We start from the raw sequence: 230686 nt of genomic DNA, 5'->3' as shown, positions 1-230686 counted from the left end.
ATACCTAAGCCTTTTTTGACCGCATCCAAAAGAGCTGGCCCCGAGTTGCTGCGCCAATTACTGGAGATTTTCACCTCTTTACGCTGGCCGTCTTGTTGAAACAGCCAATGGGTTTTTGAGCCGATTAAGCAGCGGTGTTTATTTAACTCGGATAGGGTGTGGGGCATACCATGTTGATCAACATATTCCCGTGACGCGCACAGATGCTCGGCCCGGTCACATAAGCGTCTTGATAAATGGCTGGAGTCTTTTAAGGCACCCATGCGGATAGCAAGGTCATAACCTTCTTCAATTAAATCCACCTCACGGTTGGTTAGATGAAAATCCAATTCTATCTTTGGGTATTTGAGCAAAAAGTCGTTGATGATAGGCGCGATGTAACGCTCGCCAAAGGTGGTCGCGCAAGTCATTTTGAAGGGGCCAATCGGGGCTTGGTTAAGAGTGGATATGACTTCTTCAGCGTTACTTAATGCTTCGGGTAAACTGCGACAGTGTTGGTAATAGAGCTCGCCAGCTTCGCTTAAACGAATGCGTCTTGTGGTGCGAAATAGTAGGGTGGTACCCAGCTCGTTTTCTAAGTGCGTGATTAAGCGGCTGATGTGAGACGCCGAAACGTCGAGTTTGATTGCTGCCGCTGAAAAACTGCCTTGTCTGACGACTTCGACAAAGGCTTCCATCGCTTCCCAGTTCTTCATGTGTCCACTCTCATCTTCACGTGTATTGATCGTGTTATATTATAACAATATAGCTTTGTATGGGAATTATTATTGCAGTATGACAATAATGATTTTCTAAAATAGGCATTATCGTCTTAATCATTAGCGTCTACACTGTGGAAACTGAAAGGGATGAAGGCTTTTATTGTCCTTAACTCTATCAATCCATTCTGGTTTTTTAGTTAAAACGTTAATGATTAACACAAGACTTGGGAGAAGATAATGAAATGTAAAGCTGCTGTTGCTTGGGGACCAGGCCAACCTCTTAAAATTGAAGAAGTGGATGTGCAAGATCCGCAGAAAGGGGAAGTCTTAGTACGTATGGTCGCAACAGGTGTTTGTCACACTGATGCGTTCACTTTGTCAGGTGAAGATCCTGAGGGCGTTTTCCCTGCGATTCTTGGTCACGAAGGTGCGGGTGTTGTTGAAGCCGTTGGTGAAGGGGTTACTAGCCTTAAAGTCGGCGATCATGTAATTCCACTTTACACAGCAGAGTGTGGCGAATGTAAGTTCTGTAAGTCTGGTAAAACCAACTTGTGTAGTGCCGTCCGCGAAACACAAGGTAAAGGCCTAATGCCAGATGGCACGTCTCGTTTCAGTATTAATGGCGAGCCGATTTATCACTACATGGGAACGTCTACTTTTTCTGAATACAGTGTCGTTCCTGAGATTTCTCTGGCGAAAATCCATGTCGATGCACCGCTAGAGAAAGTATGTTTGCTAGGTTGTGGTATCACCACAGGTATTGGTGCGGTATTGAATACGGCGAAGGTGGAAGAGGGCGCAACGGTTGCAGTCTTCGGTCTTGGTGGTATCGGTTTGTCCGTTATCCAAGGGGCACGTATGGCCGGAGCGTCTCGTATTATCGCGATTGATGTTAATGAATCGAAATTTGATATGGCGAAACAATTTGGCGCCACTGATTGTGTTAATCCGAAAAACTTCTCTGATCCCATTCAACAAGTCATCGTTGATATGACCGATGGTGGTGTGGATTACTCATTTGAGTGTATCGGTAATGTACAAGTGATGCGTTCTGCCCTTGAGTGCTGCCACAAAGGTTGGGGTGAGTCGATCATCATTGGTGTTGCAGGCGCAGGCCAAGAAATCTCTACGCGTCCATTCCAATTGGTCACTGGCCGTGTTTGGAAAGGGTCGGCTTTTGGTGGCGTGAAAGGTCGTAGCCAATTGCCAGGTTATGTAGAAGATTACATGAATGGTAAAATCGAGATCGACCCATTCGTAACGCACACTATGCCCCTTGAGCAAATTAACGAAGCGTTTGACTTAATGCACGAAGGTAAGAGTATTCGTACCGTTATTCTTTTTGATAAGTAAGCTTTTCGATAAAAAGTGACGACCTGTGCATGACGACCGTGTTTACTCATACATAGTTAACAGTCGGTTTATCGTGCGCAGGTACAAATTTAACGAACAAGTACCCCATTTATTCGCACCGCTTGCTCAAGTGGTGGGAATGAGAAGGAGAAGAATATGGAATTATTATCCAGTACGAAAAGCTTTGGTGGTTGGTTAAAGCGCTATCGCCATGAAAGCCTGTCGGTGAAAGGGGAGATGACGTTTGCTATCTACCTGCCACCTCAAGCAGAAACGCAAAAAGTGCCTGTTCTCTATTGGTTATCTGGCCTGACTTGTACGGACGAAAACTTCACCCAAAAAGCGGGGGCTTTTCGTAAGGCGGCCGAGCTTGGCTTAGCCATTGTTTGCCCAGATACCAGCCCGCGAGGCACCGAATACCCCGGTGAACATGAAAGTTACGATTTTGGCTCAGGGGCTGGTTTTTATGTGAACGCTACGGTTGCACCTTATTCCAGTACCTACCATATGTACGATTATGTGGTTCAGGAATTACCACATTTGATCGAAGCAAACTTTCCGGTCACGGAAAAACGCTCTATCTCCGGTCATTCCATGGGAGGTCACGGTGCCTTGATTTGTGCCCTGAAAAATCCAGGCAAATATCAGTCCGTCTCGGCTTTTGCTCCTATTGCGAATCCGACAAATTGCCCTTGGGGCGAAAAAGCTTTTACAGGGTATTTGGGAGACGACAAAGCCAGTTGGAACGAATGGGATGCGACATTGCTTGTTGAAAATGCAAGTGAACGCTTACATTTACTGATCGACCAAGGTGAAGCCGACAACTTCCTAGAAGAGCAACTCAAACCAGACGCGCTTCTTGAAGCCTGCGAAAAAGCAGATCACCCGATTACCCTACGTCGCCAACTTGGCTACGACCACAGCTACTTCTTTATCGCCAGCTTTATTGATGACCACCTAGAGCATCATGCGAAAGCATTAAGCTGATGTTGTTTTTCCTTTTATTGGAATCTGCAAAAAACGAGCTACGGCTCGTTTTTTTCTTGAAATGGATTAAAAAATTCCCGATGCAGCGAGTAGCGAGCCAAATAACATAAAGAAAATTCCTACGAGTTTATTTCCGGTGTTTGCTGCTTTAGGCGATTTTATTCTTGATGACAAATATTCTGCAATGAAGGCGTAGATAGATAAGGTGGCAAATTTAATGAGCACGCTGCTGAGTACCAAAATGATAAATAGCTGTAGATTAGGCGTTCCATGGCTTTCAAATTGTGGCAGCAAGGCCGAAAAATAGATTATGGCTTTCGGGTTGCTTATACCGATAAAAAAGGATTGCCGCCAAAGCTTCCAGAATCCTTCTTTTCTCATATTGGCTTCATCACCTAGTTTTACGGATTTTTTGGTAAAAGATTTAAATCCTAAATAAATGAGGTAAATCGCACCGAGTATTTTTAGTCCGCTAAAGAGTGTTGGGTGTTGGGAAAAAAATATGTCTATTCCTGCAGATGATATTAGTCCCATGATACATATCGCTAACACATCACCTGTAAGAACAAAGATGGCTTGAAATTTTCCATATCTAATGGCGTTGTTTATGAGGTTTACAGTCGATGGGCCGGGGCTTCCAGTTTGTATTGTTGTCAGGCAAATAAACACCAACCATGCGCTAATGGTCATCGTTTTCTCCAAGTCAATTGATAGGTTTTGGAATTGGTTAGAGATGCAATCAGTCAAGCAGTGGCTATCTCGTACTTGATTATCGGTGGATTTTTACCCTGTTAAAATGTATAGAGTTTTGCTAATTTAAGTATACAGAAAAGCATTTTATGACTTCTGTATACTTTATTTTGTTCTCCTGTGTATGTTTTGAAGCTTTACGGAGTAACTAGTTGCCATGCCCCAATACGTCGATATTGCGAATGTTATTTCTGATCGGATTCAAAAAGGATTTTATCGCCCTGGAGAGAAGCTGCCTTCCATGAGAGAAATTTGTACTTCGTTTAGTGTTAGTCTTGGTACAGCGCAAAACGCTTATCACTTTCTAGAAGAAAATGGCTTGGTGATTCCTATTGAAAAAACAGGCTATTTTGTTCGTCAAGGGCAATTAGCAAGTGGCCATTTACCCAATGTTCAGCCAGTTACTCAAGAACCTGTAGATATTAAGAACTGGCATAGCATTCTAGAGTTAGCTGCAAGCTCTCCTAGCGACGGTGTACTTCAATTAGGACGTGGTATGCCTGATGTAGATTCTTCTTCATTAAAGCCTTTGCTGAAAGCGCTTAGTCAAACGGGTAGAAGCACCGATAAACGAGCGCTCTACTACGATGATATTTCGGGCATGAAAAAGTTAAGAGAACAGATATCTCGAATGCTAATTGATTCAGGTTGTGATATTGCAGCGGAAGAATTAATTATTACTAGTGGATGCCAAGAGGCGTTGTTTATTGCTGTTCGAGCTGTTTGTGAACCAGGGGATATTGTTGCGATTGAGTCACCAGCTTTTCATGGTGCAATACAAATTTTACAAGCCTGTGGTGTCAGAGTGTTAGAAGTGCCAACTGATCCTATAACAGGGATAAGTATTGAATCATTAGAGATGATTCTCGAACAGTGGTCGGTGAAGCTGATTCAAGTTACGCCCAATTGTAATAACCCCTTAGGTTTTATCATGCCAGAAGAACGCAAAAGGGAACTGCTTAATTTAGCCAAGAAATACAATGTGATGATTCTGGAAGATGATATATATGGTGATTTGTCCTATCGCTACCCACGTCCTTTAACCATAAAGTCAATGGATATGGACGGCAGAGTACTACTTTGTGGGTCTTTTTCAAAGACCATTGCTCCGGGACTGCGCATTGGCTGGATTGCACCAGCACGTTTTTTTGACCGTGTTTTGTATATGAAATATACAGGAACAGGCAGTACTTCGAGTGCGGCACAGATTGCGGTCGCAAGCTTTATAGAAGATGGACACTACCTACTTCATTTAAGAAAAATGCGCGCTATGTACCACAGAAATTTACAGCAAACGGTCGAATGGATAGGAGAATCGTTTCCTACCGGAATAAGAATGAGTCAGCCTCAAGGCGGCTATATTCTATGGGTAGAATTCCCTAAAAATTTTAATGCTAATGCTTTTAATAAAAGCCTTTTACAGAGAAAAATACAGGTTGTCTCAGGTAGCATTTTTTCATCTTCAGAGCGTCATGGTCACTGCATAAGAATCAACTTTGGACACAAATTAGCGCTTCTTAAAAACGGTATACGAACAATGGGTGAGCTGCTTAAAAATGAATCATTTTATGGCTCGTAACATAATTTGGTGTTAGGTCTAAAACTCATTTTTCAGGCAAAAAAATGTAAAACATATAACTTATATCTTACAAATGTCTGTTGGTTTTTTAGCTTGGTATTGGGATAAATCCCTACCTACGGTCGAGATCTGTTTTTGGATATTATTTGCCAACTCAATAGCTTAGAGGATGAATTAGTATGATTGTGTATCGTCAAGCGGCAGTGGCTGAGTGTTCAGCGCTGAAAACATTACTCTGGGACCAAGGTCCTAATGAATGGAATTATTTGACCGAGGAGGGGGTTGAGGCGGAATTCAAATTGATTGAAGAGGGCTCGGCGATGGCGATGGTGGCAGAGGATTCTGATAATAAGCAAATCATTGGTTTTGCGGTGTTAATTGATGGATCCGTTAGCCCTGCCTATTTGACCCAGTATTTTGATCTCCTCGCGCTTTGTTTTATCGGCGATGTGGTGGTGTCTCAGGCCTATTCTAGTCAGGGTATTGCGACCAAGTTGCTTGAACTTTGCCTTGAACAGGCGAAAAAGAAACCAGTGCAAGTGGTATTGATTGAGCGACATGAAGAGAACCTAGCCTCGGCGGGAATGATGAGAAAAGCAGGCTTTCAGGTGATTGATACTTTCCACGATCCCGACAAACGCTCATCTGGCTCAAGAAATACCGCTATTTTGGCGTACAAAATACCCTCCTTATAATGTCTGTTGATGCTGAATAAACAAGAGCATAAGTCTTGTATATTCAGCATGTTCTTTTCAAGTGCTTAGAAAAATACTGGATCATTAAAGCCGATTGGGCACTACAGTAAGCGGCAATTGGTAAAGATAGTGTCGTAAAGCAGTAAGAATAGTGCTAAAAGTTATAAAAAAAGAGGAAGTCAACTCCCGCTCACTGTGTCGTTCTGATGAGGGTGATACATTGTTTTTTGGTTGTTTTTTAAACAGTCTTTTTTAGGCTGATCGATGGTAGTCGATCAAACCAAAAGCACTTGAGCATTCAAGTAATCCATTCCATTGCTTATTAATCTGCTATCCGTGGAGGAGATGTTATAACGTTTTATCGATTCTGGACTAGACGTCTGGGGTCTTATTTTAAGAGCTGTTACTCCGTGTGTTGAAAATAACGACAAAAATAAATAGATCGCAACGTGGAGAATAATCATGAAAAAAGATGATGAGAATGAATCCCCTTTTATGACAACTCGCAGGGCCCTAATGCGAAATGCGTTGGGTATTGGGGCGATAGGGGCTTTAATGGCCGCTGGTGCAACGCCAGCAATGGCTGCAAGTGGTGGAAAAGAAGGAAACTTTCCAAGACACAAAAAGTGGAAATTTACTTTCGTTAATCATGTGACAACCAATCCCTTTTTTGTTCCAACTCAATACGGTATTGCCGATGCCTGTGCTTTGCTTGGTTGTGATTACCAGTGGACTGGCTCACAGCGGTCTATTGCTTCGGAGATGGTAAATGCGATGGATACTGCCATTGCAGCACAAGTGGATGGTATTGCTGTTTGTCTGGTGGATCAGCATGCGTTTAATCAGCCAGTAAAACGTGCTCTGGAAGCGGGAATTCCTGTGTTTTCTTATAATGCTGATGTCAAAGGAAATGATCGTCTTGCTTATATTGGTCAAGATCTTTATCTGGCGGGTAAAGCACTGGGTGAACGGATTGTCAGTTTAGTGGATTCCGGCGACGTGGTTGGCTTCATTTCGACACCAGGTCAGCTAAATATTCAACCTCGTCTTGATGGCGCTGCCGATGCCATCAAAGAGTCTGGTAAAAAAATTAATTTTAAACAGATTGCGACAGGCCCGACGGTTAACGAAGAAGTGTCTCAAGTGGATTCCTATTATGTCGGACATCAGAATGTTAAAGGCATGTTTGCCGTAGATGGCGGCAGTACCATGGCGATCGCTAAAACCATGCAAAAGTTTGGTTTGAAACAAAAGGGTGTTGTCGGCGGCGGATTTGATATGCTTCCTAATACACTGGATGCCATTTATCACGGTGACCTTGATTTTACCATTGACCAGCAACCTTATTTGCAAGGCTTTTATACGGTCATGGAAATGTTCATGTTCAAAATGTCTGGTGGTTTGAGTGGGCCTGCCAATATCAATACCGGTCTGAAATTCGTCACCAAGGACAACGTGGCTCCTTATCTGAAAACGAAAACGCGCTTTGAAGGAAACTCCAGAGAAGAAAAAGTGTTGGAACGTTCTGGTCCCATCGGTAGTTAAAGGTGAGGAGCCGTCATGATGAATGATACAACCCAGGCCGGACGAGGATCTGGCCATCCATCCTTTATGAGGCATGGCTTATTTGGTTTACTGCGCCATCGTGAGACGAGTATTCTGCTGGCTGGTGTTTTACTGGTTATCTATTTTCAGATATCCAGTTCGGCTTTTCTGTCAGGAGATAATATTGCCAATATTGTGCAATATACCGGAACCACGGCGATTATCGCGGCTGGTGAAGTGTTTGTTCTGGTGTGTGGTGAGCTTGATCTGTCCGTCGGCATGGTGTACGCGCTCGCGCCTTTTGTGATGTATTTTGCCGCTGCAGCCGGTATACCCATAGGGATAGCCATTATTCTTGCCTTGTGCGCTTCCGCACTGGTCGGTTTGATTAATGGTCTCATCACCAACTTGTTACGTGTGCCTGCGTTTGTGACCACATTAGGCATGCTTTTCCTGATAAATGGCTTTACCTTGACTATTTCTGGCGGCTTTCCTGTCCAGCCAACGTCTAGTCAATGGGTGACCAACTTTATGGGGGCAAACCCTTGGGCTGAGGCAATTTGGGCGATTGTGCTGGCTATTGTATTGCAGTTTGTGCTCAAAAAAACGCGCTGGGGATTACATACTATTGCAACTGGAGGCAACCCCGTTGGGGCGGCTGAAGTGGGGATTAAAGTCAAAATGATTAAGACTGGCAACTTTATGTTGTGTAGTGTCTTTGGTGGCTTTGCCGGTATTATCGATGCTTTTCGGATTGGCTCAATTGACCCTTTGTCCGGTGGTTCTCAAATCATGTTTTCGGCCATTGCAGCGGCCGTGATTGGTGGCACTTTGTTAACAGGTGGGCTGGGAACGGTATTGGGGGCGCTTATTGGTGCTCTGGTGCTTGGTATCCTCAAGGATGGCTTCACCTTATTGGGGGTGAGTGCTTATACATTCGATATGATCCTAGGGGCTGCGATTTTAGTGACGATGGCAGTGAATATACGCTTGACGATGATACGAGAGTCAGGAGGATTGTGACGATGAATAAATCAAGTTCTGAGGTATTGAGAGCTGAGCATATTTCAAAATCCTTCGGCCAAGTGACGGCACTTAAGGATATCAATATGTACCTTGCCAAGGGGGAGGTGCTTGGCCTGCTGGGAGACAATGGTGCTGGTAAATCTACGCTGATGAAGATCTTCACTGGTTATCACCCACCAAGCAGTGGTTCGCTTTATATCAATGGTGAAGAGGTCGCATTACGCTCTGTCTCCCATGCTCGTCGTTTGGGGGTTGAGTGTGTGTATCAGGATCTGGCCTTGATTAATGAGCTGAATGTTTACCGGAATATGTTTTTACAACGTGAGCCTGTGTACGGTGGCCCGTTGAAGATTCTGGATGATGCAACTATGCGTAAAGCGGCCATTGAGCAATTAGATATGATGGGGGTGAATATTCCCTCTGTGGATGTTGAAGTGTCGAAGTTGTCAGGAGGGCAGCGTCAGGCCATTGCGGTTGCTCGGTCTGTGTACCAAAAAGCGGATCTTCTGCTTCTTGATGAGCCGACTGCCGCCATGGGGGCGAAAGAATCTGCACTGATTTTGGATGTGATTCAGCGTTTAAAGGAAGAAGCCAATATGGGAATCATCATTATTGCTCATAACTATGCTCAGGTGTTTGATGTATGTGATCGCGTAAACTTGGTCAGAGGGGGCGAAATTGTCTTTGATAAAGCGACGAAAGAGACCTCGGTACAGGAGCTAACAGATATTGTGGTCAATGAATATCGTCAAGCTAGAGCCAATGTAAAAAGTCACTGATGACAACCTAATAATCTTTTCTATACTACTGACCTGAGCAAAGGATTTTGTTCTGGTCAGCTTTTCCTTTTATGGTGTCGCCTGTCAAAGGCGTGATGGCTAGACTCGCTTTCTACGAGTTTTTGATTATTAGCCTGTGAGAATAAAAGCGACGCCGGCAGCGTAAAATACAATAGGGTATATCCACTTAGGCGGGCGCTCACGCAGATGCTGCAGTATCAACGAAAGAACGACCCCTCCAACCATGTATAAAGGCACAACTTGCAGCGACGTGTAGTGTCTCATGTCATCCGGTAGATAATAGAAGTAGAAGGTCTGATAAAACAGCAAAGAAAAGCCGTTAGCGAGAATTTCCAGTATTGGCCCATCGATGCCAGATGCTAGACCTGTCAGCCAGTAGGGGCGCAATTGGCATTTTTTGTGCGTTAGCACATAGTGCAGGCAGTATTGGTAAAAGCCATATACCGGCCAAGTAATGAAGTTCAGGGCGGAGGTGTAACCATCATGAATGGGCCAGACATGATATTGCCAGAGTGGTTTTCCCATGACCAGATAGTACAGCTTACCAAGAACCACCTCACCGACAATCGCAATGAGGAAAGTCGCGGCCATGGATAGGAGTAGCTGGTAAACATCAATACGAACCCAATGCTTAACGAGCAATGAGCTGAGTAGATAAAAAATAGTCACGCCAACGAGGGAACCAGATACCGCTAGTTGTAGCAATTCGTCCATTCGAACTGGGTTCCTTTTGTATGAATACACTGCATTATTTTGTTTCTTTTAGTCTGTTTTCCAGTTGGTCGCACAATGCTTCTAATACCGCGATGCGAGCGTAATGTTTGTTGTTGGCGGCAATCAATGTCCACGGCGCATAGTCGGTGCTGGTATGAACCACCATGTCGTTAACGGCACTTTCATAGGCTTGCCAGTGGTTGCGGTTGCGCCAGTCTTCTTCCGTGATTTTATGCTGCTTGTAGGGAATGTTTTCACGGGCTTCAAAACGTTTTAGTTGTTCTTCTTGATCGATATGCAGCCAGAATTTTAGCAATAAACTGCCGTGATGGATAATTTGTTCTTCAAAGTTATTAATTTCTGTGTAGGCGCGTCGCCATTCATTCTCGGTTGCGAAGCCTTCTACACGTTCTACTAACACACGTCCATACCAACTGCGATCATAAATAGTGTGTTTGCCTGAAGCAGGTATATGTCGCCAGAAACGCCATAAATAATGGTGAGCCTTTTCTTCATCCGTGGGGGCGGCGATAGAGATAACTCTAGCGATACGGGCATCCACTGCCTGCATAATACGTCGAATAGCACCGCCTTTGCCCGCTGCATCCCATCCTTCGAATACCAGAATAAAACTGATGCCTTTATGGTAAGCCTGCCAGCTCAGCCGAGTCAGTTTTTCTTGCAGCATAGCCAAGTGTTTACTGTTGTTATCAGGCTCTCCTGATGGTGGCTGTTTCAACTGGCTTAAGATTGTGGGTTCAGTTATCAGTTCTTCTTTAGGCGTTTTAGGGGCATCTGTTGGGGCTTTTTCAGACGTCTCAGTGGTTTGTGAAGGAGGGTTTTTCTTATTGTTATCGTCGTCTTTAGGCAGGGTTGCCAAGTAATTTTCCGCGGTTTCGATAATTTGCTTAGCGACAGCTATGTCTCGATAATAATTGTCTTCGGATTCAATGACATACCAAGGTGCGATGGCTTGATCGGTTAGCCGGATGGCTCTTTCTGCCGCGTGAATATAACGAGGGTAATGGGTCAGAATTTGAAAGTCTGCCTTGGAACTTATCCAGCCTTCTTTTTGGGCGGCTTTGAGTTCTTTTAGACGTTGCTTTTGTGTTGATTGAGAAGAGTGTAGCCAGAACTTGAGAATTAAGGCGCCATCTCTGGCTAATGTGGTTTCGAGTGCTAGGATGCGCTGCATATGGGCATCAAAGGCGACTTTTTTTTGCTTCTTTGTCGCCCGTTCAATGAGCTCACCACTGTACCAAGAACCAAAAAATAAGCCGATGCGGCCACGGGCTGGAAAGTTTTGCCAGTAACGCCAAAAGCGTGGTCGATTGGTTTCCGCCTCGGTTTTGGCGCCAAAGCCTGTTACCTCTAGTCCACGGGTATCGAACCATTGATTGAGCAGGTTGATGACATCGCCTTTATCTTTGCTGTTGACGCCTTCGAGTAAAATATAGACGGGGACATTCGCTTGTTGCAGAGCAAATTGGGTAAGTAACAGCTTTTCACGCAGAATGGGCTCTTGCTCTTTATAGTCATGCTTACTGATAGATCGTCCTAACTCGGCTGCTTCAAACATGGATAACTCGCTTATTCAGATCATAAAATGGTTTTATTTCGAAGAGTAGCATAAGACATGACAACAGAGACATTGATTAGAAGTAAATTGAGTGAATGGATCGATTGTTACTCACAGGCCCTGCCGACGGTGAAGGGAGCGTTATAGTGGGTTCACTTGTGAGTGTTTGTTATTTTGTAGGCAAGAACATGGGATACTGCATTCTTGCCTACGGTTAGGTTTGCTTATTTTTTCATTTCAGGTTTAACGAACCATTCATAGCCTTTTAACATGCCATGCCAATAAAAAGGAGGTAAGATCTCTTCCTTTAATAACCAAGCAAAATAGGTCGGTTTGGTGCCATCGTTGAGCCATTTTGGAAAGGTAGGTAAAAGCTTCCCACCATAAGCAAATTCCGCCAAGACAATTTTGCCGCGTTCAACGGTGAGTGGACAGGAACCATAACCGTCGTAAATGGCTTTGATCGGACGGTTTTGTAACGCATCGGTAATGTTTTGGGCGACGACCGGGGCCTGTTTGCGAGCGGCAGCCATGGTTTTAGCGTTGGGTGTATTAGAGACATCACCTAATGACCAAATGTTGCTAAATCGGGTATGTTGTAAGGTTTCCTTATCGACTTCGACCCAGCCCGCTTCATCGGTAAGGGGGCTGTTGCGAATAAAGTCGGGGGCACATTGGGGTGGGCAAACGTGCAGCATATCAAACTGGGTTTCAATGATCGTTGGTTCGCCGTCTTTGTCTTTTGCTGCGAAATACGCCCGTTTGTTTGGCCCATCGACTTTCACCAAGTTGTGGCTGAAGTGAGTGTTGACTTGGTACTTTTTAAGATAGCTTTCAAGAGCAGGAACATAAGCCGGTACGCCAAAAATCACGCCGCCAGCATTATAAAAAGACGTTTTGATGTTCTTGTGATTGCCGTTTTTTAACCAATGATCGCATGATAAATACATGGCTTTTTGTGGCGCTCCAGCGCATTTTATGGGCATTGGGGGCTGGGTAAATACGGCATTTCCGCTTTTTAAATTTTTTACCAATTCCCAAGTATAAGGGGCTAGATCGTAGCGATAATTGGAGGTAACGCCATTCTTTCCAAGAGTCTCTGATAGTCCTTCGATGGCATCCCAGTTGAGTTTAATGCCAGCAGCAACCACTAAAAAACGGTAACTGACTTGTTGACCGTTATCCAGCACCAGCTTATTTTCGTCGGGTAGAAAGGAGCTGACGGACTGTTGAATCCAAGTGCTATTGCGGGGAATGACATTTGCCATTTTTCGATGGGTTTTGGCCGCTTTGAATACGCCACCGCCAACGAGGGTCCATCCCGGTTGGTAATAATGACTGTTGGCGGGGTCAATCAGGCAGAGCTTGATGTCTCCTTTACGCTTTAGCAAACTCGCCGCGGTCGCTAAGCCTGCTGATCCTGCGCCGACAATGACAACATCGTATTGCGGGGAGGGTGATGCTGAAGCAGTCGCTTGGGGTTGAGTGGTTGGTTCTTGGCTAGCCTGCCAGATTTGCGTTGAACGATTACCTGTCCGGCAGTATGCGTGAACGTTCTGTGCCCCTTTTATCACCTGTTTGAATGTCTCAACGTCCGCAGGCTGCATTTGGCCTCCAGAAAAAGGAATATGTATCGCCGAGATATTATTGGCTTTGGCCTGTTCGGCCACCTTGGCGAAGTTAAGTTGTCCTTCCTCCTCGTTATCAGGTCGATTACAAATAATCAGTGTGACCCCGGATTTTGCTAGGGTATTGACGTCGTCTAAACTGATTTGTTCAGACACGGAATAGTGGTCTGTGATGGCTTTGCGCAACATGCTTCTCTCTCTTTTTTTATCGTTATGTGTATGTTTGCCGCTCTTTGATGTGCCTGTGATGCGAGTGCTCTTTATTGACGCCTTATGTAAAGGCGTTTAATGGAATTTTTAAGTAAGACAAACCATTTTCTTCTGGATTGGGAAGGTGGCCCGCTCTCATATTCACTTGTAGCGATGGTAAAATAAGGCGTGGCATGGCTAGGGTTTTATCTCTGCTTTCCCGTAACTGGACAAAAGTGGTTTTGTTAATGTCTTGTTTGACATGGATATTATGGTCACGCTGAGTTTTGATGTCGGTTTGATATTCCAGCTCACGTCCATTTGGACAATAGTCATGACACATGTAAATTCGATAGTCCTCAGGTAGAGCGAGGATTTTTTGAATGGAGTCGTACAAAATACCAGCATCGCCTCCTGGAAAGTCGGCTCGTGCTGTTCCTGCATCGGGCATAAATAAGGTATCCCCCACGAAAACGGCATCGCCTAGCACATGGGTAAAGCATGCCGGTGTATGGCCGGGTGTATGCATGGCGGTACATGGCATCTTGCCGATGTAAAATTGTTCGCCATCTTTGAATAAGTGGTCAAATTGAGAGCCGTCGTGCTGAAACTCCTGACCTTCATTGAATATTTTGGCAAAGGTGTCTTGCACGATGCTGATTTGTTCGCCTATGCCAATTTTCCCACCAAGTTTCTCTTTAAGGTAAGGCGCGGCGGAAAGGTGGTCAGCATGAACATGGGTTTCAATTAGCCATTCTACAGTCAGTTTATGGGCCGTAACGTACTCAATAATGTCGTCAGCGCTTTTATAAAAAGTGCTGCCAGAGGCATAATCGAAATTCATGACACTGTCGACAATCGCGCAGTTCGACGACTCCGGGTCCTTTACAACATAAGAAAATGTGCTGGTGTCTTTTTCAAAAAAAGCCGACACTTCGGGTTTTATTATTGTATTCGTTGTCATCTTGCACCTCTCTGATTGATTATTAATCAAATAGCATTGCTGATTTGAGCGATTTATCTTATTAAAATTGGTAGAGCAGAAAACATGCCAATGCTTTTTGGTTTTTTTAAGGCTTTGAAAAATAAAGGCTTTTATTTTATGTGTAGATTACTTTTGTTGAATTAGAATTGACCGGAGTCATATTTTTTGTCATATTTGTCTTTGATTTTGACAAAAATGGCGGAATTTATACATGGATATCATTGCAACGGACTCACCTTCTCTTGAAGGGCTGACGAGTATGCTCGAAGGGTTCGATTGCCCTGCAATTCTGGTATCGGTGGATTATCAAATCCTCGCCATTAATCAGCATTATCGAAAAGAGTTTGGTGATGTTTCGTTACAAACTAAACCGCGTTGTTTTGAGGTATCCCATGGCTATAGTGTTCCCTGTGATGTGGCCGGAGAAGATTGTCCGCTTGCAGCAACATTAGACTCTGGCCGTAAAGAACGGGTTCTGCATATTCACCAAACGCCAAGAGGGAAAGAGCATGTGAATGTAGAAATGCTGCCTATTCATGATAGCCAAGGTAAGTTGTTATTTTTTGTCGAATTACTGCGAGCCGTTGCTGTAGCCAGTGCCGAAAATGGCAGTAAAACGCTAGTGGGTTCTAGTAAGCCTTTTAATCTCATGTTAGAAAAAGTGACCCGAGTCAGCCAGAGTGATGCATCTGTCTTACTGCTAGGGGAGTCGGGTTGTGGTAAAGAGCTAGTGGCACACGCTATCCATCAAGGCAGCGACAGAGTGAAGAGTTCACTTGTTACTTTAGAGTGCGCGGGTTTAACCGACTCCTTGTTTGAAAGTGAATTGTTTGGTCATGTTAAAGGTGCCTACACAGGGGCTTATAGCAATCGAACGGGCTTGGTGGAATTGGCGAACGGTGGAACGCTGTTTTTGGATGAAATTGGCGACGTTCCCCTTTCGATGCAAGTCAAACTGCTACGTCTAATTGAAACCGGCTCTTTTCGGCCTGTTGGCTCTTCTAGTACCAAGCATACGAGTTTTAGATTGATCTGCGCGACTCATAAAAATCTTGCCAAAATGGTGAAAGATGGTGAGTTTCGTCAAGACCTATACTATCGGATCAATGTATTTCCCATTTATATTCCATCATTGCGTGAACGACGCGATGATCTTGCTTTGTTAGTTCGCACATTATTAAAACGCATTAGCCATCGTAAGGAATATCACCTTACGGATTCTGCGTTTCATGTATTAAAGCAATATGACTTTCCGGGCAATATCCGTGAGTTAAGTAATATTCTCAACCGCGCCACCATATTGACGGACACGAATGTTATCGAGCGCAGTATTATAGAGGAATGCCTGATTATTGATCAGGAACTTAATCAAGACGTTGCTGGTCAGTTTACGGGGAATGTGGATACTCAACAACTGAATGATTCAGAGAGGACATGGGTAGACTTGAAAACGGCTGAGCGGCTTTATTTGTCTGATTTACTTTCCTTTTATAATCATGACAAGGTGAAAGTGGCTGAAGTGGCTGGTATTAGTTTGCGTTCTCTCTATCGGAAGTTGCAATAGTCAATCAATCTGAGTAATCAGCCTTTGTGTTCTCTTTATGGATTTCATTACTCGCTTTGGTGATGATCAAAATCGCTGAAATCCCTATCGTTGCTCTCTTTCCTTACAAAGACGGCCAATCTGTCATCAAATCGTAATTAACTGTATAGAAATAATAAATTAAGTTTAATTTTTTTATTTTGTTTAATTTTATTTCTTCCTATTGTTTACTTCTAACTAAACACTTAAATTTATTTGTTTAATTTTTGTTCTTTTCAATAAATTATTTGTGAATTGCTAAGTCTATGAATTTACTAGATTTTGTTTTTTAGGATATTTATTTTTTTAATATTTAGTCAATTTTACTATTTTCTTGTTTAGATATACGAACACGTTTTTATAAATAAATAGCGATCTCCTCACAGATTGATAAACAAATAGAAACATACTAAACAGATTTTTTTTATCTAAGATCCAGTTGTGTTTGCAAGACAACCCAAAAGGAAATGGCGGTAATGAGAAAACGAATTGGGTTATTAGTATGTTTCTATGCCTTAACGGCATATGGCAATGACAATGTAAGCTTAACTTTAGTTGGATATATTCCAGCGAAATGTGGGTTTACAGCCGTCAATAATAACTTAACGCTTTCTTCAGCCGGGCTTGCAAGCACGGAGCTAATGATTGACTGTAATTCACCTATGCGAGTGTCGATGCAATCATTAAATGGTGGCCTGCGTCATCAGCAAAGTACTCAAGTAAAAAATTATAACGTGACGTTTTCTATTATTGGAAGCAAATACAGAATGTCTGTATCGGCTAATAGTTTGAAAACAAGAAAGTTTTTTAGCGTTGATAATATTTTATTTAAAAGCACAGGAAAATTGCAGCTCAAACTTTTAGATCCGTTAATTTATGCAGGAAACTATCAGGATGTTTTGCGCATAGAAATGACCCCATCTGTAGTCTCTGGTGGTGTCTGGTAAAGGTTAATTTTAGACAGAATCATTCTAGCCATATTAATGAAGGAATATCAAAAATGAAAAAGTTAATCATACTCTCAGCAATTGCAACATTATCTTCAGGTGCCGTATTCGCAGAAAACGTAGCGGTAAGTGGAACCGTCCCATCAATTTGTGAAGTGGAAACTAATAATACATCTGTACTATTTACCAGTTTAGCAAAAAATCAAACCAGCAACGTTGGCTTTACTGTTAAATGTAATGATCCAGATGGCGCAACCGTATCGCTTACTTCATCAGAAGGTCATATGCAAACGGTAGATGGCAAAGATGGAACGGGTATTGGTTATAAAGCGGAATTAAAAGCTAATCCATATGATTTTACTTTGACTGCATTGAGTGGTGCCAATGATCAAGTTGCATCTCAAAGTCAACCTGGTTCATCGGATTTAGCCACTGGTATTTCTGGAAACATTAAATTAACGGTTCTACAGGATCCAATTTATTCTGGTAGCTATACAGATCAGCTAATGCTATCCATTACAGCGAATTAAAAACCTAACAAAAAAGGCAGTTTTATACTGCCTTTTTTTCATCTTAGGAAATATTATTATGCGATACATTATCTTTTTTATTTATGCTATTTTTTCCTACTCCGCTTATGCATTTCAGGTAAAACCGATGGTTTTTGAGGTTCAACCAACAGGTAGCCAATCACAAAAAACCATGCGTGTATTAAATGACTCTAATGCTCCTCTTACCATTGAAATATCCGCCTATAATTTATTAATAAGTAAGAACGGAATTGAAACATTACAGCCTAATGAAGATGATTTTTTAATTATTCCTTTGACCACCATTATTCCGCCTGGAAAAAGTCAATCCGTTATTATTCGCTACATAGGAGATCCTTTATTGTCGACCTCTAAAGCGTACCGTATTGCGATAAATCAGGTGGTTGTTGATTTAGGATCATTGAATAAGTCAGGTGTCGGTATGGCGGTTAGCTTTAAAACATTGTTGAATGTCGTGCCAAAAGAGGCAGAGGCCAAGTTGGTGATTAAGGGTAAGCATCAGTCTACCCGTAATTCTTGGAATGTAATGCTTGAGAATAAAGGTAATAAATATATCCGATTGTCAAAATCAAAATGGATTATAAAAAATAAAGATAAAAAAATGGTACTCGATGGTGAAGCTTTGAATAAAGCACTAACAGGTAAACTGTTGCTTCCAAAGTCAAATTGTGAAGTGACGATCAAAGTCCCATCACAATTTAATGCTGATAACAGTGAATTGGAAGTGGTTTTATAATGCATAAATTAGCGAGAGCGTTCATTTTATTTTTAATGATTTCTATTTTTCCAGTTTTTGCAATAGAAATAACACCGATGGTGGTAACGCTTTCACCTGAAAAAAAATCTCCATTTAGCATTATATATAATGAATTATCTAGGAATATCGCATTTGATATTCAAGTTTATGAAATAAAATTTGATAAAGTAGGACTTTCTAAGCCAACGCTTATACCATTAAATAATTCTCCTTTATGGGTTTTCCCGCCATCTTTGTTTTTAGAGTCAGGACAACAGAAAAAAATCCAATTTAGATGGATTGATGACAAGTTTCCTGCTATGGATAAAACATATCAGGTCAGTTTGATAGAAGAAGATATTAGCGCACTAAAGCTGGATGAAAGATCAAAACTAAGAATATTGATGAATTTAAATTTGATCGTTCACGTTAACCAAAAAGCGCTAAAAGCGGATTTAGTGATCGGTAAACCTTATATAGAGAAAGGAAATTTAGTTGTCAGGGTCATTAATAGAGGAGGCGGATCAACAAGGTTGAGCGATTATGATATTAAAATAAAGAAAAAAAATATAAAAGTAGGAGAATATTATAAAAATCAATTAAAAGAAAAAGGCTATGATGTTTTTTTTCCTCCCTATTGCTCTGTGTTGATTAAATTGCCAATTCCAAAATCAGTAAAAAAAGATGATTTAGATGATTTTAATATTGATCTAGTTGGTTAATATGAACATTTTTATATATTTTTTTTTAATATTTTTTTCTATGTCGGTATTTGCAAAGATAAATCCAACAAAAAATAGGATTGAGCTGATTGTTGAGGCGATAATGAACAAAAATTCAATAGGAAAAATAGCGTTAATAGTGGAAGCTAATGATGAGCTCTTATTTAAATGGAGTGAGATGAAGCCCATTTTTTCAAAAGCTTTATATTCAAGTTATATCTACACTCTCTCAAGCAGGCAAGAAGAAGGTTTGATATCAGAGAACGATCTTAAAGAAATCAATATTAAGGTGGATTTTAATCTCAATGACTTTACTCTTAATTTATCCATTCCTATGGAGATAATTCGGCCGCAAAGTATCAGTTTGAAATCAGCCCCTAGAATGTTAAAACCTGCTGATCCAGCTTCATTAAGTGGTTATATGAATTTATATTCCAGTTATTTATATCAAAATAGTCAATCTGGTCATAGGGTTAATGAACAAGTGGCTGTTCGCTCAGAGATGGTTATCAATATGAATAGATGGGTGTTGGAAAACGATGAGGAATACTATCCAACAGATGAGGCCAATGATCCTAGTATTAAACGTACAGGAACGCGATTAATACATGACTTCCCATCTAATGGTACAAGAATCACACTAGGGGATAAGTATACATCGGGAAGCTATTTTCAATCTACTTCTCGAATGTTAGGTCTATCAATTGCTCATAATTACTCACTAGTATCTGATCGAATTCTTAGACCAAGTGCATCAAGGAGCTTTACGTTAAAAAGTCCTTCCTCAGTTGAAGTGATTGTTGATGATCAAGTGGTCTCTCGCCTAAATCTTTCCTCTGGTGTTTATTCTCTAGATGATATTCCTCTAAATGAAGGTAATAATAATATTACGCTAAGAATAACGGATGCAGCAGGAAAAGTTAGTTACATCAAATTTGATGTAACAACAGGGCTGAGCTTATTAGCAAAAAATGAGTTGAAATACGAGTTGTTTCTAGGAGTTCCATCTGAACTCAATAATAGGTTGGAATATTTTTATGATAAACCATTGATAAGCTCTTATCTCAATTATGGTGTCTCAACAAACTGGAGTGTAGGTGCTAATTTTCAGGCTGATAAATACATAAAACAAATAGGGTTTAAGCATGTTTTTGCTTCTGAAGTGGGGTTGTTTGCTTTTGAAGACGCACTTAGTGTTAGTGAGCAAGAGAAAGGGAAGGCCTATCGGCTGGTGTATAGTACGTTTACAGACAATAGTATAAAGCATAAAAGGTTTAGTTTGGCTTACGAACATGCTTCTAAGGGTTTTCAATCTCTTGGGTACAGGCCATATCTGAGTGATGGATATAGATTTAAAGAACATTCGTTTCAAGTAAATTATAGCTTTTTTAATACACCTACCTTCCAGACCGCTTTGTTTGCTAATGCTTTTCGATCTTATGATCAGCATCAATTTGATAAGACTTTTGGGGTGAATTTCTCTCAGGATCTTTTGAATGGCCAATGGCGTTATAATATTGGCAGTCAATGGGAGCAAACAAACGGAGAAAATGGATGGAGAGTTAACTTGTCTTTGATCTATAGAATCAGCACAGCGAAGCGACTGAGATCATTATATCAATCAAAAAGACATCGAGCACGTTTAGAGTATACACAAAATAGTAGTCGTCGGTATGTGGGAGCATTTAATGTTCGAGCAGGTATAGAGAGAAATGAACAAAATAAAGCCATGCTTGATTTAAATACTCAATACACAGGGAATCGATTTTTAACCAGTTTCGATCATGCTAGCTATTATCAACAACTTAATGCTCAATCTTCACGTCATCAAAGCCGTCTTAGTTTTTCTTCTAGTATTGCATTTGCTCAAAGTGATTGGTCGGTTGGCAGGCCTATCTATGATAGCTTTGCATTAGTCAAAGCGCATTCCTCTTTAAAAAATAAAAAGATTGTCTTAGGTCGATCAAACGATAAATACAAAGCCAGTAATGAGGATTTCGATACCATTTTATTAAATGATGTTAACTCATATGATCATTCCAGTGTGACTGTCGATGTTGATAATATTGCTCCGGGGTATGATATAGGAGCTGGTGTTATTTCCTTTTATCCTCCTTATCGAAGTGGCTATCGTATTATGATAGGTAACGCCGCTAATATTACTGTTATTGCCACTTTGTTAGATGAAAAAAAGACACCTTTTTCTTTACAGGTGGGAACGGCAATGTGTACCACGGATAAGAAAAAGAAAGAGCATGTTTTCTTTACAAATAGAAAGGGTAAGTTCGCTTTAACGGGGCTTATGCCATGTGAATATGAGGTCAAATTAAAAAATTCTGATGTCTCTCCCTTTATTATTAATGTTAAAAAAGGCGAGCAGCTGCAAAGAAAAGGAGTGATTTATGTGCACTAAAGAGATAAATAGACTCTCTATTTTGATATTATCCTTGATTTTTTCGCAGACTATTTATGCTGAATGCAATGCTAAACTCGGTGATGTGAAGCATCTATATGATGATTTTGAGAGCTACGATTCAGAGCAATATAGCGATGCGAGAAAGCGACTTGGAATTACGGTTCTGGACGCTAATGATTGTCACCCATTACATATCATTCTTACAACTGAGAACCAGTCTCAATTAAAAGGTCAATATCAGATAGTACCTTATCAAATAAGAAGCAATACTCAGCAAATCGTTAGCTCATCAATGACACGGTTAAATCTTGTCAATTCGTATACGGAAATAGAGCTTTTTATTAGAAAAGGTACGCCTGTGAAAGCTGGGATGTATTCAGATCGATTAAAATTAAAACTCTACAATGAGAATAATCAATTATTAGATAATCAAGAGTTTGAAATAGAAGAAACGATATCACCAAAAACAAGTATTTCGATGTTAGGTTACAATAGTTCTGTTAGTGAAATTCATTTGGGGGAACTTGTTTCTGGAAAAAGATACAATATGCTACCAACTCTTAAAGTAGTGACAAATTCAGATATCGAGATGCATGTCACATCAGAAAATCATGGCAGATTCGTTCATAATATTTATAAAAATAAATACTATATCAACTACTTTTTGTATCTTGATGGGGAGTGGATGAATTTAAACCAAGAGAAAATAAAGGTGTTTTCTTATCAAAATAAAACAAAATTTGAGACTGTAACTAATTTTGTGTAACTGCCTACCACAACATATTCTATTAAGAATTAAGGATAGGTAGATGCAAATGAACAAAAAAGAACTTGAAGCGTTCGCAAAAGAAGCCGCCAAGGGAATTAAAACGCCTGAGGATCTCAACGAATTTAGCCAAATGCTGAAGAAGATTACCGTTGAAGCGGCATTGAATGCAGAAATGGATGACCATCTGGGTTACGAGAGACATCAAAAGTCCACCTCAACCAATAGTCGTAATGGCAAGAATAGCAAGCGTATTAAGACGGAAGATGGTGAGTTTGAACTGGATACGCCTCGTGACCGAGAAGGCTCTTTTGAACCCAAGCTGGTCAAAAAACACCAATCCCGATTCACTTCTATGGACGATAAAATCCTGTGGCTCTATGCGCAAGGCATGAGTACCCGAGACATCGTCAATGCCTTCGATGAATGGTATGGTGCCGAGATATCTCCAACACTGGTATCACGCGTTACCAATGCGGTCATTGAGCAAGTGACTGAATGGCAAGCACGCCCTTTGGATGCCATCTACCCCATTGTGTATCTTGATTGTATTGTGTTGAAAATCCGCCAAGATAAACGCGTCATCAATAAATCGATCTTCTTGGCACTCGGTATCAACACTGAAGGTCATAAAGAACTCATGGGCATGTGGATTGCGGAGAACGAAGGTGCGAAGTTCTGGCTCAACGTCCTCACTGAGCTTCAGCAGCGCGGCGTAGAAGATATTCTCATCGCTTGTGTTGATGGTCTAAAAGGCTTCCCAGAAGCCATCAATGCTGTTTTCCCACAAACTAACATCCAACTGTGCATCGTACACATGGTACGCAACTCATTGAAATATGTATCATGGAAAGACTATAAAGCAGTGACGGCGGATTTAAAGCAAGTTTACCGCTCCGCAACGGAAGAAGAAGCCTTGCTAGAGTTAGATCGTTTCGGCGACATCTGGGACGATCAATACCCGCAAATTACCAAATCATGGCGCAATCACTGGCATCACCTCAATACGTTGTTTAATTACCCTGACGATATCCGAAAAGCGATCTACACAACGAATGCGATTGAGTCCCTGAACAGTGTTATCCGTAGAGCCATTAAAAAACGTAAAGTCTTCCCAAGCGATGATTCTGCGAGGAAAATGGTATACCTTGCCATTAAAGAAGCCAGTAAGAAATGGACGATGCCAATTCAGAACTGGCGCCAAGCAATGAGTCGATTTATTATTGAGTTCGAGGAGCGTCTCGAAAAGCACCTTAACTAAATGGCAGTTACACAGAATCTGTTACAGGGTCCAAAATTTTTACTCAAGCTTAGCGTTCGCTTAGCAGACTTTACTAGACAAGCTGCTGGCGAGTATAGTGACACAATTCGTTTTCAGATAAGTCCCCTTAATTATTAAGTTTATTTAAATTTCTCTTACACCAGAGTCGTGCTTGATTTTTGTTTTTTACTTCAATTTTCTGATAAATCTTATGTAAGTGAACTCGGACCGTTGCTTCAGAAATAAACAGATTATCAGCAATGGCACTACACTCCAGACCAGAGTAAAGTAAGTTTAATACCTTAATTTCTTTGCGTGTTAAATTACTAGAGCGTAATGTACTTTGCTGTTCATTTTCAAGTAGTTGTCGCATCCAACCATCGGTCACCGATCTAGGAAACCAAAGTTCTCCTTTTTCAATTGCCTTAAAACCTTGTTCAAATAGTGATTCCTCTGCGTCGTCGAAAAAAATTCCTTTCAGCCTAGGCCACTCTTTTAGTGTTAATGTGTCACTGTTTTTAGGAACATCAAATATAACCAGTCCTTTTGGAGCATTTTCTTCCATGTATTTATTTATTAGCTCATAATTGGTAATAACATTGAGAGAGTGATAACTAACAAGAAGCAAATTATAATCACTGACCACATAAACTAAAATTTTTTGTACTTCAAAATCAAATGACTTGTTATGTCTATTGCTTTTTTGAGTATCCTCAATATCCATATTTTATGCCTTTTGTTTTGTTTTACATAAAACTTACTATACTTCTGTTTCATTTTTATATCAATGTTGCTTGTTTTTTTTGGTATTATTTTCTATCATCACTGATGATTAGTAATTGTTATATCTGTTGCTTTAAGATATCGATTTTACTTATTTTAAAGAGTGGAAAATAGTCACTGATTTTTCTTTTTGTTTTTTTATCTTATTGATTTATAAGATTAATATGGTTTTTAACTGTTTTTTGTCGATGATTATTTCTTAAATAAAGACAACTTTATTTTTAAAAATAGCAACTAACATTTTAGTTAGTGAATAAGATTTTATGATTCATATATTTTAAAAACATGTTAACTTTGTTTTCATATTGTGTTTTTTTGTTGGTTTTGATTATAAGTTATCTGAGGAGGAAGTGTTTTTAACGACACATAAGGTAAAAAGTATAAAAACTAATGTAGAAGCAGAAATGTCGCATTGTTTGAAAAATAGTTTTGAAAAGTTCCTACTTCCTTAAGGGTGGGACTACAGTGTCGTTAAAAACGTGAGTAAGCTATAGGTGCTGTCGATATCTCGGCTAAGCCTTTTATTATGTCTATCGAGCCAGGCAAGTATTTTCATCAAGGGCCTGGTTCGATCTGCAACGTACTGAAGTTTTTTTTTGATCTCATGCTTGCCCGTTATGTTTAAATAGCTATCGATCACATGTTGAAAGGTTTCGTGGTCGCTATATGGGCTAATCGACATCAAGAAAAGGAAAACGTCTCGATATTGAATATCAATCAACGCACAGTGTTCGTCAAAGCTGTCTTCGAAGTCAATTGCTGAAACAATCCCTCTTTGATTAATCGTATAATTTTTGATTTGAGCGCCAGCATGATAATGGCCAGCATTATGGATACTGGCTAGTACATTGAGTGCTTTTAAAATGATGTCGGTTCGTTCCGCTTGGCTTAATGCTGTTTTTTTAAAGTAGCGGCGTAGATCCGTGCCTGTATCCGACAAATAAAGAAAGTGTTCCGTTTGCTCTATGACATTGGCTACAGGCAGCCCAAGTGTAGCCAGTGTCTGTAACTTTGCTGACTCGAATGCCAAGCTTTCTTGCTGCGTCTTAGCCTGCACTGGCATTAGGAGAGCTAATTTGGTGACACGAGCAATCAAGCGATGAAACAGGCTTGAGCGCGTTGCCTCGGGGCTTTTGACCCAAACAGGCTGTCCTTGATGTTTAATCCGTTCTATTTTTTGACCTTTTTTGAAGATTTTATGGGTCATCGAGTCGTCAAAAATAGGCGTATGGTTCTCATTCGTTTTAATCTGCATGGTATGACTCTTAGCTTGCAATCCCTGTCTGTTCATAGTGAGCCATTAGTCAACAATGGGCCGTCTAAAAACATAAAAACAGTCCCCCAGTAATGGGGCCTAGTGTGATGTTATGTAACATTATTTTAACATTCGGGGTTGGAGGGGTAAGGAGGCAATGTGTACTTAATGAATAAACAAAAATAAATTTTTCACTTTTTTTTTACTTTTATTGGGGTGAGTCTTGAGTTCCTTGCAGCCTCTGGTGTTGCGCTGATTTTTAAAGATAGGCTTATTTTTTTCTTGACTGAATGGCCAAGTTATCTGTAACTATAGGCAGATAATGTGAAAGAAAATGGTAAGTTATTGGTTTATTGGCTTGTTTTTTGCTTACTTTTTGTTACAAATTTCACTTTTTTTACTTTTGTGTGTAGATAAGGAATATTCAGAATGAAAAAAATAGTACAAGTCGTCCTTATGACTGCTCTTACCATGAGTTCGTCTATGGCGTTGGCGGTGTCTCCAAAAGAGACGTTAAACATTGCTTTTCCAGCAGGGGCGACGGGCTTTGACCCTGCAAAGGTGTCCGACCAATACTCTCTTAACGTCGTTTCGAATATTTATGATCCTTTGATGACCTATGACTACTTAGCCAGACCCTATAAGTTGATACCTAATACCATTGAAGCGATGCCGACCATTACCAATGGCGGTAAGACTTATACTTTTAAGATCAAGCCTGGAATTTATTTCGCTCCTGACCCTGCTTTTAAAGGGAAAAAGCGTGAGTTGGTGGCGGCTGACTATGTGTATTCCTTTAAGCGTATGTTGGATAAAACCATCAACTCCCCACAAAGCTACCTAGTCGAAGGTCAGTTTGTTGGAATGGATAAATTAGTGAAAGCGGCTGGCAATGGCCCTCTGAATTACGATACCCAGGTCGAGGGAATCAAAGCATTAGATAAATACACACTGCAAATCAATCTCACCCATGTTAACTATAACTTTGACACAATCCTAGCCATGCCTTCTTTTGGTGCGGTCGCACGGGAAGTGATTGAAGCCAATAAAGCCAATACCAATGCCCACCCTGTGGGGACGGGCCCATATGAGCTGAAAGAGTGGAAGCCAGGCAGTAAAATTGAGTTAGTGGCGAACCCCAATTTCCGAAAAGAGGTATTCAACTTTAAAGGGAATCCCAAAGACCCTGTTTCGATGAAAGTCGCCAAAGAAATGCATGGCAAAATTATTCCGCAAGTGAAGCAGGTGAACATCAATATTATTCTTGAAGAACAACCTACTTGGTTGGCATTTTTAAACAATCAACTAGATGTCACAGGGATTCCACAGCCTGCATTAAAAGAAGCGTTGGTGATGAATCCGAAGAATCCACTGGATGTAAAACTGGCTCCAAAATACGCTGATAAAGGCTTTCAATTACAACGCTTAAAGCAATTAGAAATTACTTTTTACTTCTTTAACATGGACGACCCTGAAGTAGGCGGGTATACCCCGCAAAAAATAGCCTTGCGTCGTGCGATTGCCATGGCTTTCCCTCGTAATGAAACCATTGCTCGTATCCGTCGTGGACAAGCGGTACCTGTGGAATATGCCATTCCAGAAGGGGTGGCGGGTTATAACCCCAACTTCAATATGGGGATTAACTTTAATCCAGCTAAAGCCAATGCGTTGTTAGATGCGGCGGGTTATAAAATCGGCCCAGATGGTTATCGTACCCAACCAGATGGTTCTCCTTTGTCGGTGCAAATGGGAACAGGGTCTACGGCAGTTGATCGCCAATGGAATGAATACTGGCAACAAGCCTTTGATTCCTTGAAAATTAAACTGACGTTTAAAGTCGGTCGTTGGAGTGAGTTGGCCAAAGCGAACCGTGAAGGCAAACTGCAAATGTGGGGCATGGCATGGGGGGCTGATTATCCAGACGGCCAAAACTTTATGCAGATGTTCTATGGTCCAAATAAGGGCGATGCCAACTTCTCGGGTTTTAACTTACCCGCTTACAATAAAGATTATGAAGAGACATTGAAACTACCAAATGGTGAAAAACGTCAGAAGCTATATGATCAAATGAATCGTCTGCTGGCCCAATATGGCCCCTATGTTTTTGATGATACAAGGGTCAGTAGTATTATGGCCCATAGTGATGTTCATGGTTTAAAGGTTAATCCACTTATTACTTACTGGCGTTATATTGAAATTAAAAAGTAATCATTTCTTTTGATGTACTAGGTACTGTAATGCTTTTTATGGAGTTTTCTTCATATAAAGCATTACAGCGTGCGCTTATGTTTCTTTAGGAGTGATGATGCTTTCTTATATTGTGCGCCGTCTGTGGCAAATGATCCCCACTTTACTGGGGGTCATGTTGCTGCTTTTTACTCTCTATACTTTAGTGGGTGGCGATCCATCCTATATTTTGGCAGGCAAGAGCCTAAGTGCCGAGACCATCGCGAGTATCCGGACTCAACTTGGCTTGGATAAAAGTTTACCTGAGCAGTTCCTGATTTTTGTCAAACAAGTGCTGACGATGAATTTTGGAACGTCTTGGTCTACTCAACAACCTGTGTCAGAGATTATCCGTACCCGTATTGGTCCATCTGTGATGCTGTTGCTGACTTGGCAGCTCTGTTCTTTATTTTTCTCTTTGTTATTCGCCGCCTCTGTTGCCTATTACAAAGGCAGTATTTACGACAGAGCTGTGACCATTATTTCTACTGTGGCCATGTCGATCAGTATTTTGGTCTATATCATCGCGGGCCAGTATTTCCTTGCTTATAAAATGCAGTGGTTTCCCGTGTATGGCTGGGGGAATGGTTTTTGGCAAAACTTTTTGCTGTATATTCCGCTGCCATTAATCATTGGTGTCGCAGTAAGCGTGGCGCCGGACACGCGTTTTTACCGTAGTTGTTTTATTGAAGAAATGAACCAGGATTACGTTCGTACGGCCCGAGCTAAGGGGTTGTCTGAGCGCAAAGTCATGTTAAAACATGTGATGCGTAATGCGTTGATCCCAATCGTCACCGGTGTGATGTCTTCCTTACCGTATATGATTACCGGCTCGGTCTTAATGGAGCGCTTTTTTGGTATTCCAGGGTTAGGTAACGAGATTTTAAAAGCGGTCAATTCTAGTGATTTCCCCGTCATCAAAGCCATCACCATTTACTTGGTGATTGCCATCATGGTGTTTAATTTGCTGGCTGATCTACTCTATAAGTGGATCGATCCACGTGTGAAACTGAATTAAGGGGAAGACAATGAGTCAAGATAACAATCTCACTCTTGATCAAGAGAAGGTTGAGACGCAAGTGCCTGCCCAAAGCTTGTCTTCTCTTGCGTGGAAGCGTTTAAAACGAGACAAAGTTGGTATGATCAGTTTACTGATTGTCTGCTTTTACCTATTGCTTTGTGCCGCAGGCTGGATGGGGTTGGTTGGAGAAAATTGGCGCGCTGATGTGGCGGTTCCGAATGCGCCACCGACCTTTGCCACTTGGGAGCCGCGGGGGACTCAGGTGAATACAGTGACTGCACCCAGTGGAAGTGCAGACCAAGTGGATGACGATAATTCGGCAGCGGCACCTGATCCGCTGGCGGCTTTGATGGCGCAAGCCGATAAGCACGAAAGTCAATATGCAAGCAAAACAACGAAACTAAAAGATACGCTGATTTTAGGGGCGGATGGACAAGGACGAGATGTGTTGCAAAAAGCCATTAAAGGCACCTCGGTTTCCGTTTCAGTTGCCTTACTCGGGGCATTTTGTGCCATTGTTATTGGTACCATTTTAGGTGCGATTGCTGGGTATTTTGGTAAATGGGTGGATGATGTGTTGATGTGGTTTTATAGCATCTTTACGTCGGTGCCCGACATGCTGTTATTGCTGTCTTTTGCGGCAGTGCTATCCCGCGGTATTAGTACTTTGGTTCTTATATTTGCTTTGACATCGTGGACTTATGTGTTCCGTTTGATGAGAGCCGAATTTATGAAGCACAAAGAACGAGACTATATCAAAGCGGCGGACGCCATTGGTGCGGGGCAAACTCGCAAAATGTTTCGTCACATTTTACCCAATGTGAGCCATATTTTGCTGGTGCAATTTTCGATTCTTACTGTGGGGATGATTAAGTCGGAAGTGGTGTTGTCATTTTTGGGCTTTGGAGTGGGCATTAAGCAAACCAGTTGGGGAGCGATGTTGGCGGAAGTGCCATCGGAGCTGATCCAAGGTTATTGGTGGCAAATGCTGACGGTCACTGTGTTTATGTCGGTGCTAGTCACCGCCTTTAGTTTGTTGACTGACAGTCTTCGTGATGCTTTAGACCCCAAAGTGAGTTAGTAGGTAAGAATATGAAAACGCCATTAGTCCGTATTAGTAACCTAAAAATTGACTTCAAAATGGAAGACGGTCGTTATTTTGAAGCCCTTAAACGTATAAGTTTTGATATCCCTCATCATACCGTGTTAGCACTGGTGGGGGAGTCCGGCTCGGGAAAATCCGTCACCTCAACCGCTTTAATGGGGTTGTTGCCTGAGTCAAATACTGTAATCGATCAGGACAGTTGTATTGAGTTTAATGGTCGCTCGGTATTATCCATGAGCAAAAAGGAGCTGCGCCGTCTGCGGGGCGGCGATATTGCAATGATCTTTCAGGATCCAATGAGTTCGTTAAATCCCGTATTCACCATCGGTGATCAGATCATTGAAACCTTGCAAGAACACAAATCCATGAGCAAAAAAGCTGCACGGCAAAAGGCCATTGATTTGCTGACAGAGGTGGGGTTACCGAATCCTGAAAGTCGTATTCATGCTTACCCCCATGAACTTTCCGGTGGTCAGCAACAACGGGTGATGATTGCCATCGCCATCGCTTGTGAACCCAAACTATTAATCGCCGATGAGCCGACGACGGCTCTGGATGTGACCATTCAAAAGCAGATTTTAGAGCTGATTGCCAAGATGCAAAAAAAGCATGGTATGTCGGTGCTATTTGTCACCCACGATCTTGGGGTTGTCGCGGAGTTTGCGGATGACGTTGTGGTGATGCGTCATGGTGAAATTTGTGAGTCAGGTGGGATTGAAGAGGTATTCAGCCATCCTAAGCACCCTTACACGAAGGCATTGTTAAACTGTCGACCGAGCTTAACATATCGTCCTGAGCGTTTGGCAGTGATTGATGATTTTCTCCAAGGAGAGGAGTATCAATTGCCTGCGGATCGTCCTCGGGGTTATCAAGAAGGTAATCCAGTCATCCTCGAAGTGAATAACCTTTGTAAGTACTTTAAAATTAAAACGGGCCTGTTTCGCTATATTGATTTAAAAGCCGTGGACGGTGTGTCGTTTCAATTGCAAAGGGGGAAAACACTCGGCATCGTAGGCGAGTCTGGCTCGGGCAAATCCACCGTTGGGCATACTATTATGCGCTTGCTGGAATCGACCTCAGGCGAGGCATTGTTTGAAGGCAAAGACATTCTCAAGATGTCAAATGAGGATTTTAAGCCTTTGAAACGCCGAGTGCAGATTATCTTTCAGAACCCTTATGCGTCACTGAATCCAAGGTTCACGGTAGGACAAATTTTAATCGAACCCATGCTGCTCCATCATATCGGTAAGGACAAACAAGAGCGTGAAAAGCTTGCTCGGTCTTTATTGGATAAAGTGGGCTTAGCGGCCAATGCCTTTAATAAATACCCTCATGAGTTTTCAGGAGGACAACGCCAGCGCATTGCCATTGCCCGTTGTCTAACCTTGCAGCCGGATATTTTGATTTGTGATGAGTCGGTTTCAGCGTTAGATGTCTCGGTGCAAGCGCAAGTTCTCAACTTGTTGCAAGATTTGCAAGATGAGTTTCAGATGTCGTACTTGTTTATTTCCCATGACTTATCTGTGGTCAAGCACATTTCCGATCAAATCATGGTGATGCAGCAAGGGAAAGTGGTGGAAATGGGCGATGCGGATAGCGTTTATGCGAATCCTCAGCATGATTACACGCAAAAATTGATTGCTTCTATCCCGCAAAATCCACAATGGTTTGAAGCGAACTTGGCGCTCTAGAGTCTAGTGACCTGCCCAAAGGGCATTAAAGTGAAAAGGCGAATCCAACGGGGTTCGCCTTTTTATCGTTCAATAGCTGTCCGAGTTGTCGGGCAGTCTTTTCAAATGAATACTACGGGCTAAACGAATAATAGGACGGATCATCAGTTGTATACTTCCGATTAAAAACAACCAGACACCAATGGTTAGTATTTCACCAGTATAAAAGAAACACACGCTGCCAATGGCAAACCACATTGCCAGCATCAGGTCATTGACGATGCTAAGTACTTCATAACGGCGGTGAATAATTAACTCATCATGACCGAAGATAAAAATCAGATCGCTTGATTGGTCTTGTTGCATTTGCTTCATAGTGGCCTCTCTCGCTGAAAAATCATACCACTATAGCAGGTGCTATTTGTTAACTAAAGTATGCCTGATTGCAAACCAAGCCTCCTTGAGAGTGTTGGGCGCTCAATAATACTGTTGAGTTTTTTCATCTGTATTGTCGTTCGCTGCTTGAGATTCATACCTGGAACTATCGTTCGCTGCTTGAAAGTCAGGCTTGGTACTGTTTTTGATGACGTTACCCAGTGCTTCGTTATGATCGTCCAGCCATTGGTAACGATCTCGATATAATTTTCGTTTTGAACTTTTAATGTCCTCAATGGCACGACGCTCAGAGGTAAGTGGAATTTCGTAAAACCATTGGTCGTGTTCAACACCATCACTTTCTAGCCATAACTGATCGTAATTCATATTGACCTTTTCACCTGCGCTGCTATAACGCTTGGCGTTGTAGACATGAGCACTATTTTTGACGGCGTAAATATGGTCTATGTTTAAGTGTTGAGCTAAAAACTGAGCGGTTTCAACTAAGAAAGACTTGGGGCGTAGGCCAAAAAAAGCTTTAGCAAAGGCTTTGGTAAAACCTTGATCATTATTATTGCCTTGTATACAACCAATGTAGATATTATTGTTTTGTACGGTAAAGCCCAGTGAGTAATAGGTATGGCCCTGTGCGTCTTTAATGTTAATGGCTAATTCGGCTTCTTTTCTTAATTTACCGTCAAAATTGAGTGTGAGATAGTATTCCTGTTCATTGATCAGGAGAGAGCGAAGACGGATTTCTTGTAGATAAATTTGCTCTTGAGCCGACGTCGTGAAGGTCTCTTCAACCCAAGTATGGTGATCATTGAGTAGCTGAGCTATTTCTATTTTTTGAAACCCAACCCGTAGGAATGGCTTCATGCACTTCATGAGATAGTTAGGTTCGTTGACGAACAGCTTTTTACGTTGCTCATTGTTAAAAAAACGTTTCATTTCACTAAAGGAGCGGTGATAAATCAACGCACGAAGAACAAACTTGATGACTTCTTTCGTTTTGTTCTTTCTTTTTCTTGAGCATGCTTGAAGGGCGAGTTTTATAACCACAATGAAAGTCCACTTTGCTGTCGATCGGTTCAGATGGCGCAATATACATTCTAAAAAAGACTGAATCAAATTGTCGAGTCGTTTATTTGTGTTCTTTTGGGTTAGTGTACGTACTTGTTTTCGTGATAAAAATTATCATTATTATTTACTGGATCGAATAGGATCGATTTTTTCTCGTTTTTTCATAGCGTTAAGTTATTGCACCTTACCAAAGTGACGCTGTTTTGCGAGGATTTAAACGAAAAAGGTGAGCTCCTCTCACCTTTTTCTGATCGTGCAGTGATGTCGTACATTTGTCGGAGTGATCTCGTTTAAGAAAACTGAAATTGTTTGATTTTTTGGTTTAAATCATTGGCCATATGGGCAATCATTTCACTGCCATCATTTACTTGTTGAGAGTCGTCTAGGACTTTTTCTGACACCTCACGAATCCCCATGAGGTTGCGGTTGATTTCCTCTGCCACAGTGCCTTGTTGTTCGGCCGCTTGGGCGATTTGATTACTGCGAGCGGAGGCGTCGTCGACTTGGGTTAGCATATTACCAAGATTTTCGGCCGCAACATGCATTCGGTCCGCACAGTCTTCTGCTTGTTTGGTGCTTTCTTCCATAGCATTCGAGGCGACTTTTGATTGCTGTTGGAGTTTTTCGATAATCGCACGTATTTCAACCGTTGAGTCTTGGGTACGGCTAGCCAGAGAACGAACTTCATCGGCAACGACGGCAAATCCTCGACCCATTTCACCTGCACGTGCCGCTTCAATCGCCGCATTGAGCGCGAGAAGGTTGGTTTGCTCTGAGATATCACCGATCACCCCAAGAACGGAGTCTATGTCATTCGTCTGCTCTGACAAAAGACCGATAATATTGTTAGCGTTTTCGATGTGCTTGGTCAAAGACTGAATGTTTTGATTGGTTTCGTCCAAGTCTTTGCTGCTTTGACGTGTGATGGTTTGCACCGTCTGAGCGGCTTCTGCTGTGTCTTTGGCGTGCTGAGCCACATCTTTGATGGAGTAAGACATTTCATTCATCGCTGTCGCCAGTAATTCCACTTCTTTGAATTGATGATCCATTCCATTGTTAGTGTGTTTCGTATTGACTTGCATCTGTACGCTGACGGCTTGTAGTTCGCTGATAGCGTGATCTACTTCTAACAAGGTTTCACTTAGAGAGGTTGATACATGGTTTGCCGCATCGGCGAGTTCACCAATTTCGTCTTTACGTTCCATTTTTATCTGTTTGGTGAAATCCCCATCAGAAATGTGTTTAAGGTGTTCGGTGACGGTTTTAAGCGGGCGAACAATACTACGAACAATGGTGACACTGGCGATAAAAGACAAAATTAACAAGACAATTTCAATGCTGACATTCTTCTCAATGGAGGACCAAAAGGTCTTTTCAACGCCACTGTATAAAGTGCCGCTGCCAATCACCCAGCCCCAAGGTTGATAACCTTTTACATAAGAGACTTTGTCTTCAGCTTTTGAGTTTCGTGGATCTTTATATTTATATTCGATAAAGCCTTCGCCATTTTTCCGTACGGTATTGACCATGGCTTGCCAATGGTGAAAGCCGTTAGCGTCCGTGACGTCTTTCATGCTCTTACCAATTAAGTTTGGTCTGAAAGGGTGCATCAGTAATTTTTCTTGCATATTGTTTACCCAGAAATAACCTGAGTTTGATGGCCCGAATCGTAAGGATGATAGGGCGTTAAGGGCTTCTTTTTTCGCTTGCTCTTCACCAATAGTGGTCGCTTTTTTCGCGTAATGTTCCACTAGCGAGTAGGCGTTTTCGACTTGTTCTTTCACTTGTTGCTGTCGGTCTTGAATAAGCTGTTTATGAAGATCTGAGTAGGCCATGACAGCAAATACAATGAGGAGTACTACCTGAATAGCGATGAGTCCCCATAGTTTATTCCCTACTTTTACTGAGCTTAATTTCATGCAATCCCTCTACTGTCGTATCTTGTTATCATTAAAAATAATTATGGGGCAAGAATGAGGAGGGGAAGCTGACCGAAATCAATATAAAGACAAGTTTGTTGGCTTTTTGCTAAGATCCAAAGAGGTTATTTTTACTTTAAGGGGAGGCGCAGTGCAGTATTCCATTTTAATCACAGGTTGTTCTAGTGGTATTGGTCTTGAAGCGGCCAAAATGCTGCAAGAGCGTCAATTTCTCGTCGTGGCAAGTTGTCGTCAGGTTGAGGATGTAGAGAGGTTAAAAGCACAAGGTATAAAGCATGTGGTGCAGTTGGACTTGGCCAATTCTCATTCGATTGAATCTGGACTACAAGAAACCTTAGAAATAACAGGTGGGCACCTGTTTGCGCTTTTCAATAATGCGGCCTATGGTCAACCTGGAGCAGTGGAAGACTTATCTGTAGAGACACTAAAAAAGCAATTTGATATCAATTTTTTTGGCACTCATGAACTGACTAATCGTGTGTTAAAAATTATGTTGGCTCAGGGGTATGGACGCATCGTACAGAATAGCTCTGTACTGGGGTTAGTGGCGGCACCGTTTCGTGGGGCATATAACGCCAGTAAGTTTGCTTTAGAAGGTTTGACGGACACATTGCGGTTGGAGCTGGCGGATACGCCAATTACCATTAGTTTGATTGAACCAGGTCCGATTGAAAGCCGCTTTAGAGCGAATGCATTAAAAGCCTTACAAGAGAATGTTGATATTAGCAGTAGCCGTCATAAGACGGGTTACGAGGAGGCAATTACCCGGCTAAGTAAAGAAGGGCCAACCTCATCACAAACCTTGCCCGCCAGCGCGGTGGTTGAGAAGCTGATCCATGCCCTTGAATCAAAACACCCTAAACCGCGTTATTATGTCACTCTACCGACCTATGCAGCGAGCATAATGAAACGTATTTTTCCCACTTGGTTGTTGGATAAAATTATGCTTCGTCAGGGGGCGTGACCTTTTCATTGGAAGATGAGACAGTATCTGATGGATGAAATCTTGTTAGCCAGCCATGTATGCTGTCTAAATAGTCTCTTTGTGCCTCTGGTTTTGAGAGGTAGAGGTCGTGAAACCCATTGTCGATGGCGGCGGTGGTTAAGTTGCTGAAGGTTTTTTTAGCTGCTTGCAGCATACTGTCCACGTCCAAAACCCCATCACCTTGCTGGGTTTCTTCTACAGTGAGCTTACCAATGGTCGTTTTTGTGGCGTGGCACATAAGGGTTGGGATGGACAGGCGTTGTTTGACTAGGTTTCGTTGTGCCAAAATGACTTCTTTAAGCCATTTAAAGGCGAGTGGGAACCCTTCCGCTGGTTTCCAATCGAGCCGATAGTCCCATTGTCCACCGAATTTAGCGTGGATACTTTTGGCGTAAATCGAAATCTTTTTCGCTCGTAAATAAGAAAAAGGCAATAAAGACACCAGAATGCGAATGGGCCAACTTACTTTATTAAGTACCTCTGGTGGAAAGGGCAGCGCCAAAAAAGGACTGTTTAATATCAGGCCGATAATGTTAGGAAAGTCTTTTTGATAATGGCTTTCTCGTTCATTAGGAGCATACGGTTGCGCCAGGTAGGTCGATACGATTAAGCCACCTGTTGAGTGAGCCAGTATAATCACCTCATCAACTCCCTCTTGTTTCATAGTGATTAAGGCGATGTCTAAATCTTGTCCGTATTGTTCAATCGAATCACACCAATTTGGTGGTGTGCTGGGGCGAATAGAGCGTCCGTAGCCCTGAAGATCCACCGCATAAAAACGGTAGTTTTGATCTATAAAATAGTCAGCCAGTCCCGTTTGAAAAAAGTAATCCGTGTAGCCGTGAACGTAAAGAATGGCACGTTTGACATTGGGGTTGCCAAGGTGATTGATTAGGGTGGTATGAACGGAGGACTTGGGGCCTGGGAAAGCAAAAGTACGCGCTCGAAAATCGGCGCCCAATAGGTCCTCATGGTCGTTCATTAATGTCCATTGCTGTCCTATTGGTGTGCTCATAAGGGCTACCTGATTATTTTTATTAGTGGAATAGGTTATCACCTAGCTGATCAATGAACAGCTTAGTTTTTCGTACTGTGATTTCAATGCATTCGTCTCGACCTGGGATAAGATCTGAACGAATAAAATTGTGTTCTTTTTTATCTTCCCCTTCTCCTTTGCTAATGATCGCTGCAACACGGAACTGGCTCCCTTCTTTTATGGGGGCGGGAACAATTTCAAACCCCTTGTATTCCAGCGCGTCTTCTTTTTGTTGCTCCGGGGCTGCATCGCCACCAGAAAAAAGGCTTTTTAGGCCAGATAAAATACCCATATATGTACTCCTTCAATATAGTGCTATTGTCAGGGATTTGACTGATTAGTCAATTGATTGCTTTTATAGTCGGCGTAGGATAAGTAGTGTTATCGGTAAAAATACGCGACAGTATGCAAAGTAGATAGTACTAGGGTTATTTTATGAGCACAATTTCAGAAGTAGCTAAAAAAGCAGGTGTATCCAACGCCACGGTTTCACGGGTACTAAGTGGCGCGGCACGAGTCAGGGAGGAAACCCGAAAGAGGGTGATGGACGCTATTGATACACTGTCGTATGTACCAAATCAGGCCGCGCGCTCGTTGGCGAGTAACAAAACCTTCACGGTTGGTTTGGTGGCGTCCAATATTGATAATATTTATTACGGTCCTGCCGCTGGTGGTGTTGAAAAAGCCCTTAGAAAAGCGGATAGACATGTCATTATTGCCAGTGGTAATGATTCGTTATCGGGTGAGCGTGAAGCGGTGGACTTTCTGATTAAGCGCCAAGTGGATGCCTTAGTGCTGGTGACCCGTTACATGAGCGAAGAGGAGTTGGCTGAGATTAATCGTCGTTGTCCCGTTTTTGTCATGAATCAACATTTTGATGGCGATCATGGTCGTAATATTGCCTTTGACAACTTTTCTGGTGGCAAAATGGCGATCCAGTATTTGTTGGATCAAGGGCATAGACGTATTGCCATTATAAGAGGGCCGAAAAGTAAATCAGATGCTTCACAACGTTATCTTGGCTCTCTGCAAGCGATGGAGGCGGCTGGATTAGCATTAACCTACGAGGCCGAAGGGGATTTTACGATTGAATCAGGCGTGCAACATATGCAGAGCGTCCTTCGTCTTGAAGAGCGGCCAACAGCCGTATTTCTGGGAAATGACCTTATGGCGATGGGGGCGTTACATGTGTGTAATGAGCAAGGAATTAAGGTGCCGGGAGACATTGCCATTATTGGTTTTGATGATACCTGTTTAGCACGCTACACCTCGCCTAGTTTAACGACGATACAATTGCCTTTGTTTGATATGGCCAATGCCACAGCCAAGTTGTTGTTGAATACCATCTATGATTGTCAATATGAGGTGCAAACTCTATTTTCCCCACAATTAGTGTGTCGTAAATCGGCATAAGCAAAGCACAAACATGGAGGGTTTTGTGATGATAGAAATGAAAGCGTTTTCATCATTCTTTATTCCTTCATATTAATTTAGTAAAGTGTTGGCTTGATATGTTCATATTCAGGCTGTTTTAGCCGTCCACCCCATCCATTATTGCGAGAAAAGGGAGCCTCATGTCAGCCACATCGATTAATACACTGTTAGATGCCATGACACTTGAAGAGCAAGTTTCATTACTATCGGGTCAGGATTTTTGGTCTATTAACAGTATCCAGAGGCTGGATATTGGTGAGTTAAGAGTGACCGATGGTCCAAACGGTGCCCGTGGTAGCGGCTCCCTAATTGGCGGCAATAAATCCGCTTGTTTTCCCTGTGGTATTGCTTTGGGGGCGACGTGGAACCCAGAATTACTGTATCGCATAGGCTCAGCTATTGCCGATGAGGTCAAGTCGAAAGGGGCGCATGTTTCGCTTGCTCCAACCGTTAATTTACAACGTACTGCAACAAATGGACGCAATTTTGAGTGTTATTCAGAAGATGCAGTTTTAACGGCATCTTTAGCCGTTCAGTTTATTAAAGGGTTACAGGATAAACAGATTGGTGCGACGATTAAGCATTTTGTGGGCAATGAAAGTGAAATTCAACGCACCACTATCAGCTCGGAAATAGACGAACGAACCCTCCGTGAACATTATTTGTATCCGTTTGAACAAGCTGTCAAGCAAGCGGATACTTGGGCGATTATGTCGTCTTATAATAAGTTAAATGGTGTATATACCTCTGAAAATGAATGGCTTTTATCCAAGATACTCAGAGACGAATGGGGCTTTGAAGGGATTGTTATGTCGGATTGGTTTGGTTCGCAGTCGACGGCACCAACCATTAACGCAGGTCTAAACTTAGAAATGCCTGGGCCGAGCCGAGATCGGGGGAATAAGCTGATTGCGGCAGTGAACGAAGGGGCGGTGAATCCTGAACGGGTACGTTTCCTTGCTCACGGTATGCTGACTTTGTTAGAAAGAGTGGGGGTTTTACAGACGCACACTGAGCGAGAAGAACAGTCTCTTGACCGTCCAGAGCATCGTGAATTAATTCGCGTAGCGGGTGCGGAAGCCACCGTATTGCTGAAAAACGATAACCTATTACCTCTCGATCATCCGGTAAGTGTCGCGGTGCTAGGGCCGAATGCTGATAGCGCACAAATCATGGGGGGCGGCTCGGCTCAACTCAATCCGCATTATGCGATTACGCCTCTTGCAGGTCTGACAGCACAGCTTGGCGAAGAGACCATCGCTTATGCGCAAGGTTGTTCTAATCGTCGCTATGAACCATTGATAACAGGGGCATTTCAAGCACACTATTTTACCAATCGTGAATTATCCGGTGACCCCGTTCATACCGAAACGGTTGATCAGTTACACGCTTTTTTGATGGAGGGGTTTGGTGGCGGAAAAGTGGAGAAAAATCATTTCTCTATTTTGCTTGAAGGGGACATCAGTGTTTCAGAAACGGCCGATTATCATCTCGGTGCCTTCAGTGCGGGTTATATTCGCGTGTACTTAGATGGGCAGCTGATTATCGATTCGTGGGGAGACAAATGGCAACGTGGTACAACGTTTTTTGAAGAGGGAAGTGAAGAGCGTGTTGAGTCCGTTTCATTGAGTCAAGGTCATATTTACCGCTTGCGTGTTGAATTCGCTTGTTTACCCAATAATAAGCTGGGGGTGAGTGGCTATCGAGTTGGGTTAGGTCTACCAACATCTGATCAGGATATTGCCGAAGCGGTTGAGATAGCGAAAAACACAGACACAGCGATTGTCTTTGTCGGTCGTAACGCTGAATGGGATACAGAAGGGGGCGATCTACCACATATTCGTCTACCTGGTCGACAAGATGAATTAATTGAAGCGGTGGCTGCCGTTAATTCAAAAACGATTGTTGTGTTACAAACAGGAGGACCCGTTGAAATGCCGTGGTTGAATAAAGTGAGTGCGGTATTGCAAGCATGGTATCCTGGGCAAGAAGCAGGCAACGCCATTGCCGATGTGTTGCTGGGTAAGCGAGAGCCGAGTGGGCGTTTAGCGCAAACTTTTCCACACACCTATGAAGATACCCCTATTGCTGTCGGCGATACACAGGTTTATCCCGGTAAAGAGGGTAAAATTGTTTATCAAGAAGGGGAGTTCTTTGGGTACCGTCATTATGATGAGCATGATATTGAACCTTTGTTTGCGTTTGGTTTTGGTTTGGGGTACACCCAATTCTCTTTGCAAGATGCCCAAGCCGAACAAAGTCATGATGGTTATGAGGTAATGGTCACTCTTAGCAACATCGGTAAGCAAACAGGCCAAACAGTTGTGCAGGCTTATCTTGTCCCGCCCAAAGGGGAGATAACGCGCGCCCCGCAAGCCTTAAAAAGCTTTGTAAAAACCTCTTTAGAGCCCTCTCAAACGAGCCAAATTGCTTTGCCGATCTCGTTACGAGATTTAGCGTTTTATGATGTGGATGAAGGACGATGGTGTGTCGCCAGTGGGATCCATCGGGTTGATATTGGCTTTTCATCACGAGATATAAAGCAGAGCGTCAATATTGAAATAGCTGAGCCGTTCTTTTTAGAAGAAGAGGCTTTTTAGCTGAAGGTGGCCAATAAAAAACGGGACTAAGTCTGAGGTATCCCCACAAAATCTCAATATAGATCAAAAAGTTAGTACAAGAAGGGAACGTTCATAGCCCTTGGTGATCAATTATTTCGCCAAAAAAACTTTCACTGAGAGCTATGAACGCAACCGCTATATTGAACAAAATCCTCCCCATTGTCAGCCCTAACATGCATAAATCTCGGCTTAAAGCCTTATCCGCTTGTGTGCTTAGCCTTGCCGAAGGGAGTTTTTGCTCTGTCACCAATATTGGCAGAGGAATCCGATCAAAGGCCTTTGAGAAGCATCGAATTAAACGTTCAGACAGGCTGTTATCCAATCATTCATTACGCCAAGAGGCCCTGACAATATATGCCTCAATGTGTCAAATATTTATCCCTCAAAAACAGCCAATCATAAGTGTCGATTGGTCAGATCTTGATGCTCGTGGAGAACATTTTTTAATTCGTGCGACAACCGCTTTTGAAGGTCGTCCTATTACGCTCTATGAAGAAGTACACGACAGGCTCACGAAAGAAAAATCAAAGACACATAAGTATTTTTTGAAAAGGCTGAAAGCCCTAATACCAGACACGGCAAAGCCCGTTATTGTTACCGATGCAGGTTTTAAGACACCTTGGCTGGATGCCGTCGCTGATTTGGGGTGGGACTATGTAGGACGAGTGCGTAAGCCACGAAAATACTATGATCAAAAGAAGCAATCGTGGCGTTGCATCTCGACACTTTATCCTAAAGCAAGCTCTCGCCCGAAAAGAATATCACTGATTCATCGCCAAACGAACCCAATCACTAACGAGTTTGTGCTCTATAAAAGTCAGCCAAAAGGGCGTCATTCAACGAATCAAAAAGGCAAAATTAGAACCTCGAAAACTTCTCTTACAGCAGCGAGAGGTGCTAAAGATCCGTGGTTATTAGTATCTTCTCTTCCTGTGAATCGACATTTTTCTAAGCGTTGTGTCAACGCATACAAAACTCGGATGCAAATAGAAGAAGGTTTTCGGGATATGAAAAGCAGTCGTTTTGGTTTGGGATTTGAGCAGAACAATACTCGCAAAATGGATCGGTTGAAAAACCTTATTTTACTGACCACGTTGGCGTCGATGATACTAATTCTTATAGGAAGTGTTGTTGCTTCGAAAGGCTATTCCTACCGATTTCAAAGCAACAGCACGCGAAGTCGCCGAGTTCTGTCTTACTTTTATTTAGGAAAGCGAGCAATCCATACAGACTTAAATATCCCCAAAGCAGACTGGCAAACTGGAATACGACAGTTTGAAGACCAACTTGGGGCCTTGGAATGCTAATTAAATTTGTGGGGATACCTCAGGGACTAAGTGTTCTGTTTTTTATTGGGGGTCATAAACTGAAAGCATTTTATCACAAGGCTAAAAGTGGAAGCACTCTGATGGTCTAGAATAAAGTATGAATCACTTTATTACGCCCCTGTTGCTTAGCAAGGTATAAATTTTGGTCCGCCGTTCGGATAAAGTCACTTAATGATTGGCCTGGTAAAAAGCGACCTATGCCAATGCTTATGGTTAGCTGTAAGCGTAAATCATGTTGATGAAATAGGGTGTTCTCGATGAAAGAGCGAAGACTTTCCGCTGTACTATAGACGTCTTGTTCGTACCATTCTGTAAGGATGATAATAAACTCTTCCCCTCCTAGGCGGTACACATTTTCTTCGTTCGCATATATTTGCAAATTATCCGCCATTTCTCTGAGTATTTGATTGCCAATATCGTGTCCGAATTTATCGTTAATGGCTTTAAAATGATCAATATCAATAAGCAGCATGAAGGCTTTTATATTGTGTTGGTCAATGTGCTCAAATGCAGCATCCAGAGCAAATCTGTTTTTGAGTCCTGTAAGAGAGTCTTCTAAGGCCATATTACGCAGCCGGAGATTGTCTTTTTGGTGCTGTGACTCGTATACATAGCATAGACACCAAACGCAAAAATGGGCGAGAGTGTAATTGATCATGGCTCGATAGGGTAGAAAGCCCTCGTTCGTGGTTTTCGTATAAATAATATATAAGACGGGAAATACTAGCAGGAGGGATAAAATGAGTCCGCCACGAGAGCCAAACATCATGAAATAGACGAACGGTAACAAAATGCTCCAATAAAGAGAGCCTGCGCGAATATCGCCTTGCAGCGGGGTGAGTAAAACCAGAACAGTAATCATCCCCACGAGGGTGTAATGCTGCCATTTTTTATCTTGGTTTTTGAGTGCTTGGATAAAGAAAAACAAGCTAAAGCTGACGATAATCAGCTCAAGAGAGGCTAATACATAGAATTTCAAGTAAACCAGGTTCCACAGGCTATAGAAAAAAGTGATGACACAGATGAAAAGGCTCAAGCCTTTGTGAACGGCGAACGGTAAATTCGGGGCCTGTTGGTTGTGGTGTTTATTCAGATGCATTTCTCTAACTACTCAACTGGTTTTGGAGAGGTGTTTAAATAATATGATTTTTGCATCTCTTGCGCGCATCCTTCGATAAAGAGACCATTATTTTGAGCGTTTATTGTTAACGTATTTATTTTAATAGCAAGTCATTATTTATTGGGTGGAAACTTGTCGCGGCTTGAATGAGAGAGTGAGCCGTTAAAGTCTCGACACCAAATACATCGACCTGGGTACCATGTTTATCACGTAACCATCGTGCCAATAAATCAAAATCGCCATCGCCTGAGGCGAGGATTAATTGATCGCTTATGGGGCCAAACTCCATGGCGTCGATGGTAATGCCAACGTCCCAATCGCCTTTTGCTGAGCCATCCATGCGCTGGATGTAGGGTTTGAGCTTTATTTCAAAGCCAATGGCACGCAAAATATTTTGGAATTGGCGCTGCTTTTCATCTCCTCTATCGGTTGCATAGGCAATGGCCTTGACGACGGTTTTATCAGCCGTTACTCGTTTCCAGAAGGCGTTGTAATCGAAGTTAGCACCATATACTTGGCGTGTAGTGTAGTAAATGTTTTGCACATCCACCAGAATAGTGACACGTTTCATTTAAAGCCTATTTGTATACTCAAGACTTTAAATTGTACTCGATAATCCATAGAAAAGGCATTGTTCTGGTGTATTCCGTTATTAGGAAAATAATAGTTAAGAAAACGATAGTTAAGAGAAACCGTGGAGAACCTAAGAGACGATTATGAGCGGATTTGAACCAAACTTTAATGTGCCACGTTTTCCGAATGATGAGGAAAGTAAGAAGCATGCCACGATTGCCTATATTTTTATGTTACTTGGTTTATTTACTGGCGTGTTTTGGTTGGTAGGGGCCATCTGGGCCATGGTTAAGCGAGAAGATGCTCGAGATACGTTTTATGAGGATCATTATCGAAACATTATCAGTACTTTCTGGTGGGGGATAGTGATGACTCTGCTCGGGGTCTTTTTAGTTTTTTTCTTTATCGGCTATCTTGTTCTATTGTTTACTTGGATTTGGTCTGTTTATCGCATCATTGCAGGAACTGCTCGGATTCTTTCCAATCAGCCTTATACGCGATAAAAACTGTTGTGGTTTTCTGTCATGGCGTGGTAGCAGATTGGACTGTCATGGATAGTTTTGCGCCATCGTAGAGTTGTTTGTTCTGACTTAATAACATGATCTCTTTTAAGGAAATGGCTTTGCTGGGCGCCATCACAAAGGTTAATGTATCAGGATGACGCCAAAAGGCTAATAGCTGATGCACAATGCGTTGTGATGTATGGCTTCCCGTTTTGGCCAGCCCCAGTTCGTCTATTGTCTTATCTAATGTAGCGGTGATATTCGCCTGGTCTCTATTTTTCTGAGGCAGCAGGTGATGCATAAGCCCTGTATCGCGAAATCGAATGCTTATTTTATCAAAGGCAATGCTGTCGCCATAGATAATGGGCATGGCGCTCATTTGCCTTAAGGCCATGGAGGCAAGCAAATCCGAGCGGAATTCTTGTAGTGATAGTGTGTTGGTCAATAGGTCTAATCGGCTCATCCAATGTAATGTACCAACCTGTTCAATGCTTAGGGTCAATTTTGAAGTTAACTGTTTGCCTATTTTATTTGAGGTGAATAACCCGGATCCCTTTAATTTGTTAATGCCCAATTTGCTTAATAATCGTCGTGAATCGCGTGCTAATGGCTTATTAGAATCAAATTGAAAGCTAACCTGTAAATCAGGGTAGATGAGTGGTAGCCATTTTAATGAGATGCTTCGAAAGGCAAGCCATGGGTAGTACTCATTACCGAGTGTGACGGATTCTAAGGTGGGAGTGAGGGTAAAAGGTGAGAACGAGATGGCTTTATAGTGGACGAAAGCACGTAGCCCGGCGTGTTCTAATCGCTCATCGATGATTTTTTTACTGTAATAGGTCCCCAACTCTTTTGCGGCTAAGAAAACGACCAGAAGACAGCACAGGATACTGAATGCTACCCGCTGCATTTTTCTTGATAACAGCCAAGAAGGGGAAAGTCCCATGGAGCGCTCCTTTTTAGTTATTATGTAGCGCTAAACGTAAAATATGCTGAGGGCCTGCTGCACCGCCAGTATAATGTTGACCATTATCTTGGTACCCCGCTTTTCGATAACAGTGATAAGCGGCAAGATTTTTTTCGTTAACCGTGAGACAAATATGAGAGTAATCACGGTAATGTGTTTGAGCAAAACGATGAATGGCCTCCATGCTTTGGTAACCGATCCCTCGACCTTGAAAAGCATGACCAATTAACAATGAGCGTAGCCCTAACTCATGGTGTTCGGCAAAGTCATATTGACTCGCGTAATCGAGATCGAATAGAAAAAAACCGACGACACTATCGGGGTGTGAGTTGAGGCAAATCACACAAGCTTGTTCTGTGTTTTTGAGGTGCTTTAAGGTTGCATCGACCGAATTAACAAATAAGGATTGCTCTTCAGCAATAGTCAGAGCAAGAGCGTAGGGCTGCGTGGTGGCGTCCAAGTGCTTGATTATCATAAATGTTAGCCTATTTTTTGTTAAGGTGTCTTCTGCAAACTGTGATCTTATAAGAATTCACGTACCATAGACAGATTTGAGTTGATTGAATATTAGGAGCGTATTATCTCTTCATTGATTCCCACACAAAATGACTTGTGGTTTTTGCCGTTAGGTGGAACGGGCGAAATCGGAATGAACATGAATCTCTATGGTCACAACGGACAGTGGCTCATGGTGGATTGTGGTGTCTCATTTAACGAGCCACTCAAAAACGACGATTTACATACCGCCGAAGTCGTGTGTGCCGACCCACGTTTTATTACTCAGCAAAAAGAACGCTTAGCTGGCATTGTCATTACTCATGCCCATGAGGATCATGTGGGGGCGTTACCTTTTTTGTGGAAACGCTTTAAATGTCCCGTTTATACCACGGCGTTTACAGCGGAAGTGTTACACCGAAAGCTGCAACAGGTTGGGCTTGCCGGTCAAGTACCAGTCATTGTCGTTAAGGAAAATGAGTCGAAGCAAATTGGTGGTTTTCATGTCACTTGGCTTGCCTTGACCCATTCTGTTCCAGAGCCATTTGCTGTCACCATCCATACGTCCGCTGGGAAAGTATTTCATACGGGGGATTGGAAAATCGATAATCAGCCAATCATCGGCAATGGCTTTTCGCCACAACGCTTTCAAGCATTGGCTAACGATAATGTGTTGGCGATGGTGTGCGATTCTACTAATGCGTTACGGAGTGGACATTCGGAGTCAGAAACCGCCTGTTATGAAGCCTTGTTAGCAACGATCGCACCAGAGAAAGGACGTGTTGTCGTCGGGTGTTTTAGTAGTAATGTGGCGAGGCTAGTATCCCTTGGACGAGTCGCAAAAGAAACAGGGCGTTATATGGCTTTGATTGGCCGTTCGCTTATCAATATGGTCGGGGCGGCCAAAGCAACAGGGTATTGGCCCGATGATTTACCGTTGATTGATGCATCGCATTTGGGCTATTTGCCAAAGGAAGAAGTGTTGGCTGTTGTGACAGGGAGCCAAGGTGAGCCAAGAGCGACTCTGAATCGACTTGCTGCGGACTCCTGCTTTGATCTGACAATTGAGGCGGATGATTTGGTGATTTTCAGCGCCATGATGATTCCAGGTAATGAAAAAGCCATCATGGGCTTAGTAGCACAATTTAAAGGGCGAAACATCCGCACGCTTCAACAGCAGGACACGGATTTACCGATCCATGTCAGCGGGCATCCTTGTCGCGATGAGCTGGCGCAATTGTATGGCTTAGTACGCCCCAAATTCGCGGTTCCAGTTCATGGGGAGCCTGAGCATTTACGAGCGAATGCCGAAGTGGCAAAACTGAGCCAAGTCACCAGTCAGCTTGTTGGACAAAATGGCGACTTATATCAGTTTGCTCCGCAGGTTTGCATTCGCCGTCAATTAGTGAAAACAGGGCGTATTGCTCTTGCTCGATAGCCTTGATTAGGGGCTGGCGTCAAGAATAGGAGCCAGTATAGTTTTAGCCGCTCTGCCTGGAATTTCTTTCGCGAGTCTTGGCACTAAATAGCCGGGCAATTCTGCTGCGACCTTGCCCATTAGTCGTTGGGCGTCTTCGATAGGTATATCAAAATGGGCAGCTCCTTCTACCGGGTCCAAGGTGAACATGTAATAAGGCATAATGCCCGCTTTAAATACGGCTTCACTTAGATTGACTTGTGTTTCTACTGTATCGTTTACGCCTTTGAGTAATACCCCTTGATTAAGCAAGGTGACGCCAGCTTGCTTGAGTTGCTGGGCGGCACGCATGACCTGTTCATCTACTTCATTAGCATGATTAATATGCCAGACCATGACGATTTCTAAACGGCTTGCGTTGATCCAATTGAGCATGTCTTGGCAGACGCGCTGTGGAATCACTACTGGTAAGCGAGAGTGAATGCGTAAACGTTTGATTTGTGGAAGTGCTTCGAGTTTACGAACTTTATCCGCTAAGAGGGCGTCTTTCATCATCAAAGGATCACCACCGCTCAATATTACCTCGTTAATGTCGGGGTGCGCTGTTAAATAGTCGATTACCGAGTCCCATTCTGTTTGTGCTAGTTGGTTGTCTGCATAAGGGAAATGACGACGAAAGCAGTAACGACAGTTCACTGCACAGCTGCCTGTCGTAATGACCAATAAGCGCCGTTTGTATTTATGCACAATCGCCTTTTGTGGGTTGTGACCGGCTTCCTCTAACGGGTCTTTGCTATAGCCTGCTACCGTTAACATTTCATGGGTGCTGGGCAAAACCTGGATTAACAGTGGATCGGCAGGATTCGCGTATTCAATACGTGATAAGTAAGGGCGAGGGACGAAAAGCTTGAACGCTTGGTGTGCTTCTCTTCCTTGCTCGATCATGTTCTGGGGGAGGCCAAGCCGCTGAATAAGCTCCGGAAGGTGGGTAAGTGCCTGGGAAAGGTGCTCTGACCAAGTAACATCGTTATCAGTTTGAATCGGTATCACGTCAAATATCTGCAAAATTGGGTTAATTTGGGTTATGATTGCTGCCAACTTGTTGGCCAGTTGGGCCAGCGGCTCTTTGATTTCTGCGCAAACGTCTTTTTACTTGTCTAAAACAGGTTACTTGCAAAAAAGGAAAGTAAAAATGTTTGCTCAGAGTATCAGGCTGACATGATACGTTAGTTGGAGCCTTTTCTCTAAAAAATACACGGTGAGGATGTATGGCTAATATTTCTACCAGCGAAATGCGCGGCGGCACAAAAGTAATGGTTGATGGTGACCCCTGTGCTGTATTGGATAATGAACATGTCAAACCCGGTAAAGGTCAGGCGTTTAACCGTCTTAAATTGCGTAACCTGAAATCAGGTCGTGTTTGGGAACGCACATTTAAATCTGGTGATACCTTAGAGTCTGCTGATGTGATGGATACGGAGATGGAGTATTTATACACAGATGGTGAGTTCTGGCACTTTATGGACATTGATGGTTCGTTTGAGCAACATGCGGCGGATGAAACGGCGGTAGGTGAAACGAAAAAATGGCTTAAAGAGCAAGAAAAGTATGTGGTCACTCTATACAACGGAACACCACTTGCGGTTGCGCCACCTAATTTCATTGAGTTGGAAGTCACTGAGACGGATCCAGGGGTAAAAGGCGATACTGCCAATGGCGGTTCAAAACCTGCCTTTTTGTCTACTGGTGCCATGGTTCGTGTGCCACTGTTTATTAATATTGGTGAAGTGCTGCGTGTCGATACGCGGACAGGTGAGTACGTTTCTCGAGCAACGGGTAAGTAATACCTATGTTTGATTGATGTCGTAACGACAAATCTTTACGAAGAAAAAGCCTTTAGTATGTCAATGCTAAAGGCTTTTTTTTGCAATAACACAATAATGTGATTTTACCTTTTTTAGGCGAATATTTGTAACAGATATGTAACATCTATCAGTCGTTTATAATCGGTGATGTAAAACTATTAAAATTCTTAAGAAAAGTGAATTTTTGTTTTTAATTCTTGTGAATTTTCATATCACAAAAATTATATAAAATATTTTAAGAATAAAATTTTTATATAATATATTGTATTTATTGATTTTTTTATGAAATTAAGTATGTTCTTGTTTGTTTTTTAGACATTTTTAAGAGAGTAATTAAGTACTTTTTCTTTACTTCTATCTTCCTTTGTTAGGTGCATAAATTGTTCAAATAGAAGTTTATAGTGTTGTCCTTCATTGAAAGCTTTGTGTTCGTACTAAGGAAGAAAATCATGAAAAAAACAATTTTAGCGTTGGCAATAACATCCGCTACTTTGACGACGGCTGCGCACGCGGCAACTGTCTACAATGCTGATGGTTCTAAACTAGATGTTTATGGTCGAGTCGAAGCTGACATGACCCACGCGGGCAATGGTACGGCTGGAAATGCAACAGATGCGAATGCGCAAGGTAATCTAACAACCAAAGCTCGTATCGGTATTAAAGGCGAAACCAATGTAACTGATAACTTTGGTATTTTTGCCAAAGGTGAGTGGCAGGTAGCTGGTCAAAACAGTGATGGCAATAAATTCTCAACTCGTAAAGCTTATTTCGGCCTTGATTTCAAGAAAAACGGTACGGTAACTGTAGGTCAACAAAATACAGTGGTTTACACCAGCCTTGTTCAAACCGTCGATATTTTTGATCAATGGGGTATGGAAGCGCAAGATGGTATCTATGGTGAAAACCGTCAAGCGAGCCAAGTAGTCTATGCCAACTCTTTTGGTAATTTTGATGTACAAGCGGGTTACCAATTCCGCAATAGCGATGGTAAAGACATTGGCAGTATCAACAAAGGTACGGTTCAAGATAATGCCTATTCCGCTGCCGTTGTTTATCATACCGATATGGGGTTGAATCTACGTGCAGCCTATGCCCTTCAAAACTTTGGCCCTGCGAGCAATGGTGCTACTTATGCACTTGATCCATCTACAGGTAAGATTAAGGCAACTCCAGCCGCGACTGGAAATTCGGATGGTAAAATCAACACTTACGGTGTAGGTGCGGATTATACCTTGAATAACTTGTACTTAGCGTTTGTCTACCTAGGCTCTAAAACCGATAACGGTGCAGCAACGAACAGTGACACTAAGCTTAACTCATACGATCTTGTGGGTGCTTACACAATCGACCAATACCGTCTATATACTGGTTACGGTTTCCAAAAGAAAGATCAGGACGGAAAAACTTCGCTTGATACCGTTAAATCTTACAAGCTAGGTGTTGAGTACAACTTTACTTCTAATGCCCTTGCTTGGGTAGAATACCGTCATAACGATGGCACATCTGATATAGCTAATGGCTACGCAAGCAACGAAGTAGCCTTGAGTGGTCAGTATAATTTCTAAAGTTAATCTATATTTGCTTTAGTTGATTTTACAATCCCTTATAGATGATGCTTAAAGCAAGAGACGAGATGATATTCATCTCGTCTCTTTTTTTTGCTTTAGATTTTTGCTCGTTTGGTGTTTATTTATTGGAGAGTGCCTTGTCCACTGACAAAGGGCCTGCACCACTGATAAATAAAGACACACAGATCACGATAAGCGTCAGTGCGTATTCATAACCGCCGTTTTGGATGAACAAGCCGTGAGAAATATGCACGGTGAAGATGGCCACCAGCATGGTAAAAGCGATAAAGACGGTCGCAGGACGTACCAGCAAGCCAATCAGCAGAGCTAAACCACCGAAGAACTCAGCACTACCTGCTAACGCCGCCATTAACTCACCTGGATGTAGGCCGAGAGAGCTCATATATTGGCCTGTTCCCGCCAAACCATAGCCACCAAACATGCCGAACAGTTTTTGGGAGCCATGTCCCATTAAGACTAAGCCAACTGGAATACGAAGAATCGTGCTAGAAAGGCCCGCTGTTGTCGTAGTGATTTTAGACAGTAAAGTTGAAGACATAAAAATAATCCTTTTTGTGTTTGAATTGATGCGACTATACCCAGATGAAGTGCATTTAAATAACGGAGATTTTTAATCAAGTAGATCAAAAAAATTGAATATCCTGATGCAAGTGTTCCTAGCTCATCCATAAGTAGCTATCTATAGACGACAAAAAGTCAGAAGTTTCACAATTATTAGAATAAATGTTAATGGACTATGGAGGATGATCACGAACAAGCTAACGGCTTTTTAGCGGAAAAACTGTTGAGATGTATTAACTCGTTGTGCATTTGGACCATTTTCGTAAACTATAAAGCAAAATAAGTGCATTATACCCTTATAACTCTCCCAGCCTCTCGGAGGAGTTAGCCCCATAGTAAGTATTTATTCCCTCCCTTGGTCATATGGAGGAGCTAACGATAGGGTGTATTTCCTCCCCTTATTCAGGGGGAGGGTTTTAAGATCGTTGTACCTATTGCGTGTACTGGGGTTAGGTTTGCTCTGACTTTGATTGTAATATGTAGAGATAGTCCAAAATAATTGAATATCGATATAATGATATTCGTTTTGCTTATAAACTGTTGTTAGTTAAAGTTTTAGGAGAGTAATGACGATGAATTTAGATGCTATGCGTCACAGTATTGATAACATTGATAATGCCTTGGTCGCCATGTTGGCTGAGCGTTTTAAAATCACCGATGCGGTGGGCCATTATAAGGCTAAGAATCAATTACCAGCAAAGGATGAGGCGCGTGAAGCTCAGCAGTACGAACGCATTGCTGAGCTAGCAGAACAGTACGCACTGGACCCCAACTTTGCTAAACAATTTTTAGAAGTGATCATGAAACAGTCTGTGGAGAATCATTTAAAAATCGCAGAGCAATATAAAAAGTAAGATCTGTGGTGGATTTGTATGACGAAACGAAAACCCCTCCCTAACCCTCCCCTTAAATAAGGGGAGGGAACTAATGGTTTTCTTCTTTAAAGTTTAACGATTAACTTGCCTTTATTTTGACCGTTGAACAATAGATTGATGCCGCTTGTTGCACTTTCTAACCCTTCTAGGACATGGCTACGGTATTTTAGCTCGCCTTTTGCCAGCATTTCTCCCAATGCCTGACTGTATTCAGGAATACGGTGGAAGTGATCTGGCATGGTGAAGCCTTGGATGGTCAATCGGCGTTTGATAATCCCCATCCAATTCGGACCAGGGGCCGGATGATTGCTTTGATAATCGGCAATCATGCCACATACAGCAATACGACCATGGGCATTCATATGGTTGAAGATTGGCTCTTGTGCCACGCCACCCGTATTTTCAAAAAATAGATCAATTCCTTTAGAGGCGGCTACATCTAGCTTTTCGGCAAAATCAGCATCGTGATAATTCAAGCTATGGTCAAATCCGAGTTCGTTCACAATCCACTGGCATTTTTCTTCGCTACCAGCCACTCCTATCACGGTCAGTCCTTTGTTTTTGGCCATTTGTCCTACCAAAGAACCGACAGACCCTGCCGCAGCGGTTACGATGAGGGTTTGGCCTGATGTTGGTTTGAGTACTTCGAATAACCCGTGGTAGGCGGTAATCCCCGGCAGGGCTATCACGCTTAATACTGCCTCAGCAGGCAAGTCTTTGGGGATAATGTTTAATCCTTGGCCGTCGCTAAGAGCGTATTCAGTTAAGCCCATTAAGCCCATCACACGCGAGCCTACAGGAAGTTTTTCGTTGTGTGATTCGACCACTTCGCCAATACCGCTGGCGCGCATAACATCCCCTAGTTTAACGGGAGGGATATAGCTCTTTTCATCAGCGCTCATCCAGCCTCGCATGGCTGGATCGAGAGACAGGTGAGTTAATTTAACCACTACTTCGCCGTTGCCTGCCTTTGGTATCTCTTGGGTGGTTAATTCAAACACATCATCACTGATGGTTGTCTCTGGGCGTTTGACTAATTTGATTGAGTGATAGGTCATACTGAGTTCCTTGTAAATAGGGACGATGGGGTAATTCGACTTGATGTTAGTCTATTGATTTCACCGTTCGTTTAAGTCGTGGATAGACTTTTGCACGACGACTGCGCTTGCCAATACTTTGTTAAAAACAGACTTAAAATGCTCATTTATAGCGATAAACTCCGCTTTCTCGTCTGTTTTTGCCGCGTCTTGGCGTCGCTCGTGACATCGTGCAAAGGTCTCATGGAATATATGGTAAGGCCTTTTATGTGAATAAAAAGCCTTGATGAGTGAATGAATTAAGGAGACAGTCTTAGGCGTTTTTTACTGAATGTTTAAGTTTTTCGATGGTATTTGGTGTCAGACTGAGCTCGGCAATCATTTGTCCGAAATCATCGGGGTCGCGCTTAATGGTAAAGCCAAGGTGCTTACAAAATGTCAACATACGTTTGTTTTCAGCTAGCACAATGCCTTTCATAAGGTGAATGTCTTTGTCAGCGGCGACTAAGATAAGTTGTTTCATTAAGTAAGAGGCGAGGCCCAGCCCTTGATAGTCGTCGCCGAGGACAACGGCAAACTCACAACTGTGATCGTCAAAATTATCAATATAGCGGGACGTGCCGATCAATGTGTCTTGACCATCGACAGTATGCACCGCCATAAAGGCCATTTCTCTGTCATAATCAATGTGTGACATGCTCGCAAGCATTCTGGGTGTGAGCTCTTCTATATTTGAGATAAAACGCAGGTAACGGGTTTGTTTCGACATGCTCTTCACAAATTGAGCAATCATTGGTGCATCTTCAGGACGCACGGGTCGTACGGTGACATTGAAATTATTTCGCAAGGTCAACTGTTGTACCCACTGGCGAGGGTAGGGTTGGATCGCCAGATGTTCATAGCGGCGTAGATGATGACAAGAGGTGAGTGTGGCAAAGGCTTCCCCATTGAGTTGGCCGTGTTTATTGACGTATAGCTTGCTGAGTTGCAGTGTCTGACATTCTGGTAATTCGCAGGCTAAACTGGAAACATTTAATAAGAAGCGTTCAATGTGTGGATGGATTTGTTTCTTGTTGTCTGAGGTGAAAGAGTGTTGCGATGGTAATGGGAGTAGTTGCGTTAATAAGTCTCGTACCAATAGTGTATTGAGAGGTGGTAAGCCAACCACTTCACTTTTTTGCGGGGCGCCTTGTTCAGATCCGCCAAGGGCCACGCCTATGGCCGTGCCAAAAATAGGATCTTGGAAAATACGCACATGCAAGGCGGCATGAATGACGCTGTCGTTGCGTGAAAAAGAGACCATTTCCAGGTGGAAGAGAGACAGAATTGCTTTTAACTCATCCCCTTCCAGTCGTGTTTTGTTGGCGGCCACATGATCTTGTAGCCGTTGTCTGGCTTGTTCGACATTGAATGTCTCATCCGCAGCATTACTGTCTGGGGATTGTTTGGCAAGGCGTTGATTACGTTGAAATTGTTCTAAAAATTGGAAGCCCTCGAGCGCCGTTTCGGGGGTCCGAAAAGTGGGGATGCCCGCTTCGTTGATACGAGTGCGCATGGTGACCATTTCGCCGCCCCCCAGTAAACATACCATCACTAATTTTTTGTGTTGTCGATGTAGCTCAATCACTTGCTCGTAGAACGAAGAGAGATCGATTAGGGCGGTGGGGCTGAGCATGAGCAACACCGCGCAACATTGTTCATCCTCCAGTGCGGTACGTGCCATATCAACAAAAACATCGCTGGCGCAACTGGCCCAAACCGTACTGACGGGGCCGACATGACCACGACCAGAAACAATGTTTTCTAGTTTATGTCGTAGGTTTTCTTGGGGGGCTAACAGAGCAACATTCAGCTCCGATGCCCGTTGTGATGCCAGTTCACCTGGTCCTGCACCATTACCTATAATCATCAACGAGCCTTCTTTGATGCGTCGAGCATTGGTCATGACGGAGGCGGCACCGATTAGGTCATTCAGCCGACGACCACGAACCGCGCCGGTACGGTTAAGCGCCGCATCTAAAACTCGAGGATCGGCACCAAGGTTATGTTCGGTAACAACGGCGACGGGTTTACTGCGACTGGCTGCTCGTAAACTGCTAAGAAAGCGAGTAGGTTTCCCGACGCTTTGTAGATACATCAAGATGGCTTGGCTTTCAAAATCGTTGGACAGGTAATCGAGGATTTGTGATGGCATGACGTCAACAGGGGCCCCCATGGAGACCACTTGCGAAAAGCCGATGCCTTGCCAGGTCGACCAATCCACCAAGGCACTTGCGACCGTACCAGATTGAGACATTAGGGCCAGCCGACCCGGGATGGGTTGAGTTAAGCCAAGCCAGGCGAATAAGCCTTGTTTAGGGCGACAGAGACCAAAGCTGTTAGGACCTAATAGTCGTACCTTATGCTGACGCAAACAATCTCGTAACACGGTGTCACTCGTTCCTGTCCAAGACAGCATTAATAGGGTGTGAATGCTCATTTTGGCACAAGCGGCAACGATGTCTTCAATGGGCTCGTTTGTGGTGCCAGCATGAATGGCAAGATCATAGGTTTTATTCAGCTCATTCAAGGTGAGCTTTAGCTCAAACAGCTTCCCTTCAGGGGCGTCGGGAGCGACGCCAACCAAGCAAGTGTCTGGGCGTTTGTTCGCAGAGGCTAAGGCTTTTAGTAGGGCCAATAAAATCGGGTCGCGTGGATCTTCCCCTGTCAACACGACCACAGAACGAGGGGCAAGAAGCGATTGTAGGGCGTGATGTGGCAAGGAAACCTCCAAATTAGCTTTATTTAGCAACCGTAAAGCCTGCAAGAGTAGGCGGCATTACTGTAACGGTATTATTATAAACTTTATGACACAATAGACCTTTGTAGCATAGTCTACTGACTATAAATTATGCTTTGATCTATGCAGTGCTTTGATCTATATAGCGTTTTGATCTTACACATTAATGCGATCATTTAAAAAATAATAAAAAGTGAACCTTGCTGATAATGATGTGACTATCGTTGTACAGTGTTCTCTAAAACATGGAAGAGATATGACCACCGCTTACCTGACTCACTATCATTGTGATAAACACCATATGGGTGATGAGCACCCAGAATCGCCGATGCGTTTAGCCGCGATTCAAGACCGTCTCATTGCCGGACAATTGTTGGATTTTTTGCGTTTGGTTGAGGCAAAGCCTGCAACGCTCGAACAGATCATCGCCGCCCATGATATGGACTATGTGAATGCGATTTTTGCCAAAGCACCGAAAAAAGGCTCTGTGGAATTAGAGCCAGAAACCTTGATGATGCCCCATACCCTAGAAGCGGCAACGCATGCTGCTGGGGCCTTGGTTCAAGCGGTGGACTTGGTGATGAGTGGCGAAATGAATAATGCGTTTTGCTCCGTTCGACCACCAGGGCATCATGCTGAACATGACCGTGCCATGGGTTTTTGCTTTTTCAATAACATCGCGGTTGGGGCAAAGCATGCCTTGGATAAACACGCCTTAAGTCGCGTTGCTATTGTCGACTTTGATGTTCACCATGGTAATGGTACAGAACAGATTTTTTCGGGTGACAATCGAGTGCTCTATGCCTCGAGCTATCAGCATCCGTTTTATCCTTACAGCGACCCAGGAGATTCTCACGATAATATTCTGCATATGCCGTTAGAGGCGGGTTCGACAGGAGAGGTATTTCGTCAAGTTTATACCGAGCGACTCTTTCCGGCATTAGAAGCGTTTCAACCAGAACTCATTATGATCTCGGCAGGGTTTGATGCGCATAAAGCGGATCCGATGGGTCAGCTTCGTCTGGATGACAGTGATTATACTTGGGTGACGGATCAGCTTATGTCGGTAGCTGACCGCCATTGCCAAGGACGTATCGTTTCGGTGCTGGAGGGTGGCTATAACTTAGACGCACTGGGCCGTGCAGCTTATTGCCATATTCGCAGTTTAATGGGGATGTAGAGGTTGGTATCGACCGTGACGAATGGCTCCAAGATTAACTGAAGAACAGCATTTTAATGGAAACTGCCATCGTCATAATGACCATGGCGATTTTAATCAGCGTTTTGCCGTTATTGATGACGAGTTTTGCACCTATCATGCCGCCAATCACCTGACCAAGAAACATGGCAATACCTATTTCCCAAATGATCGAGCCAGACATGATGAAGTAAATCAACGCGGCTAAGTTACTGCAAAAGTTTAAAAGTTTGGCATAGGCAGTCGCTTTGACCAAGTTGTAACCAAGCAGTAAGGTAAAAGAAATAGCGAAAAAAGCACCCGTACCTGGGCCAAAGAAGCCATCGTAAAAGCCAATGACGGAGGCGACAAACACACTATAAACGAGTCCTGTAATAAGCTGCTTTCTATCCAAAGCGCCAAGGTTAGGCGAGAACAAAAAGTACAAGGAAAAACCGATCAATAAAAAGGGAATAAAAACCGCTAGAAAGCTGCTGTCTATTTTAGTGAGCAATATACTACCCAAAAAAGAACCGATAAAGCTGGTGGCGATCATCAGCTTAGCGCTTTTCAAATTGATGTGCCCCATGCGAATAAAATGAAGAGTGGATGCCATAGAACCCCCCACGCCACCCACTTTGTTAGAAGCAATCGCTTGAGCAGGGGGAACCCCACAAAGCAATAAGGTTGGAATGGTAATCAGCCCGCCCCCGCCTGCGATGGCATCAATGCAACCTGCTATCATGGCCACGAAAAAAAACAGTGTAAGTAGTTCAATGGAGAAGGTCATTCCTTGGTCCTATGATTAATGGTCTGAATGATGAAATGCTTGTTTTAACAGTATGTTTTTCTGTTTCTTAATTTACTCTATTGAGCGCGAATTGTTATATACAGACACTTTCTATCTGTTGTATAACAGATGGAAAATAGAGGAAAAAACGTATGGTGGACGAAGCATTATATCAACGAATTGCAACGCATATTAGAACCGATATTCAGCAAGGTCGGTTAACTGAAGCGATGAAATTACCCTCGGTTAGGCGAATCGCAAGCTTGCATAATGTTAGCCATTTAACGGCTTTAAATGCTTTGCGTTTATTAGAAAATGAAGGCATCGTTGAAGCCAAACCTCGCTCGGGTTTTTTTGTCAAAGTACGTCATCCCTTATCTAATAATCTCTTCCCGTTATTGGCTAAACAAAAGTCCACCATTAACTCGCCAGTGACTAGTTTAGATACAAGAAGCCGACACCTTTCGCTAATTGGTCGTAACCAGATTACCAGTTTGGGATTAGCAGATGGGCACCTAGAACTTTATCCGGTGAAACGGTTTAGCCAAATTATGCGCCAGTTAATCTATAAAAATCCTAGTTTATTAGGCTCTCATTTGGGTGGACATGGATTGCCTGCGTTGATTCAACAGATTGTACGTCGTGCCATGGACTATGGCTGCTCTCTTGTGGAGGACGAAATTCTGGTGACCAATGGCGGATTGGAATCCCTATCGCTCGCCTTGAAAGCATCTACGTCGCCTGGTGACAAGGTCTTAATTCAATCGCCTACTTACTTTTTGTTGCTGCAATTACTCAAAGATTTAGGGTTAGAAGCCATTGAGATTGCAAGCTCCGATATGACGTTAAATACGCTTCAACTAGAGGAGACGATTGATCGTCATAAAATCAAAGTCATGGTCTATACCGCTAATTTTAATAATCCTGATGGTTGTTTATTGTCTGATAGTGACAAACAAGCGTTAGTTAATTTGATGGTAGAAAAGCAAGTCACCATTATTGAAGATGATGTCTATGGTGATATCTATTTTGGCAATACTCGGCCAAGACCATTACGGGCATTTAATGATCAGGTGATTTTGTGCAGTAGCTTTACTAAGACGCTATCTCCAGGGCTGCGAATCGGCTGGCTAGCTTGCGCGGGTTGGCAGGATGCGGTTTATAACTTGAAACGCACCTCTTCAAAAGTCACCGCTGAATTCCCGCAAGCCGCCATCGCTGAGTTTATAAAAAATGGTGGCTATGATGTTCACATGAGAAAGTTACGTGCTCTTTTAAAAGGTTATTGTCAGGTCATGAGGGAAGAAATCCTCAAGGCATTTCCAGTGGGTACACAAGTATCACAACCACAAGGTGGTTATGTCTTATGGGTCACATTAAAAGAGGGGAGTCCATCTACTAGAGTGTTATTCGAAAAAGCGTATGCTGAGCGGATTAGCATTGTGCCTGGTTATCTTTTTTCTTTGGTTGACATAGACAGTGCCAAAATAGGCACTGTCTATGAAAGAAGCAATGATCTAAGTTTTCGAATCAACTATGGCTATGGTTTAACGCCAGACAACAAAGAAGCCATTCATACCTTGGCATCTTGGGTCAAGGAAGGTTCGATACCGCAAAACGGTTGCGAAGCCATTTACTAGCGTTAATTAGTTTGCTTGTTGGTGCGTCACTTGGTATATCCACATTCCGATGGTATCCAAAGCGCGTGGCGCATAAGCATCACGGCCCATTAAAACAAACAACCCTTTGCGCCAGAGAGGCCATTCTGAGGGTAGTTGATAATTAAACCATTGTGCTTTTAATAAACCATGGGTGGCATGTTTGATAATCGCGGTGACTTGTTCTTGATCTGGATGAAGTTTTTGCTTGTAGATTGCCTGATTATAAAGTGGATCGACATTTTTATCGTCTGCTCCCCAAAGCGCCAAGACAGGCCCTTGCATTGAGCCAAGATAGGGGGTGGAGTTACTGTTATAGTTGCGTAGTACAAAATCAAAACGATCCGGGTTCATTTTAGGGCGCATGCCTGGGGTGCCTGTTGCAGGGTTGCCAAATGTCTCATCGTTACTTTTTAGGTTCGCCGCCACTTTTTGAGAGACTTGTTCGGGGCTTAAGCCTTGATCCTCTAACTGACGCTTAGTGAAATAGGCACCTTGGTGGCGCCAGCTGACGGCTCCGCCTACGATCACAGTAAAAGCAGGCTTCATTTCGTTATCAGTAATCGGTAAGACCCAACCCGCTTGCGAAAATCCTAGAAAGCCAATTGGACTGTTTTTTAGGGCGGGCAGAGAATGTATCTTGTTGTATGCTGCTCTCACCTCGTCGCTTCGGTCGGACATGGATTGTTGCAGCCAAGCACCAGTGCTTTGGCCCACTCCAGGTTTGTCCCAACTAAACACACCAATACCATCCTTTAATAAACTGTTCACTAAAGGCAAATAGTTGGAGTTCTCAAAACGTGTCTGTGCGCCATCACCATGAACAATCAGAGCAATCGGGGGGGAGGTGACGTTCTTAGGCAGAACTAAAGAGCCTTGCAAGGTATTATTACCGGAAGTAAACGAGATATTTGTGACTTTTGCATTGCTTAAATCAAAATCTTTGAGGCCAGAAAACAACAAGACCGCCCCAGCGATGATTGCAATCAAGACGATCAGAACAACAAAAACTTTTGTTTTACGTTTCACCATTATGAGCTTCCAATCCAAAAGAAAAGACCAGTGCTCACTATAGATAATATTGTCAATAGATCAAAGAGATGGATGTAAATTCTATACAGATTATTTATGGACGGCGTTTTATTTCATTTATTAGTCGACATAATCGGCTCAATTGTTGAAAGGCGGTATTGTCTGCTTCCTTTTTGCCCAGTGACCAACCACAGTTAATACGAAAGCAATCGTGGTAGGCATCGTGGGTGCTAAAACAGGCGCCGCTACGAATATCTATATGCAATGTCTGGGCTTCTTGTTCCAGTTTTTGAGTATTTACATTAGGAATTTTGACCCATAAAACGAGGCCTCCATCGGGTAGGCTAACCAATGAGTCGGCAGGCAAATGCTCAATCAAATATTGTCGATAAGCATGAACTTGATGATGCAATGTGAGACGAATTTTATTCACATGCGAACGGTATTCCCCGGTTGACATAAATTCTGCAAGACAGGCTTGCATTAAGCCATTTACCCCAAAGCAAGTATGTGACGAGTGTTGTAGATATCGAGTGAGGTAGCGCCCAGGTAAGCTCCAGCCAAGTCTTAATCCTGCGGCTAATGTTTTCGAGACCGAGCCACACCAAACCACATAACCTTCTTTGTCCCAATACTTAGCGGGCAGTGGAAGGTGTTTTTGATGAGAGAGTTCAAAATACACATCGTCTTCTATCATGGGAATCTGGTACTTGGTCGCGAGTGTCACTAAAGCTTGTTTTTGTTCGACAGGTAAGCTCTGACCTGTTGGGTTGATATGGGTGGTGCTAAATAGCGAGGCTTGAACCTCCCCCTGTTTCATTACCTTCTCGAGCAATACTAAATCCATCCCTTGGCTAGTATAGGGGATTTCAATAATGTTTCTGGATAACGCCGCTAATAAATCAAGCAAACCACTAAAACATGGAGAGCTGATAGCAACGGTATCCCCAGCTTTGGTGAGACTTTCAATAGCAATGCGAATGCTATCAATACAACCGTGAGTGATCACACAGTCATTTGGTGAAAAAGGGAAGTGATCTTGAAGGAAATGCTGAGCAAGGGCATGTCGTAATCGGCTATCACCTTGTGTTTCAGGATATTGAAAGAGGCGGCTTTCTGACCGTCTGGTGACTCGTTTGATACAGCGTTGTAATTCGGCGAGAGGCTGTAACTCAGATGAAACCCGACAAGTGCCAAGGGGATTAAAAAAAGCAACCGTTGGGCTGTAGCCTTTGTCAGGCGCGAATTGCTTTGGGTCACGGCGTTGTTTGTCAATCAGATTAGGGGCAGGAAAAGCGACATCCTGCCATTGACTGGCGACAAAATATCCCGATTGAGGTTGAGAAAAAATGTAGCCTGCTTGTTGCAAATACTCATAGGTTTTTGTTGCTGTGGTCATACTGATTTGGTGCTGTTTGGCCAAGACACGAAGGGCAGGCAAACGGCTCCCTATGGGAAGCTTTTGCGAGCGAATGTCGGCAATAAATTGTTGAGCCAGTGTTTCGTAGAGTGTCATGGTCGAGAATACCGATTAGTAAACTGTCTTAATATTGTACTCTTATTTTTGTTAAAAATTGAATCTGTTCTCTTCTCATTCTTTCTCCAATACTAATTCCCATTATTTGGTTAACTGGAGAGAAGAATGAAATTAAAAGATGTATTTTTATTGATCGCTTTGATGGCACTGTGGGGATTCAATTTCAGTGTGATTAAGCTGGGTACCAGCGAGATTGACCCATTGGTACTCACAGCACTGCGTTTCACTTTTGCGGTTTTCCCCGTGATTTTCTTTATCAAGCGGCCTGAGGTGAAATGGCGCTATTTGTTTGGCTATGGGGTGAGCTTTGGTGTTGGTGTTTGGGGCATGACCACTCTCTCTATTTATGCAGGTTTGTCGGCAGGAATGGCATCACTGTTGTTGGATATGAGTGTGGTGAGTAGTTTACTGGTGGGCTGGTTGTGTTTGAATGAAACGATTACACGCCATAAGCTATGTGGAGCAGGCTTAGCACTGTTTGGGTTACTCTTGATTATGCTTTCTAAAGGGGGGTCAGTGACGGTGCAAGGCGTTATTCTTGTTCTCGTGGCATCCGTCTTTTGGAGTGTCAATGGCTTGATTGTGAAACGTGCCAATACTCAATCGGTTTTTGCCTTTAATGTTTGGGCCATGATGTTTGCGCCACTGCCTTTATTGGTATTAGCGATGTTGAGCCATGGTGTGCAAGCCGTCACGCTTTTACCTGAACGGTTCAATGGATGGGCCCTGTTTTCTATTGTATTTCAAGCCTATCCAACGACCTTACTAGGGTATTGGTTTTGGAATAAAATGATGATGACCTATTCTATGTCGAGCGTGGCTCCGATGACCTTGCTTGTACCGGTATTTGGTATATTAGGTGGCTATTGGTTTTACGGTGAAGTGGTGTCCTTCAATGAAGTGATGGCGGCTGGCTTCATATTATTAGGTCTCTTTATCGGACAGATGAAAGCTAAACCCTCACTCAATGTCAACTTGGCTGATGGCGTTTAGGCTTTGGAGAAAATCGTTATGCAAGAAATACACTACGGACTGATTCTGTTGGCAGCTCTGGTGGCGATGGCAAGCCCAGGTCCTGCCACTCTTGCGATTGCTAATACCTCGATGAGCCATGGTCGAACCTCTGGCTTGCTGTTAGCGTGTGGTATTTTGACGGGTTCGTTCTTTTGGTCCTGTACTGCGGCGCTTGGCATGGGGGCCGTCATGTATGCCAATGTTTGGCTATTCGATATGCTTCGCTATTTGGGTGGTGTCTATTTGTTGTATTTAGCCTACAAATCGTTTTTATCTATGGGGCAAAAAGAGATAAAACTTGAACCCAATAGAAGAGAGGGAGGGAAAGGGAATCGCCTCTATTTACGCGGCCTAATGATCCATTTGACTAACCCAAAAGCGATTTTACTTTTAGGTTCTATTTATGCTTTGGGTGTCCCGAAAAACAGTCATGTTTTGGCGCTTCTTCCCTTGATTTTACTATTAGGGTTACAAAGTGCCATAGTGGTTTTTGGTTACGCATTGCTGTTCTCTAATCCTAAAATTCGTGTTACTTACTTCAAATTGAAACGCCTGTTTGATGGTGTATTTACTGTCTTTTTTGGGATGGCGGGGCTGAAACTTTTATGGAGCCCATTAAGTGATTAGTTGTATCGGCGAGTATGGTGATGTGGAGGAGGTTATATCCGCGTTATTTCTTTGTTAGGTTTGCTATGATGTCTTTTATTTTTCTGAGTATTTGTTATGTATGATTCTGCCCTTTGGCAGCCCAGTGCTAACCTTGAAACACTAAGAAAGCGCGCCCGCTTATTGCAATGTATTCGTACCTTTTTTGAGGCACGAGAGGTGATGGAGGTGGACACTCAGAGTTTGTCCCTCGCCAGTATTACCGACCCTCATATTGAAGTGTTAACTTGTGAGGCTAGAACGCAAGGGCAAAATCTGATCTATTATTTACAAACGTCCCCTGAGTTTGCTATGAAGCGTTTGTTATGTGCGGGCTCTGGTTCGATTTACCAGCTTGGCAAAGTGTTTCGTGCTGAAGAAATAGGTCGTCGTCATAGCATTGAATTTACTATGTTGGAATGGTATCGGGTGGGCTTGGATCATTGGCAGCTGATGGATGAAATCCAAGCGTTATTAAAGATCATCATCAAGGCGGTTGGTTTAACAAAAGACACCCAATTAACGAAAGATGAGGTGCTTGAGTGTGAACGCATGAGCTATCAAGCGGCTTTCTTGCGTCATACGGGGCTTGACCCATTGTCGTGTGAATTAAGTGCATTACAGGAGTATGCCCATCAACAGACCGAATACGGTTTGCAAGAAACGGATCGAGATACCTTGTTGGAGTTGGTGTTTGCGTCTGTGGTGGAACCTGCTATCGGGCAACATCAGCCGTGTTTTATTCACAGTTATCCAGCAAGTCAGGCTGCATTGGCGACCACACATCAGAATGAACAAGGGCAAGAAGTTGCTGCGCGCTTTGAACTCTATTGGCAAGGTATGGAGTTGGCAAATGGTTATCACGAATTGACAGACCCAAAGGAACAGGCCAAACGGTTTGCGGAAGACAAACGGGCACGTAAACACATGGGGTTAGCTGATCGGCAGTTTGATGAGCGCTTGATTTTGGCATTGGAGGCTGGTATGCCTGAGTGTGCAGGTGTCGCCTTAGGAGTAGACCGTTTGCTGATGATACTAACGGGGCAACAGTACATTGAACAGGTTATTCCTTTTGCTCATCTCCGTGCTTGAGAATAGTAGGGGATGAGGGACTTAGCGACAGCATGGGCTTACTTGAGTGCTAAATGGCGAGCGTTTATCACTATTTGGCAGATAGATTAGGCATTAATACTGAATTGATATCAAATAAGAAGAATAGGACATCTGTTTGAAAGATCGTCATCTAATGTTTCGTACTCGTCTAAAGAATGGTCTGTTGGGTGGCGGGCCAAAGCGATTTATTTGGCTGTATTTATTGGCTTTGTTGCTTGTTGTATGGGCTATCTTAAAAGGCGGCGATGCGCTGCGTCATCAGCAAATCAAAGCACTGCGTTATGAGGTATCCGATCAGTTAAATCAGCTGGCCAGTGTATTAGAAAATGCAATTGTGAAGTATCAACACATGCCAACGTTGCTGGCATCTAATGATAGGGTTAAACAGGCTTTACTTCATGAGACCGATAAGGATATTGACCAACTTAATCGAGAACTCAAGCAAATTAACCTCATCACGGAGGCCTCAGACAGCTATATTATTAACACACATGGCTTGACCATTGCGGCCTCCAATTATCAAAAGAAAACCAGTTTTGTTGGCAAAAACTTTGCCTTTAGACCCTACTTTAAGGAAGCCATGTCTGGCAAGGCGGGACGATATTATGCGCTTGGTACCACATCGAATCGTCGTGGTTATTACTTTTCCTATCCGGTCTACAATGGTGACAAAATTATTGGTGTGGCAGTTGTTAAAGTGGATCTCACACAGTTTGAAAAACGTTTTAATAATCAAAGTTATGAATTTTTGCTAATCGACCCTGATGGGATCGTCTTCAGTAGCTCCCATCCTGATTGGTTGTACCATTTGCTCGGGGAGTTATCCCACCAGGAACTACAGCGTATCGCCGAAAGCCAGCGTTATAAAAATAAGGACATTAAAAAGCTCGCCATTGCTTACAGCAAACCCTTCGATAGCAAAGCTACCATTGTTGATGTGTTAGAAGAAATGACGTCACCGAATGGTAAGGTGCAGCTAGAGCGACATGCCTATTTACAGATGAGCCGTCCTATTCGGTTATTGAATTTTCGCGTTGCGATTTTTGCGCCGTTAAAAACCATTAATGAAGACATCGCTCTGTGGCGGGCTATTTTTGTCGGTGGGGTGATTATTACAGCTTTGCTATTTGGCTTGGCTATGCTACGCACTCGTATGCTGCGAGAACGCTCCGATGCCAATGAAATGGCCCGCCATAATCAAGCCTATATCCGCGAAGTCATTCAGAATACTCAAGCGGGATTAGTGACGCTAGATGACAGTTATAAAATAGAGTCCTTTAACCCTGCTATTGAGAGATTGCTAGGACAATCATTGGCGCCATTAGTAGGTCAGCCGCTTAGTGTCTTATTTCAGCCTACCGACAATCAGCAAGATTATGAGCAAAACACAGAAAGCGTTGAATCTATGGGGGTTAAGGTGCTCACGCAAGAGGGAACTTTGTGTTGTTTAGAAAATGATAAGACGGCGTTGCAGAGTATTCCAGTGGAAATGACTTTATGTGAAATGCAACTCCCTAACCGTCGTAGTTTTTTGGTTACTTTTCACGATATGACAGAACGTAAACGTTATGAGCAAGAAATCACTCATGCGAGAAATGCCCTGGAAGCTCGAGTGAAAGAGAGAACATCAGAGCTGGAAGAGGCGAACAGTCGGCTTCGCCATGAAATCGAAGAGCACGAAGGCACGCAGCGGGAACTGATTCAGACAGCGAAATTGGCAGTGCTGGGGCAATTAAGTGCGGGACTAAATCATGAACTCAATCAGCCATTAACGGCCATTCGAGCGTTTGCTGAAAACGGTTTGACTTTTTTAGAGCGTAGTAAATACCCTCAAGCGAAAGCCAACTTGGAGCAAATCAGCCAGTTGGGTCGTCATATGGGAGATATCATCGCCCGCTTTAAAGTATTCGCGCGAAAGGGAGACATACAACAAGGACCGATTCCTGTTCATGAAGCGATGCTCGCAGCAGTGCGTATTATGGAATCACGGTACAAAAGTGCAGACATTGCCATTGGGTTACCCGAAGACAAAGGCTTAATGGTCGTGGGTGATACCGTATTTTTAGAGCAAGTGTTGGTTAACTTACTGGCGAATGCTGCTGATTCCATTCTAGAAGCCGCCAGTGCTGATAAACAGGTTCGTGTTGTCATACAAGAAAGCACTAATAAGGTGTTGATAGCCATCCAAGATACTGGCAAAGGGCTTAGCGAAGACGCACAAAAGCATTTGTTTGAGCCATTTTTTACCTCCAAGGCATCAGGGGTGGGGTTAGGGCTTGGTTTGTCCATTAGCCAGCGTATAGTTGAGGCCATGAATGGGCAAATCCAAGCGAAAAACCTAGACTCCGGAGGGGCTGAGTTTTGTGTTACGCTAACACGTTTTCAGTCGATGTCGAGTTAGGGGCAATGACCTCAATCGTTAATAAATAGCAAAAATAAAACAACAAAGGAATCGCAATGACAGATGGCAATCAAGTGATATTGATCGACGATGAAGAATCCGTTCGCATGGCTATTTCGCAAACATTAGAGTTGGAAGACTTTGAGGTTAGTGCGTTTGCCAGTGCGCAAGGGGTACTTGATCAGCTGTCAATTGATTGGCCTGGTATTATTGTTAGCGATATTAACTTACCGGGAATGAGTGGTTTAGAACTGTTTGAGGCCGTTAAAAAGATTGATAAAGAGATTCCTTTTATTCTTATAACAGGCCATGGCGATATTAGTATGGCCGTTAATGCAATACGCGATGGGGCTTATGATTTTATCGCAAAACCCTTCTCCAATACGGACTTTTTAGAAGTGGTGCGTCGTGCCACCGAAAAGCGCCGATTAACCATCGAAAACCGTCAATTACGTTTAGAACTGGTCGCGCAAAATGCTCCCGGTCCGCGCATTGTCGGCAATACTCCAGGCATTCATCGTTTACGTCAGGTCTTACTTCAAGTCGCCGATACGGGGGCCGATATTTTGATTCAGGGCGAAACAGGGACAGGGAAAGAGCTGGTGGCACGTTTTATTCACGAGCACAGTTTGCGTCGCGGTAAAGCCTTTGTGGCGATTAACTGTGGGGCGGTGCCTGATTCTATTATGGAGTCCGAATTATTTGGCCATGAAAAAGGTGCGTTTACCGATGCGAAAACTCAACGTATAGGTAAACTGGAGCATGCCAATGGCGGCACTTTATTTTTAGACGAAATTGAAAGTATGCCCATGTCTATGCAGATTCGTCTATTGCGAGTCTTGGAAGAGCGTCGTTTAGAGCGTTTGGGATCCAACACAGGGATTGACTTGGACTTACGTATTCTAGCGGCCACCAAAGTAGACTTAAAACACTTAAGTGAAAGTGGTACCTTTCGAGAAGATTTATACTACCGACTTAATGTTGTCCGTGTGGATATTCCCCCACTGCGTGATCGAAAGGATGATATTCCTTTGCTTTGGCAGCATTTTTCATTAGTGGCCACGGCTCAATATAAGCGAGAATCTGAGCCGCTATCCGCAGCACGAATGCACAGCCTGTTAAGTTATGATTGGCCTGGCAACGTACGGGAACTTCGTAACCTTGCAGAGCGCTATGTCTTGATGGGGGAAGCGGGGTCTTTTGAGTTTGACCAGATCATTATCAATGAAAACAATCCTGGGGTGATGACGTTACCCGAGCAAATGGAGCGTTTTGAAAAAACGCTCCTTGAGCAAGAGCTATTGCGGCAGAAAGGCTCCATTAAAGACACCATGGATGCCCTTGGCTTACCGCGAAAAACACTTTACGACAAAATGCGCAAATACGGTCTAGATAAAGACATTTATAAGTAATAGGCCGATACGCTAAGAAGAAGCCGCAGCCGCTTCTGCCTGTTCAGATGGAATATGTTTTAGGTAACCAGCAATGATTATCGCGATTAAAAGCAGTGCTGCGACAAAGATAACAAGGCCTTTCCAACCTAAATCTGAGTAAATATAACCATTGATATAACCCACAATAGAGCCACCAATATAATAGAAAAATAGATAAATCGAGGTCGCTTGGCCTCTATCTTTTTCTGCATGCTTGTTTACCCATCTTAAGCTAATAGAATGGCATCCAAAGAAGCAGCAGGTAAAGATGATAACGCCTGCTAAAACGGTGTATATACTGTTTGATAGTGATAATACAATGCCAACAATCATTGTAATGAAAAGGCCAATATAAACAGGAGTACTGCCCCATTTATTGGAAAGTCTTCCTGCTTGTGGCGCACTTATCACACTTAAGGCAAAACAAATAGAGATAAGACCCGCGTCAGAACGGGATAAATTAAGTGGTGATTGAGTAACATGGAAGGTTAAAAAACTATAGAGTGATGTAAATACACCAAAGATAATAAAACCAATGAAATAGACAGGTAGGATCTTTTTATTTCTTAAATGAAAGCCCATACCACTCACAATACTTTTTAATTTTAGGTTGTGTGTTGGGTTAAAGTTTTTAGAAGAAGGAAGTAAAAATAGCACTAAACATGAAATAGCAAATAGCAGTGATGAAAAGCCTAAGAAAATATTGTGAAGTTGAGTGTGTGCAATCATTTGGCTGGCAAATACCCGACCGGACATTCCTCCCATTGAATTACCAAAGACAAAATAGCCAGTGACAATACTGGCCACAGCAGAGGGAACCTCTTCACTAATATAAGCCGTTGCCGCGGCTGCGATACCGCTTAACGTTAGTCCAAGCAGCCCCATCATGGCAACGAGAAGATCCCAAGAATGGATCATAGAGCATAGACAGGTGATGATTGCGCCAGAAAAGAGTGCTGTGACAATGAGTCTTTTTCGTCCAAAACGATCTGACAAGCTCCCGGTGACTAATAGACCAACAGCCAGCATAGCCGTTTCAACCGATAGAATTTCACTAATATGATCGGTGGGAATGTGGTACAGCTTCGATAGTGTCGGCAGAAGAGGCTGAATAAAAAATAAAGAGGCTAGCTCTGATAAGCCCGATAAGGCTAATGCTATCGTGATTATAATATAGGACTTTTTGAAAGGCGTATTACTGGATGTATCAGACATATCTGTAACCTTTTATTGTTTTATGGTTAATAAAAAAGGTGAGGAAGCAGGGGGCAACCTCACCAATGTGTTTTAAAATATTTTATCTACTGGTGCTAAAATATAAGGGTCTAAAAAACCTTCTGGATAGTCGATGTGCATGATATGGCGCATGACTAATAAGAAAATTACTAAGCAAAAAGCGATAATAAACGATTTAGTCCAGGATGCTTTTGCCAAATAGGACAAAAATAGCAATGAAAAAACAAACGTGGTGGAGATAAAACCTAAATAGTAGTAACCACACGCAATGACAAAGAAGCCAACAATATAGCAAGCCTCCAGCCTAATATTGGTGACGACTTTTCGATGTTTTACTTTATAGCGTTGAATCAGCAATGCTATGCAAGAGAACAGCACAATGGCAATAGCAATCAAAGGAAATGCTTTGGTTAACATGGACTTGTCCCATATGTTAAATAAAGCATATGTGCCAGCGCCAGTAATTAGCAGAATCAGTATCAGATCGGTAATAGAGGTGATCGGCAACTCTTTTTCAGTCGCTTTATCCGCGTTGTTTTGTGATTTTCTTCTGCTTTTAAGAATAGGAGGAAGAACAAAGCCCAGTATGATCAACAAAGCAATGATAATCACGCCAGGACGCTCAAACCAAGAGTAACCATAGAACTGAATGCTTTGGAAAAAGTAATTCTCCGCACCAGATGACAGTACAAAGCCTATTAAAAACGCTGGACGTGGCCATCCCGCGTCCTTCATCAAGACACCTATAGTCGCAATGACACCAAGGACGATGAAGTCGCCTAGGCTGCGAGTTGCTTGATAAGCAGCAAATAGAATAAGTGTTAGAATGATGGGAGCAAGTATTGAGAATTTAACGTAAGTCAGCAGTGAAATCGGACGTGTAAAACAAATACAAAACATCGCACCCAAAATATTTGCTAAGGCTAAAGACCAAATAATGGTGTAGGTTAGGTCGAGATGAGTGGTAATCATTGAGACGCCTGGTTGTAACCCAAGCAATAACATACCGCCTAGAAATACCGCCGCCGAACCTGACCCTGGTATACCAAATAATAGCGTTGGAATCATACTGCCAGAGGCACAGGCATTATTGGCTGATTCTGGTGCGATCACCCCTTTGATCTCGCCTTTACCAAACTGTGAGCTGTCTTTACTTGAATTCATGGCAAAGCTGTAAGTCATCCAATCGACAACTGAGCCGCCCAAGCCTGGAATGGCCCCAACAAGACTGCCAAAAATAGACGATTTGCCCACAAGAGGAAGGTTTTGAAAAACGTCTTTTATCCCTTGTTTTAGGCCATGCCCTAATTTGTTGGGAGTAGACGCGATCGCTTTATTTTGAACAAGCAGGCTAATGATTTCTGGTAAGGCAAAAATACCTAAGCCGACGACGACCAAAGGAATGCCATCGTAAAGATAGTCGATACCAAGCGTAAATCTAAAATCGCCTGTAGCGGGAGCTGAACCAACAGAGCCAATCAACAAGCCAAGTCCACAAGCGGCCAACCCTTTAAAAATGTTGCCGCCAGATAACGCCGCCACCACGCTTAATCCCAATAGGGTCAGCATAAATAATTCGGCAGATGAAAAAGACAGTACAATCGGTCGTGCGACTAGAATGAACACACTAAGCACAATTGCACCTACTACACCGCCTATCATGGAACACATAAAAGCAGCGGATAACGCACGTGCTGCTTGTCCCTTTTTCGCTAGTGGGAAGCCGTCCATGACCGTTGCTTGGGAAGAACTCGATCCAGGAATTCCCATTAAAACGGAAGTGAATGTATCACCCGTAGGTATTACTGCAACCAGTCCCATTAACATCCCTAAACCAACGGATGGTTCCATTCCGTATATGAATGGCAACAGTAAGGACATACCAGCAATACCACCGAGTCCTGGAATAATACCTACCACAAGACCAACTAGGACCCCACCTAATAAATAGATAAAGTGCGTAAACGATAAAATTTGGTCTAAGGCACTAAGAAGCACGGCCATGAATAACTCCTAATAACAGCAATGGATTAGAGTGAATAATCAAATTTCTGTTTTAGCCATTTGGCTACCCAAGCGTATAGCTCAGGAGAAATTTTGGTGGCTTCTTGAAGATGTTGAGCGACATTGACACCCACAATGTTTTTATAGGGGCCAATTTGCACTACAGAATCTTTAATGAACTGAGGATCTTTCAGCATTTCTTTAATCCCCTTTTGGTACGCCTGAATAATGTTTTTTGGCGTATTTGCGGGAATAAAGATCACTTTTTGGAAAGCAAAGCCTGCCGCTAGGAACTTAGAGTAAGCGGTGTATTCATTACCAGATGGTTTCTTGCCATACTTCTGGAAATAGACCTCTTGAAATGTGGGTAAATTTGGAAAAGCTGGATCGCGTACTATCTTTCCATCTTTGTTCATCACCCCTAAAGAGAATAAAGGAATCGCTTTGTGGTTTTTAACCAAGTCTTCTACTGAGTTGATATAAGCCGAAGTTGTCTGGAAGTCTATTTTTGCTTCACCACGTTCGAAGGCTAGACGACCTGCGCCACGGCTCTTCATACCGAATACTGGTTTCACATCAAGACCAAGCATTTCAAAGGCCATGAGTACAGGCAGCTCTAGTCGAGTTGGACCTTGGGATCCAAAAGGAAGTGTGACTCCATTTAGCTTATCAATATCGGCAGCGGACTTAACGCCAAGGTTAGGCTGAACATAAACAACACCGCCTGTTGGACTGGCCATTAATGGCATCCATTTATCGAAGTTGTAGCGTACGCGCTTATCACCCAGCATGAACGGAAAAAGTGTTGATGCCGAGGTACCTAAAATATCCGAGCCATCGCTTCTAGCACGTTTATAAAATAAGTTAGTGCCAGTAATAGAGCCACCACCAGGCTGGTTTTTAATAACAACCGTTGGGTGAGTGGGAATATACTTTGTCAAATAGGGAGCGATAAAGCGTGCCCAAACATCGGTACCACCACCAACACCAAAGGGTATGGTCCAATTAATGGTTGAGGGAATATCGGCTGTCTCTGCCTTCGCTGCTGTCGTTAGCAAACTACCGAAGATCAAGGTTGAGGCGCATAAGAGCTTCAAGTGCTTTTTCATGGTTTTATCCTTTTTTGTTTTTATATAGCTTTTGTTTTTGTCGTTGAGATTATTAAGTATGCTAATCGAGATAAATGATGCCATTTAATATTCGTTTAGCCGTTCGAATGAGTGACACACTTTCGATGACAGAGCTGTCTTCAGCGTTACGTGTGACACCCAGTTCTATTGTTCCTGAGGGATGTTCAAGAACAAAAGAAGAGTCGTCGGTGCTATTATCGATCAGTTCTGATGCAATGGTACCGAGCGTACAACAGGCGGTTGTAATGGCGATGCTGCCTGTGACAGCTAACGCCTTATGACATTTATTTGGTACGAAATAGCGTGCTGAAATGGTGCCACCGTGCAAAGCGGGTGACAGCAAAATAGGTTTAGGGATTACGGAGTTAGAGACATCGCCTAAGCCCATTAATCGACCCGCTTGCAGGCGAATATTCTCTAATCGGCTCATGAATTCCACGTCATTATCAAACTCTGATGGGGACTCATAACCTGTCTTTTTAAGGTCTGCAGCTTTAATCAAAACCACGGGAGTGGCCGCATCGAGACAGGTAACGGGGACCGAGTCAATAATATCTATCTTGTTCCCTGTTGGTAGTAATTTGCCTGTTTTAGCACCTTCAACATCGATAAAGGTTAAATGAATAGGCTCGCCTGGCGAGTTAGTACCAGCGATAATGGTGTTTCCTGAATATTTAACTTTGCCATTAGGCGTTGATACTGTGGCATGTATAATCTTGCCCGTATTGACATTATGAATGCGTACGGTTGTTTTATCGTTTGAGGCTGGAAATAGCCCTGTTTCGATTGCATAAGGTGCGACACCTGCTAGCATGTTTCCACAGTTTGGCGCGAAGTCTACTTTCTTCTCGAGTATGCCCACTTGAGCAAATAAATAATCCACATCCGCTTCTGGATGGGTTGAGGGGCCTACCATAGCGACTTTGCTTGTTAGGCTATTGCCTCCGCCAATGCCATCTATCTGAAGTTCATGACCAGATCCCATTATTTTCAAAAGAACATCCGCACAGGCCTCTCTCTCTTTGGGTAGGTCAGAAATGTTCAGGTATGGGCCTCGAGAGGTGCCACCACGCATAATCATGCAGGATATGGTTTGTGACATTATAAAAAACCTTGTTGTTATTGGTACTGGCGCTAAGATCTCATAAGGTGGATTGGTGCATCAAATGCAAAAATAAGTTATAAATGATGCAAAATTGTTATCAATGGTGAGGCCATGCATCAAATAGAGTTCAAAGATTTGGTTATTTTTATTCGGATTGCGGAGACGGGAAACTTTCATGATGCCGCGGAATTAACCTTTCTTTCGCAGCCTGCATTAAGTCGTAGAATGCAAAAATTAGAGTCTTTGCTTGGAGCACAATTGTTCGAAAGAACAACGAGAAAAACCTGGTTAACATCGGTCGGTAGAGAGTTTTTACCCAAGGCCAGAAGGATGGTGGAAGAGTTTGAAATGTCCATTTTGGGCATTAAAGACATGGCGTCCCAGCAAAAAGGTAAGGTCATTATTGCGTGCATTCCAACCGCTGCATTTTATTTTTTGCCCAGTGTTATTAATGTGTTTAATGAGCGTTATCCTGGTATTCGTATTCAAATATTAGACGAAAGTGCCAATCAAGGGCTGGAATCCGTTATTCGGGGGGATGCCGATTTTGGCATCAACATGGCTATTGCACAGCACCCTGAGGTGGTTTTCACACCACTTCTCGATGATCCGTTTGTGGTTTGTCTGAGGAAAGATCACCCATTGTGCGAGTTGGATGAAGTGTCTTGGGCTGATATGGAACCCTATAAATTAATCAGTGTTGGACGAGCCAGCGGTAATCGTATTTTATTGGATAAATCGTTAGCCAGGGATCAGGTGCAATTAAACAGTTTTTATGAGGTTCAGCACCTTTCAACTTCACTGGGGTTAGTGGAAATGGGATTAGGCATTTCCATCGTGCCGAAATTAGCCATGCCGTTAAGTTCGGCGTCAACGCTGACTTTCAGGCCGCTCAAAGGGCAGAAAATTGACCGTTCAATTGGTTTGGTAAAGCGAAGTTCTACTTCCGTATCACCAGCCGCCGAGTTATTTATCAATATACTGTTAGAGCACTGGAAAGACGTTGATTTCATTTAGCAATCACCACGCCCTTGATGATGATTCGTCATTATGGGCGTGGTGTCATTAAGGGGGAGAAATGCTTTTCATTAGTCTCCCAAAACCAGACCTTCACGTCTTGGGTCGGCCCCGCCGTAGAGCTTACCCGATTGGATCTCAATGCCCTGTGCCCCGGAATTCAAATCCTTTATAGCGACTTTATAGCCCATTTTTTCTAATGGTCCTTTAAGGGCTTCTGCTTTTGTGCCTTTCTCCAGTTCAAAAGTGCCAAAACGATTAATGGCGTTGGGCAGAGAAATGGCTTGCTGAATATTCATCCCCCACTCCAGATTAGCAATCAACGTTTTGACCACATAACCAATGATACTGGAGCCACCTGGTGAGCCAATCAGTAAGTAAGGTTTTCCCTCTTTCATAACGATGGTTGGTGACATAGAAGAGCGTGGACGTTTACCAGGTTCTAATCGATTGGCGATTGGGTAACCGTTTTCGTACGACTTAAAAGAAAAGTCTGTTAGCTCATTGTTGAGTAAAAAGCCATCGACCATCAGCTTCGAGCCAAAAGCACTTTCAATGGTGGTGGTGATGGAAACGGCGTTGCCATCTTTGTCGATAATGACAATATGACTGGTACTGGGAAATTCAATAGCGATATCGTCTGCCTGTTTGACCGGATGACGCCATTCAGGTTCTCCCGCTGCAACATGAGCAAGTGCTTTGCCGGGGGTGATAAGTTGGGCTCGGGCCTTTAAATAGCTCGGATCTAATAAGCCCTGTGGCATAGGCACATAATCGGTATCGGCCATGTATCGACCTCGATCCGCAAACGCTAAACGCGACGCATCGCCTATAATTTGCCAAGCTTCGGGTGAGTTTGGACCCATCTTAGCAAGATTAAATTGTTCAGTGATGCCCATGATTTGTCCAACAGTTAAGCCGCCTGAGCTGGGTGGCCCCATGCCGCAAATATCATATTGTTTATAGGGCAGACACACGGGCTTTCTTTGTTTGACTTGATAGTTAGCTAAGTCTGCTTCGGACAGAACCCCTGGATTATCCACCACATGGTTGACCTGCCGAACGATGTCCTTGCCAATTTTCCCATGATAAAAAATATCAGGGCCATGCATGGCCAATTCACTTAAGGTTCTGGCATAGGCCAAATTTTTCAGGCGTTGTCCCGCTTGGATGGGGCTGTTATCTAAGTTGAAAAAGTACGCTTTGGTTTCTGGGTAGCGAGATAGATGCGCTTTGTTGCTTTCAACAGAGTGGGCGAGTCGAGGCGAAACGATAAAGCCATCAAGAGCCATTTTTTCTGCCGGTTTTAATAGGTCCGACCAGGGTTTTCGACCATAGCGTTTGTGCAATTCGGCCATCAATTTAATGGTGCCAGGCGTCCCAACGGAGCGCCCTCCGACCACTGCATCATAGAATTTGAGCGGCTTGCCATTGTTGTCTTGAAACAGTTCTGGAGTGGCTTTCATGGGGGCGGTTTCGCGCCCATCAAAGGTGGTGAGTTGTTTGTTTTTGGCATCGTAATAAACGGCAAAAGCGCCACCACCTAAACCAGAAGACTGAGGTTCTACAAGGCCCAATGTCATTTGCACGGCGACCAGTGCATCAATGGCAGAGCCTCCCGATTTGAGCACATCGTAACCTACTTGAGTGGCGATAGGGTTGGCGGTTGCTACCATCTCGTGTTGCGCTGTGACCAGTTTTTTTTCAGAGATGGCACTCGTTTGTTCTGGAGCAACGGCATCGGTCACTTGACCAGAGGCAAAGAGGCTCTGGCTAAAAAGGAGTGATGAAAGCAGTAACAATCGTTGCGGTGTCTGTCGTTTGTACATTTGGCTGTCCTTATGTATACAGTTGAGAGAGTGTTTTTTATCTGTTTGCCATTTATTTGTTGTTATTTGTTGAGACCTTTGCACGATGTCACGAGCGACGCCAAGGCGCGGCAAAAACAGACGAGAAAGCGGAGTTTATAGCTATAAATGAGCATTTTGAGTCTGTTTTTAACAAAGTATTGGCAAGCGCAGTAGTCGTGCAAAAGTCTCTTGTTCTGATACACGTTTTTAAACCGTGTACTCAAATCAGAACAAATAATGCGGATAATAGAAAGACCATAAGTGCTCTTTTATGTTTCGGATGTTTTATGAATATTGGGGCCAGGGAAGGTGTGAATAAGTCGTCTAAGACTCAGGCTTTAAGAGAAATCGTCAATTAAGGCGCGATACTGAAGGAATGTAGGCACCTTTCGAAGTATCGCAACGCAGAGTGACGTTTTCTCTTAAAGCCCCATAGGGCATGGTCTAAAACCCCGTATTCTTTGTTAAGCATCTCGTCAATAGGTTCATTATTCACATTCGATGCTTGCCGCAAATAGCAGGCTTTTATCTCCATGCTGATTCCTACACGGATGTAGGTTATTAGGGCAATGCAGGAGCAATTGCCGAGACAAGAGGACTTATTAACACCTTCCCTAATGGGTAATGAATTGGACTTTTGACTGGATGGTCTTGTCAGGTGGCAGATCATTTTGTTAACTATAACCTTGGTAAGACTGATTACTTGATAGAATGCATTATGTTGCAGGAGAGTCACTATGTACGTAGCAATGAACCGTTTTCGTATTGCGGTAGGACGTGAAGAGGAATTTGTTAATATTTGGCGTAGTCGAGATACCCATTTAAAAGACGTGCCAGGCTTTGATTCATTTAATTTATTACAGGGTGAAACCAATGAAGAGTTCACTCTGTTTGCTTCTCATACCATTTGGGAAAGTGAGCAGGCGTTTCTCGACTGGACTAAATCTGAGGCCTTTCGTAAGGCCCATGCGAATGCAACGTCATCTAGAGGCTTGTACCTTGGCCCACCAAAATTCGAAGGTTTTTCAACCGTTCTTTAACAAAAATTACTTGGTGATGTGTGGCTGGGGTAGGGAGATTAGTTGGCCACTACAGGTGATATATCAGGAGCACTTACTTGCATTCCCTCTAAAGTGCTTCGGGTGTTATTAAAGGTACTCTTTGGCCGAGATCTAGTTTGCCCCACAACATAAAATGATGTTATTAATTCACCGCTTTAATTTTTACGTACTGAAAAATAACGGTATTTATAACGATAGGGAAGCTTTATCATGCTTAAAAAGGGACTTTTTCTTGTGTTGCTATCAGGTATCACGTCACCAGCTTTATTAGCATCCGAACAAGCTCATTGGAGCTATGAAGGTCAGCAAGGACCTGATCATTGGAGTGCCTTGTCGGGTGATTTTTCAATCTGCTCGCAAGGGAAAAATCAATCGCCTATAAATGTACGGGTTATTCTAAAATAAAATTGGGTCAACAGAACATAAGATTACAAAATAAGAGGAATAAAGGTGGCTATTCTTTCTATATGTCTATACTATGCACTTTCCAGCTAGAAAGAAGTCTCTAATTATTAACTCTGATCTACGTAGTTTTATTCATAATTCTCGTCCTGAAAGTTTTTAAGTAACAGTCTATTTTTTGCATTTCCAGCCATCATATATGGCTATTACTAATATATCAGGTGATTATTATGTCTACCCCTATTCAAGGTACTGTTAAGTGGTTCAATGAAACAAAAGGCTTTGGCTTTATCGAGCAAGAGTCTGGCCCAGATGTGTTCGCACATTTTAGCGCTATTGTTAGCTCTGGTTTCAAAACCTTGGCTGAAGGCCAAAAAGTAGAATTCATTGTGACGACTGGCCCTAAAGGCCCACAAGCAGAAAATATTACTGCGCTATAATATCTAGCGAATTTTATTTTAAAAAAGAGCAAGTCTTTTCAAGGCTTGCTCTTTTTTTTGTAAGGTCGAATTTGATTGAAAGGCGAAATACATTTTTCCTTTTATAAAAAAATGCCACTCATGTTTTTGGGTGGCATTTTTTATGGAATTGCTTGCTGTATTACATCGGTAAAGGAATATTGTTAACGCTGAGCTGTCCATTTTTCATAGTTATATCTGTTCTATATTGATCTTTTTCTTTTTTGATCAATCCTTGTTTTATAAAGCTAGCCAGTACCATTTGTGCTTGCTGTTTGACCTGTGGTAATTGGACTGGCACTTGAGCCTGATTGGCGACAAATTGTTGTGCCAGCTTATCGGCTAGTGGTGCATCGAGCAAAATATTTGCTTTAGAAATGGTGTAATACTTCCAAAATTGTGGGTTAAATAAGTCCTCTACTTTAGGCTCATTAATATCGGCAAGTTTACTGGTTAGGCTAGATTTAAAACTGCCTTCGGGCAGGGTGCCACTGAAATCAGAAATATTGAATTCAGGCTTACTGGCTAAAAATGGACCAAGATTGTCTTGTAAAATCGCAAGGGTTTTTTGGTTGGTAGGGTCCGTTCCGTCTGGAGTGTTATTAAGCTCTTTGTAGACTTTGGTTAAGACACCACTGTTTAAATTCTTGAGCTCTGTTACAAGCGAGAGATTGGTAACTTGAACCGAAGGGAGACTAAACGACTCTGCGCCATAGCTGATTTTTATGTCACCTAGCTGTGTTTTCTTATCCAGATCTGAGTGAGTGTTAATAGAGAGACCTTTTATTGCCATCTGCGATGCTACTTGGATGTCTCCGACTTTCAATGTCATGTCGCTGTCACGTAAACCGCCGCTACTTAGGTCGCCGCTTGTATCCATTGTGAATTGAAGAGCGAGGTCTTTTAGTGAAGCGGGTTGTTTACCACTAACGTCGATGTTTTTTAGAGAGCCTTGATAATGTAAGGTTTTGTTTTTACTTTCACCTGAGCCAGAATACCCGCTAAATGACAAGGTTTTGTCTTTATTCGTAATACTTGGCATTGCATCCGCTAGAGTGAGATTGCCTGTTAAACTACGGGTAATGTTGAGTTGATATAAGGGCTTGTTATCATCCCAAACCAAGGTGTTGCGTGCTTTGTCGGCTGGAATGCTGGCCTGTGTTGAATACAGTCCGATAAGACTTTGTTTATTGAATAATAGCGGGCCATAGTGTGTATCGAGAATGATATTGGCTTTTATGGGGCCGATTGCACTATTAGGATCAATCGTTGACGGATCAACCTCCACCGAAATATTGGCTTTTGAACCAAACCAGGAGTTATCCATTGATTCGATTTTAGCATGATAACCTGCTGATTGATTTAGGTAGGCAATAAAGCTTTCTAGCTGTTTCTGATATTGACCCGCAATGATTTTGGGAGAAATAAGACACACGGCAGCAAGCACAATAACGAGTATACCAAGTAGCTTTTTCACAAAGACTTCCTTTTCTAAATTAATGAGTTGAGTATCATTGTACAGAGAATCAGCAATTAAATGAATGCTAGTAGACTCTATCCTCCTTGTATTTTACAGTGTGTTCTTTGTACAACAGCTTACCTGTCGTACCATTTTTGTGGAGTGGTAACAAAATGAATCAAGCTATTACCCTTAGGGTTGAGTTCGCGCGAAAATTGCTCTCTCGTCTGAGCGTTATGGATTACCATACGGCTCTTATTGGCGGCTCTGTCGCTAAAGGTTGGGCGGATGATTATTCAGATATTGAAATAGGTCTGTTTTATACAAGCTTACCTTCTCTTAGTGATAGACAGGAGATGGTAAAAAGGGCAGCAGGCACCGATGCTGTTTTTTCAAAGCCTGATGGGAATGGTTTGATAACCGACTATTTTTATGTTGATGGCTTACAAGTTGATCTTTGGCACTGCTCGGAGGAAGTCATTGATGGTTTTATTCGGTGTATCGACACGGCTCCACTGACCAATGCCATTCAAGAAACCTTATGGGTTATTCAAAATGGAATGGTACTAAAATCTTCCTCGCAATTAATACAATGGCGCAATGATCTGCATTTTCCACTGAAAAAACGCCAAGAAGTGGTTGCTCTACATCTAGCGGCTATTACCTCACCAGATTTGAAATTATATGCTCATCGTCAAGATTTACCCATTTATTATGGTTTGATCTCAGGTATTCAAAAACGCATGGGGCTTTTGCTATTTGCCCTAAACGGTATGTTCTCTGTTGATTTTAAGAGCCTTGAACAGAGTTTAAAGGGGTTGCCTATTCAACCTGAAAACTGTTGGCAGCGCTTTGAGGCGATTTATAAAGCGCCTTTTTTAGAAGGCGCTGAAATGATGGAAAGTTTGATTGCTGATACCGTGACGTTGGTAAAACATCATATGCCAGAGGTCAGTATAGAGAAAAAACACGCTTTTGATGGGTATCGAAGACGACGTTGGGTCGGGCCTGTTTAAGTGGCTACTCAGACATTGCCAATGCCGCCATCCATCAATAACTCAGAGCCGAGCATATAAGCGGATTCGTCTGAGGCTAAAAACACGGCCGCTTTTGCCAGTTCGATTGCCGATCCCATGCGTTTTAAAGGAATAAGATTGCTTACCTCCGCTCGCAGAGCGTTCTCCTCTTCTTGTTCTAGACCAAATTTTTTAAAGGCATCGGTTTGTGTTGGACCTGGGCTAAGGGCGTTAACTCTGATTCCTCGATCTTTTAATTCGCCGGATAATGTCCTGGCTAAAGAGATGAGTCCGGCTTTGCTGGCCGCGTAAACGCTACTTTGTGGCAAACCTATTTGGGCGGAAACACTACCACAAAGAATAATGGAAGCAGACGCGGAGAGGTGTGGTAAAAGTGACTGGATAAGAAAAAACGGCCCCTTTAAATTGGTATTGAGAACGTGATCAAAGGTATTTTCATCCCATTTTTCTAGTGGTTGATGAGTGACATCGCCTGCATTAATAAACACTATGTCTAATTGAGGGAAAGATACGCCGATCTGCTCAGCAAGACGCCTTTGTTCCGCGACAATACTCGCATCGCTTTTTAACACTAAGAGACGGTCAGCAAATTCTTCTTTTGCCGCTTTTAATCCGATGTCGCTACGGCCTGTAATAGCGACATGGGCGCCTTCTTGTAAAAACTGTCTGGCAGTTTCTAATCCTATTCCTGCGGTGCCACCCGTGATCAAAGCATGCTTACCTAATAGACGTTTCATATAAAACCACCTTGTTGTATTGGTTGAGTGGTCGCATTATCTGTATATTAGTATGCTTTTAATGGTAGGTACCAAATGGGTACTAAAGAGGAAAATATTAATGACCACATTATTTGCTCATTCTGATGAGCCTTGCCCCATGGTGGATTTTGTCAATCTTGTCTCAGGAAAATGGGCCATTCCGATTCTCTATCGTTTAATCGTGGTGGATGATGCGATTCGTTTTGGTGCATTGCAAAGAGCGGTAGCGCCTATTACACAGAAAGAACTCACCAAACAATTAAGAGCCTTTGAATCTATAGGTTTGGTGACACGAACCATGTACCCAGAAATGCCGCCACGAGTGGAATATCAAGTGACGGAGCTTGGTAAAACCTTAAAACCAACATTGGATTCATTGGCCCAGTGGATGAAAGAGCATAGAGGAGAGCTAAGCACACAGTTTTGAGACGTTTTTTTATAAGAAAATTTTATATAAAGTGTTTGTTATTATTTCATTATGCACTAAGGAAGAATTCATTGATTCCAAAATTACACTAATATCGAGGATAGGGTTTCTTGATTAAATCTTTAACATATTGATTATTATGTAATAAATTTTCTTTTTAGTAGTGATTTTGTATTTTGTCAAATTCTATTAGATTGTTTCTGAAAAAGTCCTAGTTGGTTTTTGTCTCTTCTCTCCCTAATAATTGGCGCATTCCTAATTGCAGCTACTGGTTGCAAAAAACAAAAATAATATGACGTCCATCAGGACATTTAGTGGAGAAATGCAATGGATTTATTGGTATCCATACTACCTATTGTTTTATTAATCTATGCAATGACAAAAAAGCATCCTGTCCCTTCCTATATTGCGTTACCCGCCACGGCGTTACTGATCGGCATATTTCAGGTTTTTTATTTTCATGCGAATCAAACCCTTCTGTTAGCCAATGCAGTCTCTGGTGTGTTATCGACTCTCACCCCGATTTCAATTATCGCGGGGGCGATATTGTTGAATCGAGTGATGGTATTGTCTGGTGCTGAGAATATCGTGCGTCATTGGTTAGAGAGCATCAGTACGAATGCTGTTGCTCAGCTGATGATTATTGGTTGGGCGTTTGCCTTTATGATTGAAGGGGCCTCGGGGTTTGGTACGCCTGCCGCGATTGCCGCGCCCATTTTGGTGGGGTTAGGCTTTAACCCAATCAAAGTGATTTTGCTGACGCTAACCATGAACTCGGTACCGGTATCGTTCGGGGCTGTTGGCACGCCGACATGGTTTGGTTTTGCACCGTTAAATTTAAAAGACGCGGAAATTTTAAGTATCTCTCAATATACCGCTCTTGTTCATACCATTGCGGCTTTGTTCATTCCAATTATTGCGTTGCGCTTTGTGGTGAGTTGGCAAGATATCCGCCGTAACATTATTTTTATCTTGCTGAGTGTTTTGTCCTGTACTTTGCCCTATTTATTGATTGCCCAATGGAATTACGAATTCCCTTCGCTGTTAGGTGGTGTAATTGGCTTAGTCATCAGTGTGTTTCTGGCTCGCCACCATATTGGTTTGTCGAATGAGACGCGACATAGCGAAAAGCGTAAAGGGGTAAGTGGTAAAGCTTTGGCGATCGCCATTAGCCCGATGATTCTCTTAGTGGGGATCTTGATTATTACTCGGATTAAGCAGCTAGGTATAAAGCAGATCTTGACGGACATGACACCTTGGTTACATGGTAGCCTTGGTAGTACCCACGTAAGTGTAACGGATTCGTTAGCCATTTCTCTGACACACATTTTTGGAACCAGTGTGTCATGGGCTTATAAGACGCTCTATGTGCCAGCCTTGATTCCATTTTTAGTGGTTGTGCTTATTTCTATTCCGATCCTCAAAATGTCTAAAGGCCAAGTGTTTGAGGCGTTTTCGGATTGTCGACGTCGTATTCTGTGGCCGTCTATTTCGTTAATGGGGGCCCTAGTTATGGTGAAGTTCATGATGTTGGGTAAGTTAGATTCTCCTGTGCTGGTTATCGGTCACTCCTTTGCCGAATTAACTGGGGATAAATGGACCTATTTTGCTTCCTATCTAGGAGCACTAGGGGCTTTCTTCTCTGGTTCGGCCACTGTGTCTAATCTAACCTTTGGTGCCATTCAGCAAAGTATCGCGGTAAGCGTTGGCTTGCCACAAACACTGATTTTAGCCTTGCAGTCAGTTGGTGGAGCGATGGGGAATATGGTTTGCTTGAATAACATCATTGCAGTATCAACCATATTGGGTATTAGCCATAAAGAGGGCTTTATTATGAAACGTACGGTTATACCTATGACGATCTACGGATTAATCGCTGCTTTGGTTAGTGTGTTCTTATAAACTTTTTTATTCCATAATTACTTTTAAAATCAAATAGATAGATCAAATCAAATGCCGCTCAAATGAGCGGCATTTTTAGTTAAAAGCGAAATAGCTAAAACTTCCTTGAAAAGACAATTGTATGATGTATGATTTTTTGTGGTGAATATAGACAGTATTTGCTTGAGATTCTTGGCTGCTTTGAAAGCTTTCATTAGTGGCATAAAAACAATGATAAAACCAAAAGTTTGAATGCAGTTGAGGGCAGGTATGAATGAATATGTGCTAATCAAAATCCACGCTAACGATAATGTGGCGATTATTGTTAATCAAGGTGGGGCCCCGGCGGGAGCAGAGTTAGAAGCTGGTATTGTATTAAAAGAAGCAGTGCCACAGGGTCATAAAGTGACGCTAACAGCGATTGGGCAGGGGCAAGACATCATTCGTTACAACGAAGTGATTGGGTACGCAAAGGAGCCATTGGCAGTCGGGCGTTGGGTGTCGGAAGCGTTAATGATTATGCCTACGCCACCTAAGTTGGATGAGCTGCCATTGGCGACGCGCGCTAAGCCAGACATTGCCCCCCTAGAAGGCTATACCTTTGATGGTTATAGAAATCCAGACGGTTCTGCGGGAACAAAAAATTTGCTCGGTATCAGCACGAGTGTGCAGTGTGTTTCTGGTGTAACAGAATACCTAGTAAAGCTCATTAAGCATAATTTGTTACCAAAATATCCGAACGTCGATGGGGTGGTCGCTCTCAATCATAGTTATGGTTGTGGCGTGGCCATCAATGCTCCTGCGGCGATTGTGCCAATTCGTACCTTACAAAACATGGCGAAAAATCCCAATTTTGGTGGTGAGGTGATGGTCATTGGTTTGGGGTGTGAAAAACTCCAACCTCATCGTTTACTTGATATCGACGATGCGCAAGCGGTGAATATTTTGCCGAATTCTGATGCGGCTCAATGGTTAAAAGACAATGTGGTTAGCCTGCAAGACGAAGCGCATCACGGTTTTCAAGACATGGTTGATAGCATTATGACAATGGCGGAGTCTCACCTTGAGCGTTTGAACCGACGTCGTCGCGAACCCTGTCCTTTGTCCGAATTGGTTGTGGGTGTGCAATGTGGTGGCAGCGATGCTTTTTCAGGTATTACCGCCAATCCCGCTGTAGGGTATGCCTCTGATCTGATTATTCGCGCTGGTGGTTCTGTGATGTTTTCTGAAGTCACTGAAGTGCGTGACGCGATTCATTTGCTAACGCCGCGAGCCCAAAGCGTAGAGGTAGCCAAAGCCTTGCTGCGTGAAATGCAGTGGTACGACGATTATTTGAGCTTGGGTCAAGCGGATCGCAGTGCCAATACCACACCCGGCAATAAAAAAGGGGGGTTAAATAATATCGTCGAAAAGTCCCTTGGGTCGATTACGAAATCTGGCAACAGTCCAATTGTTGATGTGTTAAGTCCCGGCGAACGTATTCGTAAGCGCGGTCTTAACTTTGCGGCAACCCCTGCAAGCGATTTTATTTGTGGCACCTTACAGTTTGCTTCCGGGATGAACTTGCATGTGTTTACCACGGGTCGTGGCACACCTTATGGACTTGAGGTGGTGCCAGTCATTAAAGTCTCAACCAACAGTAATCTAGGTCATCGTTGGCATGATCTGATCGATCTAGACGCCGGTCGTGTTGCCACCAAAGAGATTACTTTAGAAGAAGCGGGTTGGGAGCTATTTCATTTGATTATTGACGTGGCCAGTGGCCGTAAGCAAGTAGCGGCTGACCGTTTGGGGTTACATAACGATTTGGTGTTATTTAATCCAGCACCGGTGACTTGATGATCACAGCGAGTCGATATAGAGGTTGCCATTTGTCATCTTTGTTGTATGATGTAATACATTATATAGGTTAAATTACTACCTCCTAAATCATTTAAATAGCCTTTTTAAGGCTTTACTTTCAACGATATAAATAATGAGGAAAAAAGCATGGCTTTTTCTGTAGAACAAATGAGATCGGCGTTGAGTGATGGGCTGTTGTCGTTTCCTGTAACGGATTTTGATGCCAATGGTAAATTTAACGCTGAAACATTCCGCCTGCGCTTAGAGTCGTTTATTGAGCATGGTGTGTCTGCTATTTTTGTTGCGGGTGGAACGGGTGAGTTTTTTTCACTTGATGAAGAAGATTATCGCCAAATTGTTGAGTTATCTGTTGCGACAGTAAAAGGCCGTGTGCCAGTTATTGCCTCTGCAGGACGCAGCGTGTCAGACGCTAAGAAATTCGTTAGCATTGCTGATGAAGCCGGTTGTGATGGTATTTTGTTGATGCCGCCATTTCTGACGGAATGTCCTGAAGATGGTATTGTGGAGTATGCTAGTCAGGTAATGGCATCAAGCAACATCCATTTTATCTACTACAATCGTGCCAATGGCAGTTTGTCCGCTGAGCGTGTAAAAGAGCTCGCGGCTCGTAACCCGAATATGGTGTCTTTGAAAGATGGTGTGGGCAATATTGCCGCGTTGAATGACACCATTAAAACCGTTGGTGATCGTTTGGTTTACATCGGCGGTGTACCAACGGCGGAAATTTTCGCTGAAGCTTACTTGTCTATTGGTGTGAATACCTATTCCTCTGCGGTGTTTAACTTTATGCCGGAGATGGCCAATAAGTTTTACAAAGCATTGCGTGCTGGTGAGAAAAATACGGTTACCGCCATCATTAAAGACTTTTTCATCCCTTTTTGTCGCTTGCGAGATACGAAAAAAGGTTACGCGGTGAGCTTGATCAAAGCAGGGGCGACCATCACTGGTCAGTCAGCAGGAGCTGTGCGTGCGCCTTTGACGATGCCCAATGCGGCGGAGTATGCCCAACTAGAAGCGCTTATTAAGAAAAACAGCTAACTCCCTTAAGGAGGTTGGGGTTTTGTGCCAGCCTTCTCTTTTTTTTATGAGAGACCTTTTCGCAACGGCTGTGGGTGACAATACAGCGTTAAAAGGCCTCTATGGACAAAGTAGGCCCGTATTATGTTTACAACAATAAAAAAAATGCAGGTTGTTCCTGTCGCCGGTTACGATAGTTTTCTATTAAATTTAAGCGGAGGCCATGCTCCTTGGTTTATCCGTACGGTTGTTGTCTTAGAGGATAATGATGGCAATATCGGTCTGGGTGAAGTTCCAGCAACCGATAAAATTATCAACACACTAGAGCAGTGTCGTGCCATTGTTGAAGGCCAGAACGTTGGAAAATGGAAGTCGATTATTAGTCAGGTTCGTCATGCCATATCAGGCCAATCTGACGATGTGCGTGGTAATCAAACGTTTGATTTGCGCACTGCGGTCCATGTGATTACTGCAGTTGAATCGGCACTGTTGGATTTGGCGGGGCAAAATATGGGATTGCCTGTTGTCGATTTGCTTGGCCAGTATGGTAAACAGCGTGACGACATAGAAGCACTGGGGTATTTATTCTTTCTAGGAGATCGCACAAAAACCGATTTACCTTACCCTGCCTACGATCACCCTGTGGACGATTGGGATGTGGTTCGCGGTAAGGAAGCCACTACGCCAGAGGCGATTGTTAACTTAGCAAAAGCGGCTTATGCCCGTTATGGCTTTAAAGATTTTAAATTAAAAGGTGGGGTGCTGGATGGGCATAAAGAAGCAGAATGTATTGCTGCTTTGTATGAGGCTTTTCCTGATGCCCGCCTGACACTTGATCCCAACGGAGCTTGGACTCTTCAGCAAGCGATAGACTATTTAACACCAGTGAAACACATGCTGAGTTACGCTGAAGACCCTTGTGGGCAAGAGGGGGCCTGGTCTGGTCGAGAAACCATGGCTGAATTTAAGCGTCGTACCGGATTGAAAACCGCCACCAATATGATTGCCACCGACTGGCAGCAATTAAAGAACGCTGTGCGTTTGGACTCGGTCGATATTCCTTTAGCGGATTGCCATTTTTGGACTATGCAAGGGGCGGTTGCGGTTGGAGAGTTGTGTAACGAATGGGGCATGACCTGGGGCTCACACAGTAATAATCACTTTGATATTTCTTTGGCAATGATGACCCATGTGGCAGCGGCTTGTCCTGGTGACGTGACCGCCATTGATACCCATTGGATTTGGCAAGATGGGCAACGTCTCACCAAAGAGCCGCTTAAGATTCGCGCTGGCAAAATCAAGGTACCGACAAAAGCGGGTCTTGGCATCGAACTGGATCGCGATAACTTAATACAAGCCCATGAATTGTACAAAACGCTCACATTGGGACAGCGTGATGACAGTTTAGCGATGCAGTTTTTGATCCCAGGTTGGACATTTGATCCTAAAAAACCGGCATTGGTTCGATGATTGATGGGTAATGCGTACAGATAAAAACCTTTGCTTGTGGGAGCTGGAACCCTAGGGTAATGTTCTTATTTTCAGACAAAGATGCATGTTTATCATGAATAGCGAGGGCAAATTGGCAAATCGATTTCAAATTGAACGGGTAGGCAAAAGCGATAGCTTAGCCAGTAATGTGGCAAAACAACTGGAGCAACAAATTGCTGCGGGTGCCATAGCCGTAGGAGATAAGCTGCCGACAGAAAATGAATTGTGTGATTTGTTTGGGGTGAGTCGAACGGTCATTCGTGAAGCGATTACACAGTTAAAGTCGTTAGGCTTAGTGGAGACTAAACGTGGTGTTGGAACCAGTGTATTGAGAACGCAAGCCGCAGAAACCCTGTTTGCCTATCAAATTGATCCAACTGCCATCGATGATATTTTGCACATTTTGGAAATGCGTATTAGCGTGGAAACCACGGCGTGTGAGCTGGCGGCATTGCGTCGTACAGAGGAAGAAGTGGCACTGTTAGAAGCCCATTTTCAAGCGTTTGATGAGGCACTAAGTCGTGGTGAACTGGCTCGCAAGGAAGACTATGAATTTCATTTGGCCATTTGTACCGCAACACGCAACCCGTTTTTAAAGCAATTTTATGAGCAGTTTAATAAGAACGTGATACCGAGAGCGAATTTAGTAAACAGTGATTTAAAACAGGTCGCAACGGACAGCTATTTACAGCGTGTGCGCTCAGAGCATCTTGAGATACTTAACTGTATTAAAAACAAAGATGCAGAAGGGGCCAAGCAAGCCATGCACAATCATTTGTATCGTGCTTACCATTTGTATCAGCGATACCAGGACAACAATAAATTCGATTAGTGTAGGCCTGACTCACTTTAATCGAGGCGTAGCAACTAGGTATTAGTGTTTTCATAACAAAAACTAGGGGAAGAGCATGCAAAGCAATACCATTCTTAAGGGAACATCACTCATCGCAGGCCAAGCAGTATTAGGCTCGGACAAGGCAGTCCATGGCATTAATCCAGCGACTAATGAGGTTCTTGAGCCTGGTTATTTAGGGTGTAGCAAAGCGCATGTGGATCAAGCGGTTGATGCGGCTTGGCAAGCCTTCGACCTATATCGTGCTTTGGACATTGAAAAAAGAGCGAGCTTTTTAGAATGTATTGCGGATGAGATTTCTGCCCTAGGGGATGCCTTAATTGAGCGCGCTGTTGCCGAGAGCGGACTGCCAAAGGCTCGTATTGAAGGGGAGCGCGGTCGTACAATGGGGCAGCTTCGTTTGTTTGCTTCGGTCATTCGCATGGGAGGATTCAGCGACGCTCGCATTGATCCTGCGATGCCGGATCGCACGCCGCTTCCTCGTGCTGATTTACGTTTGCAAAAAATTCCCTTAGGCCCTGTTGCCGTATTTGGTGCCAGTAATTTTCCATTGGCTTTTTCCGTGGCGGGTGGCGATACCGCGTCAGCACTGGCGGCGGGTTGCCCTGTGGTAGCGAAAGCCCATCCGGCTCATCCTGGGACATCGGAGCTGATCGGTCGTGCGATCCAAAGCGCTGTGGAAAAATCGGCTATGCCAGCAGGCGTTTTCTCTTTACTGTTTGTTTCAGATAACCAAATAGCTGGTGAGCTTGTGGCTCATCCTCATATTAAAGCTGTTGGTTTTACTGGCTCACGCAAAGGGGGACTGGCGCTGGTCAATATTGCTCAACGTCGTCCTGAACCGATTCCGGTTTACGCGGAAATGAGCAGTATTAATCCGGTTTTTGTGATGCCAAGTAAATTGGCGACCCAGGCGAAAAATGTGGCCTCCGGTTTTGTTGCCTCATTGACCATGGGGGCAGGGCAGTTCTGTACTAATCCTGGTTTGGTGGTTGCGTTAGAAAGTGACGGTTTTGACGACTTTTTAGCACAAGTCGCCGCAGATACCCGTGCATTGAACAGTCAAACGATGTTAACGGGGGGGATTTACGATGCTTACTGTGCCGGTGTTGCTGCCCTTGAAGCAAATAATAAGGTGACATTAGTGGCGAAAGGACAGCAAGCCGATACGCCAAACCAGTGCCAAGCCCATGTGTTTGTGACGGAAGCGAGCGCTTTTCTTGCTGATCAGGGAATGGAAGATGAAGTATTCGGGTCGACTTCTTTGATTATAAAATGCCGTAGCTTAGAAGAATACAAAGCCGTTGCGGAGCATGTGGAAGGCCAGTTGACGATCACTATTCAGATGAATGATGAGGATGTGGAAGCGGTGCGTACTTTGTTGCCAGTGTTTGAGCGCAAAGCGGGTCGTTTGTTGTGTAATGGCTACCCGACGGGGGTGGAAGTATGTCAAGCCATGGTGCATGGTGGCCCATTCCCTGCTACCTCTGACAGTCGTTCAACGTCGGTGGGCAGCGCTGCGATAGACCGCTTCTTGCGCCCTGTTTGTTACCAAGATTTCCCAGAAGCTTTGCTTCCTTGTGCGATTAAAAACAGTAACCCTATGTCTATTCCTCAGCTAGTCGATGGTAAGCTCATCGTGTAAAGTAACGGTTTTTACAACGAGCTGATAGGGCATGCATTGAAATGCATGCCCTTTATTGAGAGAAATATGTTACTAGAGACCAAAGGCGTTATTTTAGAGGTGGCGGCCCCTGTTTTATTAATGATTGCTGTCGGTGCTTTTTTGCGGCGGATTCGTTTATTAAACGATGATTTTATTCTCATTAGCTCACGTTTTGTTTTTAAAGTGGCGATGCCGACCTTGCTGTTTTTAGGCATGTTGTCGAATAATTTAAGCGGCTTGATCAGTTTGGATTTTGCCCTTTATTTTGCCTCGTCGATCATTCTGACCTTTTTATTTGCTTGGTTTCTCGCGGTAAGGCTTGATTTGCCTTCTAGACAGCGAGGGGTATTTGTGCAAATTGCCTTTCGTGGTAATTGTGGCATTTTTAGTCTCGCTCTTGTTGTGAATATGTTTGGCCAAGAGGGTGTGGCGATAGGTGGTATTATGGCGGGTCTGAGTATTCTGCTGTTTAATGTGCTGGCAGAAGTGATTTTGACGCGCTATAGCAAAGGGCATTTGCATCTGGTGTCATTGTTGAAAAGTTTAGTAAAGAACCCGCTGATTCTCTCCATTGTCTTGGGAACGGTTGCGAATCTTATGGATTTAAAACTGCCTTTATTTGTTCTCAAAACGGCACATTTAGTGGGGAACCTTTCTTTGCCTTTGGCCCTAATTTGTATTGGGGGCGCACTGGTGACCAGTGGCTGGGCGTTACCAAAACGTTTTCCGATTGCTTTAGCCTGTAAGGTGATCATTAGTCCAGCGTTGTTTACCTTGGTGGCTTTTCTCTTTGGTTTTTCGCAAAAAGAGTTACTGTTTTTGTTTGTCTTTTTGGCCGCGCCAACGGCGGCATCCGCTTATGTGACGGCGGTGGCAAAAGGCGATGATGGCAAGTCGACCGCCAATGCGATTGCCACCTCTACCGTCTTTTCGTCAGTGGTGATCGTGGTTTGTATCCCTATGATTATTGCCATGACTGGCGGTTAACATCGTACTTTTATGGCTGAACGAAACAGGAGGTTACTATGGGGAAAATAGAAGTATTGGTTGTCGCACCTGGCTACCCAACTCAAATGGCCGTGCTAGCAGAACGTTATCAATTACATCGTTATGACTTAGCGGATCAAGCTGGTAAACAGCAGATCATCAAAGCCCATGGAGAAGACATTCGTGCGGTTATAACAACGGGAGGCGGTGGCTTTTCTGAGTCGTTGTTGGACCAGCTTCCTAAACTCGAAATCGTTGCCTGTGGCAGTGTTGGTTTTGATTCTATTTGTGTTGAAGAGTGTATCAAGCGAGGTGTGGCAGTAACTAATACGCCGGATGTCTTGACCAATGATGTTGCCGATATGGCCTTGATGTTAACGCTTGCTACGGTACGCCGTCTGGTGCCAGGTATGGACTGGGTTCGTCAAGGGAAATGGCAACAAGATGGTCCGATCCAGCTTAATACTAGGATCGAAGGCAAACGTATGGGGATTATCGGTCTTGGACGAATTGGTAAAGCCATTGCGAAACGAGCAGAAAGCTTTGGCATGGAGATTAGTTACTTTGGCCGGCGTCCGCAAGCCGATGTGAGGTACCCCTATTTTTCAAATCTAAAGGAGATGGCGAACAATGTGGATATTTTGGTCGCCGCCGTTCCTGGTGGTTCCGAAACACAAGGTATGATTACCCGAGAAGTGCTAGAGGCGCTAGGTGAGCAGGGTTATTTTATCAATATTGCTCGTGGTTCGGTGGTCGATGAGCAGGCTTTGGTCGCGCTTCTCGAAGCCGGTGGAATTAAAGGGGCGGGATTAGACGTCTTTGTTGATGAGCCAAACGTGCCAGAAGCCTTATTCACGTTAGACAATGTGGTTCTACAGCCCCATTGCGCGAGTGGTACCCATGAAACCCGAGCGGCGATGGCGCAGCTGGTGGTAGACAATTTGGCGGCCCATTTTAGTCAAAAACCACTGTTAACCCCCGTCGGTTAAATTTAGCTATTTTTCGTTGTTACTTCTATTGTTCTAGAGGTGTGAGGATTGGTATCACCTTTTTAGTAAAATAAACATATGATGAATGTTGTATGATGAATTACTTTTGTGTTAAAAAGGTCTGTGCTTGTATGACCAACTCGCTTTTTGGATAAGCTCGTTATCAACGACATATTAGGGGATTAAAATAATGATAAAAAAATGTTCCATTAAAAAACTGGCTTCAGCATTGGTGTTAACTGGCTCCATTGCCGCGACTTTTACCTTGGCGCCATTAGCTCATGCTGATTGGAAAGGTTGGAATATTCACCCGGCAGGTTATCCCGTCACGGTGGGGATTGAATCTTTTATGAAGCATGTTGAGAAGGCGACGGACGGACGCGTTTCTGGGCGTGTATATAACGGTGGCATCTTGGGGGATCAAAATGATGCGATCCAAATGCTGCAAGTAAACGGCATTCAATTTGCGGAGTTTAACCTTGGGCCAATTGGTACCATGGTGCCAGAAGTCAATGTGGTGTCATTGCCTTTTATTTTCAAAAATGAGTCCCACATGTATCGTGTAATGGATGGCCCAGTAGGGAAAGAGTTGGCGAAAGCCATGGCAAAACAAGGGATTATTGCCTTGGCATGGTATGACTCCGGCTCCCGTTCTTTTTACAACACTAAACATCCGATCACGAAGCCTGCCGATATGAAGGGCATGAAATTCCGTGTCATGAACAACGAATTGTATGTCGACATGGTCAAAGAGTTGGGGGGGAACGCGACACCCATGGCGTACTCCGAAGTCTATCAGGCCTTGAAAACGGGTGTTGTAGATGGCGCAGAAAATAACTGGCCTTCTTATGATTCGAGCAATCACTATGAAGTGGCTAAATATTACTCGTTAACGCAGCATCTGATTCTTCCAGAAGTATTGGCCGTGAGCAAAGCCGCGTGGAATAGCTTGTCGCCAGCGGATCAAAAGGCGGTGAGGAAAGCTGCCCAAGACAGTGCTGTGCTCGAACGCAAATTGTGGGCAGAGCGGGTACAGGAAAGCCGTGCCAAATTGCTTAAGGCGGGTGTGATTGTCAATGAGATAAAAGACAAAGCCGCTTTCCGGGCGAAGATGAAGCCTGTCTATGCTGAAGCAGAAAAAGCCACCCCCGCTCTCATTCCTCTAATCAAACAAATTCAAGAAACACCTTAAGCTATTGAAGCCTTTACTCGGTATCGCTGGTAAAGGCTTCTCAATGTCGGGTGCCACTGTCTTTTACCGGTCAGTGGTGATCATTGATTTTGTAGAAGAGTAATGTGATGACTGCTTCAATTAAGGCCTCTTTTGTTAAGCGTTTTTTGGACGCACTTGCTTTTTTAGCCATGACGATCTCTGGCCTATGTATGATTGTACTGGTGGTGTCGTTTGGGTGGCTTGTCTATGGTCGATACGTATTAAACAACACGCCGACTTGGGTGGAACAAATGGCCATGCTATTGATCATTACCATTACCTTTTTGGGGGCTGCCGTTGGGATCCATGAAAGAACGCATCTTAGTGTTGATATGGTCTCTTTACTGTTGCCAGAAAAGGCCAATCGTGTGATTGATATACTGATCGATACCTGCCTTGCCGTGTTCGGTGCGGCCATGCTGTATTATTGCCAAGAATTGATGACGTTTGGTTGGTACCGATTAATTCCCTTATTAGGTATTCCCGATGGCCTTCGTTATGCCCCTGTTATGGTAGCGGGCGGCCTTATCTTTGTCTTTTCTTTATACCGTATCTTGGTTGGCATTCAAAAATTGTTTGTTAGTCAATCGGCTATTGTTAGTGGAGGCCAATAATATGGGCTTAGCATTATTATTGGGAGGATTTGGCCTCTTAACAATTATTGGCGTACCCGTTGCTTTTGCGTTAGGCATGGCGGCCCTAGGAGCCTTTTGGTATGAAGGTATTCCAATGATGATTGGCTTTCAGCGAATTATCTCTGGTATGTCATCTTTCTCTTTGTTAGCGATTCCCTTTTTTATTTTTGCTGGTGAGTTGATGTTGCATGGGGGTATTGCTGCACGACTGATTCGTCTGGCATCCGCCAGTGTAGGATGGATGCGTGGCGGCTTAGGCCAGGTTAACGTGTTCGCTAGCATGCTGTTTGGTGGTATCTCTGGCTCTGCGGTGGCGGATACCTCGGCGTTGGGGTCCTTGTTGATTCCAGTGATGAAAGAAAAAGGCTACGACGACGATTACGCGGTGAACGTGACGGTGACGTCCTCCATTGCGGGTATTTTGATTCCTCCCAGCCATAACATGATCTTATATGTGGTCGCTGCAGGTGGTGGGATTTCGGTGGCCAGTCTGTTCATGGCGGGTGTGGTACCTGGGGTGTTAATGTGTTTGTTGTTAGGCTATGCCGCACGTTGGATTTCAATTAGGAAGAACTTCCCAACGGAAGAGTTTGCTGGTTGGAAAGTGATTTTTATCTCCTTCTTGGCTTCTTTTCCGGGGTTAGTCACCGCGATTATTGTCGTGGGGGGCTCTTTGTCCGGCATTTTCACGGTAACTGAATCTGGGGCTATTGGGGCGATTTATGCCATTGTCATTACTGGATTAGTCTACCGTTCTCTGAGCTTAAAAGACTTTTGGGTGGCCGTGGTGCGTTCTGTTAGAACCACTGGTATGGTGATGGTATTGGTTGGTTGTGCTGGGGCATTTGGTTACATGCTGGCCTTATATGAAGTCCCCAAAGTATTGGCTCATGCACTAACATCCGTCTCCAGTAACCCTGTTGTTATTTTGCTATTAATGAATCTGATCTTGCTGATATTGGGCATGATTATGGACATGGCGGCCTTAATTCTGATTTGTACGCCGATCTTTTTGCCTGTGGCAACAGGCTTGGGGATGGATCCGATTCAATTTGGTGTCATGCTAATGATGAACTTAGGGTTAGGGTTATGTACGCCACCTGTTGGGGGATGCTTATTTGTTGGTTGCGCTATTGGACAAGTGCCTATTCAACGAGCCGTGAAAACGATTTGGCCTTTCTATATTGCCATTCTGGTTGCTCTGCTGTTGGTGACTTTTATTCCTTCTGTGTCGTTGGCCTTACCTAATTGGATCACCAGTTAACTTTACATTTTTACGAGAGGGAGCTGTCTATTTTCACGCTCCTTTTTAGATGAATTTTGCTTTAAGGAGTCATCTATGAAACGTGTTTTAATAACAGGCGCTGCCGGAAATTTAGGGACAGCTATGCGTAGCAAACTGGCGGGTTGGGCAAATGAGTTTGTGTTGTCGGATGTAAATCCAATCACCGAGTTGGGGGCAGGTGAAACCTTTGTGCAATGCGACCTTGCTGATTATGACAGTGTGATGGCGTTGGTCGAAGGCTGTGACGGGATTGTACACTTTGGTGGTGTGTCCACGGAAAATACGTTCGATAATATTCTCAATGGCAATATTAAAGGCGCCTACAACCTTTACGAAGCGGCGCGTAAACATGGTATTAAGCGCATTTTCTTTGCCAGCTCCAATCATGTCATTGGCTTCCATGACAGGGAGACGTTGCTGGATGCGCAAAGCGAGATGAGACCAGACAGTCTATATGGAGTTTCGAAAGGCTTTGGTGAGTTATTAGCGCAATATTACTTTGATAAATTTGCGATAGAATCGGCTTTGGTACGTATCGGCTCATGCTTTCCAAAGCCTTTGAATCGTCGTATGTTGTCGACTTGGTTGAGTGAGGGAGATTTAGCGGATTTGATTAAAAAGGTATACGCCGCTGATCGCCTTGGTTGTACCGTTGTGTATGGTGTATCCGATAACCCAAGTACTTGGTGGGACAACAAGCATGCAAAATTTCTAGGGTGGACGCCAAAAGACTCTTCAGAGGTGTTTGAACAGGAAGCTTATCTACAAGAAGAGGTTATCGATTCGAACGATCCGGCGGTGCGCTTCCAAGGTGGTCCATTTGCCAAAGCGGGTCATTTCGAAGACGACTAAAACTGGCTTGTTGGCTTTTACCTCTCGCGCTGACTTCACGATGTTCTAGCATTTTCATTGTATGGAGTTAAGAACAAAAAAAACGCCCGATTTGGGCGTTTTTTTAATGCATTAAAACTGTTTTATTATTTCACTAGCTCTGGTCCCATGACGCTATAAGGTAAAGCGGTGGAAAGCTCTGGGATGTAGGTTACCAGAATCAAGAACACCATTAATACCAACATAAAAGGTGTAGCGGCTTTTACGACGCGGGCTAAACTCATGCCTGTGATGCCTGAGGTCACAAAGAGGTTTAGTCCGATGGGTGGTGTGATCATACCGATTTCCATGTTAACAACCATGATGATACCAAGGTGAATAGGATCCACTCCGAGCTTCATCGCGATTGGGAAGACAACTGGGGCGACAATGACCAGCAAGCCAGATGGCTCCATAAACTGTCCGCCAATGAGCAGGAGAATGTTCACCGCAATCAAGAAGGTAAACCAGTTAAAGCCAACGCCTAACATCCATTCCGTGATCATTTGCGGAATACGCTCTGCTGATAAGGTATGAGCAAACAACAGGGCATTGGCGATGATAAACATCAGCATGATGGTGGTTTTGGTGCCTTCCAGCATTACCTTGCGAGACTCTTCACCAAACAGTGCAGGGAAAAAGCCTCGTAGCATCAATGAAAGATTACGCCCCCAAATAGGCAAGCCAGCAAACAAACAGGTTGCGATAGACTCCTTCAGATGAGAAGAGCGCTTGTAGACATAGAAGATCGCGAGTAACAAAGAGAAGACAGCACCCCAAAGAGCGCGGTCACCACCGGTCACGGTTTTGCTGTCCGCAAAGGCGAAGAAGGACAATATTTCCCAGACAAGGAAGAAAGACACACCATACACTGTGCCGTTAAAACCAACACGGGCATGAGGCGCGTCATTATCATTTGTCCAGGTTTGGCCTTTTAGGGGCCCCATATCTCGATAGACAAAGAGTGCTATGAAAATTGAGTAGACGGACGCGACCACCGCCGCTTCCGTTGGTGTGAACACACCACCGTAGATACCGCCCATGATGATAACGACAAGAAATAAGCCCCAACCCGCTTCTTTACCACCACGGATAAGATTACCAAAGCCTTTCCATTCTTCTGCCGGCAGATTTTTAATGCGGGCAACCACGTAGATGGCGATCATTAACATCACGCCAGCCAATAAGCCGGGAACGACCCCTGCCAAGAACATGCGACCAACGGACACATCTGTTGCGGCTGCGTACACCACCATTACGATAGAAGGAGGGATGAGTATGCCCAATGTACCTGCGTTAGCGATGATACCAGAGGCGAACTCTTTTGAGTAACCGACTTGGCGCATCCCTACAATGGCAATGGAACCGATAGCAACCACGGTTGCGGGGGAAGAACCCGACAACGCAGCGAACATCATACACGCCAAAACGGACGCCATGGCTAAACCACCACGGAAGTGTCCAACGCTGGCAATGGCGAAGTTAATCAAGCGTTTTGCGACACCGCCAGTTGACATATAAGACGAAGCGAGAATGAAAAACGGGATGGCTAACAAGGTATAATGTTGACCCGCTCCAAATAAAGAAATTGCTACCGACGACAAGGAGTCGTGGGAGAAAAAGGTAATAAACAAGATGGACGATAAGCCCAACGAGATACCAACAGGCAGGCCGATAAACAGCAGGGTCAGTACGAGACCGAATAAAATAATAGATTCCACAATAAAGCTCCTGCGTTAGTCTTTTAAAGAGTCTTTGTTGGCGCTGACGAGATCTTGCGCCTCGTGACCGCTGATCAACATGTCGCGCTTTCCTCGCGCAATATCGATAAAGGCCTGCAAAGAGCGATAAGACAGCATGGCTAAACTGATCGGCAAGATAATAAGCACTAACCAGCGTTGAACACGTGGTCTTAGGTCAAACATTTCTTGCATAAAGACCGGGTAACGCAGCTCTTCAGTACCAATGCCGATTTTGAACATTTTTGTCCAATACTCGATGGCCCCACCACGAGCATCGATGCCTAACATTGATAGCCAAGTTGCATCTAGGAGGATTAAGCCGTACATAATGGCCGCAAACGCGCCAAACAGAGATAGGGCTTTGGCAATGGGTTTAGGTACGGCGTTTAGTACAATGTCGACCCCTATATGGATACCCGTTTTAATGCCATAACTCATACCCAGTAGAATCAACCATGAAAATGCGACGGTGTTGAATTCCAATGCGGCATCCCAGCCAGTATTAAATCCGTAACGCGCAATCACCTGACCAAAAGACACTGCCATAATCGAAGAAATGACGATGATTAATAGGTTTTCTTCAGCGCGTTCCATCGCTTTGGGAAAGCATTTTTCCAGCACCCAAAGGATGATGATAAAAAATAATAAATATAAATGTGGCCAGTAGTATGCCATGGTGGTCTCCTGAACAAGTGGACCTGTCTATCTAAAAGCACAACGCAGACACAGCAAGACGAACCTCGTTATACAAGGATAAGAGATAGGTAAACTGTGAGGAGAAGGCCCTAATGTTGGCTCAATAGAGCCAACATTCTGCATAAAACAAAGGGATTATGAGTTGGCTGCGGCATTAACTAGATTTTCACCGATGTCGTTTTGGAATTTTTTCCAAACCGGTTTCATCGTTTCAACCCAAATTTGACGTTGCTCTGGTGTCAATACATTGATTTTGCCGCCGGCTTTTAAAATATTGGCGCGGTTTTCAGCTTCTTTCGCTTTCACAGATTGGTTCGCTTCCTGTGTTACTTCATCCGCAATTTGCAGGAATTGTTTGCGATCCGCTGGGGATAAGCTGTCTAGGAAGTCTTGAGACGTCATGAACAAGTAAGCCAACAATTGGTGGTCGGTTTGTGTGATGCTGTCTTGCACTTCGTAGAATTTTTTGGTGTAAATGTTAGACCATGTATTTTCTTGCCCATCCACAACACCAGTTTGCAGGGCGCCGTAGACCTCGGAGAACGCCATCGCTTGTGGTGACGCGCCCATGGCTTTGATCATGGCTTTGGCGACATCAGAGGTTTGGACGCGGAATTTCAAGCCTTTCGCATCGCTTGGTAAGATCAGCTTTTTGTTGGCAGAGAAGTATTTCATACCAGACATCCAGTAACCTAGACCAACGAAACCAACATTATCTTTCATTGCGTAGAGCAGATCTTTACCTTGAGGGCTGTTAGTAAAGCGGATGGCTTGATCCATGTTTTTGAAGATAAAAGGTAGGTCGAATACAGCGTATTTAGGCGTGTAAGAGCCAAACTTAGCAAGAGAAGGAGCAAGCAATTGAACATCGCCTAAAAGCAAGGCTTCTAATTCTTTTGAGTCGCCAAATAATGTTGAGTTAGGAAAAACTTCAACACAGAGTCTGCCATTCATTTCTTTGTTAACACGTGCAGCAAAATTATTCGCAGCCACCACTTTAGGGTGAGTTGTTCCCCCCGTAACGTGACTGAATTTTACAACGCGTTCGCCAGGATCACAGGCTGAAGAATCAGCCAATGCTGCGTTGGTGGCAAAAGAAAGGGCAATAGAGGTTAAGGCTAGGCTGATTTTTTTCATTATTTTAAAACTCCAAAACGAGATAGTTATTTTTATTGTCGTTTGATCTTAGCCAAACGAGTGCAGCACATTTAATCGTTGCTGTCTTACTGTTTACACAATCCATGCCAATTCTTTGTATTTATATCTAACTATTTGAATTTAATAGAATAAATTGGATTTTGGCCAAAATAATACAAAGGCTGATGAAGATATTAAGAGTGGAAGCTCACACATAAAATAACGGGCATGGGTGGATTTCCGCCAATTTTTATTGTTATTGAAGTAGGCGTAGCGAGAGATCAAGAAAGATTGGCTGGCAGATCAAGAAGGAGAGACCAAGTCTTAACTAGGACTGGCTCTTAGGCGGGGCAAATATTGCCTGTTTGAGTGTCTGTTTCAAAGCCAAATGAAGGGCTTTCCGCCCTGTCAGTTTGGCTGCTTTCAACTGAGACGACGACGCTCTACCTAATATGGCATCAAACAACAGAGTATCGAATGATGAATGCGCTTTGAGTTTACCTTGGTAGGCTAACTGAAAAAACGCGTTATAAAGGGCCGCTCGAACACTATCAAAAGGGCGATGAGCATAACAAAACAGATGTAGGTCCTGTTTGTCCTGTTCGCTTATTAATACATGAGCAGGGGAGATTACCTGATGAGGCCATTGAACAAGCTGGATAATAAGCGCTGTGGATAAGTCTTGATAGCAGAGTAGTAAATTCGTTTGAAAACGCTTCAGAAACAGACTGTACCACTGTTTGGCTTGTTGCTCGGCGAGTGAGGTGAGTGGTTTGACCATCATCAAAGAGTAGCTGCCGCTGGCTTTGTCTTTGCTCGTACCCAGTCTTACACTGATAAAGCCATTTTTTTGCCAAAACGCAACGATATCAGGGCTAGCGGCAAAGCTGGTACAAAGAAAATCGACTTTGCTTCGGGCGGCTTCTGTGATCTGTTTGAGCAAATGGCTCGCTAGTCCTTGACCTTGCTGGTTAGGCTGAGTGGCAATGCGGCTGATACGCCAATAGCGATAGTGTCCCGCTTCGATGAAGCCTTCATGAGCCATTAGCGACTGAGGAACGAGGTGGCCTCTAGGGCGGCGGGAGCCTTCTAGTACGGCTTGGCTTAGATCGTCTGGTAGGTCACCTTCTTCGGTAATAATTGCCACACTGTTAATGGTCATATTACTCATTACCAGAGGATTTGTCGTTATCGTGGGGATCTCTGTCTGCGCTGGTTTAGCCGCTTTGTTGGGGGAGTCTGATTGAGCTAACCACGTGGTGACACTTGGGTCATCCAACATCCATCTAATATTATCTGGCGAAGTTTGATAGTGAGCATTTACTAATAGCGAAAAAGTCACTTTTAGATGCTCAGGTTCCTGTAGCCACTCTTGTCCTTGTCGGGTACTGATGAGCTGTGTTGCACTTTGCTCTGAAGTATTGGAATGGGCTTCAAACGGTGGACATAGAAAAAATGTGTTATTAACCCATTTTTCGAGTGGGTCATTTTCCCCCCATCGAATCGGTTGGGTTAAAGAGAGCCTTTTTAAGGGCGTTGATTTTCCTTCGCGTGGCGCTTCTAAAGTCTGACAGAAGCGAATACCAAAGCCTCGTCCTGCCCCCTCATAGCCATAATCTGTTGTGCTAAATACACATTGCTTAGACTTATCCAACAGAGCGGTTAGTACGGGAATGGGAAGACGAGCGGCTTCATCAATAATCAGATGTTCCCATTGGTCCTCCATCAATAGCAGGGTGTCCGGTGCATAAAAAGGCATCTCTGGTGCCATCTCTTTGTTATCAGATGACACGTTAAATGAGGTGAATTGATCATCATATTGTTTGCGAAGGGCAACCAATGCGTCTGGTGTGGCGGCGGTAACGGCGACTTTCTTACCCGCTTTTACCCACTTGGCTAGGGTATCACCAAGTAAGGTGGATTTGCCTCGCCCCCGTGAAGCTATCAACACATGAGTCTCGTCGGAAGACGATAATAAAGACTTTTGTGCGATTTCTTGTTCTTGTGTCAGAGTGATTTTGTGCTGGGGGTGGCGCACTGTATGGTTTTGTGGCGGTGTAAGTCTATCAATCTGTTGAGGGCAGATATATTGGAAGGGGCTGTGTGGATGGATAAGCTGGTTGAGGATATAGCGTTTAAAGTGCGACTTTATTTGATCAGGGCGATAAGGCCAAGGTAGATAGCGGGCCATTTCCTGGTCTTCTTGGCTTAGCCAATTATGCTCAGGTGCATCCGGTAAGCCGATGGCAAATACTCCATCACCTCTTACTGCGCCAGCTAATATGGCGATCACACTAGCAGAGATCCCCCATGTTATATCGATTAAAATGGCGTCATAGGTTTGTCCAAGGGTATTCTTTATTTGTTTAAATAAGCGAATATCCGCGTTTGGTCGTTTATTGAGGTCGCGATAAATCGCTTCATCGTGGGTACAAATGAGGATTGAATCTTGTGTATTAGAAACGCAGGAAAAAGCGGCGTAAATTTGCGTGGTATTTCCTGTGAAGAGATAGCAATGGCGGTGCTGTAAACGGGCTAAATTCGGCATAATCATTCCTTGTGGTCACGGTATGATACTGTGACCATGAGCAATAGCCAACGTTGGTTAGAATCGAATGCTACAGTTTTGTGGACGGAACATAAGGAAGGTCTTTTACAACCTTCCTTAGTATCTCATCTTACTTTAGTTTAAAGGTTTTGAGATCTTCTTGAAGATCGTTAGCCAATTGGTGGATGTTGTTACTGTGATCTTGCGACGCATCCGCTTGTGTTAACGTGCTGCCAGAGGCTTCTTGCAGCGTTTCTGTATTCTGACGAATTTGTGTGGCGGCAACACTTTGTTCTTCTGTCGCGGTGGCCACATTTGTTGTGCCAAGCGAGACTTTTTTCATCGACGTCAGTATACGGGACAAAATATTACGCGTCTCTAGGACTTGGCTGACACTATTGTCTACTTGGTCTCTCCCTTGTTCCATCTCTTTCACCGCTGAGCGGCTGTTTAGTTGTAGTGTCTCAATCACTTTGCGAATTTCTTCTGTGGATTGCTGTGTGCGTTGTGCCAAGATTCGCACTTCATCTGCAACGACGGCAAAACCTCGTCCTTCCTCACCTGCACGCGCCGCTTCAATGGCCGCATTCAGCGCCAGTAGATTAGTTTGTTCGGCTATCTCATTGATAACAGAGACTACCTTACCAATTTCGGTTGAGCTTTTTTCAACCTCCTCGATGGTTTCTGAGGCTTGACTAAACGCATTGGCAAGCTTACCAACCGTTTCTTCGACGCGTTGCATCGCCTCATTGCCGTTTTGCGTAATGACTTGGACGTTGTCCGATTCGGTAGAGACATCGGTCGCATTGTGCGCGACATCTTCTATGGCTTTCGAGATCTGAATAATAGCAGAAGCCACTTGAGTACTGATATCCTGACTGTAATTCGCGCTGTCGGTTAGTGATTTATTGACGTTTGAAATCTCGTGGCTGGAATGGAGGAGTTCAATGCTCGAATGCTGGACTTTTTGAATGAGGCGAATCAAATTATCGCGCATATGAATGGTATCATTACGCAATAAATCGATTTCATTATTGGAGTCTTTACTTAATTTATTATGAAATCGAAAAGCCAAATTGCCTCTTCCTAATTCATGCAATCCTTGAGAAATTTCTTTAATTGGCGAAAGTGCACGACGAATAAACAGCCACAACACTATTGCTAGCGCTAGGCCAAATGCAGCAGACACCGAACTGACAATCCATAAGGTTTTATTAATTTCGGCTTGATATTCATCGTCATAAGTTTTTAATACCACGACCCAGTTCCAGCCTTTTACTCTCTTAAACAGGGCAATAGCGGAACGAGCAGAGGTGTTTTGGCCTTCTACTTTTAATGAGTAGTGTATGATGCCTGATTTTTGTTGAAACAGTTTTTCAAACGTATTCGCGAGTTGTGGATTACGGCTTAGCATATTTTGCCCGACTAAGGCTTTACTCGGGTGAATAATGATGTCCCCTTTATGCTTTCCTGCCGCCGTGACATAGACATACCCTGTTTTGCCAAACACCATTTTATTTAGCGTATTAGCGATTGGTGACGTGATTTTTTGAATAGGAATAAGCAGTTCATAATATAGGTTGCTCTGCCCCGATACTTTTTTATAGTAAGTGAAGTAGGAGACATTATTGAGTGTATCTACACCCAAATAATCGGAATTATCCTGGATGGCTTTGTAACCTTCTGTATTGTTTCCTAAATCACTACCAGCAGCCAAAACATTGTTCATGGAGCTAGCAACGCGAATGATCTGATCTCCTTGCTTGATCAGCAGACTTACGTCAGATTCTGTCGATGTAGCGAACTGTTGAATAAAACGGCTATTTCCATTAATAACTTGGTTATTTAACTTGATTGAGGGGGTTTGCGTACCGTTAATGGTCAGTGGCGTATTCGAGTCGACAGTTACCTGTTCCAGCATATCATTAAGAAGAGCACCGTTGCGCATCATAACGCGTTGCATTAAGTGATACTTGCCCTCAAGTTGGTTGCTGACCAACTGGACTTCTTTTTTTTCATGACTGATAACAATGTCATTGATTTGCTGTTTTAGTTGTACGTTGATGATAAAAGTTAAAGCAACGAAGATAATAATAACAAAAGCGAGTGTCCCTAGACCGAGTTGCCTTGGTAGCGGGTATTTTTTGAAAAATGCGAGCATCTCATGGATCCTTAATTCAGGGGATATTGTAGTTGAGTCATTTAAAAGAGAAGCGTTTTCACAATGATGTTATGAAACAAGCAATTTTTTGTTTCTTTGTTTTATTTTGTAATTCTTTGTTATTATATTGATAGATTTGTATACAGCAATACTATTTAATTAAATAAAGTAAATTCATATAAATGAATTAACCTGAAAGGATCTATCATCAAGTGGGTTTGGATTGCCCACTCTAGGTAAATAGAGTGGGCAATAGTGGCATTATGGTAGGATGAAGGCTTGGAGATCTTCTTGAAGGTTTGTGGCCATGTGTTGAATATTTTGGCTATGACCTTGTGAGGTATCTGCTTGAGTTAATGTATTGCTTGAGGCTTCGCGTAGAGCTTCTGTATTTTGACGAATTTGTGTGGCGGCAACACTTTGTTCTTCTGTCGATGTGGCGACATTTGTTGTGCCAAGCGAGACTTTTTTCATCGACGTCAGTATACGGGACAAAATATTTCGCGTCTCTAGGACTTGGCTGACACTATTATCTACTTGGTTTCTCCCTTGTTCCATTTCTTCTACTGCGGAGCGGCTGTTTAGTTGTAGTGTCTCAATCACTTTGCGGATTTCTTCTGTGGATTGTTGCGTGCGTTGTGCCAAGACTCTCACTTCATCAGCGACGACGGCAAAGCCTCGTCCTTGATCACCCGCGCGAGCCGCTTCAATGGCCGCATTCAGCGCCAGTAAATTGGTTTGTTCGGCAATCTCATTAATAACAGAGACTACCTTACCAATTTCGGTTGAGCTTTTTTCAACATCCTCGATGCTTTCTGAAGCTTGACTAAACGCATTGGCAAGCTTGCCAACTGTTTCTTCGACGCGTTGCATCGCCTCATTGCCGTTTTGCGTAATGATTTGGACGTTGTCTGATTCGGTAGAGACATCGGTTGCATTGTGTGCGACATCTTCAATGGTTGTCGAGATCTGAACAATAGCAGAAGCCACTTGAGTACTGACATCCTGGCTGTCATTCGCGCTGTTGGTTAATGCTTTATTGACGTTTGAAATCTCGTGGCTGGAATGGAGGAGTTCAATGCTCGAATGCTGGACTCTTTGAATGAGGCGAATCAAATTATCGCGCATATGAATGGTATCATTACGCAATAAATCGATTTCATTATTGGAATCTGGAATCAAAGTATCGTGAAAGCGAAAAGCCAAATTGCCTTTTCCTAATTCATGCAGGCCTTTGGATATTTCTTTTAACGGTTTAAGTGCGCGGCGTATGTATAGCCATAGGCATAGTATGAGTAAAAGGCCAAAAATCAGGGACGCGGCGCTAACAATCCATAGGGTTGCATGAATTTCGGCTTGATATTCGTCGTCGTAGGTTTTTAGTACCACGACCCAGTTCCAGTCTTTGACTCTTTCAAACAGAGCCAGAGCAGGGCGGGGAGTGGCGGTTACTCCTGGAATTTTTAGGTCGTAATGAACGATGCCATGATCTTTTTCATACATCTTAGAGAACGTCGTTTTAAGGCTTGGGAAAAGGGTAAAAATATTTTTTCCGACCATCTGTTTGTTAGGATGAAGAACAAATGTGCCTGGGTGGTTGCCTGCTTGTGTGACATAAATATAGCCACTTTTGCCAAATCTCAGTGTATTTAATGATTTGGCTAATGCCCCTGTTATCCTATTAAGTGGGATGAGCAGTTCGTAATATAGATTACTGTGTCCTGGAACCTTGTTGTAGTTGGCAAAATATTGTTGACCATGTACGGTGTCGACGCCAATAAAATGTCCGCCGTCTTCTAGCGCTTGGTAGCCCTTATTACTCTCATTTAATAAAGAACCTACAGAGGAAGAATTCGCTGATGAACTGGCAATTCGAATAAATTGATTGTTTTGCTTGATCAGGAGGTTTGTATCCAATTCGGTAGAATGAGCGAACTGCTGAATGAAACGGCTTTGACCACTGATGGTGTCACCATGTAATTGCAGCGATGGAATCGCCATGCCATTCACTGTGTCAGGCGTGTTTGAGTTTACCTTTGCTCCTTCAAGCATTGTACCCAAAAGCATGCCATTGCGTTGAAGGCGATCTTCTAGAGAATGGTATTTTGCTTCTAATTGCTTACAGACCAGCTCCAATTCTTTTTTTTCATGATCCGTCACAATGGTACTGATGTGTTCATTAAGCTGGGCGTTAATAATAAACACTAAAGTGGCAAAAACGATCGTAACAAAGAGCAATGTAGCGATGCCAAGTTGCCTCGGCAAGGGGGATTTTTTTAGAAATGACAACATAGATTGGAAGATCCTTAACTGCGATAGAAGTGTTAACTTTTGTTTGGTTTTTTGCCGTATAAAGCCATTTTGAGTATAAAAATACTCTAAAGAGACTTCTTTTTTCCGTATTGAATCTAATCAAAAGAAAGTGATAGTTTCTTTTTATGCTATATAAGTAGATGATTTAAATTCATTTTTTAAAATTTAAGCACACGCAGTCATATTTAAAAATCTCTAAATGTAAGTTTTTGTTGTTTTAAGTCAAAAAAATGAACGATAGTATAAAAGCATCTTAAATTGGAAGTGTTAAGGTTTAATTACCTGTTGTTTAAAAGTGGTTACAAGTCATCTTAGGGATTTAAAGTCGCCAATGGCCTCTCTATTGAAGCTTTTTGGCTTTATAAGGCAAAAAGCTAGATAGAAGCTTGTTCTTTAAGGTATTTATTGCTTTCATGCTTATTGAAAGTAAATGATGGAGAGAGTCACGCTGTTTATAGAGGTCCTCGCTGAGATATCAGGTAGAGGGTCCAATGCTCTCTCCTCCTTCCATGTTGAGAAAGGATCGTCGTATGAAGAAGATCAAGAATGAAGCGGCTCTGAGCAAGAGAGCATTACAAGTGGGAGAGAACTACGCTTTAAAAAGAGGTTATGCTGGTTTTTCTTCCACTATGTCAGCCAATGAAAAAGTTGAAGCGATTTATCGCTTGTTGGTACTGGATAAGCTTGTGGTTGGTTTGCCTGCCGATAAAGAGAACCTTCCTGCCATGAAGCATAAGTTGGCTTTATGGATTCAAAAGCACTTGCCTAAAGATGATCCTCTGTTGAAGTAGATCAGTCTTGTTCATGTCTACAGGGCTCTAATGAGCGCATGAATTGCCGTCTTTATGACGGCATTTTAATTGCTGGTTACTGACTTTTTTACATTTTTATAGACAAATTGTTTTTTATTATTGTAATGTTATATCATTTCAAAATATAAGATAGGTTTAAAGCAATATGAACACGGCACGGCAAGCACCATTGGAATCGTTGGAAGCAGATAGAACATTACTGTCTGTTGTTAAGTCGAAAGAGCCAGATGTTTTTGGGGATATTTACCAAGACTCGTTCAATATGGTGGTATGGAAACGCTCGCTTGAGGACGTTGATACTTACTGTACAAGCCTAATAGCCTCTGCACCGCAGTTGAATATTAAAGATCAAGGTGCGCCAGAGCACATTGAAAAGTTATTAATTCGTATTCTACCCGACGACACTAATAAAGAGGTCTTTATTAAAGATGTGCGTACATTAATGGATATGTTTGCCTGTTTATTTGACCTGTCAGAGGTGGGGCTGAGATTGGCCGTGCTATCCAAAGCCATGTGTCCGCGCTTTCATGTGGATAATATTCCGTGTCGGCTGATTACCACCTATTTAGGGCAGGGCTCTGAGTGGCTTCATGATGCGCATGCGGTCCGCGCCGAGTTAGGTCATTTGGTTAAATGGACTGAGAAAAATACGGGATTGGCTTCTTTTGGAACGGTGAATCAATTAGATGCTGGAGATGTGGCCTTAATGAAAGGCAATACCTGGCCTACTGCCATGGGAAGAGGGGTGGTTCACCGATCACCCAGTGCATCGGTGGATTCGCCAAGATTGTTTCTTAGTTTGGATATGATTTAGCCGTTATCGTGATGTCACGGAAATACGGCGGTTACCACTCAATTTTTTTATTATCCCAATCGATAAAGCTGGCCTGATTATCCATCTTGGCGTTGTCCATGATGGATAATAATCTTTGTGCAACAAACTCCGGTGTAAAAAGCTTGCCTTCTGGAACGGATTTCTGAAAGGGTTTGGATAAAGGGGTATCGGTTGTTCCAGGATGAAAAGCAATCAACTTGACATTCTTTGCGCGCCTAGCGTATTCAATCGCACTGGTTTGTATGAGCATATTGAGTGCCGCTTTTGAGGCCCGGTAACCATACCAGCCGCCTAATTGATTGTCTGAAATGCTGCCGACTCGTGCGCTAAACAGGGTCACCTGTGTGGCGTTTTCTCCTTTAAGTACCCGAATCAGCCGACTTAACCAAAGCATAGGGACGATGGCATTGCTCCTATACAGCTCTGCTAAGTGGTCACTTTGAATGTCTTCTAGCTTTTTCTCCGGGGTATAGTGTGGATTGTGCAAGACACCGTTACAGATAAGAACTTTCGTAAGATTCTTGGTGTGTTCTTGCAGATGCTGGCTGATCTCTTCAATGCTTTTTTGGGAATAATCGCTCAATAGTGCCCTGATTTTTCGACTGAAAAGGCGAGGAGGAAACTGGCTAACCGTATAAATCATTCGGCAATCATTCTGACTAGACAGTTGCGCTATGGCGGCTTGAGCGATGCGGCTACTGGCACCAATCACGAGAGCATCAAATTGCATGACGTATTTTCCTTAATAACAGACATGATATGAGAGGGATGCATTCGTAGCTTATGATAGACAAGAGCGCCGTGTTCAAACACGTTGCTAAGCTTTGCAACTTTCCTTGTGCGATTGACTGTCGGTGATCATAAGTGGGCAAATGCATCCCCAATCAGTGTACTTTATGTCTCAGTAAAGTTTAAGAGGGGATGTGTTTTTGTCAGGACAGATCACATTGGCCTTTTTCGCAGGAGGTGCAGCGCGGTTTACCCGTCACAAAAGCAGAAATCGAGTGACGGTATTTTGCAAAACCTCGATAACCCAGATCAGCAAATAGGCGAACAATAGGCCAGCGTAATATTTGCATCCATCGATGTTTGCCCACTAGCTTCCAGGCCATGCAGGTCACGTCTAACCCTTGAATGACTTTGCCATTTCTTAACTGCCCATGAAGGATTCTATCGGCCTTAATGGGGTCGATGTGAGGATAACGTTGGGTAAAGTCCTCGTGATGAATGTTTTCGAATGTGAGTCGATGATGTTCATCGAGTTTTTTTAACTCGCGCATTTCCGCAAGGCAAAGTGGGCAAAAGCCGTCGTAAAAAATGGTCAACATAGAGTGTCTCCTATCGGCTAGGATGATCAGATCTCCCCAGGGAAGATCTGATAAAAAGACCTAATACACAGGGAAGAGCACAATAATGTGCAAAACACTTAATACGACAGTAAGCGCAAAACGGATCTTCGAATAAGCTTTATAAGATTGAGAAACTAATCTTAACCAACGTCCATCTAGCCAAAAAGTCGTAATAAAGCCTAGTAGTAAGACACCAATAGACAGTTCAGGCACTCTCATAAACAGGCTTCCCCAAGCAATCAACATAATCAGATGGTTTAATACCATTGTCCGTTTGCTGTATTTTTGTTGCTTTCCCTCAAGTACTTGTCCAGATATCACTCCGTTAACAAAGCTCAAAAGAATGGCGCTGTAGGAAGCAAAAAGTGCCTGTCCCGAGTATCCCATGATTTGTATGCCTGCCAGTGTAATAATGGTCAATACAACAAAAGGAGCTATCGCAAATAGACCTAATAGAAGCATGGGGGTGACAGAATATCGCATAAAAAACCTTTAGCCGAAAATATAAAATTTTTGTGTAAAAAAAAAGAATTATCTAACAAAATGGCAAAAAAAAATACGCAAACTTCCGAATAAATTGCATATTCTTGTCATAACTCGTGGTTATTGAGGAAGTTAGTACGGCTTTAGTTCCGTGGTAATCGTCATTCGCCATTGAGCGAAATTCAGGCTCAGAGTACAATGTCTGGCTAGAATTTAACTTTCCTTCAGATGTACGCGAGCTGTGGTGTACGTACATCTAACTAATTTCAACTTGCTTAAGGTGTGTTTAGAAATGCCAGCTAAAACAATGGATGAACTCGTCTCCCTGTGTAAACGTCGCGGATTTATTTTCCAAGGCAGTGAAATCTACGGTGGTATGCAAGGTGCTTACGATTACGGTCCGTTAGGTATTGAATTAAAAAACAACCTAAAAGCAGCTTGGTGGCGTGCAATGGTTTACGAGCGTGACGATGTGGAAGGGTTGGATGCCGCTATCATTCAAAACAAAAATGTCTACAAATACTCTGGCCATGAAGATACTTTCACTGACCCCATGGTAGATTGCCATGAGTGTAAGTCGCGTATGCGTGCTGACCATATGAAAGACATTAAAGTCTGCGATAATTGTGGTTCAACTAATGTGACTGAGCCTCGTGACTTTAACTTAATGTTTAAAACCAATGTTGGTCCAATGGTGAACGAAGAGTCCTACACTTACCTTCGTCCTGAGACGGCACAAGGCATCTTCACAAACTTTAAAAACGTTGTGGACTCTACTGCTCGCACCTTACCATTCGGTATTGCGCAAATTGGTAAATCGTTCCGTAACGAAATCACACCACGTAACTTTATTTTCCGTGTTCGTGAATTCGAACAAATGGAGTTGGAATTCTTCTGCAAGCCGGGTGAAGACGAAAAGTGGCATGAAACTTGGGTGAACCTGCGTAAGCAATGGTGGTTGGATCAAGGTCTATCGGAAGACAATATCCAGTTTGAATACGTAACTGGTGACGATCTGGCCCATTACTCAAAAGCCACCGTGGATATCTTGTACAAGTTCCCACATGGTTTTGAAGAGTTGGAAGGGGTGGCAAACCGTACCGACTACGATTTGGGCTCCCACACCAAAGCGCAAGAAGAGTTTGGCTTGTCTGCTAAAGTGAAAAAGAACGAGCACTCGACTACCAAATTGGCCATGCGCGATTTGGCAGAAAACAAGTGGGAAGTGCCTTTCTGTATTGAGCCTTCTGCAGGACTCGACCGTGGTTTATTGGCGGTGATGACAGAAGCCTACACTGAGGAAGAGTTGCCAAACGGTTCGACACGTACTGTGCTTAAGTTCAAACCGCATCTAGCACCAATCAAGGTGGCTATTATGCCGCTTAAGAAGAACAAGCCTGAAATCGTAGCGTTAGCGAAAGAGTTGAAAAACAAGCTACAGAAATTAGGATTGGGTCGTATTCTTTATGAAAACACAGGCAATGTGGGTAAAGGCTACCGCCGCCATGATGAAGTGGGAACGCCAATCTGTGTAACGGTCGACTTTGACTCTATCGAGAAAGAAGGTGCGCCAGTAACGGTGCGTGACCGCGATACTATGGAGCAAATTGTTGTGCCAGCGGCAGAGTTGCCTGCTTATGTAGTAAATTACTTTATTAACCAAAATTAATAGTGGTTAATAAGACGTCATTGTCTTTATTATAAGACAAACACCGAAAGCCGTTACGCTCAGTCGTTGCGGCTTTTTTGTTATTATACGGTCTTACTTGCCGTTTTGACGCGGGTTAAAGCATTAAGAACAATAAGCACATGAAAGGGAAGAATCGCTTTTAGATAGAGTTGGCCCGCTGGGTTGTTGGGATGCACCCAAGTGGCTAAAAAGACACGTCCATGTTGTGACATAACAGAAATTCTAAAGTTTAAATGTGTGTCGTTAAACCCAGCGATAAGTTCATCGCTATTTTCAGATTCTACTGGGAAAAATCCCACTTTATTTAGCGTTTCCGGCCCCTCTTTTAACAGCCCAAAAGGAGCTGTGAGAGTGTTTCTCATACCAATCAAACACTGAGCCCACCCAGGAAAATTTGTAATAATGTCTGCGGCATGACGCGGCGATAGATTCGATTCAACCGAGTAGCAGTCAAGAAAGTCCGTTGCCTTTAATCTATTATGAAGCGTACTTTCTAATGGCAGTGCTGATGAGGTGACGTGCTGCATATTGATTACCCTTCCTTATGGCTTCACTCATATCTTTATACCATAGAGGCGTCGCTTATTCATTGAATATTTTTAGTATGCAAAATATTCAAAACAGTATTAGTATTTAACTGTTTCCGACAATAACAATTAATAAGGAATATTATAATGAATAAAGCATGGTTACTTTGTTTGGCCTTACCTATGGTTGCCAAGGCGGGTGTGATGGCCTGTGATCCATCAACCTTTCATGCACCAGGGCTGACCATCAAGTCTGCACAATGGGAATCACCAACCGGTGATGCGTTGGTTGAGAATTGTCGAGTGGAAGGGGTTTTAGACCCCTATAAAGGCATGGATGGCCGGAATTATGCCATTGGCTTTGAGCTCCGTTTGCCGAAAAACTGGCACCACGATTTTGCTTATCAATTTAATGGTGGAAACGATGGTATTGTCGTTCCCGCCTTAGGGAATGCCTCCAGTCTTACCCCTAAACAGTATGCCTTAAACCGAGGAATGGCGGTGGTGTCCAGTAATGGGGGCCATGATGAGCAAGAGTTTAAAGATATGGGATTAGCAGGGGGGAGCGGTTTTGGATGGGATGCTCGGGCAAGGTCACTTTATGGCTACAAAGCCGTTGAGCTTTTATATCCTGTTGCGAACCAGATGATTACCCAGTTTTATGGGCAAGCGGCGAAATATCGATATGGTATTGGAGCCTCAAATGGTGGTCGTATGGCCATGGTAGCAGCCTCCCGCTTCCCCGATTTCTTTAATGGTATTCTTGTCGGTTACCCAGGTTTTAATTTGCCCAAGGCGGCGATACAACATGCTTGGGATATTCAGCATCTTCACGCGGTAAACAGCGATCTCAAGCAATCTCTTACCCCCAAAGACATGTCGTTAGTGAGTCACTATATTCTAAAACAATGTGATGACCTTGATGGTCTAAAAGATGGTCTGATTTTTAATCCTAAGCAGTGCCAAAAGCTCGTTCATTTGCAAGATTTAGTCTGTCATGCAGGGCAAAAAGATTGTTTGAGTCAAAGCAAAGTCAATGCTTTAGTTGCGATTCATAATGGTCCCCATAATAGCCAAGGTAAAGCGTTATACAGTCGTTGGTATTATGATGCTGGTATGAGTTCAAAAAATTGGCGCTTTTGGAAGGTAGAAAGCCCTATTCCTGCTTGGGGTTATAACCCTCTCATTGCTGTGATGGGAGCGTCTTCATTGGCACAAATCTTTACGACACCGCCAACTCATGTGAAGGGGACACCAAAAGCATTGGTTAATTATTTGTTGAAGTTTAATTTCGATACAGATGCGCCCAAAATCTATGCCAAAACAAAAGCCTTTCCTGAGTCATCAATGGAATTTATGACACCGCCAGATGCTGCGAACCCAACCATGTCAGCTTTCAAAAAAGCGGGTGGAAAAATGATTATTTACCAAGGAGACAGCGACCCAGTATTTTCTATTGTGGATACGATTCATTGGTATAACAAATTGAACCGAAACCAAAATGGTAAAGCCCGTGACTTTGTGACCTTTTATGAAGTCCCAGGCATGCCACACGGAAAAGGTGGTCCGTCTTTAGATCAGTTTGATGTGTTATCTCCTTTGATTGCTTGGGTGGAAAAAGGGAAGTCTCCTGGTCGAGTGATTAGCCAAGCGAGAGCGGATAATCCAGAAGTGACTAAAACGTTGTTAAAGGCAAAACGCCCACTGTGTCCATATCCTACGATTGCGGTTTATGAAGGGGGAAATAAGGATAGTGCCTCGTCATTTATTTGCCATTAAATAGAGAGGGAATTTTGATCATTGCCAAATGCAGTCTAGCTAGATTGTATTTGGCACACTTCTTTTTTGGGTAAAAGAAAAACAATGAGACCTTTGCACTATGTCATGAGCGACGCCAAGACGCGGCAAAAACAGACGAGAAAGCGCTATAAATGAGCATTTTGAGTCTGTTGTTAACAAAGTGTTGGCAAGCGCAGTAGTCGTGTAAAAGTCTCACAATAAACATGGAAGGATAAAATATGCGCATTCAATACGCCCTTAAGCGCGGGCTGTTCATTGTGCTAATGGTAATGTTTGCCGGCACGGTACTAGCAAGCCCCATCGTTTCGCTCTCAGACACGGCTAAAGTGGTTGGTAAAAGTGAACAAGGGGTGGATGCTTTTTTAGGCATTCCCTATGCACAAGCTCCTATAGGGTCATTGCGTTGGCAATTACCTCAGTCAGCTAAACCCATTCAAGGTACCTTTCAAGCAACACAAGAGGGGGCGATTTGTCCCCAGTGGCAACAAGGGAAGTTTGAAGGAAAAGAAGATTGTTTGAATCTAGATGTTTATCGCCCTGAGCACGCTAAGCATGAGCTGCCCGTTTTAGTCTATATTCACGGTGGTAATAACCAAACGGGCGAAGCCCATGAGTTTAACCCTCAAGCATTGGCCAAAGCATTGAATGCGGTCATCGTACAAGTGAATTATCGATTAGGGGTGTTAGGGTTTAATCCGCTCAAAGCATTAAAAACAGAGCAGCCAATACAAGCCTCAGGTAACTTTGGTTTGTTAGATCAACTGGCGGCCCTGCAGTGGGTACATCAAAACATCCAACACTTTGGTGGCCGAGCCGACCAAGTGACCGTTGCTGGATTTTCGGCAGGCGGACGTGATGTGATGGCAATGTTGATTTCGCCTTTATTCAAAGGGAAATTTCAGCACGCCATTGTCTTTAGTGGCGGTATGACCACCGCCCCCGTTGCACCAAGCCAGCAGGTCTTTCGTCAGGCATTTGCGCCATTGGTTGTTGGTGATCATATCAAACCAAATATCGCCTCTGCCCAGGCATGGCTCGCCAGTGGTGGTAAAGCGGTTCGTGATTATCTACAACAATTGCCTGCTGAGCAATTAGCGCCATTAATGAAAGGTGCCGGTATTCGCATGAGTCATTTCCCGCATTTGTATCGGGATGGGGCGGTGATTCCTAAGCAAGGTTTTGCAACCGCAGATTACAACAGTGTGCCAGTGATTATGTTATCGGGACAAACCGAGTTTTCGATCTTTGCTTTGACGGATCCCTATTTTGTTAAAGCATGGCATGATGGCACCTTAATGAATGATCCTGATATGCTTTCGAAATATCAGTTCGTTTATCACTACGGCGGAAAACTTTATAGTTTATTTAATGTGCAACAGTCCGCTCAGAGAATGTTTGCCCATTATAAAGCCCCCATTTACGCCACAGAAGTGGCCTTTGGAGATGATCCTTTGGTCACCCGAAATGAACAGATGGCATTGCTGGGGGCATTTCACGGGGTGTTCATGCCATTACTGGATCGAACATGGCGTCAAGCCTTACTTGGTAAGGTGTTCCAGCAACCCGGTGCGGTGGATTTATCTAAGCAGTTTCGTCGCTATTTAGCCCATTTTATCCGCACGGGAAACCCCAATGGTCAGCATTTGGTTCGTTGGCTGCCTTGGTCTCCTAAGCATGATAATCAAGGTCAATCCTTATTGGTCTTGAATGCTAATCGACATAAAGCCTTGATCCAGATGTCTTCCAAATCCTATGACGAAGCCGTTTTGCTGGATGCCATGGCGAAGGACCATCATCTTTCCGATCAGGCAAAGCAGGAGATGATTGATCAAGTATTGAATGGTCGTTGGTTTAGCAACTCATTGGATAAACGGTTCCACGTACCTTCTTTATGGCCTAAGTCATAATCGTTTAATGACCTAGGGAAGGGGAGATAAACCCTCTAAGTGTCAGGCTTTCAAAATATCGCAACGATAAGAAATGTTTTTAACAAAAGGGAGCCATACCGGCTCCCTGGATTGTAATGATTTCAGATTTTTTAACCGTGAGCGGGCTGTAAAGCCCGTTCCAAGTCGTTTCGAGGCGTACACCACTCAATGATTGAGAGGTGTATTAACATATTTAATGGATCGGGCGCGTCGAGCGCTGCGGTTATCCAGCACATGGTCAATGGCGACTCGCACGCCACCCATGATAAATAACCAGACCAGTAGATAAACCCAAACCAGACCAATTAAGGACCAAGGGATTTGTGGCACCAATATGCCGAAACCACACATGAATACCGCCACCAGTTGGGTCAATATAATGGCAATCAGTAAAGGAGTGGCCGGATAAGGCGGTTTCAGAAACCAGTCGTCTTTGCGACTTACCAGCATGAGTAAGTGGCCGCCAGCGACCAGCTGCAGGAACATCATGGATTGCAGATGAGCTTCGTCTGTTAAACCCAATGCCTGGGCATGGGGCCCGTGCATTAAGGCCATGCCAATCAGCAGCAAACCAAATGACTGTACCACAGAGAAAAAGCCCAACACAGCGGATATGGTCAACAATCTGGACATACGCCAACGGATCGGACTGGGCGAGACTTTATTATTATCATAGGCCACTGTCATGATTGGAATATCATCAAGTAACGACATAATGACGATCATAATCGGTGTTAACGCCCGAAAATGCAGGAAAATAGTCGCCAGTACTACTAGAAACATAATATCCATGGTCAGTGCGACTCGATAAATGGTGTAACTGGTAATACGCTCAAAGATGCGCCGAGCTTCATCAATGGCATTTTGTATCACCGACAAACCGGGAGCTGTCAGAATCAGCGCCGCTGCGCCGCGAGCCGCATCGGTGGCACCGGATACGGCAATTCCGCAGTCGGCCTGTTTCAAAGCGGGAGCATCGTTGACTCCATCGCCAGTCATGGCCACCAGATGGCCATTTTTCTGGAAGGTTTTCACAATGGCGTATTTATGCTCAGGAAATACCCGGGCAAAACCATCAGCGGCCAGAATCTGCTGAGCAATCGGGGCTGGCACATGATCTGGGTCCATATCGGGGGGGAACACATCCGCCGCCGTCAGTATATTGGTTCCCAATCCCAGCTGACGGGCGGTTTCTTTTGCAATCGCGGTATCGTCGCCAGTGATCATTTTCACCGCAACGCCTTTCTCGCGCACACTTTCTATGGTGGATTTGGAGTCGTCCCGTGGCGGATCAAACATCGGCAGGATACCCAGCAGCGTCCAGGCACCGCTCTCATCTGAGCGAGCTACACCAAGAGCCCGGTAACCTTTGGCCGCTAAAGCAGAGACTTCTTTATTAACCGTCTCTTCGATCTCTTTGGCGGCCTGGCATAGTTCCACAATGGCCTGGGGAGCGCCTTTGGAAACTGAAAAATGATGACCCTCAGAATCCACGACTTTTGCCATGGTACGTTTAGAGACCGGATCAAACGGGGTAAAGGATTCAACCTGATAAGACGCTAATAATGATTTATCGGGTAAAGCATTCATCACAGCACTATCGATGGCATCCCCGTCTTCTGCGTGGGAAGCAAGCACCCCAGCCAGAATAATCGCTTCAGGGGCCGTTCCATTCATCGCAATCGGATCGCCAAGGGTCAGAATATTTTTCGTTAACGTGCCAGTTTTATCAGAACAGAGAATATCGGCTCCTGCCATTTCATCGATGGAAGAAAGCTGCGAGACAATGGCCTTTTCTTTGGAAAGCGCTAACGCACCAAGTGCCATGGTAATAGAAAATACCGCTGGCATCGCCACCGGAATGGAGGCTACCAAAAGCACCAGCACAAATTGCAAAATACTTAAGACATCTTTCACATCCCAGGTGCTGGTTACCACCACATCATGATATACCTGCACCGCCACCATGATGAGTGCCAGAATCACCGCCACCACGATAAGGAAATTACCAATCTGGAACATGGCAGTTTGCGCCTGACTGACTGAACCGGCCCCAGCCACTAATTTCGCGGTGCGGCCAAAGAAGGTGTTGAGACCGGTGCCAATGACTACAGCGGTCATCTCCCCTTGCTTGACCACACTGCCCGAATAGGCGCTGTCGCCCACTTTCTTACTGACGGGCAAGGATTCCCCGGTCAGGGCCGATTGGTCAATAGAGGCGTAATCCCCACCGACCAGTCTTAAATCCGCCGGCACTATGCCTCCTAAACGGATTTTTACAATATCTCCGGGCACCAGAGTCGCCGCATCGATTACCTGAAACTCACCATCACGAAGTACAGTGGCTTGGGGTGCTAGGGAATTTTTCAGTACTGCTAACGCATTACTGGCCTTACTGTCCTGATACAACTCAAGACCTGCATTAAATAGCAGTAGGCCAAAGATAATGAAAAAATCGGCCCAATCGCCCAAAAATAAAGACACCAGAGCGGCGGCTTCAATCATAAAGGCAATGGGGCCAACAAAATAGCCGATGATTTTTTTCCAGAAACGGGTTTCTTCCTCAGGAAGCGCATTGGGACCATAGGAAGACAAACGTTGCTGTGCTTCCTGCTGAGTCAATCCTTGATCAGGGTCCACATTCAGCTCGCTAAGAACCTCTTCTATAGGCAGTTTGGTGAAGTCTTTGGAGGCAGGTGTATCTGTCATGGCAAATACACCCCCGTTTTTTGATTCGTACCATTTTCCGATGCACAACTTTTCATCTTATCTATCCTTACGAGCTGAATTCAATTTCTTGAGACGTTTGCACGATCATGCAAAGGTCTCTTCTTAAGACAATGATGAATTGGACAGCTACTAAAATTTATGCGCTAAAGTTAGTAGCCTAAGAAATTCAACAACTTGGTATTAAACGCGTCCGTTCAATACCTATAATCAGTATCCTCGATTAAAATAGTACTCAGATCAGAAGGAATAAAATTGACCGACATCAATCATTACAAATTGTTATAGGGAAGAAGTAAGCATACAAAAAGGATAAAAACAGGCACGCATACGGCGGCCCTTAACCGTATACAAAAACTTTATGGCATAGAGAGTAGAGCCGTGCAATGTGAGACATGGAGCACTAAGTTAGACTTAGACTAGGTGGAGGTGCCGGACGTTTCCCCTTTATCGTTTATTGTTGCTGTCCACCACATTTGAAGTTTGGCTGGGTCATTAATCGAGAATATCTGCCCAAACTCGGGTGTGGTTAAGTCCACATCCTGTTGTTTTGCGGCGGCAACGACACGGTCAAAAGGGTCATGCCAAGTGTGAAACGCCAGATCGAAGGTGCCATTATGAATTGGCATCATCACCTTTCCTTTAAGGTCGATGTGTGCCTGAACACTCTCTTCTGGTTTCATGTGAATAGTGGCCCAGTCTTTGTCGTAGGCACCCGTTTCGATCATAGTGAGATCGAATGGGCCATAGGTCTCCCCGATTTCTTTAAACCCCGCAAAGTAGCCTGAATCCCCGCTGAAATAGAGGCTATGTTGTGGGGTTTTTATGACCCAAGACCCCCATAACGTGCTGTTACTATCGCCGATACCACGACCAGAAAAATGCTGGCAGGGCGTAAAGGCAACCATACCTTGGCTGGTTGGTTCTTCTTGCCACCAGTCGAATGTCTTGATTTTACTGGTCGGGATACCCCATTTTTCTAAATCTCCATCCACACCGATTGGCACAAAGAACTGCTCTGTTTTCCCTGCTAGCAGCTTGATACTGGCTTTGTCTAAATGATCATAATGATTATGGGAGATGAGCACTTTATCCAGTTTAGGCAATTCAGCTAAAGAGAGTGGTGGGGTATGAAAGCGCTGTGGGCCAACAAATTGAAAAGGAGAGGCTCGTTCAGAAAAGACGGGGTCTAACAACCAATATTCACCATACACCTTGAGCAAAATCGATGAGTGACCGAGTTTGACGATATGTATGGTGCTGTCACTGAGGCTGGTTAAATGCTGTTGGCGCAGTGGCCGAACAGGAATCTTGATATCGGGTTTAGTATCCACTTTTTTCTCTGTGAAAAAACGAATCCACAAGCGAACGGCGTCTAACAAAGAGCGAGGCGTGGATGGGGCACGGTTGCGAAAACGTCCCTGCTGGTAAGGAGCAACCGTGCTCGCGTTTTGCGGTTTGACCTTGGCAACAAGGGTCATATTGACCACGTACACTAAAATAGCAAAGAGTATGAGTAAGGAGAAAAGCAGTTTTAGTAGCAACATAAATACCCTATTTCTTCAAAGAAAGGACACCTAATAATATTTGGATCAATGAATAAATTACAATACAGGGCTGCTTTTGTATGCGCCATTCTTTTCTAAGCTTGTCTTCGCTCATAGCAAGAGTTTACCCGTATCACTAGTGCTAAAAATCTTCTATGCTGTGACTTTATATGCTGCTGCGAGGGCGTCTTTAATGACCATTAAATACAAGGTGAATCAGGCTATTACCGCTGCTCAGTTTATCGAGCTGTTATCCAAAACGACCTTAGGTGCCCGTCGACCGATTCAGGATGTGGAAACCGTTGAAGCCATGCTCAAGTATGCCAACCTTTTAATTACGGCCTGGCAAGGAGAGCAATTGGTGGGGGTGGCGCGTTCCGTAACGGATTTTGCATTTTGCTGTTACTTATCTGATTTGGCGGTGGATGAAGCTGTCCAAGCGTCCGGTATTGGAAAAACGCTGATACGCATGACCAAAGAAGCGTTACAACCGAAATGCTCACTGATTCTGTTATCGGCGCCTCAGGCTGTTAACTACTACCCTAAAGTCGGCTTTACTCAGCACAACAGTGCTTGGGTGCTAACAAATATTGAAGACTTAACCTAGGGTGGCTGCCAACAAAGAGTCGGCCAATAAAAAAGCACCATGACAAGCTAGTCATGATGCTTTGAGGATCTATTGTTTAAAACGCGAGCTTAGTTCGTTTAGGGCTGAGCATTAAATCCGAAACTGTCCGACTTCGTGATCTACTTGGCTAGCCAAGTGGTTTAAGCGTTTCGACTGGTCTTCACCAACCTTGCTTTCTTGTGCTAGTTGTGTGGCCATTTGACGAATGACTTCACCGTTTTGGCTGATCTCATTTGTTACGGCGGTTTGTTCTTCCGCTGCGGTGGCAATCTGAGTCGCCATGTCAGAAATACTGATTATGGCGCTGGCGATTTCTTTCAAGGATTCCGTGGCCGCATCCGCGTCTTGTACACTGGTTTGTACTTTTTGACTGCTGTTTCCCATGGACTTCACGGCTTTCGTGGTTTGCTCTTGCAGCAGCTCAATCATTTTCTGAATTTCTTCTGTCGACGCATGGGTGCGCTGAGACAGGGTACGTACTTCGTCCGCTACGACGGCAAAGCCACGGCCATGTTCCCCAGCACGAGCCGCCTCAATGGCGGCGTTAAGTGCCAACAGGTTAGTTTGTTCGGCAATTCCCGTAATGGTCAAGAGGATGCCACTGATTTGCTGGGCATGATGATCCAAAGCGGCAATTTGTTCTGTCGCGAGATTGACTTCATTGGCCAGTTCGTAAATCGAGTTGCGACTTTGTTGGACCTGTTGGCTGCCCATTTCACCTAATTTAACGGAGTCGGTAGCAGCTTTTGCGGTTTGTTCAGCATTGCCAGCAATTTCGTGCGTCGCGGTGGCCATCTCGGTGACCGCAGATGCAACCATATCAATTTCTTGCTGTTGCGTATTCACTCGAGAGGCGCTTTCTGTTGCAGAATGGGCAACGTTTTTCGCTTCTACAGCCAGATCATTAGACATGCCTTTAAGGCGTTCAACTACCCCATGCATGTGACTAACAAAGTCATTAAACCCAGTCGCAAGTATACCGATTTCATCCATGTGTTTGACTTCGATACGAGCCCGTAGATCGCCTTTTCCTTTTGATATTTCTTGCAAGGCAGTCGAGACACGATTCAAATCACTGAATAATACTTTAAATAGCCAATACAAGAAGACGATAAAGGCGATGATTAAGATCGCGGCAATAATTAACTGACGCGTAATAACACTGTACACATGTTCCATTAACATTTTCTTGTCCATGCTAAAGACCAACAACCAATCGGTATCGGGAATTTTATGGACATAGGTAAAGACGGTTTTACCATTGAGATTCGCTTCTTCCAATGCGTTTTCAGCGTCCATCTTTTCTAAAGAAGCAGAGGTGAAAAGAGGAGAGATAGAGGCGGCTTTTTTCATGACTTGCTTAGGGTTTGGGTCAGCAATAATGACATTTTTAGTCGAGACAATCATGGCTTTACCATGGCCTGGAATGGTCATTTCTGCAAGCTGTTGGGATAATTGATTCAAGGTTAGGTTGGCACCAACGATACCAAATAGCGTTCCTTGTTTATAAACTGGTGCGGCCAAACGAATAGATAGCTCTTTCGTTGTTGAACTCATCGTTGGGCCATAGGTCGCCGCCTTACCGACACTCATGGCTTCTTTGTACCAGCTTTTTTGTCTGGGATCGTAATTTGGACGCTTCGCATCTAATGCTGGGTCTTGGCGATACATTTTACCATCGTTGTTACCATAGTAGACGATGGAGAACCCACCAGATTCATAGGCTTGATGAATGGCTGGATAAGGAGATAGGTCAGGATGGTTTTCAAGTGTATGTGCGAGTGACGCCGTGGTTTTTTTGTGGCTGTCCAGCCAGTCACTGACATTGTTGCCATAGGCATTGGCCGTATGGCTAATGTCCGACAGCAGGGTGTTGTGCATTTGTTCCGTTAAGGATGAGGCGGTTTCGGATACGAGATACCCTGTGATGATAACCAGTGAGAGTATACTGACACTCAATAGGCGAGTGCGTAGAGAAAGGGTCATTCAAAACTCCAGATAAAACATGGCGCGGCCAGCGCCATGTTTTGTTGATAAATTAAATTGCGAAAGTGATGACAAGGTTATAAATTAGGGCGGCAATAAAGCCTATTGGTGCTGCGCGAAATAGTAGCTGAGGGAACAGTTTGTTGCGGCTTTCTTCATTTGGACAGGCTCCTAGAATAAGGCTGCCACCTGAAGAAAAAGGCGAAATAGCGGTTGCTTGAGCGCCCACAACGATACAGATAAACAGCATCATAGGATCAATAGATAAGTTTTGCGCAATGGAGGGAACAATGGGGAACAAGGCTGGCGTAACCACCCCTAGCGTGCTGGCAAATAGTGACATAAACGCGGCAACCACACCAAAGGCAACAGGCACTAAATAAGCCGGTATAGATGTTCCAATCCAAGAGGCTAATAAGTTGATGGTGCCCGCTTTGATGGCCACAGAAATCAGCATGCCTACACCGCAAATCATAATAAGAGTGCCCCAAGGAAGCGAGGCAATCGCTTTACGCTCGTCGCCTAGTTTGAGCAATAGAGCAATCACAGCAAAGACACTGGCGATCAAGCCAATGTTCATTTTTGAATTAATGAAGGCAATTGTATGGTTGGCAGGTGCGATCAAATGTGCGATTGGAGCAATCAACACCAAGGCCATCATCACAAGAGTCAACGTTAAGGTTTGACGTTGTATTCTATTAAAGGGCGTTGGCTTTTCTGCTTGGTAGTCAGAGCTTGCCATAGAAGAGCGATGTTTCGTAAAGAAAATCAGCGCCGTGAGAACGATAAAGGGAATGATCAAAGTACTTACGAAAATACCAATGGAGTTCACAAAGGCTTGGTTATCAGTGACGCCAGCGTTTGCCATGATGCTACGGAAGATAATACCACTCTGGCTAGACATAAAGTTGGCACCCGTTAGTGCGCCGTAACCGACAGACATCGCGCCAATAATCATGCTCATTCCTGTTCTTTGGCAAAGTAACAGGGTGATTGGTGCCATGAAGGCCAATACTGTGTAATAGCCTGCGCCCAACGCGGCAATAATGGATGTTGTAATAAAAATAGCGTAAGGCAAAAGGTGAGGGAAACGACGGCAACGGTACATTAAATGCTCCGCTAGCTTTTCTAATGTGCCGTTAATGGTGGCAAAACTGTAGAAAAGCGAGACAGAGAAGATAATAAAGAAGATTTTTAAGGGCCACATTTTGATAATGGCGGTTGGCGATAACCCCATGCCAAAACAGCCAATCAAATAAGCGAAAGCAATTGCGAAAAGGCCGATATTAATTCGAGTCTTATATCCAAGGACGATGGCCAGCACGATACTGCCAACCACGAATAAGCTTATCATTGTTATAATTCCTAACTTTGACTATTAAATGTTTAAAACTTAAAACAGCGAGTAGGGTTCTCTACGAGAACTTTATGTCGTTCGTCAGGGTCGCTTAGCAGGGCATGAACGATATCGACTTGATCACTGTATTGAGTTCGTGTTTCAAACTGTGTATGTGGCCAGTCGCTGCCCCACAAAAAGCGATCTGAATGACCATAAGCTTTTCGCAATAGACTTAACATCTCCTTGGCTTGTTCAAGTGTGGCATTCGCCCGATAGGTGGCAGACAGTTTGATCCAAATGGGCGCGTTTTCCAACAGCTGTAAGAACGCGAGATGATTTGGATTATCAACATGAATACCATGGGTAGGGCGGGCGAAGTGATCGATGACGACGTCCACGCCTGAGTCGAGGATAATGGGTAAAATGAGGTGAAGATCATCAATTTCACGCTGTATCTCGACTTGCCAGTTTCTTTTTTCCAATTTACCAAACAGAGTTCGCCACACGGGGGTGGTGTACTCTGCTAGTGTTTTCTTTATCAGGTTTAGCCGAATACCGACGACGCCGGCATCTGCTAACTCGTCTAATTCGCTGTCGCTTATGCTTGGTTCAACGACAGCGATACCTCTTAATTTCTCTGAGTGCGCTTTTAGTGATTCAACCATGAAATGGTTGTCTGATCCCAAAAAACTTGGCTGAATTAACACGCCGTGTGAAAAGTGATGACGCTGAAATAGTTCGATAAACTCAGTATCCAGTGCGTTGTATTTGGGTGTATAGCGACGGTTTTGCGTTAACGGTAAGTCGCTACGAAAAATATGCGCGTGGGTGTCTATACCAGTAATGGGCAAAGAAGAGTGGCTCATAAAAGGGCTCATTTGGTAAAAATAACGTACTCAATATTATTTCATAAACATATATATGAATTGGGCGTAACTATAGGTCTGTGTCTTGATTAAGTCAATATTCATGTATATGAATCGGGTGGTTTATTGTTCAGCGAAGGGTAAAAAGCTGGGTGTGTTAGACAATATTTAGTCATAGACGCTTATCGGCTCTAAGACTAAAATAGACAGATTCTAGGTCGTAGGTACGGTTATGGCATTTATAAAGCGTGATGAGCGACTACCGCTCTACCGACAAGTTCGTGAAGAGATTCTTGAGAAAATCAGTCGAGGAACGTGGTTGCCTGATACTGCGATTCCAACAGAAGCAGAGTTAACCAAACAATATGGTGTGGCCATTGGTACCATTCGTAAAGCGGTGGATACCTTAGTGAACGACGGGTTGCTCTATCGCAGTCAAGGACGGGGAACCTTTGTGCGACGCCCCGATTTTAATACCTCTTTATTCCGTTTTTTTCGTCAGCAACCTGCCGATGGTAGCTTTATTGTCCCTGAGAGTCTTATTCTGTCAAAAACATTACAAGTCCCGCCGGAAGAGGCGAGCACTGCTCTGAATTTGCAAGCGAATCAATTAGCGATTCACCTGAAACGCCTACGGTTTCTAAAAGGCGTGGTCGTACTCACAGAGGATATTTGGCTCCCAGAGATACTCTTTGCCAGCTTAGTGGATATTGATAGCAATGAGATCGGCAGCTTGCTCTATCCTTTTTATGAAAAACACTATGGTTTACTGGTCGCATCGGCAACCGAGACCTTAACCATAGAATGTGCGGATGATGATACGGCAAGTGCTTTAAAAATAGAAACAGGTCACCCTGTTGCGGTGATTGAACGTCTTGCGTTAGGGTTCGATAAAACCCCCATTGAATATCGTGTGTCGCGAGGCTCTGCTGATACGTTTCGTTATCAGATAGAAATCAATTAATACTGACTGAGACCTTTGCACGACGTCACGAGCTCGCCTTTGAGTCAATGGGGTATTGGCGATACAAACCGCTGACGAAAGGCACTGGGTGTTAGCCCTGTTATTTTGCGAAACGCTTTGCGGCAACTACCAACGTCGTCATAGCCAACTTGTAATGCAATGGTCTCAAACGGTAGCGTGGTTTGTTCCAAGGTATCGCAGGCCACTTGAATGCGCAGCCGCTGTAAGTACTCATTTGGGTTCAGTCCGGTGCATTTGGCGAAGCGGCGTAAAAAGGTTCTGGGGGTAAGGTTGGCCAGCTGTGCCATAGTATCCGTACGCTGAACGTGCGCATAATGTCCTTGTAAATGGTGCTGGACCGTTAGAATCGCCCCATCACCATGATCAAAACTTGGCTGAAACTGCTGATAATAGCGCTGTTCTCTTTTGCCTGTGTCGACGACTAAGGTTTTGCCAAGCTGACGTACAATATGTGTATTGGTCAAGGCTTGCACCAATTCCAACGCCAAATCGAGCCAAGACATCATCCCACCTGCGGTAATAACATCCCCTTGATTAATCAGAATCTTAGAGGCATCCACTGGTTGCTTAGGAAAGCGCTCTCTAAAAGCACTTTCCAGTGCCCAGTGAGTCGTCATCACTCGTTTATCCGTGATCCCTGTGTCCGCTAAGAAAAACGCCCCCGCACAAGCGCTGCACAGTATGGCGCCATGCTTATGCTGGTGGATTAAAAAGTCCTTAATCAGAGGGTTCGTTTTACTGTAGCTCGTTTGCTTTAGACTGGGTGGCAGCAAGATAGCATGGAAAGCCTCCTTATGCTGCGGATCTTCCGTTGCTACGAGGATGTTGTTTTCATCTAAGCTATGGGTTGTCAGATGAATAGGCAAGTTGGCAGCCTCGCAGGCCTCATTGGCTAGCTCGAATATTTCAGCAAAACCGTACGCAGCGGATAAGAGGCAATCTTTATAGGCGATCACCGCAATATGATACTGTGTCATAGGGAAGAGTCACTTTGTCATTTTAAGCCCTTAATATGGCAAATTTGACACTGCAATGGAATCCATCTTTTTGAGATCCTATGAATTCACCATCAATAGGAGAGTAAAATGAGCCGTACTGCCTTATTAGTTATCGACCCTCAATACGATTATTTCGACAATGGAAAGTTTCCACTTTGGAATGCTGACAACACACTAAATGAGATAGTAAGCGCTATCCATGCAGCAAAAGAACAAGATGCCGCTGTTGTGCTGGTTCAGCATGTATCGGATGAGGAATCGCCTTTTTTTGTGGCGGGGACGCAGGGCGTTAAGCTTCATCAAGCCATTCTAGACGCCGCGCCAGATGCCCCCATCGTCACCAAAGAACATGCCGATGCTTTCCAAGACACCAACTTAACCGAGCTGTTAAACGATTTAGAAGTGGATCGTCTGGTGGTTTGCGGCATGATGACACAAAACTGTGTGACGCATACTGCTATTTCAGATGATGCCGACCCTTATCAAGTTAGCATTCTGTCGGATGCCTGCACGACCCGTGAAGAGTTGTTGCACCTAATCGCTCTGGACGCGATCAAGACAAAAGTAAAATTTACTGACCTGAAATACGCCTTCGAACGTCCTAACTAATATAACAGCATGAAGCGCTTACAAGCGTTTTAGACTGTGTGTAAACCGGCATTTTCGAATGCAGAAAGGTGAGTGGTTAATAAATAGCCAGAGAATCAATGACTTTCGCAGATTTATTGCATAAAAATGTCAGTTGCTCCTTGGCAAGGTCGACGCATGTCGATATAATCTGCCTCGCATTTAGGGCCTGTAGCTCAGTTGGTTAGAGCATCCGACTCATAATCGGCAGGTCCCCAGTTCAAGTCTGGGCAGGCCCACCATATAAAATAAGGCGTAGCAGGTTAGTGCCTACTACGCCTTTTTTATTGCTTACTAAATATAGTCAAGTACTTAGTCAAGTAAGCAGAAGGTTAACCTGCTTTTTTATTCATAGATTATCTTTTCGTTATTTCCATAATTCGATCAAAAGCGTCACCGATAAGCTGATTATGCCTTTTTTTAAGTGGCTCCCATGTTTTCCAGCGCATCCACTTAGGCTTGTTACAGTCTTCTAACGTGTCTATACGTGTTAAATATTCACGGTATTGGCACTTATCTAATAAACGATCAACTTTAGGCCATACGCGTTCATTCTTATTGCCGCTCTCTGTTTGGTACTTGAGGTTTCCGCAGACTCGACACCACCATACACCGCCATAGTCAAACAATGCGCCACATTTACGCGAGCATTTAGGGCACTTCCACCAAAGACGATCACTTCCAAAATTTGTTTTACTTTTCGCTAGGTAGGTTTCTTGGGTTAGCTTCTTACCTTCCTTGAACCACTCAAAAATGAGGTGATCGTTTTTCCAGTAGGCATTAAGCTTTTGCTCTATATTCCCATTCCTTGAAAAAGTCGTACTAAAGCCATTGCCACGCCTCAAGAATTTACGGATCTGGTTTATTTTAATTTGATTGTGTTTCTCAATTATATAAGCCATAAGGCACCCAAATTAATTGGCTAACGTTATAATATCTTAGGAAATGTTAGGTTTTACTTACTTGCTAGATATCCCAGTGACTATAAAATTATCGCCTTTATGTATTAAGCTACACTGGACTTGTCCTCTCAGCATGACGCCCATTCTGTTCTTTGATTTGTAGTTCAGTTGAACAAACCAGTTATTGTTCCCCTGATTTATTACTATTCTGTCATTGAGGTCTAATGAATATTCCACGCTGTCGGGAACATATAACCTTTTTTCTAACTGGTATTGGCAAGCATGCCGAGCTGAACTTTCAAGTTGTCTTTTGGTTTCAGCGGCTTGCTCTTCTGGAGTTAAGGGCGTAGATGGCGAGAATATCCAGTATAAAATCAAAGAAATAAAACCTAGGGTCACGATCTTTTGAAACCATGACGTTTTTACTTTTCCACCAGCTTTTCGAAATGCTTTTAGTTCTTTTGAGTCGTATGGCTTCGAGTCTTTAGCATTGAGTGTAAGGGTTTTAAACGGGTATTGGTTCCCACACTCAGTACATTGTTTGGCAGAAATAGAAAGTGGTTGACCACATTGAGTACAATAGATTTTCGTCATGATTTGCTATCCTTGTAAATAACCATTTTTTGTTAAATTTATCTTAGCATTACTTGAGCCTACTAGTGCTGTAGTCTTTGGCTTGTCTGTCTCGGTGGCCTTTACCGCGCCCTTTCGCTTGATAAGACACTCGATCAATGAGTTTTTGTTTTTCCTGAACGTCGGCCTCTAGTATTTTCCCATAGCAGTTTTTAGGCATCCATGTTTTGCCACCATGACTAGCTTTTGCCCAATGCTTAGAAAGGACTTCAAAAAGCGTATCTGGGTGTCTGATAGCCTTACCATCTAGCATGATCATAAAGTGGTAATGTTGCTGCTTGGCTTTTTCCATTTCCCGACACCAGCAATAACCTATCTCTTTAACCATATATTTAGATTTGATGACACGACTAACGCTTTTCATAAATCGGCTTATTACTTCGTTACATGCTGTATAGCTATCGTGTGGCATATGTAAGTCAAAGACGATCCAAAATACCCTACGATAATTGCTACACATGATGTTGACTTGTCTAATGATGCTTTTCATCTGCTCCGTGTAAATTGAATGGCCCTTGTCTGGGTCTGCCTTGATTGACCAAATTTGACAATCCATTTTGATATAGGGATTGGTAGATAGATATTTCATTAAAGACACCATAGATATTATGAAATACCCCCGACAAAATGGTTTTTGTAGTTAGTACTCACATACTGGTTGCTTCCAATGACCTAAGAAGTTGTTTTTTTCTAGGACCTTATTCGTCACTAGAAAATAAAGGGTAAAAACCTCGGAATAGGGGTTCATTGGATGACACTACAAAAATGCTTTTAGAGTCGATTGGTTTTTCAATGGTTTATAGAATATTCTTGGAATGCTGGTGGCTAGGTTTGACGGCTCAAGCCACCAGCGGTTTTATCAATGATTGCTCAGGTTAAGGGCTTTTATAGCCTTGGCTTGGGCTTTTTTATACTGTTCGTCAACGTCTGTATTTTTCCATTTCCATTTCCATTTTCATTTTGTCGCTCAATCCATTTTTGTTTTTGCTCCTCAGTCATCCAAACCACTAAGACTTCATTGCTAGGGGTTTTCCCTGTCACTGGGTCTTTTGTTTTTCGCATGGCTTTGGTGAAAGGAAATCGCTTTCTCTCTAGCTGTGGTAATAAGCTGTGAAGGTTTCCTATTCCAACAAAGCGACACTTCCGCGTGTCAGGGGAGTAGCCTTTGGTTAAGAGTTCTATAAGATAATGGATTTGGTACTGGTCTCTGTATTTCGGCCAGCCTAGTTGGGTAATACGGTTTTGATAAAGCATCAAATCACCTCCTTACATTTCTCAGTTAGGAAGGCATCGATGTCGCTCTGTTTAAACCCGATAGAACGACCCTTTACTTGAATTGGTTCAGGAAAGCATTTTTCTTTTGCCCACCAACGCCAAATGGTTTTTTTACTGCGCCCCATAATTTGGCTTACTTCGTCAAGTGATAATATGCGTTCGTGGGGGTGATTGTGTAAATGATTAATAGCCATATATAAGTTGCCTTATTCGTTCTTAGGAGTGGCTATTTGACGGTTTTTGGATGTCCTCCTCAAAGGACAAGAACTATAGATTAATCAATTTTTGTCCCTTGTAATTCCCAATTGTTTGAGTAATGCCCCTCCATATTTTTTGCTGTTTTCCTTGCTTTCCTTTATTTTTCTTTTTAACCGCTCATTTAACTTCTGTCGACTCAGTCTTACTTGTTCACTTTTCGGGTAAGTATAGTATTCTTCTATTAGTGCGAAGCATTCAAACAAATAGTCTGGGGCTGCTATTCCAAATTCTTCTGTATAGAATCCAATAACGTACTCTATATAACGTATTTCTGGATCTTCGCTTAGTTGATTTGGAGAGTTATTATTAAAGTTTAGGTGGCTAATAATGGTTACCATATGCGAAATATGATCTAGTTGCTTTTTTAGCTCATCAGAGGAGTACTCACTACTTCCAATCCATGAGTTTACAAAACGAGGAGAGCTAGCTACTTTGTCCACTAACACAGACAAGTCTTTTATATCTTTTATTTTCTGATAAATTTCTTCTTTATCATTATTTGTTTGTATTAATTTATTTTTAATTTCATGCCAAGTTTGATCTATCTTCTCAGAAGAATAGATTGGTTGTGACTCAACCATATGAACCGCTCCAGATATCAACCTTTCAACAATTAAGGTTTCTATGCCGTATTGAGGGAATTCATTCCTTAGATCTTCCTCTAGTTGCTTATCTCTCCATGCGGTATGCTCGTTGCTAACCCAGTCTTTGAGCTTTGTGCGCCTCTTACTTTTTGCCTTCTTCATGCCTCTCGTAAATTTATCATTGAATTGGTTATAGAGTGTTTCTGCAATTTTTTTAAGTTCTTCTTTGTCTGATTGGCTGTGAAATTTAATTTCAATTCTATTTAATATATCTTCTAGTTGTTTATCCATGAATCCCTCGAAACATTACTACCGTGTTGTTACTTGTCATGTTCAGTTTGTTTTCCCATGCTTCTAAAGCTCTACGTTTTTCAGGCAAATACTCGTATCTGTCATAGTGCTTGCTTGATACGTCACTCAGGGCGTGATTTTGTAGGCGGTCACGTATGGCTTTTGATATCCCAGCTTCCCCCATAAGGGTTTTGCAGGTTCTGCGAATGTCACGAGGCACAAAGGGGCGTATGGTTGGCGTGTTTTCTCGGTAGCGTGTAATGGCTTGTGATAATGAATCTGGGCGTATGTGCTCGCTTGTATTGAGCCTATGGGGAAATATAAAAGGGTTGTCTGTTCTGGCTTCAAATTGACGCTCTAGTGCTGCTAATGCGCTTTCTGTGAGCGGTATTAGGTGAGGGCGTTTGTTCTTTGATATGTCCGCAGGGACAAGCAGCGTTTTTTGTTCCCAGTCAACGGATGACCATTGAGACGCGGCTAACTCGTAAGGCCGTTGCCCACCTGTATAAAAACAAAAGCTGATTAGGTTGCGGATGGTGTCGCCCATTTTAAAGCGTTCGTACTCGTTGCCTACATCGGCTAACAGTTGTTTTACTTCAATGAGGGTAAGGTAATGCTCCCCAACACGTTCACCGTCTTTTTGTTTGGGGATGGCGGCCGCAGGGTTGAGGGTTAAACCAAACTTTGCTTCGTCAATAAAGTTTGCTGGATCGTGGTCATGTTTTAGGCCGTAATTAAAGGCCGCAATGATATAGCTACGAACTCGATTTGATTGTGTTACCGCGCCCCGTTTAATCATAGCCGCGAGCACTATCATTAAATCGTGACTGGTCACATCTTTTGCTTTTACTGTTTTTTCAATGTGAGGATAGACTTCTTTTTCTAAGGCACTCAACACGGCTTTATGTGTGCGTTTGGCATCTTTCGCCATTTGAGCGGTATAGGCGTTGAATAATTGTTCTATTGAACCTTTGCGAGCCTCTTCTCTTTTTTCGTGCTCTGTGGCCTTTCTGGTGGCTTCTAGGCTTTCTTTTGGGTTGATGCCTTGAATGAGTATTGAGCCGAGCTCTTTTTTCTTAGCTCGCGCTGATATTAGAGATATTTCAGGGAATTGACCTAATTGAATGAATTGGGCTTTGCCATCAATGAAAAAGCGAAATACAAAACGCTTACTCCCCTTTGGGGTTACTTGAATACCTAGCGTCCCTGTCCCGCGCTCACCGTTTGAGTCCCAAACGTAATACGGTTTAGTTTTTGGCTTTAGTCCTTTTATCTCGTTCGCTGTGAGCATCACTCTTCCCCATGCTTACTTGACTATACGGTTTTATAGTCAAGTAGTTAGTCAAGTAAGAGTGTACCTTAATGCTATTCCATAATAAAAGGTGAGAACTATAATTGATTGTAAGGTGTTGACTAATATGTGGTTTTGTCTTTTTTTTGGGTTTTATGAGAATGGTTGGTAAACAGTATTATCATGACTCATAATCGGCAGGTCCCCCGTTCAAGTCGGGGCAGGCCCACCATATAAAATAAGCCCTAGCAGGTTAGTACTTGCTAGGGCTTTTTTGTTTCTAAAATGGCGTTCATTGCTCTAATCATCTATATTTTTCTTATATCACTCCCCATAAAGCACAGTCTGAAACAGGTGTTTTTCAGCATTTTTCTGTTTGTTTTGGCATGCTAGTTTTTGTTGGGGGTTATTAAGGACTATCCGTTTTTGGCAAAGTTTCTTTTGTGACGCTTTCTGGGTACAGCCTTTGCATTGGTTATTAAGTGTTCAATAATAACCGTAAATAAAGGTGTTCCATGCTTAAAACTGTTACTAATAGTACCTTTTCAGATTCTTTTTTGTGCACTTTTCAATCCAATGATGTTGAAGAGCATGTTAATAATTTTAACGGTTGGGAAGCAGATTACGATCAGATCTCGTCTGGTGCTTTTGAAGGCAGTTTGACGGAAATATCCTTGGAAGGAATGCTACTTCAGCGGGAGAAGGTGAATCAGGAAGTGGTAAAAAATGGGGTGATGGATGCGAGTTTCGTCTCATTTAGTGTGCCAATGATGGAGCAACATGAGGCGTTTTACTGTGATGGGCATGCCTTTGATTTTACTCACTTATTAGTGTCCCACGGCTGTTTGCCTGAACTAAAGACGCCTAAAAATACGGATGTTGTTGTCATTAATGTCCCAACGAGCCTGTTTCAGCAGGTATTACAGGAACAGAAAATTGCTTTTGATTTTACCGATCAGGCCTATTGTCATCGGTTAATGCCTTGTCACAATACGCGAGAGCTAGTGGGGTTGTTAGACACAGTGATGACGCCGCATAGTAGTTTGGATTTTTTGAGCCATGAGCCTGTGCGCTTAGGCGTTCGTAATGCTATTTTTCAGCATTTGTTGGAAATAGTGGATAAAGAAGAGCCTCAGTTGATAGATCAAACCGCGCGTAAGCGAGTCGTGGACAGGGCGCGGGATTACGTGTTGTCTAGAATGGATGAACCGCCGACCATTTTTGAGCTCTGTAACATGATAGGTGCCAGTAGACGCAAGTTGCAATACTGTTTTCAGGAAACCTTGGGTATCAACCCTGTTACCTATTTACGCATTCTTCGACTTAATGCTGTGCATCGTGACTTATTACTGTCACCTGATGTCTCTTCTGTACAGGACGCGGCAGCGAAAAATGGTTTTTTACATTTGAGCCGTTTTGCGGGGGATTACCGTCAATTATTTGGTGAGTTACCTTCGGATACTTTAAAAAAACGTTATGTTTAATGTGGATTGTGTGCCTGACTACTGATTTTATTTCCCTTCTTTACATCACTTTTGCTAATAACGGATAACCTCATTCGGCTTCTTTTTGTAATGTAAATTGACATTACAAAAACACAATAGGAGCAAACGATGATGTATTCACTTCATACGAGTGCAATGAATGAAACTAAAGAGAGGTCAGCTTTTGGGACTCTCTCTCCTTTTTCTCTTCGATCTTTTTTGAACACACTTTCTCTGAATATTACGCGAAAGGAGAAGGCCTATGTCTAATATGACGTCTTCTCAGCACGCGCCCGCAGGTCGTCGGGAGGGGTTGGTTATTGCGTTAGGCAGTAGCTTGACCATTGTTGGCTCTGTGATGATCGCACCGATTATCCCTAAGCTGGGAGCCCATTTTGGCCCCGTAGATCCTCATGCCGATGTATTGATCCCTTTGGCTATTTCAATTCCAGCTTTAGCGATTGCCGTGTTCGCCCCGTTAGCTGGTTGGCTAGCGGATAAAGTGGGTCGTAAAAACCTGTTGATTATCGCCACGTTTCTCTATGCTTTTTTGGGGGTGGCACCAGCGCTTCTTAATAACCTTTCCAGTATTGTGTTATCTCGCCTGTTATTTGGTTTGGCGGAAGCCACCATTATGACTTGTTGTACGACTTTGATTGCCGATTATTGGCGGGATGATGAGCGACTGAAGTTTGTTAATTACCAGGTTATTGCCATCGGTGTGGTGGGATCGGTGTTCTTTCCTATTGGTGGTGCCATGGGCGAGCACTCTTGGCGTACGCCGTTCTTCTTGTACTTGTTACCTCTCGTATTAGTGCCTCTTATGATGAAGGTGCTGTGGGAGCCAGCGAAGAAAGCAAGAGAGGCTGAAAAGGTGGCGGTTGCTTCCGATGACGACGAGGAAGGAATGAATGTCGTCTCCTTAGTCATTAGTTATTTGATGATCTTCTTTGGTATGGTGTTAGTCTTTGTGGAAACCATTCAAGCGCCGATTTTACAGGTACATATTGGCATCACCTCGACAACACAAATTGGTTCTACAGCAGGGATTGCTTTATTGGCCACCTTAGTTGGGTCTTTGATTTGGACTCTATGTCGTAAGATGCTTGGTATTAATGGCTGTAACGTTCTTTTGTTTGGTACGCTTGGACTTGGGCTTTGGATACTTTCTACCTCTAAAACCTATGAAATGATGTTACTTGGTGTGGTCATACATGGCGTGGGTGCTGGTTTGTTAGTGCCTAATGTGATGGCCTCTGTGATGAAGAGCTTATCAAAACACGCCCGTGGACGTGGTATTGGTGGCTTTACATCAAGCTTGTATTTGGGGCAGTTTGTCAGCCCGTTGGTTGTTAGTTTTATCTTGGCAGTGACGGGCGTGAGTATCAACATTGGCGTGGAATTTATGGGCTACTTTGGTTTTGCTCTGGCTGGTTTTTGGCTACTCGTTTGGATTTTTTCTCGAGAAAAAACCGCCATATTGAGCGATGGCAAAACAGCCGCTTAATCGATATCTGGCGTTAATAAGCACGCAGCGTTAGTGAACTAGCGTGTGAGTTCATCAGTAGAATACATACAGCAATAAGATGGCGCTGTGAGAACAGCGCCATCGACATTAGACGTTAAGGGTACAAAATGAGCGATTTTCATGAATTATTAGACAACTATGATGGCACAGCGTTAGCAAACCTGGTCAAACAAAAAGAAGTTCAGCCAAAGGAATTGTTGGAAACGTGTATTGAGCGTATTGAAAAAGTGAACCCGAGTTTGAATGGCATCGCGGAAAAACTCTATGATTCAGCCAGAGAAGCGACATGCGCTGATGGGCCTTTTATGGGGATTCCGACGTTGGTGAAGGATCTATTTGCACCGATCAAAGAGGCTAAAACAACTAACGGCTCTTTAGCTGTTGGTGGTGTGCGTTTGGGAATAGACGACAATCACACCAGTCGTTTACGCGGAGCGGGCTGTGTGTTTGTTGGGACAACAACGTCACCAGAGTTCGGTACCGCTTATACTACTGAGTCAAGCCTGTTTGGGCCGACTCGCAATCCGTGGAATACCGAGCACAGCAGTGGCGGGTCAAGCGGTGGCTCAGCGGCGTTGGTGGCTGCTCGTGCGGTGCCGTTTGCCCATGGTAACGATGGAGGTGGTTCGATCCGTGTACCGTCTTCTTGTTGTGGTATTTTTGGCTTAAAACCTACTCGTGGTTTGGTGCCATCTGGCCCTATGGTAGGTGAAGGCTGGGCGGGTATGAGTATTGCTCATGCGTTGACCTTGTCGGTTCGCGATAGTGCAGGGTTGCTGGATGTCGCCGCTGGAAGCGACTTAGGAGCGCCCTATGCGGCTCCCTACCAAGAAGAATCGTTTGTTTCATCTTTGAGTAAACCGCTTCGTCCACTTCGTATTGCAATGATCGATAGTTTGTCCCCTTGGCCGAATTCTAAAGAGGCAAACGTAGCACAACAGCATGCTGCTAAGTTGTGTGAGGAGTTAGGTCACCATGTTACAACCGCTAAACTTCCTGTGGATCTAATGACTTTCTTCGATCGAGCGTTCGACATTATTGGACCGAGTGTCAAAAGCTATGTAGAAATGATTGGTAATATGAGCGGAACTCCTGTGTCGGATGAGGCTTTGCAGCCTAGTACGCGCATTATTATTCGCGACAAAGGCAGTATTTCCGCCGTACAGTATGTGGATGCCGTGACTTATATGCATGGATTAGGCCGTATAATGGCCAACTTTATGCAGGATTATGATGTGCTTCTTACGCCAACCTTGACCCGTTCCCCCGTAAAAATTGGTGAGCTGAACCTGCAAGACGATAGCAAATCAATCGAAGAGTTTATCCAACTAAGCCATTCTTACTCACCATACACGGCCATATTCAATGGTACAGGTCAGCCTGCTATGTCGGTACCTTTGTATTGGACGCCAGATAATTTGCCGCTTGGTGCGCATTTTGTTGGACGTTTTGGTGAAGATGCTACTTTGTTGTCATTGGCAGCACAATTAGAGCAACTTCAACCTTGGTGGAATAACAGACCTCCTGTAAATGCCTGTCGTTAATCCCATCCTCCAAGATCTTAAGTGTTGAATACTATTAAAGCCTACTCAAAGGAGTAGGCTTTAATGTCTACCGCGTCTCGTTGGCTTTCTGGTAAGAAGCGTTCTGCGTATTGAAGGTAGGTGCCACTTTCTAAGAAGAAACGGAACATTGTCATATCCAAGTGGCCTTTTTGGCACATTTTGTACATTAGGTCGATTGCGGAGCTTAGCGTATTGGCTTTTTTGTAGGGTCTATCCGCTGCCGTGAGAGCTTCGAAAACGTCGGCAATCATCAGAATACGATCCGGTATCGTCAGCTGCTCAGCTTTCAGTTTTCGAGGGTAACCTTGACCGTCCATGCGCTCGTGGTGGGTAGAGGCATAATGAGGTACTCGGCTCAATTCTGGTGGAAAGGGCAGGCTTTCTAACATGCTAATAGTGCTGATCATATGCTCTTTAATTTTAAAACGATCTTCTTCGGTTAAGGTGCCGCGTCGTATGGTGAGATTGTAGAGCTCGCCAAGGTTGTATTGGTATTTTGGTATGTCCATGTTGATGCCCAATGAAGGGTCAAGTTCAATGTCTTTGGGTCGTGGGATAATGTGCTCTGGTTTGTCGGACAATAAGGTTTCTTGAGCAACGGTAGGGTCTGCTGCCCGCTGGTTCTGTTCACTGGTCTGATTTTGTTCCGCAATCAGTAGCTCTTCTGCAGGCGATAACCCTATCCGATTGTCAAAGTGGCGTGTCCATACCTGACGACCAATGTCTTGGATTTTTTGTATGTCCTCTTTGCCCATGGATTCTGAGCCGACATTGGCTTTGGCAATGAAATGAAATTGTTCTTGCAGCTGTGCTTGGCGTGCTTGCCAGTGCTTTAAGGCGACATCTGACGGTTGCTGTTCAATATAAATGGCTTGTAAATAGTCTATTTGGGCATCACGCCATAACACTTCAAAACGAGTGCGAATTTCATGGATGCGGTTATAGTTGCATTCTAGTTTAACCCCTTTGTCCATGATGTGCTCAGGCATGGTGATTTTGCCGCAGTCATGTAACCAGGCCGCAATACGAAACTCGCTACGTTCATTGTCGTTGGCAAAGTGAAAGTCTTTGTAAGGGCCTTCCAGGGCTTGTTCGAGGGCATTTGATAGCATAAGCCCGAGTTCTGGAACGCGATGACAGTGGTTGCCTGTATGAGCGGATTTATTGTCTATGGCGTTCGCAATGAGACGAATCAGGGCTTCCATAAACTCTTTTTGAGTGATCTCATGCTGTTTGATTTCTTGGGCCATTTCTTGGAACGAACAAGAGAGCTTCCAAATCTCAGTGATGTTTGAATCGGTGAGAGTGATATCTTGAAACTGCCTCTTCTTGATTTTTTCTGTTTCCAATTGCAGTTGTTTTATAGGGCGAACAATCGGCAAACTTAATAACCAAATAATGGGCAGTATAAGCAGCATCAAACCCGCACTGAACAAAGCGGAATGGTAGGCTTCTTGTGTGGCTTGCTCATAGAGCTTTTTCTCTGGAACGATGACGGCGAGGTAGGATGGGTTAGACGCTCCCTTTTCGACGGGTTTGGTAAAAACGTAGTATTTCGTCCCATTGTCTGCCTCAGACAACACAAATGGCTTTTTCTTTGACTGGTTCACGGTACCCAGTAATTGTGTGATTGGAATACTGAGATAATCTTGTAGATCTTGGGAAGTTGGCTTTAGCCAAGAGGTGCTTAAGGCGTCTCGTTGTGCGGAAGTAATGTGTGCCAAAGCGGAGTTAATGAGATCTATGGCGAATCTATTTTGCTCATGGCCAACTAGATAGATACGGTTCGGGATCGTGGCGTTGAGGCCAGTGACCTTCTTATACACCTTTATGTTGGTTAATCCTAAATTTCTAATGCTGTTCGTTAGCGCCTGGGATGCGCCGATTACGGCATCGATCTGTCCATTTTCGAGTTCAGAGAACAGTTGTTGCTGGCTGCTTGCTTTTTTCCAATGGGTCTGAGGAAAGTGCTTTTCCAATGTAGAGCCCATATCCCAGCGGTTAAGGTAACCAACGGTTTGATTATCCAAGTCCTTGAGGGCTGTTAAGGGGGGAGCGCTTTTTTTCTTGGCGATGCCATAGGGAATGTCCAGTAGTGGCGAGCTATATAAGCCTTTTATATCATCGGTTCCAAACTTTTGTACGGATAATAAAATATTAATTTCACCACGTTGGTATTTTTTCAACAGTTCGTTACGGCTAAAGCCATTGATGTAGTCAAACTTTAGCCCTGTCATGGCACTGACGATCTGCATTAAATCGATAAAGTACCCACTCGGTAAGCCTGAATCGCTAAAGTCATATGGACGCCAATCGTTTTGGTTCGATACCTTCAGGTTGCCTAATTGTGCCACCTTCTCTTTTTGTTCTTTGCTAAGTTGTAATGGCGCTATCCTTGGTAAGGAGACGGCATGAGCCTTTTGCAGATTAGAGGCGATAATCTCACCATGTTGTTGGAACAGAAAGCTTTGGGTGCCGTCTTCAAATAAGAGTTTAGACCAGGTGGCCAGTTGCTTTGCGGTGGAAGATAACAGGATGTCCAAACCGATGACTTGATCGGTATCGCCAATTCGTTGTGAGTAGGTTTGGCCGGTGATCTGTAAATGTTGAAAAAGGTAAGGTTTGGTTTTATAGACCCCATTTTTAGGGGCTGTACTAAACCATGGACGTTCGCTGGGGTAAAAGTTACTGCTTTGTGTGTATTGGTGATTTAAATGGAATGTGCTTGAGTAGTAGTAGGTATGTCGCTGTCGTCCATTCGGACCATCCTTAACGACGATGGCAGCCCATTTGTCATCGGGTAATGCCCGCATTTTTTGGCGTATTTCCTTAGATGTTTTTAAGTCAATGAGCTGAAAGAAATGCTCTCGCTTGTCGCCAATATAGAGGCTATAAAAATCAGAACGATTTTTGAGTAGCTGAGCAAGCAAACGGCTTTTGCGCTCGACGCTTTCCTGGGAGAAGCTTGGTTGAATCAGGTTCGAGAGTAGACTGACTGTGTTCCTAGCATCCCGATCGATTTTGTTTAGATTGTCACTCATCTGATTCGACATCAAATTTAGGTTTGATAGCATATGAGCGACGGCTATCTTTTTATTAGCATGATATTGTAAAACAATGGCCACGGTCGCTGTGACGACAATCGCAATAAGAAACATATTGGCGACAAAAATCCTGATCGAATAGCGCTTGTTTATAGGTTTGTTTGATGTCACGGCTACTTCCTTCTTTAAGATTCCTGCGTGGAACTCTTCATCTTATGTTAACTAGCTACCATACTCATTCACAGAAGTCGATTTTTGTTTTTGCTAATGCTAAGAAAACGACAAGTTACTATTTTCTGAGCCTTTTACGTTTGGCTCATTTGTCCCTAATTAATTAATAACGTATTAATTAATACTATCTATTGGTTTTGTATATAAAAAAAGGAGCAACTAGCTAATACTCAAGAATTTTTTAGCTTTTTCGAATTTTAGTTCTTTGTTGTGCAATATTATCTGTAAATTATCTTTTACGATAGGTTTTTGGTCGCTCTATAAAAATAGGGTTATTTATAAATAAAGTTTATAAAAAAGACGGTTCTTAGGTTTTAGTATTTTTTAAATTTATTGATTTTCAAATCATCATACAAACTTTACTAAAAATATACATAAATTAACACTAATCGATTGTTTTTCTTCTGTTATTCATGAGATTTTGTTGCTATAGGGAAGTGAATAAATAGTTTTGTTATGGAGGGAATATCATTGTTAATTGAACTTTGTATTTTATTCAAAATATAAAGTCTAGGAGGGATTATGAAAAACATTAAAATAAGCTATTTTTTACTGTCAAGTTTTTTTCTCATTATTGTCGCCTTCATTGTTTCTGTCTTGTTTTCGTTTAATGAAATGAATCTGATTAATAACCAATCTACTGTTATTTCTAATAAGTGGTTACCCTCTGTTAGTTTGGTTGAAAAAATAAACACACAGACAGCAAATTTAAGAAACTATGAGTCGCTTCATATTATTTCGACAAAAGATAGCGAAATGGCGAATGCTTTAAAAGAAATACAAGAAAAAGAAAAAGAAATTGATTCGACAGTTGCATTGTATGAAAGTCTATTAGGTGAAAGGACAGAAGAGGAGTCTAGGTCTCTTTTAACTGTGTTTAAAAAAGATTACAGTGATTATTTGGATATAGAAAAAGAAATTCTTGCGCTATCTACTAAAAATGACAATGATGCTGCAAAGAAATTGTATGTTAATGACTCAAAAAAAGCTTATGATGAGTTTTCTAAATCGTTGGATGACTTAGCCAATTTTGACTCAAAAAAAGCAAGTGAAGCCAGTCAATTTGGCGATGATCTATTTAAAGAGTCCATTTTTGTGCTTAGTATCATATCCTTTATTATTATTGCTTTTACCCTTAGCATCGGTTTGTATATTACCCGCTCTTTGACTCGGCAGATTAACTCAATTCAACAGGCGATGATGTCACTCGCTGGCGGAGATCTGAGTGTTAAATTACCTAATCCAAGTAAGAATGAGTTAGGGATTCTTTCTCGTCACTTTAATACGGCGGTTCAACAGTTTGCTCAAACGGTTAGTCATATACAAAACTCGTCAACTCAGCTTGCAACAACGGCTGAACAATTGTCTCTTGTTACGAATGAGACGAGCAAAGACATTCATTTACAGAACGAGCAGTTGGAGATGGCCGCAACCGCTGTGACTGAAATGACCGTTGCTGTAGAGGATGTAGCAGAAAATGCTATTAATACCTCGAAAGAGTCGGATTTAGCCAGAGAGAGAGCGAATGAGGGCAGTGAACAGGTCAAGTTGTCGAGTGAATCTGTTTCATTATTACTTAAAGAGTTACAAGACACGAGTAATGGTGTTGATAAATTAGTCGGGCAAGTCAAAAATATTACCAGCGTGTTGGATGTTATTCGAGAGATAGCGGAACAAACGAATCTTCTTGCACTTAATGCGGCAATTGAAGCGGCTCGGGCTGGAGAGGCAGGCCGAGGATTTGCTGTTGTGGCAGACGAAGTGAGAGCCCTTGCACATAGAACACAGGAATCGACCAAAGAGATTGAATCTATGATCAGCGCGGTTGAATCGGGCACGAATGATACCGTCGTAGCCATTCAAAGTAGTTATGATCGAGCCAAAGTTACCATGGATGCCGCCGGTCAAACAGGGATTGCCATTCAAAAAATTGTCGATGCTGTTTTGGTTATTAATGAAAAGAATACTTCTATTGCCAGCTCAACAGAACAGCAAGCCAATGTGGCGAGAGAGGTGGATAGAAACTTGACGACGATTCGTGATATTTCCAATGAAACATCATCTCGATCAGTCGAAACCAGCGCTTCTAGCCAAGAGTTAGCAAAATTAGCCGAAGAACTAAATCAATTAACCAGTCAATTTAAAATTTAACGCATTATTGTTACTTAAATGTTTTTATCTACCTTCATCACCCTTTGGGCGATGGAGGTATTTAATATTGGGCTAACTGCATATCAGTCAACCAGTTCGATGTTTAAGCTGTCGAGTAAGCTTAGCGCTTCGAATCGTGAAAATTTAGCGTTATCAATGTTGTTTTCTAATACATTAATTGAGAAGTTGTAGGATTCCGTTAAGTCAGCTTTATAAAGATTCGTTTTCATAAATAAGCTATGGCTGAGATCGCAATGAATTATGGATGAGTAAGCTAAATTGGCATTTCTAAAGTCTACATCGTGTAATTTACAGTCTACTAGGCTCAGGCCATTGAGGGTTAAATCAAAAAAAGAAGAGTCGTTTAGGATACACTGAGAGAATTTAAGGTCAGGGTCAGTTATATAAGGTGGCCAATGGGCTTTTGTCCAATTAACACCCACCAGTTTGCTTTCGATAAACTGGCTTTCAAAAAAACGTGAAAAAGGCACTTCAATCAGACTCAAGTTACAGCGCCTAAAGGTGCAGTTTAAAAATTTACACTTAGCAAATGTAGAGGAGGAAAAGTCGCAATCATTAAACTCACAGTCTTCAAATTCGGACTCTAAAATCGATTCGTCGTTTTGTGTTAGCTTGTTAAAGGCCGTGTAATAATATTGCTGATGGCTAGCGATTGGCTTCATAAAGGGCCTGCTTGGGCTTTATTCAATAAGAGCATTGTTACTCAAAAACGGGACGAAAGAAACTGCGCTCATAATGGATGATGCATTGGGTGTCTTCTGCGAACTGAAAAGCCGCAATGCAGTCCGCATCCTTCAAGGAATCCTGACGATATTGTTCATAGGAAGCAAGGCTTGGAAAAGTAAATAAGGCCAAGGCGACGTTGTTAGCACCTTCTGATGGCAAGAAGTAACCATTATGTGTACCTCCAAATTTATTGACTAAGGGGATCCACATTTGTGCATATTGCTCGAATTCCGCGAGTTTATTTGGATCAATAACATACCGTATATAGCAAGTAATCATATTTGTTTTCCAATGTTTTCACTGTCTAATACAACTGTATTAGGTGATTAGGGCTGAAGGAGTTTTTCTAAATGCCACTCATTAAAGTCTGTTAATGAACGAATTTTTAGATGCGAGTTATCGTACTTTGGATGATCAAAATCCATTTCGGCTGGCACAGCAACGACTTTTAATCCGGCAGCTTTGGCGGCCATAATGCCTGAAGCGGAATCTTCAAAGGCAATGCAGTTAACGGGATCAACATTCAGTTTCTTGATGGTAGATAGGTACACCGCTGGGTGTGGTTTACCTTCAATTTCACGCTCTGATGAAGAGGTCGCATGGAAGTAATCGGCAATGTCTAAGGTATGTAGGACGACTGGAATGAGACGTGCGGGGGCATTGGTTGATAAACCAATTTTGAACCCTTTATCCTGAAAAAAACGTAAGGTCTCCGTTACACCTGCCATTTCTATACCCTGTGTTGAAATACGCTTTTCCACCAGGTCAACCACTTCTTGTTCTACCTGTTGCAGGCTTTTTCCTGTCCAGGGGAAATGTTGATACCAAAATTGCGTCACTTCTTGTGTCGTCATCGAGGCCGTTTGCGCAGAGAGTGATTCATTGACTTTCACTCCAACGGCAGAGAAGACCATTTGTTCAGCCTCTTTCCACATTGGCTCAGAGTCAATAAGAAGACCGTCCATATCGAAGATAACCGCTTGCATTGTAGTGTCTTTTCCTGAGTGATTTACAGAAGAACGTCTTTATTCAGTGCCTTACCCCAAAGCATAATCTCATATTGTCGCAGATCAGAATCATAGTAAGGATCGTTTTTTACTAGTTTTGCTTAGTTTTCTTGAATTGTCTTTAAGTCGGGTCGGTAGAGCCTAGATTGATACGTGACATGAGGAGCAAGTTAATATACTTGCCCGCTTTGAAGGTAGCGAGGCGTTTTGTTCCTTCTGGTTCAAAGCCGACTTTCTTATAGAGTTCAATAGCCCCCGAGTTGTCTTCATGGACGTCTAACTCGATGCGAACAAGATTGAGCCAATGATCCGCTTGAGATAAAGCTTCTTCCATTAAGCGCCGGCCAATACCTTGCCCGTGAGCTTCGGGGTGCACCGCAATGGCAAGGGAGGCTGTGTGTTTTTCCCGTAACTTAGTCGACAAAAAAAGCGTCACATGGCCGAGGAGTTGGTTATCCACTTCAGCAACTAACGTATATTGGTTTGCGCCAGAGAAAAGGGCGTTGATTGTGCCTGTGTCAAGATAAGGTAACTGAGAAGTGTTTTCAGCGACCGATGGACAGCGATAAATGTCAGCCAATGCTCCAAGGTCTGTTGGCTCTAGTCGACGAATAGTAGCAATACCCAATGCCTGTACTCCTGCGTTCATTCCATTTAATGATGTACATTGTAATGCATATATTCTTTAACTTCTCGCTAATATCTTTAACGCAATCCCCGCAGCGGCTGTGCGGTTTTCAACCCCCAGTTTGGGAAAGATTTGCTCAAGGTGCTTGTTGACGGTTCGAGGGCTCATCTCCAATATTTGTGCAATGTCTCGATTGGTTTTGCCATTGGCAAGCCAGTGGAGCACTTCCGATTCGCGTTCGGTTAAGTCTAACTCTTGTTTGAGCAGATGTGGACCGGTTGGACGGCGACCATCTTCCAGTTTGAGAAGGCGCTCTTGACCGCTTTTGGCACTGATTACTCGGACACTCAGTGGGTAATCTAAGCCTGTGAGAGGTAAGTGGCTGTCTTCATTTGGCTGGTGAGCAAGCCATTGGCTGAGCTGTTCAGCAAAGTCGGTTTGTTGCCATTCGTCGTTGGCTCGGGCTTTGGCGAGCAGGGCGTATGTTTGTGGCGTTGCCCATAGGATATGGCCGCTGTCGGAAACCGTCATGAGATGTTGCCCAGTGCTGTCTAGGGCGATCTGTGCACTGTTCGTTAGACGTGCGTTGTTGAGATGTACTTTCATCCGCGCAAGCAGCTCACTGGGTTTTATCGGCTTGGTGAGATAATCCACGCCGCCCACTTCTAGCCCTCGGACGATGTCATCCGTGTCGCTTAAACCCGTCATAAAAATCACTGGAATGCTGGCTAGATTGGCATCAGCTTTGAGGGCTTTGCAGGTTTCGAAACCATCCATATTGGGCATGATGGCGTCGAGTAGGATGATATCGGGTCGAATCCGCTTGGCGATGGTGAGTGCTTGCTTACCTTCTAGTGCAACGAGTACATCCATGTTGGCCGCTTCTAGCGTATCGTTTATTAGGCTTAAAGCGTCGGCAGAATCATCCACGACCAAAACGATATCGTTTTTAGTTGGCGTCATGAGGTTTTATCTCCAAAGTCTGCTCATTGCTTGTTGCTGAGCCGCTATTGTTTGCGTCATCATCCAAATCCTGTTTACCTGAAACCGTCCCTGTGGCATGAGCTTTTAAGTCGTTTACTAGTAGATCAAATTGAAAGGCATTAGAGAAGTTTTCCAAACGCTGAAACATTTCTGCTGGGACGAGTTGACTGTCTTCTATCTGTTTAAGGGTTTGCTTCACGCCCTTTCGATAACCCATTTCGGCAAAGGCAATGAGTTCGCGTATCAAGTCATGATCGGGCAAAGTTGATACAGGTGTGGTGTGTTTTTTAGGTTGCTTTTCAGCTGATTGCTCAATCGTAGAAGGCGATGCATTGCTTTTAAGATCATTGGTTTTAAAAGTACTGGACTTGAGAGGCGCGGTTGTTGCTGTTTGATAGAGCCAGGTTAAATGCAAATGTTGGCCGAGTTTTTCGAGTAACGTGTGGTTGTTAACGGGCTTAACAAGATAATCATCAAAGGCGGCTTTTTCATCCGCTTGACGGTGTTGTTCTTGCGCGTCAGCTGACAGCATGACGATAGGGGTTTTAATACCACGTTGACGCAAGGCTTTGGCAAGCTCTAATCCATTCATGCCTGGCATGGAGACATCGAGTAGAAAGAGATCCGGTGTGATGGACTCCAATTGCGACAAACAATGCTTGGCATCGTGTGCTTCGTAGGCAATAAAATCTAAAGGCACGAGAATATCCGACAGCAAGCCTCGGACGACGGGATCATCGTCCACCACAAAGATTTTCTTTTGAAAGCCTTGGTAGCCAATAATATGTTGTCGCTTCTCACTGTGGGCTTGTTCTTTGTTAATCCACGGCAACATAAGACTGACTTTAAATTGGCTACCAGAACCCACTAGGCTTGTGGCTTGTAGATCGCCTCCCATGATGTCCGTGAGGAGTTTTACGATAGTCAGCCCCAGCCCAGTGCCCGGCAGGTTTGCCGTATCCGCATTACGTACCCGCTCGAAGGGATCAAAAATACGATCAAGCTGGTCGGCTGGAATGCCTGCCCCCGTGTCTTTAATGATAAATTCGGCGACTTGGTTGCGGTATCGAATAGCAAAGTCCACCTGACCTTGCTTGGTGTATTTTACGGCGTTAGACAACAGATTGATCAATATTTGTCTTAGGCGTTTCTCATCCACCATGACAGTGGGGGGAAGGGGATCGCGGATGTCCGTTTGGAACAGAACGCCTTTGCTGGTGGCTTGCATGGAAAACATATTATCCAGTTGATCGATCAGAGCGGGCAAATCCACCACGTTGCGATATAAATCCAATCGACCAGCTTCGATTTTAGAAATATCTAATAACCCTTCGATCAGATCGGCCAGATATTCGCCACTGCGTTGGATGATGCCAAGACCATGTTGGTGCTGAGGCAAGGAGGCGGATTGATCCGAGAGCAGTTGTGCGTAGCCAATAATAGATTGTAACGGTGTGCGGAGTTCGTGGCTGATTCCGGTTAGATAGCGGCTTTTGGCCGCATTAGACCGTTCTGCTAATTCTTTGGCTGATTGCAGCGCTTGGTCGGTGATTTTATGCGCTTCGATTTCTTTGGTGAGTTTTCGGGTTTGTCGGTTGGATTCTTTTTGTGCCACCACGCGGCTTTCATGCGCTAAGAGAAACAACCAAGACAACACGCCAGAGACGATTAGCAACGTAAAGAAAATCATCCACATGGTTTGTTGTAATAACGCGGCCTCAGACAAGGTCTGCGGTGCCATTTGTCGATAAACAAGCGCCATTAAGACGGCATTGAGAATATTGATGACAACCAATAAGGTGACAAATCGGCCAAGTCGGGAATTGATTAAGCGAACGATTTTCTTCGGTAGAAACAGTCGTAAGAAATAAATGCTTTGTTCCGCGATTCGTGCTCTGGGTTTGCAACTGTCTAGGCAACGCACGTCGAGAGAGCAACAAAGGGAGCAAATGGGCTGCATATATGCGGAGCAAAAGCTCATGTCGGCCACTTCAAACGGATTCTCACAAATGCCGCAGGTTAAGGTATGCGCTTTGGTTGTTTCTGGGTTGGCATTTTCTCGATTAGCGTTTTCGAGATTAATCAATGGAACAAGCTCGGGGGATTGCCTTGCAATGTAATATTTTCCCTTGGTAAGCCAAGCAATTAACGGCACAAAGACAAAACAACTGGCGAGACTGACAAATTGGCAAAGGGCTTTGGCCGTGTCACCAAAGACGCCCAAGTAGCTGGCGAAACCAAGAGTGGTCGCGATCAGCATGGAGCCCGTGCCAACCGGATTAATGTCGTATAAGTGAGCGCGTTTGAACTCTACATAGTTGGGGCTTAAGCCGAGTGGTTTATTGATCAGCAGATCCGCTGCAAGGCTACCAATCCAACTAATGGCAGTAATCGCAAAGACCCCCAGCACCGCCGCCAGCGCTTGGTAAATGCCCAGTTCCATCAGCAGTAGGGCAATGGTGACGTTAAATACCAACCAGACAACACGGCCAGGGTGGCTATGGGTCAGCCTTGAAAAGAAGTTTGACCAAGCAATGGAACCCGCGTAAGCGTTCGTGAGGTTTATTTTCATCTGACAAATAAACACCATGACGGCCGCTAGAATCAGAGCAAGGGCGGGAGAGTTGGTTAAAAATTGAAAAATGCGTTGATACATGTGGGTTGGATCGGCTGCCTCGATAAAGGGCACGCCATTGGAAAACGCCAAGTAAGCTAGAAAAGAACCGAGCAGCATTTTTAATCCGCCCATAAATACCCAGCCAGGGCCAGCCATGATCAGCCAAAACCACCAGCGTTTTTTATTAGCTTGGGTCTTTTCTGGCATAAACCGCAGATAGTCCACTTGCTCGCCAATTTGTCCCATCAGCGCGAAGATCACTGAGGCGGCAGCGCCAAATAGCACAATATTAAAATGCCCACTTTCCGGAAGTTCTGGCACTTGGTAGTGAGTCCAGTCCGAAAAACGATCGTATTCATTGGCGATGACGACAAATAACGCAGTGAATTGCAGTATCAGCCATACCCATTGAGTCATTCCTTGAAAGCGACTGATTGCGCGGATACCGTGCGCCACAATGGGGATGACAAACACGGCAGACAGGGCATAGCCGATGAAGATGGGAATACCAAACAGGACTTGTAGCGCCGAGGCGAGAATCGCCGCTTCGATGGCGAAGAAAATAAAGGTAAAGGTGGCGTAGATGAGGGAAGTAACGGTGGAGCCAAGGTAGCCAAAGCCTGCTCCACGGGTTAATAAATCAATGTCTAAGCCATGTTTGGCGGAGTAATAGGCAATCGGAAAGCCCGTAATGAAGAACACCAACAAGACGACAAAAATCGCACTAATGGCATTGGTAAAACCGTAATTGAGAGTAATGGCCGCCGCAATGCCTTCTAAGGCTAAAAACGCCGTCGCACCAAAGGCCGTATTGGCGACGCGCTCAATACTCATGCTGTGGCCTTGCTTGGCGGTGTAACGCAAGGCGTAATCTTCTAATGTTTGGTCGGCAACCCACTTATTGTAATGACGTCTTACTTTGAATATTTTTTGGGAAGCGGGCATGGCGATGTTTCTCGTTGTTCTTATGACCGAGTGCAATAAGGTGAGCGCGCTGCGCAAAAAGTGTGCGCTATTGATGTTCGCGCACCAATTAAAGGCATGAGGTTATAACCCAGCGCCTATACTAAAGGTCTAAGTTGTATCAATACTGGTGCGTGGATATGGGCTATGGACACAACTTATTTAACAAGCAGGCATCGTGCCATTTTTGACGGGTGTTTCGCATAAAAAAGCGCCTCTTAACAAAAAAGGCGCTTTTTAGTGTTCAATACACACTCTAGAACAGAGGTGAAGAGAGGTTAGTCTTGTTTAGGCGTGGCTGGTCTGCGGTTACGACGCGCTGGCGCTAATGGCTTGCTACGCATGCCTTGGCCTGATGTGACGTCAGCTTTTGGTGAGCCATTGCGGTCATTACGGCGCCCGCCATTCTTTCCATTGGCATTGCCTTTTCCACCAGCGTTTGCGGGTTTATTCGCAAAGTTTTGCTTACCACCATTTTGATCGCGAGGCGCTTTTGGTTTTTTCGGTTTGTTAGGTTTGATGGGACGAGTGTCAAGAGTGGTGTCCGGCAACATGTGAGTTGGCATAAAGTCATCCACATAACGACGTTCGATCAATTTTTGTGTTAAGCGCTCGATCGCACGCAGTTGATCCAATTCATCTGCCGCTACAAGGGATATCGCTTGTCCCGTTGCGCCTGCGCGGCCAGTCCGACCGATGCGGTGAACGTAATCTTCTGCAACGTCGGGCAGGTCGAAGTTGATCACGTGGGGCAGTTGTTCAATGTCCAAACCACGAGCGGCAATATCCGTCGCGACTAAGGCGCGAACGCGGCCTTCTTTAAAATCCGACAGGGCCCGGGTGCGAGCGCCTTGGCTTTTGTTGCCATGGATGGCGCTGGCACGAATACCAGCGTCTTCTAGTTGTTTGGTGATTTTATTGGCACCATGCTTGGTACGAGAAAATACCAGCACTTGTTTCCACTGGCCTTCGGCAATCAGTTCTATCAAGAGTTCCGTTTTACGTTTTTTATCAACGGGATGAAGCCACTGCTCAACCGAAACTGCGGCAGCATTGCGAGGTGTTACAGAAATCTCAACGGGGTTATTAACCAGGCCTTTGGCAAGCTGACGAATCTCTGGCGAGAAGGTGGCAGAGAACAATAGGTTTTGGCGTTTCTTCGGCAATACCGCAATAATTTTTTTGATATCGTGAATAAAGCCCATGTCCAACATGCGGTCTGCTTCGTCTAATACCAGTACTTCTAGTTTGTCGAATTTCACGGCATTTTGATTGTACAAATCCATCAATCGGCCCGGTGTGGCGATGAGAATATCCGCTCCACGGCGCAGCGCCATCATTTGCGGATTGATTTTGACACCACCAAATACCACAGTGGAACGAAGAGACAAATGTTTGCCATAATCTTGAACACTGGCAGCAACTTGAGCGGCTAGCTCGCGAGTTGGTGTCAGTACTAAGGCGCGAATCTGGTTGCTGTTCGCGTGTTGACCAAGATTCAAACGCTCTAAAAGTGGCAGGGTAAAGCCTGCGGTTTTCCCTGTACCTGTTTGGGCTGCTGCCATCACATCTTGCCCTTCCAAAATGGCTGGAATGGCTTGAGCTTGAATCGCAGATGGCTTGGTATAGCCCTGGTCTTCAATGGCTTTAAGGATGGGGGCAGAAAGCCCAAGTGTATCGAAACTCATAGATGTACTCATGTTAGATCATAGGCGGGGAGTCGAGCATGACATTCAAGCTCGACAAATTTGAGCGAAGCTTACCCTATATCCGTCTCACATGCTATGAGAGTCCTGTAACAATGCGTTTGCTTGCCATTCTTGGGCGAAAACATCACCTTGATGAAAATCGCAGCAAGTACCGCCTTTATCTTCTTATAAAAGACGTTTCACATCCACAGAGACCGCGAGTTGTTGTGAGCCACCACCTTCGAAGATGACGCCTTGAAGCGGAGTAACGTCTGCATAGTCTCGTCCCCATGCGGTCACGATGTGTTGGTCGTTTGGCATGACATCGTTAGTGGGATCAAATTCAACCCATCCAAGTTCGGGAACGAAGATGGAAAACCACGCATGGGACGCATCGGCCCCCACCAGTTTTTCTTGCCCTGGCGGCGGTAAGGTTTCTAAGTAGCCGCTCATATAGCGTGCTGGTATGCCGACGGAGCGTAGGCAGCCAATGGCTAAGTGGGCGAAATCCTGACAGACACCACTGCGCTGCTTTAATACCTGTTCAAGTGGTGTCGCGACGGTTGTGGTAGAGGAGTCAAACTTAAATTCAGTAAAGATTTTATGAGTGAATTCCAAGGCGGCTTTTATCAATGGTTTATCATCACTAAAAGTGCTTTGCGCATAGGCCTTAAGCTCTTCCGAGCGGCGAATTTGTGAGGAGTCCATTAGGAATTCTTTTGCCATGCGCATTTGAGGGGTCATGGGCATTTTTAAATTCGCCCGCAGCTGACCGCAAGTGGTGGTGTTATTCTGTTGCCATAATGTGAGATCAATTGGAAAGATCTCAAAGTCACTTAATACATCGATAACCAGCTTTTTATGGGCTTCTTGAATTGAGAAGTAAAAGGTCTGGTTACCAAAATAATCCTCACCTTCGTTGCGATACACTGGTGGTGGGTTGATTTGTACTCTTTGGTTTAAGCAACGCTGATTATGAGTGTCCCGAGGCAACAAATGGGCCATGTTATAGCACAAGCTAACGGGCGCGCCATAGGTGTAGGTGGTGATGTGTCTGACTCGATATCTCATAAGCTGGTTTCCCAATTTGCCATGGAAAGAGGTTGCGGTCCTTCGGTATGGTCAAAGTATTTATCGCTGATTAACACGGTAAATTGCTCAAGTTGTTCTAAAAGTTGTGTCATCAGGCTTTCAAGTCCTGTCCGTGTGTTGGTGGTTCTATCCACCGCTGCTATGACTTCCAGGTCTGCTAATTGAATATCGGTTAACGATTTTATGACTAAACGATTTTCCGGACTGAGGCCCGCAGCTGGCACATCGTTACGGGGCAGTTCTTGAATGTATTTGCGTAACTGGTCCACTTGATAAATCAAAGACCTTGGATTGGTGCCATCGATCATCAATAAATCGAGACCATAAGCAACCCGTGAACGATTACGGTAACGCCGGCGGAAAGAGATCAAGGCTTCCACGCTTAACAGCACAGACTCGAGTATTTGCTGCTGTTCCGGCTCAGGTAGCGACTTGGTTAAAGCGGCGCGCAACAAGGTCGCCGTTTGAATTGCTCGTTCCGTACGGCGGCCAATTTCTTGGAAGGTCCAATCCAACCCGCGCAGCATACTCTCATGATTTAACCCAGACAGAGCCAATAAAGAGGTAACCAAACTGTCTAAGGACTCTTCCGGCGCTGAGGGCAAGCCATTAGTATAAGCACGATCTAGCTCATGAATATGATCGCGCAGTTCATTGATGATGATGCGAGTATCCGCTGAGAGCATTTCTTTAACCTGTTCGCCACAATTGAGCATGGCATGCAGGTTCGCTTTAACCGATCCCGGACGTTTATTATCAATAATGATAGAAATTAGCTCTTTATCCGGATTGGTAATCATCTCATCATCGGCTTTGGTAAAGCCTGGCATACACCCTGTCTGTCTGGAAGCCATTTCCAGTAAGAGGCGACGACTCTCGATGGGGAGTGGATCAATGCCATTCATTTGTTTAAAGAGTGTTCTTAACAGGCGCATGCTGATTTCCGCACGTTCTGCGTAGCGTCCCATCCAAAATAAGTTCTCGACCACACGGCTGGGTAAGTTGGTTTGTACGGCTTCATCGTGCAAGATGGCTTGGTCGTTACTGGCGACTTTATTTGATAGGGGTTGCGTTGATAGCACCCAAGTGTCTTTTGATTTGGACTTGGACAAATTAGAGACAATCATGTCGCCGTCACATTGACTGACACGGGACAAGCCTCCGGGCATGACGCTGTAACCGTCTTGATCGGACATGGTAAATCCGCGAAGCATGGTGGGCGCTGCTTGCAATTGACCATTATCAAAAATAGGGGACATGGCACCGGGAATATAGCTTTGTGCTACATATAAGTGAGGGGCCTTTTTGATCTTTTCGATGGTTTCTTGGCATTGTTTCTCGTCCAGAGTATGACCATAGATACTTTTTTTATCTGCCCGTCTGGCGAGCGGTTTGATAATAAGCTGGTTAATATGGTTGGTAATATACTCCAGATCCATGGGATCACCTGCCCACCAAGTCGGGACAGAAGGTAAGGCTAATTGTTGTCCCGTTAAAAATTGACTGATGGCAGGCAAGTATTTTAAGAGAACGGGCGATTCTAATAAGCCACTGCCCAGTGGATTCGCTATGACCACATTGCCTGCCCGAGCGACTTCCAATAAACCGGGTACGCCTAACATGGAATCGGCACGCAGTTCTGCTTGGTCGCAGCGAGCATCTTCAACCCGGCGTAGAATGACATCAACCCGGGCAAGGCCGTTGAGGGATTTCATCCAGACAGCACCATTACGAACGGTTAGGTCACTGCCTTGGACCAAGGGAAACCCCATATAGTTGGCCTGATAGGCTTGTTCAAAATAGCTGCTGCTGTATGCGCCAGGCGTTAACACAACAATGCGCGGGGTATCCGTCCAACCACTGGCGAGCTTCGATAACATGCCCTTGAAGGCATGGAAAAAATTGGAGATCCGTTGCACCTGATTATCGCGAAACAGTATGGGGAAAACACGTGAAATCACCGCCCGATTTTCTAAGGCATAGCCTGCACCGTTAGGGACTTGAGTGCGATCTCCGATAACATGGAAAAGTCCATTTTTATCCCGTACCAAGTCGACAGCATGCAGTAATAGATCGTGTTGACCCGGTGTGGTGATGTTATGACATTGACGAAGAAAATCAGGGTGACCAAAAATAATCTCGGCAGGGATCGTGCCGCTTTTGAGGAGTTCCTGTGGGCCGTAAAGGTCTTTATAAATCAAATCAAACAAGGCAGAGCGTTGTTTAAGCCCTGTTTCTATGACGCTCCAGTCAGCGCTTTTGATGATGTTTGGGATAAGGTCTAGCTCCCACACGCTGGGGGTGAGGGGGTCGCTAGATAAATTATAAGTCGCACCATCTTCGCGAAGTATGCGTTGTACGCGTCGTTCGCTTTCTATGCGTCCTTCAGATCCTAATTTTTCAACGCTAGCAAGTACGTCCTGCCAATGAGGACGTGGTTGACGATCTTCCTTAAAAGCCTCGTCATAGGCATTGGTCGGTTGACCATAGCTGGAAAAAGTGGGCGCCTTAGTGGAGCTTGAAGCATCCACTGTTGGCGCGGTAAGAAGACCAGTTTGAGATTGCATAATACGTTGAGCCTAAGGTAAATAAAATATCAGAGCGTATTATACTGCTTACGCAAGTCTAATGTATGCGGATATTCATTTATTGGCTCTTCCTCTGGTGGTGCCATTGGGCGCGGTTCGTCTCCATTTGGGTAAAAGGAGCGTAATGCACTAAAGGCGGGTGGTGGCGACAAGGTACCTTGAGTAAAGCCATGATCCCAGAAACGGTTGACACGTCGGGCTTCCGCTTCGTTACTGTTGACTGGCAAGGTCTCATAAGTCCGGCCTCCGGGGTGAGAGACATGATAGGTGCAGCCGCCAACGGATAAGCCATTCCATGTGTCGATTAAATCAAAGACTAAGGGAGTATCGACACCTAAGGTGGGGTGTAACGCAGAAGGTGGTGCCCACGCCTTATAACGAACGGCTCCAACAAATTCACCTTTGCGACCTGTGGAGCGGATCGGTACGCGACGGCCGTTACAGCTGAGAACGTAACGACCTTCAGTTAAACCGGAGAGTTTGACTTGCAAACGTTCAACGGAGGAGTCAACGTAACGCGCGGTGCCTGATCCGGTGATTTCTTCTCCAAGAACATGCCAAGGCTCGATGGCCCAGCGCAATTCTATTTCCACATCATCAATGCGTTTTCGTCCATAATGTGGGAAGCGGAACTCTTCAAAAGGCGCTAGCCATTCCAGTTTGAAAGGGAAACCATGATTTTGTAGATCTTCCACGACTTCTTTGACATCTTGCCAAACAAAGTGCGGCAGCATGAATTTATCGTGTAGGCTGGTACCCCAGCGTACTAATGGTTTTTTGTAAGGTTCCTTCCAGAAGCGTGCCACCAAGCAGCGTAACAACAGCATTTGCACTAATGACATGTGTGGATGGGGCGGCATTTCAAAACCACGAAACTCCAGTAAGCCTTGGCGACCACTGGCAGTACCTGCGGCATAAAGTTTGTCGATACAGAATTCAGAACGGTGAGTGTTGCCTGTGATATCTACCAGCAGGTTACGCATTAAGCGGTCCACCAACCAAGGTTCTTCGACAAACCCTTCTGGCATATTCTGGAAAGCTATTTCCATTTCGTACAAGGCTTCGTCACGGCCTTCATCTGGGCGCGGTGCTTGGCTGGTTGGGCCAATGAACATCCCTGAGAAAAGGTAAGACAAGCCAGGATGATGTTGCCAGAAGGTCACTAAACTTTGCAGCAATTCCGGACGGCGTAGTAAGGGACTATCGGCAGGAGTACGACCGCCAAGGGTAACGTGGTTGCCTCCGCCCGTACCCGTGTGCCGACCATCCAGCATGAACTTCTCTGCACCAAGGCGAGAAAGGTAGGCTTGGTGGTAGAGTGTTTCCGTATTGTGAACCAATTCTTGCCAGCTGGCGGCGGGATGAATGTTCACCTCGATGACGCCCGGGTCAGGGGTGATCAAGAATTTTTGCAAGCGTGGATCTTTGGGCGGTTCATACCCTTCAATAACGACAGGTAAGTCCAGTGTTTTGGCAACCGCTTCAATGTGCTCAAGTACCTCGACAAAATGTTCTAGATGGGTCATAGGAGGCATGAATACATGCAAGCGACCATTGCGCGGTTCAAGACACAGTGTGGTACGAATCACATTTTTCAGTGTTTTTTCAACAGTGGACGGTTCTATTGTAGACGCCAGTTGCACTGGCTTTTTAGCAAAATGTTGTTTGGCAACACTGTCTAATACGGGGTTCTCTTTTTTGTTTGCTAGCGGTTGGCGAGGGTCAAATGGGTCTCGTTCTGGAATACGATCTTCTTCTGCCTGAGCTGGTAAGGCATTCAGGGGAAGTCGGTAACCCATTGGGCTATCACCTGGAATGAGGGTGATCACATCGCTACGCATTGGCCAGCGTGAGCTGTTCCAGCGGTTGTTATGGGCATCGAATTCGAGCGGCAGAATATAACCTGTTACGGTGCTTAATCCTCGGCTGAGTAGTTTTGCCAGACGGCGGCGCTCTAGGTCGTCTTTTAAGTCTGCTTTGGTGGGGTCGGCGTCCGCAGGAAGGGATTGCTCCATCCACAAATAGTAGAGTGTGTCCTCATAGGTGCTTTGTAGGTACTGGGTGTCCAACGCGAGCTTATCGCACAGTAACTCGCCAAATGCCTGTGCGTCGGCGATAGTGTGCTTATAATCTTTATCGACTCTGGCAAGGTATTTTGGGTCGCCCCATAGGGGCTCACCATCGGTGCGCCAAAAGCACCCAAGGGCCCACCGTGGCACCTCTTCTCCGGGATACCATTTGCCTTGTCCATAATGGAGTAAGCCATTTGCCCCGAACTCTTGTTTCATTCTGAGTAATAGATCTTTTGCTAACTTAAGCTTTTCTGCGCCCAGCGCTCCCGTGTTCCATTGTTCTGAGTCCATATCATCAATGGAAACGAAGGTTGGCTCGCCGCCCATGGTGAGACGAACGTCGCCATTTTCCAGTTCTTTATCGACCGCATAACCAAGGGCTTTTATGGTCTCCCATTCCCCTTCCGCGTAGGGTTTGGTGACGCGGGGGTCTTCGTGAATACGTGTGACAATATTGCTGTAGCTGAATTCACACTCACATTCATCAATAAACCCAGTGATGGGAGCCGCAGAAGCGGGTTCAGGGGTACAGGCCAAGGGGATATGTCCTTCACCCGCAAATAAGCCTGATGTTGGGTCCAGTCCCACCCAGCCAGCACCGGGTAGATAGACTTCACACCAGGCATGTAAGTCAGTGAAATCCTCTTCAGGGCCGGAGGGGCCGTCAAGTGCTTTGACATCGGCAGTGAGCTGTACCAAGTAGCCAGAAGCGAAGCGAGCAGCAAGTCCAAGGCTGCGCAGGATTTGTACAAGTAACCAAGATGTGTCGCGGCATGAGCCTTTTTTTAAGGTGAGTGTTTCTTCACAGGTCTGTACACCTGGTTCGAGACGAATACCGTAACCTATATCACTGGCTAAGCGGCTGTTTATGGCGACCAAAAAGTCGTTAATCGGGGTGCTTTTTTGGTCTACTGTAGAAAGCCACTTGTCCAATAAAGGACAGGATTCGGTGACTTGCAAATAGGGTTCTAATTCGCGTTTTAGCGATTTTTCATAGGCAAAAGGGTATTCTTCAGCATAGCTTTCCACGAAAAAGTCAAACGGGTTGATGACCGTCATGTCGGCAATCACTTCAACCATAAATTCCAGTTTATTGGTCTTTTCGGGAAAGACGAGCCGAGTTTGAAAGTTACCAAAAGGGTCTTGCTGTATGTTTATAAAATGGGTTTCAGGGAGGACTTTTAACGAATAGTCATGAATTTTTGTACGTGAATGTGCCGCAGGGCGCAAGCGTAATACATGGGGTGACACAGTGATAAATCGGTCAAATTCGTAGGTCGTTTTGTGTTGTATTGCGACTCTAATGGTCATGCAGCGTCTCCTTGCCGAAAATGAAACCAGTTCTCGGTAATCTGGTAGTTTATTTCGATAAGATCTAACTGAAAGTCATTAAGGTAGTCATGAAACTTTTCATCCAAATCTTCTGAGCGTTCTATTGGGTATTCGTAGTCGTAAAGCTTATCTACCCTAGCCGTAATGGGGCCGGAGCGGGGCAGTTTAGAGGCCGCTTCACGAATCTGCTCAAGGCAGTAAGACAGTGTTCGTGGAAAAAACGAGTCACGCAGTAAAAAAGTCACGGCTTTGGCTCCATTGATTGAGGTGCGCACTGTGCGGCGATAATCCAAATACGCACTTTGCGACTTCAGTACTTTAGCCCATACTACTTGGCCTAGTCGCACGCTTTCTTCTGCTTCGGATTGCAGCATTAAAGAGACCGCCGCATCGATAATACGCGTATTCATGTCGGCACGCTCTAAATAACGTCCCATGATGAGAAATTGCCAGCCAGAATCCCGAGTCATCGTACCTGCAAGTAGGCCGATGATTTTTTGGCAGCCTTCAATAACGGTGTTGAGAAAGTCGTGACGGCCAGAACGGTTGATGCCCTGCTTGATATTTTGACGGGCATACAAATCCAGCTCGTTGATCAGTTCCCACATTTCTTCGGGCACCACATCACGGGTGGTGCGAATATTTTCTCGAACCATTTTCAGTGACGAGAGCATGGAGCTTGTGTTGGTGTCGTCGGCCAATAAAAATTTTACGACGTTGCGCTCGTCTTTTACTTTATAGCGTTGTTCGAACTGTTCAGTACCGCTGTTGATTTCGATGAGATTATACCAAGAAATTTTGATGTCTCTTGGTAAGTCATAAAGGAGTTCATCGTATACTCTGACTAGGCGGGCCGTGTTTTCTGCACGTTCTAAGTAACGAGCGGCCCAAAATAAACGTTCTGCGACTCTTGATAACATAATTAGCGCCTCTTTGTTTCGACGATCCAAGTATCTTTACTACCACCACCTTGTGACGAATTGACGACCAAAGAGCCTTTTTTCATGGCGACTCGGGTCAGTCCACCTGTGGTTACATAGCTGTTTTTGCTTTGCAAAACAAAGGGACGTAAATCCAGGTGGCGTGGTTCTAAACTGCCTTTGGATATTAATGTGGGTGAAGTAGACAGTTTCAGTGTTGGTTGAGCAATGTAATTGCGAGGATTGGCCTCTATTAGTTCAGCAAACATGGCTTGATCTTTTTTAGTGGAATGTGGTCCAACCAACATCCCATAGCCGCCAGACTCGTTGGCGGGTTTGACAACCAAACTGTCCAAATTTGCTAACACATAAGCCCGTTGTTCTGGGTCTTCGCACAAAAAAGTCTCAACGTTTTTAAGAATAGGCTCTTCTTTTAGATAGTAGCGGATGATGTCTGGCACATAGGCATAGACGACTTTGTCGTCTGCCACCCCAGCTCCTGGGGCGTTTGCTAAAGCCACATTGCCTTTTCTCCAAGCTCGCATCAAGCCTGGAACCCCTAGTACGGAATCTGGATTGAAGGCTTCGGGGTCTAGGAATAAATCATCAATACGACGGTAAATAACGTCGACTAATGCTGGGCCATTAATGGTTTTCATATAGACACAGTCGTTCTGATGATCGACGTATAAATCGCTACCTTCTACTAATTCTACTCCCATCTGTTGGGCTAAAAAGGCATGCTCGAAATAGGCTGAATTGTAGATGCCTGGTGTCATGACGACGATTTCTGGATCTTCTATGTCTCTAGGCGATAAGGCCGCCAAGGTATCGAACAATTGGGATGTATAAGAATCAATTGGCAGAATGCTGTCGTTTTCAAACAGTTCAGGAAGGACGCGTTTAGTAATAGCGCGGTTTTCGATCATGTAGGAGACGCCAGAAGGGACGCGTAAATTGTCTTCTAGAACGTAGAACTCGCCGTCTTCAGCACGCACTAAATCGGTACCGCAAATATGGGCCCATACTCCATAAGCAGGTGAGACACCAATGCATTCAGGGCGAAAATTTTTGGAGTCTTTGATGATGTGCTCTGGAATGATGCCGTCTTTAATAACATGCTGATCATGGTAAAGGTCATCGATGAACAAGTTAAGCGCTTTGAGTCGTTGCTTTAAGCCGGCTTCTGCAACGCGCCAGTCTTTGGCGGCTATGGTTCGTGGCACGATATCGAAGGGCCAAGCTCGGTCGATGTTGCCTTCTTCGGTGTAAACGGTAAAGCTGATGCCCATTTCTTGTATGGTGGCTTCGGCCATCAGTTTTCTCTTTTCAAGCTCTTCTTCTGATAAACTATCTAGATAGCCCAGCAGTTGCTTGGCGGGGGGTCTGGGCTTGCCTTTACTATCAATTAATTCGTCAAAAAAGCCATTTGACTGATACTGGCTACTCAAATTATCCATCTAAACCTCGTTCTTTCGTTAATCTGGGGAAAAACTGCTTCAAGCAAATATGATCCTATGTACTGTACGTACTAAATTGGTCGTGACCCCCATAAGTGGTTGTTATTGTTATTAGGCAAATAGAGTAGAATTATTGCCCCTATTAGTGACATTAGTCGTTAATCAGTACAAAAGAAATACAGCAAAGATCACGCCATGAACAATGTTATTTAACAATAAATAAGTAATTTATTGTTATTGGTTCACTAATAAGTGACAAAGCGCAACTAATTAACCTGTAAATTGTTTATCATTTTTACGAGCGATTCTATTAATGACTGTAAGGATTGGTTTGTGAGCGAAATCAAAAACGTGGCGGTTGCCGGGGCAGGTATTGGCGGTTTGAGTGTTGCTTTGGGGCTTGCTCAGCAAGGCGTGAACGTAACGGTATTTGAACAGGCCAGTGTATTAGGTGAAGTGGGTGCAGGCTTGCAAATGAGTCCAAATGCGATGAAAGTACTGCGCCAATTTGGCTTAGAAGAGGCTCTTCGACCGTACGCCTTTGAACCGAAGCAAGCCACTATTCGTCATTTCAAATCGGGGGAATACTATTTAAAAGCTCCTTTAGGCCAGGCAGCCATTGATCGTTATGGCGCACCTTATTGGCATTTGCATCGTGCCGATTTACACCGTGTTCTGGTAGAAGCCTGTCAGACAGCAGGGGTGACGATACGGTTAGGGGCTACAGTCACGGGATACCAAAAGTCAGATCAGGACAACTCCGTTGTTTTATGTTTTCTGGATGGCAGTCAATATGATACAGATTTAGTTATCGGGGCTGATGGCATTCGTTCGGTGATTCGCGAACAAATGCTGGGTAAGCAAGCGCCTGATTTTATGGGGCAAGTGGCTTGGCGTGGGGTAGTGCCTGTCGCGAGTCTAAAAGCGACTAACATTCAGCCTGATGCCTGTGTCTGGGCTGGGCCTGGGCGTCATTTGGTGACGTATTACTTGCGAGGCGGAGAATGGGTGAACTTTGTTGCGGTGGAAGAGCGTGGTGGATGGCAATCAGAGTCGTGGCGCGAAGAAGGGGATATTAATGAACTGCGTTCTGCTTTTGCTGGTTGGCACCCTGAAGTAACTGGACTTTTGGCTGCCGCTGACAACACATTTTTGTGGGCATTAAATGGACGTAGTAGCTTACGGACTTGGTATCAGGGAAGGGTGGTATTACTTGGCGATGCATGCCATCCGATGTTGCCGTTTATGGCGCAAGGTGCGGCTATGGCGATTGAGGATGCGTATGTGTTAGTTGCCTCTTTGATGAGTAAGTCGTTACCCGACGCCCTTGCTTCTTATGAAATTCTTCGTAAACCTAGAGCCACTCGTATTCAGAATATGTCTAAAGACAATACAGGCTTGTATCATATGCACGGTGGCTTATTTGGGCCGATGAAGCTAAACGCAGTCAAAGTGGCGTCGCAACTTGCTCCGGGGGTGATTCAAGGTAAGTTGGATCCGGTTTATGGCTATGATGTCGTCAAGGCGGTTGCTGCTTGGTGTTGATGATTAGTGGCGGCTTACCAATTGAAAAAGTAAGCGGTATTAGGTACTACCCATAGAAACGCACCTATTGGTTTAAGAAGCTCAGCAATCCGCTGGGCTTTTTTTGTTTTTTTTAATTCCTTTTTTGTATAAGTGATGAATTTAATTGATTGTTTTGTTATAAATAGCGACTTCATCTCGTTAGTGGTTAATCTCATCCATACCATGGATTATTAGATGCTATTAGCGATTATCTTTCCCGCGATTATCAATCACAGGGATTCATCTCTATTTGGAATAGATCGATCACATGACTTCTAGATCTCCTTTGGCACTTTTACCTTTAGTGCTGTTTCTTGTTTTGTTCGTTGGCAGTGGACTTTGGTATCAAACTCAAGGTGTGGACTTTGCCTTTTATCAAATATCCGCCCCTGTTGCGATTTTGCCCGCCATTGTTTTGGCGATTGTTTTAGCCAAGGGCCCATTAAATAAGCGTATTGACACTTTTATTAGTGGAGTGGGAGACAACACCATCATTACCATGGTGTTGATCTATCTGCTGGCTGGCGCCTTTGCTAGTGTTGCCAAAGCCGTTGGCGGTGTCGACGCGACGGTTAACTTTGGTTTAAGTGTTGTCCCGCCTGCTTTTGTCTTGCCAGGCTTATTTATCATTACCGCGTTTGTGGCAACGTCAATGGGAACCTCCATGGGAACCATTGCGGCTATTGGGCCAATTGCCATTGGTGTGGCGAATGCGACGGATTTGTCCTTACTGCTGACGGTTGGTACGGTCATTGGTGGTGCCATGTTTGGTGACAATCTATCGATCATTTCGGATACCACTATTGCCGCCACCCGGACGCAAGGGTGTGATATGCGTGATAAGTTCCGGATGAACTTTAAAATCGCTTTACCAGCGGCTTTGATCACTTTGGTGTTGTTGTATTTTCAAAGTGAGGTGGCGAATATTGGTCAAGTAAAAGACTATGCATTGATCAAGGTGCTGCCCTATGTGGTTGTCTTAACTTTGGCGGTACTGGGTGTCAATGTTATGTTGGTGTTGTTTAGTGGCATTGTATTGGCTGGGGGGATTGGGCTAACAATGTTACCGGATTTCACAGTCGCGACTTGGTCCAAAGAGATTTACAGTGGTTATACTGGTATGCAGGAGATTCTGATTCTCTCTTTGCTGATTGGTGGCATGGGTGCGCTTATGAAAGCCCAAGGTGGTTTGGATTGGCTGGTGAGCATAATTGAGAAGATTGTTCGTGTATTTGGTGCTAAGCCTGGGTCAACTCGAGCGGGAGAGTTTAGCATCAGTGCGTCGGTTGCATTGACGAATTTATGTACAGCGAATAATACCGTCTCTATTTTGATTAATGGCTCAGTCGCCAAAGATATTGCCACACGATACAACGTGGATGCACGCCGCAGTGCGAGTCTTTTGGATATTTTTTCCTGTGTGGCTCAGGGGCTATTGCCGTATGGCGCCCAGATTTTGCTGGCATCGTCTCTTGCCAAAGTGTCGCCTTTATCCCTCATTGGTTATGTGCAATATAACTGGCTTTTGGCGGTGGCTGCGATAGTATCGATAGCCATTGCGTGGCCTAATATAAAGAAAAAGAATGGCTTGCCTCTATCGTATGTGAAATAAATAGCGAGTAGACTAGGCGCCCTAGAATTTGAGTGAAAAACCACCATTAATGGTGGTTTTTGACGTTGTTTAGGGTGTTATATCTTTCTAAAAAGGCGATATGGTGAAGCAAGGGGTGCATTTTAAGGCTGAGCTGATTTTGATCCTAGTGACTATTTTAGCAGGTTTTGGCTGGATTTTTTCTAAGGAAGCATTGTCGGGACTGCCGCCTTTATTTTTTATGGGAATGCGCTTTTTGGTGGCATGCTTTATTTTGGTGCTTGCTGGGCGTAAGTACTTTGTTGGGATGCGATGGCAAGACATGAGGCCGGCTTTATTGGTCGGTGGTGTGATGGGATTTGCCATGATGTTTTGGGTTGAAGGCCTATCAAAAACTCAAAACTTGGGAGTTGGCGCGTTCATTGCTAGTCTTGGTGTGGTTTTGGTTCCCGTTGTCGCCAAGCTTTTATTTAAGGAGCAGCCTCCAAAAAGTATTTGGGTTGCCCTTCCCATTGCGGTGATGGGGTTAGCCTTTTTAGCGTTAGATGGTGGGCTACAGTTTGAAATGGGTCAATTGTTCTTTTTGGCCACGGCATTGACGTCGGCATTTCAGTTTAATCTGTTGTCTAGGCAGTCTACTCGAATGCCTGTGTTGGTGCTCACAGCCATACAACTGGGAGTGGCTGGAGTATTGTTACTCAGCATTTCTCTGCTGACTGAAACGGTGCCTCATGTTGTGCCGACGAATGTGGTAGGTTGGTTTCTGGCGAGTACTTTGATCGCTACGAGTTTGCGCTTTCTGCTGCAAACCTATGGGCAGAGTTTGACACCAGTAAGTCACGCCGCCGTAATTATGAATTTAGAGCCAGTTTGGACCGCTTTGTTTGCTTCTATCTGGTTTGCGCAGTTGATGAGTGTCAGTCAGGTGTTTGGTTGTGTTTTGATCTTTGTTGCAATGCTAGTGAGTCGATGGCAGCAGATTAGGGTAATATTTAAACCCCGGTGAAACGGCTCACTTTGTTAATGGTAGATAAAAGAGGGTTAAAGCTAGAAAAAGGACTCAAGGTTAATCAGGTAAAATGCTATCTAGCAAGGTGTTATAGAGTTTGATGGTTTCCTGAGTAAAAGGCCGGCTTATGTAATCCCACTCGGATAACATGCCCTCTGTTAAGGTGGATAACACTTCAACACGAGCAATGGCCTCAGCTTTGCTTAAGCTTGGTGATTTTTCCATGATGATGTCAGTGGCCCTTGATCGAAGGCGTTGGTTCATTTCCTTACAGATCTTCGATATTGTCGCATTGCGCGATGCCTCTGCCTTGATTTCAAGCGTCATAATGCGAATACAATGGATTTCTTCATTGTCTTCACTGAAATGCCGAGTCAGCCAGTCTTCTTTGTCTAAAAACTCAGACATAAAACTTAAGTGTCTTTTGGTGGTTTGTTCGACCAGTGCGCAAATAATGTCGTCTTTATCATTAAAATAGCGATAGATTTGTCCAACACTGAGTTTTGCCGATTTAGCAATGGCTTGCATGCTGGTTTTATGAAAGCCCTTATGGATAACGTTTTGTTCTGTAGCGTCAAGAATTTGTTGACGGCGTTCATTACTTAGCTGTTTTGAAAAGTTGAATGTCATTTTTTTGCACTTTTGCAAGGTATATTGAAAGGTTAGCATATATTATAGTGAGAATGAACGTTCATTCTCAATGAATCTTAAGGAAAAACTCTAGATGTTGTCAAAATTTAAATATGCTTCTGGTGCGTTACTTATCGCATTACTTGTTGCTGGTTGCCAAGAAAAGGCAGCGGCTCCTTCTGGCTCACATCGGGGGGAACCAAAGGTTGAGGTTGGAGTGTTGACTATCGAGCCTCAGAAGAACGTTGAACTCAATACAGAGCTTCCTGGACGTACGTCATCAAGTTTAGTGGCTGAGATTCGACCTCAAGTAGGGGGGATCATTGAGAAGCGTTTATTTAAAGCTGGGGATAATGTCAAAGCAGGACAAGTACTCTATCAGCTTGATGACTCGTCTTATTTGTCTACCGTCAGACAGGCGCAAGCTAATTTGGAGTCTGCCAATGCAAGTTTAAAATCAGCTGAGCTTAAAGATCGACGTTATACCTTGCTGCGCAAACAGAATAATGTGTCCCAACAAGATCTAGATGACGCTCATGTGGCTTTTTTAGAAGCGAAAGCGGCCCAAAAAGGCGCAGAAGCCGCACTGCAAAACGCTCAAATTAATTTGTCGCATACAAAAATCACATCGCCAATCAGTGGACGAATTGGTATTTCTCAGGTCACCGTTGGGGCTTTAGTGACGGCCAATCAAGCGGGTGTCATGGCGACGGTTCGTTCTTTAAACCCTGTTTATGTGGATTTGGCGCAAACCAGCTTGGAGCAATTAAAACTGCGTAACTTGCTCGCTCGGCCTGGAGTGAAGAAAGGTACCAATAAGGTGACCTTGGTATTGGAAGATGGGTCAAAATACAATCATGCGGGCGTGCTGGAATCAAGCGAGATTAATGTTGATGAGTCAACGGGGAGTGTAACGTTACGTGCCGTATTCCCAAATCCGGATAATGTGCTGCTTCCTGGTATGTTTGTTCGAGGAACCATTCATCAAGCGACGTTTGATTCCGCTATTCTAGTGCCTCAACAAGCCGTCTTCCATGATGTCAAAGGCAATGCTTATGCTTACCTTGTAAATGGAAACAATAAAATTGAAAAACGTTTTATTACGACGGAGCGAGCCATTGGTAATGAGTGGTTAGTGACAAAAGGTATTAAAGCTGGCGATAGGGTGGTTATGCAAGGGTCAGCAAAAATTCATCCCGGTAGTAGTGTAATGACCGTTAACGTTAAGTTTAACCGTGAGACAGATACTGTCTCTCCAGCAAACGCTGCTACCAATTCTTCATCGAATTAAGGAAGAGAATTTATGTTGGCTCGTTTTTTTGTAAATCGTCCGGTTTTTGCCTGGGTGATTTCTATTTCCATTATGCTCGCAGGTATTTTGTCAATCACACAATTGCCTATAGCGGAGTATCCTAATGTGGCGCCGCCAGCGATAAGCATTACGGCTACTTACCCAGGGGCATCGGCTGCAACGTTAGAAAACAGTGTTACGCAAGTACTAGAAGAACAATTAACTGGGCTCAGTGGCTTGTTGTACTTTTCTTCTTCTAGTTCTTCCTCTGGTCGACTAGATATTACGGTGACCTTTAAGCAAGGAACAGACCCTGATATCGCCCAAGTCCAGGTGCAAAATAAGATTCAGCAAGTGACGTCCCGTTTGCCTGAGGCGGTGCAGCGAAATGGTATAACGGTGCAAAAGACCATGTCGGACTTTTTGCTCGTTGCTGCGGTTTATGACAGTAAGAATAAGCATACGCTAGGTGATATTTCGGATTACTTGGTTACCAATGTACAAGACCCTATTGCCCGTGTGGATGGGGTAGGGAGTGTTCGAGTATTTGGTTTCGAGTACGCCATGCGTGTTTGGCTGGATCCGCTTAAGTTGGCTTCCTATAAGTTAATGCCGTCGGACGTGGAAAATGCCATTAAAGCGCAAAACGTGCAAATTGCTGCCGGTAGTTTAGGGGGGCAACCCGCAGTAAAAGGTCAAGAGCTAAACGTGACAGTGACTGCACAGTCTAAATTTACCACGGTCAAGCAGTTTAAAAATATCATTCTTACCCATGATCAAAATGGCGCGACAGTGCGCTTGAAAGATGTTGCAAAAGTCGAGTTAGGTAGTGAAAACTACTCTTACATTGCACGTCTAAATGGCCATCCTGCTTCTGGTTTAGCCGTCATGTTGTCGCCTGGGGCAAATGCATTATCGACATCTGAAAAGGTGAAAAAGGTAATGAGTGGCCTCGAAAGTACGATGCCTGATGGTTACAAGTTAGCCTATCCTGTCGACAATACAGAGTTTATTAAGCTGTCTATCGAAGAGGTGGTGAAAACCCTTTTTGAAGCCATCGCTCTGGTTGTTATCGTCATGTTTATCTTCTTGCAAAATTGGCGAGCAACTTTGATCCCAGCCATTGCTGTTCCTGTCGTCTTGTTGGGTACCTTTGGGGTATTGGATCTGGCAGGCTTCTCGATTAACACCTTGACTATGTTTGGTATGGTGCTGGCGATCGGACTGCTCGTGGATGATGCGATTGTTGTGGTGGAAAACGTCGAGAGGGTGATGGCGGAGGAGCGGCTGTCTCCGAAGGAAGCCACCATTAAATCGATGGGGGAAATTACCAGTGCTTTGATTGGTATCGCGGTTGTGTTATCGGCTGTGTTTTTGCCAATGGCTTTCTTCTCTGGGTCAACCGGGGTTATTTACCGACAATTTTCGATCACCATTGTGTCAGCAATGACGTTATCTGTTGTGGTTGCTTTGACGTTAACTCCGGCACTTTGCGCGACGCTGTTAAAGTCAAATCATCATGTAAAAAGTACCGGATTGGCAGGCTGGTTTAATCGTAACTTTGACCGTGCGACGACAGGCTATTCAAACCGGGTAACGCGTTTGGTAAAACAGCCTATTCGTTGGATGCTGGGGTATTTTGCCATTATTGCTGGCTTGGTTTACTTAATGATGAATTTACCATCGGGCTTTATTCCGACCGAAGATCAGGGCGATCTTATGGTACTGGTAAACTTACCTCAAGGCGCCTCGATCAGTCGTACAAATGATGTGATGAAGCAGATTGAGCATCATTTCATGGTGGATGAAAAGAAAGATGTTAGGTATGTGTTTACGCTATCTGGTTATAACTTTTCTGGGTCTGGGCAAAATGCGGGCTTAGCCTTTGTTGCGCTGAAAGATTGGTCAAAACGGACAAGTCCAGCGGATAGTGCGTCGGCGATTGCCGCGAGAACCTATCCTGCTTTTGCTAAAATCCTTGATGCGCAAATCTATACTTTGATTCCGCCTTCCATCCGTGGTCTTGGTCAAAGTAATGGCTTTACCTTTGAGTTACAGGCGGCACCGGGGACTTCTCGAGCAACCCTGTTGAAATTACGTAATGAGTTGTTAGCGAATGCTAGGGCCAGCAAGATTCTTGTCGGCGTTCGTTTAGGTTCGCAACCTGAGACACCGCAATTGCATATTGACATTGATCGTTCTAAAGCGTCGGCATTAGGGTTGTCATTGAATGATATTAGTCAGACGCTCAGTGCCGCTTGGTCTGGTCAGTATGTGAATGACTTTATTGATCGCGGACGCGTTAAAAAGGTGTATGTCGAAGGGGAAGCAAAATACCGTAGTGCGCCTTCTGATTTAGCCCATTGGTATGTGCGTGGTAAGGATAATACCATGACGCCATTTTCTGCCTTTGCGCATGCAAAATGGACTTACGGACCTCAAAGTCTGACCCGCTTTAACGGCCTAGCCTCTTATGAGATTCAAGGTCAAGGGGCGCCAGGGGTGAGTTCTGGTCAAGCAATGAATGAGGTTTCTAAGCTGGTTAGTCAATTGCCGCCGGGTGCTGAGGGATCATGGAGTGGGTTATCCTTCCAGGAACAGGCCGCTAGCGGACAGACAATGATGCTTTATGGTATTTCCATCTTGGTGGTCTTCTTGTGTCTGGCAGCGCTTTATGAGAGTTGGACGGTGCCTTTCTCAGTGATTCTCGTAGTGCCACTGGGGGTCATTGGTTCGACTATCGCCGCTCATCTAATGCATCTAGAAAACGATGTGTATTTCCGCGTGGCGTTGCTGACAACCATTGGCTTGTCATCTAAAAATGCTATCTTGATTGTTGAGTTCGCAGAAGCGGCTTATCAACGCGGTAAGAATGTTTGGGAGGCCGCCTGTGAAGGGGCAAGGTTGCGTTTACGACCTATTTTGATGACCTCTGTCGCATTTATCGTGGGAACCTTGCCGCTGGCAATGTCAACTGGGGCTGGCGCAAATAGCCGTCATTCTATTGGTTCTGGTGTTGTTGGGGGGACATTGAGCGCTACGATTTTAGCCATTTTCTTTGTGCCTTTGTTCTTTGTGTTGGTGAGAAGAGTGTTCCATAAACGCAAACAGGTTGAGAGTCATAGTGATCAATCGAATGAGAAAGAAGTGACTGAATCGTAAATCACAGACAGTAAGTGAATAATTCAAAAGGGGCCCTACTATATAGTGGCTCCTTTTTTATGGTTAGATCTACAGGGATTTGCTTGAGGTTATAGGAATCTTTGCTGAGTTTATTGTGTCTGGCGCTAAGATCGGTGAAAATAGCACCATTAAAAATTAACCTTCCAGCTTTGTGTCTCGCCTCTTGTTGAAAGTAGGTGTCACCAGTCTGCGTTACATTAGAAGATTCTTACCCATGTCAAATACTGAGTTACTTGAGCAAGTTGAACAGCGCCGAACCTTTGCGATCATATCCCACCCCGATGCTGGTAAAACCACCATCACGGAAAAGTTGTTGCTTTTAGGGCAATTAATTCAAACCGCAGGCTCCGTTAAAGGTCGTAAGGGCGATAAACACGCCACATCCGACTGGATGGCGATGGAACAGCAGCGTGGTATCTCTATTACCTCGTCTGTGATGCAGTTTCCATACAAAGATCGCATGGTGAATTTGCTGGATACCCCCGGGCACGAAGACTTTTCGGAAGATACCTACCGTACCTTAACGGCTGTTGACTCGGTTTTAATGATTATTGATGGCGCTAAAGGGGTAGAGGATCGCACTATTAAATTGATGGATGTCTGTCGTCTTCGTGATACGCCCATTCTGACCTTTATTAACAAGATGGACCGAGATATTCGGGATCCCATTGAGTTGTTAGATGAGGTAGAAGAGGTGCTAAAAATTGCGGCGGCACCCATTACCTGGCCTATTGGTATGAGCGACTTCTTTAAAGGCGTGTATAACCTATACACGGATACAATTCATGTTTTTGTGCGTGGCCGTGGTCATACTTTAATGGACGATATTCGTATTGAAGGTTTGCAATCTGACGAAGCAAAAGCACTGCTCGGCGATGATTGGGAAGCTTATGTTGATGAAATCGAGTTGGTTCGTGGGGCAAGCCATGAGTTTGATCATGCCGCGTATTTGGCGGGTGAGCTAACGCCAGTATTTTTTGGTACGGCGTTATCTAACTTTGGTGTGCGTGAAATGTTAGATGGTTTTGTTGAGTGGTCGCCTGCGCCGATTGACCGTGAAACCAATACTCGCAAGGTAGAAGCGACAGAAGAAAAGTTCACAGGGTTTGTCTTTAAAATTCAAGCCAATATGGATCCAAAGCATCGAGATCGAATCGCTTTTATGCGTGTTTGCTCCGGTTCCTACACTCGCGGGATGAAGATGCGCCATTGCCGTTTGGGTAAGGACGTTAAAGTGACCGATGCGGTGTCTTTTACCGCCGGTGATCGTGAAGGTGTAGAGGAAGCCTTTTCTGGCGACATTATTGGTCTGCATAACCATGGAACGATCCAGATAGGTGACACTTTTACCGAAGGTGAAGATTTGAAGTTCACCGGTATTCCTCACTTCGCGCCAGAACTATTCCGACGTGTGCGCTTGAAGGACCCAATGAAGATGAAAGCCTTGCAAAAAGGTTTGCAGCAGTTGTCTGAAGAGGGCTCCACTCAATTATTTATGCCGCAGCGCAACAATGAATTAATTGTGGGGGCGGTGGGTCAGCTGCAATTTGAAGTGGTGGCCTACCGTTTAAAAGATGAATACAAAGTTGAGTGTATTTATGAGGCGGTGAATGTGAACTCCGCACGTTGGGTGGATTGCGATGACCCAAAACGTTTTGAAGAGTTTAAGCGTAAATGTGCAGATAACTTGGCAATTGATGGGGGTGGGCATTTAACCTATTTGGCGCCAACCCGCGTTAACTTGATGATGGCGGAAGAAAAATGGCCTGAAGTGACGTTCCGTGCAACTCGTGAACACTGATCTATACTTGACTAAATTACTAGGTTAAGAGGATAATTTGTTTAATTAATTATTCTGTAAAGTGGTATCAAGATGAGCGTTGTTGAATCGGCAAATCCCATCGAGTTTACATCGGCTGCCGCCGCTAAGTTGCAAACTCTGATCGAAGAAGAAGAAAATGACCGTCTGATGTTGCGAGTGTATGTGACAGGAGGGGGGTGTTCAGGCTTTCAATATGGCTTTGAATTTGATGAAGAGCTTCAAGAGGATGACACTAAGGTTCATCGGGACGGAGTCACTCTAGTAGTGGATCCCTTGAGCTTCCAATATTTAGTTGGGGCGGAAGTGGATTATAAAGAAAACCTAGAAGGCTCAAGGTTTACTGTCAGCAATCCTAACGCCACATCAACTTGTGGGTGTGGGGCGAGCTTTAGTATTTAGCGTTCGATAAGGAAGATTATTTAGAACCTCTTGTGCTGTAGAGTACAAGGGGTTTTTTATTCGCTGGCTTGTATAGATGGTATTAGGCCTTTATGGATAAGTTTTTCTCCCTAAGTCGTTGCTCTTCTTGATTGCCCGCCTTGCCGATGATGGGGGGGTAGTGTCCAACGAACAGTAGGCCGATCTTAGTGTCTGCTAAAAGAGCAGGTTGAAGGGTGTCGCCCTTGGCACGCCACAGTCTTAGGCCAAGCAAGTTTTTGGCTGCTTCCTCTGAGAGGTTTTTCAAGTGGTCATTGGTTGCCACGTTATATGGATAGAGTGGCGCTAATTGATCTTCTTCGCCGTCTTGGTCAAGGAAAATATGATAGTGCGTGATTTGTTGGGCGAGGAACTCGGGTAAATAGGGCGTTTTTAATATGGCTAACGTGTTTTCTTTGGGCAGAGACGAAAAAAGGGCTGGTACGTCTGGCGATCCTCTATGGGCAGATAGTAATACCGTCATCTCGACAGGGTTTCCATAATGGGGTTTAACAGGTACACGGAACATTAGTTGTTTTGTTTGCGGACGTTTTTGTATGGCAGGTTCTTGATAACTGCTGTTAGTCTTTTCTGTTATGGCGATGCTGGGGGGGACTTGCAAATACAACTGCCAATCTTTGTTATCAAGATTAAGCTCTTCGGGAGATAAAACGGTCAGTTGTGTGTCGAAGATGTGGTTGATTATGTGTTCAATTAGGTTGGCAAAAATGCTTGAAGAAGCGCTTAGAGGAAATTTCTGTCTGCTGTCGAGATGAATTTCTTTCACTTCGTTGGCGGCACTGCTTAAGTCGACAGAGTCTTTAGAAGAGCGGTTATAGCGTAACTTCTCTTTGTTAATGACGGTTGTTTTGTTGGGCAGTGTTCCAGAGCGGCTTAACGCGTCAATAAATAGCATTGATAAACACCTATCTTAATAAGGTCCAGTTATAGGAGGATATCGGCTTTTTTATTGAAGAGTTTAGGGATAGTTTGTTTTTTAATCAAAACAGACTATCCCATGACGGTGTTTTAACGGTGTAAGTTAGAAAGTTTAACGTTGGTTTCTAGTGCTGCGCGGTAAAAGAGTGCTACTTTGCCGATCGTTTGAACGACTTCAGCTTTCATGACTTTAGCGATTTCAGCAATGATAGCGTTTCTCGCCTCACGATCAGTCATACTAATGCGAACCTTGATTAGTTCGTGATCTTCCAAGGCGCGGTCAATTTCCGTTAATACCGTTTCTGTTAAACCGTTACCTGCTATCATGACAACAGGATTAAGGGAATGACCAATTAGGCGATATTGCTTTTTTTGTGCGTTTGACAGACTCATAATAAAAATTTCTCATCTTAGTTAACCCTCTTTATTGGAGGCTTTAGAGGTTAAGAGATATTATAGCGGAATATTGACTGATTTAGGTATGATGAAACCGTGGCAAGATCAAAAAGTAGTGACCGTTGGATGAAAGAACATTTTGATGATGCATATGTCAAAAAATCACATCAAGATGGTTTTCGTTCTAGAGCCAGTTATAAACTCATTGAGCTGAATGACAAAGATAAGCTTTTTCGTCCGGCAATGCGGGTGGTAGATTTAGGAGCTGCTCCAGGGGGATGGTCTCAAGTTGCCGCGAAACTAATTGGTGACCAAGGGACCATTGTTGCATCGGATATTTTGGAAATGGCACCATTACCTGGTGTTGACTTTGTGCAGGGAGACTTTACGGAACAGGAGGTCTATGAAGCGATTTTGGAGGCGATTGGCAATAAAAAAGCAGATCTTGTAATTTCAGATATGGCCCCCAATATGAGTGGTAATAATGCTGTGGATCAGCCTCAGGCAATGTATCTTGTAGAGCTTGCTTTGGATATGGCAGCTCAGGTGTTGCGTCCTGGAGGAAACTTTCTTGTGAAGGTGTTTCAGGGTGAAGGGTTCGATGACTACCTAAAAGCAATGCGAGCGCAGTTTGCAACAGTTGTAACACGAAAACCGGATGCCTCGCGCGCTCGTAGCCGCGAAGTTTATTTATTAGGAAGACAATACAAAGGTTAATAATGGTGTTCTAATGTTATACTTAGAATACTCACTCTAACCGTTAAGAGGTGTGCTCTTGAACGATATGCTAAAAAATATTTTGTTGTGGTTAGTGATAGCCGCTGTGCTGCTAACTGTATTTAACAACTTTGACTCATCATCCAATACAAACAGAATTTCGTATTCTGAGTTTGTTAAGGAAGTAAATGATGGGCAAATTGCGAAAGTGGTGATTAGTGGTTATACCATTAATGGTACGCGCAGCAACGGTGAATCATTTGAAACCGTGCGGCCAGCCGCTCAAGACCCAAAAATGATGGACGACTTGTTAAGTCATAAAGTGGTTGTTGAAGGTAAGATGCCAGAAAGGCAAAGTATTTGGACGCAGCTATTGGTTGCGAGTTTCCCGATACTGCTTATTTTGGCCATTTTTATGTTCTTCATGCGACAAATGCAAGGCGGTGGCGGTGGCAAGGGCGGCCCAATGTCTTTTGGTAAGTCTAAAGCACGCCTTTTGCCAGAAGACCAAATCAAAACAACGTTTGCCGATGTTGCCGGTTGTGACGAAGCGAAAGAAGACACCGAAGAGTTGGTTGACTTCTTACGTGAGCCAAGCAAATTTCAGCGTTTAGGTGGTAAAATCCCACGTGGTATTTTGATGTGTGGCCCCCCAGGAACGGGTAAAACCTTGCTGGCAAAAGCCATTGCAGGGGAGGCAAAAGTACCTTTCTTCACTATTTCTGGTTCTGACTTCGTCGAAATGTTCGTCGGTGTGGGGGCTTCTCGTGTTCGTGATATGTTCGAACAAGCGAAAAAACATGCTCCCTGCATTATCTTCATTGATGAGATTGATGCGGTTGGTCGTAACCGTGGTTCTGGCATGGGCGGCGGTAATGATGAACGCGAGCAAACTTTGAACCAGCTGTTGGTCGAGATGGATGGTTTTGAGGGTAACGAAGGCATTATCGTGATTGCGGCGACAAACCGTCCCGATGTATTGGATCCTGCATTACTTCGTCCTGGTCGTTTTGACCGACAAGTACAGGTTGGTTTGCCTGATATTCGCGGCCGTGAGCAGATTCTCAAAGTGCATTTGCGCAAAGTGCCTTGTGATGATGATGTGGAACCAAAAAATATCGCTCGTGGTACGCCAGGTTTTTCAGGTGCAGACTTAGCAAACCTTGTTAACGAGGCCGCTTTATTTGCAGCACGATCTAACCGTCGCTTGGTTAACATGGAGCAGTTAGAGTTAGCGAAAGACAAAATCCTCATGGGCGCTGAGCGTAAAACCATGGTGATGAAAGAAGAGGATAAGCGAAATACGGCTTATCACGAAGCAGGTCATACTATTATTGGTTATTTAATGCCTGAGCATGACCCTGTCTATAAAGTCTCGATTATTCCTCGTGGACGTGCGCTTGGGGTAACGATGTATTTGCCTGAAGAGGATAAATACAGTGTCAGCAAACGAGGGCTTGAGAGCCAAGTGTGTAGTTTGTATGGTGGTCGTATTGCAGAAGAAATGATCCATGGTTTTGACGGGGTGTCGACTGGTGCGTCTAACGATATTGAACGCGCGACGAGTATTGCGCGTAATATGGTCACTAAGTGGGGCTTGTCAGAAAAACTAGGGGCCTTTGCTTATGAGGAAGATGATAATAGTGGTAGCTATATCTCTGGTCCGACAGGCAGCAAGGCAAACTATTTCTCGCCTGAGACAGGTAAGATTATTGATGCCGAAGTGCAGGATATCATTAATCGCTGTTACGAGAAGGCAACCCAGATTTTAACGGAAAATCGCAGTAAGCTGGATGTGATGGCGGAAGCCTTGATGCAATATGAAACCATCGATGCGAAACAGATTAAAGAAATCATGGATGGTAAGAAACCCTCTCCACCAGAAGGTTGGTCTGACAGTCATGGTGACTCATCCAATGGTGATGGTGAGAAAAAAGAAGCTGTTTCCGATGCAGACTCTGAGACAAAACCTTCTTCCGAGGAAGGTGAAAAGCGTGATGATTTTGACGCGTCTCCCAATCAAGCAAATGAAACAGCCCCTAAAACATCAGGTGAGTCTTAGTCTGCCTGTTTTGATGTCGGATAATGAATGTCTGTTATGAACTTTGGAGACAGGTCTCTCGACCTGTCTCTTCCTCATGTTATGGGGATCCTCAATGTCACTCCCGATTCCTTTTCGGATGGCGGATCCTATACCTCTCTAGATAGTGCTCTTAAACAAACTGAAAAAATGCTTCTCGAAGGCGCCAGCTTTATTGATGTGGGTGGTGAGTCGACTCGCCCCGGTGCCGCGGTTGTTTCTATACAGGAAGAGTTGGATCGTGTTTTGCCCGTTGTCGAGGCGATAAAGCAGCGTTTTGATGTGATTGTCTCGGTTGATACCAGTTCGCCAGAAGTTATTTCAGCAGCGGCACGTCTTGGTATGGGGTTGATTAATGATGTTCGTGCGTTAGAGCGTCCTGGTGCAATGCAAGCGGCTGCAGAGTCTGGAGTGCCTGTTTGTTTGATGCACATGAAAGGCAACCCTGAGACGATGCAGCAAAGTGTGCAGTATCGTTCTGTGGTGGATGAAGTAGAGTCGTATTTATTGACAAGAGTAGCGGCTTGTGAAATGGCGGGTATTGGGCGTGAGAAGCTGATATTGGATCCGGGTATTGGGTTTGGTAAATCGCTAGAGCATAATTTGACTTTATTGAATCAGACAGCTGGATTCAATCAATTGGGTTTTCCTGTGTTGATCGGTGTATCTCGTAAAACCATGATTGGCGACATCTTAAAGGTTCCTGTCGGTGAGCGTCTTTTTGCTACGATGGGGGCTAATGCATCGGCGTTTGCTCAAGGGGCTCGTATCTTTAGGGTTCATGATGTTAAGCCTCATGTTGAGATGCTGGAATTAATGTACAGAATTGAGAAGGAAAGGTAATGCGTAAATATTTCGGTACGGATGGTATTCGTGGTCGAGTTGGAAAATCGCCTATCACGCCAGAGTTTATGTTAAAGCTTGGATGGGCGGCAGGTCAGGTTTTTAAAGAAAAAGACAAAAAAATTCTGATAGGTAAAGACACAAGAATTTCTGGTTATATGTTTGAGTCGGCATTGGAAGCTGGGATTGTGGCAGCGGGGGCGGATGTGCGCCTTGTTGGTCCGATGCCCACTCCTGCCATTGCTTATCTTACCCGTACTTTTCGAGCCAGTGCAGGGATTGTAATTAGTGCCTCTCATAACCCGTATACCGATAATGGTATTAAGTTCTTTTCGGCTGAAGGGGGGAAAGTTTCAGACGATATTGAGGAACGCATAGAATATTATCTGGATCAACCAATGGAAGTGGTGGAGTCGAACCTGATTGGTCGTGCCAAGCGTATCGATGATGCGGCAGGTCGATATATCGAATATTGTAAAGGGACCTTTCCGATTGGGCTGCAGTTAACGGGGCTGAAAATTGTTGTCGATTGTGCAGATGGTGCGACTTATCATGTTGCGCCACGGGTGTTTTCTGAACTTGGTGCAGATGTGGTGGCGATTGGGGTTGAACCTGATGGTTTGAATATCAATGAAGCCTGTGGTGCCACGAAGCCAGAGTTGCTACAAAAAACGGTACTAGAAGAGCAGGCCGATATTGGTATTGCTCTGGATGGTGATGGGGATCGTTTGATTCTGGTGGATCGTCATGGTGTTGTTCGTGATGGTGACGATGTGCTTTATGTTATTGCTCACCATTTAATGCAGACTGGGCGATTCAGTGGTGGTGTGGTTGGTACCTTGATGAGCAATTTTGGATTGGAGTTAGCGTTTTCTGAAAGCGGTATTGGTTTTAGTCGAGCTGCGGTGGGAGATCGTTATGTCAATGAGAGGCTGATTCAGCATGGCTGGTCTTTAGGAGGAGAACCTTCTGGCCACATAGTATGCCGTTCCATTACAACCACGGGGGATGGCATTATCGCCGCGCTTCAAGTTTTACTGGCCATGATCGAAGGTGGTAAAGCACTAGATGAGTTACTGACGGGCTTTGTTAAGTTTCCTCAGAAACTTCGAAACATCCGTGTTGAGGAGCGTTTTGTGCCAACGGAAGTGCCTGCTTTGCAGAAAGCCATCGCGACGGCAAATGAACGTTTGAATGGCCTGGGTCGTGTTCTCTTGCGTGCGTCCGGAACAGAGCCTTTAATTCGTGTTATGGTGGAAGGACGTGATGATGAGACGGTGGATGAGCTGATTGAGTACCTTTCTAATGAAGTTCAGGCAGCCATTCCTAAATAGAGACGAATTGTTGGCTTTTTGCCTCAATTGATGAAATAAATACTTGAAACAATGGCGTTCATTCCATAAAATGGGCGCCTCGAATTTAGGGGTTAGATATGACTCGTCAAAAGATCGTAGCTGGTAACTGGAAAATGAATGGCTCCTTGGAGTCGATTAGTGCTCTTGTTGATGGCTTGCTTAAGGCAGATCAATCTGATTCTGAAGTAGTAATAGCGCCTTCATTCCCTTATTTGTCTCTAGTTTCTCAATCCACCGCTAATAGCAATATTGCGCTGGCAGCTCAAAACGTTAGTAATCAAGAGAAAGGGGCATTTACTGGTGAAGTTTCAGTGTCTATGCTGAAAGATTTCTCCGTTAAATATGTGCTAGTGGGTCATTCTGAAAGACGTTCACTTTATGCTGAGTCAGATGATTTTATCGCATCTAAGGTGAAGGTGCTGTTGAATGCTGGAGTGACTCCCATGTTGTGCATTGGAGAGACGCTAGAGCAGCGCGAGGCTAATCAAACACTGGTTGTTTGTGAGAAACAATTGCAAGCCGTGTTGGATTTAGTGGGTGTAGAAGCTTTTGCTAAAATGGTTATTGCTTACGAGCCTGTCTGGGCAATTGGGACAGGGTTATCTGCCAGTGCTGAGCAAGCACAAGAAGTACATCAGGCAATTAGAGCATTTTTAGCTAAGTCTTCTGAAACAGTCGCCAAGAAAGTACAGATTCTTTATGGTGGCAGTGTGAAAGCGTCCACAAGCGCAGAATTATTTACAATGCCCGATGTAGATGGTGCATTGGTTGGTGGTGCATCACTTGATGCAGATGAATTTATAGCAATCGTTAAAGCAGCAGGTTAATTAATGGAAGCACTGATTTTAGTTTTGCATATATTGGCGGCGGTTGTCATTATCACGTTGGTATTATTGCAGCAAGGTAAAGGTGCGGATGCAGGTGCCTCTTTCGGTGGTGGCGCTTCACAGACAGTATTTGGTGGTCAAGGTAGCGGTAGTTTTTTTGGTAAAATGACGGCGCTTTTCGCACTGATCTTCTTTGTGACAAGTTTTAGCTTGGCGTACTTTGCTAGTCAACAAGCGAAAGGTATATCTGGTGCGGCGGATTTAGTTCCAGCAGCGTCTCATGTAAGTGATTCTGTAGATATGCCTAAACTGGGTGACGCTAAGAAGAAAGCACCAGAGAACAAAACATCAGAGAGTAAGTCTGATATCCCTTCTACAAATTGATATGTATTTGTAGTTAAGTTTAGCCGATGTGGTGAAATTGGTAGACACGCCATCTTGAGGGGGTGGTAGCCTACGGCTGTGCCGGTTCGAGTCCGGCCATCGGCACCAATATTGAGTTGATGTTATGTTTCCTGTATAATGTCGTTAGTTTGTCGCGGAGTGGAGCAGTCTGGTAGCTCGTCGGGCTCATAACCCGAAGGTCGTTGGTTCGAATCCGGCCTCCGCAACCAATATTTACTCAGTATTGAGTTGTAATAATGGCCATTCTTTGAATGGTTGCTCTCTTGGTCAGTATGATAAAGTAGAGCAATAAGGACCCCTATATGGGGTTTTTTGTTATCTGCACTGTTACTGTTTGTAAATAGAAATGGGCCTTGAGCCCGTTTTTTGTTTCTGCGTTTTGCAAATTATCGTTTCGGAGAAAGCGTTTGTCAGCTAAATATACGATTTTAGAAGAACTGATTCGACCTGTCGTGGAAGGTTTAGGATTCCAATTCTGGGGAATGGAATATTTGTCACAGGGTAAAGACTCTGTGTTACGTATTTTTATTGATACTGAACTGGAAAAAGGCATCGATGTCGAAGATTGTGCTCAAGTCAGCCGACAAGTTAGCTCTATCCTTGACGTTGAAGATCCTATCACTGGCGAATATAACCTTGAGGTTTCGTCACCAGGGCTGGATCGTCCCTTGTTTGAATTGACTCAATACCAAGCTTATGTCGGTGCTGTGATTGCTTTGCGTTTACGGGTGCCATTTGATGGTCGTCGTAAGTTTAAAGGGTTATTAGTGGGTATCGAAGACGATGAGGTCGTTATCCGTGTTGACCAGGAAGAATACCTGCTGCCTTTCGATCTGATTGATAAGGCAAATGTTGTTCCACAATTTTAATTTAACCTTGATAGAGAGGCTAAAAGGATGAGCAAAGAAATTCTTTTGGTAGTAGAAGCCGTTTCCAACGAGAAAGATGTTCCGAAACAAGTTATTTTCGAAGCCGTTGAAATTGCTTTAGCAAGTGCTGCCAAGCGTCGTTTTGAAGACGATGCATTGATTCGTGTGTCTATTGATCAAAGAACTGGGGATTACAAAACGTATCGTCAGTGGCATATCGTAGAGGATGAAGATTATTCTGCTCCAGCATCTGAGTTAACGGTAGATGATGTGGAAGAGCAAAACTTGAATGTTGCCTTGGGGGATATCTACGAAGAAGAGGTGGAGTCCGAAGCGTTTGGGCGTATTGCGGCGCAAACCGCTAAACAAGTGATTGTTCAAAAAGTGCGTGAAGCTGAGCGCGCTAAAATGGTTGCTCGCTATAGCGAAAAAGTGGGCAAGCTGGTTCATGGTCAAGTTAAAAAAGTGACTCGTGATAGCCTGATTATTGATTTGGGTGAAAACGCCGAAGCGACGTTACCAAAAGATCAGTTAATTGCACGTGAAACGTTCCGCATGAATGACCGTGTTCGTGCTTTGTTAATGGAAATTCGTGAAGATAATCGTGGTTCACAACTTATCCTATCTCGCAACTCTCCTGATTTCATGATTGAACTTTTCCGTTTGGAAGTGCCTGAGATTGCTGAGGAAGTGATTGATATTCGAGGTGCTTCTCGAGATCCCGGCCTACGAGCAAAAATTGCTGTAAAAACCAATGACCGTCGTATTGATCCGATCGGAGCTTGTGTTGGTATGCGTGGTGCTCGAGTACAAGCGGTTTCTAACGAAATGAATGGCGAGCGTGTGGATATTGTTCTTTGGGACGATAACCCTGCTCAACTAGTTATCAATGCAATGGCGCCTGCAGAAGTGGACTCTATTGTGATTGATGAGGATGCGCATTCTATGGATGTCGCAGTGAAAAGCGATAATTTAGCGCAAGCTATTGGTCGCAATGGTCAAAATGTTCGTCTTGCGTCAGCATTAACAGGTTGGGCATTGAATGTGATGACCAGTGAAGATGCCGAAGCAAAACAACAAGAAGAATCACAGAAATTAATCGACTTGTTTGTGAATGGGCTCGACATTGATGATGATTTGGCTATCCAAATGGTCGAAGAGGGATTTACGTCACTAGAAGAAGTGGCTTACGTTCCGATGGAAGAAATGTTAGACATCGACGGATTTGATGAAGATTTAGTAAACGAACTACGTTCTCGTGCCAAAGAGGCCTTGTTAAATCAAGCGCTTCACGCAGAAGAGCAATTAGATGGTGCCAAGCCAGCTTCTGACTTGTTAGAAATGGAAGGTATGGATAATCATTTGGCGTTGGTGCTGGCTTCTAAAGGCGTCACGACGATGGAGGACCTTGCAGAACAATCCGTCGATGAATTGCTTGATATAGAAGGTATGACAGAAGAGCGTGCCGGTAAATTGATTCTTACTGCCCGCGCACCTTGGTTTGCTGAATCTGAATAAAATCTGAGTACATGAAGGGGGAACTTAATGACAGTTCAAACCGTAAAGATACTATCCGAATTGGTGAATACGCCAGTCGAGAAGCTACTGGCTCAGATGAAAGACGCAGGTCTTCCTCATAAGAGTGAAAACCAAGAAGTCTCTGACTTTGAAAAGCAAACATTGTTAAACTTTCTTAAGCGTCAACATGGCGAGGCTGGAAGTGGTTCAGAGCGTATTACCTTACAGCGTAAGAAAACCAGTACCTTGTCACGTAGTGATGGTGGTAAAGTAGTTAATGTAGCCGTAAAGAAAAAGCGCACTTATGTGAAGCGCACAGATACTGATGAAGAACTTCAAAAACAACAGGAATTTCTTCAACGTCAGGCAGAGGAACAAGCACGCTTGGCGGCGGAAGAGCAAGCTCGCATAGAAGCTGAGCGTCAACTTGAAGCAGAAAAGGCGGCAAAAGCTCAGGCTGAAGCCGAAGAAAAGGCTCGCAAGGAAGCCGCTGAAGCAGCAGCAAAAGAAGCGGCTGCGAGAGAAGCGGTTGTAAAAAGTGAGCAAAATGATACGGAGCAGAATGTCTCCGGTATAGGAGCGGCAGAACCCGTGGAAGCACCAAAACAGCCTAAGACGGCGAAAAAAACGTCTCAAGCGGCAGCAATGGACAGTAAAAAACCAAATGCTGCGCCAAAAAGTAAAAAAAGTGCTAATCGTCAAGATAGCGAAAAACCTCGCGGCCGTCACCCTGAGGGCAAACGCTCTCGCGTGAATATCAACGGTGACGAAGAGTTTGGTCGTCGTGGTAAGTTAGGTCGTAAAGGTAAGAAACCTGTGCAAAAACAAGAGCACGGTTTCCAAAAACCAACCGCACCAATTATCCATGAAGTGGCCTTGCCAGAAAGTATTACGGTTGCTGAGTTGGCTGAAAAAATGTCAATCAAAGCCGCTGAAGTGATCAAGGTTTTGTTCAAAATGGGCGCCATGGCGACCATTAACCAAACGATTGATCGTGATACGGCAACGCTTGTTGTTGAGGAAATGGGTCACACGGTTAAGTATATCGACGAGAACGCTGTCGAAAATGACATGATAGACGCGATTGATTACGACGGTGAAGCGATTAAACGTGCCCCCGTTGTTACCGTCATGGGTCATGTTGACCATGGTAAAACTTCTCTACTTGATTACATTCGTACGACTCGTGTCGCTGCCGGCGAATCAGGTGGTATTACACAGCATATTGGTGCTTATCATGTTGAAACACCACATGGTATGGTCAGTTTCTTAGACACACCTGGACACGCTGCGTTCACTTCTATGCGTGCTCGTGGTGCGCAAGCCACGGATATTGTTATTCTCGTTTGTGCTGCTGACGATGGTGTTATGCCACAAACCATTGAAGCAATTCAGCATGCGCGTGCCGCTAATGTGCCTATGGTTGTTGCCATCACTAAGGTTGATAAAGAAGGCGCGGACATTGATCGTGTTAAGAATGAATTAGTTGCCCAAGAAGTTGTGCCAGAAGAGTGGGGCGGCGATGTTCAGTTTGTTGGCGTTTCCGCAAAATCGGGTGAAGGTATAGAAGAGCTTCTTGAAGCGGTTCTGCTGCAAGCTGAAGTGCTTGAGTTAACGGCTGTACCAAGTGCGCCTGCCAAAGGCGTGGTGGTTGAAGCCCGTCTTGATCGCGGTCGTGGTTCGGTTGCAACTTTGCTGGTACAAAATGGTACTTTGCGTAAAGGGGATATTGTTCTTGCTGGTCTTCAAATGGGGCGTGTTCGTGCCCTCCTTGATGAACGTGGTGAGGCAATTGATGCGGCCGGTCCTTCTATTCCTGTTGAAATTTTAGGGTTAGATGGTACGCCAGGCGCAGGTGAAGAGTTTATCGTTGTAGCAGATGAGCGTAAAGCGCGTGAAGTAGCAAACTTCCGTCAAGGCAAATACCGTGAAATTCGTTTTGCTCGTCAGCACTCAGCTAAATTAGAGAACTTGTTCTCTGAGATGGGCAAAGACGAAGTACGAACTTTGAACGTAGTGCTTAAAGCCGATGTTCGTGGTTCTCTTGAGGCTTTGATCAAGTCCTTGACAGACTTAAATACAGACGAAGTGCAAGTGAACGTGGTGTCTAGTGGTGTCGGTGGTATTACTGAGACGGATGCAACCTTAGCACTTGCTTCTGATGCGGTGATCTTTGGTTTCAACGTGCGTGCTGATAGTTCCGCTAAGCAGTTTATTGAGCGCGAAAGTATCGATTTACGTTACTACAGCGTGATCTATAACATCATTGACGATGTGAAATCTGCCTTGTCTGGTATGTTGTCTCCTGATCTTCGTGAAGACATAAAAGGTACGGCTGAGGTGCGTGATATCTTCCGTTCGCCTAAATTTGGCTTGATTGCTGGTTGTATGGTGATTGAAGGCACGGTTTACCGTAGTAAACAGATCCGTGTATTGCGTGATGATGTCGTGATTTATGAAGGTGAACTTGAGTCTCTACGTCGCTTTAAAGATGCCGTTAACGAAGTTAGCAAAGGCATGGAATGTGGTATCGGTGTGAAAAACTACACGGATGTCAAAGTAGGCGATAAGATCGAGGTTTTCGAAACCGTCGAAGTAGCGCGTACACTTTAATAGGACAAGATCATGGCAGGCGAATTTAGTCGTACTAGTCGGATTGGTGACCAGCTCCAAAAGGAGCTGGCGTCCTTGATCCAGTTTGAAGTAAAAGATCCTCGTTTGGGGTTGGTTACTGTCAATGAAGTACGTGTAGCAAAAGATTTAGGCTATGCGGATATTTATTACACCGTGCTTGGTAAAGACGATCAGCCTGAAGTATTGGCAGAGAACCAAGCAGCACTGGATAGTGCAAAAGGTTTCTTACGTCGTCGTTTAGCACAAGAAGTAAAACTTCGTGTTATGCCGCATTTGCGTTTTCATTATGACCAGAGTGTGGTCAATGGGTCGCGCATGTCGGCTCTGATTGACGAAGCGATTCGTGATGATGAAACAAAAAACGGTAACGAAGGCGAGTAATAAGTTCGTATGGCTAAGGCAAAATGGCGTTCAGTAGACGGTATTGTTCTACTGAACAAGCCGATAGGTTTAAGCTCGAACCAAGCGTTACAGCGTGTCCGACGCCTCTTTCAGGCGGCGAAAGCAGGGCACACTGGTGCGCTTGACCCCTTGGCGACAGGAATGTTGCCATTGTGTCTGGGGGAAGCGACTAAATTTTCTCAATATTTGCTGGATGCAGATAAGCGTTATTTAACCTGTATTCAATTGGGAAAAAGAACGACCACGGGGGATCGTGAAGGGGATATATTGACTGAAGAGGCAATTCCTTCTCTCACCGATGCGTCACTTGAAAGTATTCTAGATGGTTTTCGTGGGGAAATAGAGCAGATTCCTCCTATGTATTCTGCTTTGAAGCACGAAGGAAAGCCGCTTTATGAATATGCCCGTCAAGGAATTGTGATAGAGCGAAAACGTCGTCGCGTTACCATTTCTAATTTAACCCTTGTTTCACGAACGGCTGATACGCTGACGCTAGATATTCAGTGTTCCAAAGGCACGTACATTCGAACCATTGGTGAAGACATTGGTGAAGCACTAGGTTGTGGCGCTCATTTGCATTCATTGCATCGTATTTCGACGGCGGGCTATTCACCAGAAAATATGATGACGATGGAAGAGTTTGAGGCCATTGCGGAGCAAGGCTATGAGGCGTTAGATTCGTATCTAATGTCAATGGATACCGCAGTAGAATATTTTTCAAAAGTAGATTTGCCCGAGGCCGATACAATGAATATGATGTTCGGTCGAACGGTCCCTAGCCCAGTATTATTAGACAATGGCAGTGTGGTGAGAATGTTTGATCAAGGTACTCAGCGTTTTTTAGGTCTTGGGCAAATAAAAGGGACGATGTTGCGTCCCTTTCGACTGGTAAATACGAGTGAGTTCTCTTTATAAATAGCAGTGAGTTCTGTTAAAAAGAGTGTTAAACTTGCCCGCCTAGGATAACTGAAAATATGCTCGGCTATCCTTTACCTTTATTATTGCATATTAATTTGGAGATATAGATTATGGCATTGTCTGCAGAATCAAAAGCAGCGTTGGTTAAAGAGTTTCAAGTAGCGGAAGGTGACACGGGTTCTCCTGAAGTTCAAGTGGCATTGTTGACTAAAAACATTGCAGGTCTACAAGATCACTTTAAAGCTCATATCCATGACCACCATTCTCGTCGCGGTCTAATCCGCATGGTAAACCAGCGTCGTAAGCTGTTGGATTATCTTAAGCGTAAAGATGCAGCTCGTTACACTAGTTTGATCAAAAAACTAGGTCTGCGTCGCTAAGACTGAAGAAGGGCCATAAGATATTATGGCCCTTTTTTTATAAGTAGATTCCCAAAGGACAGCCTGTACTTCATATGTGTTTTTCCTTTAACTTGTTGTTTCTGATGTCGCTAAGAGAAGTAATAGTGGCTAAGATTAACGAGTGATAGAGTACCCAGAACATATATGAGTACTGGCTTAAAAAGAGGTCTTTGGGATAAGCAATTTTTTAACCAAAAGGAATACGTGTGAGTATTACGACAAAAACTTTTCAATTCGGTAATGATACCGTAACTCTAGAAACAGGCCGCATTGCTCGTCAAGCAACTGGTGCGGTTCTTTGTACCATTGGCGATGCTCAAGTACTTGCAACCGTCGTAGGTGCTAAATCAGCCAAAGAGGATCAAGACTTTTTTCCTCTTTCTGTTCACTATCAAGAGCGCGCCTACGCAGTAGGTAAAATCCCAGGTGGTTTTCTAAAGCGTGAAGGTCGTCCTTCTGAAAAAGAGACGTTGACCTCGCGTTTGATTGACCGTCCAATTCGTCCATTGTTCCCTAAAGGCTTCATGAACGAGGTCCAAGTGGTTTGTACAGTAATGTCTACCAACACCGACTTGGATGCTGATATTGCTGCAATGCTGGCGACGTCTGCTGCCTTGACTATTTCGGGTATTCCGTTTAATGGTCCTATCGGTGCGGCTCGCGTGGGCTTCAACGATGAATCTGGTTACCTGCTTAACCCAAGTTATTCTGAGTTAGACGGTTCTTTGCTTGACATGGTTGTGGCGGGTACAAAAGACGCTGTATTGATGGTTGAGTCTGAAGCACAAGAGTTGACTGAAGATGAAATGTTAGGCGCTGTACTTTTTGCCCATAAAGAAATGCAAACCGCTATTACGGCGATTACTGAGTTTGCGGCTGAGTGCGGAAAACCTCGCTGGGAATGGCAAGCGCCAACGGCTAAGGTGTCTCTGACCGAAGCGGTTGAGTCTGGCTATGCAGCGCAAATCGAAGAAGCCTATAGCATCAGTGAAAAAATGGCGCGTTATGCTCAACTGGGTGTGGTGCGTGATGCCGCCGTTGCGGCTCTTGTTACAGAAGGCGGTGAGTTTTCTGAATCAGATGTCGTTGGTGCTTTCTCTAAACTGGAAAAACGCATTGTTCGTCGCCGTGTCATTGATGGTAAGCCTCGTATCGACGGTCGTGATAACAAAACCGTTCGTCCGATCAATGTCGAAGTGGGATTGTTAAGCAAGACCCACGGTTCTGCTTTGTTTACACGTGGTGAAACTCAGGCTATTGCAACTTGTACGTTAGGTACTAGCCGCGATTCACAAATGACTGACGGTTTGACTGGCGAAAGCAAAGACAGCTTCATGCTTCATTATAACTTCCCTCCTTATTCTGTTGGTGAGTGTGGTCGTATGGGGGGGGTTGGTCGTCGTGAAATTGGTCACGGTCGTCTAGCCCGTCGCGGTGTTCAAGCAGTATTGCCGTCAGAAGACGAATTTCCATACACCATTCGTGTCGTTTCTGAGATTACTGAATCGAATGGCTCAAGCTCTATGGCGTCTGTATGTGGTGCCTCTTTGTCTATGATGGACGCGGGTGTGCCTTTAAAAGCGCCTGTTGCTGGTATTGCCATGGGTCTTATCAAAGAAGATGATGGCTTTGCTGTCTTGACGGATATCTTGGGCGATGAAGATCACCTTGGTGATATGGACTTTAAAGTGGCGGGTACCGAAGAAGGTATTACAGCACTACAAATGGACATTAAAATCGAAGGTATTAACGAAGAGATCATGGATATCGCCTTGAATCAAGCGCTTGAGGCTCGTACACATATCCTTCGTGAAATGGCAAAAGTCATTGGTTACGCTCGTCCTGAAGTATCGCCTAACGCACCATCTATGGCGACGATCAAAATCGATCCTGAGAAAATTCGTGATGTGATCGGTAAAGGCGGTGCTACCATTCGCTCTATCACTGAGCAAACTGGCGCATCGATTGATCTGGATGATGACGGTACTGTCCGTATTTACGCAGCGGATAAAGCTTCTTCCGATGCGGCTCTACTTAAGATTCATGAGATTACGGCAGAAGCAGAAATCGATAAACTTTATCAAGGCAAAGTCGTGCGTTTGGCCGAGTTTGGTGCGTTTGTGAATATCCTGCCAGGTAAAGATGGTTTGGTTCATATTTCTCAAATTGCTGAAGAGCGTATTCGTGCTGTGTCTGACTTTTTATCTGAAGGTCAAGATGTTGTTGTTAAGGTGTTGGATGTTGATGCCCGTGGTCGTATCAAGCTATCCATGAAAGACGTAACAGAAGAAGAAAAAGCACAATTCTCTGCCTAAGTAATTAGGTTCTGTGTTCAAAAAAGGTGTCTTGATGACACCTTTTTTTGTTTTTATCTAAAGAATTGGATTAGTATAAAAGCAGAAATATCACTTTATTGTCGGATGGATGAGGGATCAAAATGAAGATCAAACTGCTTAGTGTGGTAGCAATGGCAGGGTTGCTATCGGCCTGTAGTTCTAACGAGACGGTTAAAAATGCGGGTGCATCAGAAACCGTGCAAGATTGTGTTTTTGCAGATGGCTCTAATCAACCCGCACCACAATGGGTTTGTGGTGCACCAGTGAAAAATGTTGCTTTATCGGCTGTGGGCTATGCTGAGAAGTCAGCGGCTGGACCAAACTTTATGCGTCAAATGGCCGCGACGGCAGCTCGCGTTGAGTTAGCTCAAGTATTGAGTTTACAGTTGCAAAATATGGTGAAGCAATACGCTGAGACAACGGGCACGGGGGATGCTCAAACGGTTGATCGAGTTAATAGTGTTGTGACCAAGCAGATTACCGATCAAAAACTGATTGGCTCTAAAGTGATTCGCCAAATGCCAACGCCTACTGGTGGCATGGTTGTGTTGGTTGGCTTAGATCCGAAGCAGACCGAGTCGATTTCTGAGGATATTTTACGTACTTCCATGAAGAATAATGCAGCCCTCTTTCAGAAGTTAGAGGCAAAGAAAAGCTTTGATGAATTAGCGGCAGACATTGCTAAGCAAAAAGCGCCTTAGGCTCATCTAGCGCTCTGCTATTTTGTGTGATTGAGCAGTATGTTGTGGGGACACCGCTTTAGGTGTTTTTGCTAAAACACCGAGTGGGCGATTCCCCACTTTCAATATGAGACTAATGGGTGTCGTCTTCTGGGAAGATGGGGGTTGGTTTTTTATTTTCATCGATGGCGACAAAATTAAAGTGTCCCGTAATCGCTTTGGTACGTTTATCGCTGTCCAGTTCTTCAAGAAAAATATTGACTGCTACTTTTAAGGATGTACGGCCTACACTGACAACACGAGCAACCAGTTCAACTAAGATACCTGACGGAATAGGCTGCGTAAAATTCACCTGTTCAGTGGAAATAGTGACAACGTGCTTACGAGAGAAGCGAGTCGCGGCAATATAAGCCACTTCATCCATCCATTGTAATGCGATACCACCAAATAGAGTATCGTAATGGTTTGTTGTGTTGGGAAAGACCATTTTGGCCACGCGAGTTTCTGAAATTTCTTCACGTTTTTGAATAAGTAGTTGGTTCATGGAGGCTTATATTTTTCCTAAAAGTATGGTGATTATCATCACTTTTTTGATGCTTGTCGGCTGTGATACTCGATACAAACCAGAGCAGGTTTTATCGGATTATGCCACTAGTTTATCACGCTCTGCCTATCTAGATGTATCGGTGCCGAATCTGGTTATGCCTAAGTTATACCCTTCTGTTCAAGCGCGTACGATGGCGTTGACTCACTTTGACGTAAGTTTACTTGATTTTCTGTCTTTGCAGCACTGTAACTTAGGGTTGTTAGTGGGCGAGCGTAACAGTGTTTTAGGACGTGTTATGTTAAGTAGCCAGCGTTTTTTGTATGAAGTAAAGATAACTCGAGCGTTAGAAACTTGCCCGATTGAGAATCAGTCTTTGGCCAACAAACTGGCTCCCATTGCTCAGCAAAAACACAAAGAACTCCCCCATGCGTTTATTAATGCTGTATTTAATGGCGATGAAGCCAAATCCTTTTTCAGCTTTTCCAATGGGTTTGTTCCGATGGGATATACGGCGGCAAATTATCAGTCTTTACAGTCTGCTTTAGGGGATATATTAGTGATAGGGCAGCATGTTTTAGAGCTGCCGCATATTGACTCGAATGCATTTGAACAGGATCTGAAAACTATGGCAGACAGTGAGTACGGAGGAAAGTTGCTTTATAGTCTATTGCAGATAACACGCTATTTAAATGCGGTTTCTGAGTCGATCGAATCTCTCCCTTCCACTGTCTGTGGGCCACCTGTCACGTTCTTAAAGCAGCAGTTTGAACATCATTATGTGAAATTGATTCAGCCTTATATGGCGAGGTTGAATGCCTCCGCTTATCCTGTGTTGTCACAGTTGCATCAATTAGCGATGGTGGGTGCTCCTTTGCCAACAGCATTAGCGAATTATTTAGAGCAGTTTTCCTTGCAGGATAAGCATAGCGTTTGGGGGCGTTATCAAGCGGCTTCAAGGCGCCACGCGATGGCATGGAGCAGGTTATTCCAACGTTGTGCTGTTTCTCTAAATGGGCAAAATAATTAACGGTTCTAGATGTGTACGCTTAACTGATTTTCTAATGCTTCTACGGCGTTATATTGGTAGGCAGGACCTTGCGCGAGCGGCTCTTCACTTAAGGATTTTAACATGGCGATGTTTGCTTCGGGATTTTCCATGATGCTATGGGAAAATTGAATAGGACGAATGAGCGCATGTGGCTCATGCCGATTCAATGTATCGTTTGTGTCTATAATAGAAGGGCCTGGCTGATTAAACAAACTCATAAATAACGCAAAGTTGGCACTCCCTGATACGGGAGAGCCTTCGTAGCTACTTTGAGTGAGTTGTGTTTCAACAATACTTCTGATGTTCATGTGTAAATCCAATGACATTCGGCTTTCCTGTCTATCGGCAAGTGCGCGATATTCTTGATGTTTAAAAATGATCTCGCTGACAAAAAAATTGAAAAGCTTCTATTGACACTTGAATGATGTTATTAGTCTTTCTTATGGCGAATAGCGAAAAGGATATTTTGCTGTTATATATGGCGGGAAAAGATGAGTGAGGGTACTATAATAAATTGTAAATACGTTGTTTTTTTAGTCAATATATGGAAAGTTTTTCATTAATGCCGCTTGTTTGAGGTGGTTAAGGCCGATGATGCATGCATGATATCAATGAGCTGATAGAAAACGTTAGGCATAACGAACAAATAGCCCTCAAATTTTTTGAGATTGAACGTTGTATTTTGTCTATTGGGCGTTGTGATCAGTTTGTTTCTACTCTAACAAGAGAAGTGCAGAAGCAGTTTAATGTGCCATATGTCTGGGTGAATTTAATAAATGAAGCCCCTCTATCACACTTAATGGAAGCATTAGAAAAATCGTTGGATTTACGGGATCGCGTGTTGTTTACGCGCCGACGTGCCATGATAGACATCATTAAAGCCAGTAGCCGGACGGTGCTGGTCAATGATGATTTGCCTCAATATTCCGAGATTATTCCTTCTGTTTATCGGGATATCATTTCTTCTGTTGCTATTTCGCCGCTGACCATCGATGGTGAGTTAGTTGGTCTGTTTTGTCAGGCTGATTCAGATAGTACTCGCTATGATGCTGCCACGAAAGATACATTCTTACTGGATCAGTTAGCGATCAAAATTTCCATTTGTTTAAGCAATGTGACAGCACGGGAGAAGTTAGAATATTTAGCTACCCGAGACCCGCTAACGGGCTTGTTGAATCGTCGTCAACTTGAGCTTATGCTGGACAGAGAGTTTGCTCGCTCTCAACAGCAGCAGCGTGATTTGACTGTTGTGTTTATTGACTGTGATGGTTTTAAGTCGATTAATGATACTTTGGGTCATAATTGTGGGGACGAGGTATTGGAGTATATCGCTAAGCGTCTGCTAAAATATGTTCACAAGCAGGGATTGGCCTTTCGTTTTGCTGGCGATGAATTTGTCTTTGTGACGCCCGGCAAAAGTTATGATGATGCGTTGCTCATCGCCGAGTCTATTCATGATTATCTTCAATCTAATCCGTTGAGGTATAAGTCTAATCATGTTCCTATCACGATCAGTTACGGCGGAGCGAGTGTCATGGAAGATATGCCAACAAACTATAAGCATCTGCTTAAAATTGCCGATGAGCGTCTTTACAGCTATAAAAATAACCGCAAAAGATCTGTGCCGACAAAAGTATTCAAGTTCTTGAATCGAATGCGATAAATTGTAATTTTATTACATATTGTTGTTGAAAATTTTTGAGATGAGTATTTTTTGAGGGTGTTTTGTTGTAAACTTTCAGAAAAAATTAAATAGAGTCCCATTATGTCTCATGCTTTGATTGCTGATTTAGGCGGAACGAATGCTCGCTTTGCATTGGTTCGTATACATGAATTCGACCCTCAAGAAGTCAGTGTGCTGTCTTGTAAGGACTATGAGAACTTTTTTGATGCAGTTGCCGCTTATATTGATAGTTGCAGTGTCGACATAGAAAATATAAGTGCGGTAGTGTTGGCCATTGCTGGTCCTGTTAATCAACCTGTGATCCGCTTTTCTAACAATCCTTGGCAATTTACTCGCCAAGAAGTTGAGTCATATTTTGGTGAAAATAAAGCGGTTGCTTTGTTAAATGACTTTGATGCTGTCGGACAATGTCTAGAAATCTTAACCCCTAAAGACATGGTGGTCATTGGCGATAATGCTGAGGTTGATCCCAAAGGGGCTGCCTGGGTTATCGGTGCGGGAACAGGGCTTGGAGTGGCTTGTGTCGTGCCTCAGGATCATGGACCTAATATTGTGCTACCCGGAGAGGGAGGACATGTTGATCTAGCAACCTGTAATGAATTAGAAGACGATATTTTACGCTTTTTAAGAACAAGACATAAGCGAGTGTCTGCAGAGCGGGTTCTCTCTGGTATGGGGCTTGAGAACATCTATGAGGCGATGGCATTTCGGGAAGGGATTGAGCGTCGTTTGACCGCGCCTGAAATCGGCGATGCTTTAAAGTCAGGAACGGACCCCATCGCGAAAGCGGCTCTTGAGCAGTTCTTTGTTTTTCTGGGACGAGTGATCGGCGATTTAGTCTTGTCGGTTGAATCTCGGGGCGGTGTCTATATTGCCGGAGGTATTGTTCCTCGTTATTTAAATGAAATTCAGGAAAGTGGCTTTCGAAATGCGATGCAAGAGAAGGGTCGTATGAAAGATTTTGTTTCACCTATTCCCACTTTCGTTGTGATGTCTGAATACCCAGGGCTGATGGGGTGTGCTTGTTATGCCTCTCATCTTTTATCGAAAGCCTAAAACAGTTGGAGAAAGAATCTATGAAGGCCAGTTTAAAAGCCTGTGATGTCGTTATTTTCGGCGGTGGCGGTGATCTTGCCATGCGCAAGTTGTTGCCAGCCCTTTACCATTTAGAAATGGATGGCTTGCTCGCTCCGACCACTCGAATTATCGGTGCTTCTCGACGTGATATGAGTGCTCAAGACTATCAAGAAAAAGTACGCGGTGCACTGGATGAGTTTGTTCCTTCAAGCGTTGGGGATGAGAAAACATGGCCACGCTTTAAAGAGCGCTTGAGCTATGTGTCCGTGGACGCTCAACAAGAATCTGACTTCTCCCGTTTTAACGACCACGAAGTGGGTGGTGATAACCGTGATGTAGTGTTCTATCTTGCCACCTCGCCTGATTTGTTTGGCTCTATCTGTTCTTCCCTTGCCACTCATGATTTAAATAAAGAACGCATGCGTGTCGTGTTGGAAAAACCGCTAGGTCGTGATTTGGCGTCATCCCGTGCCATCAACGATGAAGTGATGCAAAATTTTGCTGAGTCGCAAGTTTTCCGAATTGACCATTACCTTGGTAAAGAAACCGTTCAGAACTTATTGGCGATTCGCTTTGGTAACACCTTGTTTGAGCCTCTATGGGACAGTGCTCATATTGATAATGTGCAAATTACCGTATCAGAAACCGTTGGTGTGGAAGGGCGTTGGGGTTACTACGATAAAGCCGGTGCCATGCGAGATATGGTGCAAAACCACATTGTCCAGTTGCTGTGTTTGGTCGCTATGGAACCTCCTGGACGTATGGATGCGGATTCAGTACGTGATGAAAAAATCAAAGTATTGAAAGCCCTGCGCCCGATTGTCGGTGCCAATGCCTATACTAAAACGGTGCGTGGTCAATATGCCAAGGGTATGATCAATGGGAAAGAGGTACCTGGTTATTTCGATGAAGAAGGAAGTAATCCAGAATCACGTACAGAAACTTTTGTCGCATTGCGTGCCGACATTGATAATTGGCGCTGGGCGGGGGTACCGTTTTATCTGAGAACGGGCAAACGTCTAGGACAGCGTTATTCTGAAATTGTTATTCAGTATAAGTCTGTTCCTCATAGTATTTTTAGTGATGAAAGTAATCGTCAATTACAACGTAATCAGCTTGTCATTCGTTTGCAGCCTGAAGAGAAAATTTCGCTAACGGTAATGAATAAAGTACCTGGCGCAAGCGAGGGGATGAATCTCCAACCTGTTGATCTTAACCTCAGTTTGACAGAAGCTTTTCATAATAAGCGTAGTCCCGAAGCCTATGAGCGCTTGTTGCTGGATGTGATGCGTAATGATGCGACCTTGTTTATGCGTTATGACGAAGTTGAAGCCGCTTGGAAATGGGTTGACGGCATCATGGCGGCATGGAATCAAACCAGTGAACGTCCTAAAGAATATGCGGCGGGATCATGGGGCCCTGCGGCGTCTATGGCGTTACCAATCAAAGATGGCCGTAACTGGCACGACTACTAGCCTTTAGGGTCTTAATAAAAGGAAAATAACATGACGGTATCTTATACAGCAGAACAAGTAATGACGGCGACCCCAGTTGTGCCTGTTATTGTTGTGGATGATGTAGCGCAAGCGGTTGCGTTAGGTAAAGCGCTGGTCGCTGGTGGTGTACCCGTATTGGAAGTGACCATGCGAACATCAGCTGCATTGGCAGCCATAACGGCCCTTCGTAAAGAGGTGCCAGAGGCGATTGTTGGCGCGGGTACGGTTTGTTCTCGCGAGCAATATGTTCAGGCCGTTGAGGCAGGCTCTCAATTCATTATTAGTCCTGGATTGACGCCCGATTTATTAAAGGTCGGTAAAGAATATGATATTCCTTATTTACCGGCTGTTGCGACCATTTCAGACATTTTGTTAGGCATTGAATATGGCTACGACCGCTTCAAATTCTTCCCAGCCGAAGTGAATGGAGGGGTAAAAGCATTGAAAGCGTTTGGTGGACCTTTGCCGCATATTAAGTTTTGCCCAACAGGCGGAATCAGTGCCAATAATTTCCGAGAATATCTGGCTTTGCCGAATGTGCTCTGTGTTGGTGGCTCTTGGATTGTGCCTACTGACTTGGTTAGAGCGGGTAAATGGGATGAGATTACAGCATTGGCGCAATCTGTCGTCAGCCAGTAAGTATTGTTGATGTTATAAGTTTTGTTTTTATTTACGTCAACGTATTTCAGGACAGGATAACAGAGAATGAAAAGGGAGGACTGATGCGTCCTCCCTTTTTTATTACAGGTTTTCTTCCGCGAATTCCGCTAAGCGGCTTCGTTCTATACCATTGACATGCATAATACTGGCGTATTTGAATGACTTGGTTTTCTCGACCAAGTAGGTTAGACCTGAGGTGAGAGGGGTGATGTATTTATTGTCGATTTGGGCCAAGTTACCCAGCACAATGATTTTAGAGTTGCTACCGACCCGTGTGACAATGGATTTAAGTTGAAACTGAGTCAACCCCTGCGCCTCATCAATAATGATTAGGGCGTTATTAAACGAGCGACCCCGCATAAAGTTTAAGGATTTAAATTGGATGTTGGCCTTTTGTTTGACATAGTCAATGCTGCTAAAGGCGTGCTCATCCGCTCCATGAAGGATTTCTAGGTTATCATCAAAGGCGGCAAGCCAAGGTGCCATTTTCTCCTCTTCCGTCCCTGGTAGAAAACCTATGTCTTCTGCCATTGGAGGAGTGGATCGCGCCACAATGATCTTATTAAAACGCTTTTCTTCCATGGTGACTTGTAAACCATAGGCCAATGCGAGTAGGGTTTTTCCTGATCCTGCTGGTCCTGTCATGATCATTAAATCAGAATTATCATGACGTAACAGATAAAACGCCATGGCTTGCTCTAGGTTTCTTGGACTAATCCCCCAGAAGCTTTGATTCATTAGGTTTTGTTTATTGATGTCGAGAAGGTAGATGTATTCTTTGTCTATATTGACAACGAAGCCGACAAAATCCTCTTGATCAATAATAAACATATTGAAATACAGGGTTGGTAAATCGGATTTTTTGATGACGTGTACAGTGTGACGACCGTGCGCTTCGGTTTTGACGCTGCCTATTGTCGACCAAATGCTGTTCTCCACTTCAATGTAGCCTTTACTCATCAGGTCGACATCGTCTAGGACCTTGTCTTTACGATAGTCCTCTACACGCTCCAAGCCTGAGCCTTTGGCTTTGATTCGCATATTGATGTCTTTGGTTACCAAGCACACATCAGCACGTGGGTTGGTGGCTTGAAGGCTCAGAGCGACATTTATAATCCGATTGTCGTTTGCGTGGTCGTGGTTGCCGTTTAAAAACGGAACATTGTCTAAGCTGGTTATTTGTTGATCTGGATAAATGGCCAGAGAGCCTTCTACATAGGATTTTTGAGCGTTGTCTGTGGTGTCGTCTGTTTCATTGTCATCATGAATGCTGGTGCGAATTTGCACACCGCTTTGCAACTTTTTAGGTGTGGCATCGCCGACAATTTTATCAATGGTATTAATGGCTAAGCGTGCTTCGCGGCTAACGTCTTTGTCACGACGATCTTTTATTACATCCAGCTCTTCTAGCACAGTCATGGGGATAACCACTTTGTGTTCAGCAAAAGCGTAGATGGCTAACGGGTCATGTAGTAAGACATTGGTGTCTAGAACGTAAATTTTTTCCATACAGCATTACTCCTTTGGGACGCAACAAGCGTCTTGATTGAGGTGTGGATTGATTTGAAAAAAAGATGGTTGACCGAGTTGTGTACAGGGACTTTTTGGATAAAACAAATGGAAGATGTTGGAGAGGCTAACATCCGATAAAAACGGTGAACGTATTTCATTGCGAAAAGCGTTCGGAAAATAGTCGTGTTTTTGCTCACGAAGGTTTTTTGGCAAACTGAATCTCACTGTCTTTTATTCGATTATAGTTTGAGTGTATGACAGTTTTGTTGATAATGCTGCGTTTTTTTGCAGAGATCTACCTGCTTAATAAAATTTATGCGATGTGAAAAGAGGGTAGAGAGAGATAAAAAAGCCGTTGCATAACAACGGCTTTTAAAAACACTTAACAAAAGAAGGGGATATCAGTCGTCTAAGAAGCTTCTCAGGTGCTCTGAACGGCTTGGGTGACGAAGTTTGCGTAATGCTTTGGCTTCGATTTGACGAATACGCTCACGGGTAACATCAAACTGTTTACCCACTTCTTCAAGGGTGTGATCGGTATTCATATCAATGCCGAAACGCATGCGAAGAACTTTGGCTTCACGGGCCGTCAGTCCAGCCAGAACCATAGTGGTGGATTCACGCAGACCTTCAATCGTGGCAGTGTCGATAGGAGACTCGGCACCATCATCTTCAATAAAGTCACCAAGATGAGAATCTTCGTCATCACCAATCGGTGTTTCCATTGAAATCGGCTCTTTAGCGATCTTCAGCACTTTGCGAATCTTATCCTCAGGCATATCCATGCGAGCAGCCAATTCTTCCGGTGTTGCTTCACGACCCATTTCCTGAAGCATCTGACGAGAGATACGGTTCAGTTTGTTAATGGTTTCAATCATGTGCACAGGGATACGAATCGTACGAGCCTGATCTGCAATGGAGCGAGTAATAGCCTGACGAATCCACCAAGTGGCATAAGTCGAGAACTTATAACCACGGCGGTATTCGAATTTATCGACGGCTTTCATCAAACCAATGTTACCTTCTTGGATAAGATCCAAAAATTGTAGACCACGATTTGTGTATTTCTTCGCAATAGAAATAACCAGTCGCAAGTTGGCTTCAACCATCTCTTTTTTCGCACGACGAGCACGCGTTTCACCAATGGAAATACGACGGTTGATTTCTTTTAACTCAGCGATGCTAAGCCCTGTTTCTTTCGCTACGGCTCTTAGCTTACGCTGGCTGCGCATAAACTCGGCTTCATTTTCTTCAAGACCAGGTGCATAGTTGGCGCCTGAAGAAATCTGCTCTTTTAACCAATCAGGATTGGTTTCATTGCTAGGGAAGCGTTTCAAAAACTCGGTACGTGGCATGCCTGCTTTGCGAACACATACTTGCATAATCAAACGTTCTTGCTCACGCACTTTGTCCATACGCGAACGAACACGGTCAATCAAATCATCAAAGATTTTAGGAACCAGTTTGATTGGCGCAAAGCTAACGCTGAGCTCTTCTTGTTTACTTTGAACGTCGGGATCTTGGCGATCACGTGTTTTCAGTAACTCTTTAAGCTCATTATAGATACGAGTGATGTCATTGAAACGAAGTGCCGTTTCTTCTGGATCAGGGCCGCTATCCGTTTCTTCTTCCGAAGAGGTATCGGTATCGTCATCATCGTCATCCGTTTCCGCATCGATAGTATCGTCTTCGGCGGGAATCTCATCTGGGACGTCGTCAAAGACAGGTTCTTCACCGTCACCATCGATGAACCCACTAAATATATCGCTTAGACGACCTTCTTCTTCCTTTACCTTGGTGTAGGCGTCAAGAAGGACATCGACTGCGCCTGGGAAGTAGGAAATGGCCGCCATGACTTCTCGCGTACCTTCCTCGATACGCTTCGCTATGGCAATTTCGCCAGCTCGAGTCAAAAGTTCAACGGTTCCCATTTCACGCATGTACATACGAACCGGATCAGTGGTTCGGGTGATGTCGCCTTCAACTGCTGCAAGAGCGGCAGCGGCTTCTTCAGCAGCGGCTTCATCGGTTGAGTCGCCTTCTTCCATAAGAAGACTGTCTTTGTCAGGGGCAAATTCAGAAACCACGATGCCCATGTCATTGATCATGGCAATGATTTCTTCTACCTGCTCCGGATCAGAAAGGTCATCAGGGAGATGGTCGTTGACTTCGGCAAAAGTTAGGTAACCTTGTTCTCTACCTTTAGCGATCAGCTCTTTGAGACGTGACTGTTGAGTGTCTGGCATTCGACAACCTATCGTTAGAAATTCGTTTGGAGTTTTGCAAGCAGCGGATTATAACAAAAGAGTTCAATTTTATCCAGATGTTCTCTCTTTTTTGAGCGAAAATCAGGCAGCTGTTACGACTTTTTTCGCCGTATTTGTTCCATTAAGTTACGTAGTTCTTGCTTGCTGTCATCATCCTTTATGGATTCGTTTCCTTGATTTTTCAAGCGGGTGATACTGCTATTTAAACCAAGATTTTTCTCCATATTGGATACCATATCTATTACTTCTTGTTGAGCATTGGATATTTTTAGCTTCGTTGTTGCGTCTTGGTGGTTTAAAAGTGCATAAATACCTTGAATTGTAGCATTTTCTGTCTCTGAGCCAAGTAAATGGCCAACATTGTTTTTAGGGTGTTTTGCGAAATATCTCCATATTTTACAAAACAGTTGTAGCTCTTCATCGGCTTTATTTTGTAATGGGTCAGGAATTTCAATGGTACTGGCAATATTAGGTTGCAGCAAAATACACAATGTTGCTTGTTTTACGCGGCTTAATGTTGGTGCTGGCGGCGGTAGTGTGGCCGACTCATCTTGGTCGAATCGGCCTTTTTTGAACGGCATTTTATTGCCATACGGCTTTTTACCAGTCGGTGCTCTTGAAGGCGAATAAGCGGGGGCAGTGTCGTAAGGGTGAGCGTCTGGCGGGTAATCGTCATAGTCATGATGGCCTAAGGTGTTGTCATAATAATTTAAATCGGGTGCATCATCATGGTTGCTGTAGGGCGCTGTTGTTGTAGAAGAGGTGTCTGGAGTCTCGGACTCAGGGGAGAAATGGCGTCGTGTTTTGAAGACTGTATTATTTAAGGTATTGCTATCAATACCGGATTGATCACTCAACTGGCGGATCATTACAGAACGGAAGGTGAGGTCTTTCGGGAGTTGTTGAATCATTTCCATGGCGTTGCGGGCAAATTGGGCCTCGCCTTCTTCGTCTCCAAGCGTAACCTGATTTCTGGCATGATCAAAAAGGACATGCGACAGAGAGTGGGCGTCTTCTAAGCGATGGTTAAATGATTCTTTGCCTTCTTTTCTCACCAATGAATCTGGGTCCTCGCCTTCGGGTAAGAATAAAAATCGTATTTGTTTTTCATCCTGCATGACAGGCAGTGCGGCTTCTAAACCGCGAATAGCGGCAGCTCGGCCGGCTTTGTCACCGTCAAAACAGAGCGTTACTTTGCTGACAAGCTTAAATAACTTGCGAATATGTTGACTATTGACGGAGGTGCCTAGGGTGGCGACGGCGTTTGTTATGCCGTGTTGGGCTAAGACGATCACGTCCATGTAGCCTTCGACGACAATAATTTGCTCAAGGATCGGAGTGTTTTGCTTGGCTTCGAACAAGCCATAGAGCTCTTGGCTTTTTTGAAAAACAGGGGTCTCAGGGGAGTTCAGGTATTTGGGTTTTTCATCGCCAAAAGCCCGACCGCCAAAGGCGATGACTCGACCACGGCTATCTCGAATTGGAAACATGATGCGATCGCGAAAACGGTCGTAGTAATGTCCCGGTTGATCTTTCTTCTCTATCAGCATGCCACCGAGTAAGAGCTGCTCTTGTTGTTCGGCGCGTGTACCGATTTTTCTGAGCAGATTGTCCCAACCTTGAGGGGCAAATCCCAAGCCAAACACCTTGGCTATTTGTCCAGATAAACCACGATCTTTAGAGAGATAGTCTGTCGCTCTTTTTTTGTCGGGGTGTTTGATCAGTTGTTCTTGGAAGAAATGGGCGCTTTCGGACAGTCGCTTTAGTAACTCTGCGTTTTGCTCATAGCGATCTGGCGCCCCTTTTTCTCTGGGTACTTCTAGGCCAGCATCTTTGGCGAGGATTTCAATAGCATCAATAAAGTCTAGGTGGTCATGCTCCATTACAAAGGAGATGGCATTTCCTCCTGCGCCGCAACCAAAACAATAATAAAATTGTTTGTTCGGGTTTAGGCTGAAAGAAGGGGTTTTTTCATTGTGAAATGGGCATAGAGCACTGTAATTTTGCCCTGTTTTTTTTAAGCTAATGCGGGACGCAACCACATCGGTTATGTCAGTTCGAGCTAAAAGCTCGTCAATAAACTGATCTGGAATACGTCCCGCCATACCATTAACCCAGTTGTGCTTTAACTTGCTTGCTGATCTGTGCCATGTCAGCACGACCTTGTACTTGAGGTTTGACAATTGCCATCACAGCGCCCATTTGCTGCATGGAATTGGCACCTGTTTCAGCAATAGCGGCTTTGACAATCTCAGTAATCTCAGCATCGGTTAGTGCGGCAGGAAGAAACTCGCTGATAATGGCCATCTCTTCTTGTTCTACCTGTGCTAAGTCCTCACGACCACCATCGAGAAACTGTTGGTTGGAGTCTTTGCGCTGCTTGTTCATTTTGTCTAGTACAGCTAATACGCGAGCATCATCTAATTCGATGCGTTCGTCTACTTCAATCTTTTTGAATTCAGATAAAATCGTGCGAATGACGGTGACTCGCTGTTTTTCTTTTGCTCGCATGGCCGTTTTTAGGGCGTCGGAGATTTGCTTTTTTAAGTCTGACATGGGGTCCTCTTTTAATTAATAGGAACCTTTGCGCGCAATTAGCCTGCAAGGGTTCCTTTGTAAGCAAAAAAAACGGCTAGTTTGTTAACTAGCCGTTTTTTTATAAGCCTAAAAGCACGATGCGTCTAGGCAAACATTTGTTTTTTAGCAAATTGCCAAACGGCAGATTGGCTTAGTACAAACGTTGGAATTTTTTCTGCTCACGAGAAACTTTTTTCGCGTGACGCTTAACTGCCGCTGCTGCAGCACGTTTACGAAGGGTTGTTGGTTTTTCGTAGCATTCACGACGACGAACTTCAGCCAACACACCTGCTTTTTCACAAGAGCGTTTGAAGCGACGTAGAGCGATGTCAAATGGTTCGTTATCTTTTACTTTTACTGCTGGCATATTTTTACCTTTTTAAATGTGTTTTAAGTTTAAATTTTACAAAAACGGCGTGAATCATACCTGTATTAACAGGGCTTTCAAAGCACGCTTTTGTTGAAAAGAGTGAGATCATCTATTTCATGGCATATTTGCCCTATAGAGATCGATTTCTCCAACCCTGAAACAGACGGTATTGGCGTCTGTCTTTACTCATTTTCTTTCATAAGGGTGTTTGTATCTCACTCTGATGGTAGCTTGCGAAGTGATGTAAATCATCACATTAAAACTTACCGCTACGAGAATGGATCAAACGAGAAAAAATCACCTGCCTTTTATCTAAACGTTTAAAACGCGCGTATTCTAAAACGTTTGGCGTGCTTTGTCCAATCAGATTTGTATCAGCTCTGCCTTAACCTGTGTAGATGGGGTACAATGCGAGCAAATTTAGTGATGAGACAACAGTGATGAAAGTATTGGGATTAGAGACGTCATGTGATGAGACGGGAATCGCCATTTACGATACCGAAAACGGCCTTTTGGCGCATCAAATATATTCACAGATAGCTAAACATGCGGAATATGGTGGTGTGGTACCTGAGTTGGCGTCACGTGATCATGTGCGTAAAACCTTGCCTTTGATAGATGAGGTATTGCAGGAAGCGGGATTGACTAAGCATGAATTGGACGCTGTTGCTTACACTAGTGGTCCTGGTTTGGTTGGCGCCCTGATGGCAGGGGCAACGATTGGTCGATCATTGGCTTATTCGTTAAATATTCCCGCGCTAGGTGTGCACCATATGGAAGGGCACTTATTGGCTCCAATGTTAGAAGATGCCAAGCCTGACATGCCTTTTATCGCTTTGTTGGTTTCTGGCGGTCATACTCAGCTTGTTCGAGTGGATGCGATAGGTGAGTATCGCTTGCTAGGTCAGTCTTTAGATGATGCTGCCGGTGAAGCTTTCGATAAAGCCGCCAAAATGATTGGTTTACCTTATCCTGGAGGACCTCAAATTGCGGCTTTAGCCAAAAATGGTCAGATACGTCCTGATCTGAAATTTCCGCGTCCTATGACGGATCGCCCTGGATTGGATTTTAGTTTCAGTGGCTTAAAAACCGCATTTTTAACCGCTATCCACAACGCATTGGATGAGGAACGTTGTGATGAGCCGTTCAAAGCCGATGTCGCTTTGGCCTTCGAAATGGCGGTGGTGGATACCTTGGTGATCAAGTGTCGTCGGGCTCTAGAAAGTGAAGGGTTAAAGCGGCTTATTATCGCCGGTGGTGTTAGTGCTAATACCCGTCTGCGTGAACAGCTTGAGTCTCAGTTGAAAAAAATACAGGCCAGTGTGTTTTATGCGCGGCCGGAGTTGTGTACTGATAACGGTGCGATGATTGCTTATGCGGGGGCTCAGCGCTTGCTTAGTGGTCAATCGTCAGGGCTTAGCCTGTCCATTCGTGCGCGTTGGCCGCTTTCCGAATTACCGTCTATTAAAGGTGCTGCATGAAAGACATAGTGTTTATTGAAGAGCTGAAGGTTCTGGCGGTGATCGGGGTTTATGAGTGGGAAAAAAGCATTCAACAGGAGCTACTGTTGGATCTTGAAATGGAACATGACAATCGTGTGCCAGCACAAACAGACGATTTATCTAAAACGCTCGATTATGAAGCGATTTCAAATTTTATTACGACGTTTTGTGCGGAGCGACAATTTGAATTAATCGAGACGTTAGCTGAGCGCCTAAGTGAAGAGGTTATTCAGATATTTTCCGTAAGTGCATTAACCTTGACAGTACGCAAGCCTGGGGCCGTTTCTGCCGCAAGGTCTGTTGGGGTTAAGTTATATCGAACAGCTTAAACCTTTGAGGGACATGATAAGGTCCCTCCTGATGTTCGGCTGTCATGGCTTTGAGCAAGGTTGATCGTCTTACTCTTAGGAGGCTTCGTCAATAAAAGAGTAGATGCCTAGGTAATGAATGGGTGAAGCAATTTTTCCAAGGCCGTGATTCGAGCCTCTTTCATCGCCTTGCCAAGCTCAGCCCCTGAAAAACCTCGCTTCATTAAACTGGCTGCGTTGATGGTTGCAATGCTATCACGCAGGCTAAGCCAGTCTTCTTGTTTGCTATTCGTTAATAAACTCAATACTTCTACCAAAAGCTTGTAAGGCTGGTATTTTTTTATGGCACTGACGGAGAGTAGCCATGTTTCCCAGTGTACGGCCGACATAGGAATGTGATGAGATTGCAGAAAATAGCACGACTGTTCCGCTATTTGCTTGTACTTATTTGGACATTTAATGTTTTGGTGTAGAGTCACCAGTGCGTCAAGCGGAGTATATTGGCAAATTATCGCCCAACGTTGATGTGGTACCAGTGCTGAAGACTGTAATTGGACTTTGGTCGATTCCTGACTCTCCCAAACCAGTTTTGGAAACAAGAGGTCTAAGGCGTCCACTTGTTGCAGTACATCAAAAAAGACAAAGCTGTAAGGCGTTGTTAAGGCTTTTTCTAGCTCTTTCCAGACACGTTCAGGGCTTAGGGTGCTAAGTTCCCCTGAATGACTGATTTGACGCATTAAGTCGAGAGTCTCTGGGGCGATATGAAAGCCAAAATGATGAAATCGAGAAGCAAAGCGGGCGACACGGAGCACGCGAAGCGGGTCTTCAACAAACGCGTCAGAGACATGACGTAATAGGCGAAGCTCCAGATCTTCCTTACCATGAAACGGATCGATTAGCTGGCCGTCAGGTGTTTGTGCCATGGCATTGATGGTGAGATCTCGGCGAGCCAAATCTTCTTCTAGGCGAATATCGGGAGAAAAGTCACAAATAAAACCAGTATAACCTTGGCCTTGTTTTTTTTCTTTTCGGGCAAGCGCGTATTCTTCTTTGGTGTCTGGGTGCAAAAAAACTGGAAATTGCTTGCCTACTTGTTGATAGCCTTGTGCTGATAGTTGATCTGGAGTCGCGCCAGTCACCACCCAGTCGTGATCCTTTACTGTAAGACCTAGTAGCTGATCTCTAACGGCTCCACCGACTAAATACACCTGATATGTCGTCATGCTTTTATTCGCTCTACTGGCTACTAGCAAAAGGCCACTTGTCGTTGAAAAGGCTCTAGACTCCAAGCTCGCATTGTTCTGGGAACATGGCGCTCCACTGGCTGAAACCACCATTTAGGGAGTAGACTGCTTGAAAGCCTTGAGCCGCTAAATATTCGGCGGCCCCTTTACTGCTGTTGCCGTGGTAACAGCAGACAACAACAGGCTTGCTTTTGTCTGCTTGTTCGATAAATTCTTGGACATTGTCGTTGTTTAGCAAGATAGCATTATTGATATGGCTTTTTTGGTAACTTGCTTGGTCGCGAATATCCACAACCGTCGCATCGTTTTCGATAATAGGAAGGGCATCAGACACATCGATACAAGTATAAGTCATAGTTCTTTCCGTTTAATGGTACATGGCGTGCTAAAAAGCTGTTGGTCATCAAGTCGTAAGGCCGTTAGGCTGCCTCCCCAAACACAACCCGTATCCAAGGCATGGATGGTATTGGAGTGGGTAATGCCCTCAAGCGCTGCCCAATGACCAAAAACAACATGGCAATCTTCAGGGAGTTGGGATGGATAAGAGAACCAAGGGGCATAGCCCTCTGGTGCCGTATCGAGACCTTCTTTTGTTTTTAGGTCTAAAGTACTATCTACACCACAAAAACGCATACGGGTTAGATAATTGGTGATGGCGCGAAGCCTATCCATTCCCGTTAGATTGTTATCCCACCTTTTTGGAGTATTACCATACATAACCGCGAGAAAATCATCAACTTTATCGCTTTTCAGTTGGGTTTCCACTTCATGGGCGAGGGACAGGGTTTGCTCCAATGTCCAGCAAGGTGGTATGCCCGCATGAGTCATAATGGTATTAAGGCTTTCATCGTAGTGGCAAAGCGGCTGCTGGCGAAGCCATTCCATGAGTTCGTCTCGATCGCTGGCGGTTAGAATATCAAACAGGGTGTCATTGCGTTTTAATGCGCTATGGCCGCGCGAGACCGCAAGTAAATGCAGATCGTGATTGCCCAAAACCGCGGTGGCATTGTTCCCTAGAGACTTGATAAAGCGAAGGGTTTCTAGGGATTCTGGGCCACGATTGATCAGATCACCCGCAAACCAAAGCTGATCCTTTTGAGGGTCGTAATGGAAGGTTTCGAGCAGCGCCATAAGTGGTGTAAAACAGCCTTGTAAGTCACCAATTGCATAGGTCGCCATATGTTACCTCAATGAACTTGATTCGGAACAGAAAGGCGAAAAGCTCGAATAGGGGCCTCGAACTCGGTGCCATCATCGGCAATAAATTGGTAGCTGCCATGCATACTGCCAACCACTGTGTCCATTACCGTTCCACTAGAATATTGAAAGGATTCACCTGATTCAAGATGAGGATACTCTCCTACGACTCCGCCACCTTTCACTTCTTGTATTTTTTCATTGCCGTTGGTAATGATCCAATGTCTTGATAGGAGCTTTGCTGCTTGTGTACCGCAGTTAGTAATTGTGATGTGATAGGCGAATACATAGCGTGACTCGCTCGGTGTGGATTGATGAGGGAGGTATTCGGTTTGGACATTGACTGCGATATCGTATTTTAGCATTTCAATCATGCCTCCTTGTTTTGAATGAAGTTAGCAATGCGCACATAATCCTCAACGTCTAATCGCTCTGGGCGAAGACCTGGGTCTATGTTAAGTGCATTGAAGTCATCATTACTCAGAACCCCTTTGTAATTGTTCCTCAGCGTTTTACGGCGTTGGTGAAAACCAATACGAACCGTGCTCTCTAAGGTTTTAATGTCGTTAACAGGGTAAGGCAGTGTTTTATAAGGGGTCATGCGGACAATTGCTGAGTCTACTTTCGGAGCTGGGTCAAATGATTCTGGCCCCACGACAAACAAGGAATCCACTTGGCAATAATATTGAGCCATCACACTTAAACGGCCATACAAGCTATCGCCTGGACGTGCTGCAAGCCGATCAACGACTTCTTTTTGCAGCATAAAATGCATGTCTTCAATACAGTTGGCTTGACTCAATAAATGAAAAATCAATGGTGTCGAAATGTTGTATGGTAAGTTACCAACAACACGAATGGCTTGCTCTTGCGCCAGAGATGAAAAATCAAACGTCATGGCGTCTGCTTCGTGAACCGTCAGTTCGGGGTAGCGGAACAAATTCACTTTGAGAATAGGAATAAGGTCGCGGTCTAATTCCACGACGTCCATACGCTCAGTGACGCTGATGATACCTTCTGTTAAGGCGCCTTTACCCGGTCCAATCTCAACAAGGCGTTGGCCTTTTTTAGGGCCAATGCAAGCGACGATACGACGAATGACACCATGGTCGTGAAGAAAGTTTTGGCCGAAGCGTTTGCGGGCCTTATGGGGTTGTGTTTTGCTCATTAGGAAATTGTTTCGCATTATTGGCCATATTGATGGCGTGTTGAATGGCTACCTTAAGGCTGCCATTATTGGCTTTGCCTGTACCTGCTAGATCGAGGGCGGTGCCATGGTCGACGGACGTTCGTATGATGGGTAAACCTAATGTGATATTCACAGCGTTACCAAATCCCGAGTATTTTAACACAGGTAACCCCTGATCGTGATACATGGCCAATACGCAGTCTGCATTTTCCAAATATTTTGGCGTAAATAATGTATCCGCTGGTAAGGGACCCACTAAATCCAAGCCTTGTGCACGAAGCTCATTCAGTGTCGGTATGATGGTATCAATCTCTTCCATACCAAGGTGCCCGTCTTCGCCTGCATGAGGGTTCAGTCCGCACACTAAAATTTTGGGGCTATTGATTGCAAATTTGCGCTTTAAGTCTGCATGTAGCGCTAAAATCACACGAGATAGGCTATCTTGCGTAATAGCGGAAGACACTTCTTGTAGTGGTAGATGAGTGGTGGCCAAAGCAACTTTCATTGTCTCTGTTGCAAGCATCATCACTACATGGGGCGATTGGCACAGGGATTGGAAAAACTCGGTGTGCCCTGAAAAATGCACTCCAGTTTCACATAAAATACCCTTATGAACAGGAGGCGTGACAACCGCATCAAAAGTGTGGTTTAAACAGCCTTCCCCAGCTTGTTGCAAGGTTTCCAATACGTACGGTGCATTGGCAACATTGAGTTCTCCTGCCTTTGCTGGGACCACTAAGGGAACAGGGAGCAGATAAATATGGCCAGCTTGGTGCACAGGCACCGTATCTGCGTGGGTCACCGTATGCCATTTGGGGGAGAGTCCCAATTGGTTAGCTCTTGCTTGTAACACTCCGAGGTCGCCCAAGACAACAAGACGTGCGTTAAACGTCTGTTCGCTTAACGCACTTAGGATGATATCAGGCCCAATACCCGCCGGCTCACCAGAGGTGATAGCAATAATAGGGCTCTGATTGGTCATACCTTGAATCATGGGACTAATTTCCCTTTTTGATATCAATAAAGGCATCTGCTTTGAGTTCACCAAGCCAGTTGTTCAGAACCGTATCTTGTTTTTGGGCGATGAGGGCCTGACGAGCTTTAGCGCGAAGAACCTTTTGACTGATATTCTCTTTGCGACGGGCTTCGACTTTCAATATATGCCAGCCAAACTTCGTTTTAAATGGGCGACTAATGTGACCCACTGGCGTCTCATTCATTTCCTGTTGGAATTTTGGAATCATGGTGCCTGGAGAGACCCATCCTAAGCTACCGCCTTGTAAGGTAGAGCCCTCATCTTCACTGTACTTTTTCGCTAGCGTGGCAAAGTTTGCACCGTCTTTAAGCTGTTTGTAGAGCTTTTCGGCTAAAGCCTTTGTTTGTGCCTCATCGCGAATAGCATTGGAGCGAAGCAATATATGACTGACCTTTGTTTGTTGTTGAATCGTTTGTGATGCTGAGCGTTTACCAGCCACCCAGAGCAAATGGAAGCCAGCAGGGCTTTGAAGGGGGCCAACTAGGGTTCCATCTTTTTTGCCAGCAATGGCTTTAACGAATAGAGGAGGTAATTCATTAAGAGGGCGCCATCCTATATTCCCACCTTCAATGGCAAATTGACCATCGGAGTTGGCTATGGCCTGATTAATAAAATCCTTTTTGGAGTGGATTTTTTTCGCAATGGCTTCGATTTTTGCTTTGGCTGCGTCAGGGTTAGCCGCACGAATCAAAATGTGGTAAAGGTGAACTTCGTCTTTGCCTTTAGTCAGATTGGCATTAGCCGATAAGTAATTATTGATTTCTTGATCCGTGATCGAGATACGTTTGCGAACGATTTCTTGTTTAATGTCGTTGATCAAAATTTCTTTTTTGATTTGGGCTCGGTAGCGGCTGTAGTTAATGCCTTGCTGCTTTAATGCATTCTTGAGACCGTCCAAATTCAAGTTCATACGCTGGGCAACGCCTTGAATGGCTTGATCTACTTCAGAGCTGGAAACTTGCATGCCCACACTGGTGGCATAATTCGCCATTAGTGTTTCGTCGATCAATTGATTGAGAATCTGACGACGGATATTAGCGGTCATTTGACCACCAGGGACTCGGTTTTTAACCACATCAAAGCGTGCCTGAATATCACTGTCTAAAATGGCGCTTGAATCAACAATGGCAGCAATACCATCTATTTTGGTTAGGCCATCTTTGTTAGTCGCTGCGTAGAGCGATTGAAAAGGCGCGAGAAAGAGAAATGCGCTTAATATTAGAGAAAACAACTTCATCATTTAATATCCAACTTTTCCATTATTCCAATAGTCTTGGGCGACACTAGGTTCTCCACTGTTCTGCCCAACGGTACTCAAACTGCGTAAATTAAAGAGTAGGAACACGCCGCGTTCCATATCACTGTTGTCATTCAACCATTCTTGGTAACTCAATGATACTTTCACGCAGCAGTTTTCATAACCAACCCCGGCAACATCTTTGGTTTTTTTGTGTTTAAAAAAGTCATAGGTACGTTGTAGATACATTGACCAATCCTGACTTACAGGAAAAATCGTACTCACATTAGCCTGTTTTGCGTTATTGCTTGGGTCTTGATTGTCAACAGTATAGAGGTAGCTCATGTCTAACCGCACATAATCGGCAGGTCTTGTCTTAATGATAACTTGGGCAAGATTGGATTTGTGCTTTTTGACATCATAATTTACATTTCCTGTCAGGCTAAAACGGTTACTGCCAGTGTAGGTGACGGAACCGAGTAAGGGGCTTTGGCTCTCACTATCAACCGGCGTACTTTGACTGGTTACCCCCGTTATGTTGACATAACGATCCTTCAAGTATTGAATTTGACCCAGTTTAAATGCCCACCGCTGGCGGTTCTGGTCATCATAAAGTCGGCTTTCAATACCCAAGGTCACTTGCTCTGTGTCCCCAACGCGGTCATTACCATTGAATCTTTGATGGCTGAAGGCTTGTGAATAGCTAAGGGTTGGTACACTGGCATCAAAGTTAGGAATCAAACTTTGATTTTTATAAGGCGAGTTTAAATAACTTAAGCGAGGCTCTAACGTTTGTCGCCATATGGAGTCGTCGATTAATAACGGGCGTTCGAACACCACGCTAGAGTCAAAATAAACAGAGGCATGATTTAAGCTGGTATCGTAATCAGGGGACTTGTAATTATGGATTTGATAATCACGGTAATTTAATAAAACCCCTGGTGAGAAGGTTCCCCAGGCATTACTAAAGTTTAACGAGATATCCTGGTTTAATACGCTTCGTTTACCATCAAAGTTGTTTTCATCTGGATCGTAAAAGTCCGTGTATTGGCCGTCCACACTGTAATTTAGATAGGTGTTGGCATAGCGGTATGACGAGTTTAGGCGAGGTTTCCATTCAAATGGTTTATTTAGGGTCGGATCCGGTGTTTGGTAGGTACGGATGATGGCCTTACTGCTAAAATTACCATTGTTAAAACCTAGGTAAGCATTTCGCTCGTAATTGTCCTTTTGCTTGATGGAGGTTGAGTTGACATCTGGGTACTTGTTTTCTGTTGGGTTGTCTTCGTACAAGAGTCCAGCAGATAGATTATTGGTAAACTGTTGATCGGTTTTGAATTTGAGTAGCGTTTGTGCCCCTTCAGCAGGTCTTGAATCATCAAAAGATTTATGTTCATCGAAGGTCGATTGCTCATAGGTGGTTAAACCGTATTTGCTTAAATGGCGAATTTCAAGGTCAAGTCCATTCCCTTCATTGGTGACAATATTAGGGGTGATGGTTGCGTCATAGTTGGGGGCTAAATTCCAATAAAATGGCGTCGACAGCGATAAACCTTTGCTTCCAGAAAAGCCGAAAGTCGGGAATAAAAAGCCTGTTTGGCGAGCACTGGTTAAGGGGAAGCGTAGCCAAGGGAAATAGAATACCGGAATATCATGAACTCGTAATTGTACGTTTTCTGCGGTACCAAACCCGGCTTTTGGGTTAAGTTCAATGGAACTGCCATAAAGCTTCCAGCTATCTTCTGTGGGTTCACAGGTGGTGTAGTAACCTTGGTAAATAAAGATAATGCCGTTTTTACTGCGCAATAAAGATTTTGCCGCGCCCCGTTGCCCTGTCGCGATGCTGACGAATTTTGCGTCCACAAATTCTGTCGGCGAGTCATTGTCATTGGAGATGTATCCACTGGTCCCTCGAATAACCTGACCTTTTTGGCGTAAGATGATGTTGCCATTGGTTTTATAGTATTTGCCTGGCACCCCCTCGATCTGATTCGCCTGCAATGTTGATTTTGGCTTAATGATCTCAGCATCACCAATTAAATGGACAACACCAGCCTTATCACGATAAATCGTTTTTGCATTGAGGTCGGTATCAAGACTGTTTGTAGGTTTCCAATGGTCTATATAACTGCCTTGACAATATCGGCTTATTTGCTCTTGTTGGGCCTTAGGAAGTGATTCTTTCGGTACCCAATCCCATTGATTTTCTTTTGTCACTTGGCTAGCGTGAGCCAACGGAATGACGAAAAGAGTTTGAAAAAATAAAGCGTAAATACGTAAATACTTAACCATGCAGGGTATACTTGTTGGTAAATAGTGATTGTCCCAAATTGGACTCTTCCCTTATACGGGTCCATGTTGTTGGCAAATGATAATCTAAGCAGGCCTCTAGGGGCTACCGATTCTGGAGAAATATCTTTATGTGGAAATTGGTCGGTGCAATTCTCGGCACTCTCTTAATGGGTTTTTTAGGCGGCTTAATTGGCTTGATAGTAGGCGCCATGCTAGATAGAGGGCAACGAGGTAGTGCTTTTATGGGGGCCAGCACTCGTTCTAATATTCGCCAACAGCAAGAAGTTTTTTTTCGCACACTCTTCTTATTAATGGGAAGATTGGCAAAATCCGACGGTCGAGTGACAGAAGAAGAGATTCAATTGGCCCAAGCCGTGATGCAAAGATTGCGTCTTTCGCCTGCCGCCCAAGAGCAAGCTCGTCAATTTTTTAATGAAGGTAAGTCGGCTAATTTTGATTTGACCGCTGTGCTTACTCAGTTCCGAGACGTGGTTGGGCCTGGTGATTTGACTCGTACTTTGATTGAGATTCTCTTAATCTCGGCCTACTCTGATGGGCATTTCAGTGTTGAGGAAAAATCCCTTGTTTCTCAAGTGTGTGCTTATTTAGGGGTATCGGTTGCAGAATTCGAAGCTTTACATATCCAAGTGAAGCAGCAAACGCACTTTCGTCAAGGCTACCAATCCTCAGCCAATGCGCAGGATTCTAAAGATTTGCTAAAAGCCGCTTATGACGTGCTAGGTGTGAAAGCGGACATGAGTGATGCGGAAATCAAAAAAGCCTATCGTAAGTTAATGAGCCAAAATCATCCGGACAAACTCAGTGCCAAAGGACTACCGGATGAAATGATTGAACACGCTAAAGAGCGAACACAGGAAATCCAAGCCGCTTATGAACTGATTAGAAAGTCACGTAAGTAGATTATTATTCGGTTTCATCGTCACTAGGATCTTTATAAAAAAGCCCTTTATCATAATCTGGTAGGGTTTTTAATTGTTCCTTTTGCTGGGTATTTTGTTTTAAAAAACCGCGAACATATTGAATAAGTATCAGCCTTCCATCCATGGATCTTTTGGTTTCGGCTAATGCATCCATTTGTACATAGTTCAGATTGTTGTCTGATCTTTTATTGGCCGCCTGTTTTCGCCAGAGGGCGAAACGCTTGAGAGCCATGGACTGTCCGTAGTAGTAGTCTAATATAGGCATATTGATTTGACGTATTTTCTGGGCTAATTGGTAATCGGTGATGGGGGCCGCTGTGTCTACGTTAATAATCGCTAGGGCGTTTGCTGCTTTGGGGTTCGTCGCAAGATAAGCCATGGCATAAGCGGCCCCCGTTCCGTAACCAACGAGTACAATTTGCTTGGCACCTTTTTGTTTTGCTTCTGTTATAACGGCTTGTAAGCGGTCAAACACCACTTTCTGATTGGGCAACTCGCTCTTGTTTTTCGCATTATCATTGGTATTGCTGTTGGTCGCCGTGGCGTCGGTGTTTGATGTGTTAGAACTTGTGGTTGGAAACGGTGGCTCTGGAAAGGCGGTAATGGCGTTGACACGTGGCGTAATATCTGGAATTTCCATTGAAATAGTGCACCAACTGTACTGCGGGAGCGCGTTTCTAAGGGGGGCGATTACGGTTGGCCAATCCGGGTGTTCGTTATCGGAAGGTAGTAAAATCACACAACCCTCTGTGTCGCGAGTTTGTGACTCTTGATAGAGGGTTAAAAACGGAGTGTTATCGGCACTAAGAATATTGATCTGATGAGCTTGTTGATTTTGTTTTAAACGGTTTTCCAATGCTTTGATGCGATTTTCCTGGGGCGTTGGCATGACCCTTTTCGTGTCTGTGGTCGTGTTATCGGTATTATTTTTTGTTGGCTGTGCCCCTTGTTTGGTCGTCGCTGGCGTGGCTGTTGGGTTCGCTTTACTGGTCTTGGCATCTTCAGCAGCGAATAGGTTCGATGATAATAAGATCATTATGGTCGATACAAGAATCCGCAATGGGTAAATATTTTTCTTCATTGTTTCAATACTTATGTCTCTTGCCTTGTTAGAATGGATGGCCTTTTACTGTGTGCCCTTACGCTCGATGGATAGTGAGTTTGTTACATCGTGCTTAAGTCCTACTGTTTTCTATTCTGTCATTGCTGGAGCCAGATATGAATGATTTTATCATTGCCCCATCTATTCTTTCCGCTGACTTTGCTTGTTTAGGCGAAGAAGTGGAAAAGGTATTAGAGGCAGGGGCTGACATGATTCACTTTGACGTGATGGATAATCATTACGTCCCTAATTTAACGATAGGGCCAATGGTCTGTAAAGCACTACGTCATCACGGTGTGACAGCTGATATTGATGTTCACCTGATGGTCAAACCTGTTGATCGTATGATTGAGGAGTTCATTAAGGCTGGAGCCTCTAGTATTACCTTCCATCCTCAAGCAAGTGAACACATTGATCGCTCCTTGCAGATGATTAAAGATGGTGGCTGCAAGGCGGGATTGGTTTTTAACCCTGCCACGCCATTGAATGACTTGAAGCATGTGATGGATAAGATCGATATGGTTCTTTTAATGTCGGTCAACCCAGGTTTTGGTGGCCAATCTTTTATCCCTTCAACATTAGATAAAATCCGTGAGGCGCGGGCATTAATCGATGCCAGTGGCTATAACATCCGTTTAGAAGTGGACGGGGGGATTAGTGAGAAAAACATTGCCGAAGTGGCTCAAGCTGGAGCGGATACGTTTGTGGCAGGGTCGGCCATTTTTGGTAAAGACGACTACCAAGCCGTGATTGGTAATATGCGCGCTGAATTAGCGAGAGTACGCTAATGAAAACACCAAAGTATTTTAAGGCTTGGTTTGATGGCTGGCCGGAATTAGTCTGCCTTGATCTTGATGGCACCTTGGTTGACAGTGTGCCTGATATCACTGGGGCGGTTGATGCCGCTTTAACCCTATTAGGTGCTGATGCCGCAGGTGAAGAGCGAGTGCGTGGTTGGGTTGGCTTTGGCTCGAGTAAATTGATAGAGCAAGCGTTAGATTGGGCAGGACTCGATCGTGATCATTACGAAGAAGCTTATAAAGCGTTTTTGCAACATTATCATGCTCATGTGGCCGATAACACGCAACTTTATCCCAATGTAAAAGCCTTACTCAAAGCCTTTAAACATCAAAATGTACCTATCGCTCTGGTTACCAATAAACCGAGTGGTTTTATTAAGCCCATTTTAGATCGTTTTGAACTTACTGAGCATTTTGCTTGGTTTCTTGGTGGCGATACCTTAGAAGAACATAAACCCTCTGCCATGCCTTTGCTGCATTGTAGTGATGCCATTGAGGCGAAACCTGAAAACTGCTTAATGATTGGCGATTCGATTACCGATTATCGAGCTGCAAGTAACGCAGGTTTTCGTTGTGCACTGGTCACGTATGGTTACCATCAAGGTGTTGATCTTGTGTCGCTCGGAGCAGATGCGGTAATAGATGACTTAGCAGAATTGCTAATTTGACCCGAATAAAGAAGCTTATTATTACGTCAAAAACAACAATGCCAAGCGACTTGCTTGGCATTGTTTTATGTCAACAGCGGCTGATGGTGTCATCATTATTGACGTGGTGAGTCTTTTTCGCTTCCTTCTGATTTGTACTCGTTTTGAGAGGCGCTCTTGTCTTCTTTGGGTGGCTTAACTAACGTCATCTGGCTATCAGGTGCTATATGCAAGGTCGTGGTTGGGAAGGACACTTCAGCACCATACTCTCCGATAATCTCCATCGCTTTGAATAGTACGTCCTGTTTCACATCGTGATAGGTTTTCCAGTCGACGGTTTTGGTAAACGCATAGATAAAAAAATTCAATGAAGATCCCCCAAACTCGTTAAAGTTGACCATGAAGGTTTCATTGGTATCTAAATCTTGATGTTGGCTTACCATTTCTTTAATGCTGGCAATGATCTGAGGGAGTTGGCTGAAATCATCATAGCGAACTCCAATCGTCTCATTAATACGGCGGTGAGACATTCTCGATGGATTCTCCACCGAGATGGTCGAAAAAGTGGAATTGGGGACGTAAAGTGGGCGTTTGTCAAAAGTACGAATACTGGTTTGGAGCCAGCCGATGTTCTCCACTGTTCCTTCGATGTTTTTATCGGGTGAACGGATCCAATCGCCGACGGCAAAGGGTCGGACGAGGTAGACTACTAAACCACCAAAGAAATTAGTTAATAAATCTTTGGCGGCAAAGCCAACGGCAATCCCCCCGAGGCCACCGAAGGCGAGTACCCCAGAAATGCTGTAGCCAAGGGACTGTAGAATTACCAATAAGGCGGTAATGAGGACCGAAGCTCGTAGTAGCTTGCTGATGGCGCTAGCGGTGGTGTAATCGACTTTTCTTTTTACCTTTGAAGACGTGGTAAGCGTGTTTTCGGCTTCTTTGATAAGGCGTAAAACAAACCAGGTGATAATAGCAATTACACCGACGGCGCGTATGGAAGATATCAAAGAGGAAAGTTTCTCATCGATTTCAGTCCCCGAAATTTCGGCCGCAATCGATAAGCCCGCTAGCCAAATAAACATACCAATGGGTTTTTGTGCGGCATTGATTAGCACGTTGTCCCATGGCGTTTTGGTTTTTTCCATTTTGTGTTCGATATGCCCAAGAATTTTGGTCACTATAAAGTTTAAAAACAAAGTGATCAGCACGGCGATAAAAACGCGCACTACCCAATGCATGTTTGAATCACCTAAGCCAAAATAGGTCTGTAAAGTATGCCAAGTCATGGTGTTTTTCCTTTTAAAAATCGTGTTCGCATAATGGCAAGGGCATAAGCCATACACTTAAAGTGTTAACGGTTAAAGCAGTAAAATGGTGCCAAGTCCTAAGAAAGCAACAAATCCCGCAATGTCGGTCACAGTGGTTAAAATGACGGATCCCGAGAGGGCCGGATCGATTTTAAACGTATCTAATAACACCGGAATGACAACGCCTGAAAATGCCGCCATGATGATGTTAATGATGATGGCTAATCCAATCACTATGCCAAGCATTGGATTGTCAAACCACCACAGTGTGACAAGCCCAATGACGATGGCCCAAAGGACGCCATTTAATCCACCGACTTTAAGTTCTTTTAATAACAAGGATTTGAAGTTGCTTCGGGTTATCTGTCCTAAAGCCAGACCACGCACAATAAGCGTAAGTGTTTGGCTGCCAGCAATGCCGCCCATTGAAGCGACAATAGGCATCAAGACGGCTAATGCTACGACTTGTTGCAAGGTGGCCTCAAATAACCCGATAAAAGACGAGGCAAGAAAAGCCGTTAATAAATTAATGCCCAGCCAAATACCTCGCGTTCCAGCACTGCGTTTGACTGGTGCAAATAGATCCGATTCTTCATTTAAACCGGCCGTTGACATCTGTTGTGCTTCGTTTTCAAGTCGCAAAGATTCCAGCGCTAACCCTGCATGGAGACGACCCAGTAGTACTTGATGTTCATTGACAACCGGTAATGCAGATAAGCCCGAGCGTTCTAGCTGCTCAGCCGCTTTTATTAGATCCGTTGTATCTAAAATAAAAGGACAATCTTCATCCATTAGACTGGAGACAGGCTCGTGACTTTGTGCTTTGAACAGTTTGTCAAAGGGAACACAACCAACCCAGCGGCCAGTACGGTTCACTAAATAGATCATTTCCGTGTAATTCGGCGTCTCTTTTTTTAATAGGCGCATGGCCTCAGAGACTCGTGTACTTTGAGAAATAATGAGTAATTCATGATCCATCCAGCGTCCGACCAACTCATCATCGTAAACGATACCTTGTTGGTAGTACTCACGTTGTTTGGAATCCATTTGACTGAGTGCGAGATCGACTAAGTGATCAGGCAGAGAGTCGGCGATTTCGAGTAAATCTTCTGCTTCGGCATCCGCAAATAAGTGCTCTATATCGGCATCATCTAACTCTCTTAATAAGAGTTGTCGAGACTCGCCGCGCATTTCAACCAAGATATCCAAACGATTTGCTTGTTTAATGCTTTGCCAGGCTTGGGTTCGTTGGGCGAGCGGAATTGACTCAAGGGCTAAGGCAACATCATCTGGCGTTAGTTCGCGCATGGCTTTGCCAACGGATTCGGAAGAGTGTCCTTCTTGAATTAAAAGTTCAATTAAATCTGAAACTTGGCTGTGCACAAAGAGTCCTTAACGAATCAACATAGCAACTAAGTAATGAGTGTGCAGTATAACTGGGATAGGTTCAAACGGGAGGAGGTTTCTTGTGTACTTTTTGCAAAGAGATGGCAGCGCTATGGCATGATATTCAACTAATGGAAATCTTAACGCAAAAGTGAGCCAAGATAGGCAGGTTTTGATAGAATCCGCCTTTCTTACCGCTTATTTCTCCCTTCATTTTCGAGCAATACCGAAAAAGGATGAGGCAGAGGTGGGGTTGTTTAAACAATGATGTTGGCTCAACGTCATCAAAATTAAGTATTGAATGTCTATGTTGTTGATGATTGATAATTATGACTCCTTCACGTACAACCTTGTGCAATATTTTCGTGAGTTAGGCACGGATGTACTGGTGTATCGTAATGATGAAATCACAGTGGAAGAAATGGCTGAGTTAGCACCAAGTCACTTAGTGATTTCTCCAGGGCCTTGTACTCCTAATGAAGCGGGCATTTCGATGGCGGCAATTCGGGCATTTTCAGGTAAAATTCCTATTTTAGGTATTTGCTTAGGTCATCAAAGTATTGGTCAGGTCTTTGGTGGGGACGTGATTCGTGCTAAAAATGTCATGCACGGTAAGACATCTTTTATTTATCACAATGATACCTCTGTGTTTTCTGGGGTTCCAAACCCACAGGTCGCAACACGCTATCATTCTTTAGTTATCGATAAATTGTCATTGCCTGATTGTCTTGAGGTGACAGCATGGACGCAAAATGAGGCAGGTGAACGTGAAGAAATTATGGGAATACGTCATAAGACCTTGCCCATTGAAGGGGTGCAATTTCATCCTGAATCCATACTAACCGAGGCTGGGCATGCCTTGTTAGCAAATTTTTTGACACGATAGGAGAGTTGGGTGGATATCCAAAAAGCAATTGCAGCGGTTGTTAATCGTCAAGACCTAACGGGCGATGAAATGCGCCTTGTTATGCGCGATATTATGACTGGGATGACGACGCCTGCGCAAATTGGCGGTTTTTTGATTGGCCTTCGAATGAAAGGTGAAACCGTCGCTGAAATTACCGCAGCGGCGCAAGTGATGCGTGAGCTGTCTACTAAAGTGGATATTTCTCTAGATAATGTGGTTGATACCTGTGGCACAGGCGGCGATGGTGGAAATTTATTTAATGTTTCTACGGCAGCGGCATTCGTTGTGGCCGCAGCAGGCGGCAATGTGGCTAAACATGGAGGTCGCTCAGTGTCCTCCAAGTCGGGTAGTGCAGATGTATTGGAACAGGCGGGTATTTATTTAGATTTAGATGCTGAGCAAGTTGCCCGTTGTATTCGTGAGATCGGTCTTGGCTTTATGTTTGCACCCCACCACCATACGGCGATGAAGCATGCTGTTGGCCCAAGAAAAGAAATGGCCACTCGAACGATTTTTAATTTATTGGGGCCCTTAACTAACCCTGCGAATGCGAAGAATCAGGTAATAGGCGTTTTCTCTAAAGACTTGGTTCGGCCGATTGCGGAAGTGCTTAAAGCCTTGGGAAGTCAGCATGTTATGGCGGTTCATTCGGAGGATGGTTTGGATGAGATCAGTATTGCAGCTCCCACTCATGTAGCTGAACTGAAGGATGGCGAGATCAGCGAATACATCATTACGCCGGAAGCCTTTGGTATTCCTTTGCAATCATTAGATTCTGTTCAAGCAAGAGACGCTGAAGAAAGCTTAGCGCTTGTAAAAGCGGCATTAGATGGTAAGGGTAAGGTCAATCCCGCTCGCGATATTGTTGCGATTAATGCGGGAGCCGCGATTTACGTTTGTGGTGTTGCTGATAACCTACAAGAAGGTGTGTCGATGGCGGAAGATATGATTGGTGGTGGGTTGGCAAAAATTAAAATGTCTGAATTGGCGAGCTTTACTCGCTACTTTATGAAGTAATGAGGCAAGCGTGATAGCGAGAGGATTAGTTTATTATGAAAGCTGAAACACCGACTATTTTAAGAAAGATTGTGTCTCGTAAATACGAGGAAATTGAAGAGCGAAAAAAACATACGTCTTATGCGGACTTGGAAGTGGCTGCGTCAGTTGCCAATGTGCATAACCCTGCCCGTGGTTTTGCTAACGCATTACGTCAGAAAATTGCTGAGGGTAAAGCGGGAGTGATTGCTGAGGTGAAAAAAGCGTCACCTAGTAAGGGCGTGATACGTGAGGATTTTCAACCTGCACAAATTGCTCGTTCCTATGAGAAAGGTGGTGCTGCCTGTTTGTCTGTTTTGACCGATCATGACTTTTTTATGGGCCATGAAGATTATTTGGTTGAGGCGCGTGCTGCCTGTCGCTTACCTACGATCCGTAAAGATTTTTTGGTGGATGAGTATCAAATCCTTGAGGCGCGTTCTATTGGGGCTGATTGTGTGCTGTTAATCGCCGCCTGCCTAGACGGTGAAAAGTTACGGTCTTTGGATACCCTAGCAAGAGAGCTTGGTATGGATGTGCTGGTGGAAGTGCATAATCAGGCTGAGTTAGAGCTAGCGCTTAACTACACTGAAACAGAGTTATTAGGGATTAATAACCGTGATTTGCATACCTTTGAACTGACCTTAGATCATACTTTGGAATTAATAAAAGGTGTGCCGAGTAATCGTTTGATCGTCACTGAAAGTGGGATCCATACTCGTGAAGATGTAGCGTTAATGCGTGATCATGATGTTCATGCTTTTTTGGTTGGTGAAGCTTTTATGCGAGCTGATGAACCTGGCGATAAGTTGGCAGAGCTTTTTAAATAAGTATTCTGACCTGTGTGAGATAAATTGAGAGAAAAGCATGAAAACAAGTGTGGTTTGGAAAGAAGATGTGCATTTTACCGCCAATACGGGCTCTGGTCATACACTAGAGATTGATGGTAATCAAACGGCTGGCGCTCGTCCTATGGAGTTATTGCTCGCGGGGTTGGGTGGATGCACATCCTATGATGTGGTGAATATTCTTAAAAAGTCTCGTCAAGACGTTGTTTCTTGTGTGGCACATATTGATGCCGATCGTGCGGACGCTGTGCCTGCCGTCTTTACTGAGATCCGTGTGCACTTTGTGGTTACAGGCCATGGCATAAAAGAAAGTGTTGTTGAACGAGCGGTAAAATTGTCGGCAGAAGAGTATTGCTCTGCATCTTTGATGTTGGAAAAAGGCGGAGTGAAGATTGTTCACAGTTTTGAAGTGGTTGAAGCGGAGTAAGAGGTTTACGCATAGGACTATGAAAACCTAGCGTGCTGCTATGACTGATTAGGCTGTGTTTAACACCAAAAAAAGCGACCAATGGTCGCTCTTTTTTTGTCTTCGATTTTCTACCTTAGTGCGGTAGAAAAATGAGATAGCTTGGTGTCCCCTGCGAGATTCGAACTCACGTTTAAGACTTAGGAGGTCCTCGTTCTATCCTACTGAACTAAGGGGACATTTTGTATGGGAGTTTATACCTGATTTTTGTCTCGAACTCAAATTTATGAAAGAAAAAACATTGATTTATAAATGTTTTTACCTTTTATAAATCTTTCTATATCGGTAAAAAAATGGACGCGGCATTGATTAGTAATGACGCGTCCATAAGGGAGGAACAGCGGTGGGTGAAAGCGTTACAGGGTTTCTACCACTTTGGCCATGTTAGCAAATCGTTCTGGGTTTGCTTTATGTAGCCATTTGGCGGTGAAAAAGCCCCCAACAGCAAAGGCGACCACTAAGTACGGTAATACCGAGACCACAGGTGAGTTAGAGCCACTTAATACATCAAGGTTGTTGATAACCATATAGAGTGAAATGACCATTCCTATTGCGGCCATTATAGGGGCAATTAAGCGACTCCAAAGAGAAGCTTCTAAAGAAGGGTTTCTCATGAAAAATGCAATCACGGCAAGGGAAACAGCACATTGTAGAACTAAGATTGCCATGGCACCAAGAGCCGATGACCATGCAAAAATATTTGCCATTGGGTCAAGGCCGATTGCGACGAACAAAAGTAGACCTCCTATTATTACGACGCCTTGGACGAGGCTGGCAATATAAGGTGTATGGTATTTTTTGTGTAAAGTTGAAAACTTAGACCAGCATAAACCATCACGGCTTAACGAAAATAGGTAACGAGCAAGCGTATTATGAAAGGCCTGAGTCGCGGCAAATAAACTTGTGATCAGCAAAACAGACATGACTTGACTTGACCAGCCGCCGAGCAATTTATCGGCCATATTATAAATAAACATGCCAGGGTCTTTCGCTGCCACGGCACCGACGTTGGCCGCACCTAAATACTGAACAATTGCCCATGCTGTGAAGGCATAAAATATAGTGATCACAGTGACGGCAACAAGAGTGGCTCGGGGGATGGTTTTTTCCGGTGTTTTGCATTCCTCTGAATAAATGGCAGAGGCTTCAAACCCGATAAAAGAACAGATGGCAAATATGAGTCCAACACCTGCATTGCCTGAAAATATAACAGAGGGTGAAAAAGACGAGAATTCCATGGTAACGGGTTGTTTAACGATGGCGAAGTCAACTAATAGGATGATGGCCACTTCAAGAAGCATTAGAATACCAAGAATTCGCCCCCCAATTTCCACTTTGGCAATGCCTAGTATGACCACGATAACCTGATTCGCGACGGCTAATACCCACCAAGGAACGTCAATGCCGAAATTGCTAGATAAGAAAATGCTAGCAAAAAAACCAAATAGAGAACTCACAGCAAAAACCATGGATAAGTAGGCTAGCATCGCGATGGAGAACCCACCTAAGCCAATCGACGGGCCTAACCCCTTACTTATGTATGAGTAGAACGCTCCTGAGTTGACAACGTGACGGCTCATGGCAATAAAACCAAAGCTAAATAGCATCAGTAAAATTCCCGCAACGACATAAATGCCAGGAATACCAGGACCATTTCCTGCCATAAAAGCAATAGGTAGGGCGCCAACAGCACCCGTCAAAGGTGAGGCTGCAGCAATAACGAAAAAAACGACTGACCAGAGCCCTAGGCTCTCTTTTTTCAATTTAGGATGTTCCATTGCGTGTTCCTATTTCTAATTATGATGGATATATTCAGTCTATTTAGTGGCGAGAAAGTGTGTTATCAAGAATCGGCACTTTTTCTTTAAAATGAATATAATTATCATAAAATGAGAATATTATTTTTATTTTGTGGTCTCGTTTCGCTTTTTTAGTGTCGTAAAATAAGACTTTTATGTGGTAGTAAAGTCCATTTTAGTGAGTAAGAAATGGCTCAGGATGTGTCACAAATTAAATGAGGGTGTTGTCGAGACTGTTTGTTAGGCTACTTCTTTCTGTAGGTGATGATTGATGCGTTTTGTGAGCGAAGCGAAGTGCACTCAATGTTTGTGATGGTAGTTCTCCAAATAGGCGTTTGTAGTCACAAGTAAATTGAGAAAGGTGCCAAAACCCCCATTGTGACGCAATGTTGCAAATATTGTCATAGGGATCATTTAACATGCTTCGTCTAACGGCGTTGAGCCGTATGTTTTTTAAAAAAGTCGCAGGGCTTTGGCCTGTCACTCTTAAAAAACAGTTTTGTAACGCTCGACGAGAAGTGTGTGAAATCTTACAAAGCTCATCGACGTTTAGGGAGGTTTCAGGGTGTTCTAAGACAATTTTTCTAGCCTGACAAACAATTTGCTGTGCTTTTTGCCGTGAGATATTTCTTTTTTCAGGGCTTTTTTCTTGAGCTTGAAAAAGCAGCATCACCAATTCTCGCATGTCACTTTTAAATTGTTTGATGGCGGCAGGTTGATTAAACAATAACGAATGTTGGCTCATGTTAGAGAGGATCGAATTAAACTCATGCTTGAAACCTTGAACAAGAGTTTTGTTGGTGAGTGCTCCAACTTTAGGGTAGGGGTTGTCTGTTAAGTCAGAGAGGAGTTCCTCGGGTACGCTAACGACGAGTAAGCTACAGTTCTCTGGCGTTTGTAGCATCAGCTCTTCTTGAAAACCACACCAAGATACATCATCTTTTTGGATAGGCTTTCCTAGCCAACGGGCCTCACTGTCGAGTTGATTAAATACTGAAAAGCTTAGTGAGTTTTTTCTGGACTCACCATACTGAAAAACGGATCTCGATAGACTCTCTTCGTAAATTTGTATGCCTTCCAGCCAAAGTTCTTTAAGAGAGCCCTCAAACTGGCCTGTCGAAAGTTGTTCATAATTGAGATGGCACTCTCTTAGGATCTGACTGTGTGCTGTTATTTCATGAATACCTGATTCACTACGAAAGCCGTTAGTAAGATGTTCCGCCACCATAGACATTACCTCTTTTTCATCACTATATTGTGTTGTTGTGTAAACAAAGCAAAATACAGGCCAATGGATTCTATAAGAGAAGATGAAGAGCATGTAAGGAAGTATGTTTTTTTGTGCTGACAGACAAGACTGAACGATGAAGATGAAAGGGTGGTGGATAAACCACTATATTCTAGATAGTTGTTTAATCATTGGTTTTACAGGGGTTTTGAAGTTGAAAAAAACTAAGATTTTTGTGAAAGCTGTAAGTAATTTTAGCGATAAAAAATATCTTGTTCTCATATTTTGAGAAATATATATTTTTTTGATATAAGTCAGTGTTGTTTATATTTTGTGCATATTTTCCAATATATGCTTTATGAAAGGGCATTTTCGTTTCTTTTTTACCCATTTTTAGGTGCACTTTATCACATTGTTAAATAGATGATTTTGTAGATAGGCTGTAATGTTTAGGCACGGCCTAAGGTGTGCTTACTGCTTACAGGTTGGGTTGAGCCTCTTGCTGTGTACACTTTATTTTTACTACTGTGGCCTTGCAATAACTCGAAAAGGTGCTTGTTACGTTTTTGTAGGGTGTGAAGGATGCGGGCGTTGGTTTGATTTTTGGTTTTGCACTTACTTAGCAGTGTTTCACATTCAGATATCAGTAAACGTGTATCATCCATAGAGCTGTCTTGCTCTTTAAGCCAAGTCTTAAAGTCGTCTTCTAGGGGATTGTCTCTGTCCAAGATATTAAATTTAATCAAAATATTGAGTCGGCGCTCATTCAGCATGCTCATTTCATCGAGCAATGCTCTTTTCTGTTCCGCTATTTGAACAATCGATTGGTTGTCTAGTTGGCCATATGCTGAGCGCTCGTTATCTAGAAGCATCACGAGCTCTGTGAGGATTTCTTTACTTCTGATAAAAACCGGTTCGATAGGGATCATAAAATTGACCGAGCTAGACTATAAGAGGATGCCTTATAGTCTAGAACAATGAGTCCATAGAAGCCATGTTGTGAGCAAGCTTCTGTGTATCTATTTTATAATTGCCAGAGGCTAGGTCGTTTTTGATACGATCTACCTTTTCCTGGTCAATTTCAGGCATACTATTAATGCGTGATTCTTGATGTTTCAGTGTTTTTGCCGTCCCGCTGAGTTTGACTGTATCCGCAGCCATTAAGTTATTAGAACTTGGGTTCGACGAGGTATCAACAGAGTGTTTATTCGCATCGTCTTTCGTGGCACGCTCGTTTTTCGTGACGCTGCTTTGATTGGATAACCCTGTAAAGTGTATTGCCATGGGGGTTTACCGCCTTAAATAATTTATCTGTCTCTGTTAACGACCATTGCTCGTAAGACTTTAGTTAAACTTTGCGTAAAAGTCGATATAAAAAACCGAAATAGACCAAAGAATAGTCAGTAGTTTACAAGAACCTCACTGTCCGTTACAACTTTTGCATATATTATTCTACCTGAGCTGGTATTTTTAACTCGTATTTGTTGACCTTCGACGCCATTTTGCAGGGCAATACCGTTCATTTTAACTGTGATGTTGCCACTCTGGGCCGTAATGAGGACTTGATGGCCTTTTTTTATAAGGGTGGGCTTTTGGGTGACGTTATCAGAAATAAAGGTGTTGATGCGCAAATTTCTGGAAGCAACAAGACCATAAGGTGGGTTTTGGGGGGTATATACTTGACCTCGTAAATTGGTTAAATCCACGTTGCCAATGCCAATATTCTGTTTGGTGAAAGCTTGTCCTCTATTAATGGGTTCGAGCGTTTTAAAAGCAGGGATTAAAATGCTCTGAGTGACGGGGAGGTAGGACTTCCACATTGGATGGTTGCAGCTAATTGAGTAGGTGGTGCGTTTGGATGCACTAGGTCGCTGATTTTTTATTTGAATGTGTTTGTCTTTGCAAGTTGGCAGGTAACTAAGCGAGATTTTGTTGTTGAGGGTAATGGACACCGACGCATCAGGGTAATTTCCTGATAGACGAGGAATTTCAACGTTATTGATGTAGTTCTGAACTTGATCTTCTATTGACAAAGCAAACGTAGTGCTGGCCTGAAGGCAAGAGAAGGCTAACATTAGCCTTATTAGTCGCATGGTCTACTCTCTTTAGTTTAGTAGTGAGTACGTTCTTAGTTAATGCATTAAGTACATTGAGTTACTATAAGGTATTAGTAAAATAGCAAAAATCACTCTATCATTGAGAATATATTTTAATATTAATTAGTTTCAGTGAATACTGAATTTACGAATACACATAGGAGGCTTTATGGCCAGTGTTCTCGATAGCGTTAATCAGCGTACCCAACTTGTTGGGGAGAACCGCCTGGAATTGCTGCTCTTTCGCTTAAATGGCAAGCAAATATATGGCATTAACGTGTTTAAAGTGAAAGAAGTATTGCAGTGTCCTAAGCTAACTTCCATGCCCCACAGTAGTCCTGTTGTTCGAGGTGTGGCTCATATTCGTGGTGGCACCATTCCTATTTTAGATCTGGGGCTGGCGACAGGGGCTAGCCCGATTGAAAACATTGCCCAATGTTTTGTCATCATCACAGAATATAACCGTCGTATTCAAGGGTTTTTGGTGCGCGGTGTTGAGCGTATTGTCAATATGAATTGGAGCGATATTCAGCCACCCCCAAAAGGCTTATCTAATGACAATTACTTAACCGCTGTTTGTCAGGTTGACAAAGAAATGGTTGAAATTATTGATGTGGAACAAATTTTGTCTGAGGTTGCACCAACCCGTCAGGATATTACGGATGGTATCATTAACGCTGGTATCCAAAGTAATGCGAAGCAGCATCATATTTTGATCGTAGATGACTCCTCTGTTGCTCGTAAGCAGATTAAGCGCTGTATGGAGCAAGTGGGTTTTGCTACAACGGTTTTGAATGATGGTCGTGAAGCTCTGAATTATCTTCAAGGTATGGTGGCGGATGGCGCGGATGTGACGAAAGAATTTGCGATGGTTATCTCTGATATTGAGATGCCTGAGATGGATGGTTATACGCTAACCACGGCCATTCGTAATGACAGCCGTTTACAAGATTTGTTTATTCTACTCCATACATCGTTAAGCGGTGTGTTTAATGAGGCCATGGTAAAAAAAGTCGGAGCGGATGGCTTTTTGGCTAAGTTCCAACCTGATGAGCTAGCACGCTTAGCGATCGAAACGGTCAAGATTCAATCCGATGACTGAGTGCAAGTGTGATGTGACTCTGATGATTTTTGACGCTGTGTCTGATCCTTTTAGCTGCTGTTTTAGGAGTTCTAATGCTCAGTAGTACGAATGCAATAACACCAAACGGCTATTTAAGGTTTCGAGATTTTCTTCAAAAAGTATGTGGCATTTCATTAAGTGATAATAAACAGTACTTAGTGGCAAGTCGATTAGGGAAGATCTTAGAAAGAGAAAATTTTAGTAAGATAGAGCAGTTA

Annotated in this window: 193 protein-coding genes, 4 tRNA genes and 1 pseudogene (2 of these 198 cut by a window edge); 104 read left to right on the top strand and 94 right to left on the bottom strand. The window is 44.0% G+C overall.

The window, feature by feature from the left end; translation table 11 throughout:
* A protein-coding gene (locus AC0VYG_RS19550) for a LysR family transcriptional regulator (RefSeq protein ID WP_475429572.1) crosses the window boundary here: on the bottom strand, positions 1-695 show its 5' portion. 190 nt of this gene lie to the left of the window's left edge; 695 of the gene's 885 nt are visible here — the first part of the coding sequence; it begins with the start codon at positions 693-695; its stop codon lies beyond the left edge, outside the window.
* 243 nt (positions 696-938) lie between these two features.
* Here AC0VYG_RS19550 and AC0VYG_RS19545 point away from each other — a divergent pair, with 243 nt between their 5' ends.
* Both AC0VYG_RS19545 and fghA read left to right on the top strand, forming a co-directional pair.
* Positions 939-2054: an S-(hydroxymethyl)glutathione dehydrogenase/class III alcohol dehydrogenase gene (locus tag AC0VYG_RS19545; RefSeq protein WP_199477890.1), complete on the top strand. Its 1116-nt coding sequence runs from the start codon at positions 939-941 to the stop codon at positions 2052-2054.
* Positions 2055-2210: 156 nt separating this feature from the next.
* Positions 2211-3041: an S-formylglutathione hydrolase gene (gene fghA, locus AC0VYG_RS19540; RefSeq protein WP_475429571.1), complete on the top strand. Its 831-nt coding sequence runs from the start codon at positions 2211-2213 to the stop codon at positions 3039-3041.
* Positions 3042-3107: 66 nt separating this feature from the next.
* Here the strand turns inward: fghA and AC0VYG_RS19535 are convergent, their stop codons facing one another.
* Positions 3108-3731 carry a LysE family translocator gene (locus AC0VYG_RS19535; protein ID WP_475429570.1) on the bottom strand — a complete coding sequence of 208 codons (624 nt, stop codon included), beginning with the start codon at positions 3729-3731 and terminating at the stop codon, positions 3108-3110.
* Positions 3732-3948: 217 nt separating this feature from the next.
* On the opposite strand from AC0VYG_RS19535, the gene AC0VYG_RS19530 reads away from it, so the two are divergent.
* The 5 genes from AC0VYG_RS19530 (at position 3949) to AC0VYG_RS19510 (ending at position 9415) form a co-directional block, all read left to right on the top strand.
* On the top strand, positions 3949-5370 hold the full coding sequence (locus AC0VYG_RS19530; protein WP_475429569.1) for an aminotransferase-like domain-containing protein: 1422 nt from the start codon (positions 3949-3951) through the stop codon (positions 5368-5370).
* Positions 5371-5549: 179 nt separating this feature from the next.
* Positions 5550-6065 (top strand): N-acetyltransferase family protein, encoded by a 516-nt coding sequence (locus AC0VYG_RS19525; protein ID WP_475429568.1) that lies wholly within the window; start codon positions 5550-5552, stop codon positions 6063-6065.
* Between the two features lie 462 nt (positions 6066-6527).
* Positions 6528-7610, top strand: a complete 1083-nt coding sequence (locus AC0VYG_RS19520; protein ID WP_475429567.1) for a substrate-binding domain-containing protein — start codon at positions 6528-6530, stop codon at positions 7608-7610.
* A gap of 15 nt (positions 7611-7625) precedes the next feature.
* Positions 7626-8633, top strand: a complete 1008-nt coding sequence (locus AC0VYG_RS19515; RefSeq protein WP_475429566.1) for an ABC transporter permease — start codon at positions 7626-7628, stop codon at positions 8631-8633.
* A 2-nt stretch (positions 8634-8635) separates the two neighbouring features.
* A complete protein-coding gene (locus AC0VYG_RS19510) occupies positions 8636-9415 on the top strand; it encodes an ATP-binding cassette domain-containing protein (RefSeq protein ID WP_475429565.1) in 780 nt (259 codons plus the stop codon).
* Positions 9416-9544: 129 nt separating this feature from the next.
* Here the strand turns inward: AC0VYG_RS19510 and AC0VYG_RS19505 are convergent, their stop codons facing one another.
* From AC0VYG_RS19505 to AC0VYG_RS19490, 4 genes are all read right to left on the bottom strand, one after another.
* On the bottom strand, positions 9545-10150 hold the full coding sequence (locus AC0VYG_RS19505) for a hypothetical protein (protein WP_475429564.1): 606 nt from the start codon (positions 10148-10150) through the stop codon (positions 9545-9547).
* 34 nt (positions 10151-10184) lie between these two features.
* On the bottom strand, positions 10185-11729 hold the full coding sequence (gene pap, locus AC0VYG_RS19500; protein ID WP_475429563.1) for a polyphosphate:AMP phosphotransferase: 1545 nt from the start codon (positions 11727-11729) through the stop codon (positions 10185-10187).
* A 224-nt stretch (positions 11730-11953) separates the two neighbouring features.
* Positions 11954-13546 (bottom strand): bifunctional protein tyrosine phosphatase family protein/NAD(P)/FAD-dependent oxidoreductase, encoded by a 1593-nt coding sequence (locus AC0VYG_RS19495; protein ID WP_475429561.1) that lies wholly within the window; start codon positions 13544-13546, stop codon positions 11954-11956.
* A gap of 82 nt (positions 13547-13628) precedes the next feature.
* Positions 13629-14510: an MBL fold metallo-hydrolase gene (locus AC0VYG_RS19490; RefSeq protein WP_475429560.1), complete on the bottom strand. Its 882-nt coding sequence runs from the start codon at positions 14508-14510 to the stop codon at positions 13629-13631.
* A gap of 232 nt (positions 14511-14742) precedes the next feature.
* On the opposite strand from AC0VYG_RS19490, the gene AC0VYG_RS19485 reads away from it, so the two are divergent.
* From AC0VYG_RS19485 to AC0VYG_RS19450, 8 genes are all read left to right on the top strand, one after another.
* Positions 14743-16095 carry a sigma-54 interaction domain-containing protein gene (locus AC0VYG_RS19485; protein WP_475429559.1) on the top strand — a complete coding sequence of 451 codons (1353 nt, stop codon included), beginning with the start codon at positions 14743-14745 and terminating at the stop codon, positions 16093-16095.
* Between the two features lie 494 nt (positions 16096-16589).
* Positions 16590-17060, top strand: a complete 471-nt coding sequence (locus AC0VYG_RS19480; protein ID WP_475429558.1) for a hypothetical protein — start codon at positions 16590-16592, stop codon at positions 17058-17060.
* Positions 17061-17113: 53 nt separating this feature from the next.
* The gene (locus tag AC0VYG_RS19475) at positions 17114-17590 is read left to right on the top strand and encodes a hypothetical protein (RefSeq protein ID WP_475429557.1); all 477 of its coding nucleotides are present in this window, start codon (positions 17114-17116) and stop codon (positions 17588-17590) included.
* A gap of 58 nt (positions 17591-17648) precedes the next feature.
* Positions 17649-18347, top strand: coding sequence for a fimbrial biogenesis chaperone (locus AC0VYG_RS19470; RefSeq protein WP_475429556.1), 699 nt, complete (start codon positions 17649-17651; stop codon positions 18345-18347).
* Complete coding sequence (locus tag AC0VYG_RS19465) at positions 18347-19069, top strand: hypothetical protein (RefSeq protein WP_475429555.1); 723 nt, start codon at positions 18347-18349, stop codon at positions 19067-19069. The genes AC0VYG_RS19470 and AC0VYG_RS19465 overlap by 1 nt, the downstream gene beginning before the upstream one ends.
* 1 nt (position 19070) lies before the next feature.
* The gene (locus AC0VYG_RS19460) at positions 19071-21482 is read left to right on the top strand and encodes a fimbria/pilus outer membrane usher protein (protein WP_475429554.1); all 2412 of its coding nucleotides are present in this window, start codon (positions 19071-19073) and stop codon (positions 21480-21482) included.
* Positions 21472-22251 (top strand): hypothetical protein, encoded by a 780-nt coding sequence (locus tag AC0VYG_RS19455; RefSeq protein ID WP_475429553.1) that lies wholly within the window; start codon positions 21472-21474, stop codon positions 22249-22251. The genes AC0VYG_RS19460 and AC0VYG_RS19455 overlap by 11 nt, the downstream gene beginning before the upstream one ends.
* Positions 22252-22300: 49 nt before the next feature.
* Positions 22301-23512, top strand: a complete 1212-nt coding sequence (locus AC0VYG_RS19450) for an IS256 family transposase (protein ID WP_475432512.1) — start codon at positions 22301-22303, stop codon at positions 23510-23512.
* Between the two features lie 127 nt (positions 23513-23639).
* Here the strand turns inward: AC0VYG_RS19450 and AC0VYG_RS19445 are convergent, their stop codons facing one another.
* Both AC0VYG_RS19445 and AC0VYG_RS19440 read right to left on the bottom strand, forming a co-directional pair.
* Complete coding sequence (locus tag AC0VYG_RS19445; protein WP_475429552.1) at positions 23640-24236, bottom strand: LuxR C-terminal-related transcriptional regulator; 597 nt, start codon at positions 24234-24236, stop codon at positions 23640-23642.
* Positions 24237-24755: 519 nt separating this feature from the next.
* Complete coding sequence (locus AC0VYG_RS19440; protein ID WP_475429551.1) at positions 24756-25550, bottom strand: BUD32 family EKC/KEOPS complex subunit; 795 nt, start codon at positions 25548-25550, stop codon at positions 24756-24758.
* Positions 25551-25979: 429 nt separating this feature from the next.
* Here AC0VYG_RS19440 and AC0VYG_RS19435 point away from each other — a divergent pair, with 429 nt between their 5' ends.
* From AC0VYG_RS19435 to AC0VYG_RS19420, 4 genes are all read left to right on the top strand, one after another.
* Complete coding sequence (locus tag AC0VYG_RS19435; RefSeq protein ID WP_475429550.1) at positions 25980-27758, top strand: ABC transporter substrate-binding protein; 1779 nt, start codon at positions 25980-25982, stop codon at positions 27756-27758.
* Positions 27759-27852: 94 nt separating this feature from the next.
* Positions 27853-28794 carry an ABC transporter permease gene (locus AC0VYG_RS19430; RefSeq protein ID WP_281197665.1) on the top strand — a complete coding sequence of 314 codons (942 nt, stop codon included), beginning with the start codon at positions 27853-27855 and terminating at the stop codon, positions 28792-28794.
* Positions 28795-28804: 10 nt separating this feature from the next.
* Positions 28805-29878, top strand: a complete 1074-nt coding sequence (locus tag AC0VYG_RS19425; RefSeq protein ID WP_475429549.1) for an ABC transporter permease — start codon at positions 28805-28807, stop codon at positions 29876-29878.
* Between the two features lie 11 nt (positions 29879-29889).
* Positions 29890-31593 (top strand): ABC transporter ATP-binding protein, encoded by a 1704-nt coding sequence (locus AC0VYG_RS19420; RefSeq protein ID WP_475429548.1) that lies wholly within the window; start codon positions 29890-29892, stop codon positions 31591-31593.
* A 69-nt stretch (positions 31594-31662) separates the two neighbouring features.
* On the opposite strand, the gene AC0VYG_RS19415 is transcribed toward AC0VYG_RS19420, so the two are convergent.
* From AC0VYG_RS19415 to AC0VYG_RS19405, 3 genes are all read right to left on the bottom strand, one after another.
* Positions 31663-31947 (bottom strand): YrhK family protein, encoded by a 285-nt coding sequence (locus AC0VYG_RS19415; RefSeq protein ID WP_475429547.1) that lies wholly within the window; start codon positions 31945-31947, stop codon positions 31663-31665.
* A gap of 102 nt (positions 31948-32049) precedes the next feature.
* Positions 32050-33009, bottom strand: coding sequence for a VirK/YbjX family protein (locus AC0VYG_RS19410; RefSeq protein WP_475429546.1), 960 nt, complete (start codon positions 33007-33009; stop codon positions 32050-32052).
* 311 nt (positions 33010-33320) lie between these two features.
* Positions 33321-34949, bottom strand: coding sequence for a methyl-accepting chemotaxis protein (locus AC0VYG_RS19405; RefSeq protein WP_475429545.1), 1629 nt, complete (start codon positions 34947-34949; stop codon positions 33321-33323).
* Between the two features lie 151 nt (positions 34950-35100).
* Between AC0VYG_RS19405 and AC0VYG_RS19400 the strand changes: the two genes are divergently transcribed.
* Positions 35101-35934 carry an SDR family NAD(P)-dependent oxidoreductase gene (locus AC0VYG_RS19400; RefSeq protein ID WP_475429544.1) on the top strand — a complete coding sequence of 278 codons (834 nt, stop codon included), beginning with the start codon at positions 35101-35103 and terminating at the stop codon, positions 35932-35934.
* Here AC0VYG_RS19400 and AC0VYG_RS19395 read toward each other — a convergent pair.
* The gene (locus AC0VYG_RS19395; RefSeq protein ID WP_475429543.1) at positions 35912-36970 is read right to left on the bottom strand and encodes an alpha/beta hydrolase; all 1059 of its coding nucleotides are present in this window, start codon (positions 36968-36970) and stop codon (positions 35912-35914) included. The genes AC0VYG_RS19400 and AC0VYG_RS19395 overlap by 23 nt on opposite strands.
* A 22-nt stretch (positions 36971-36992) precedes the next feature.
* The gene (locus AC0VYG_RS19390; protein WP_475429542.1) at positions 36993-37283 is read right to left on the bottom strand and encodes an HlyU family transcriptional regulator; all 291 of its coding nucleotides are present in this window, start codon (positions 37281-37283) and stop codon (positions 36993-36995) included.
* A 143-nt stretch (positions 37284-37426) separates the two neighbouring features.
* On the opposite strand from AC0VYG_RS19390, the gene AC0VYG_RS19385 reads away from it, so the two are divergent.
* From AC0VYG_RS19385 to AC0VYG_RS19375, 3 genes are all read left to right on the top strand, one after another.
* A complete protein-coding gene (locus AC0VYG_RS19385) occupies positions 37427-38404 on the top strand; it encodes a LacI family DNA-binding transcriptional regulator (protein ID WP_475429541.1) in 978 nt (325 codons plus the stop codon).
* 161 nt (positions 38405-38565) lie between these two features.
* Complete coding sequence (locus AC0VYG_RS19380; protein ID WP_475429540.1) at positions 38566-41025, top strand: glycoside hydrolase family 3 C-terminal domain-containing protein; 2460 nt, start codon at positions 38566-38568, stop codon at positions 41023-41025.
* Positions 41026-41168: 143 nt separating this feature from the next.
* Positions 41169-42353 (top strand): IS4 family transposase, encoded by a 1185-nt coding sequence (locus AC0VYG_RS19375; RefSeq protein ID WP_475429539.1) that lies wholly within the window; start codon positions 41169-41171, stop codon positions 42351-42353.
* 106 nt (positions 42354-42459) lie between these two features.
* Here the strand turns inward: AC0VYG_RS19375 and AC0VYG_RS19370 are convergent, their stop codons facing one another.
* Both AC0VYG_RS19370 and AC0VYG_RS19365 read right to left on the bottom strand, forming a co-directional pair.
* On the bottom strand, positions 42460-43473 hold the full coding sequence (locus AC0VYG_RS19370) for a GGDEF domain-containing protein (RefSeq protein ID WP_475429538.1): 1014 nt from the start codon (positions 43471-43473) through the stop codon (positions 42460-42462).
* A gap of 115 nt (positions 43474-43588) precedes the next feature.
* The gene (locus AC0VYG_RS19365; RefSeq protein ID WP_475429537.1) at positions 43589-44065 is read right to left on the bottom strand and encodes an NYN domain-containing protein; all 477 of its coding nucleotides are present in this window, start codon (positions 44063-44065) and stop codon (positions 43589-43591) included.
* A 145-nt stretch (positions 44066-44210) separates the two neighbouring features.
* On the opposite strand from AC0VYG_RS19365, the gene AC0VYG_RS19360 reads away from it, so the two are divergent.
* Positions 44211-44570, top strand: a complete 360-nt coding sequence (locus tag AC0VYG_RS19360) for a DUF4870 family protein (RefSeq protein WP_475429536.1) — start codon at positions 44211-44213, stop codon at positions 44568-44570.
* Positions 44571-44589: 19 nt separating this feature from the next.
* On the opposite strand, the gene AC0VYG_RS19355 is transcribed toward AC0VYG_RS19360, so the two are convergent.
* Positions 44590-45516, bottom strand: a complete 927-nt coding sequence (locus AC0VYG_RS19355) for a hypothetical protein (RefSeq protein ID WP_475429535.1) — start codon at positions 45514-45516, stop codon at positions 44590-44592.
* Between the two features lie 13 nt (positions 45517-45529).
* A complete protein-coding gene (locus AC0VYG_RS19350; protein ID WP_475429534.1) occupies positions 45530-46012 on the bottom strand; it encodes a GNAT family N-acetyltransferase in 483 nt (160 codons plus the stop codon).
* Positions 46013-46186: 174 nt separating this feature from the next.
* Here AC0VYG_RS19350 and AC0VYG_RS19345 point away from each other — a divergent pair, with 174 nt between their 5' ends.
* Positions 46187-47470: a ribonuclease J gene (locus tag AC0VYG_RS19345; RefSeq protein ID WP_475429533.1), complete on the top strand. Its 1284-nt coding sequence runs from the start codon at positions 46187-46189 to the stop codon at positions 47468-47470.
* Positions 47471-47476: 6 nt separating this feature from the next.
* Here AC0VYG_RS19345 and epmB read toward each other — a convergent pair whose 3' ends face one another.
* The gene (gene epmB / locus AC0VYG_RS19340) at positions 47477-48547 is read right to left on the bottom strand and encodes an EF-P beta-lysylation protein EpmB (protein WP_475429532.1); all 1071 of its coding nucleotides are present in this window, start codon (positions 48545-48547) and stop codon (positions 47477-47479) included.
* Positions 48548-48717: 170 nt separating this feature from the next.
* Between epmB and efp the strand changes: the two genes are divergently transcribed.
* Both efp and AC0VYG_RS19330 read left to right on the top strand, forming a co-directional pair.
* Positions 48718-49293 carry an elongation factor P gene (efp, locus tag AC0VYG_RS19335; RefSeq protein ID WP_067013152.1) on the top strand — a complete coding sequence of 192 codons (576 nt, stop codon included), beginning with the start codon at positions 48718-48720 and terminating at the stop codon, positions 49291-49293.
* A 470-nt stretch (positions 49294-49763) separates the two neighbouring features.
* Positions 49764-50879, top strand: coding sequence for a porin (locus AC0VYG_RS19330; protein WP_475429531.1), 1116 nt, complete (start codon positions 49764-49766; stop codon positions 50877-50879).
* Positions 50880-51000: 121 nt separating this feature from the next.
* On the opposite strand, the gene AC0VYG_RS19325 is transcribed toward AC0VYG_RS19330, so the two are convergent.
* Positions 51001-51441: a DoxX family protein gene (locus tag AC0VYG_RS19325; protein ID WP_475429530.1), complete on the bottom strand. Its 441-nt coding sequence runs from the start codon at positions 51439-51441 to the stop codon at positions 51001-51003.
* 589 nt (positions 51442-52030) lie between these two features.
* Between AC0VYG_RS19325 and AC0VYG_RS19320 the strand changes: the two genes are divergently transcribed.
* The gene (locus tag AC0VYG_RS19320) at positions 52031-52318 is read left to right on the top strand and encodes a chorismate mutase (protein WP_475429529.1); all 288 of its coding nucleotides are present in this window, start codon (positions 52031-52033) and stop codon (positions 52316-52318) included.
* 86 nt (positions 52319-52404) lie between these two features.
* Here AC0VYG_RS19320 and AC0VYG_RS19315 read toward each other — a convergent pair whose 3' ends face one another.
* Together AC0VYG_RS19315 and AC0VYG_RS19310 are read right to left on the bottom strand one after the other, a co-directional pair.
* Positions 52405-53397, bottom strand: a complete 993-nt coding sequence (locus AC0VYG_RS19315; RefSeq protein WP_475429528.1) for an NADP-dependent oxidoreductase — start codon at positions 53395-53397, stop codon at positions 52405-52407.
* Between the two features lie 292 nt (positions 53398-53689).
* Positions 53690-56137, bottom strand: a complete 2448-nt coding sequence (locus AC0VYG_RS19310) for a bifunctional acetate--CoA ligase family protein/GNAT family N-acetyltransferase (RefSeq protein WP_475429527.1) — start codon at positions 56135-56137, stop codon at positions 53690-53692.
* A 274-nt stretch (positions 56138-56411) separates the two neighbouring features.
* Here AC0VYG_RS19310 and AC0VYG_RS19305 point away from each other — a divergent pair, with 274 nt between their 5' ends.
* The gene (locus AC0VYG_RS19305; RefSeq protein WP_475429526.1) at positions 56412-57335 is read left to right on the top strand and encodes a histone deacetylase family protein; all 924 of its coding nucleotides are present in this window, start codon (positions 56412-56414) and stop codon (positions 57333-57335) included.
* A gap of 34 nt (positions 57336-57369) precedes the next feature.
* Here AC0VYG_RS19305 and AC0VYG_RS19300 read toward each other — a convergent pair whose 3' ends face one another.
* Entirely contained in the window at positions 57370-58122 is a 753-nt protein-coding gene (locus AC0VYG_RS19300) for a TSUP family transporter (protein WP_475429525.1), read from the bottom strand.
* A 152-nt stretch (positions 58123-58274) separates the two neighbouring features.
* Between AC0VYG_RS19300 and AC0VYG_RS19295 the strand changes: the two genes are divergently transcribed.
* Entirely contained in the window at positions 58275-59762 is a 1488-nt protein-coding gene (locus AC0VYG_RS19295; protein ID WP_475429524.1) for an aminotransferase-like domain-containing protein, read from the top strand.
* A 6-nt stretch (positions 59763-59768) separates the two neighbouring features.
* On the opposite strand, the gene AC0VYG_RS19290 is transcribed toward AC0VYG_RS19295, so the two are convergent.
* On the bottom strand, positions 59769-60812 hold the full coding sequence (locus AC0VYG_RS19290) for an alpha/beta hydrolase family protein (RefSeq protein ID WP_475429523.1): 1044 nt from the start codon (positions 60810-60812) through the stop codon (positions 59769-59771).
* Positions 60813-60906: 94 nt separating this feature from the next.
* On the bottom strand, positions 60907-62328 hold the full coding sequence (locus AC0VYG_RS19285) for an aminotransferase-like domain-containing protein (RefSeq protein ID WP_475429522.1): 1422 nt from the start codon (positions 62326-62328) through the stop codon (positions 60907-60909).
* A gap of 126 nt (positions 62329-62454) precedes the next feature.
* Here AC0VYG_RS19285 and AC0VYG_RS19280 point away from each other — a divergent pair, with 126 nt between their 5' ends.
* The 5 genes from AC0VYG_RS19280 (at position 62455) to AC0VYG_RS19260 (ending at position 68934) form a co-directional block, all read left to right on the top strand.
* Positions 62455-63342 (top strand): EamA family transporter, encoded by an 888-nt coding sequence (locus AC0VYG_RS19280; RefSeq protein WP_475429521.1) that lies wholly within the window; start codon positions 62455-62457, stop codon positions 63340-63342.
* A gap of 18 nt (positions 63343-63360) precedes the next feature.
* Positions 63361-63990 (top strand): LysE family translocator, encoded by a 630-nt coding sequence (locus AC0VYG_RS19275; protein ID WP_475429520.1) that lies wholly within the window; start codon positions 63361-63363, stop codon positions 63988-63990.
* Between the two features lie 96 nt (positions 63991-64086).
* Positions 64087-65100 (top strand): EF-P lysine aminoacylase EpmA, encoded by a 1014-nt coding sequence (gene epmA, locus AC0VYG_RS19270; protein WP_475429519.1) that lies wholly within the window; start codon positions 64087-64089, stop codon positions 65098-65100.
* A 136-nt stretch (positions 65101-65236) separates the two neighbouring features.
* On the top strand, positions 65237-67522 hold the full coding sequence (locus tag AC0VYG_RS19265) for a cache domain-containing protein (protein ID WP_475429518.1): 2286 nt from the start codon (positions 65237-65239) through the stop codon (positions 67520-67522).
* Positions 67523-67578: 56 nt separating this feature from the next.
* A complete protein-coding gene (locus tag AC0VYG_RS19260; protein ID WP_475429517.1) occupies positions 67579-68934 on the top strand; it encodes a sigma-54-dependent transcriptional regulator in 1356 nt (451 codons plus the stop codon).
* Positions 68935-68946: 12 nt separating this feature from the next.
* Here AC0VYG_RS19260 and AC0VYG_RS19255 read toward each other — a convergent pair whose 3' ends face one another.
* The 4 genes from AC0VYG_RS19255 to AC0VYG_RS19240 all read right to left on the bottom strand — a co-directional run bounded on the left by AC0VYG_RS19255 (position 68947) and on the right by AC0VYG_RS19240 (position 74427).
* Entirely contained in the window at positions 68947-70170 is a 1224-nt protein-coding gene (locus tag AC0VYG_RS19255) for an MFS transporter (protein WP_475429516.1), read from the bottom strand.
* Between the two features lie 72 nt (positions 70171-70242).
* Positions 70243-72195, bottom strand: coding sequence for a tripartite tricarboxylate transporter permease (locus AC0VYG_RS19250; protein ID WP_475429515.1), 1953 nt, complete (start codon positions 72193-72195; stop codon positions 70243-70245).
* A 26-nt stretch (positions 72196-72221) separates the two neighbouring features.
* Positions 72222-73304 carry a Bug family tripartite tricarboxylate transporter substrate binding protein gene (locus tag AC0VYG_RS19245; protein WP_475429514.1) on the bottom strand — a complete coding sequence of 361 codons (1083 nt, stop codon included), beginning with the start codon at positions 73302-73304 and terminating at the stop codon, positions 72222-72224.
* 61 nt (positions 73305-73365) lie between these two features.
* Entirely contained in the window at positions 73366-74427 is a 1062-nt protein-coding gene (locus AC0VYG_RS19240) for a 4-oxalomesaconate tautomerase (protein ID WP_475429513.1), read from the bottom strand.
* Positions 74428-74541: 114 nt separating this feature from the next.
* On the opposite strand from AC0VYG_RS19240, the gene AC0VYG_RS19235 reads away from it, so the two are divergent.
* Entirely contained in the window at positions 74542-75447 is a 906-nt protein-coding gene (locus AC0VYG_RS19235) for a LysR family transcriptional regulator (RefSeq protein WP_475429512.1), read from the top strand.
* 71 nt (positions 75448-75518) lie between these two features.
* On the opposite strand, the gene ggt is transcribed toward AC0VYG_RS19235, so the two are convergent.
* Positions 75519-77276: a gamma-glutamyltransferase gene (gene ggt / locus AC0VYG_RS19230; RefSeq protein WP_475429511.1), complete on the bottom strand. Its 1758-nt coding sequence runs from the start codon at positions 77274-77276 to the stop codon at positions 75519-75521.
* 758 nt (positions 77277-78034) lie between these two features.
* Here ggt and hmuQ point away from each other — a divergent pair.
* Both hmuQ and AC0VYG_RS19220 read left to right on the top strand, forming a co-directional pair.
* Positions 78035-78337 (top strand): heme-degrading protein HmuQ, encoded by a 303-nt coding sequence (gene hmuQ / locus AC0VYG_RS19225; RefSeq protein WP_475429510.1) that lies wholly within the window; start codon positions 78035-78037, stop codon positions 78335-78337.
* 653 nt (positions 78338-78990) lie between these two features.
* Positions 78991-79200: a cold-shock protein gene (locus AC0VYG_RS19220; protein ID WP_067013201.1), complete on the top strand. Its 210-nt coding sequence runs from the start codon at positions 78991-78993 to the stop codon at positions 79198-79200.
* A gap of 160 nt (positions 79201-79360) precedes the next feature.
* On the opposite strand, the gene AC0VYG_RS19215 is transcribed toward AC0VYG_RS19220, so the two are convergent.
* Positions 79361-80695: a YdgA family protein gene (locus tag AC0VYG_RS19215; protein ID WP_475429509.1), complete on the bottom strand. Its 1335-nt coding sequence runs from the start codon at positions 80693-80695 to the stop codon at positions 79361-79363.
* A gap of 155 nt (positions 80696-80850) precedes the next feature.
* Here AC0VYG_RS19215 and AC0VYG_RS19210 point away from each other — a divergent pair, with 155 nt between their 5' ends.
* Complete coding sequence (locus AC0VYG_RS19210) at positions 80851-81693, top strand: hypothetical protein (protein WP_475429508.1); 843 nt, start codon at positions 80851-80853, stop codon at positions 81691-81693.
* Between the two features lie 8 nt (positions 81694-81701).
* Here AC0VYG_RS19210 and AC0VYG_RS19205 read toward each other — a convergent pair whose 3' ends face one another.
* Complete coding sequence (locus tag AC0VYG_RS19205; RefSeq protein WP_475429507.1) at positions 81702-82451, bottom strand: SDR family oxidoreductase; 750 nt, start codon at positions 82449-82451, stop codon at positions 81702-81704.
* A gap of 100 nt (positions 82452-82551) precedes the next feature.
* On the opposite strand from AC0VYG_RS19205, the gene AC0VYG_RS19200 reads away from it, so the two are divergent.
* The 13 genes from AC0VYG_RS19200 to AC0VYG_RS19140 all read left to right on the top strand — a co-directional run bounded on the left by AC0VYG_RS19200 (position 82552) and on the right by AC0VYG_RS19140 (position 97631).
* Positions 82552-82899, top strand: a complete 348-nt coding sequence (locus AC0VYG_RS19200) for a winged helix-turn-helix transcriptional regulator (protein WP_475429506.1) — start codon at positions 82552-82554, stop codon at positions 82897-82899.
* A gap of 327 nt (positions 82900-83226) precedes the next feature.
* Positions 83227-84801, top strand: coding sequence for an L-lactate permease (locus AC0VYG_RS19195; protein ID WP_475429505.1), 1575 nt, complete (start codon positions 83227-83229; stop codon positions 84799-84801).
* A 249-nt stretch (positions 84802-85050) separates the two neighbouring features.
* The gene (gene garD, locus AC0VYG_RS19190) at positions 85051-86619 is read left to right on the top strand and encodes a galactarate dehydratase (protein WP_475429504.1); all 1569 of its coding nucleotides are present in this window, start codon (positions 85051-85053) and stop codon (positions 86617-86619) included.
* Positions 86620-86769: 150 nt separating this feature from the next.
* The gene (locus tag AC0VYG_RS19185) at positions 86770-87681 is read left to right on the top strand and encodes a 5-dehydro-4-deoxyglucarate dehydratase (protein ID WP_475429503.1); all 912 of its coding nucleotides are present in this window, start codon (positions 86770-86772) and stop codon (positions 87679-87681) included.
* Positions 87682-87804: 123 nt separating this feature from the next.
* Positions 87805-89130 carry an enolase C-terminal domain-like protein gene (locus AC0VYG_RS19180; protein WP_475429502.1) on the top strand — a complete coding sequence of 442 codons (1326 nt, stop codon included), beginning with the start codon at positions 87805-87807 and terminating at the stop codon, positions 89128-89130.
* Between the two features lie 94 nt (positions 89131-89224).
* Positions 89225-89983 (top strand): FadR/GntR family transcriptional regulator, encoded by a 759-nt coding sequence (locus tag AC0VYG_RS19175; protein ID WP_475429501.1) that lies wholly within the window; start codon positions 89225-89227, stop codon positions 89981-89983.
* A gap of 76 nt (positions 89984-90059) precedes the next feature.
* Complete coding sequence (locus tag AC0VYG_RS19170) at positions 90060-91649, top strand: aldehyde dehydrogenase (NADP(+)) (RefSeq protein ID WP_475429500.1); 1590 nt, start codon at positions 90060-90062, stop codon at positions 91647-91649.
* A 66-nt stretch (positions 91650-91715) separates the two neighbouring features.
* Positions 91716-92657 carry an AEC family transporter gene (locus AC0VYG_RS19165; protein ID WP_475429499.1) on the top strand — a complete coding sequence of 314 codons (942 nt, stop codon included), beginning with the start codon at positions 91716-91718 and terminating at the stop codon, positions 92655-92657.
* A 38-nt stretch (positions 92658-92695) separates the two neighbouring features.
* Entirely contained in the window at positions 92696-93646 is a 951-nt protein-coding gene (locus AC0VYG_RS19160) for a 2-hydroxyacid dehydrogenase (protein ID WP_475429498.1), read from the top strand.
* Between the two features lie 190 nt (positions 93647-93836).
* Complete coding sequence (locus AC0VYG_RS19155; protein WP_475429497.1) at positions 93837-94838, top strand: TRAP transporter substrate-binding protein; 1002 nt, start codon at positions 93837-93839, stop codon at positions 94836-94838.
* Between the two features lie 107 nt (positions 94839-94945).
* Positions 94946-95473: a TRAP transporter small permease gene (locus AC0VYG_RS19150; RefSeq protein WP_475429496.1), complete on the top strand. Its 528-nt coding sequence runs from the start codon at positions 94946-94948 to the stop codon at positions 95471-95473.
* A gap of 1 nt (position 95474) precedes the next feature.
* Positions 95475-96758 carry a TRAP transporter large permease gene (locus AC0VYG_RS19145; protein WP_199477528.1) on the top strand — a complete coding sequence of 428 codons (1284 nt, stop codon included), beginning with the start codon at positions 95475-95477 and terminating at the stop codon, positions 96756-96758.
* Positions 96759-96833: 75 nt separating this feature from the next.
* Positions 96834-97631: an NAD-dependent epimerase/dehydratase family protein gene (locus AC0VYG_RS19140; protein WP_475429495.1), complete on the top strand. Its 798-nt coding sequence runs from the start codon at positions 96834-96836 to the stop codon at positions 97629-97631.
* A gap of 125 nt (positions 97632-97756) precedes the next feature.
* Here the strand turns inward: AC0VYG_RS19140 and AC0VYG_RS19135 are convergent, their stop codons facing one another.
* The 6 genes from AC0VYG_RS19135 to AC0VYG_RS19110 all read right to left on the bottom strand — a co-directional run bounded on the left by AC0VYG_RS19135 (position 97757) and on the right by AC0VYG_RS19110 (position 108225).
* A complete protein-coding gene (locus AC0VYG_RS19135) occupies positions 97757-99370 on the bottom strand; it encodes a TRAP transporter large permease (RefSeq protein ID WP_475429494.1) in 1614 nt (537 codons plus the stop codon).
* A 15-nt stretch (positions 99371-99385) separates the two neighbouring features.
* A complete protein-coding gene (locus tag AC0VYG_RS19130; RefSeq protein ID WP_475429493.1) occupies positions 99386-100066 on the bottom strand; it encodes a TRAP transporter small permease in 681 nt (226 codons plus the stop codon).
* 156 nt (positions 100067-100222) lie between these two features.
* On the bottom strand, positions 100223-101224 hold the full coding sequence (locus tag AC0VYG_RS19125) for a TRAP transporter substrate-binding protein (RefSeq protein WP_475429492.1): 1002 nt from the start codon (positions 101222-101224) through the stop codon (positions 100223-100225).
* Between the two features lie 328 nt (positions 101225-101552).
* The gene (locus AC0VYG_RS19120) at positions 101553-103772 is read right to left on the bottom strand and encodes a GNAT family N-acetyltransferase (protein WP_475429491.1); all 2220 of its coding nucleotides are present in this window, start codon (positions 103770-103772) and stop codon (positions 101553-101555) included.
* A gap of 130 nt (positions 103773-103902) precedes the next feature.
* On the bottom strand, positions 103903-105933 hold the full coding sequence (locus tag AC0VYG_RS19115; RefSeq protein ID WP_475429490.1) for a methyl-accepting chemotaxis protein: 2031 nt from the start codon (positions 105931-105933) through the stop codon (positions 103903-103905).
* 261 nt (positions 105934-106194) lie between these two features.
* Positions 106195-108225, bottom strand: coding sequence for a methyl-accepting chemotaxis protein (locus tag AC0VYG_RS19110; protein ID WP_475429489.1), 2031 nt, complete (start codon positions 108223-108225; stop codon positions 106195-106197).
* A 551-nt stretch (positions 108226-108776) separates the two neighbouring features.
* On the opposite strand from AC0VYG_RS19110, the gene AC0VYG_RS19105 reads away from it, so the two are divergent.
* Both AC0VYG_RS19105 and AC0VYG_RS19100 read left to right on the top strand, forming a co-directional pair.
* Positions 108777-109037, top strand: a complete 261-nt coding sequence (locus AC0VYG_RS19105; protein WP_199477520.1) for a DUF5062 family protein — start codon at positions 108777-108779, stop codon at positions 109035-109037.
* Positions 109038-109203: 166 nt separating this feature from the next.
* Positions 109204-109872 (top strand): DUF1826 domain-containing protein, encoded by a 669-nt coding sequence (locus AC0VYG_RS19100; protein WP_475429488.1) that lies wholly within the window; start codon positions 109204-109206, stop codon positions 109870-109872.
* A gap of 31 nt (positions 109873-109903) precedes the next feature.
* Here the strand turns inward: AC0VYG_RS19100 and AC0VYG_RS19095 are convergent, their stop codons facing one another.
* The 3 genes from AC0VYG_RS19095 to AC0VYG_RS19085 form a co-directional block, all read right to left on the bottom strand.
* A complete protein-coding gene (locus tag AC0VYG_RS19095) occupies positions 109904-110623 on the bottom strand; it encodes an SDR family NAD(P)-dependent oxidoreductase (RefSeq protein WP_475429487.1) in 720 nt (239 codons plus the stop codon).
* Positions 110624-110825: 202 nt separating this feature from the next.
* Positions 110826-111221, bottom strand: coding sequence for a thiol-disulfide oxidoreductase DCC family protein (locus AC0VYG_RS19090; RefSeq protein ID WP_475429486.1), 396 nt, complete (start codon positions 111219-111221; stop codon positions 110826-110828).
* Between the two features lie 60 nt (positions 111222-111281).
* Positions 111282-111725 (bottom strand): DUF3429 domain-containing protein, encoded by a 444-nt coding sequence (locus AC0VYG_RS19085; protein WP_475429485.1) that lies wholly within the window; start codon positions 111723-111725, stop codon positions 111282-111284.
* Between the two features lie 292 nt (positions 111726-112017).
* On the opposite strand from AC0VYG_RS19085, the gene AC0VYG_RS19080 reads away from it, so the two are divergent.
* Entirely contained in the window at positions 112018-113394 is a 1377-nt protein-coding gene (locus AC0VYG_RS19080; protein ID WP_475429484.1) for a glycine--tRNA ligase, read from the top strand.
* 83 nt (positions 113395-113477) lie between these two features.
* Here the strand turns inward: AC0VYG_RS19080 and AC0VYG_RS19075 are convergent, their stop codons facing one another.
* Positions 113478-113942 carry a DUF2867 domain-containing protein gene (locus AC0VYG_RS19075; protein WP_475429483.1) on the bottom strand — a complete coding sequence of 155 codons (465 nt, stop codon included), beginning with the start codon at positions 113940-113942 and terminating at the stop codon, positions 113478-113480.
* Positions 113943-114089: 147 nt separating this feature from the next.
* Between AC0VYG_RS19075 and AC0VYG_RS19070 the strand changes: the two genes are divergently transcribed.
* Together AC0VYG_RS19070 and AC0VYG_RS19065 are read left to right on the top strand one after the other, a co-directional pair.
* A complete protein-coding gene (locus AC0VYG_RS19070; RefSeq protein ID WP_475429482.1) occupies positions 114090-115721 on the top strand; it encodes a tannase/feruloyl esterase family alpha/beta hydrolase in 1632 nt (543 codons plus the stop codon).
* A 239-nt stretch (positions 115722-115960) separates the two neighbouring features.
* On the top strand, positions 115961-117649 hold the full coding sequence (locus AC0VYG_RS19065; RefSeq protein WP_475429481.1) for a carboxylesterase family protein: 1689 nt from the start codon (positions 115961-115963) through the stop codon (positions 117647-117649).
* Between the two features lie 186 nt (positions 117650-117835).
* On the opposite strand, the gene AC0VYG_RS19060 is transcribed toward AC0VYG_RS19065, so the two are convergent.
* Entirely contained in the window at positions 117836-120379 is a 2544-nt protein-coding gene (locus AC0VYG_RS19060) for a plasma-membrane proton-efflux P-type ATPase (protein ID WP_475429480.1), read from the bottom strand.
* 437 nt (positions 120380-120816) lie between these two features.
* Positions 120817-121944: an MBL fold metallo-hydrolase gene (locus tag AC0VYG_RS19055; RefSeq protein WP_475429479.1), complete on the bottom strand. Its 1128-nt coding sequence runs from the start codon at positions 121942-121944 to the stop codon at positions 120817-120819.
* Positions 121945-122137: 193 nt separating this feature from the next.
* On the opposite strand from AC0VYG_RS19055, the gene AC0VYG_RS19050 reads away from it, so the two are divergent.
* Complete coding sequence (locus tag AC0VYG_RS19050) at positions 122138-122551, top strand: GNAT family N-acetyltransferase (RefSeq protein ID WP_475429478.1); 414 nt, start codon at positions 122138-122140, stop codon at positions 122549-122551.
* 111 nt (positions 122552-122662) lie between these two features.
* Here the strand turns inward: AC0VYG_RS19050 and AC0VYG_RS19045 are convergent, their stop codons facing one another.
* From AC0VYG_RS19045 to AC0VYG_RS19035, 3 genes are read right to left on the bottom strand one after another with little or no spacing between them, the layout of a single operon-like run.
* On the bottom strand, positions 122663-124558 hold the full coding sequence (locus AC0VYG_RS19045; RefSeq protein WP_475429477.1) for a methyl-accepting chemotaxis protein: 1896 nt from the start codon (positions 124556-124558) through the stop codon (positions 122663-122665).
* Positions 124559-124610: 52 nt separating this feature from the next.
* Positions 124611-125912 carry an SLC13 family permease gene (locus AC0VYG_RS19040; protein ID WP_475429476.1) on the bottom strand — a complete coding sequence of 434 codons (1302 nt, stop codon included), beginning with the start codon at positions 125910-125912 and terminating at the stop codon, positions 124611-124613.
* Between the two features lie 32 nt (positions 125913-125944).
* Complete coding sequence (locus AC0VYG_RS19035; protein WP_475429475.1) at positions 125945-126763, bottom strand: amidohydrolase family protein; 819 nt, start codon at positions 126761-126763, stop codon at positions 125945-125947.
* A gap of 232 nt (positions 126764-126995) precedes the next feature.
* Here AC0VYG_RS19035 and AC0VYG_RS19030 point away from each other — a divergent pair, with 232 nt between their 5' ends.
* Entirely contained in the window at positions 126996-127727 is a 732-nt protein-coding gene (locus AC0VYG_RS19030; RefSeq protein WP_475429474.1) for a GntR family transcriptional regulator, read from the top strand.
* A 44-nt stretch (positions 127728-127771) separates the two neighbouring features.
* On the opposite strand, the gene AC0VYG_RS19025 is transcribed toward AC0VYG_RS19030, so the two are convergent.
* Positions 127772-128725 (bottom strand): GlxA family transcriptional regulator, encoded by a 954-nt coding sequence (locus tag AC0VYG_RS19025; protein WP_475429473.1) that lies wholly within the window; start codon positions 128723-128725, stop codon positions 127772-127774.
* 108 nt (positions 128726-128833) lie between these two features.
* Here AC0VYG_RS19025 and AC0VYG_RS19020 point away from each other — a divergent pair, with 108 nt between their 5' ends.
* Both AC0VYG_RS19020 and AC0VYG_RS19015 read left to right on the top strand, forming a co-directional pair.
* Positions 128834-129355: an isochorismatase family protein gene (locus AC0VYG_RS19020; protein ID WP_199477501.1), complete on the top strand. Its 522-nt coding sequence runs from the start codon at positions 128834-128836 to the stop codon at positions 129353-129355.
* A gap of 183 nt (positions 129356-129538) precedes the next feature.
* Positions 129539-129615 (top strand) — tRNA-Ile (locus tag AC0VYG_RS19015).
* A gap of 114 nt (positions 129616-129729) precedes the next feature.
* On the opposite strand, the gene AC0VYG_RS19010 is transcribed toward AC0VYG_RS19015, so the two are convergent.
* From AC0VYG_RS19010 to AC0VYG_RS18980, 7 genes are all read right to left on the bottom strand, one after another.
* Entirely contained in the window at positions 129730-130275 is a 546-nt protein-coding gene (locus AC0VYG_RS19010; protein ID WP_475429472.1) for a hypothetical protein, read from the bottom strand.
* Positions 130276-130332: 57 nt separating this feature from the next.
* The gene (locus tag AC0VYG_RS19005; protein WP_475429471.1) at positions 130333-130869 is read right to left on the bottom strand and encodes a hypothetical protein; all 537 of its coding nucleotides are present in this window, start codon (positions 130867-130869) and stop codon (positions 130333-130335) included.
* 49 nt (positions 130870-130918) lie between these two features.
* Positions 130919-131368, bottom strand: coding sequence for a YagK/YfjJ domain-containing protein (locus tag AC0VYG_RS19000; protein WP_475432559.1), 450 nt, complete (start codon positions 131366-131368; stop codon positions 130919-130921).
* Positions 131369-131793: 425 nt separating this feature from the next.
* The gene (locus AC0VYG_RS18995; protein WP_475429470.1) at positions 131794-132162 is read right to left on the bottom strand and encodes a hypothetical protein; all 369 of its coding nucleotides are present in this window, start codon (positions 132160-132162) and stop codon (positions 131794-131796) included.
* The gene (locus tag AC0VYG_RS18990; protein ID WP_475429469.1) at positions 132162-132377 is read right to left on the bottom strand and encodes a helix-turn-helix transcriptional regulator; all 216 of its coding nucleotides are present in this window, start codon (positions 132375-132377) and stop codon (positions 132162-132164) included. Before AC0VYG_RS18990 ends, AC0VYG_RS18995 begins: the two co-directional genes overlap by 1 nt.
* An 84-nt stretch (positions 132378-132461) precedes the next feature.
* Entirely contained in the window at positions 132462-133316 is an 855-nt protein-coding gene (locus AC0VYG_RS18985) for a hypothetical protein (protein WP_475429468.1), read from the bottom strand.
* Entirely contained in the window at positions 133309-134607 is a 1299-nt protein-coding gene (locus AC0VYG_RS18980; protein WP_475429467.1) for a tyrosine-type recombinase/integrase, read from the bottom strand. Before AC0VYG_RS18980 ends, AC0VYG_RS18985 begins: the two co-directional genes overlap by 8 nt.
* Positions 134608-135122: 515 nt before the next feature.
* Here AC0VYG_RS18980 and AC0VYG_RS18975 point away from each other — a divergent pair.
* The 3 genes from AC0VYG_RS18975 to AC0VYG_RS18965 all read left to right on the top strand — a co-directional run bounded on the left by AC0VYG_RS18975 (position 135123) and on the right by AC0VYG_RS18965 (position 139163).
* On the top strand, positions 135123-136091 hold the full coding sequence (locus tag AC0VYG_RS18975) for a helix-turn-helix domain-containing protein (RefSeq protein ID WP_475429466.1): 969 nt from the start codon (positions 135123-135125) through the stop codon (positions 136089-136091).
* A gap of 262 nt (positions 136092-136353) precedes the next feature.
* Entirely contained in the window at positions 136354-137598 is a 1245-nt protein-coding gene (locus tag AC0VYG_RS18970) for an MFS transporter (protein WP_475429465.1), read from the top strand.
* A gap of 128 nt (positions 137599-137726) precedes the next feature.
* The gene (locus tag AC0VYG_RS18965; protein ID WP_475429464.1) at positions 137727-139163 is read left to right on the top strand and encodes an amidase; all 1437 of its coding nucleotides are present in this window, start codon (positions 137727-137729) and stop codon (positions 139161-139163) included.
* A gap of 41 nt (positions 139164-139204) precedes the next feature.
* Here AC0VYG_RS18965 and AC0VYG_RS18960 read toward each other — a convergent pair whose 3' ends face one another.
* Positions 139205-142399: an HD domain-containing phosphohydrolase gene (locus tag AC0VYG_RS18960; RefSeq protein WP_475429463.1), complete on the bottom strand. Its 3195-nt coding sequence runs from the start codon at positions 142397-142399 to the stop codon at positions 139205-139207.
* Between the two features lie 582 nt (positions 142400-142981).
* On the opposite strand from AC0VYG_RS18960, the gene AC0VYG_RS18955 reads away from it, so the two are divergent.
* Positions 142982-144610: a methyl-accepting chemotaxis protein gene (locus AC0VYG_RS18955; RefSeq protein ID WP_475429462.1), complete on the top strand. Its 1629-nt coding sequence runs from the start codon at positions 142982-142984 to the stop codon at positions 144608-144610.
* Positions 144611-144693: 83 nt separating this feature from the next.
* Here the strand turns inward: AC0VYG_RS18955 and AC0VYG_RS18950 are convergent, their stop codons facing one another.
* The 12 genes from AC0VYG_RS18950 to AC0VYG_RS18895 form a co-directional block, all read right to left on the bottom strand.
* Entirely contained in the window at positions 144694-145293 is a 600-nt protein-coding gene (locus AC0VYG_RS18950) for a pentapeptide repeat-containing protein (RefSeq protein WP_475429461.1), read from the bottom strand.
* Positions 145294-145330: 37 nt separating this feature from the next.
* On the bottom strand, positions 145331-145636 hold the full coding sequence (locus AC0VYG_RS18945) for an NIPSNAP family protein (protein WP_475429460.1): 306 nt from the start codon (positions 145634-145636) through the stop codon (positions 145331-145333).
* Between the two features lie 47 nt (positions 145637-145683).
* Complete coding sequence (hxpB, locus tag AC0VYG_RS18940; protein WP_475429459.1) at positions 145684-146343, bottom strand: hexitol phosphatase HxpB; 660 nt, start codon at positions 146341-146343, stop codon at positions 145684-145686.
* 142 nt (positions 146344-146485) lie between these two features.
* A complete protein-coding gene (locus AC0VYG_RS18935; RefSeq protein ID WP_475429458.1) occupies positions 146486-146992 on the bottom strand; it encodes an N-acetyltransferase family protein in 507 nt (168 codons plus the stop codon).
* A 57-nt stretch (positions 146993-147049) separates the two neighbouring features.
* Positions 147050-147955, bottom strand: coding sequence for a response regulator (locus AC0VYG_RS18930; protein WP_475429457.1), 906 nt, complete (start codon positions 147953-147955; stop codon positions 147050-147052).
* A complete protein-coding gene (locus tag AC0VYG_RS18925; RefSeq protein WP_475429456.1) occupies positions 147942-151538 on the bottom strand; it encodes a hybrid sensor histidine kinase/response regulator in 3597 nt (1198 codons plus the stop codon). Before AC0VYG_RS18925 ends, AC0VYG_RS18930 begins: the two co-directional genes overlap by 14 nt.
* Before the next feature lie 296 nt (positions 151539-151834).
* Positions 151835-153244 (bottom strand): DEAD/DEAH box helicase, encoded by a 1410-nt coding sequence (locus AC0VYG_RS18920; protein ID WP_475429455.1) that lies wholly within the window; start codon positions 153242-153244, stop codon positions 151835-151837.
* 186 nt (positions 153245-153430) lie between these two features.
* Positions 153431-154315: a transglutaminase family protein gene (locus AC0VYG_RS18915; protein ID WP_475429454.1), complete on the bottom strand. Its 885-nt coding sequence runs from the start codon at positions 154313-154315 to the stop codon at positions 153431-153433.
* Positions 154312-156903 carry a circularly permuted type 2 ATP-grasp protein gene (locus AC0VYG_RS18910; protein ID WP_475429453.1) on the bottom strand — a complete coding sequence of 864 codons (2592 nt, stop codon included), beginning with the start codon at positions 156901-156903 and terminating at the stop codon, positions 154312-154314. Before AC0VYG_RS18910 ends, AC0VYG_RS18915 begins: the two co-directional genes overlap by 4 nt.
* A 29-nt stretch (positions 156904-156932) precedes the next feature.
* Entirely contained in the window at positions 156933-160307 is a 3375-nt protein-coding gene (locus AC0VYG_RS18905; RefSeq protein WP_475429452.1) for a transglutaminase family protein, read from the bottom strand.
* Positions 160304-161248 carry an alpha-E domain-containing protein gene (locus AC0VYG_RS18900; protein WP_475429451.1) on the bottom strand — a complete coding sequence of 315 codons (945 nt, stop codon included), beginning with the start codon at positions 161246-161248 and terminating at the stop codon, positions 160304-160306. The genes AC0VYG_RS18905 and AC0VYG_RS18900 overlap by 4 nt, the downstream gene beginning before the upstream one ends.
* 2 nt (positions 161249-161250) lie before the next feature.
* A complete protein-coding gene (locus tag AC0VYG_RS18895) occupies positions 161251-162708 on the bottom strand; it encodes a circularly permuted type 2 ATP-grasp protein (protein WP_475429450.1) in 1458 nt (485 codons plus the stop codon).
* Positions 162709-163041: 333 nt separating this feature from the next.
* Here AC0VYG_RS18895 and AC0VYG_RS18890 point away from each other — a divergent pair, with 333 nt between their 5' ends.
* The 3 genes from AC0VYG_RS18890 to AC0VYG_RS18880 all read left to right on the top strand — a co-directional run bounded on the left by AC0VYG_RS18890 (position 163042) and on the right by AC0VYG_RS18880 (position 166871).
* Entirely contained in the window at positions 163042-164253 is a 1212-nt protein-coding gene (locus AC0VYG_RS18890) for an FAD-dependent monooxygenase (RefSeq protein ID WP_475429449.1), read from the top strand.
* Positions 164254-164542: 289 nt separating this feature from the next.
* Entirely contained in the window at positions 164543-165886 is a 1344-nt protein-coding gene (locus AC0VYG_RS18885) for a Na+/H+ antiporter NhaC family protein (protein WP_475429448.1), read from the top strand.
* A gap of 100 nt (positions 165887-165986) precedes the next feature.
* Positions 165987-166871 (top strand): DMT family transporter, encoded by an 885-nt coding sequence (locus AC0VYG_RS18880; RefSeq protein ID WP_475429447.1) that lies wholly within the window; start codon positions 165987-165989, stop codon positions 166869-166871.
* Between the two features lie 60 nt (positions 166872-166931).
* On the opposite strand, the gene AC0VYG_RS18875 is transcribed toward AC0VYG_RS18880, so the two are convergent.
* A complete protein-coding gene (locus AC0VYG_RS18875; RefSeq protein ID WP_475429446.1) occupies positions 166932-167504 on the bottom strand; it encodes a TetR/AcrR family transcriptional regulator in 573 nt (190 codons plus the stop codon).
* A gap of 94 nt (positions 167505-167598) precedes the next feature.
* Here AC0VYG_RS18875 and AC0VYG_RS18870 point away from each other — a divergent pair, with 94 nt between their 5' ends.
* From AC0VYG_RS18870 to erpA, 4 genes are all read left to right on the top strand, one after another.
* The gene (locus AC0VYG_RS18870) at positions 167599-168795 is read left to right on the top strand and encodes an efflux RND transporter periplasmic adaptor subunit (protein ID WP_475429445.1); all 1197 of its coding nucleotides are present in this window, start codon (positions 167599-167601) and stop codon (positions 168793-168795) included.
* A 12-nt stretch (positions 168796-168807) separates the two neighbouring features.
* Positions 168808-171957, top strand: coding sequence for an efflux RND transporter permease subunit (locus tag AC0VYG_RS18865; protein ID WP_475429444.1), 3150 nt, complete (start codon positions 168808-168810; stop codon positions 171955-171957).
* 235 nt (positions 171958-172192) lie between these two features.
* Complete coding sequence (locus AC0VYG_RS18860) at positions 172193-173779, top strand: peptide chain release factor 3 (RefSeq protein WP_475429443.1); 1587 nt, start codon at positions 172193-172195, stop codon at positions 173777-173779.
* Positions 173780-173851: 72 nt separating this feature from the next.
* Positions 173852-174199: an iron-sulfur cluster insertion protein ErpA gene (gene erpA / locus AC0VYG_RS18855; RefSeq protein ID WP_067013329.1), complete on the top strand. Its 348-nt coding sequence runs from the start codon at positions 173852-173854 to the stop codon at positions 174197-174199.
* A gap of 82 nt (positions 174200-174281) precedes the next feature.
* Here erpA and AC0VYG_RS18850 read toward each other — a convergent pair whose 3' ends face one another.
* Positions 174282-175133 (bottom strand): hypothetical protein, encoded by an 852-nt coding sequence (locus tag AC0VYG_RS18850; protein ID WP_475429442.1) that lies wholly within the window; start codon positions 175131-175133, stop codon positions 174282-174284.
* A 113-nt stretch (positions 175134-175246) separates the two neighbouring features.
* The gene (gene yhbY / locus AC0VYG_RS18845; RefSeq protein WP_475429441.1) at positions 175247-175549 is read right to left on the bottom strand and encodes a ribosome assembly RNA-binding protein YhbY; all 303 of its coding nucleotides are present in this window, start codon (positions 175547-175549) and stop codon (positions 175247-175249) included.
* Positions 175550-175648: 99 nt separating this feature from the next.
* Between yhbY and rlmE the strand changes: the two genes are divergently transcribed.
* The 16 genes and pseudogenes from rlmE to AC0VYG_RS18765 all read left to right on the top strand — a co-directional run bounded on the left by rlmE (position 175649) and on the right by AC0VYG_RS18765 (position 191558).
* Positions 175649-176269 carry a 23S rRNA (uridine(2552)-2'-O)-methyltransferase RlmE gene (gene rlmE, locus AC0VYG_RS18840; RefSeq protein ID WP_475429440.1) on the top strand — a complete coding sequence of 207 codons (621 nt, stop codon included), beginning with the start codon at positions 175649-175651 and terminating at the stop codon, positions 176267-176269.
* Positions 176270-176327: 58 nt separating this feature from the next.
* A pseudogene (gene ftsH / locus AC0VYG_RS18835) lies at positions 176328-178161 on the top strand (ATP-dependent zinc metalloprotease FtsH); the annotation flags it as partial.
* 197 nt (positions 178162-178358) lie between these two features.
* A complete protein-coding gene (gene folP, locus AC0VYG_RS18830; protein ID WP_475429438.1) occupies positions 178359-179192 on the top strand; it encodes a dihydropteroate synthase in 834 nt (277 codons plus the stop codon).
* The gene (gene glmM, locus AC0VYG_RS18825) at positions 179192-180526 is read left to right on the top strand and encodes a phosphoglucosamine mutase (RefSeq protein WP_475429437.1); all 1335 of its coding nucleotides are present in this window, start codon (positions 179192-179194) and stop codon (positions 180524-180526) included. Before folP ends, glmM begins: the two co-directional genes overlap by 1 nt.
* A gap of 98 nt (positions 180527-180624) precedes the next feature.
* The gene (gene tpiA / locus AC0VYG_RS18820) at positions 180625-181374 is read left to right on the top strand and encodes a triose-phosphate isomerase (RefSeq protein ID WP_475429436.1); all 750 of its coding nucleotides are present in this window, start codon (positions 180625-180627) and stop codon (positions 181372-181374) included.
* A gap of 3 nt (positions 181375-181377) precedes the next feature.
* A complete protein-coding gene (secG, locus tag AC0VYG_RS18815) occupies positions 181378-181758 on the top strand; it encodes a preprotein translocase subunit SecG (protein WP_475429435.1) in 381 nt (126 codons plus the stop codon).
* Positions 181759-181780: 22 nt separating this feature from the next.
* Positions 181781-181866: transfer RNA gene (locus tag AC0VYG_RS18810), tRNA-Leu, on the top strand.
* A 45-nt stretch (positions 181867-181911) separates the two neighbouring features.
* Positions 181912-181988, top strand: a tRNA-Met gene (locus tag AC0VYG_RS18805).
* Positions 181989-182186: 198 nt separating this feature from the next.
* Positions 182187-182648, top strand: coding sequence for a ribosome maturation factor RimP (gene rimP / locus AC0VYG_RS18800; protein WP_067013354.1), 462 nt, complete (start codon positions 182187-182189; stop codon positions 182646-182648).
* 27 nt (positions 182649-182675) lie between these two features.
* A complete protein-coding gene (gene nusA / locus AC0VYG_RS18795; RefSeq protein ID WP_475429434.1) occupies positions 182676-184166 on the top strand; it encodes a transcription termination factor NusA in 1491 nt (496 codons plus the stop codon).
* Between the two features lie 27 nt (positions 184167-184193).
* A complete protein-coding gene (gene infB, locus AC0VYG_RS18790; RefSeq protein ID WP_475429433.1) occupies positions 184194-186779 on the top strand; it encodes a translation initiation factor IF-2 in 2586 nt (861 codons plus the stop codon).
* 12 nt (positions 186780-186791) lie between these two features.
* Entirely contained in the window at positions 186792-187181 is a 390-nt protein-coding gene (rbfA, locus tag AC0VYG_RS18785; RefSeq protein WP_067013360.1) for a 30S ribosome-binding factor RbfA, read from the top strand.
* A 9-nt stretch (positions 187182-187190) separates the two neighbouring features.
* The gene (truB, locus tag AC0VYG_RS18780; RefSeq protein WP_475429432.1) at positions 187191-188117 is read left to right on the top strand and encodes a tRNA pseudouridine(55) synthase TruB; all 927 of its coding nucleotides are present in this window, start codon (positions 187191-187193) and stop codon (positions 188115-188117) included.
* Between the two features lie 113 nt (positions 188118-188230).
* Entirely contained in the window at positions 188231-188500 is a 270-nt protein-coding gene (gene rpsO / locus AC0VYG_RS18775; protein WP_067013364.1) for a 30S ribosomal protein S15, read from the top strand.
* Between the two features lie 227 nt (positions 188501-188727).
* Complete coding sequence (pnp, locus tag AC0VYG_RS18770) at positions 188728-190836, top strand: polyribonucleotide nucleotidyltransferase (protein WP_067013366.1); 2109 nt, start codon at positions 188728-188730, stop codon at positions 190834-190836.
* Positions 190837-190958: 122 nt separating this feature from the next.
* A complete protein-coding gene (locus AC0VYG_RS18765; protein WP_475429431.1) occupies positions 190959-191558 on the top strand; it encodes an LPP20 family lipoprotein in 600 nt (199 codons plus the stop codon).
* A 112-nt stretch (positions 191559-191670) separates the two neighbouring features.
* Here AC0VYG_RS18765 and AC0VYG_RS18760 read toward each other — a convergent pair whose 3' ends face one another.
* Entirely contained in the window at positions 191671-192081 is a 411-nt protein-coding gene (locus AC0VYG_RS18760) for an acyl-CoA thioesterase (RefSeq protein ID WP_475429430.1), read from the bottom strand.
* Between AC0VYG_RS18760 and AC0VYG_RS18755 the strand changes: the two genes are divergently transcribed.
* Positions 192080-193111 carry a DUF3080 family protein gene (locus tag AC0VYG_RS18755; RefSeq protein WP_475429429.1) on the top strand — a complete coding sequence of 344 codons (1032 nt, stop codon included), beginning with the start codon at positions 192080-192082 and terminating at the stop codon, positions 193109-193111. The two genes, AC0VYG_RS18760 and AC0VYG_RS18755, sit on opposite strands and share 2 nt — an antisense overlap.
* A gap of 5 nt (positions 193112-193116) precedes the next feature.
* Here the strand turns inward: AC0VYG_RS18755 and AC0VYG_RS18750 are convergent, their stop codons facing one another.
* Positions 193117-193440 carry a hypothetical protein gene (locus AC0VYG_RS18750; RefSeq protein ID WP_475449873.1) on the bottom strand — a complete coding sequence of 108 codons (324 nt, stop codon included), beginning with the start codon at positions 193438-193440 and terminating at the stop codon, positions 193117-193119.
* Positions 193441-193730: 290 nt separating this feature from the next.
* Here AC0VYG_RS18750 and AC0VYG_RS18745 point away from each other — a divergent pair, with 290 nt between their 5' ends.
* From AC0VYG_RS18745 to AC0VYG_RS18730, 4 genes are all read left to right on the top strand, one after another.
* A complete protein-coding gene (locus AC0VYG_RS18745) occupies positions 193731-194795 on the top strand; it encodes a GGDEF domain-containing protein (protein ID WP_475429427.1) in 1065 nt (354 codons plus the stop codon).
* 102 nt (positions 194796-194897) lie between these two features.
* Positions 194898-195872: a glucokinase gene (glk, locus tag AC0VYG_RS18740; RefSeq protein WP_475429426.1), complete on the top strand. Its 975-nt coding sequence runs from the start codon at positions 194898-194900 to the stop codon at positions 195870-195872.
* A 20-nt stretch (positions 195873-195892) separates the two neighbouring features.
* Entirely contained in the window at positions 195893-197368 is a 1476-nt protein-coding gene (gene zwf, locus AC0VYG_RS18735) for a glucose-6-phosphate dehydrogenase (RefSeq protein ID WP_475429425.1), read from the top strand.
* A gap of 30 nt (positions 197369-197398) precedes the next feature.
* Complete coding sequence (locus AC0VYG_RS18730) at positions 197399-198028, top strand: bifunctional 4-hydroxy-2-oxoglutarate aldolase/2-dehydro-3-deoxy-phosphogluconate aldolase (RefSeq protein ID WP_067013377.1); 630 nt, start codon at positions 197399-197401, stop codon at positions 198026-198028.
* Between the two features lie 102 nt (positions 198029-198130).
* Here the strand turns inward: AC0VYG_RS18730 and AC0VYG_RS18725 are convergent, their stop codons facing one another.
* The 5 genes from AC0VYG_RS18725 to rpsU all read right to left on the bottom strand — a co-directional run bounded on the left by AC0VYG_RS18725 (position 198131) and on the right by rpsU (position 204772).
* Positions 198131-199558 (bottom strand): PhoH family protein, encoded by a 1428-nt coding sequence (locus AC0VYG_RS18725; protein WP_475429424.1) that lies wholly within the window; start codon positions 199556-199558, stop codon positions 198131-198133.
* A gap of 404 nt (positions 199559-199962) precedes the next feature.
* On the bottom strand, positions 199963-201807 hold the full coding sequence (gene rpoD, locus AC0VYG_RS18720; RefSeq protein ID WP_067013381.1) for an RNA polymerase sigma factor RpoD: 1845 nt from the start codon (positions 201805-201807) through the stop codon (positions 199963-199965).
* A 113-nt stretch (positions 201808-201920) separates the two neighbouring features.
* Positions 201921-203933, bottom strand: a complete 2013-nt coding sequence (dnaG, locus tag AC0VYG_RS18715) for a DNA primase (RefSeq protein ID WP_475429423.1) — start codon at positions 203931-203933, stop codon at positions 201921-201923.
* 4 nt (positions 203934-203937) lie between these two features.
* On the bottom strand, positions 203938-204384 hold the full coding sequence (locus tag AC0VYG_RS18710) for a GatB/YqeY domain-containing protein (protein ID WP_475429422.1): 447 nt from the start codon (positions 204382-204384) through the stop codon (positions 203938-203940).
* Between the two features lie 172 nt (positions 204385-204556).
* Entirely contained in the window at positions 204557-204772 is a 216-nt protein-coding gene (gene rpsU / locus AC0VYG_RS18705; protein WP_009835737.1) for a 30S ribosomal protein S21, read from the bottom strand.
* Positions 204773-205215: 443 nt separating this feature from the next.
* Here rpsU and tsaD point away from each other — a divergent pair, with 443 nt between their 5' ends.
* Together tsaD and folB are read left to right on the top strand one after the other, a co-directional pair.
* Complete coding sequence (gene tsaD, locus AC0VYG_RS18700) at positions 205216-206256, top strand: tRNA (adenosine(37)-N6)-threonylcarbamoyltransferase complex transferase subunit TsaD (RefSeq protein ID WP_067013387.1); 1041 nt, start codon at positions 205216-205218, stop codon at positions 206254-206256.
* Entirely contained in the window at positions 206253-206606 is a 354-nt protein-coding gene (folB, locus tag AC0VYG_RS18695; protein WP_067341872.1) for a dihydroneopterin aldolase, read from the top strand. Before tsaD ends, folB begins: the two co-directional genes overlap by 4 nt.
* Before the next feature lie 107 nt (positions 206607-206713).
* Here folB and AC0VYG_RS18690 read toward each other — a convergent pair whose 3' ends face one another.
* From AC0VYG_RS18690 to AC0VYG_RS18655, 8 genes are read right to left on the bottom strand one after another with little or no spacing between them, the layout of a single operon-like run.
* Entirely contained in the window at positions 206714-207808 is a 1095-nt protein-coding gene (locus AC0VYG_RS18690) for a tRNA nucleotidyltransferase/poly(A) polymerase-related protein (RefSeq protein WP_475429421.1), read from the bottom strand.
* A gap of 55 nt (positions 207809-207863) precedes the next feature.
* Positions 207864-208184: a thiosulfate sulfurtransferase GlpE gene (glpE, locus tag AC0VYG_RS18685; protein ID WP_475429420.1), complete on the bottom strand. Its 321-nt coding sequence runs from the start codon at positions 208182-208184 to the stop codon at positions 207864-207866.
* Positions 208181-209008: a symmetrical bis(5'-nucleosyl)-tetraphosphatase gene (locus AC0VYG_RS18680; protein WP_475429419.1), complete on the bottom strand. Its 828-nt coding sequence runs from the start codon at positions 209006-209008 to the stop codon at positions 208181-208183. The genes glpE and AC0VYG_RS18680 overlap by 4 nt, the downstream gene beginning before the upstream one ends.
* Before the next feature lie 8 nt (positions 209009-209016).
* Positions 209017-209391 carry a Co2+/Mg2+ efflux protein ApaG gene (gene apaG / locus AC0VYG_RS18675; RefSeq protein ID WP_475429418.1) on the bottom strand — a complete coding sequence of 125 codons (375 nt, stop codon included), beginning with the start codon at positions 209389-209391 and terminating at the stop codon, positions 209017-209019.
* 5 nt (positions 209392-209396) lie between these two features.
* Positions 209397-210194, bottom strand: a complete 798-nt coding sequence (rsmA, locus tag AC0VYG_RS18670; protein WP_475429417.1) for a 16S rRNA (adenine(1518)-N(6)/adenine(1519)-N(6))-dimethyltransferase RsmA — start codon at positions 210192-210194, stop codon at positions 209397-209399.
* Positions 210172-211209 carry a 4-hydroxythreonine-4-phosphate dehydrogenase PdxA gene (gene pdxA, locus AC0VYG_RS18665; protein ID WP_475429416.1) on the bottom strand — a complete coding sequence of 346 codons (1038 nt, stop codon included), beginning with the start codon at positions 211207-211209 and terminating at the stop codon, positions 210172-210174. The genes rsmA and pdxA overlap by 23 nt, the downstream gene beginning before the upstream one ends.
* A gap of 4 nt (positions 211210-211213) precedes the next feature.
* Complete coding sequence (locus AC0VYG_RS18660) at positions 211214-212491, bottom strand: peptidylprolyl isomerase (RefSeq protein WP_475429415.1); 1278 nt, start codon at positions 212489-212491, stop codon at positions 211214-211216.
* A complete protein-coding gene (locus AC0VYG_RS18655; protein WP_475429414.1) occupies positions 212492-214780 on the bottom strand; it encodes an LPS-assembly protein LptD in 2289 nt (762 codons plus the stop codon).
* Positions 214781-214908: 128 nt separating this feature from the next.
* Here AC0VYG_RS18655 and djlA point away from each other — a divergent pair, with 128 nt between their 5' ends.
* A complete protein-coding gene (gene djlA, locus AC0VYG_RS18650) occupies positions 214909-215700 on the top strand; it encodes a co-chaperone DjlA (protein WP_475429413.1) in 792 nt (263 codons plus the stop codon).
* Positions 215701-215704: 4 nt separating this feature from the next.
* Here djlA and AC0VYG_RS18645 read toward each other — a convergent pair whose 3' ends face one another.
* Positions 215705-216802 (bottom strand): DUF3530 family protein, encoded by a 1098-nt coding sequence (locus AC0VYG_RS18645; protein ID WP_475429412.1) that lies wholly within the window; start codon positions 216800-216802, stop codon positions 215705-215707.
* Positions 216803-216939: 137 nt separating this feature from the next.
* On the opposite strand from AC0VYG_RS18645, the gene rpe reads away from it, so the two are divergent.
* Positions 216940-217611 carry a ribulose-phosphate 3-epimerase gene (gene rpe, locus AC0VYG_RS18640; protein WP_475429411.1) on the top strand — a complete coding sequence of 224 codons (672 nt, stop codon included), beginning with the start codon at positions 216940-216942 and terminating at the stop codon, positions 217609-217611.
* The gene (locus AC0VYG_RS18635; RefSeq protein WP_475429410.1) at positions 217611-218291 is read left to right on the top strand and encodes a phosphoglycolate phosphatase; all 681 of its coding nucleotides are present in this window, start codon (positions 217611-217613) and stop codon (positions 218289-218291) included. Before rpe ends, AC0VYG_RS18635 begins: the two co-directional genes overlap by 1 nt.
* A gap of 95 nt (positions 218292-218386) precedes the next feature.
* Here AC0VYG_RS18635 and AC0VYG_RS18630 read toward each other — a convergent pair whose 3' ends face one another.
* Entirely contained in the window at positions 218387-219559 is a 1173-nt protein-coding gene (locus tag AC0VYG_RS18630; protein WP_475429409.1) for a mechanosensitive ion channel family protein, read from the bottom strand.
* A gap of 72 nt (positions 219560-219631) precedes the next feature.
* Positions 219632-220963 (bottom strand): magnesium transporter, encoded by a 1332-nt coding sequence (locus AC0VYG_RS18625; RefSeq protein ID WP_475429408.1) that lies wholly within the window; start codon positions 220961-220963, stop codon positions 219632-219634.
* Between the two features lie 310 nt (positions 220964-221273).
* Between AC0VYG_RS18625 and AC0VYG_RS18620 the strand changes: the two genes are divergently transcribed.
* From AC0VYG_RS18620 to AC0VYG_RS18605, 4 genes are read left to right on the top strand one after another with little or no spacing between them, the layout of a single operon-like run.
* Complete coding sequence (locus tag AC0VYG_RS18620) at positions 221274-221852, top strand: aminodeoxychorismate/anthranilate synthase component II (protein ID WP_475429407.1); 579 nt, start codon at positions 221274-221276, stop codon at positions 221850-221852.
* 9 nt (positions 221853-221861) lie between these two features.
* Complete coding sequence (gene trpD / locus AC0VYG_RS18615; RefSeq protein ID WP_475429406.1) at positions 221862-222890, top strand: anthranilate phosphoribosyltransferase; 1029 nt, start codon at positions 221862-221864, stop codon at positions 222888-222890.
* Positions 222891-222925: 35 nt separating this feature from the next.
* Complete coding sequence (gene trpC, locus AC0VYG_RS18610) at positions 222926-223738, top strand: indole-3-glycerol phosphate synthase TrpC (RefSeq protein WP_475429405.1); 813 nt, start codon at positions 222926-222928, stop codon at positions 223736-223738.
* Positions 223739-223775: 37 nt separating this feature from the next.
* A complete protein-coding gene (locus AC0VYG_RS18605) occupies positions 223776-224183 on the top strand; it encodes an OsmC family protein (protein WP_475429404.1) in 408 nt (135 codons plus the stop codon).
* Positions 224184-224325: 142 nt separating this feature from the next.
* On the opposite strand, the gene AC0VYG_RS18600 is transcribed toward AC0VYG_RS18605, so the two are convergent.
* The 6 genes from AC0VYG_RS18600 to flgA form a co-directional block, all read right to left on the bottom strand.
* Positions 224326-224401: transfer RNA gene (locus AC0VYG_RS18600), tRNA-Arg, on the bottom strand.
* A gap of 177 nt (positions 224402-224578) precedes the next feature.
* Complete coding sequence (locus AC0VYG_RS18595) at positions 224579-226000, bottom strand: APC family permease (RefSeq protein ID WP_475429403.1); 1422 nt, start codon at positions 225998-226000, stop codon at positions 224579-224581.
* Positions 226001-226232: 232 nt separating this feature from the next.
* On the bottom strand, positions 226233-227249 hold the full coding sequence (locus AC0VYG_RS18590; protein WP_475429402.1) for a helix-turn-helix domain-containing protein: 1017 nt from the start codon (positions 227247-227249) through the stop codon (positions 226233-226235).
* 449 nt (positions 227250-227698) lie between these two features.
* Entirely contained in the window at positions 227699-228178 is a 480-nt protein-coding gene (locus tag AC0VYG_RS18585; RefSeq protein ID WP_475429401.1) for a flagella synthesis protein FlgN, read from the bottom strand.
* A gap of 40 nt (positions 228179-228218) precedes the next feature.
* Positions 228219-228533, bottom strand: coding sequence for a flagellar biosynthesis anti-sigma factor FlgM (gene flgM, locus AC0VYG_RS18580; protein WP_475429400.1), 315 nt, complete (start codon positions 228531-228533; stop codon positions 228219-228221).
* Between the two features lie 116 nt (positions 228534-228649).
* Positions 228650-229342 carry a flagellar basal body P-ring formation chaperone FlgA gene (flgA, locus tag AC0VYG_RS18575; protein WP_475429399.1) on the bottom strand — a complete coding sequence of 231 codons (693 nt, stop codon included), beginning with the start codon at positions 229340-229342 and terminating at the stop codon, positions 228650-228652.
* A gap of 172 nt (positions 229343-229514) precedes the next feature.
* Between flgA and AC0VYG_RS18570 the strand changes: the two genes are divergently transcribed.
* Positions 229515-230447, top strand: coding sequence for a chemotaxis protein CheV (locus AC0VYG_RS18570; RefSeq protein WP_475429398.1), 933 nt, complete (start codon positions 229515-229517; stop codon positions 230445-230447).
* Between the two features lie 74 nt (positions 230448-230521).
* A protein-coding gene (locus AC0VYG_RS18565) for a CheR family methyltransferase (RefSeq protein ID WP_475429397.1) crosses the window boundary here: on the top strand, positions 230522-230686 show its beginning. Its footprint extends 666 nt past the window's final position; the window shows 165 of its 831 coding nt (coding positions 1-165); its start codon is at positions 230522-230524; its stop codon lies off the right edge, out of view.

This window comes from Marinomonas sp. 63XJN7_7_ISO-PGPR-S23-202 (genome assembly GCF_056173505.1).
The sequence above is the reverse complement of the archived record's forward strand: the minus strand, read 5'-3'. Positions and strand labels throughout refer to the sequence as shown.

Excerpts from the sequence above, each read along its gene's own strand:
- AC0VYG_RS19545 (WP_199477890.1), top strand. The coding sequence starts at position 939 with ATGAAATGTAAAGCTGCTGTTGCTTGGGGACCAGGCCAACCTCTTAAA.
- fghA (WP_475429571.1), top strand. The coding sequence starts at position 2,211 with ATGGAATTATTATCCAGTACGAAAAGCTTTGGTGGTTGGTTAAAGCGC.
- AC0VYG_RS19535 (WP_475429570.1), bottom strand. The coding sequence starts at position 3,731 with ATGACCATTAGCGCATGGTTGGTGTTTATTTGCCTGACAACAATACAA.
- AC0VYG_RS19530 (WP_475429569.1), top strand. The coding sequence starts at position 3,949 with ATGCCCCAATACGTCGATATTGCGAATGTTATTTCTGATCGGATTCAA.
- AC0VYG_RS19525 (WP_475429568.1), top strand. The coding sequence starts at position 5,550 with ATGATTGTGTATCGTCAAGCGGCAGTGGCTGAGTGTTCAGCGCTGAAA.
- AC0VYG_RS19520 (WP_475429567.1), top strand. The coding sequence starts at position 6,528 with ATGAAAAAAGATGATGAGAATGAATCCCCTTTTATGACAACTCGCAGG.
- AC0VYG_RS19515 (WP_475429566.1), top strand. The coding sequence starts at position 7,626 with ATGATGAATGATACAACCCAGGCCGGACGAGGATCTGGCCATCCATCC.
- AC0VYG_RS19510 (WP_475429565.1), top strand. The coding sequence starts at position 8,636 with ATGAATAAATCAAGTTCTGAGGTATTGAGAGCTGAGCATATTTCAAAA.
- AC0VYG_RS19505 (WP_475429564.1), bottom strand. The coding sequence starts at position 10,150 with ATGGACGAATTGCTACAACTAGCGGTATCTGGTTCCCTCGTTGGCGTG.
- pap (WP_475429563.1), bottom strand. The coding sequence starts at position 11,729 with ATGTTTGAAGCAGCCGAGTTAGGACGATCTATCAGTAAGCATGACTAT.
- AC0VYG_RS19495 (WP_475429561.1), bottom strand. The coding sequence starts at position 13,546 with ATGTTGCGCAAAGCCATCACAGACCACTATTCCGTGTCTGAACAAATC.
- AC0VYG_RS19490 (WP_475429560.1), bottom strand. The coding sequence starts at position 14,510 with ATGACAACGAATACAATAATAAAACCCGAAGTGTCGGCTTTTTTTGAA.
- AC0VYG_RS19485 (WP_475429559.1), top strand. The coding sequence starts at position 14,743 with ATGGATATCATTGCAACGGACTCACCTTCTCTTGAAGGGCTGACGAGT.
- AC0VYG_RS19480 (WP_475429558.1), top strand. The coding sequence starts at position 16,590 with ATGAGAAAACGAATTGGGTTATTAGTATGTTTCTATGCCTTAACGGCA.
- AC0VYG_RS19475 (WP_475429557.1), top strand. The coding sequence starts at position 17,114 with ATGAAAAAGTTAATCATACTCTCAGCAATTGCAACATTATCTTCAGGT.
- AC0VYG_RS19470 (WP_475429556.1), top strand. The coding sequence starts at position 17,649 with ATGCGATACATTATCTTTTTTATTTATGCTATTTTTTCCTACTCCGCT.
- AC0VYG_RS19465 (WP_475429555.1), top strand. The coding sequence starts at position 18,347 with ATGCATAAATTAGCGAGAGCGTTCATTTTATTTTTAATGATTTCTATT.
- AC0VYG_RS19460 (WP_475429554.1), top strand. The coding sequence starts at position 19,071 with ATGAACATTTTTATATATTTTTTTTTAATATTTTTTTCTATGTCGGTA.
- AC0VYG_RS19455 (WP_475429553.1), top strand. The coding sequence starts at position 21,472 with ATGTGCACTAAAGAGATAAATAGACTCTCTATTTTGATATTATCCTTG.
- AC0VYG_RS19450 (WP_475432512.1), top strand. The coding sequence starts at position 22,301 with ATGAACAAAAAAGAACTTGAAGCGTTCGCAAAAGAAGCCGCCAAGGGA.
- AC0VYG_RS19445 (WP_475429552.1), bottom strand. The coding sequence starts at position 24,236 with ATGGATATTGAGGATACTCAAAAAAGCAATAGACATAACAAGTCATTT.
- AC0VYG_RS19440 (WP_475429551.1), bottom strand. The coding sequence starts at position 25,550 with ATGCAGATTAAAACGAATGAGAACCATACGCCTATTTTTGACGACTCG.
- AC0VYG_RS19435 (WP_475429550.1), top strand. The coding sequence starts at position 25,980 with ATGAAAAAAATAGTACAAGTCGTCCTTATGACTGCTCTTACCATGAGT.
- AC0VYG_RS19430 (WP_281197665.1), top strand. The coding sequence starts at position 27,853 with ATGATGCTTTCTTATATTGTGCGCCGTCTGTGGCAAATGATCCCCACT.
- AC0VYG_RS19425 (WP_475429549.1), top strand. The coding sequence starts at position 28,805 with ATGAGTCAAGATAACAATCTCACTCTTGATCAAGAGAAGGTTGAGACG.
- AC0VYG_RS19420 (WP_475429548.1), top strand. The coding sequence starts at position 29,890 with ATGAAAACGCCATTAGTCCGTATTAGTAACCTAAAAATTGACTTCAAA.
- AC0VYG_RS19415 (WP_475429547.1), bottom strand. The coding sequence starts at position 31,947 with ATGAAGCAAATGCAACAAGACCAATCAAGCGATCTGATTTTTATCTTC.
- AC0VYG_RS19405 (WP_475429545.1), bottom strand. The coding sequence starts at position 34,949 with ATGAAATTAAGCTCAGTAAAAGTAGGGAATAAACTATGGGGACTCATC.
- AC0VYG_RS19395 (WP_475429543.1), bottom strand. The coding sequence starts at position 36,970 with ATGAGCACACCAATAGGACAGCAATGGACATTAATGAACGACCATGAG.
- AC0VYG_RS19390 (WP_475429542.1), bottom strand. The coding sequence starts at position 37,283 with ATGGGTATTTTATCTGGCCTAAAAAGCCTTTTTTCTGGTGGCGATGCA.
- AC0VYG_RS19385 (WP_475429541.1), top strand. The coding sequence starts at position 37,427 with ATGAGCACAATTTCAGAAGTAGCTAAAAAAGCAGGTGTATCCAACGCC.
- AC0VYG_RS19380 (WP_475429540.1), top strand. The coding sequence starts at position 38,566 with ATGTCAGCCACATCGATTAATACACTGTTAGATGCCATGACACTTGAA.
- AC0VYG_RS19375 (WP_475429539.1), top strand. The coding sequence starts at position 41,169 with ATGAACGCAACCGCTATATTGAACAAAATCCTCCCCATTGTCAGCCCT.
- AC0VYG_RS19370 (WP_475429538.1), bottom strand. The coding sequence starts at position 43,473 with ATGCATCTGAATAAACACCACAACCAACAGGCCCCGAATTTACCGTTC.
- AC0VYG_RS19365 (WP_475429537.1), bottom strand. The coding sequence starts at position 44,065 with ATGAAACGTGTCACTATTCTGGTGGATGTGCAAAACATTTACTACACT.
- AC0VYG_RS19360 (WP_475429536.1), top strand. The coding sequence starts at position 44,211 with ATGAGCGGATTTGAACCAAACTTTAATGTGCCACGTTTTCCGAATGAT.
- AC0VYG_RS19355 (WP_475429535.1), bottom strand. The coding sequence starts at position 45,516 with ATGGGACTTTCCCCTTCTTGGCTGTTATCAAGAAAAATGCAGCGGGTA.
- AC0VYG_RS19350 (WP_475429534.1), bottom strand. The coding sequence starts at position 46,012 with ATGATAATCAAGCACTTGGACGCCACCACGCAGCCCTACGCTCTTGCT.
- AC0VYG_RS19345 (WP_475429533.1), top strand. The coding sequence starts at position 46,187 with ATGAACATGAATCTCTATGGTCACAACGGACAGTGGCTCATGGTGGAT.
- efp (WP_067013152.1), top strand. The coding sequence starts at position 48,718 with ATGGCTAATATTTCTACCAGCGAAATGCGCGGCGGCACAAAAGTAATG.
- AC0VYG_RS19330 (WP_475429531.1), top strand. The coding sequence starts at position 49,764 with ATGAAAAAAACAATTTTAGCGTTGGCAATAACATCCGCTACTTTGACG.
- AC0VYG_RS19325 (WP_475429530.1), bottom strand. The coding sequence starts at position 51,441 with ATGTCTTCAACTTTACTGTCTAAAATCACTACGACAACAGCGGGCCTT.
- AC0VYG_RS19320 (WP_475429529.1), top strand. The coding sequence starts at position 52,031 with ATGACGATGAATTTAGATGCTATGCGTCACAGTATTGATAACATTGAT.
- AC0VYG_RS19315 (WP_475429528.1), bottom strand. The coding sequence starts at position 53,397 with ATGACCTATCACTCAATCAAATTAGTCAAACGCCCAGAGACAACCATC.
- AC0VYG_RS19305 (WP_475429526.1), top strand. The coding sequence starts at position 56,412 with ATGACCACCGCTTACCTGACTCACTATCATTGTGATAAACACCATATG.
- AC0VYG_RS19300 (WP_475429525.1), bottom strand. The coding sequence starts at position 58,122 with ATGACCTTCTCCATTGAACTACTTACACTGTTTTTTTTCGTGGCCATG.
- AC0VYG_RS19295 (WP_475429524.1), top strand. The coding sequence starts at position 58,275 with ATGGTGGACGAAGCATTATATCAACGAATTGCAACGCATATTAGAACC.
- AC0VYG_RS19290 (WP_475429523.1), bottom strand. The coding sequence starts at position 60,812 with ATGGTGAAACGTAAAACAAAAGTTTTTGTTGTTCTGATCGTCTTGATT.
- AC0VYG_RS19285 (WP_475429522.1), bottom strand. The coding sequence starts at position 62,328 with ATGACACTCTACGAAACACTGGCTCAACAATTTATTGCCGACATTCGC.
- AC0VYG_RS19280 (WP_475429521.1), top strand. The coding sequence starts at position 62,455 with ATGAAATTAAAAGATGTATTTTTATTGATCGCTTTGATGGCACTGTGG.
- AC0VYG_RS19275 (WP_475429520.1), top strand. The coding sequence starts at position 63,361 with ATGCAAGAAATACACTACGGACTGATTCTGTTGGCAGCTCTGGTGGCG.
- epmA (WP_475429519.1), top strand. The coding sequence starts at position 64,087 with ATGTATGATTCTGCCCTTTGGCAGCCCAGTGCTAACCTTGAAACACTA.
- AC0VYG_RS19260 (WP_475429517.1), top strand. The coding sequence starts at position 67,579 with ATGACAGATGGCAATCAAGTGATATTGATCGACGATGAAGAATCCGTT.
- AC0VYG_RS19255 (WP_475429516.1), bottom strand. The coding sequence starts at position 70,170 with ATGTCTGATACATCCAGTAATACGCCTTTCAAAAAGTCCTATATTATA.
- AC0VYG_RS19250 (WP_475429515.1), bottom strand. The coding sequence starts at position 72,195 with ATGGCCGTGCTTCTTAGTGCCTTAGACCAAATTTTATCGTTTACGCAC.
- AC0VYG_RS19245 (WP_475429514.1), bottom strand. The coding sequence starts at position 73,304 with ATGAAAAAGCACTTGAAGCTCTTATGCGCCTCAACCTTGATCTTCGGT.
- AC0VYG_RS19240 (WP_475429513.1), bottom strand. The coding sequence starts at position 74,427 with ATGTCACAAACCATATCCTGCATGATTATGCGTGGTGGCACCTCTCGA.
- AC0VYG_RS19235 (WP_475429512.1), top strand. The coding sequence starts at position 74,542 with ATGCATCAAATAGAGTTCAAAGATTTGGTTATTTTTATTCGGATTGCG.
- ggt (WP_475429511.1), bottom strand. The coding sequence starts at position 77,276 with ATGTACAAACGACAGACACCGCAACGATTGTTACTGCTTTCATCACTC.
- hmuQ (WP_475429510.1), top strand. The coding sequence starts at position 78,035 with ATGTACGTAGCAATGAACCGTTTTCGTATTGCGGTAGGACGTGAAGAG.
- AC0VYG_RS19220 (WP_067013201.1), top strand. The coding sequence starts at position 78,991 with ATGTCTACCCCTATTCAAGGTACTGTTAAGTGGTTCAATGAAACAAAA.
- AC0VYG_RS19210 (WP_475429508.1), top strand. The coding sequence starts at position 80,851 with ATGAATCAAGCTATTACCCTTAGGGTTGAGTTCGCGCGAAAATTGCTC.
- AC0VYG_RS19205 (WP_475429507.1), bottom strand. The coding sequence starts at position 82,451 with ATGAAACGTCTATTAGGTAAGCATGCTTTGATCACGGGTGGCACCGCA.
- AC0VYG_RS19200 (WP_475429506.1), top strand. The coding sequence starts at position 82,552 with ATGACCACATTATTTGCTCATTCTGATGAGCCTTGCCCCATGGTGGAT.
- AC0VYG_RS19195 (WP_475429505.1), top strand. The coding sequence starts at position 83,227 with ATGGATTTATTGGTATCCATACTACCTATTGTTTTATTAATCTATGCA.
- garD (WP_475429504.1), top strand. The coding sequence starts at position 85,051 with ATGAATGAATATGTGCTAATCAAAATCCACGCTAACGATAATGTGGCG.
- AC0VYG_RS19185 (WP_475429503.1), top strand. The coding sequence starts at position 86,770 with ATGGCTTTTTCTGTAGAACAAATGAGATCGGCGTTGAGTGATGGGCTG.
- AC0VYG_RS19180 (WP_475429502.1), top strand. The coding sequence starts at position 87,805 with ATGTTTACAACAATAAAAAAAATGCAGGTTGTTCCTGTCGCCGGTTAC.
- AC0VYG_RS19175 (WP_475429501.1), top strand. The coding sequence starts at position 89,225 with ATGAATAGCGAGGGCAAATTGGCAAATCGATTTCAAATTGAACGGGTA.
- AC0VYG_RS19170 (WP_475429500.1), top strand. The coding sequence starts at position 90,060 with ATGCAAAGCAATACCATTCTTAAGGGAACATCACTCATCGCAGGCCAA.
- AC0VYG_RS19165 (WP_475429499.1), top strand. The coding sequence starts at position 91,716 with ATGTTACTAGAGACCAAAGGCGTTATTTTAGAGGTGGCGGCCCCTGTT.
- AC0VYG_RS19160 (WP_475429498.1), top strand. The coding sequence starts at position 92,696 with ATGGGGAAAATAGAAGTATTGGTTGTCGCACCTGGCTACCCAACTCAA.
- AC0VYG_RS19155 (WP_475429497.1), top strand. The coding sequence starts at position 93,837 with ATGATAAAAAAATGTTCCATTAAAAAACTGGCTTCAGCATTGGTGTTA.
- AC0VYG_RS19150 (WP_475429496.1), top strand. The coding sequence starts at position 94,946 with ATGACTGCTTCAATTAAGGCCTCTTTTGTTAAGCGTTTTTTGGACGCA.
- AC0VYG_RS19145 (WP_199477528.1), top strand. The coding sequence starts at position 95,475 with ATGGGCTTAGCATTATTATTGGGAGGATTTGGCCTCTTAACAATTATT.
- AC0VYG_RS19140 (WP_475429495.1), top strand. The coding sequence starts at position 96,834 with ATGAAACGTGTTTTAATAACAGGCGCTGCCGGAAATTTAGGGACAGCT.
- AC0VYG_RS19130 (WP_475429493.1), bottom strand. The coding sequence starts at position 100,066 with ATGGCATACTACTGGCCACATTTATATTTATTATTTTTTATCATCATC.
- AC0VYG_RS19125 (WP_475429492.1), bottom strand. The coding sequence starts at position 101,224 with ATGAAAAAAATCAGCCTAGCCTTAACCTCTATTGCCCTTTCTTTTGCC.
- AC0VYG_RS19120 (WP_475429491.1), bottom strand. The coding sequence starts at position 103,772 with ATGCCGAATTTAGCCCGTTTACAGCACCGCCATTGCTATCTCTTCACA.
- AC0VYG_RS19115 (WP_475429490.1), bottom strand. The coding sequence starts at position 105,933 with ATGCTCGCATTTTTCAAAAAATACCCGCTACCAAGGCAACTCGGTCTA.
- AC0VYG_RS19110 (WP_475429489.1), bottom strand. The coding sequence starts at position 108,225 with ATGTTGTCATTTCTAAAAAAATCCCCCTTGCCGAGGCAACTTGGCATC.
- AC0VYG_RS19105 (WP_199477520.1), top strand. The coding sequence starts at position 108,777 with ATGAAGAAGATCAAGAATGAAGCGGCTCTGAGCAAGAGAGCATTACAA.
- AC0VYG_RS19100 (WP_475429488.1), top strand. The coding sequence starts at position 109,204 with ATGAACACGGCACGGCAAGCACCATTGGAATCGTTGGAAGCAGATAGA.
- AC0VYG_RS19095 (WP_475429487.1), bottom strand. The coding sequence starts at position 110,623 with ATGCAATTTGATGCTCTCGTGATTGGTGCCAGTAGCCGCATCGCTCAA.
- AC0VYG_RS19090 (WP_475429486.1), bottom strand. The coding sequence starts at position 111,221 with ATGTTGACCATTTTTTACGACGGCTTTTGCCCACTTTGCCTTGCGGAA.
- AC0VYG_RS19085 (WP_475429485.1), bottom strand. The coding sequence starts at position 111,725 with ATGCGATATTCTGTCACCCCCATGCTTCTATTAGGTCTATTTGCGATA.
- AC0VYG_RS19080 (WP_475429484.1), top strand. The coding sequence starts at position 112,018 with ATGCCAGCTAAAACAATGGATGAACTCGTCTCCCTGTGTAAACGTCGC.
- AC0VYG_RS19075 (WP_475429483.1), bottom strand. The coding sequence starts at position 113,942 with ATGCAGCACGTCACCTCATCAGCACTGCCATTAGAAAGTACGCTTCAT.
- AC0VYG_RS19070 (WP_475429482.1), top strand. The coding sequence starts at position 114,090 with ATGAATAAAGCATGGTTACTTTGTTTGGCCTTACCTATGGTTGCCAAG.
- AC0VYG_RS19065 (WP_475429481.1), top strand. The coding sequence starts at position 115,961 with ATGCGCATTCAATACGCCCTTAAGCGCGGGCTGTTCATTGTGCTAATG.
- AC0VYG_RS19060 (WP_475429480.1), bottom strand. The coding sequence starts at position 120,379 with ATGACAGATACACCTGCCTCCAAAGACTTCACCAAACTGCCTATAGAA.
- AC0VYG_RS19055 (WP_475429479.1), bottom strand. The coding sequence starts at position 121,944 with ATGTTGCTACTAAAACTGCTTTTCTCCTTACTCATACTCTTTGCTATT.
- AC0VYG_RS19050 (WP_475429478.1), top strand. The coding sequence starts at position 122,138 with ATGACCATTAAATACAAGGTGAATCAGGCTATTACCGCTGCTCAGTTT.
- AC0VYG_RS19045 (WP_475429477.1), bottom strand. The coding sequence starts at position 124,558 with ATGACCCTTTCTCTACGCACTCGCCTATTGAGTGTCAGTATACTCTCA.
- AC0VYG_RS19040 (WP_475429476.1), bottom strand. The coding sequence starts at position 125,912 with ATGATAAGCTTATTCGTGGTTGGCAGTATCGTGCTGGCCATCGTCCTT.
- AC0VYG_RS19035 (WP_475429475.1), bottom strand. The coding sequence starts at position 126,763 with ATGAGCCACTCTTCTTTGCCCATTACTGGTATAGACACCCACGCGCAT.
- AC0VYG_RS19030 (WP_475429474.1), top strand. The coding sequence starts at position 126,996 with ATGGCATTTATAAAGCGTGATGAGCGACTACCGCTCTACCGACAAGTT.
- AC0VYG_RS19025 (WP_475429473.1), bottom strand. The coding sequence starts at position 128,725 with ATGACACAGTATCATATTGCGGTGATCGCCTATAAAGATTGCCTCTTA.
- AC0VYG_RS19020 (WP_199477501.1), top strand. The coding sequence starts at position 128,834 with ATGAGCCGTACTGCCTTATTAGTTATCGACCCTCAATACGATTATTTC.
- AC0VYG_RS19010 (WP_475429472.1), bottom strand. The coding sequence starts at position 130,275 with ATGGCTTATATAATTGAGAAACACAATCAAATTAAAATAAACCAGATC.
- AC0VYG_RS19005 (WP_475429471.1), bottom strand. The coding sequence starts at position 130,869 with ATGACGAAAATCTATTGTACTCAATGTGGTCAACCACTTTCTATTTCT.
- AC0VYG_RS19000 (WP_475432559.1), bottom strand. The coding sequence starts at position 131,368 with ATGTGTAGCAATTATCGTAGGGTATTTTGGATCGTCTTTGACTTACAT.
- AC0VYG_RS18995 (WP_475429470.1), bottom strand. The coding sequence starts at position 132,162 with ATGCTTTATCAAAACCGTATTACCCAACTAGGCTGGCCGAAATACAGA.
- AC0VYG_RS18990 (WP_475429469.1), bottom strand. The coding sequence starts at position 132,377 with ATGGCTATTAATCATTTACACAATCACCCCCACGAACGCATATTATCA.
- AC0VYG_RS18985 (WP_475429468.1), bottom strand. The coding sequence starts at position 133,316 with ATGGATAAACAACTAGAAGATATATTAAATAGAATTGAAATTAAATTT.
- AC0VYG_RS18980 (WP_475429467.1), bottom strand. The coding sequence starts at position 134,607 with ATGCTCACAGCGAACGAGATAAAAGGACTAAAGCCAAAAACTAAACCG.
- AC0VYG_RS18975 (WP_475429466.1), top strand. The coding sequence starts at position 135,123 with ATGCTTAAAACTGTTACTAATAGTACCTTTTCAGATTCTTTTTTGTGC.
- AC0VYG_RS18970 (WP_475429465.1), top strand. The coding sequence starts at position 136,354 with ATGTCTAATATGACGTCTTCTCAGCACGCGCCCGCAGGTCGTCGGGAG.
- AC0VYG_RS18965 (WP_475429464.1), top strand. The coding sequence starts at position 137,727 with ATGAGCGATTTTCATGAATTATTAGACAACTATGATGGCACAGCGTTA.
- AC0VYG_RS18955 (WP_475429462.1), top strand. The coding sequence starts at position 142,982 with ATGAAAAACATTAAAATAAGCTATTTTTTACTGTCAAGTTTTTTTCTC.
- AC0VYG_RS18950 (WP_475429461.1), bottom strand. The coding sequence starts at position 145,293 with ATGAAGCCAATCGCTAGCCATCAGCAATATTATTACACGGCCTTTAAC.
- AC0VYG_RS18945 (WP_475429460.1), bottom strand. The coding sequence starts at position 145,636 with ATGATTACTTGCTATATACGGTATGTTATTGATCCAAATAAACTCGCG.
- hxpB (WP_475429459.1), bottom strand. The coding sequence starts at position 146,343 with ATGCAAGCGGTTATCTTCGATATGGACGGTCTTCTTATTGACTCTGAG.
- AC0VYG_RS18930 (WP_475429457.1), bottom strand. The coding sequence starts at position 147,955 with ATGACGCCAACTAAAAACGATATCGTTTTGGTCGTGGATGATTCTGCC.
- AC0VYG_RS18925 (WP_475429456.1), bottom strand. The coding sequence starts at position 151,538 with ATGCCCGCTTCCCAAAAAATATTCAAAGTAAGACGTCATTACAATAAG.
- AC0VYG_RS18920 (WP_475429455.1), bottom strand. The coding sequence starts at position 153,244 with ATGAGTTTCGATACACTTGGGCTTTCTGCCCCCATCCTTAAAGCCATT.
- AC0VYG_RS18915 (WP_475429454.1), bottom strand. The coding sequence starts at position 154,315 with ATGAGATATCGAGTCAGACACATCACCACCTACACCTATGGCGCGCCC.
- AC0VYG_RS18910 (WP_475429453.1), bottom strand. The coding sequence starts at position 156,903 with ATGCAATCTCAAACTGGTCTTCTTACCGCGCCAACAGTGGATGCTTCA.
- AC0VYG_RS18905 (WP_475429452.1), bottom strand. The coding sequence starts at position 160,307 with ATGACCATTAGAGTCGCAATACAACACAAAACGACCTACGAATTTGAC.
- AC0VYG_RS18900 (WP_475429451.1), bottom strand. The coding sequence starts at position 161,248 with ATGTTATCAAGAGTCGCAGAACGTTTATTTTGGGCCGCTCGTTACTTA.
- AC0VYG_RS18895 (WP_475429450.1), bottom strand. The coding sequence starts at position 162,708 with ATGGATAATTTGAGTAGCCAGTATCAGTCAAATGGCTTTTTTGACGAA.
- AC0VYG_RS18885 (WP_475429448.1), top strand. The coding sequence starts at position 164,543 with ATGACTTCTAGATCTCCTTTGGCACTTTTACCTTTAGTGCTGTTTCTT.
- AC0VYG_RS18880 (WP_475429447.1), top strand. The coding sequence starts at position 165,987 with ATGGTGAAGCAAGGGGTGCATTTTAAGGCTGAGCTGATTTTGATCCTA.
- AC0VYG_RS18875 (WP_475429446.1), bottom strand. The coding sequence starts at position 167,504 with ATGACATTCAACTTTTCAAAACAGCTAAGTAATGAACGCCGTCAACAA.
- AC0VYG_RS18870 (WP_475429445.1), top strand. The coding sequence starts at position 167,599 with ATGTTGTCAAAATTTAAATATGCTTCTGGTGCGTTACTTATCGCATTA.
- AC0VYG_RS18865 (WP_475429444.1), top strand. The coding sequence starts at position 168,808 with ATGTTGGCTCGTTTTTTTGTAAATCGTCCGGTTTTTGCCTGGGTGATT.
- AC0VYG_RS18860 (WP_475429443.1), top strand. The coding sequence starts at position 172,193 with ATGTCAAATACTGAGTTACTTGAGCAAGTTGAACAGCGCCGAACCTTT.
- erpA (WP_067013329.1), top strand. The coding sequence starts at position 173,852 with ATGAGCGTTGTTGAATCGGCAAATCCCATCGAGTTTACATCGGCTGCC.
- AC0VYG_RS18850 (WP_475429442.1), bottom strand. The coding sequence starts at position 175,133 with ATGCTATTTATTGACGCGTTAAGCCGCTCTGGAACACTGCCCAACAAA.
- yhbY (WP_475429441.1), bottom strand. The coding sequence starts at position 175,549 with ATGAGTCTGTCAAACGCACAAAAAAAGCAATATCGCCTAATTGGTCAT.
- folP (WP_475429438.1), top strand. The coding sequence starts at position 178,359 with ATGTCTGTTATGAACTTTGGAGACAGGTCTCTCGACCTGTCTCTTCCT.
- glmM (WP_475429437.1), top strand. The coding sequence starts at position 179,192 with ATGCGTAAATATTTCGGTACGGATGGTATTCGTGGTCGAGTTGGAAAA.
- tpiA (WP_475429436.1), top strand. The coding sequence starts at position 180,625 with ATGACTCGTCAAAAGATCGTAGCTGGTAACTGGAAAATGAATGGCTCC.
- secG (WP_475429435.1), top strand. The coding sequence starts at position 181,378 with ATGGAAGCACTGATTTTAGTTTTGCATATATTGGCGGCGGTTGTCATT.
- nusA (WP_475429434.1), top strand. The coding sequence starts at position 182,676 with ATGAGCAAAGAAATTCTTTTGGTAGTAGAAGCCGTTTCCAACGAGAAA.
- infB (WP_475429433.1), top strand. The coding sequence starts at position 184,194 with ATGACAGTTCAAACCGTAAAGATACTATCCGAATTGGTGAATACGCCA.
- rbfA (WP_067013360.1), top strand. The coding sequence starts at position 186,792 with ATGGCAGGCGAATTTAGTCGTACTAGTCGGATTGGTGACCAGCTCCAA.
- truB (WP_475429432.1), top strand. The coding sequence starts at position 187,191 with ATGGCTAAGGCAAAATGGCGTTCAGTAGACGGTATTGTTCTACTGAAC.
- rpsO (WP_067013364.1), top strand. The coding sequence starts at position 188,231 with ATGGCATTGTCTGCAGAATCAAAAGCAGCGTTGGTTAAAGAGTTTCAA.
- AC0VYG_RS18765 (WP_475429431.1), top strand. The coding sequence starts at position 190,959 with ATGAAGATCAAACTGCTTAGTGTGGTAGCAATGGCAGGGTTGCTATCG.
- AC0VYG_RS18755 (WP_475429429.1), top strand. The coding sequence starts at position 192,080 with ATGGAGGCTTATATTTTTCCTAAAAGTATGGTGATTATCATCACTTTT.
- AC0VYG_RS18760 (WP_475429430.1), bottom strand. The coding sequence starts at position 192,081 with ATGAACCAACTACTTATTCAAAAACGTGAAGAAATTTCAGAAACTCGC.
- AC0VYG_RS18750 (WP_475449873.1), bottom strand. The coding sequence starts at position 193,440 with ATGAACATCAGAAGTATTGTTGAAACACAACTCACTCAAAGTAGCTAC.
- AC0VYG_RS18745 (WP_475429427.1), top strand. The coding sequence starts at position 193,731 with ATGCATGATATCAATGAGCTGATAGAAAACGTTAGGCATAACGAACAA.
- glk (WP_475429426.1), top strand. The coding sequence starts at position 194,898 with ATGTCTCATGCTTTGATTGCTGATTTAGGCGGAACGAATGCTCGCTTT.
- zwf (WP_475429425.1), top strand. The coding sequence starts at position 195,893 with ATGAAGGCCAGTTTAAAAGCCTGTGATGTCGTTATTTTCGGCGGTGGC.
- AC0VYG_RS18730 (WP_067013377.1), top strand. The coding sequence starts at position 197,399 with ATGACGGTATCTTATACAGCAGAACAAGTAATGACGGCGACCCCAGTT.
- AC0VYG_RS18725 (WP_475429424.1), bottom strand. The coding sequence starts at position 199,558 with ATGGAAAAAATTTACGTTCTAGACACCAATGTCTTACTACATGACCCG.
- rpoD (WP_067013381.1), bottom strand. The coding sequence starts at position 201,807 with ATGCCAGACACTCAACAGTCACGTCTCAAAGAGCTGATCGCTAAAGGT.
- dnaG (WP_475429423.1), bottom strand. The coding sequence starts at position 203,933 with ATGGCGGGACGTATTCCAGATCAGTTTATTGACGAGCTTTTAGCTCGA.
- AC0VYG_RS18710 (WP_475429422.1), bottom strand. The coding sequence starts at position 204,384 with ATGTCAGACTTAAAAAAGCAAATCTCCGACGCCCTAAAAACGGCCATG.
- rpsU (WP_009835737.1), bottom strand. The coding sequence starts at position 204,772 with ATGCCAGCAGTAAAAGTAAAAGATAACGAACCATTTGACATCGCTCTA.
- tsaD (WP_067013387.1), top strand. The coding sequence starts at position 205,216 with ATGAAAGTATTGGGATTAGAGACGTCATGTGATGAGACGGGAATCGCC.
- folB (WP_067341872.1), top strand. The coding sequence starts at position 206,253 with ATGAAAGACATAGTGTTTATTGAAGAGCTGAAGGTTCTGGCGGTGATC.
- AC0VYG_RS18690 (WP_475429421.1), bottom strand. The coding sequence starts at position 207,808 with ATGACGACATATCAGGTGTATTTAGTCGGTGGAGCCGTTAGAGATCAG.
- glpE (WP_475429420.1), bottom strand. The coding sequence starts at position 208,184 with ATGACTTATACTTGTATCGATGTGTCTGATGCCCTTCCTATTATCGAA.
- AC0VYG_RS18680 (WP_475429419.1), bottom strand. The coding sequence starts at position 209,008 with ATGGCGACCTATGCAATTGGTGACTTACAAGGCTGTTTTACACCACTT.
- apaG (WP_475429418.1), bottom strand. The coding sequence starts at position 209,391 with ATGCTAAAATACGATATCGCAGTCAATGTCCAAACCGAATACCTCCCT.
- rsmA (WP_475429417.1), bottom strand. The coding sequence starts at position 210,194 with ATGAGCAAAACACAACCCCATAAGGCCCGCAAACGCTTCGGCCAAAAC.
- pdxA (WP_475429416.1), bottom strand. The coding sequence starts at position 211,209 with ATGATTCAAGGTATGACCAATCAGAGCCCTATTATTGCTATCACCTCT.
- AC0VYG_RS18660 (WP_475429415.1), bottom strand. The coding sequence starts at position 212,491 with ATGATGAAGTTGTTTTCTCTAATATTAAGCGCATTTCTCTTTCTCGCG.
- AC0VYG_RS18655 (WP_475429414.1), bottom strand. The coding sequence starts at position 214,780 with ATGGTTAAGTATTTACGTATTTACGCTTTATTTTTTCAAACTCTTTTC.
- djlA (WP_475429413.1), top strand. The coding sequence starts at position 214,909 with ATGTGGAAATTGGTCGGTGCAATTCTCGGCACTCTCTTAATGGGTTTT.
- AC0VYG_RS18645 (WP_475429412.1), bottom strand. The coding sequence starts at position 216,802 with ATGAAGAAAAATATTTACCCATTGCGGATTCTTGTATCGACCATAATG.
- rpe (WP_475429411.1), top strand. The coding sequence starts at position 216,940 with ATGAATGATTTTATCATTGCCCCATCTATTCTTTCCGCTGACTTTGCT.
- AC0VYG_RS18635 (WP_475429410.1), top strand. The coding sequence starts at position 217,611 with ATGAAAACACCAAAGTATTTTAAGGCTTGGTTTGATGGCTGGCCGGAA.
- AC0VYG_RS18630 (WP_475429409.1), bottom strand. The coding sequence starts at position 219,559 with ATGACTTGGCATACTTTACAGACCTATTTTGGCTTAGGTGATTCAAAC.
- AC0VYG_RS18620 (WP_475429407.1), top strand. The coding sequence starts at position 221,274 with ATGTTGTTGATGATTGATAATTATGACTCCTTCACGTACAACCTTGTG.
- trpC (WP_475429405.1), top strand. The coding sequence starts at position 222,926 with ATGAAAGCTGAAACACCGACTATTTTAAGAAAGATTGTGTCTCGTAAA.
- AC0VYG_RS18605 (WP_475429404.1), top strand. The coding sequence starts at position 223,776 with ATGAAAACAAGTGTGGTTTGGAAAGAAGATGTGCATTTTACCGCCAAT.
- AC0VYG_RS18595 (WP_475429403.1), bottom strand. The coding sequence starts at position 226,000 with ATGGAACATCCTAAATTGAAAAAAGAGAGCCTAGGGCTCTGGTCAGTC.
- AC0VYG_RS18590 (WP_475429402.1), bottom strand. The coding sequence starts at position 227,249 with ATGGTGGCGGAACATCTTACTAACGGCTTTCGTAGTGAATCAGGTATT.
- AC0VYG_RS18585 (WP_475429401.1), bottom strand. The coding sequence starts at position 228,178 with ATGATCCCTATCGAACCGGTTTTTATCAGAAGTAAAGAAATCCTCACA.
- flgM (WP_475429400.1), bottom strand. The coding sequence starts at position 228,533 with ATGGCAATACACTTTACAGGGTTATCCAATCAAAGCAGCGTCACGAAA.
- flgA (WP_475429399.1), bottom strand. The coding sequence starts at position 229,342 with ATGCGACTAATAAGGCTAATGTTAGCCTTCTCTTGCCTTCAGGCCAGC.
- AC0VYG_RS18570 (WP_475429398.1), top strand. The coding sequence starts at position 229,515 with ATGGCCAGTGTTCTCGATAGCGTTAATCAGCGTACCCAACTTGTTGGG.